This is a genomic window from Pseudomonas sp. NPDC087804, assembly GCF_044742965.1.
Lineage (GTDB): Bacteria > Pseudomonadota > Gammaproteobacteria > Pseudomonadales > Pseudomonadaceae > Aquipseudomonas > Aquipseudomonas rustica.
The window spans coordinates 129,754-355,854 of record NZ_JBIUVN010000001.1 but is presented as its reverse complement, the minus strand read 5'-3'; the positions used below and the strand labels follow the sequence as shown (position 1 = coordinate 355,854).

The window sequence follows — 226,101 nt, the reverse complement described above, 5'->3', positions numbered from 1 at the left end:
GGCGCGTTGAACAGCGGCAGTCAGATGTTCCGGGGTTGATCCCACCCTCGTGGCAATCGGTCCTTGATCATGACTATGAACCCTGGTCGCCAGCACCACTGACGGTTGATACGGCGCAACTGAGCATCGATCAAGCCGTCGAACTCATCCTGCTCAACGGGGCTGTGCAAGGCGTGTCTCCCGATTAGCGAAGTTCGTGCAGACGTATGCTATTAATTCATAAATTTCCAGCAAGGCTGCTTGTTCATGAATCACCGCAATGTGCGCATCGTCGCTCAGCATCTGCTCTCGGACAACTGGTACATCCTGAAGAAAATCGATTTCGAACTGCAACGCCGTGACGGCAGCTGGCAGGCGCTCACCCGCGAGGTCTACGATCGCGGCAATGGCGCCACGATCGGTCTCTATAATTTGGCTAAGCGCACCGTCATTCTCATCCGTCAGTTCCGCATCCCGACGTTCGTCAACGGCCATGACGGCTACCTGATCGAAACAGCTGCCGGTTTGCTGGATGACGCCAGCCCTGAAGAGCGCGTGCGCCTTGAGGCCGAAGAGGAAACCGGCTATCGCGTGCAATCGGTGCGCAAGGTCTACGAAGCGTTCATGAGCCCCGGCTCGGTGACTGAACGCCTGCATTTTTTTGTCGGTGAGTATCAGCCGCAGGATCGCATCAGCGATGGCGGTGGTCTGGCCGAGGAAGGCGAAGACATCGAGGTACTGGAGTTGCCGTTTGCCGAAGCACTGGCGATGATTGATGACGGGCGGATCATGGATGGCAAGACCATCATGCTTTTGCAGTACCTCAAGCAAGTGATGCCGACGTCGCTGGCACGGACGATTGTGGTGTGTGGTTCAGATGATCGGGTAGCGCTGGCCACTGGTAGCGAGTTGCTGCAGGCCGGGCATTTTCCGTTGGTGGCGTCGACAGGCTTGGGTGGCGAGGTTTATCGCGACTATGCGAAGACGCTGTTGCAGCGCTGCGATGGGGTTTTGCATGTTGGTGGTACCTCCGGGAGCGCCGATCTGATCGAAGAACTGGCTGTGCAACTGGGGCTGCCGATTTATCGCGCCCTCGACGAGATACCGGTTGCTAAACAGTAGGTTTGTGGTGGCGCGGCTGGCCCCTTCACCCTCAAAACATCTGAAAACGCTCCACTCAAGGAAGACACCTTTGAAAAAAGCTCTGGGCAACCTGCTGAGTAACCGTATTAATGGCCCAACCCTTTAACGAAACGCGCAGCAGTGCCTGGTCGGTGCTGGCAATCTTCTTGCGCCTCGGCTTGACCTCATTCGGGGGCCCCATCGCGCATTTGGGTTACTTCCACCATGAGTTCGTCACAAAACGACACTGGCTGAGTGAACGCAGTTATGCCGATCTGGTAGCGCTCTGCCAGTTTCTGCCAGGACCGGCCAGTAGTCAGGTGGGCATCGCATTGGGCATGTCCCGCGCTGGCTATCGCGGAGCGCTGGCGGCGTGGGCCGGCTTCACGTTGCCGTCGGCCGTTCTTCTGATTTTGTTCGCCTTGGGTGTTTCCCGTTATGCCGACGCGCTTGGGCCCGGCGCCCTTCACGGCCTCAAAGTGGTCGCTGTCGCGGTCGTTGCCCAAGCGGTCTGGGGCATGGCGAAAAACCTCTGCCCTGATTTCACGCGCATCGCTCTCATGGTTACTGCTGCGTGTGGCGCCATGCTTGAACCGTCTGCGTGGGGACAGGTCAGCGTGATCGTCATTGCCGGAATTGCCGGTGTGATGCTGTGCAAACCCGGGCCAAGCGATGCGCACGATTTACTGCCAATTCCGATCAGCCGCAAGTCCGGCGCAATCTGGCTGACGCTATTTTTTGCACTGCTGTTTGGCCTGCCACTGTTAGCCGGACTGACCGCTGACAGAAGCGTGGCAATGATCGACGCCTTCTACCGCACAGGCTCTCTGGTATTCGGCGGCGGGCATGTGGTTTTGCCGCTACTGCAAGCCGAGGTGGTGCCGCCCGGCTGGGTCAGTAATGAAACCTTTCTTGCCGGTTATGGGGCTGCTCAGGCGGTTCCAGGCCCATTGTTTACGTTCGCAGCGTTTCTGGGAGCGTCGATGAACCAGACACCTTCCGGCTGGACAGGCGGCCTGCTTTGCTTGCTGGCGATCTTCGCCCCGTCCTTTTTATTGATCGCGGGGGTTTTGCCTTTTTGGGAGCGCTTGCGACGCAGCGTGCGCACGCGGGCTGCGCTTGCCGGGATCAATGCGGCCGTGGTCGGCTTGCTGTTGACGGCGCTGTACGACCCCGTCTGGACGAACGCCATTTTCACGCTTGAAGACTTCGGACTGGCGCTGGCAGCCCTGATCGCGTTGATGTTTTGGCGGCTTCCCGCGTGGCTGGTCGTGATCGGCAGCGGTGTTGTCGGCGGGTTGATGAGCACCACTTTGTGAGCGCCGTCGAAAGAACGGAAAACTAATCCGTGCCTTTTTCCTTGGAATCCGCCAACCCGCCCTCATAACTACGCAGACACCAATGCCCTCAAGAGGAAGCACTGACATGACCACTCAAACCGAAACTGCCCTTCTCGCCGGCGGCTGCTTCTGGGGCATGCAGGATCTGCTGCGGCGTTATCCGGGCGTGTTGCAAACGCGGGTCGGTTACACCGGCGGCGACGTGCCGAACGCCACTTACCGCAATCACGGCAACCACGCCGAAGCCATCGAGATCATCTTCGATCCGGCGGTGATCAGCTATCGGCAGATTCTTGAATTTTTCTTCCAGATCCACGACCCGAGCACGCCGAACCGTCAGGGTAACGACCTCGGCCCGAGCTATCGTTCGGCGATCTATTACCTCAGCGAAGCGCAACGCGACACTGCCGAAGACACCGCTGCCGATGTCGACGCATCAAAACTGTGGCCGGGCCGCGTCGTTACTGAAATCGAACCAGCGGGGCCATTCTGGGAGGCGGAACCTGAGCATCAGGATTACCTCGAACGTATCCCGAATGGCTACACCTGCCACTTCATCCGGCCGAACTGGAAACTGCCAAAGCGCGCCTGAGGGTCAGCGCAACGGGCATCTCCATTAGGCGCCACACTGCGTCGGGGTCGAAATCAGTCATCGGTAAATGACGGCTTCCGACCCTGATGCAGTCTTAAAGTGGCAAAATCGCCCTCATCTTTATCGTTTCGGAAACCACCATGCTTCGCGCTTTTGAAAAAAGACTCGACCCCTTCCCCCCAGACGAAGTACCGCCACCACCCGCAGGTCTGGCGCGGTTCCTTTGGGCCTGCACTCGCGGCGCGCGCGGCTATATCCTGCTGTTTGCGCTGCTCAGTGCCGCAGTGTCGATCTACGAAGCTTGGCTGTTTTCGTTCCTCGGTCAGGTCGTCGATCTGCTCTCGACCTGGAAGGCTGGTGGCGAAGCCGGTGCGCAGGAAACCCGCGTGTTGTGGGGCATGGGCATCGTCATGGTGGCGAGCATCGGCCTGGTCGCGCTGCGCACGATGGTGCAGCACCAGATTCTGGCGATCAATTTGCCGCTGCGCCTGCGTTGGGATTTCCACCGGCTGATGCTGCGGCAGAGCCTTTCGTTCTTTTCCGATGAGTTCTCCGGCCGGGTCACCACCAAGGTGATGCAGACCGCGTTGGCCGTGCGTGACGTGCTGTTCACCCTGATCGAAATTCTTCCCGGCATCGGCGTGTATTTCATCGCGATCATCGCGCTGGCCGGCGGGTTTGCATTGAAACTGATGCTGCCGTTCGTTGGCTGGATCGCGTTGTTTGGCCTGGCCATGGTCTATTTCGTCCCGCGTCTGGGCAAAGTCGGCCAGGAACAGGCACATGCACGCTCGTCGATGACCGGCCGTATTTCCGATGCCTACACCAACATCACCACGGTAAAACTGTTCTCCCACTCCAACCGTGAAGCGCACTTCGCGCGCGCGGCGATGGAAGATTTCAAACAGACCGGTTTTCGTCAGATGCGCCTGGTCAGCCAGTTCGAGATCGTCAACCAGGCATTGGTCGTCGGCTTGATCATGAGCGCCGGCGGCTATGCGCTGTGGTTGTGGCACTTGGGCGAAATCGGCACCGGTGCCGTGGCGGCGATCATCGCCATGGCCTTGCGCATCAACGGCATGTCGCACTGGATCATGTGGCAGATGACCGCGTTGTTCGAAAGCATCGGCACCGTGCAGGACGGCATGGCCACTTTCACGCGCAGCCCGAAAGTGCAGGATGCGCAGGACGCGAAGGGTTTGGTCACCTCCGGCGGAGCGGTCACGTTCGACAACGTCAGCTTCAACTACAACGGCGAACGCCAAGTGCTCGATGGCCTGAGCCTGAACATTCGTCCGGGCGAAAAAATCGGTCTGGTCGGTCGCTCCGGCGCCGGTAAATCCACGCTGATCAACTTGCTGCTGCGCTTCTATGATGTCGACAAAGGCCAGATCCGCATCGACGGGCAAGACATCGCGCACGTCACCCAGGACAGCCTGCGCAGCGCCATCGGCATGGTCACGCAGGACACATCCCTGCTGCACCGCTCGATTCGCGACAACATCGCCTATGGCCGCCCCGATGCCACCGATGCGCAAGTTCGCACTGCCGCCGCCAACGCGCAGGCCGATGAGTTCATCAGTCAACTGAGCGATCGCCAGGGTCACAGCGGCTACGACACCCTGGTCGGTGAGCGTGGCATCAAGCTGTCTGGCGGCCAGCGTCAACGCGTAGCGATTGCCCGAGTGATGCTCAAGAACGCGCCGATCCTGCTACTCGACGAAGCCACCAGCGCGCTGGACTCGGAAGTCGAAGTGGCCATTCAGGAAAGCCTCGACAAAATGATGGAAGGCAAAACCGTCATCGCCATTGCCCACCGACTGTCGACCATTGCGGCGATGGATCGACTGATTGTCATGGACGACGGGCGCATCATCGAACAAGGCACCCACACCGAACTGCTCGCCAAAAACGGCATTTATGCACGGCTTTGGCACCATCAGAGCGGTGGGTTCCTCGGTGAGGATCAAGGGATTGCCGAGGCCATGGATCAGGATTAAGCGGGAATGGCCCGTAGCCGACAAGCGCTACGGGCCACTGTAATGAATGAGCAACGCGATAAACGCCACGAATGGCGCGATCAGAATCACCCCGCCCACCGCCACCGCCCAGCCCCACGCAAATCCACTCTCGCCCATGAAGCGACCACCACTGAGCAATCTCAGCACAAATACGCCGATGCGATAGGCTATCAAATCCAGGATGAAGTCCATTTTATCCTCGCCAAAATTCGCTGCTGCGCTGAGCGTAGCTGACCCGCCAGTGCTTGAACCGCAGACAATTCCAAACTTTTCGCCACGCCAGGCGTCTTCTCTCTAACACGGCCAACTCGGCCCTCCTCCCCTAACCAGCTGATCACAGCTAAGGACTGGCGATGACTCTGTTCATTTTTCTTCTGGCCTGCGCGGCGGCGGCAACCACCGGTGTGATTTTCAAACCGGGCGAATGGTATGCGTCGCTGAACAAACCGCGTTTCACCCCGCCCAACTGGGCATTTCCGCTGGCCTGGACGGTGATTTATCTGTTGCTGGCCTGGGCCGGTTACCGCTTGACGCTGATTCCTGGCAGTCAGGTGGTTTTGGCGTTGTGGGCGGCGCAGATCGCGTTGAATACGCTGTGGACGCCGGTGTTCTTTGGCGCGCATCAGGTGTTGGCGGCGATGGTGATTCTGGTGTTGCTGTGGCTGGTGGTGGCGGTAATGGTGGTGATGGCGCTGCGGCTGGATGTGATCACTGGGTTGATCCTGTTTCCGTACCTCGTGTGGTTGTGCGTGGCGGCGGCGCTGAATTTCTCCATTCTGCGTAATAACCGTTGATGGGCGGCTTCAGGTTGACTCGAAAAGCACCGTGGCCGCAGGGCGAGCGGGAGTTGGCGGAGGTGCACGCCTTCAATAAAAAACTCGCCTGGTTGCCGCGTTTTCGCATTCGTAATCGGCTTACGCCGAGGCTGATTCAGGCGTTGTTGCGGGTGAGTCAGGTCGGCGGCGGTGCTGCTAAATTGCGCGAGCATGGGCTTACCGCTGAGCGAAAACTGATTGAGGGCGGCAGCGTAGCGGTGCCGGTTCGGATCATCCGCCCCAAAGGCCAGCCGAAAGGTGTGGTGCTGGATTTTCATGGCGGCGGCTGGGTCATCGGCAACGCGCAGATGAACGACAACTTCAACATCGCCATGGTCAACACCTGCGACGTCGCGGTGGTGTCGGTCGATTATCGTCTGGCCGTGTCGACGCCGATTGAAGGCCTGCTCGAGGACTGTCTAAATGCCGCACGCTGGTTGCTCAATGAGGACGAGTTTGCCGACCTGCCGGTTATCGTCGTCGGCGAATCGGCGGGCGGTCATCTGGCGGCAGCGACTTTGCTGGCACTGAAACAGTCACCGCCATTGCTGCAACGAATCTGCGGGGCGCTGTTGTACTACGGCGTTTATGACCTGACGGGAACGCCGAGTGTGCGCAATGCGCGGGCAGATACGCTGGTGCTGGACGGGCCGGGGATGGTTGAAGCGCTGCGCATGCTGACGCCGGACATGAGCGATGAACAACGCCGACAGTCGCCACTTTCACCGCTCTACGGCGATTTCAGCGGCATGCCGCCGGCGTTGCTGTTTGCCGGTGAACTGGATCCTCTGCGTGACGACACGCTCGACATCGCTGAACGCTGGATCAAATCGGCGCCGGTCGAGGTGTACCTGCTCCCATCCTCGCCGCACGGTTTCATTCACTTTCCGACAGCGTTTGCGAAGAGTGTGCTGGCGTATAGTCGTGAGTGGATTACGGCGCGGATCGCGGATGGCGCCGCCGATGTAGAGGGCATCGCCAACCATCCCGCGACTCAAAGGACAACACAGTAACGGTGGTGAGGGAGTCTGCTCCCTCACCAGATGACGAGCCTTAAGTGCCGCTTTTAACTTTGCTCCACACCCGCGTACGCACCCGTTCGATCTTCAGCGGCAATGGCTGTGAAGGAAACAGCGTCGCCAGTGTCGCGGCCGGCGGATAGATGTCCGGATTGTTCCGCAGGTTCTCATTGACGAAGGCCAGCGCCGTTTTGTTGCCATTCGGATAGCTCAGGTAGTTCGTGCTTTTCGCAATGACCTCGGGGCGCAGCATGTAATTGATGAATTGCATGCCCTGCTCCGGGTGCGGCGCATCCTTCAGCAACACCAGGTTTTCAATCCACACCGACGAGCCTTCGCGCGGAATGCGATAGGCCAGTTGTCGGCCATTCTTCGCCCGCTCGGCGCTGGTTTTCGCGTCGTACACGCCGCCCGACCAGGCGACCACCGCGCAGATGTTGCCGTTGGCCAGATCGGTGATGAAGCGTGACGAGTCGAAATAGGTGATGTAAGGGCGGATTTTCAGCAGCAGCGCTTCGGCTTTTTCGTAGTCGGCGGGGTTGGTGCTGTCCGGCGGCAGGCCGAGGTAGTGCAAGGTGATCGGGATGATCTCGCTCGGCGAGTCGAGCATCGCCACGCCGCACTGGCTGAGCTTCTTGATGTTTTCTTCCTTGAAGATCAGATCCCAGGAATCCGCTGGTGTCTCGTCACCGAAGATTTTCTTCACCTGATCGACGTCATAACCAATCCCCGTGGTGCCCCACAGATACGGGATCGAGTAGCGGTTGCCGGGATCGTTTTGCGCGACCTTGGCGAGAATGTCCGGATCGAGGTTCGAGCGATTGCTCAACTGGCTGTTGTCGAGCTCCTTCAAGACGCCGGCCTTGATCAGGTTGGGCAACGCGCTGTTGGTCACCACAGCCACGTCGTAGCCGCTGCGGCCGACCATCAACTTGCTTTGCATGACATCGGCGCTGTCGAAGGTGTCGAGCAGCATCGGTGTGCCGGTTTCTTTCTCGAAGTCTTTTGGCGCTTCCGGCGCGATGAAGTCGTACCAGTTGTAGAAGTTCACCGTGGGGCCCTGCGCCGAACTGACGGCCGCCACCAAGCCGCAAACGGTGAACACGCCAAGGTGCAGCAAACGCTTGAGTTTCATAGGAGCTCCTGGGGAATCGGCCATCGCTTGGCCGTTCGCCGCGACATTGTTGTTATGGATAGCGCAAGGTTCAGGGGATCAGCAGCTCGCGGCGACCGTCCGGGTGTTCGGTGATGTCAGCGGCGAGTTTCAAACGTTTCTCGGCGCGATAGTCGTAGAGCGCGCGGGCCGGGGCGATGCGCGTCATGTCCAGTTCGATGACATGCCGGCATTCCTCCGCGCCGGCTTCGAAAAGGCGCTGGCCGAAGGGATCGACGACGGTGCTGCCGCCGGCAAACACTTCGCCAACGCCATCGCCGACGCGATTGACCATGGCGGCGAACAGCTGATTTTCCTGAGCTCGGGCGGCCACGGCGGTGTGGTGAACGTGGCCGTAGGGCTGCATGTTGCCGTCGGTGATCAGGATCAGTTCGGCGCCGAGCGCGGCCAGTGCGCAGGCGCTTTCCGGGAATTCGATGTCGTAGCAAATCAACAAACCGATGCGCACGCCGCGCCATTGCACGGTGGCGAAGCGGTCGCCGGGTAACACCAATTCAGGCTCGCCAACCCATAGATGGGTTTTGCGATAACTCAGGGCAATGCCTTCTGGGGTGATGAACAGTGTGGTGTTGTAGAGGCGCTCGCCGTCGCGTTCGATCAGGCCAACCACCACCGCGATATCGCGTTCGCGGGCGGCGGTGCAAATCGTCTGCACGTTTGGCCCGCTGAGGTTTTCAGCGAGTCGGGCAATGTTGTCATGGCCGAGAAAACCGGTGAGGTACGCCTCGGGAAACACCACGATGTCGGTGCCCGGCTGGCAGTCGGCGATCGTTTGCAAAATGCGTTGCAGATTGTGCGCGACATCGCCATCGCGTCCTGCCAGCTGTACGAGTTCTAGTTTCATTGTCAGACCTTTCGGAATATAGCGTCCTGGCCAGGAAGCAAGGCTTTGTCAAAGGTGCGACCAGTATGCGGATCGTGGCGAAACTTCCTATCACGCTGAGGGAGTACCCCCAAAGGGTTAGATGCCGATCCAAGTAGGAGCTGCCGAAGGCTGCGATCTTTTGATTCACCCAACACCCGGCTATGATCCGACGTGCCCCTCTGCCAAGAATCAGCCCCTATGCCTGCCACAGAAACCCGCCCTACCCCCGCGCCCTTGCTGCAACCCGGTGAAACCGTGGTGCTGTTCGATGGCGTGTGCAAACTGTGCAACGGCTGGGCGCGTTTCTTGATTCGTCATGATCAGCAACGCCGCGTGCGGCTGGCGGCGGTGCAATCGCCCGAGGGTCAGGCGCTGCTGGCATGGGCGGGGTTGCCGATTGATCAGTTCGACACCATGGCGGTGATTCGTGACCGGCATTATTGGGAACGTTCGGAGGCTTTTTTCGAAGTCATCAGCCAGTTGCCCGGGCGCTGGCAACCGCTAAGACTGCTGCGCATCTTCCCGCGCGTGTTGCGCGATTGGGCCTACGACCGCATCGCGCGCAATCGCTATCGACTGTTCGGCAAGTACGACACCTGCCTGTTGCCCAGTGCCGATCACGAACGGCGTTTCCTCAAAGCCTTCAACGCAGGCGTAACCCACCGCATCGCGTTATCGGAGGATATTCAAAAGCCTTATTAACCCGCACGAACCTTGGTTTCTGCCGGCGAACCGCTATACCCAGTGACTCATGTCACGACAAGGATCAATACCATGGAAGATTTCACCGCCAGCAACCCCGATTACGACAAGCACGTGCCCGCCGCTGTGCTCAGCATGCCGGCGGCGAAACTGCTGGGTTTTCACTTCAACTACCTCAAACCCGGTCACTGCGAAATCGAGCAGCCGACGCGCAAAGAACTCACTCAGCACAATGGTTTTTTTCAGGGCGGGATCATTGGTGCGCTGGCGGACTTTGCCGGCGGTTCGGCGGCGGGCACATTGCTGCCGCCGGGCTGGATCAACATGACCACGGATTTCACGGTCAAGTTGATCGCCCCGGCCGACGGCGAAAAACTGCTCGCCCGAGGGCGGGTGATCAATGCGTCGAACAACACCACCGTGGCGGCGGCTGATCTGTTTGCGGTCAAGGATGGCAAGGAAACGCTTTGCGCCACGGCGCTGGTGACCATGCGCAACCTGCCGTACAAGGGCTGATCACAGCACCCGCGCCGCCAGATCCGGTCTAGGCTCGGCATCTCTGTGGCAGGTCTACCGCGTTCGCGAGCGAGCTCAGCTCTACAGTTTTGTGGTGTAGCCGGATTTTGTGAACGACGCAGCACCCTGTGGGAGCCGGGCTTGCCCGCGATGACGGCGGCAGGCTCGACACCTCCGTGGCAGGTACACCGCTTTCGCGAGCAGGCTCGGCTCCTACAGTTTTGTGGTGTAGGCGGATTTTGTGTACGACGCAGCCCCCTGTGGGAGCCGGGCTTGCCCGCGAAGACGGAGGCAGACTCGACACCTCCGTGGCAGACACACCGCTTTCGCGAGCAAGCTCGGCTCCTACAGTTATGTGGTGTAGGCGGATTTTGTGTACGACGCAGCACCTTGTGGGAGCCGGTTTGCCCGCGATAACGGCGGCAGGCTCGACACCTCCGTGGCAGACACACCGCTTTCGCGAGCAAGCTCAGCTCCTACAGTTATGTGGTGTAGGCGGATTTTGTGTACGACGCAGCCCCCTGTGGGAGCCGGGCTTGCCCGCGAAGACGGAGGCAGGTACGGCATCTCTGTGGCAGGTACACCGCTTTCGCGAGCAAGCTCGGCTCCTACAGTTTTGTGAAGCAGCCCGACTTTGTGTACGACGCAGGATCCTGTGGGAGCCGGGCTTGCCCGCGATAACGGCGGCAGGCTCGACACCTCCGTGGCAGACACACCGCTTTCGCGAGCAAGCTCGGCTCCTACAGTTATGTGATGTAGGCGGATTTTGTGTACGACGCAGCCCCCTGTGGGAGCCGGGCTTGCCCGCGAAGGCGATAGCACATTCAGCATCATTGTTGCAGGACGACCGCTTTCGCGAGCAAGCCCGCTCCCACAGTGGGTGTACGCTAAAAATTAATCTTGAACCCTAGCATCGCGTCATACCCATGACTGTCGCCATCAAACCCTTGGCGATACCCCGCCGAAGCGGTAAACGTCGTACGCCGATTCGCCTGATAGTCCACCCCGACATTCACTTCGCCCCACGTGCCCTGAATATCCGACTCGAACGGGATGTAACCCGTCTCCGAAGAAAACTCGGTCTTCGGCTGCCCTTTGAATTCGTGCCACACACTCGGTCGAATCCACGCATTGGTGCGTCGTACGCTTTTGTCGACGCCCTCGGTGTCCCAATCCTTGGCGATGCGCACACCCGCGCGGCCAATCAATGAGTCGACGTCGCGGAAGCGGATTTTTGCGCCGGCGTCGTCGCTGCTATCGAGGTCGACGTAGCTGTAGATCGCCTGCAATTGCGGTTCGATGTACCAGTTTTTGTCGAACTCATACGGGTAGCCGTTCTCCAGCGAAGCGGTGTAGCCCCAGCCACGGGTTTTCAGTTTCGGCAAATTGCTCGGTTTGGCTTCGACGTCGAAGCGATTGACCTGGAACACGCCATCCAGATACCAGCCCGACGGGCCGAAGTGCGTCCAGTAGGCGCCCAAACCATAAGCACGCAAGGTGTCTTCCCCGGCGTTGCGACGGGTGTAATGGCTGACGCCCGCGTCGATGGTGCCCGCCGACAGCGAGATACCGGCCTGCTCATGACTGCCGTCAGTTCTGACCTTGCGATAGAGGTCAGTACCGACCTGAAACGCTGTCAGGTCATAGTTATATTCCGGTGTGTTGCCCAGGGCGTTTTTGCGATCGCCATCCTGCTTGCCGCTGCGATAAATCACCCGGCCCCAGCCCATGGACGGTGTCGTCGTCGATTCATCTTCCTTGGGCAGTGGATCGCCGGCGTTCAGGCGTTCTTCGCCCACGCGCTCGTGCAGGGTGTCGACCATCGTCCGGCCGTAAACCAGCGCCAATGCGGGTACCGCACCGTACAGAGAAACTTCCGGGCGATAGTTGGGCACCGGGGCAGGTGAAGGTGCAGGTGTTGGATCGGGGTCTGGCGTCGGGTCGGGATCGGGCGTTGGATCCGGATCTGGAGGCGTCGGAGGCGCAGGCGGCTCTGGCGGCCCATCCGGCACGGGCGCGTCGGAACGCAGGAACCAACTGTTGCGCGCACTGCCATCATCGCCGCCCTGCTGCAGGCGATACTCATACGGCCCGGCGACCACGCGGCTCGCCAGGCGAAACGCATTGGCATCACCGGCCCCGGCGCTGTTGTTGAGCGCCTCGACCACCGCGATACCGTTGCCCTGCGTCACCGCGCCCTGCCCGCCGACATTGCGCACCGCAAGCCCCGTGGCGCCGCCGCTACCGGTCGCGATCGAGTCGACCACCAACATGTCAGAACGACTGTCGGCACCTCCCGCATTCAGCGTGGTATTGAGCAGCAAGCGACCGCCATTGGAGACGAACACCCCGCCACCGTTAGTGCCCGGCGTGGATGCGCCGCTGATCAGCAGCACATTACCGACGGTGTTGCCGCCGCCAGGAAGATCGAGGGTGCCGCTGTTGGTGAAGCGATTAACGCCGAGCAACTGCCCCTGCACCGCACCGCTCGCGGTCGGCGTGTTGAACGTCTGCCCAAACGGCAGATACGCACCACTGCTACTGAAATTAACGATGCCGTTTGCCGGTTGCTCTGCCAGACGGATCACGCCGCTGTTGTCGATACTGCTGGCACCCGAAGTACCGAGGTTGCTGGTCGCCACACCCCACGTGTCCCGCGTGCCGCTGCCGGTTGAATCGGTAAAATTGCGCAGCGTCCAGGTGCCGCTGTTGGCCACCGTGCTCGCCGCACTCACTGCGTTCACCGAGCCGGTCATCTGCCCAATGTTGTCGAGGGTAAATGTCGTGCCGGGCGTGGTCGCATCGCCACGCACCGCGACATCGCTGAGCGCACCGATGACCCCGGTGTTGTTCAGCGATTGCGTCGCACCACCCAAGGCGATACCGCTGCTGTCGGCCCAGCCCCCCTGAATCGTTGCGCTGTTGCTGACGTTGGCAACGCCGCCCTCGGTCAACGCGGCGATGCCCGATGAATTCGTCCCTCGCGAGGTGATCGCTCCGCTGTTCGTGACCGAAACATTCGCTGCACCCGAGGCTTCAGCCAGAATCCCCTGACTGTTGCTGGCGCCCTGCGTTTGAATCGAGCCGGTGTTAATGATGGTTTGCGTACCGTCGCCGGACAAGGTGCGAATGCCACGCTGCTGATCACCGCGAGCGATCAGTTGCCCGCTATTGCTGATATTCACCGTGCCCGCGCCCGTGCCGCCGTTGAACGCGCTACCGGCCAGAATCGCCGCGCCAGCCCCGTTGACGTCAATCAGCGTGCCGGTGAACACCGCGCTGACATTTCCGCCCAGCGTCAGCGCCTGCAATCCAAAGGAGCCAATGCCACTGCCGTCACCCGTCCCCGCGTCGGAGTGCGTGATGATCGTGCCGCTGGCGCTGATGTCGACCGTGCCCGTTGGCGCTTGCGTGGAAGCGTAAATGCCGTTGGCATTGCTGTTGAAGGTTTCGATGCGATCGCCAGAATAGTTGACCCGGACGTTGCCTCCCGTGGAATCCACCCGAATGCCGCCCGCGCCAAAACCACTGGCGGTGATGTTGCCGGAGTAATCGATCAGCACATTATTCTGTTCGGCGCTGACGATGATGCCGTAAGCGCGATTGGTGCTCTGCGCGCCGAGCACGGTGAGATCGCCACTGCCCGTGACGGTGACATCGCCGGTACCGCGCTTGATGATATAGATCGCCCGCGCACCGACATTACTGGCGATGTTGCCGACGTTGATCGGCGCATTGTTCTCGATGCTGATCGAACCCAGCCCACCAGTATTGTCGTTGGCGTAAATCCCGTGGCCACCGCCGCCAGTGGTAGTGATGGCGCCGTTGTTGACGACATTGATACTGCCAACGGTCGAAATCGCACGAATGCCGAAGCCGTTGAGGCCGTCGGTATTGATCGTGCCACTGTTGCTCAGAAGCGTGTTGCCAGCGCCGCCTTCAGTGAAGATGCCGAAGGCGTTCATGCCCAGTCCCTGAACACTGGCCGCATTCACCACGGTGGTGTTGCCATTGATCGCGCGCGTATGCACCCCGGCGTGATTGCCGACGCCAGCGGTCGGCAAGGTGTCGTCGATGATCGGCAGACCGGCCGACAGCGCATCGTCGTTGTTCACCAGAATGTTCACCCCGGCACCGACGTTGACGTTGTTGTCGCCGCTGCCCGTGGCCTTCGTCCAGATTCCGTTACCGCCCAGCAGGGTGATCTGCCCATTGCCCTGGTGGCTGACATTGATCGCCCCGCCGCCGCTGCCGTTGACGTCGATGCCGTCATGCTCGTTGCCTACGACCGTGTTGAGGATGTTCAGGGTAGTGCCGGACGTCACCGTGACCGTCGAAGAACCCGCGCCGGCATTGGTGATCGCCAGCGCATCGAGGCCGCTGCCGCCGATGTTGACGGTGTTGGTGTCGCCATCGACGGTCAGCGTCGCGTTGCCGGTCGTGCCGATGACATTGGAAAACACTGCGTTGGCGGCGGTCGGTGGTGTGCTGTCAACGGTCGTGCCGCTGAGGCTGAGCGCCGAGTTGCTGTTGTTGCCACGAACGAGCACCGAGGCGCCGGCCGTGGTGGTGATGCTCGTGCCCGCTTGCGTGCTGATCGTGGCGTCGATACCGGCAGCCGGCGTGCAGGTTTGCGAGACGTTATAGGCGCCAGCAGCCAGCGGCCCACAGGCGGCGTAAGCATCGGTTAGGGTCAGGGCATTGGCCATGGCAATTAGCAAGGCACTGCGAAGAAAGTGCGGGGCATGCCCGCTGAATGGACGCACACAAGCGCTTTGCATGAAAACCTCCCTGTTCAACCTGCGCGGCTACTGGCTGGCCGCCGTTGGCGCCAAATGAGTATTGCGAGATGACTCAGAAATAGACCTTAGTAGTTATTTCCAAAGAATGAGCAAAACCGCGCCCCCTCCTATCGGCTTAATCCATTCATCACGCTTTTTGATCCACAGCAATATTTGCCCGCCAGCGCCGCCGTAATCTGTCCTTGCTGGAAGACAGCCGTGCTGTGCGCACGTCACAGGCCTTGGGCCAAGGTGGCGACAAATGAATAAAAAACGCATCGTCTGGGGGAGCATTCTCCTGGGGTTTCCGTGTGTCTTGCTTCCCGTATTGTTGATGGGTTATCTGGCCTGGGTACTCAATCTGCACGCCGCGCAACAACGTCTGGAAACCCTCGCGGCCGTCGCCTCCAGTCGGGCCAGCGGCACGTTCAACGAAGCCGCCAGCGCCCTCAAAACTATCGCCGGCTCGAGCCTGGCGCCCTGCACACCCGAGAGCATCGACGAGATGCGCCTGCTGACCATCAACACCTTTTCAGTGAAGTCAGTCGGTTATGTCGAGCAAGAGATTTACGCCTGCGGTTCCTGGGGCCCGGTCGGACACCACGCAACGCCATGGCCGGAAGACTTCACCACCACCGACGGCGTGCGCGTGTCGCTCGGTGTGCAGTCGCGCATCGTCCCGGCCAAGCCGATGATGGCGCTGCAATACGCGGCGTTCAATGTGCTGGTCGACCCCGCGCAATTTCTTCATGTGATGCTCGAAGAGGATATGCACCTGACGGTCGGCACCGCAGCGGGCCAGTTGGTCAGCGCCTCGCGACCGGGAGCGGAGCATTTTCTCAGCCGCGTGCACTCAGGTTCGCATTCGGCTCTGGACGGAGGTTACCTCTACACCCTCGTGCACAGCGGTGACTGGGTGGCGATTGCCGCGATCTCCCGGCATGAGTTGATGCAAGGACTGGTTCGCCGGGAAATGCTGCTGTTGCCCATCGGCGGTTTGCTCGCCGGCCTGTTGGTGTTGCTGATCGTGCGCCGCACACGCCAACGCCTGTCGCCGCTGGCCGAGCTGAAACTGGCGGTGCGTAATCGCGAATTCGTCGTTCACTATCAACCGATTGTCAGCCTCAGCGATGGCGCCTGTGTCGGTGCCGAAGCCCTGGTGCGCTGGCAGCATCCCGACGGCTCGATGGTCTGCCCCGACGCGTTCATTCCGCTGGCCGAACGCAGTGGCCTGATTCTGCCAATCACCGATCAAGTCATCGATTCGGTGATGCGCGACATCGGCCCCTTGCTGGTCAAGGAGCGCGGCCTGCACGTGGCGATCAACCTCGCAGCCAGGGACGTCAGCAGCGGGCGCTTCCTGCCCGGCCTGGAGGCTGCGCTGCACAAGGCTGGTGTGCAGCAGAATCAGATCTGGCTGGAAGCCACCGAACGCGGTTTCCTCGACATCGACGCCGCCCGCGCCACGGTCAATCACGCCCGCGAGCTGGGTTATCTGGCCGCGATCGACGACTTCGGCACAGGCTTCTCCAGCCTGCAACACCTGCAACGGCTGCCGCTGGACGTGCTGAAAATCGACAAATCGTTCGTCGACAACATTGAACAGGATGCAGCGACTGGATCGGTCACCGGCCACATCATTGAGATGGCCAAGAGTCTGCAATTGAAGATCGTCGCCGAAGGCATCGAAACCGAGGCACAACGGGATTACTTGCGCGCCAATGGTGTGCACTTCGGTCAGGGCTGGCTGTTTGGCAAAGCGATGCCGGTCGAGGATTTTTTGCGCTTTCAACACGCGCGGGCAAACGTGGTCAGCGACCACGCTGCGCTGGAGTCGACCGTGTGATCAGGCATTCCTCAAAATAAATGAACCCAACGCACCTAAGGCCACCTAACGCATAGACCATCAGGAGGTAGCCAATGCATATCGAAACCGTGTGGATCGTACTGGCGGCAGTTCTTCTGCTTATCGAGCTTTGGGCCATCAATCGGGTGCGCAAAAGCGAGGGGAAATCGAGTACCAAGGGCGTGTGGATCGTGCTGATCGTGTTTGTGCCGTTGTTCGGTTTGATTGCCTGGGCGTTGGCGGGGCCCAAGCACATCACCCATGGCGCGACCTCTAATTCCAGCCGCTAAACCGATAGAGGGTGAGGGAGATTGCTCCCTCACCCATCGGATTCATTTACTGTCTTCAGGCTTGTCCTGCTGTATTTGCAGTGACGCTTTGCTCTTGTCGCCTTCCTTATTGGGAGCATCGTTGGAACCCTCGTAACAACCTTGCAGCAGCATCACGCTGCAGATCCCCAGACACGCGCAGATTTTCTTCATGATCGTCTCCTGAACAATGAATTTGCCATCGCCGCGAATGTGCGCGCGATGCGTTGCCTCTGTGGGTGGACGCTACAATCACCCATCAGTTCGAACTTTTTTCGCTGCGTACAGGGACGTTGAAATGGGTAATGAAGCATGCAAACGCATTGTGGTGATCGGCGAGGGCCGCGTATCGGATGCATTTGAGGCGTGCCGTCCCGATCGGTTTTGCCGCTCACGCTAACAGTTCAGCGATCCAGCGCACCTGCCGAGCGGTGTCCTGCACTTTTGCCTCGGGCACTGCATCGCGCGCATGGGCGAACTGCGCCAAGGTTTTCTGCTTGTACTTCAACTTGCGCTGCCACTTACTCAGAAACGCCGCGCTGCGGGCGCGCATTTGCAAGGGACCGAAATACAGTTCTTCGTCGGTGTAAGCCACTGGTCCAGCACGTTCGGCGACGATGATTTCGTAGTAGAAACGGTTTTCGTGCAGCAGCTCTTCACAGCGGATGGTGTAGCCGTTGTCCATCAACCACTGACGCAGCGGCTGCTCGCCGCCGTTGGGTTGCAGGATCAAACGCTCTTCACCGCTGAGATGGGTTTTACCGCTGTCGAGGATGTCGCGAATCGTCTCGCCGCCCATGCCGCAAATCGTCAGCGCAGTGATCGCGTCGCCCGGTTTGATCGCCGCCAGACCGTTGGCATGGCGCACGGTGATGTGTTGCTCAAGATCGTTTTCGCGCACGGTGCGTTCAGCGGCGCGAAAAGGCCTCAACGCGACCTCGCCCGCTACCGCCGAGGTGATCGCGCCACGGCGCATCAACGCCACCGGCAAATAGCCGTGATCAGAGCCGATATCGGCCAGGCGTGCGCCCGCCGGCACGTGCGTAGCCACGCGTTCCAGGCGTTGGGACAAGGTGTTGTGGTTCAACAAAAGACTCCTTCGAGCGACGGCTTTTGGCGGTGTGCGACCCTTCGCGAAGGTGTGGCGGCCAGTCAAACGGCGGAGTTTGCCCAACGGCTGCGGACATCTCAAGCGAATCGTCTGGCGGTTGCGCCGCAGGTGCCGGTGGTTCGGCTTTGTCGGAAGCGGCGGATTTCGCGGTGGCCCGACTGTCCCCTTCGCGAGCAGGCTCACTCCTACAGGGGAACGCATTTCAAACTGTAGGAGTGAGCCTGCTCGCGATAGCTTTTTCAGCCGCGCCGCATCAACCCGCCGGCACCTCAAGCCCGACCTTCACCCGATCCAGCGCCACAATGGTTTTGAACCACGTTACGTTGGTGTTCTCGGCAAACAATCGCCGCGCCAGCGCCTGATATTCCTGCATGCTGGCGACTGTCAGTACAAGCACGAAATCCACCTCGCCGGTGACGTAATAGCACTGCTGAACCTCGGGCACCCGGAAGTGCGCTTTCATTGCCTCCAGCGCCTCAATGCTGGTGCGCTCTGCCATCACCTCGACAATGATGGTGATCGGTCGACCCACGGCATTCGGGTCGACAACCGCGACATTGCCGGTGATCACGCCCGCCTCTTCCATCCGCTTGATGCGGCGCTGAACCGCCGCCGTGGACAGATTGACCTGCTCGGCCATCAGGCGCAGCGGCATGGCGTTGTCGCGCTGCACCAGTTCGAGGATGGCGCGGTCGAATTTATCCAGTGATTGAGGTGCAGCGGCGCTTTTGACCATGTCAGGCTCGCGAGAAAATTTCTCGAAAACTAGCAGAAAACTGCGCACCTTTATCCAGTCGTGCGAAATATTATCTTGCTCGCAGTCGGCATTCGCCGACTGATCGAGAACTTTCACAGGGTAATGTTGGCCATGGACGCACTGTTTCATCTCTCCCCTGTTTTGCTGGTGACCGCCATGTTGGTCGTGCTACGCCGGCCTCCGGTTCAGGCCGCTGTCGCTGGCACGCTGCTGGTGATGGTGCTCTGGATTGCAGGCGCAGCTGATGCCTGGCAATCGAGCAGCCTGCTGGGCGCCGCTCAAGACACCGCCGTGTTGTTCGCCAGCACTGCATTCGTGCTTGTGCCGGGGCTGGCGTTTGTGATGGTGATCGAGCGGCTGGGCGTCAATTTAGCCGTCAGCCAATGGGTGCGTTCGCTGGGACTGGGGCGCGGCGATCAAGTGGTGTTTATCGTGCTCGGGCTGGCGCCGTTGCTGGAGGCGATGACCGGTTTCGGTGTGTCGCTGATTGCGACGGTGCCGCTGCTGTTAAGTCTATTCGAACGCCGGGTTGCCTTGCGCATTGCGCTTACCGGGATGGCGATCATGCCGTGGGGCACATTGGGCCTGGCCTCGGTGATTGGCGCTTCGCTGGCGCATCTGGATGCCGCCATGCTGGCGCAGACGTCGGCGCTGACCAGTGCGCTGGTTTTCCTCGGATTGGCAGCGTTGGCGTTGTATCTGGCGGGTGCGCGGCAATGGCAGGAATGGCGGGCGCTGGGCGCGTTTTGGTTGATCTTCATCAGCGTGTTGTATTGCACCAGTCGCTGGCTGGGGCCGGAAGTCGCCGGTGTTGCCGCAGGTCTGGTGACGGCGACCGCTGCACTGTCCGCCGGCCTATGGCGACGGTCTCGCAACACGAGCGAACGCGATGAGCTGCATTGGCCACGTCAGACCTGGCCGTATCTGTTGTTGATCCTCAGCATCGTCGCGCTGAAAGTGTTGTGGGCAATCACTGATTGGCAAAATCACTGGGTGGTGCAAGGTGCTCAGGTCAGCTGGAAACCACTGGCGTCACCCGGTGTGGCACTGATTCTGGTGTTGATCGGGTTAAGCTTTCACAGGCGAGAAAGCGTTACCGACAGCGGCATGCTGAGCGGATTGGCTGCCCGAGCCAAACGGCCGTTGCTGACGATTTTCTTCTTTCTGGCGATGTCGCAGATGATGGTCAAGGCCGGTTTTCTCGCAGGCCTGATGCAATTGCTCTCAGGTCTATCGCCCAGCGCCGCGACCTCGCTGGTTGCACTGCTGGGTGCGCTGTCAGGCTACATGACCGGGTCGAACGTCGGCGGCAACGCGATCTTTATGCCCGCCATCGCGATGCTGCCCGAGTCTTCGCGTCTGTTGTTGGCAGCGGTGCAAAACAGCGCGGCCGGGCATGCGGCACTGGGCTCGCTGTCCATCGTCATGTTGATTCTGGGGTTAGCGAAAACACAGGCCAAAGAAGAGAGTGAATTGGTCAGGTTTGGCTTTGCGCTGGTGTGTTTGAATACGGCACTGGTCGCTTTGGCTGCCGGGGTGTTGAGTGTGTGGATTGGATAGCGATTCGAGATAGACTCGCGACGAAATATTCAATGAAACGGAATTCACCTCATGTTCAAACGCAACACGCTCGTCCCGGAATTGATGGTCACCGACCTTCCGGACAGCCTGAATTTCTGGGTGTCCTGCCTGGGGTTCACCATTGCCTACCAACGCCCGGAAGACGGCTTTGCGTATCTGGATCTCAACGGCGCCCAAGTCATGCTGGAGCAAGTCGATCCGCAGGCGGGTCAGTGGCTGACCGCGCCGTTGGAAAAGCCGTTTGGCAGAGGTATCAACTTGCAGATTGATGTTGTCGCCGTCGCCCCTGTCATCGAGAAACTGGGTCATGCCGGATTTGCCCTGTACCGCGAGTGCAACGACACGTGGTACCGGGCGGCGGATGTGGAGGTGGGTCAGCGCGAGTTTATTGTTCAGGATCCGGACGGGTATCTGGTGAGGCTGGTGGAGCGGATGGGTGAGCGGGCGGTTTGAACGCAGGTACCTCAATCAACGCTGATCCCTTGTCGGAGCCGAGCTTGCTCGCGAAGGTGGCGTAACTATCGATAGAAATGTTGAATGTGCCGGCCTCTTCGCGAGCAAGCTCGGCTCCCACAGGATAGGTGATCAACAATGCTGTCCCGTTCACTTCCGCGATCCGAGTTCAGGTGCTGATGATGCCTAGAGTACAGACTGTAACCATTGATTTGAGTGAAGTGACGAGTTCTGCCGAACTTCACGCGTTGCTGCGCGAAAGCCTGAGTTTCCCTGATTGGTACGGCTGTAACTGGGATGCTTTCTGGGACGCGATTACCGGGCTGGTTGAAATGCCTGTCAATTTGCGGATCTCAGGCTGGCAGAGGTTTTCCAGCCGTTTGCCCAGGGATGCGCGGCTGATGCAAAAATGCCTCGCAGACATGACGACTGAATACCCCGAAGCGGCGCCGGTTGTAATATTCGGCTGAACATTGCGTCGTTCAGCCGAACCTCCTGCCCGTATTTTATCCGCCGCGAACAACGCTACGCCGACGCATCAAACGATACGCCGCCGGTATCACCAACAGCGACAGCAAAGGCGCTGTGACCATGCCGCCGACCATCGGCGCGGCGATGCGGCTCATGACTTCGCTGCCCGCGCCGCTGCCTAACAGGATCGGCAACAGCCCCGCGATGATCACGGCCACGGTCATAGCTTTGGGGCGAACCCGTTGCACCGCGCCTTCGCGAATCGCTGCCAGCAAGCCTTGCTCCGTGCGTTCGCCGAGCGCTTCCCGTTCGGCCAAGGCGTTTTTCAGGTAGAGCAACATGATCACGCCGAATTCAGCAGAAACCCCGGCCAGCGCGATAAATCCAACACCGGTCGCGACCGACAGATTGAACCCCAGCAGATAGAGAAACCATGCCCCGCCCGTCAGCGCAATCGGCAACGTGGCCATGATCAACACAGCCTCATCCCAACGTTTGAAGGTCAGATAGAGCAGCACAAAGATGATCAGCAATGTGGCCGGCACCACCAATTTCAACCGGGCGTTGGCCCGTTCGAGAAACTCGAATTGCCCCGAATAACTCAAGCTCATACCCGGTTGCAGCGTGACCTGGGCATTGACCGCTGTGCGCAGATCGGCGACTACCGACGCAATATCACGGCCCCGCACGTCGATGTAGACCCAGCCTGACGGTCGGGCGTCTTCGCTTTTGAGCATCGGCGGGCCGTCGGTGATGCGAATGCTCGCCACAGTGCCGAGGGTGATCTGGCTGCCGGAGGCGGTGTAGATCGGCAACTGCGCCAAGGCTTGCGGCGAGTCGCGCCACTCACGCGGATAACGCACGTTGATTGGAAAGCGCGCCAGCCCTTCGATGGTTTCTCCAACGTTCTCGCCACCGATGGCACCGCTGACGACCGCCTGCACATCGGCGATGCTCATGCCGTAACGGGCCGCTGCCTGCCGGTCGATATCGACGTCGATGTAGCGGCCACCGGTCAGGCGTTCGGCCAGCGCCGAGCTGACGCCGGGCACCTGTTTCGCCACTTGCTCGACCGCTTGGGTGACAGCATCGATTTGCCCCAGATCAGTTCCGGCGACCTTCACCCCGACCGGACTTTTGATGCCGGTGGCGAGCATGTCGATACGGTTGCGAATCGGCGGTATCCAGATGTTGGTCAGCCCCGGCACCCGCACCACTCGATCCAGTTCTTCCACCAGTTTTTCCGGGGTCATGCCCGGTCGCCACTGATCGTGCGGCTTGAACTGAATAGTGGTTTCGAACATTTCCAGCGGTGCCGGATCCGTTGCTGTTTCAGCGCGCCCCGCCTTACCGGAGACGTGCTCGACTTCCGGCACGGTCTTGATCAGCCGGTCAGTCAGTTGCAGCAGTTGCGCGGCTTTTTGCACCGACAAACCCGGCAACGCCGAGGGCATATACAGCAGATCGCCCTCGTCCAGCGGCGGCAGGAATTCACCACCCAAACGCGACAGCGGCCATAGCGCACTGAGAAACACCAAAGCCGCCACCAGCAAGGTGATTTTCGGCCGGCGCAACACCACATTCAGCGCCGGCTGATAAATGCGGATCAGCCAACGGTTCAATGGATTCTGGTGTTCGCAGGGAATCCGTCCGCGAATCCAATAGCCCATCAGCACCGGCACCAGCGTCACCGACAAGCCGGCAGCCGATGCCATTGCCCAGGTTTTAGTGAAAGCCAACGGGCCAAACAAGCGCCCTTCCTGCGCCTGCAACGTGAACACCGGTATGAACGACAAGGTGATGATCAACAGACAAAAGAACAGCGCCGGCCCCACCTCCGTCGCCGCCTCCGTCATGACTTGCCAATGCCGCTCGCCCTTCAACTCTTCGCCGGGATGAGCCGCGTGCCACGCCTCGATCTTCTTGTGCGCGTTCTCGATCATCACCACCGCCGCATCAACCATCGCGCCAATGGCAATGGCGATGCCGCCCAGTGACATGATGTTGGCGTTGATCCCTTGGTAACGCATGACGATAAAAGCCATCAGCACACCCACCGGTAACGAAATGATCGCCACCAGCGACGAGCGCAGGTGCCAAAGGAAAATCCCGCAGACCAACGCCACGACGATGAACTCTTCGATCAGTTTATGGCTGAGATTTTCCACGGCATGGTCGATCAGCTTGCTGCGGTCATAGGTGGTAACGATCTCGACGCCGGGCGGCAGGCTGCGTTTCAGGTCATCGAGTTTGCTTTTGACGGCGGCGATGGTCGCGCGCGCATTTTTGCCGCTGCGCAGAATCACCACGCCGCCAACGGTCTCACCTTCGCCATCCAGTTCAGTGATGCCCCGGCGCATTTCCGGGCCCAGCTGAATCGTCGCGACATCGCCGAGGGTTACCGGCACGCCACCCGAACCAAGCTTGAGCGGGATAGCCCGAAAGTCATCAAGGCTCTTCAAGTAACCCGAAGCGCGGACAATGAATTCGGTCTCGGCCATTTCCAGCACCGCACCGCCCGCCTCCTGATTGGCCTTGCCGATGGCCTCGCTGACTTGCGCTTGAGTGATGCCCAGACTGGCCATTTTCAGCGGGTCGAGTTGCACTTGATATTGCTTGACCATGCCGCCCACCGTGGCCACTTCGGCAACGTTGGGCAGGGTCTTCAGTTCAAACTTGAGGAACCAGTCCTGCAATGCGCGCAGTTGCGCCAGATCGTGCCCGCCGGTGCGATCCACCAACGCATATTGATAGATCCAGCCTACGCCCGTGGCATCCGGGCCTAGCGCCGGTTTCGCGCTGGCCGGCAAGCGGCTCTGGATCTGGCTGAGATATTCCAACACCCGCGAACGCGCCCAATACAAGTCGGTGCCATCCTCGAACAGCACGTACACATAGCTGTCGCCGAAGAACGAATAACCGCGCACGGTCTTCGCGCCCGGCACCGACAACATGGTGGTGGCCAGCGGATAGGTGACCTGATTTTCAACAATCTGCGGCGCCTGCCCGGCGTACGGCGTGCGGATGATCACCTGTACATCGGAGAGATCTGGCAGCGCATCGATCGGTGTGTTTTGCACCGACCACATGCCCCACGCCGTCACGAACAAAGTCGCCAGCAACACCAGCAATCGGTTGGCCACCGACCAGCGAATCAGCGCGGCAATCATGGCTGTCCCTCCATCTTGCCCATGCCGTCGCCAGCGACAATGCCTTTGAGGCTGGCCTCGGAATCCAGCAGGAACTGGCCCGATGTCACGACCTTCTGGCCCTCTTCAAGTCCTTCGATGATCTCGGTTTTGCCGGCACTTTCCTGACCGGTTTGCACTTCGACTGGACGGTAACGGCCGGCGTCTTCAGCCAACATCACCAGACTGCGGCGTCCGGTGCGAATCACCGCTTCGCTCGGCACTGACAACACGCTGTCTGCCGAACGTTGATTCAACGTGACGTGCGCAGTCAGACCGGGGCGCAAGCGCAGATCCGGGTTGGGCAGTTCGACCCGAACGCGCACCGTGCGACTGTCCGCGTTGGTTTCCGGCAAAATCGCGCTCACCTTGCCTCGGAAAGACGTACCCGGGAAGGCTGGCAATCGGGCAACAACCGCTTGCCCTACAGCGATCGACGCGGCTTGCGCTTCGGGCACCGCCGTGGCCAGCCACACGCTGCTCAAACCATTGACTCGCGCCAGGGTTTCGCCCGCCGCGACGCTCATTCCGAGGCGAACATTGAGTTCCTGCAACACCCCGCCGATCGGGCTAGTCAGTGTCAGATACGGCTGTACCTTGCCGCCGCGCTCGACTTGCGCAATCAGCGCGGACGGCATGCCGGCGAGCCGCAGACGTTGACGAGCCGCGTCCAGCAAGCCCTTATCGCCAATGCGCTTGAGCGCCAGAAACTCGGTCTGCGCCGCCGCCCATTCCGGCACCAGAATGTCCGCTAACGGCGCATTGGCCTTGAGCACATCGCCGGGCGCAAGCGCATAAACCCGCTCGACGAAACCCGGCGTGCGCGCTTGAGTCACTGCGACATCGCGCTCATTGAAGGCAACGATGGCGCTGACATCGAGGCTGGTTTGAAAGACGCTACGGCTGACTGTCGCTACACGCATCCCGAGGTTTTGCATCACGGCGGAATCAACGCTGATTGTCGCTCGATCATCGGAACCACTGGCGTACTGCGGCACCAGCTGCATGTCCATGAATGGCGATTTACCCGGCTTATCGAACTTTTGCTGCGGGTACATCGGGTCGTACCAGTACAGTGCCTTGCGCTCGGCAGGCGAATTCATACTCGGGGCAGTAGACATTTCAGGTGCCACACTCATGCGCGTACCCGCCACCCAATAACCACCAGCACCACCCACCAGCAACGCGATGCCTGCGATCCATGCCCCGTTTCGGTTAAGGCTCATTGCGCAGACTCCCCATAAGCAAAATACAGCCGCGCATTGGTCAGCGCGCGCTGCTCTTCGACATCAACCTGTTTCAGGCGCGCTTCAATCAGCTCACGCCGCGCCGCCACTACTGCATTCAGATCGCCTTTGCCGGCGCGATAACTCGCCATGCTCAATTCGACTTTTTCTTCGGCCAGCGGCAACAGACTCTTCTGGCTGCGTAACACCGCACGATTCAAGCGTTCGAAGTCAGCCAATTGGCTTTCCAGTTGCTCGGTGTGCTCGCGCGACATGGCGTCGCGCTCGGCCTCAAGCTGACTCAGCTCGGCTTGCCGCGCGGCAATCACCGGGTTCTGCCGGGTTTCGGGGAACAGCGGCAAATCCCACGACAGCTGCACGCTGACCATGTCGCCGAACTGGCGATCACGGTGCTGATAATCCAGCTCCCAACTCCAGTCGGATTTCTTCTGCGCCTGAGCCTCGCGCACGCGTGCTTCGGCTTCGCGGGTCATTGGCACAAACGCCGCGAGGTCGGGGTGATGTTGAAGTTTGTGCGCGACACCCGAGGTACCCACCGGCCATTCCGGCAAGCGCCCCGTGGGTTTGTCGTTGGCCGCAGGGCCGATCCAGCGTTTCAGTGCTGCACGCGTTTGCGCACGTTGGCGCTGCAGATCGTCCTGCTGCTCGGCCAGTTGCGCGGCTTCCTGTTTCGGTGTCACCGCGTCTGCCGGCTGCGCGCGGCCGCCGGCAATTTGTGCGTTGACCGTATCGGCGAGCAGGCGGTTTTCTTTGTAGAAATCCTGGAACAGCGCGTCCTTGCGCTCGACGGCATAACGGCTGATCCACGCCAGCGCGGTGGATTGGCGCACGTTCAAGCGTTCAATGCGACGCTCGGCGGCCGCACGATCAACCGCCGCGCTGGCCACTTCGATGCGCGCCTGACGCTTGTCGGCATTGGGCATTTCCTGGCGGACGCCGAGCATTTGCATGGTCATGAAGTCATCGTCGAGGCTGCCGCGATTCGGACCGCTGATGGGGTAGTTCTGCACGCCCAACAGCAACTTGGGATCAGGCAATTCGCCGGCGGGAATGGCGGCACTGCTGGCCGCGTGGATTTTTGCGTCTTGCGCGATCAACGACGGCGCGGTGTTTTCGGCCAACCGTAAGGCCTCGTCGAGCGTCAATGCGCTGGCGAGACCCGGCCACGCCAGCACGCTCGCCGCCAGGCCGGTCGCAAGCGACCGCCCTGCGCCAAAGCACTTGGAGTTCATGGTGAAGATTCCTGTGATGAGCTGCTGCCCGCGCGAAAAACACGCGCGCAGCCATGTCATCCCGTTAAATCGGGATGCGCTTCAAGGTGCGACAGGAATCAAACGCGTGGCGGACGCCACACCCCGGACGGGGTCGAGACAGGTACGGAATCGCCGGCAGCGCGTTGCACGACGGGGCTGAACAGGGTGACGGCAGGCTTGATGATTGACACTTGCAGCATGCCGCCGGTCTTGCATTCTTGACCCGACTTGCACGGTTTTCCGTGTTCGACGGGGCTTTTCATGTCGTTGCAGCAGTCCATCCCCATGCCGTCCATCATCGTCATGCCCATCGACTGCATCGGGCAAGGCTCGGTCGACGTCTGCACGCCCGCCATCCCGCTGAGGGGAAGCGTCAGGCTGATCACAAGGAGGAGGAAAAACCGCAGATAGCGTTTCATGGGGTGGAGTGTAGCCGTCGAATAATGGGCTGACTATCAATGAGGCGAGATATCAACCCAACTGCATTAAGCCAACATTACTGAGAGACGCACCAACCGGTGCGCCCCTTCTGACATCGGCCTTACCCGATCACTGCACCTTGTATTGCATGAACTTCTCGACCATCTGATCGACCGTAAATGTCGCCGGGCGCTGACGTGGCGGGAATTGCTGGAAGGTGGCAAGGAACTGCTGAACCCGCGCCATGGCAGGCAGCCCGACTACGCCCACCTTCTTGTCCCACCACTGGTTGTAGTTGTTGGAATCAGTATCCGCGCGCTCGAACGGATCGCGCCGCAGGTTGAACACTTTAGGGATACGCAGCTCGACAAACGGGTCGCGCCAGACATCAAATTTATGCGCGCGCTGCTCAGCGAATACCAGTTTCCAGTCGCCGTCACGCACGCCAAGCAATTTGCCGTCGTCGCTGAAATAGTAGAAATCGGTGCGCGGGCCTTTGGCTTCTTTGCCTTCCAGATACGGCAGGAAGTTGTAGCCATCCAGGTGCACTTTGAAATCCTTGGTGCCGGCCTTGTAGCCCTTGAGCAATTGCTCTTTGACATCCGTCACGCCGGCAGCGGCGAGCAGGGTCGGCATCCAGTCCTGGTGCGACATGATCTGGTTGGAAATGGTGTCGGGCTTGATGTGGTTTGGCCAACGGACGATCGCCGGGACACGGAAACCACCCTCCCAGTTGGTGTTTTTCTCGCCACGGAACGGCGTGATGCCCGCGTCCGGCCACTGGTTGAAGTGCACGCCGTTGTCGGTGGAATAGATGACGATGGTGTTGTCGGCGACGCCCAGTTCATCGAGTTTTTTCAACAACTGACCGACCTGGTCGTCGTGTTCGAGCATGCCGTCGTTGTAGTCACCCTGCCCCGACTTGCCCGCCACTTTGTCGCTGATGTGGGTGTAGTAATGCATGCGCGTGGAATTGAACCAGACGAAGAACGGCTTATCCGCTTTGACAGCTTTGTCCATGAAGTTGGTGGACGCGGCGAGGAATTCCTCGTCGATGGTTTCCATGCGTTTTTTGGTCAGCGCACCAAGGTCTTCGATCTTGCCGTCGGCGCTGCTGCGGATCACGCCACGGGGGCGGAACAGCTTGTCCATGGCCGGGTTCTTGGTCCAGTCCGGGTCTTCCGGGCCTTCTTCGGCATTGAGGTGATAAAGGTTGCCGAAGAACTCGTCGAAACCATGGTGGGTCGGCAGGTATTCATCGCGATCGCCCAAGTGGTTTTTGCCAAACTGGCCGGTGGCATAGCCCAGCGGTTTGAGCAGTTCGGCGATGGTCGGGTCTTCGGGTTTGAGCCCGGTAAGGGCGCCGGGAATGCCGACTTTGGTCAGGCCGGTGCGCACCGGATGCTGGCCGGTGATGAATGCCGCGCGTCCAGCGGTGCAGCTCTGTTCGCCGTAATAGTCGGTGAACATCACGCCTTCTTTGGCCAGGCTGTCGATGTTGGGCGTCTGGTAACCCATGATGCCGTTGCTGTAGCGGCTGATGTTGGTGATGCCGATGTCATCGCCAAAAATCACCAGGATGTTCGGCTTATCGGCCGCCAGTGCCGAAGACATACCCGCCGCCAGCAAGGCGAACGCGCCGCACCAGCGCTTGAGCCGGTCGCTCGTGTTCATCATCGTTTGATCCTTTCTTGTAGTTGTCGGGTGAAGCGCAGTGGCCGTAGGCTGCCTTGTGGCGCACTCACCGACTTGACAGATCACGCCAGTGTTTTGTCATTTGACGCCAATCACCCATTGGAGGTGATTAAGCAAGAAAGGTAGTTGCGTCATGCGGGGATCGAACAGAATGGGCGACAGATTATGGCGACCTGTCACCCTTGGTGGGTGTTAATCAAAAGCCCCGTTGAGGACTTCGTAGATGAGACCCGTCGCCAGCGCGACAAGGATCAGATCCGTGCCCGCCTGCTGCCATTCATAGCCGTCGTAATGCGGCAGATGGCCGACGAGTCGTCCATCCAGTTTCTTCGCAATCCCCGGTGGCAGGGGCTTGCCGCGTGCGAGGTTTTTCTGGATCCCGGGTGGCAACGACGGTTCCGGGCTCCAGTAATCGCGATAGCCACCGACAATGCCGAGCACGTTGCCGCGGTCGATGCTTGGGCCATTGCCCCAGTCGCCACCGGACTTCTTGCCCTTGTTGCCGTGCCCGTCCTGTCCACCCTGGTTCTGCACGTTTTGCGAGTTGCCTTTACCGTTGCCCTGGCCCTTTCCGTTACCGGGATCGGCCAGCGCGGCGGTAGAACCGACAATCAGCGCGACGCATGAAAACGCTGCAATCGTTGAGCGTAATCTGAACATGAGAGGTTCCTTCATGGTTGCGTGCTCCTGTGAATTCCGGACGCTGCACGTTCAGCTTAGATGATTGAACGGACACAAGTTCAGGAGGCGACTGCACAGCGATTTGACGTCACTGACCAGCTTCTGGCTGTCGGTTAAAAACCCTCCTGCCGCCATGGATCCGTCTACGCTCATTCCATTCCCCCAACAGCGCACCCGCATCCGGAGCCACCGACATGATCCGTCCTTTGCTGACCGCCCTCACCCTCCTCGGTCTGAGCCTTCAGGCTCACGCCGACATCACGCCGTTCCCCGCAGGCTTCAAGACGCAGGACATCAAGGTCGAAGGCGCGACGATGCACGTTCGGGTCGGCGGCAAAGGCCCGGCGGTGGTGCTGTTGCATGGTTTTGGCGATACCGGCGACATGTGGGCGCCGCTGGCGACGGATCTGGCGCGCGATCACACGGTGGTGGTGCCGGATCTGCGTGGCATGGGGTTGTCGTCGATCCCCGAGGGCGGTTATGACAAGAAGACTCAGGCCGGTGACATTCGCGCGGTGTTGAGCGCGTTGAAAATCGAACACTCGGTGGTCATCGGCCATGACATCGGCACGATGGTCGCGTTTGCCTACGCCGCACGCTATCCGCAGCTCACCGACCGCTTGGTGGTGATGGACGCGCCCGTGCCCGGCATTACGCCATGGAACGACATCGTGCGTTCGCCGATGCTTTGGCACTTCGATTTTGGTGGCAAGGACATGGAGCGCTTGGTGGCTGGCCGCGAGCGCATCTACCTTGACCGCTTCTGGAACGAGTTCGCCGGCACCCCGGCCAAGGTCGATGAACAAACCCGTCAGCACTACGCCAAACTCTACGCGCGCCCGGGCGCCATGCACGCCGCTTTCGCGCAATTTCGCAGCATTCGTCAGGATGCCCTCGACAACGAACCGGTGTTGCAAAAGCACTTGAGCATGCCGGTACTGGCGGTGGGCGGCGAGAAATCCTTCGGCAACAACGAGGCGATCGTCATGCGCAACGCGGCCGACAACGTCACGGAAGTGGTGATTCCTGCGGCAGGTCATTGGCTGATGGAAGAGGCACCAGCGCCGACGATTAAAGCCGTTCGGGACTTTATATCGCTGTGACCCCAGTTGTTGATTGCCTGGACTCGATCCATAGGTCAGGATTCACCCCTTTTCCAGCGGAGAGCAAACGTGGAGCGTCTATTCGTTTATGGAACCCTGGGCCCGGGGCGACCGAATGAGCATGTCATGCTGAAGATCGGCGGCGTCTGGGAAACTGCCACACTCAAGGGCCGTTTGGCCGAAGCCGGTTGGGGTGCGGAATTGGGTTATCCCGGTCTGATCATTGCCGACGATGGCGACGACATTGCCGGCTACGTGTTCTCTTCCGAGCATTTTGCCGAGCACTGGGCTGCGCTTGACGAATTCGAAGGTTCTGAATATCAGCGCCTGCTGACGCAGGTAACGCTGGCAGACGGCTCAACCATCGACGCTTACGTGTACGCTCTTCGCTAGTTGCTATTGCGCCTATAAAACCGAGTAAAACCGATGAACCGTCAAAAGAAACTCAAGCAGTTGTTCAAGGAAAAGGCCAAAAAGGCCAGCGCCAAACTGGCGCCGAAAAAGCCGAAATACATCAGCAAGGCTGATCGCCTCAAGCTGGACGCCGAGGCCGCTGCAACCCCAAGCGAAACCGCCGAAAGCTGATCCCCGCGTTTCAGGCCCGATTGCAGTGTTGCACCGCACACTGCAATCGGCGCTGCCCTCATCGCGATTGATTGACTACACGAATCTGCGTCAACCCCACCCGCTCGGCCTGCTCCAGAATTTCTTCCGGGGTGGCGTCTGCCGTGGGCATCAGCAAGCCGTTTTCGGCATCGCCCAAATGCAACTCCAATAGATGCATGGCCGCTTCATGCGCGGTTAATTGCGCATCTTTGAGTTCGAAGGTGTGGCTACGCGGCTCGCCGTTGAACAGGTATTCCAGGGTATAGGTGTGCATGCTGGTATCCGTCAGTGGTTGAATGGACGACTCAATATCCTGACGAGCCGGTCAGCTTTTAGTTCAACCGAATCACAATGCAGCCCCCTGTGGCGAGGGGATTTATCCCCGTTGGGGAGCGTAGCGCCCCCTCTTCTAAACCCCCAACTACAAAAGGCAACGGGTCCGGCCTCGCTGGCTCGTGTAAAAAAGCACTGCGGCGGCTTCGCGCATAAAAATCTCGACGGTCTTGGGCCCGATCCCTTCGAATTCACCCAGACGTTTTTCGAAGGCCTGACGATCGGCGCTCGCCTCAACGATATTGCCGATCTTGCCGTCGTATTCGGCGTTGAGCTTGTGCACCAATGCCAGCAACCGCGATGCCGTTGATTCGTCGTAACGCACGTAGTGAGCCTGGCCGAGCATCACCACCAATTGTCGATGGCTGCAGTGCGCCAGTTTCTGCGGTGTATCGCGCTGGTGCTGCTCAACGATCACCTGATAGGCCTTGGCAGCGATAGCGCCCTGAATCCTCTTCCCCATCAAGAAACTGGCGAGCAGCCATTTGAACAGGGCCGTTTCTTCACCACCCTGAAGGTCGATGTTCAACTCGTGTGCGCTGATTGCTTTGTTCACCTGTCTGGCCCTTTGCGATATCTCTCAGTCAGCATCTAGACCCGACACGACTGCGAACGATCCAGTGGCGAGAATCGGTGAAGGAACCCTTATTCGTGCAGGACGCCTAAGGTTTAACTACAGGAAGATGGTCAAGCCCAAATGCATAAACCGTACTGTGCCAGGAGGATATTTTGGCTGATCTGGATTGGGTGCAATGGCCAGCGATGGTTGTGACCGTTCTCGCCGCATGGCTGATTGGATCGCAGCGACCGGCAAGGCGAATGTTCGGCTTTATCTGCTTTAGCCTGAGCAACGTGTTGTGGGTGATTTGGGGCGCCTACGCCGGGGCGTACGCGTTGATCGTCTTGCAGATTTGTCTGTTTCTGATGAACCTGCGCGGACTGAGGAAAAACGCGAAGGGCAAGGAAACCCAACAAGCTCAAGACTGACGGTGGCCGTCGAAATTCTTCTTGAAGCCTCGGGCATTCATCCCCAAAAGGATGCACTCAAGGAGGATCAGCGCGTAGGCGTCGGCGTGCAGCCCCCAAATCACCCAGAGCGCATTGCTGAGGATGAATCCCCAGAAAGCGATCATTCGCCGGTAAGCTCGTTGCGATCCGATAAACCAGGCAGAGGCTACCGTAATGACCATGGCCGGCCACTGCACCCAATCGATGTACTGCAATTTCCGCTCCCGCCTACATTCGCGTCAAAGAGAAACACCGGTACTGACTTGTTGATCAAGCACAGGCACGGCCAGTGACGTACTCAAATTGGCCAGGTACTCACCAAATCCGCCGCGACACTTGTAATCCTTGCGGGCGCTGGTAATCACCGGATTTGTCGCCGTCCAGACGATATGAGCACCAATCCGCGTGAGATCACCCACCAGATGGACGTCTTCGTGGGCAGTGAGATGCTGGAACCCACCCGCATTTCGGTAGGCCTCGGCACTCAAGCCGAGATTGGCACCGTGGATGTGCCGATGGTTTTCGATGAACTGATAATGCTCCAGGTACTTTGAGCGAACCGACTCACCGTGCTCGTTCCAGCTGTCCACCTCGACGGTGCCACAGACGGCATCGGCTTTGAATTCAATCTGCCGTGCCAGCCAATCGGCGGGCACGGCGGTGTCGGCATCAGTGAAGGCGAGCCATTTCGCGCCAGCGGCCAGCAAGTGCTCTGCGCCGGTGGCCCGCGCCTTTCCCACGTTCTGAAAAGACGCCACGATCGTGCTCACGCCCAGCGCTGAAACGATCCGCCCGGTGTGGTCGGTGCAATCGTCGAGGACGACCACTACCGAAACCGACTGGCCCGCCAATGCAGGATGTTGCGCCGCGAACAGAACCGACTCAAGACAGGCCCTGATATGGCGCTCTTCATTATGTGCAGGGATCACGACACCGATCATTAACGCTACCTCCGACTGTCAGAGTTACAGGCTCCTGCAGTCGACCGGTGGCTAAGCCATTAGGTTTAAAAAATCGCACAAGTGGCCGCGTCGGCGACCGCCAGTCATTTGTGTCCCTGAATCTATGAACTTACGTTCGCCGTTCCTCCTCTCCCGCTTACCATCCAGCTGAAGCGGGTAAGACGTCATGAGAGCACTCACTTATCACGGCGCGCACAGCGTCAAGGTCGACACGGTTCCTGATCCGGTTATCGAGCAAAGCGACGACATCATCCTGCGCGTGACCGCGACAGCGATCTGCGGCTCTGACCTGCATCTGTATCGGGGGAAAATACCGACCGTCGAGCACGGCGACATTTTCGGCCATGAGTTCATGGGCATCGTCGAAGAGACAGGGTCAGCGGTGACTGCCGTGCAGCCGGGCGACCGCGTGGTAATTCCTTTTGTCATTGCTTGTGGCAGCTGCTTTTTCTGTCAGATGGATTTGTTTGCCGCTTGCGAAACCACCAACACCGGCCGTGGCGCGATCCTCAATAAAAAAGCCATTCCTTCCGGAGCGGCGCTGTTTGGATACAGCCATATGTACGGTGGCGTGCCCGGCGGCCAGGCAGAATACGTGCGCGTCCCCAAAGCCAACACCGGGCCGTTCAAGGTGCCGGGCACCCTGTCGGACGAGAAGGTTTTGTTCCTTTCCGACATCCTGCCCACCGCTTGGCAAGCGGTCACCAATGCAGACATCGGGCCGGGTTCGAGCCTGGCGATCTATGGCGCCGGCCCGGTGGGTCTGTTGAGCGCCGCGTGTGCGCGGATGCTCGGCGCCGAGCAGATTTTCATGGTCGACCACCACCCCTATCGCCTCGCCTATGCGCAGAAAACCTATGGTGTGATCCCGATCAATTTTGATGAGGACGATGACCCCGCCGACACCATCATCCGCCAGACCAAGGGCATGCGTGGCGTTGACGGCGCTGTGGATGCGGTGGGTTTTGAAGCGAAAGGCAGCACCACCGAAACCGTCCTCGCCACCCTCAAACTCGAAGGCAGCAGCGGCAAAGCCTTGCGCCAGTGCATCGCCGCCGTTCGACGCGGCGGCATTGTCAGTGTCCCGGGCGTTTACTCAGGGTTCATTCATGGCTTTCTGTTCGGCGACGCGTTCGATAAAGGCCTGACCTTCAAGATGGGCCAGACCCACGTTCATCGTTTCCTCCCGGAACTGCTCGGGCACATCGAAACCGGCCGGCTCTCCCCCGATGTGATCATCAGCCATCGCATGTCGCTCGAACAGGCTGCCGAGGGCTACAGGATTTTCGATAAACGTGAGGAGGATTGCCGCAAGGTCATTCTGACGCCAGGCGACAGCCACATTGCCTTGCCCGAGCTCGATGACGGCGTTGCGGTTCTGGCTACGTAAGCTTCATTCAGCGGCTAAAAAAGGAGCAGAGGATTCAGAGTTTTTGCGAGTCCTCTGGTTCCTTTTTTTAAGCAGTTTGCGTTGAATTCGCGGCGCTGTTATCCGCGTCGTTCGCATCGTAAAAATTCTTGGAATTTTTTTCTCTCGGCACCACTCATTGGCGTATGAGCGTAAGGAGTAACTCATGAGCCAGACAGACATTTTCGTCATTGAATACAAGCTTCACGGGCAGCCGAAGTCTTTCGTCATACGCGCGAAAACCATGCGTAATGCCGATGCCTGGCATTGGGCGAGTTGTGATGCCGGCATCGCGCCGATTCCGAAACCGGGAAAGCCGCCATTGAAAGTCGTATCCAAGCCTCAGGCCGAGCGATTCGGCGTCACGGAGGTGAAGTGGCGTGAAACGGCGACCGTGGACTGGACAGAGGCTTGAGCTTAATGCGGCAGACCATAGAGGTGGACTGCGATGCTTAAACAAATCGGCAACACACACATCCGCGTCGATCACCGCGCCAGCTGCCACTGTGGCGCGGTGATTCTTGAGCTGCACTTGCCTGACGGTCTCCCGGCCCCGCACCGTTGCGATTGTTCTTTTTGCAAACGCAAAGGCGCGGTCGTGGCAGCGGTTCCGGCGGTGGACTTAAAGGTGATCCGGGGCGAATCGGCGCTCCGGACCTACCAGTTCGGCAAGCACGTAGCCGAGCATTTTTTCTGTGGCAACTGCGGGATCTACACGCACCACCGACGCAGCACCAACCCGCAAGAGTTCGGCTTCAATGTGGGCTGCCTCGAAGGGGTCAACCCTTACGAACTGGACGATGTGCCTGTTGCCGAGGGTGGGGTTTGGCAAACACCTTGATTGGAAGCGAAGAAGGATGGTACTCATCGGTCGGTCGAGAACCAGAATGGAATCTCACCCTGAGGACATACGGACATGAGCGCACGGAAATTATTAGTCACGGGTGCTGCCGGCAAGATCGGCAGCGCCTTCTACAAAGCGTATGGCGATGAACTGGTTCTGCGCTTAGCCGATATAGACGTATCAAAACTTGCCGATTCCAGCGAACGTTTCGCCCTCGACATCACCGATTTATCCGGTTGCCATGAAGCCTGCGAAGGCATCGACACCGTCATTCACCTGGCGGCCGATCCGAATCCGGACGCGGATTTCATGACCTCCGTCCTGCCGGTGAATATCGTCGGCACCTACAACATGCTGCTCGCCGCGAAGACGCAAGGCTGCAAGCGCTTCATCTTCGCCAGCAGCGCTCAGGCCATCGAAGGCTACCCCAAGGATGTACAAGTCCACGAAAGCATGGCGCCCCGGCCCGGCAATCTTTACGGGGTCGGCAAAGCGTTCGGCGAAGCACTGGCATCGCTGCATGCCAACGACGGTGCGATGACCACCGTCGCCGTGCGCATTGCCAACGTAAACGAGTTTCACCCGGGTGAAGCGCACAGCCACAGGGACGTTGCGGCGTTTATCAGTGTGCGGGATGTCGTCGCGTTGCTGCGCGATTGCGTGGATGCCGAGCTGAACGGATTCCACGTTGTCCATGGCGTTTCGGACAATCGATACAAGCGCCTTTCGATCGATGAAACGCGAAAAGTCGTCGGCTATGCGCCGCTGGATGATGCCTTCAAGATTCTTGAGGGCAAATAACGCGCGCTAACCCAACGCGGTATCGAGAAACATCATCACTCCAAAACCGAGCATCAATCCAAGGGTCGCGGGCGTCTCGTGACCATTGCGATGGGTCTCCGGAATGACCTCATGGGACACCACAAAAATCATCGCGCCAGCCGCCAGACCAAGAGCGATCGGATAACCCAACGCGAAGCTGCTGGAAACGCCCAAACCGACGATGGCGCCGATCGGTTCCATCAGCCCTGAAGCGACGGCAATCAGCGCCGCTCGCAATGCCGAAAGTCCCGTCACACGCAGTGCCAGCGCAACCGCCAGCCCCTCGGGAATATCCTGAATGGCGATGGCGGTTGTCAGCGGCAACCCCACCTGCATGTCGCCGTTGGCGAAACTCACACCAATCGCCATGCCTTCCGGCAGGTTGTGCAGAGTGATTGCCAATACAAACAGCCAGACTCGATTGATGCGCTTCGCTTCAGGCCCGCGCCGGCCGCTTTTTTCGTGTTCGTGCGGCACGAAGCGATCCAGTCCGACCATCAGCGCCACGCCCAGCGCCAACCCGGCCACCACCACACAAGCCGCCAGCAACTGATTGCCGCACAAGGCCTGTGCCGCTTCGATGCCCGGCAGAATCAGCGAAAAAGAACTGGCGGCAAGCATCATGCCGGCCGCGAACCCAAGCATGATGTCTTGCGTACGCGCAGCAATGTCGCGCAACGCTATCGCCACCACCGCCCCTAATGCGGTGGCGCTAAAACCGGACAGTCCGCCCAGAAAAGCAAAATAAAGATTCGCCTTGTTGGCGCCGACGAATGCGCCATAACCGCTGACCATCAACAGAACAGCCACGCACGCCAGCGCTAGCCAGAAGGCGCGACCTCCCCAGCCAGCGTTTGTGAGATGGCTAAACCAGTTTCGTGAAGACGTTTCGGAAGGCGTTGCAGGTTCGGACATCATTCCCACCATTCAATGTGTTTTCACGGATCAAGCGACGATCATTGGCCCCAGCAAGGAGGCCCATTGCGGGCCTCCGGTTCTCCGCGATCAGGAGGTGCCCAAGCCTTGGGAAAGATCGGCGGACGGGGGCAACGATGTTGCAGGCGCGGAGTCTGAACGGGCGGCGACAGCCTCTTGTTCAGTGGTTTTCGTCACGGTATCGCGAACCGCTTCGTAGCCTTCCTGCGCCTGCTTTTTGACTTTATCGACCAGCCCGGCGCTGGTGCGCCCCATCATGCGCTGTTCGGTGCTGGTGGTTGGCAACGCGGCACCGAGCAAGGCGCCCAGTGCGATGCCGGCGGCGGCGACTACCAAGGGTTGTTCCTTGAGCAGTTGATTGAACTGCTGACCCAATACCTGTGAGTTGCGTGCTAACCGATCACCGGCATCGTGCATCGCATGGCTGAGGTTTTCACTGGCGGCACCAACGTTGTCGCCCAAGTGCGCGGCTTTGCCTTTCAGCGATTGGTAACCTTCTTTCAGCGAATCGGCCGTCTGGTGCAAATGGTCGCGCGCACTGTCGATACCGTCCGCCAAACCATCCGCCCATTCCCCGGCCCTGTCCTGATCGGGCCCGGTTCGATAGACGGGTTGCGGCACCGGCGGCCGGTTCTGGCTCATCATCAGCCACAACAGACCCACCGAGGTCAGCACCGCAGGCACGGGGTTGTTGCGCACGCTGGTGCCGAGGTTAGTGATAAACGTCGAGCCATTGTTTTGCATCAGGCCCCAAGCCTGGTCGAACATCTGACCGGGGGTGAACTTGCTTTCCAGCTGGTCGACGATGTTGCCGATGCTGGCGCGCTGCGCGTCGATTTCCCGTTCGATCTGCTCGGGACTTTTTTGCGATTCGATATCCAGTTCAGTGTTCATGAGACTTTCCTCCGCAGCGCTTCCTGATCTTTGTTCAGAGCGTCCAGCGTCCGGTCAGGTTTGAAATGGGACGGCTCGAATTGTTTTTTGCCGGTTTGCAACATGGCGAAGCCGATGATCATCACCACAACACCGACGATCAACGCTGCCAGCCACGGCGCCATGAACAGGCTCAAAGCGTAGACCGCCGACATCAGCAGGATGATGAAACCCGCCAGAAAAACGATGGCACCGCCCGCCACCGCCGCAATGCCGGCCTTCAGCGTGGTGAGGCTGGTTTGCAGTTCGGCCTTGGCCAAGGCCAGTTCCTTGGTGAATAACGCGGGCACTTCGCGGGACAGCTGTCGAAGCAGACCGACGACTGAAGCGTCGTCAGGTTGCGCAAGAGGTCTTGTGCCCGGCAGATCCGGATCGTCTCTGTTCATCACAGTTCTCCTTTCGCGACTGGCGCAACGGGGGTCGGTGCGGGCGACGTTTCATAAGGCCGATGTGCGCCATAACCGTCTGATGGCGGCATGGAGGAACTGCCTGCTGCCGGATCGTGTTGGGCGCTGACGGTGACCGCCGCGCCCGTGCCGGCCTTGAGGAATCGCGATAATCCGAACCCCACGGCAATGCTCCCGGCAATGAACAGCGCGGGATTGCTGCGCGCCAGATCCGCCGCATCGTGCAAGAGCTGTTCGGCACTCTTGCCGCGAAGATTGCCGGCCAGCCCCGTCATCGACTCCGCCATGTCGCTGAGGTAGTCGGACATGCCCAGTGAGTCCTTGTCCTCCAGTTCCGACACAAAGCTTTTCGCACCTTGCGCCAATGCCTCGATCTGATCGGCGGCGGTGTCGCGATATTGGCCAAACTGCGCATCGGCTTGATGCCTCGCGCCGCCCAACGCCTCGGTGACCTCTTCCTTTAAATGCTCAAAGTCATGCTCAGGCTTGCTGCCTGCCGGATCGCCGGTCTGAGATCCTGCTCTGCTGTCTGAAGTATTCATGTCGTCCCTCGCCTTCTGGATGAAAACGTTTAACGGGACTGCGCAGCAAGGATTGCCCTGAGCCCCTCACTGCAGAGGACGGGGGAGTTTGACGCAGAGTTCAAAGAGGATGATGGGCGACCTGCAAGAAGGTTTTCCAGCAGCGACGGTCGCGCGCAAACATGGCGACGAGCGGTCTAAATGTAAAAAAGAATTTCAAGAACTGGCTGCGGTCAGACTCGTTACATTCAACGAGAGCTCGCACTCATGACTTTTGCACGTTTCTGCCAAGGCCTTTCAAACTGGGCCGGCAGCTCGAAAACTTTTCTCCTCGCGATCGTCTTGATTGGGGTTTGGGGACTGACCGGGCCGTACTTTCACTACAACGATACGTGGCAACTGATCATCAATACGTCGACCACCATCATCACCTTCCTGATGGTGTTTCTGATCCAGAACACACAAAACCGCGACAACGACATTTTGCATCTGAAGATTGATGAACTGATTCGCGCGACCACGGCGGCGCAGAATGCGACGTTGGGGCTGGATAAAATGGGTTCACGGGATCTGCGCAAACTGCGCGATCGCTATAGCTCGCTGGGTGAGCGTCACCAGGTCAATCTCGATCCTGAGGCGCATGAAGCGTTTGTTGATGGGGTGCCAGTTTCATCGACGACTGCCGAAGCGGAACGAGTGGATTTGCAACGCTGAATTGCCCGCGGAGCAAAAAATCTGTGGGAGCAGAGCTTGCTCGCGAAAGCGGTGTGTCATTCAACAATGCACTGGTTGAAATTACGCCTTCGCGAGCAGGCTCGCTCCCACAGGTATCTTTGGCGTATTCGGGGTTTTGTGTACGGCAGAAAACTTGTAGGAGCAGAGCTTGCTCGCGAAAGCGGTGTGTCATTCAACAATGCACTGGCTGAAATTACGCCTTCGCGAGCAGGCTCGCTCCCACAAGGATTTGGGGTGTGCTCGGGGTTTTGTGTACGGCAGAAAACTTGTAGGAGCAGAGCTTGCTCGCGAAAGCGGTGGGTCATTCAACTATGCATTGCCTGAGCTGACGCCTTCGCGAGCAAGCTCAGCTCCTACAGGGGTTTGGGGCGTGCCCAAGGTTTTGTGAGCGACAAAGAAACCTGTGGGAGCGAGCCTGCTCGCGAAAGCGGTGGGTCATTCAACAATGCATTGCCTGAACTGACGCCTTCGCGAGCAGGCTCACTCCTACAGGGATTTGGGGCGTGCCGGGGGTTTTGTGTACGGCAAAAAACTTGTAGGAGCAGAGCTTGCTCGCGAAAGTGGTGGGTCATTCAACAATGCACTGCCTGAGCTGACGCCTTCGCGAGCAGGCCCGCTCTCAAAGAGGGGTTGGGGTGTGCCGGGGGTTTTGTGTACGGCAGAAAACTTGTAGGAGCAGAGCTTGCTCGCGAAAGCGGTGTGTCATTCAACAATGCACTGGTTGAAATTACGCCTTCGCGAGCAGGCTCGCTCCCACAGGGATCTTTGGCGTATTCGGGGTTTTGAGTACGACAGAAGAACATGTAGGAGTGAGCCTGCTCGCGAAGGCGGTGTTTCATTCAACAATGCATTGCCTGAATTGCCGCTATCGCGAGCAGGCTCACTCCTACAGGGATTTGGGGCGTGCCCAAGGTTTTGTGAGCGACAAAGAAACCTGTGGGAGCGAGCTTGCTCGCGAAAGCGGTGGGTCATTTAACAATGCACTGACTGGGCTGACGCCTTCGCGAGCAAGCTCGGCTCCTACAGTGAACAACGGGTGTCTGAGGGGGATTTGGCTCGGCATAGTTTTTATGCCTGAAAGGCATTGCTGTCCCAAGCTATGCGCTGTCGCTCATATGCCCAAAGCGACTAACCAGCACATTTTTAATTATTTTATTTCTGCGTGTGTACGCCGCTATACCTGCGCCTTCGATCCGGCACCTCGCTGGAATTTGCAGGAGCATCCGTGTGAGTCGAACGACGTCGTTTAGCAGAATTTCCCTCCCGAAAGCCGCGCTCACCCTCGCCGCTTTACTCGTTTCCAGTCTGGCGCTGGCCGATACGGTCAAGGAAATCCGTATCGCCGTACCGGACATCAGCGCCGGGCCGACGCCCAGCGGCGCCGGGATTGTCGATGTGTTACGCGACCGACAAACCCTGGAAAAGGAGTTCGAAAAGGACGGCATCAAGATCCGTTGGGACTTCTTCAAAGGCGCGGGGCCGGCGATCAATGAGGCCTTGGCCAACAACCAGGAAGACTTCGCTTACCTCGGCGACTTGCCAGCGATCATCGGCAAGGCCGGTGGTCTCGACACGCGTTTGCTCAGTGCGACGGCCCGTGACGTCAAACTCTATCTCGCCGTACAGCCGGGCTCGGGCATCACCACCCTCGAAGCGCTGAAAGGCAAGCGCGTCGCTATCTTCCGAGGCACTGCCACGCAACTTTCGTTTGCCTCGGCACTGGCGCACCAAGGCTTGAAAGAGAGCGACTACAAAGTCGTCAACCTCGACTACAACGCCGCCAACGCAGCACTCGCCGCCAAGCAAATCGACGCGACCTGGTCCGGCGCCGGCGTGATTGCGCTGAAGGCACGCGGCCTCGCTGAATTGCCGCTGACCACCGTCGACCTCGATGGCGCCGGCAGCATGCAAGCCGTGCTGTTAGGCCGTGGCGCCTTCGTCGACGCACACCCGGAACTGGTCGCGCGCCTGATCAAGGCGCAACAGCCCGCCATCACTTGGCTGCGCAACGACGACCACAAACAGGACTACATCAACCTCGTTTCAAAACTCGCCAGCTTCCCCGCAGACATCCTCACCACCGATGCCAAAGACCAATCGCTGGTAAAGATTTTCGCCCCGCAGCTCGACGCGCCGTTCCTCGATAACTTGCAGCGCAGCGTCGATCTGGCGCTCCAGGCGAAACTGATCCGCAAAGGTTTTGAAGTGAAAACCTGGGCCGAGCCGCGCTTCATCGAGGCTGCCCTGCAACACACCGACACCGCTTCGCAAACCCCACAAGCCAGCCGCTAAAACAAGGACTCTCCATGACCACGTTGTTCATTTTCCCCGGTGCCTGCTCGTTCGCTGCCCATGTCGTGATCCACGAATTGCAACTGCCTATCAACGTCGAGCGCGTGACCCTCGGCGACCCGAACTCGCCCTATCGCCAGATCAACCCGACCGGTCGCGTGCCGGCGCTGTTGCTGGATAACCAGACGCTGCTCACCGAAAACACCGCGATCCTGCCGTACCTCGCCGACCTCAAACCCGGCACAGAATTATTCGCACCGGCAGGTTCAGTCGAGCGCGCGCAGATTCAAGGCTGGCTCGGTTACGTGGCGACGGAAGTACACGTTGGCGCGTTTCGCCCGATCAATCGCCCCGAGCGTTACAGCGCTGACGAAAGCGCATTCCCCGGCATTCGCCAACGTGCGCTGGAACAACTGAGCAACGCACTGAAACCGATCGAAGCGCGACTGGCGCAAACCGAGTATCTGGTCGGTAATCGTTTCACCGTGGCGGACGCCTACCTCGGCGTCTTCCTTGGCTGGAGCGCCCGCGTCGGTGTGCTCAACGATTTCCCTGCGCTGCAGGCCGCACTCGGTCGCTTCCGCGCGCGGGAATCAGTGGTGCAGACCTTGGCCGCCGAAGGCCTCGCCTGAATCACCCCGAGGACGGATAACCGAACACGCCGGAGAACCACCATGCCAAGCACCGATACCATTGCCACCTGGGCCCAAGTCATCGCCCGCACGCTGGAAGCGCAGGGCATCGACGCCGCCCCGCTGCTGAGCGAGGCCGGTATCAGCCGTTGTCATCTGCATGACCCTGATCAGCGCATTGCCCTCCCCGCCATGAGCGCATTCTGGCGGGCGGCGCGGCGCATCAGTGCTGACGAATGCTTCGGCCTGCAAGTGGCGCAGTACAGTTATCCGACCGACTTTCACGGGTTGTTTTTCGCCGCGCAAAGCAGTTCGACGGTGATTGAAGCGTTGCAACGGGGCGTGCGTTACGCCCCGGTGATCACCACGTCGGCGGCAATGAGTCTGGTGCGCGGGCCGCACACCACGCGCATGGTTTACGGCGTGGCCGACGGCGCGGAGGTGGAGCAGATCGCCACCGAAGCGTCGATTGCCTGCGCGGTGCGCTTCACCCGGCAAACCTGGGTGGATTTGCCGATCGTGCACGGCGTGCGCCTGGCCCGCCCGGCCCCACAAGATCCGCTGCGCTGGACACGTTTGCTCGGTTGCCCGATCCGCTTCGACGCCGGCGAAAATGCCATCGAATACAGCAACCGCTGGCTGGATGCGCCGCTGAACACGGCCAATCACGCCGTGGCCCAAGGACTCGATGGCGTGCTCAACGACTACCTCGAACGGCAACGACGCCTGAATCTGCCGGAGCGGGTTCGCGCGGCGATTATTCGTTACTTGCCTCTGGGTGAAGTTCAGCAAAGTCGTGTCGCCGATGAGCTCGGCATGAGCGTGCGCAATCTGCATCGGCACTTGCTCAAACACGACAGCAGTTTCAAGGCGTTGCTCGACGATTGCCGGCGACAACTGGCGTTCAGTTACCTGCGCCAGACCGACTGCTCGATCAACGAAATCTGCTATCGACTGGGCTTCAATGAGCCGAGCAGTTTCAATCGCGCGTTCCGTCGCTGGACCGGCGAAAGTCCCGGCAAATGGCGGCGTGATGATGTGCCGTTGCAACCTCAACGTTACGTGCCACGGCCCATTGTTTTCGCGGGTGAGCAAGCACTGTCGATCGCGGTTTGAGTCACTTGTCTGCGGCGGACCATAGGTTGTCCGCGCAGGCCCCTTTTCTCTCCTTCACACGCTCTAGCATGGCACTCCTACCGAGCCCGACCGATTGCGTCGCGCGGCAAAAAAAGGAGCTCTGCGTCCATGCTTTTACGTTACTCGGCCACCACGGCCCATCGCCTCAAGCCCCTGAGCTTTTCCTTATGGCTGGCGCTGCCCGGTGTCCTCTGCTCGACCCAGAGCTTCGCCGCCGATGAGCCCGAAGCGTCCACACCGACGGCAACTCAAGCCGACAACTCGGCGCCACGGCTTGAACAGGTCACCGTGACCGCGCGCCGTCGCGAAGAACAGTCGCAAGACGTACCGACGCCGATCACCACCCTCAGCGGCGCCAACCTGGAAACCCAGCGCATCTACAAGATTCAGGATCTGCAACAGGCCTTGCCGAGCGTCAACGTCGCTTATGTCCATGCGCGGGTTTCCAGTTTTGCCGTGCGCGGGATCGGCAACAACCCGGCCAGCGATGGCCTCGAAGGCAGCGCCGGGATTTACCTGGATAACGTCTATCTCGGCCGCCCCGGCATGGCCGCGTTCGACATGCTCGACGTCGAGCAACTGGAATTGCTGCGCGGGCCGCAAGGCACGTTGTTCGGCAAAAACACCACGGCCGGCGTGCTCAACATCACCACCCGTGGCCCGACATTCACCCCCGAGCGCAGCCTCGAAGTGTCCGGTGGGCAGGACGGCTACTTTCAAGGCAAAGGCACAGTGTCCGGGCCGTTGACCGACACCCTCGCCGGGCGACTGTCGTTCTATCGCACCCGCGATGACGGCTACCTGAACAATCGCCACGACGATCGCACACTGCTCGGCGGTGAGCGCGAAGGCTTGCGTGGGCAATTGCTGTTCAAACCCAACGACGATTTCAGCCTGCGCTGGATCAACGAATACAACAGCGAAAACTCCAGCAGCGGCAGCAGCGTGATTTACGGTGCGGGGCCCGTGTTCTGGCGCCGTGCGGCACTGGTCGGGGCGAATCCGCAGGTGGGCGAGAGCAACATCGATGGCCGCCAGAACGTCAGCGTGCACCAGAACGCGAGCTCCGTTGAAGCCAACTGGAACCTCGCCGGTGGCTACACGCTGACCTCGATCAGTGCTTATCGCAGTTGGCACTTCAACCCGGCCAACGACGCCGACCAATTGGAAGTCCCGGTGATCAACGACTTCGGCTACGAAGTCCACGACCGGCAGTTCTCGCAGGAAGTGCGCCTGGCTTCGCCTAAAGGCGAGTTCTTTGATTACGTGGTTGGCGCCTACGCGTTCAAGCAAGACCTCGGCAACCGCATCTTCACCGACCTCGGGCCGCTGGCGGATCTCAACCTGATCGGCGCCAATCTCAATGCGCTGAACAACGTCAGCAGCAAGGTCAACGGCAAGATCGACACCGAGAGCTACGCGCTGTTTGCCCAAGGCACCTGCCACCTGACCCAGCGCCTCGATTTCAGCGCCGGCATCCGTGGCACTTACGAAGAAAAAGAAGCCAACGTTAAGCGCTTCGCCCCTGAGGGTGGCGGCACGCCAGTGGTGATCCCGGGCGTGGTCGATGGCAACGCGATCCGCGCCGGCCAGGTCGGCGCCTACGACACCGGCGACCTGCACCTGTACAACGCCGCACCGTCGTTTCTGGCCAGCTTGAGCTACCACTTCAGCGACGATGTGTTGGGCTACACCTCGTTGTCCCACGGCGAAAAATCCGGCGGTGTAAACCTTGCGGTCGGCTCGGCTCCGAGCGCTGGCGCCGAGTCATTGCTGGTCGGCCCCGAGCGGGCGAACGACGCGGAACTGGGGATCAAAAGTCAGCTGTTCGACCAGCGTTTGCAACTCAACGCGAACGTATTCTGGACGGGCGTGAACGGCTATCAAGCCACCACTTACTACCAGCCGCCGGGCTCGTTGACCGGTTACCAATTGCTGACCAACGCCGGCACCGTGCGCTCACGTGGACTCGAATTTGAGGCCACCACCGTGCCGGTTCGCGGACTGACGTTGAACGTCAACGGCTCGTTCAACGACGTCACCTATCTGTCGTTCAAAGACGCGCCCTGCCCCTCGGAAAACCCCGGCCAGACCAACTGCGACCTCAGCGGCCAGCGTGTGGCCGGCGCCTCGCGCTGGATCGGCAACATCAACGGCGAATACAAATGGCCGCGCATTGACCGCATCGAACCTTACGCCACCGGCAGCTATGCCTATCGCTCCGAGAGCGAAGGCACCCTCGACAACTCCGACCTGGCGAAGATCGACGGCTACGGCCTCGCCAACTTCTCGGTCGGCGCGCGCATGGACTACGGCGACGGTTTGCTGGACGCCTCGCTGTGGGTGAAAAACGCCTTCGATCGTGAGTATTACCTGGCTGTTGGCAGTGGTTCCAACGGTCTTTACACCGCCTCGCCAGGCCAGCCGCGCACTGCCGGCCTGACCTTGCGCTATGACTTCTGAGGACACTATGACAACAGCAAAAATGAGCCTGGGCGCGTTTCTCATGAGCAGCGGCCATCACCTCGCCGCCTGGCGCCACCCGCGTGCCTGGGCCGGCGGCGGACTGGATTTCCAGCACTTCAAAAAACTCGCCACCACCGCCGAACGCGGCAAGTTCGATGCGATATTTTTCGCCGACAACCTGGCCTTGATGGGCTCGCCGGAACTGGGCCAGTTCACCACCGCTGGCGATGTCTTCGATCCACTGGTGCTGCTCTCGGGTCTGGCAGCGGTGACCGAGCGCATCGGCCTGGTGTCGACGGTCTCTACCAGCTACAACGAACCTTATTTACTGGCGCGCAAGTTCGCCTCCCTCGATCACTTGAGCGGCGGGCGCAGTGGCTGGAATCTGGTGACCTCGGCGACCGATCTGGAGGCGCTGAATTTTGGCCGCGACAAGCATTTCGAACACGGCGACCGTTATCAGCGCGCTGAAGAGTTCATCGATGTTGTCACCGGCCTGTGGGACAGCTTTGAAGACGACGCTTTCATCCGCGACAAAACCAGCGGCGTGTTTTTCCAGCCGGACAAACTGCATGTACTCAATCACCACGGCGAAAACTACCGGGTACGCGGGCCGCTGAACATTCCGCGCACGCCACAGGGTTACCCGGTGCTGATTCAGGCCGGCTCCTCGGAACCGGGCAAGGCCTTGGCCGCGCGCACCGCTGAAGTGGTGTTCACCGCACAACAGACCCTGAGCAACGCCCAAGCCTTTTACGCCGACGTCAAAGGTCGACTTGCCGGCTACGGCCGCCGTCCTGAGCAGTTGAAAGTCATGCCGGGGATTTCGCCGGTGATTGGCCGCACGCAAAGTGAAGCGGAAGACAAATACCAACAGTTGCAGGATCTGGTCGAGCCACGGGTTGGACTGGCGATGCTCGCGGGCATGGCCGGTGGTTTCGACCTGTCGGAATATGATCTGGACGGCCCGTTGCCAGAGCTGCCGCAGAGCAATTCGATGCAGAGCCGTCAGGCCTTGTTCATCGATCTGGCGCGCCGGGAAAACCTGACAATTCGCCAGTTGTACCTGAAAGTCGCCGGCGCGCGCGGCCATCACACCGTGATCGGCACGCCGAAAACCATCGCCGACACTCTTGAAGAATGGTTCGTCGGCCAGGCTGCCGACGGCTTCAACATCATGCCGCCGTTCCTGCCGGAAGGTCTGGATGACTTCGTTGACGGCGTGGTGCCGTTGCTGCAACAGCGCGGGCTGTTCCGCACTGAGTACAGCGGCAGCACGCTGCGGGATCATCTGGGATTGCAACGGCCGGGCAATCGTTACCAGCGTTAAGCCGGTAGCGATGGCTCCATGAAAAATCCGTGCATTGGATCTTTCCTTGAACGACGGTCGCCCTAGACTGGTTTCTTTCTCAGGACTCACCTGACAAGGAAACCCGTCCAGTGCGCAACTTTGATAACCAACCCGATTTAAGCGGGAACACGCTGCAACTGCGACCACTCGCCGACAGTGATTTTGAAGGCATGCTGCTGGCGGCGAGTGACCCGCTGATCTGGGCCGGCCACCCGGCCACGGATCGCTATCACCGACAGGTCTTCGCGCCCTACTTCGCCGCGCGCCTGGCCAGCGGCAAAGCCCTCGCCGTGATCGAGATGGCCTCCGGGCAGATCGTCGGCATGTCGAGCTACTACTCACCGCCCGACCAGCCTGACGCAATCGCCATCGGTTACACCTTTCTGACGCGGGCGAAGTGGGGCGGGCTGGCCAATCGCGAGCTAAAGCGATTGATGCTGGAGCATGCGTTCAAGGCGTACGACATCGTCTACTTCCACGTCGCGCCTAATAATCTTCGTTCGCAAAACGCCATGCTCAAGCTGGGCGCAACGCATTTGTATGACGCCGAACTGGATCTGTCTGGAGTGCCTGCAATGTGCAAATGCTATGGGCTTTCCAGAGCGCAATGGGGCTAGCCTGCGCTTTGCCAATCAACGACGGCTGATCACGGTCAGCCAACTTCTCTGCTCCCTTCTCCAAACATATGAAATTCCAGAACCCAGCCTACAAACATATGAATTTTTATCGATGTTTGCCTGGCTTAAGCTCCCTTCACTCCTCATGAAGGAGGCCGTTTCGTCGGTACGCCTGAGACAAGGCGATCCTAAAAATAATGTGTCTGCCGACCAAGGAATTTCTTATGTCCGCCCTGCTCGCACGCTGCCGTGCCTGTCATTGCGCGCTCTCCAGCGCCAGCGCTTCAATAGGAGGCCGACAATGACCTCGCCTCTTTCCCGCCCAAACGCCGACGAATCGTTGCTGCACAGCCAAGGCTATGCCCAGGAACTGCATCGCGGTCTGTCATTGTGGTCTTCATTTTCTGTCGGGTTCGCTACCGTTTCGCCGGTGGTGGGCATTTATTCGGTGATGTCATTGGGCGCGATGAACGCCGGGCCGTCCTGGGTCTGGATCGTTCCGCTGTGCCTGGCGCTGCAGTTTCTGGTGGCGCTGGTCTATGCCGAACTGGCCTCGCAATACCCGCTCGCCGGCGGTTGCTATCAATGGGTTCGGCGACTGGCGGGCGATCGCTGGGCGTGGTTCACCGGGTTCATGTATCTGGCCTCGGCATTGGCTTCCTTGACCACTGTCGCCTACCTGGGCGGTTTCTGGTTGTGGCTGTTTTTTACCGGCGCGCCGCCATCGGCGAATGCCCAAGTGTTCAGCGGCGCCGTGCTGTTGCTGCTCGGTTTGGGGGTGAACCTGTTCGGCATCAACCCGCTGAAGTACTTCGTCAACGCCGGGATCATTGCCGAGGCGATCGCCTCCATCGGCATCGGCGTGTTGTTGCTGTTGTTCTTCCGTAACCATTCGCTGTCGCTGGTGTTTGAAGGACTGACCTCCAGTCAGGGTGGCGACGGCTCGTACCTGCCAGGATTTCTGACGGCGATGGCGGTCGGTGGCTGGGCCTTCCTCGGGTTCGACGCCTGCTCGCAGGTGTCCGAAGAAACTGCCGATGCGCGGACGTCGACGCCACGGGCGATTTTGCGCTCGATGATTCTGGTCGGCCTCACCGTGATGCTCACCGCATTCGCCGTGACGCTGTCGTTTACCGACACCGCAGGCATGGTCTCCGGGCAAATCGTCGACCCGGTGACACCTGCTGTCGTTGATGCCTTCGGTAGCTGGTCGGAACGACCTTTCGTGGGCATCGTGTTGGTGGCGTTCATCGCCTGCATCGTCTCGGTGCAGACCTACATCGGTCGCGCCGTGTTCGGCATGGCCCGCGACTCGATGCTCCCGGCGTCGGCCCTGTTGCGCAAAGTCGACAAGCGCAAAGTGCCTTTCGCGGCGATGGTTTTCAGCACCTGTTTCGCCAGTCTCGGTCTAGCGCTCGGCCTCAACGCAACGGCCGTCGGCACGTTGATCGCCTTCGGCAGCGGCGGCTTTTTCATGGTGTTCCTGATTGTCGTCAGCTGCGCCCTGCTTGCTCGTCTGCGCGGCCAATGGAAACCCGAGCCTGGGACTTTCAGCCTTGGTCGCTGGGGTCTGCCGGTCAATCTTGCGGCGTTCTTCTGGCTGGTGTTTGAAAGCATCAACGTCGCTTGGCCACGGGAGTCGCTGGCGCCTCCGGGTGCGCCATGGTTTCAGGTGTGGGCGGTGATTCTGGTGTTCTCGATCCTCGCGCTGCTGGGCCTGATCTACCTGTTCCGCGCCAAGCCTTATCTGCGCAGCAGCCTGCAACTGCGCACCGAATAACCCCCCGCCTTGTCATGCGGGGCCCTTGCGCCCCGCGAATCTGGAGTTCAGATGTCTTCTCTTCATTACTGGAATTACCCCACCGAAATTTTCTGCGGGCCCGGCGCGCTGGATGTGTTGGCCGAACGCTGCAAACTGTTGGGAATGCGCAATCCGCTGCTGGTCACCGATCCGGGGATGCTCGCGCTGGAACCTATGGCGCTGATCAAAGCGCATTTGCAGCACGCCGATATTGCCTTCGCGGTGTTCAGCGACATCGACAGCAACCCGAGCCTGAATGACGTCGCCCGAGGCGTGGCCACTTTCAAGGCTGGCCGGCATGATTCGCTGATTGCTCTGGGCGGCGGCAGCGCGATGGACGCCGCCAAGGGCATCAGCCTGGCATCCGTCGATGCTCAAGGCCTCGAGCAATATCAATGGTCGAATGTCATAGCCAGTTACCCGACATTGGCTGACTTTCCGCACCTCGATCTGCCACGTCTGATCGCGCTGCCCACCACGGCGGGCACGGGTTCGGAGCTTGGTCGCGAAGCGGTGTTGACCCTCAGCGAAGAAAACATCAAGCGTGTGGTCAGCCACCCGGAATTACTGCCGGCCTGCGTGATCCTCGACCCGGTGCTGACCCGTGGCCTGCCCGCCGCACTGACCGCCGCCACCGGCATGGACGCGTTGACCCATCACATCGAAGCTTTCTGTTCGCCGCTGTATCACCCGATGTCTTCCGGTGTCGCGGTGGAAGGTATTCGTTTGATTCAGCAGCACTTGTGCAACGCACATCGCGATGGCCAGAACATGGTTGCCCGCGAAGGCATGTTGATCGCTTCGGCCATGGCCGCGGTGGCATTTCAGAAAGGTTTGGGCGGCGTGCATGCCCTCGCCCATCCGCTGGGCGCGCGTTATCACAAACACCACGGGTTGCTGAATGCGATCCTGCTGCCCTACGTGTTGGTCGCCAACCGTCAGGCAATCAGCCGAGACATCGCGCGACTGGCCCGCTATCTGGAGTTGCCGCAGCCTGATTTCGATGGTTTTCTCGATTGGGTCTTGCAGCTGCGCGAGCAGTTGGGCATTGCCCACAGCCTGGGCGAGATGGGTCTGGACACCGACGCGGCGGATTGGGTTGGCGAACAGGCGCTGGCCGATGTTTCTTCATCCGACACCAACGCCTGCGTCCTCAGTGCCGCCGACTACACGCAAATCTTCCGCAACGCCGTGCAAGGCGTGCTGCCGAGATAAAACTCACAAACCGTGCTCAGCCAGCAGATCTGCGATAAAGGCACGCACGGCCTCGCTTTGCGGGTGCCCGACGTGGGTGATCATGCTGTGCTGCACGTCATAACGCAGCGTCTGCGGGTGCAGCGCGCGCATCTTGCCGCTCTGTAACCATGGCCGCGCGTAGTGCGCAGGCAAATAGCCCAGATGCGTCCCGGCGAGCACGCCGTGGGCCACCGCCTCCATGTGGTGCGCGGTGGCTGAAGCGCGATCCGGCGCAATGGGCAGCACCTGATCGGCCGGCAAGAAACCATGGCAAATCCAGTCACTGGCCTTGAGCTGTTCCAGCGTCGGCGCCTCGACGGCGAACAGCGGATGCGCCTGCCCGCAGAAGATACCGATCTCCTCGCTGTACAGCGGCTGGTAATTCAAGGTCGGTAGCGGACGGCTGAAATAGGAAATGGCGACGTCCAGTTGCCCGTCGATAACCGCGCGTTCGAGCTCTATCGGCGAGTTCACGAAGATATGCAGGTGCATGTCGTGTTCGCGCTGATAAAACCGTGCAATGGCCGCGTCGATGCGCGCGGTCGGCAGGGTCGCGATATTGTCCGCCAGCCCCAGATACAGATCCCCGACCAGACGCCCGGATAAATCCTGCGCCTCATCACGGAAGGCATCCACCGCACCAAACAGCGCCGCTGACGCTTTGAGAATCCGCTGACCTTTTTCGGTCAAGCGAAAGCCGCCCTTGCCGCGCTCGCAAATCCGGTAGCCCAAACGTTTTTCCAGACTGGAAATATGCGTGCTGATGTTCGACTGACTCATGTTCAGCTCAGCTTGCGCAGCGGTGAAACCACCGCACTTCACCACGATGGCGAAAATCCGCAGCAGGCGTAAATCCATGTCCGTAATGTTTCTGATCACCGGGGTGTCCTGTTCAACGATTTCTTGCGACGTTGCGGGGATCAAGTTTCCATTGCGACGGGCGCCGTCGGCAAGCGTATTGAGGGCATGAGGACGCTGAGGCTCCCATGCCGCTCAAGAACCTCTCAAATCATTGCTTGTGCAAATCCCCCGGCTTCCACACTTTGTCGAAGAACGCTTTGGTCGGGCCGTACAGGCGCAGAATCACGAAGTAGCCTTCGCCCGGCAGGGTTTTGATCCAGTTTTTACCGGCGCCGGGTGAGTCCGGGCCGAAATGCACATCGATCGAACCATCGGCATTGGCGACCGGTTTGTCCATAGTATTGATCGATGGAAACGGCTGGCCGTTGTCCAGGCCGGACGCGGTGATCGAGTCGTACGCGGTGACCGACCAGAACAAGGCTGCGGGGATACCTTTGGGAAGGTTCAACGTGTAGCTGTTGCTGCCGGAAAGGAATTCACCCGTGGCATCGACGAACGTGGCCGGGTACTTGGCGCCGACGTTTTCCATGTTCACGGCCATGCCCGGGCTGGCGGAATAGGCGTTGGTGAAGAAGCCGGTGCGCGGGTCGATGTAGTTGAACGTGTCGGCGGTAAACGTCGCGTTGCCGGGGAATACATTCAGCCACTTGCGATCCGGGTACCACGTGCCGTTGGCGACAATCGTCTGCGGCGTGTAAGAGATCGCATGGCCGATCTTGCTGGCGGTTTTCGCCGCGTTGTCGAGCAGGTCACGGCTGGCCTTGTCGGGCTGGAACGGCTTGCCCTTGATGATGCCCAGTGCGGCGAGCATGCCACGCATTTCCATGTCCTGCGGGTCGACGTATTCGTGTTCGATAAACCGCGACAGCATGTCGAAAGCGCTGCCATCGGTGGGGTACAGCATGTTGACCGGGGTGTTCGAGGCGTTGGGGAACACCATCGCTTTGGCCGTGGCCTGTTTACCCAACGGATAGATGCGGGTTTTCTCCATGACCGCGACCGGCGCATCGAGCTGTTTCGGATCTTTGAAGAAGCCACGCCAGAACACGAACACGCCGTACGTTCGCGAGCGATACGTCAGATAGCCCGGCGGTACCTCGCCCTTGAAATCCGGCGGCAGCACCAGATATTTGGCGCCCTGCCCTTTGTCCGGCCCCGGCAGACCGACATCGCCACACCACTGGCGACCCTCAATCTGGCCCTCGGAGCAAATCGGCCGCTGGAAGAAGTCATCCAGAATGCCCTGCAAACCCGGCGGCACTTCGATCACCATCGGGCCGTCCTGCTTGAGATCCAGATAGCCCATGGCGTAGATCACGTCGGAGTTGGGCGTGGTCACGCGGGTCTTGGCGTTGAGGCGATCCTTCCAGATCGGCAGCACGTTGTAACCGGCGCCGAAAGCTTTCTCCGAGCCCTCTTTCATGGCGTACATGTTCAACGCCGGCAGAGCCCAGATGTACGACTGCACGGCGCGCTGGAAGAGCAATTCGTTTTGCAGCTGCGCCACGCCTTCGAGCGTCGGGTAACCGCCAGCGAACGGCAGGTCGGCCAATTGCTGGTAATGGCTGGCGGCCTGGGCGCTGGCGCTGATCGAAACGGCCAGACTCAGCGCTGTCAGTGATTTTGCGAACGTGTTCATCGTAAACGTCCTTGCGATCAATTGGCTTTGACAACAGCGGGCGGCACCCATTGGCCGTTCAGCGCAGCCGGCTCAGGCCAGTACGCGCGAATGTAGAGCGAGAAATCCGCACCTTCAGGCGTCGGCAGCCAATTGGTTTCCTTGTCCTTGCCCGGCGAGTCGCTCTGCACGTAAATCGTTAGCGAGCCGTCAGCATTGGCTTGCAGGGATTTGTTTTTGGTGCCGATGGAATAGCGCTTGAGGTCGTTCGGCGAGAAGAAGTGCTGTTCGTTGTACAGGGTCAGCGACCAGAAGCCTTTGACCGGTGGCAGCTGCCCTTTGGCGAAGGTCACGGTGTAGCCGTTTTGCCCGTTGAGGCGCGTGCCGGTCTTGTCCAGATCCTGATAGAAGTACTTGGTTTCTTTCTGCTGGTTGACGAAGATATTCGAGCGCGCGACGGCGGTACGGCTGAAATAGTCGGTGCCGAACGCGGCGCCGTTGCTGATGGTGCTCCAGTGATCCGTCAGTTGCAGGCCGTAATTACGGAACTGCAACAGCGGGTCGATCACTTCGCTGTCGGCTTTTTTCGCTTCATCGATCATCGCGGCTTTGAGCTGAGGATCGGCCTTGGCAATGGCGGCCAGTGCGGCCATTTGTGCGTAGCGAGCTTCTTCGCCCGGCAACGGCTTGGCGTCCTTGAGCAGCGCGGGCAACTCGTCGAAGAACTTCTCTGGCATCACCCATTTGGTTTCGCCACTGCCGGCGGCCTGCGCCGGGAATTTCGGCAGTTTTGCCCAATCGCGGTGTTTGACCTTACCGTCGAATTGCGACAGCGGGTACATGTCGACGCCCGACAACGATAGCTGAATGGCCGCGCGATCGACAGCGCTATCGTCCTGGAACACCCGGGGAATCACGAATCCGGTGTTGGTGCGCGAGCGGAAGACCTTGGTGATCCCGGCCGGGACTTCGCCCTTCCAGTCAGGGCCCACTAGCAGGTAGAAACCGGGTTTGGTGTCATACATTTTGCCGAGCTCGGCAAAGCTGTCAGAACGCAAATCCACCACTTGATACACCCAGAAACGGCTGCCGAAATCCGGCACCTGCAACACCACCGGTTCCAGATCCAGCGCGATGCTGCCCGCGCCGTAGACCACGTCCTGATTCGGACACGCCACCAGGCGCTCGGCCGGATCGATGTAATCGCTGAGCATCGACAGTCGATTGATTGGCGCGACCGGAACAATTCCGCCCATCAAGCCAGGTTCAGGGAGATCCTTGAACGCTTGGCGACGGTTGAAAATATTGGCCATCGGCCAACCCCAGAAATACGCCTCACGGGCCATCATGCGCACGTATGGCTCGGTGACCTTGGTGTTGGCGACCGGGCCGCTGACGGAGCCTTCGCTCGCGAAACTTTGCGGGGCCAGAACACAGGTGGTGGCCAGCGCACCCATCAAGCAAAGCGCGAACAGATTGAGGCGTTGCGGCAGTTGAGTCATAAAGCATCCTTACTTGTGGGAATCACCCTTTGCAGGTGAGTCGCAGGGAAGATAACGCAAGTCTGCCGAGGTGGTCACTGAATGTTTGGGCTGCGCGCAGCAGGCCCTGATCCGCAGCCCTCAACGTTTTGAAATGACACTTTTCATGTACTGATTCAAATCGCGAAAATCCTTAACACTCCAGGTATGCGGCGGCACCTTCACACCGTTCTCGCGCAACGTTCTCGGGATCAAATCACCGTTTGGCCGCAGGATGATTGACGACACAATGACGCCCGGGTAATCGCTCAGCCGTTGCTTGAAAGCGGCTGTTGTCAGATCCGGCGTCGGCGGATTGCTTTTATGCGCCAGCGGCCCTGTGCCTTTGATATCAGCGCCGTGACACATTGCACAGCGCTGCACGAAGAGATTTTTTCCGTTGCTGTTGTCCGCCAGAGACGGCGATGTTTGAGCCAGCGATAAAACGCTCAGCGCAGCGATGACGACGGTTTTCATGTCCATATGCTCGTGTTCCATTCATTGAATCTGTATCGAAGTAGACGCTACGCGCCTTGTTGCTCTTCGTAACGCGGCAGCTCGATAGCGTCTGCTTTCGGTGAAAGAATTTTGCCATATACCGTCTTGAAACCCGGTGCGGTGGCCAGCCTTAATACCGCGTGACCGAGGCCGATGCCAAGCCGCGAATGTGGCGAGGCCAGTCGGGGCGCGAACTTGGGCACGCTTTGCGCCTGATTGACGTAGGGGCGCATCAGTTTTTCGTAGGCCGCGAACGCTTGGGCATGATCGTCGTGACGACTCAGTTCGCCCGGATCAGCGCCTCAATGCCCATGCGCTGAACCACCGTACGACCGGCGCCGCGCACATCGTTGCACGTCAGAATGGCGATTTGTTGTAGCTGCTGGCCGACGACATCGCTGGCAATTTGTAGGCTGCGTGGATCTTCGACTGGCGTTGAGGGTGCGCTCGTGCGTAATCCTGTCCGGAATTCAGGGCTGATCGTGACGAGTCGGGGACGTTAACCTATAGCTAACTTGCTTAGCTACTTTCCAAATTCATCGAGGATTCAAGCCGCGCTACCCTGATATCCTGCTCGCCGTCAGCCGCCGCATGGCTGGATAAGACGGACTATCGAACAGTATTCACGGAGGAAAAATTGCGGATCTACATTACAGGTGCTTCGTGCGCAGGCGTGTCGACCTTGGGTGCCAACCTCGCGCCCTCGCTCGATTTAAAACATGTCGATGTCGATGATTTTTACTGGGCGCCCACCAACCCGCCATTCACAACAAAGCGGCCGCCTGAAGAACGCGTTTCGTTGATGCAGCAGGAACTGGGCGCCGACAACTGGGTGCTGACCGGCTCTTGTATGGGCTGGGGCGATGCGCTGATCACCCACGCTGATTTGATCGTCTTCATTGTGACACCAACGCCTGTTCGCCTTGAGCGTCTTGCCGCGCGTGAAAGGGAGCGATTTGGCGACCGGATCGCCCCAGGGGGCGACATGCATGAGATACATGTGGCTTTCCGAGAATGGGCTTCGCAGTATGACGATCCGAATTTTTCAGGGCGTAATCGAGCGTGGCATGAGGCGTGGTTAAGCGGGCAAACAATTCCGGTTTTACGGGTTGATGGGGCGCGTGGTGCGGATGAAATGATGGCGGATGTTTTGGGGCATTGTCGCCGCTAGCAATTCGGCCAGAAACGTCACTCCAATCGGCTCGGTCAGGGAAGAATCCCATTGAGCAACTACGGCTGTTCTTAACACTCAATCCGCTAAAAGAGTGAAGTACTCCACGACAAAGTAGCCGACCTGATAGATCAGGGTAAACAGCGCAAGTGTCAGCTGCACTCGCCGCCGTTTCTGTGTGATGCCAATCAACACGATGCCGAGCATGATGACGGTGTGGGCGGTATACGCCGCTCCGAGCGTATGCCAGCGGGCGTTGCCTTTGAGGGAGGTGTCGATGAGATCCATGGCCGTGATGAGCGCGATGAGCCCGAAGAACCAGGCACGTCGCTCGAGCAGGTAGTTTTCGTAGCTGCCGAACTCTCTCACGTCTGACGGAAACAGCATCGTCGACACCATGAAATAAAGGGCGCAATAGCAAACAATGAAAAAGTAGGACTCGAACGTCCACACCGGCACCTGCGTAAGACGAAACTCCCACCACCAGAACGTCATGATTGAAATGAGCGCCCAGACCACCCAGCTCATGTGTATCCACGACCATCCAAATTGGCGCGGGTGTTCGATGATCGAAGCGATCCCCTTGAGTAACGTCGTTATACCCAGCCCCAGGATGATGCTGAGGACGATACGGATATGCGAGTAAATCTGGTCTGGGGTCATCTCACTGCGCCGGATTTCAAGCGGCCCTACGTGACTTGATCGTTGATTTCCGGGGTTTCCAGGAAATAAACCACTCAGGTCAGGTTCCGCCTGTACCAATGGGTTGCAATCGCAAGCCTTTGATCGCTGCTGCACGACGATCGCAATGGCCTGAACGGTCTTAGCGTAGGTGGACATCAACGATGTATGCGGCTTTTTGCAGATAATTTTGTCATCCATCCAATCTGAAGCCCCCTGGACACACAAACCACAGAGCGCTAGCGTCAGCTCATTCAACTCAAGAGCCCCGCCATGGACGTCATTGCCAACTATTCAAACGACCACCACCGACACGCGGTAATAGCGTTATGGGAAACCGTCTTCGGTTACGAAACCGCCCATAACACTCCCAGCCTCGCCATCGACAAAAAACTCGCCGTCGCCGATGAGCTGTTTTTCGTGGCTCTACGAGATGAAGAAGTCATCGGCACGGTTATGGGCGGGTACGATGGCCACCGCGGTTGGTTGTACTCGGTGGCGGTGCACCCCGCACATCGTCGAGAAGGCTTGGGAGCCAAACTGGTTCGTCACGCCGAGAACGCGCTGATTGCGCGCGGCTGCATGAAGATCAATCTGCAGATCATCAGCGCCAATGCGAGCGTGGCGGCTTTTTATGAAGCGTTGGGTTATTCGATCGAACCGCGCATCAGCATGGGCAAGAAGATTGAAGCGAATATCGTGATGTCGGGAGAGGCATAAGTTGAGTACACGGCAGATAGAAATTGCCCCGGGCTTTATCGTTCATGAAACCGAGCACTGGATCATCAACCATCATCTGGCGAGCGCCCTCCCCGGTTATCTGATGTTGGGCACCAAGGTCGCAACCACTTCGCTGGCAGATTTATCGCCGGATGCCTTGGCCGAAATGGGCGGTCTGCTCGCCAAGACTCAGCAGGTCATGGAGCAACGGTTGAAGCCCAAGCACCTGTATATCGGACGCTTTGGTCATCAACCGGGCCTGCCCATTCACTTCCATTTCATCCCGGTTTATCACTGGGTTGAGGAGCTGTTCTGGAAGGATGAGCGTTACCGGTTGCTGGAAAATTTTGCCTACGCTGAAAACGCTCTTTCGGCGACTGATGGTGCCGAGTTGACGTTGTTTATCTGGCGGGAGTTCGGGGAGAGCCCATCGCCGCCAGAGACTCAGGGCATGACGATCGAAGAATCGATCAAGGCGCTGCGTGCTGCGTTTTCATGACTCACCCGTCTGAAACCGTTTACGCAGCAAATTGATCACCAACAGCACACCCGCCGCCATCCCCTGCGAGCCGCACATCAGTCCGAGAATGTGATCGTCAAACAGCCACCAGGCGAACGCGCCGAAGAACAGCGTCAGCAACAGCCCAAACACCAATAACGTCAAATGCCGCACGCTCGGAATGTCTTCCAGCACGTCAGCAAAAATGCTCCAGCAGGCCCACTGCATAAACAGCAACAGCGTCACCCACGGCAGTGTCTGTAGAAAAACGCTCTGCGGCAGAGAAGTGACAAAGCTGAACGGCACGGCGAAGACGAAAAACAGTGTTGCGGCGATCGTCGTGCAGGTGGGCACGGTATAGGCCGGCAAGGCGATGACCAGTTGCATCAACTTGAGTGCTTGCAGTCGAGTGATCAATTCTCGCGCTCCTGCGGGTCGTCCTGGCCGAGTCCGGTGGCCGGTTCAGTGACTATAGATCAGCCGCCGCACCACGCAAAAACTGTACTCAAACCGCCTTACACGTCAGCCAGGCACCCCAGAAAAGACTGCTGAAAAACCGCGTTGCTTGACCAAAACCCGCCTCATGCAGCAATGTCTGAACCGCTACCTCGGAATGCGGCGGATCGGCCCCCTGCAGAATTTTTCCGAGTTTTGCTTGCACCTCATCGGCACTCGCGCCCTGCTGCCGCCAGCGCTGGCCCCATGCTTGCAGCAACAACGGTTGGCTCGCATAGGCGTAATGATTACCCGCCAGAATCAGCGGCGCGCCGGGTTTCAGGCGCGCTTTAATGGATTGCAGAATCTCGCGTTTGGGCTCGTCGCCATTGAGGTGATGAAGCACGCCGATCAGAGTCGCGGCATCGAAGGTTTGATCCGCCGGCAGGTCATTGATCTCACCGAGATGCACCTCCGTTCTGTGCAGCAAATCATTGGCCTGCAACTGTTGCACCGCCGCGTCCAGCATCGGCTCGGAAGGATCGACCGCAGTGAAACTCCAGTCCGGCTCCAGTGCCGCCATCGCGATGATTTCCTGCGCCGTACCGCCAGCGCCGACCACCAGAATTTTCGCCGGCCGTGACTGCCCGAGACTCGCAGCCAGCATGCACGCCGCCAGATCATGGCAGGCGTCATAACCGGCCAAAGCGATGCGGCTTTGCTTCGCGTATTCATTGGCGCGGGAGTTGTCGAATTTTTCAGCTGAGGATGATTTCACTGGCAGGTCTCCATGTCCTTTTTCAGCAAATTACGCCGGCCAGCGTGACAAGAGAAATTCAATGATTTCATGCACTGCATTCCCGACGGGAATGCAGTGCTCAAACGTTAAGACCAGAACCCTTTATGCGGCTCGGCCGCCTCCCCCTCCAGCATCGGCCCGAACACACTGACCTTGCGCTGCCCCTTGGCAAACACTTCGCGGCACGGCAGCGAGAACGTCGGGTTCTCCGGATGGTCACCCGTCAGTCCCAATAACGCGTGCTCCGACAATGCATAAACCACACGGCCGATGCCAGTCCAATACACCGCGCCAGCGCACATGCAGCAAGGTTCGGCGCTGGTGTACAGCGTGCACAGTTCCAGCTCTTGCGGCGTCAGCAACTTGGCCGCAGCAGCCGCCGCAACCAGTTCCGCATGCTGAGTCGGATCGCCTTCCGGCGGCATCGAGTTGTTCCCCGCTTCGACGATCACTTTGCCGTTGCGGTCGGCGACCAACGCGGCGAACGGATGTCGACCACGCTGTTTCGAGGCCTCGGACAAGGCGATGGTCTGGCGCAACAACGCCAGATCGAGATCGCTGACGCCGGCCGGGATGAACTGAGTGAATTGATTCATGGGTAACTCCTGGGCAGTGGAAAACAAAAGTCAGTCGGCCAATTCAGCCGATGCAGCGCCGATGGTTTCGGTCGATTTTTTTTCATTGTTGAGCAGAATATTGAGCACGATGGCGGTGATCGCACCGAGGAAAATGCCGCTGTCGAGCACCAGTTTCAGCGTCGGGCCGACGTGTTCGAACAGCGCCGGAAAAGACATCGGCAGCACGCCGACACTCACTGACACGGCGACGATGATGCCTTTGCGAGTGCCCTCGAATTGCACCCGCGACAGCTCCTGAATACCCGCCACCGTGGTCATGCCGAACATCACGATCGCGCAGCCACCGAGCACCGGCGTCGGCACCGCCGCGATCAACGCGCCGAGCTTCGGGAACAAGCCCATCAGCACCATGATTGCCCCGGCCGCCGCGACGACGAAGCGGCTCTTCACGTTGGAAAGCGCAATCAAACCGGTGTTTTGCGTGAAGGCGTTGTACGGAAAACTGTTGAACAAGCCGCCGAGCATGGTCGACAAACCATCGGCGCGGAACGCGTTGCCGAGGGTCTGCTGTGTGGTTGGTTTGCCGGTCAATTTGCCGATCGCCAGGCAGTTGCCGGTGGTCTCGGCCATGATCACCAGCATCGCCAGAGTCATGATCAGAATCGGCACCGGCGAAAATTCCGGCGCACCAAATGCCATCGGCGCACTCAGCTCAAACCACGCCGCTTCGCTCACCTTATTGAAGTGGGTCATGCCGCACGCCGCCGCGATCAGGCTGCCGACGAACAAGCCGATCAGCACGCTGAGGTTGCCGAGGAATCCCTTGAATTTGGCGTAGATCACCAGCGTCACGCTGACCGTCGCCAGGCCCAGCAACAGATTGGCGGGGTTACCGAAATCCGCTGAATCAGGATTGCCACCGCCCAACCAGATCGCCGCCGCTGGCATCAGCGAGATACCGATAATGGTGATCAAACTGCCAATCACCACCGGCGGAAAGAAGCGCAGCAATCGGCTGAACACCGGCGCCAGCGCGATGGTAATAAACCCCGCCGCGATCACCGCACCGAATATCTGGCTGAGCCCGAACTCCTTGCCGATCATGATCATCGGCGCCAGCGCAATAAACGAGCAGCCCTGAATCAGCGGCAAACGCGCGCCGAATTTCCAGAAGCCCAAAGTCTGAATCAACGTTGCCACACCGGAGGTCAGCAGGTTGGCGTTGATCAGCAACACCACCTGCGCCGAGGTCAGCCCCATTGCGCTGCCGAGAATCAGCGGCACCGCCACCGCCCCCGCGTACATCACCAAAACATGCTGCAAGCCAAACGTGAACAACTGTCGCAGCGGCAAAACCTCGTCCACCGGATGAATGCGTCGTGTGGTCATTTCACACGCTCCTGAAGGTGCGGCATCTGTTGAGATCGCGGGCATTCTCAGGGGCGTTTGAAGGGTAGAACCGCCCCGGAGATCGTTTGACGCGGGGCCATAGTTGAACGTTTATAGCGATGAAACAAATTAGCAACCATCGCTTTTTTCGATGGCGCGAACGCGGCAAAATCGGTTATTGATGACGCAGTTTCACCCCTCTTCTTCGACCCGGGAGTTCATCGCTTGCGCTTCTCACTCGATCAACTGTTGATGTTCGTCCAAGTGGTCAAAAGCGGTTCGTTCTCCGCTGCCGGGCGCAAACTCGGCAAGACGCAATCGACCATCAGCGCAGCGATTGCCAACCTCGAAACTGATCTTGGCGTCGACCTGTTCGACCGCAGCAACCGCAGCCCCACCCTCACCGCCAGCGGCCACAAACTGCTGATCCAGGCTGAAGCCGTGCTCGAACGTTGCATGACCTTCGAAGCCCACGCCGACTGCCTCTCGGACAACGTCGAACCCAGCCTGACACTCGCAATCGAAACGCCGTACGGCCCGATCATGCCGGTACTCAAAGCCTTCGAGCAGGCCTTCCCCTTCGTCGACCTGATCATCCGCCACCCGGTGCACGGCGACGTCAGCGAACTGGTCAGCAGCGGCCAAGCCGTGCTCGGCGTCGCCTTCTCCCAACCGGGCTACCCCGAAGAAGTGGCGTTCCAGCAACTGGGCAAACTGATCATGCTGCACGTCTGCCACCCGGATCACCCGCTGGCGCAACTCGACAACGTTACCTTCGACGACCTGCACGTCCACCGCCGCCTCGCCTTCAGCGCCCACGCAAGCAAACTGCCGAGCAGCGAATACCTGCGCTCGACGCAGTTGTGGCAAGCGGAAAGTTATCTGGCACTCTTGGAAATGGTGCGCGCCGGACTCGGCTGGGCCACCCTGCCCCGGCAGCTGATTCAACGTGAACTGGCCAAAGGTGAATTGGTCGAGTTGCAGCTCACGGCGTATCCGCACACGGACTGGCAGATTGGCGTGGATTTGCTCTGGGCGCGGCAACGTCCGCTGGGCAAAGCGGAGCGTTGGCTGAAGGAGAAATTGCAGGGGAACAAGGTGTATGAGCTGGATCGAAATGGGCAGATTACGACGCTTTGACGGGGTTGTGGTTCGGCTGAGTAGGAGTGTGTTTAACGTTTTTCGCGTCGTGTTTAAGGACACTTGACGTTACGCCCGAAAGGCTACAACACCTTGCGCCTTTGCCTACGACTACGCCAGAATCCGCCGGCTTGTGCGCTTTGCGGGCCACCGTTAACTTGATTCGCGTCACTGATTCCCAGTGATCGGGTTTAGTAGCCCGTGGTAAATGAAAGTGCACAAACGTCGTCAGAAAGGTATTCGCGTACCTGCACTTGATGGCGGCTGTGTGTAGGGCGCCTTCGGGCGCGCCGGCTTTCTTCTTTTCCCCGGTCTACTAACCTGCGCACAGCTGCCACCCCCTGTTTAGTAGCTCGGAGTGGCGGCCACACAAATGGAAAATGAAGAACATGTTCAAGATAACGCCGAACCCTCCAGACACTGATCCGACCTCTCCGTACGAATCGCTCGATTCCAGAAAAATGCACGACGCAGCTGAGCGCGCGCTCGATCATTACCTCAACCCGACTGCGGCGATCATGGCTGCGCCGTATCAGACGAGTACGATGTTTTTGGTGAATCCGGAAACGGACACCGAGTCATTACTGGTTAACGCATCCGAATCACTGGCCTCGGCCTCCATCATGCTGGGTGATGTTGCGGGGTTGGTAGAAGGCCCGATTCGCAGGACGTTGCTGGGCATTGCGCAGGTGGTGATGCTTGGAGAATTGGCGGTGAATCGGGCGTTGGACAGGGTTGAAGTTACGGACTGAGTAATCCCGTTCAGTGGCGACTTGCCGTCGCCACTTCAAAGCTTTTCAGCCGTGATACCGATCCTCATTTGAGTTCATACAGTCAAGCTACACATCCAACGTCTTCGACATGATGATCGTGCGCTCGGACTCGTGAAATGCGTCTCGGATTTTTATAAAGCCAAGCGAAGCATAAAAGCCCTCAGCCGTGATCGAAGAAGGGACACGCAGCAAGTTGCGCCCTTCAGCAATGGCGCTTGATTGAATGCTTTTCATCAGCTGTCTCCCGATGCCCTTCCCTTGATAAGCCGGGTCGACAAACACACTTCGAACAACGTCGTGATCAAGACTGGCCGTTGCAACAATACGATGTTCGAGCAGGGCGACGAACACCTGACGCTGCGTCATCAAACAGAGGATTGCTTGTGGAGAAAAGCTCAGTTCCACTTGGTTGATGATTTCGGCTGAATAGTCCTGAACATTGGACTCGCGAAGGGTGCCAATGATGATCTGGCTGATGGCGGCAGCGTCCGCATTCATTGCGATTCGAATCAGGCACTCCATTCAAGCAACTCCTTCCGTGATGTCTTGAGACTTGGGAGTATCCCTCCCATTGCCCATATTCGCCACGTAGTTGCGTAAAAGCCAAAACCAAGCACTAACATCTGCGAATGACGGGGAACTATTGACGTCCACCAATAGACTGAGGTGCTATTGCGACCATAATGCAATCGTCGCACGCAAACAGATTTCTACAATAAATGGAGCACACAATGGGCCGGGCACGCGATGAGTTTGAATTTTGGTGGGGTACGTCCGGGTCGTGGGTGGAACCACCGAATGTGCGCCGGAGCGGCACCAGCGGCGTCCAACTGATCGTTCACGATAACAGGACGTTCTTCGTGAAGCGTCAGACCGGTCACCTGTTTCGCAGTCTCCGCTACCCCACTGGACGGCCCACCGCTCTGCGCGAAGGTATTGCCCTTTCCAGGCTCGAGGAACTGGGCGTGAACGCGCCAAGGCCGGTTTTTTACGGTGCGAGAAAAGTCCAAGGCACATGGCAAGGTGTTTTGGTGACCGAAGACCTCGGTGGCTTCATCGATCTGGATACCTGGTATAGCCAAGGCGCTGCAAGCATGTTGACGACAGAGCAGCATCAGCGACTTTTTGAACGTTTAGCGCAAATGCTGGCGCGGATGCACTCAGGCAAATGGCAGCACGGTTGCATGCGTTCCAAGCACATCTTTATCAAGGCATCGATTACCGACGCAGACTTCGACTTCGAACTGGCGTTGCTCGACCTGGAAAAATCTCGCGGTCGCGCCACGGCCATGGGCGCAGCGCGTCACGATATTCCTCAACTCAGACGGCATTCTTTCTGGGATGAGTCGCAGTGGCAGCATTTCCTTTCCTACTACGAGCAAGCCATCGGCAGAACCATGTAAGCAGGCGTGTTTGTAGCGTTCAGCAGGCGAACCCATTGCAACTCTCGTCGGGGCTGCAACAACCTTGAGAACGAGGTTCGCTTTGGCAGGAAGAAAAGCTGGCAGCCAAATTTGGCTGTCAGCGACTGGCTGCTTTCGGCCAGAAGCAGTCATTGAGCATCTACACCTAATGCTAGTTCAACGGCACGGATGCCCTAGCTGCTCAAAGAAAGCTTTAGATGATCCTTCATCCATAGCGCAAGTCCGGCTCGATGCCTAAATGTGTGATTGAATGGCGGATGGATGTGTCTTTCATGATATTTCAAGTCTATCTCCATGCCTCTGTAGAACTGAATACTTTCGTCAGTGACGTTTACAAATGGAATGCAGTAATAGCCAATTATCATTACGCTGTTGTTGAATTCGTACCTGCCAGTTACGTGCTCAGTAATCTTCTTAAACGCTGTTTTGAGATATGGGCCGATATCTTGAAGGCTAGAGACAATCAGCTGTTCCTTAAAGTGCTTCCACATTAACCTGCTAAGATCTATCCCCACAATTCCGACATCTTTTTCAGTGCAACGCAATTGGATCTGGTCATGAGCCTCATCTATATTGTCTTCCAGCTTGGTGTCGCTGGATACCCGTTTGCATTCAACGTAACCAATGCTTCCCATTGGGAGTGGAAATTTAAAGTCAGCTACGGTGTCGAAATCAATCTCGGCACCGGATTCTGAAAAAACTCCTGCCAAAATTAGCTCAAATAGATAGTTTCGGCTATTCTCCGACCCCCCAAGCTTCTCATCCTTGAGGAACTTTGTTCCATTTAGTAGCTGTCTGACGTTCTTCTTGCCAATCTCCTGCTCTTTCAGTACGTCTAGGTACACGCGATAAAGAGTGTCTACCTCTGACATCCCCCAAATCAATTCTGCTGGATATTGCCCTATGCCGAACTCGCCAAGGTCGCGCATGATGGCTACGTATCTGGAGCTATTGACATTTAGCCCTTGGTCACGCAACCACTCGATTGCCTTCCAATAGTTTTTATGAGAAAACTCAGTATGCCTCGTTACGTTTTCAGAGAAGCGTTCCATCAGATTGAACCTCCTAGTAAGTGATGGCATTTTAATGTTTTCTGTAATACATTAACAAGCAGCAAAATCAAGAGATTAAAAAATCTCTATTCCTCATAGCACTTGATCTACGACGTTTACGTACTGTGCGCCAACGGCGTGATGGATATTGACGGGCTCACGCATAGAGTTATTGTTAGAAAGGAATTTGATGGCGAACTGTTTCAGACTTATCACTTACAAAAAGCATAGGTTGAGATATGGGTATTGAGGCAGTCGCCCCCTAATGTCACAGACAGTTTCAAGCGTCAGGTTTAGGAATGGAATCTACAACAGGAGAGTGTTCACTTTCGGCCGGTTACGGCCGGAGTCAACCGGCCGCTTTGGGCCCAAGCTGTGTAAAAACGCGGACACCGATTTTAAGCTCGCGTTGCTACGCAAAATCTGCACGTACTTGGTGAAGTAGCGGAGCTGAAATTTGCTTAGAAACGGGATTTTCGCTCTGTTTCTGACCGTCAAACCAGCTCCACAACGTTTTTACACAGCCTCGGTCGTTTTCTGCCCTCGCTACAGAAAGCAATCGATCGGCGGCAGTCGTTCGCAGATTATTAGGGATGTAGCGCACTAGACTACCACTCTGTAAAAAAGTACCCTCCTGCAAGATATCTATTGAACTCGACGTAAACATGAAAGCTTGCCATTTACCCATGCGCGACAGAGATTAAAGAAACAAAGCACAACAATCCTATTGATAATGCCGGTGCCCGTCATGATACTTAGTACTCTCAATCTCGAAAAAACACCGTCCATGCGTTTCAGCAAAAACCTGGTTAAAATTAAATATATTCAACACATCCAAAACGATTTAATCAGCTGCGACGCAAAGCGAATAGATCTAAAAATCGATTTCTTAAACCAGTCTTACGTATTCCAATTAATTGCTTTTTGGCAGGTTTTTATAGAGGATCTGGCAGGCTTCGGATTTAAAAAAATTGAAAAATCGGAAAATGGCAAAGTATTCAAAAGCATTGCCAAAGCCAGGCTCGATGAGGCTTTGAAAAAATTCAATACCCCAAACGTAGAAAACATTAATAAACTTTTCAAAGATACTCTTGGTGTAGAATATACAACCACTCACTGGAAATCTAAAAACTTAACAAATCAGCAAGCTGCCTTAACCCTGGCAGAGCTGCTAAAAGCACGACACCAAATTGCCCACACAGGAAGGTCAACAAACAAGCTCTCCTACAAAAACAATTTTGAAAAAATGGAAATCTTGATGGAGATGGCCGTGCTCACCGAAAAAGCCATTATCAATGAATTAGAAAGCGCACTCGGGATCAAACAATAATCTTGTGCACATTGGAGGAGCTTTGAAGCAGCTCCTCCCTGTGTTGCTACTTTGAGAAAAGGGGAAGACCTATTTTCTCCAGAGCTGTCAGCAATCTGTAATTACCTCACAGCGCGTTCTATAATCGGTCTTTTCCATCTAAATCTTGGGGTATGCCAACTCCAGATTCGGCTTCAATAGGTTGATAAAGGCCCTCCGTGACAGGCGGCTATCGGCCAAAAACTGCCATTCGTGCCCCCCGGCTTTCAGCCAGAAGCAGCCACCCGAAGGTGGCCGAAGCAATGTTCCCACCGCTTTATTTAACTATTTGCTTTTGAGTAAATGGAATGACTTGGCAAGATCTTGCGCCCAGGTATCAAGTACGGCTTTGAAGTCATTCGCCTGCATGACCTGGGCCGAGTTTTCAAGATCTGCACCCGCGCCTTTGCGCACTACCTCCGCGACAACTCTGTTATCACCTCCGTCTAGAAAGACAGCCTCCGTGGCCAAACTTGTATCTTGGTCGCGGATTCCAGTCGCCGCGCTCACACCCGCCGCCACCAACGCAATCGGAATCACTTGGTAAGGACGAAGGCCCTTTGTTTGCGCACTTACCGCAGTGATAGCCGGTCGTACCACAAGTACTCCGGGGCCAGGCGCGCTGGCGATGACAAGCTCCCGCGAGAAAGCGTTTTTTAATGTTTGGTCATAGTAGTGAGTGATGCCCTGCATGGTTTGGAGCGGCAGTTTCGCTGTAGGTTTAGGGTTGGGGTAAAGCTGGCTGGGCTCGATGTTCCACGCGAGTTTCGTCTGGCTGATATGACGGCAGTCGAACTGCCGTCATTCTCACGGTCGTTGATCAACCCCTCATGGCGTCACGATGTTGAACCAGAAATCGAAGTTATCCATATAGGACACCAGTTCCTCCAGCTTGCCCTTGGTTCCTTCTTCCTTGATATCACCCGAAGCCAGAGCATCTTTTAGCGTCGTTTCCTTTAACACGATTTTGTTCAGCGTATCGCGGGTCAAACTGATCGTCGCGTCGGCGTCTTTGGCTGCCAACCCCTCCGTGTGGTTGAGCACACCGTTTTCCATTTCCACCGAGTATTTTTGCTTCAGATCGGTGAAATCGAAATTGAGCGACAGACGTTTGTCTTCTGCTTTTGGCGCATTCAGGCGCATGGCCAAGAAATCGAAGAACAGATCCAGATCCATCGCCCGCACAGTGTCCGGGCTGGCAGTGTCCGGGGTCGGCAACTTCATTACGCCTTCGCGCAGTTCTTTGGCACCGGTGAGGTAAAAGTTGCGCCAAGGCCCACTTTCCGCCTGGTAACCTAGCTGCTCAAGAGCATCCGCTTGTAGGTTCTTCGCTGCCTGACTGCTCGGGTTGGCGAATACCGCATGGTTAACGACTTCGGCGACCCAGCGGAACTCTCCCTTATCGAAGTATTCTTTGGCCTTCTTCAGAAGCGCCTCTTCACCCCCCATCATTTCCACGTAATGCTTGGCACCTTCTTCCGGGGGGAGTTCGTTCAGCGTTGCCGGATTACCGTTAAACCAACCCAGATACAAAACGTACGTGGCTTTGACGTTGTGGTTCACCGAACCGTAATAGCCACGGTTGGAGAACTTATTGGCGATCCCTTTCGGCAATTTAAATTGCTCGGCGATCTCGACCATGGTGTAGCCCTTGTTGGCAAGGCGCAGGGTTTCGTCATTGATATAACGGTACATGTCGCGCTGAGAAGACAGTTGCTCGCGTACTTCTTTATTGCCCCAAACTGGCCAGTGATGCATGGCGTACATGACCTGGACATCATCGCCCCACAACTTCAGCGTCTCGTTCAAGTATTTCGACCAAGCCAACGGATCGCGGATTTTCGCTCCACGCAGCGAATACGTGTTGTGCAACGTATGTGTGGAGTCTTCGGCAGTGTTTAGCGCTTTCTTTTCCTTGATGTAATAAAGCATTTCAGCTGGCGCTTCGCTGCCAGGTGCATACAGGAACTGATAGGTCAGGCCATCAATGACATGAGTTTCGCCAGTGGTCTTGATAATGTCGGTTGGCGGAATAAGCGTTACCGTACCGGCTGATGTGGTGGTGCCCAGACCCGCGCCCAGTTGGCCCGTCGGTGTCGGGGGAAGCAGGTTGCCGTACATGTAGCTCGCGCGACGACTCATGGCATTGCCTGCCATCACGTTTTCGGCGACCGCATGTTCAATGAAGCCTAGAGGGGCATAAATCTTCACCTTGCCGGCTTTAACATCGTCCTCGTTCACCACACCGCGTACACCACCGTAATGGTCGATATGGCTATGGGTATAGATGACGGCCACGACTGGTTTCTTTGGCCGATGCTGATAGTAAAGCTCGAGTGCTGCCTTGGCTGTTTCGGTGGAGATCAGTGGGTCGAAAACAGTGATGCCGTCCTTGCCCTCGACGATGGTCATGTTGGACAGATCGTAGTTACGCACCTGGTAGATGCCATCGGTGACTTCGAACAGCCCGGAAATGTTGATCAGTTGAGACTGGCGCCACAGACTTGGATTGGTGGTGTCCGGTGCGGCCTCACCCTCCTTGATAAAGTTATACTTACCAGGATCCCAAATGACATTGCCCGAAGAGCCCTTGATTACTGTCGATGGCAACGGGGCAATAAAGCCTTTGTGCGCCAGTTCGAATGACGTCTTGTCATTGAACGGCAGCTCATTGAGCAACGCACTGTTCGCCGCCTTGGTGGCTTCCGAGGCAGGCTTTGGTTTTTCCCCGTCAGCCGCGAGGGCTTGCGAAGCCAATGCTATGGCTGCCACCAACGAAAAAGTGGCACCAGCCAATTTCAAGGAACGCCAATCCCCTCGTGGTTGACGATGCACTGTCGAGTTACTTTCCAAAACCATCTTCTACGCTCCTTCATAGTAGGAATGCGCTAAGCCTAAAGCGCAAAAAAAGCCCATTTGAAGGTAGTAGGGATTCGCAATCCGATAAGAAAAAAACGCTCATTTTCAGAGATCAAGTGAAACAATTTTTATCGTGAGCAATACAAGCTCAGGACTCTGACAGGTGGGGGTTTTTCAGGTGAATCAGTCTGAAAAATATAAAAACACTTGTAATAACAATAGGTTGAAAGTTTTCTAAAGAGCCTTTCGCGTATTTTCGATTCGTCAATAACTGCAATCCGCGAACTGTCGTCACTTGCTGTTAAGAGGCGACGAACGGTAATTACGCTGAATAACGTAACAATGTAACGCTAGTCGCAAATGGCCATGCATATGAAATTTTAAAGTCAGTCATGAATGCCTGCTAATGGCCGAAAGTGGTCGTTGATGACAGGCTGCTTTCGGCCAGACGCAAACGCTGGACAGGACAGCTACCCAACCTCGACCAGATTCTAATTCGATCTGCTAAACCGCCGTAATGCCGAGGTTTCGTTATCAGTCGCTGGCGGATGCAGATGTTTTGACGGAAAATTCGGTGCTTTAGATATTTTTCGCCAAGGAACGGACATGGCATTGACCAGCAAGATCACTCCCTACAATCCCACTTGGCCCGCCCGCTTTCTGGTAGACAAACCACTCATCGCTTCGGCCTTTAGCGATGAGCTGATTGCCATACACCACGTTGGAAGCACCTCTGTTCCAGGGCTCGCAGCGAAGCCCGAGATCGATGTGCTCATCGAGGTTCACGATCATCGCAATGCCTCGGCGCGGGACGAGGTGTTGATGGGTTTGGGATATGTACGAGGAAGTAATCTATCGGAAGGGCATCATTTCTATCGGCGTAATGTGGATGGGATTCGCACGCACAAGCTCCACGCTTGTACCCGTGGCCACCTTACGATCACCCAGATGCTTGGGTTCAGAGATTTGCTTAGGCGCGATCCCTCGATCCGCCAGCAGTATGAAGCGCTGAAGTTTCAGTTGGAGTCGAGCAATATTGGTGGGATGGCTGAGTATCTGGAGAAAAAGTCTACGTTTATTATCGCGGCGCTACTTCATGCCGGTATATCCATTCCTGAATGACCGATGGGTGGCTGAGCGACCCCGGAATCAAGTGTCCGCTTTTGGCCGAAAGCAGTCACTCATCAACGACCGCTTTTGCCACAGAAAATCATCTTGAAACTCGAAATACGCACCCCGTCGATCTTGAAAACTCGCACTACGAATCTGACGGCTTACGCGATAAACGGTCCCCCTACCCAGCAATTGCTTGACCCAGATTAATGCACGGCTGAATGCGCATTGACCTGCTCAGTTCGAGCCAACAGACTTTCCTGCTCATTTGAATAGTTTGAGGTGAGTTCGATGCGCAGATCATTATCGGTTGTTGCATTAAGCCTGTTTGTTTCTCATTACGCGGTCGCCGGTGAAACCACCAACACAGCACTGGGCGGAGGTCTCGGTGGTGCGCTTGGAAGTGTTGTCGGTCAGTCGGTCGGAGGAAGCACTGGCGCGTTAATCGGTGCCGGGGTTGGCGGTGCAACCGGGGGTGCAATCAGTGCAAAAAGCGGCAAGAAAACTGAAGCCGCGATTGGCGGCGGTATTGGCGCCGCGGGTGGCCAGGTCGTTGGCGCCAGTCTGGGCGGATCAACTGGCGGTCTGATCGGCGCGGGATTGGGCGGCGCAGCCGGCGGTGCAGTGGGCAATAACCTGGCTGACGATAACGACCATCACTCCGGTCATGACCACAAGCACAAGAATAAACACAGTCACAAACATTGAAACTGATCTTCCCATGCCGACAGCCTGTCGCGACCCTTCAATAAAATTTGAACCGCCTCAATACTCACTCGCCTAATGATCAGCTTGTGAGTATTCCCACAGGCAATGTGCCAATACCGGCATGCTCCGAGAGGTGATCAACGTGGCTAAAGACGAGAAGAAAAGCAAAGGTGAAGCTTCCAAGGCCAGCAAGGACTTGAAGGACAAGAAGTCGTCACCGGAAAAGAAATCAGCGGCAGCCTCGGCGCTTTCGAAATCTTCCGATAAGAAAGACAAGAAAAAAGACGCCGAACCGAAAAAAGCCGATAAGAAGGCCGATAAGAAAGCCACCAAGAAAGCTGATAGCAAGCCTGAAAAGGCCAAGAAATCAGAGAAGGCCGACAAACCGGCGAAGAAGAAAAAGTAACCTCTGCTATCGGCTAGGGCGCTACGCCCTAGCCTCTTCCCTTCTTACAAATCTTTTTTGATGTCTGGTGGCAGCGGGCCGAGGAACATTCTCTTCAATCGATCTCGACCCAATGCGCGCGTCAGTTCTGAAAAGACGCAATACACGAAGATCAAGGTAATCAGCAGAATCTGCACTGCCCAGAATTGTGGCCAGTTCATCGAAGTCCACAACGTGGCGTTCGCGTCCATGAAGCTGTGTGCCTCTTTCCAGAACTCATACAGCCGCTCCAGATAATGAACGACCAGCGCCACCAGCGCGTACATAAGCGTTTTCCAGGTGACGTTCCAGATCAGCGGCTTTTCCGGAAAGCGATTAATGAACGGCAGCATGTCTGCGACCAGCACGGATTTGCCGAGCACCAGCGACGCGATCAGGATTGACGTGGAGACCGGCATCGAAACGCCTGTGCCCTTCATCATCAGCGTACGGATAAGGGCGACGATGTGCAGAATGATGAAGAAAAATACGGTCGGCGGAATGGCCTTCATGACTTCGTGCTTGATCGTGTGGAGTACGGCTTTCATATCGATCCCCTGAGCGCGTGATCGAACGAGCTTAGTCGAAAGCCCGAGGCTTGACGAAATGGGAGCCCGAACACCATTCGAACTGGGATTGATATCGGGTCACAAAGAATGAGAGTGAGCTATCTTGTCGGCCTGCAGATTCACTCAATAGCCCAGGGAAGCCAATGCTTAGCTCGCTCATATCAAATGGTCAGGTACAAACGCCTGAACAATTAGAACTGACGGTGCCTTGGTGGAGCTTCACCAAAACAGTTTTGGCGGCGACAGCCCTGTCGCTGGTACGAGATGGGCTGACTACGTTAGACGAGCCAGTGACTGATCAGCCTTTCACGCTGCGTCAGCTTCTGCGGCATGAAGCAGGTCTGGCCGATTACGGCGAACTTGCGGAATATCACGCAGCCGTCAGGAATGACGATTCGGCCTGGTCGGCAGATGAAATGATGCAACGGCTTGACGCTGCTCGACTTCGATACAGTCCCGGAACCGGTTGGCGTTACTCAAATGCTGGCTACTTGCTCATCGGCAGGCTCATTGAGCGGCTAACTGATCTGACGCTTGAAGAGGCGGTGCTACAGCGGGCGATTTCACCATTGGGTCTGTCGAATGTTCGCTTCGCTAAAACGCGCGCAGACTTACAAACGACTCACCTTGGAAGCACCTTGAATTACGACCCTGCCTGGGTTTATCACGGTCTGCTGACTGGACCGGTTTCGCAAGCAGCGCTATTTCTGGATCGCCTCCTCAGCACTGACTTGCTCTCCTCGAATTTGCGCCAGGCAATGCAGGCCGCGCGAACATTGGGCGGCTCAATACCCGGACGCCCATGGATCACTGCGGGCTATGGCTTTGGTGTGATGCAGGGGACGATTGATGGCGGGTATTCCCTCTGCGGGCACACAGGTTGCGGGCCGGGCAGTGTTATCGCTGTCTATCGTGTTCGTGAGGGCGATGCATCAGCGTGTTGCGCTGTTTTTGAGCCGGGTACCAGTGAAGGTGCTGTCGAGGCCAACGTCGTTGAACAGTTGATGCAAGCGCTGCCGCATGTCTAATTCTTTACGGCATCAACAGCAAGTCGTGGTACATCCTCTCGATCACATCCTGCTCTGAGGCCCACAAGAGTTTTCGATTTCTGTAGCCAGCTTCAATACCCTTTGGCCAGACGCTTTTGCCAATCGCCACCCTGAGCGTTTTCGCACTCCTGCTCAGAATCAAAGCGAACATTGCGATCTGTCAGTTTCAGCTCAATACCCGCTTCATCCAACGCAATAGCCGTCAGTGCAAAGATCCGTGCTTTTGCGCCAACCTCGGCGAGCTTTCTGTCGGCAAGGGTTTCGAACACCCAAATCACTTTCAGTGTTTCAGCCAGTGCATTCAGGTCAGCCGTGTGGGTGAGCCAGGTGAAGCCTTTGATTTCACTTTTTGCCGTTTCGCACGCTTCGGTCAGCGTGGTGATCAGCCGGCGTTCTATTCGCGCTAGTTCACGTTTTCCTGCGGGCATTGCAAGTTCCTTGGCAGATCATTAAAGGGGCGTAGGCGCACTCTGGCATTTTCGGCTGAACACCGCCATCCACACCAACCCTGCTAATCTGTTCCCCATGAAAATCGCCATCATTTCCGACACTCACGGCCTCCTGCGCCCCGAAGCGTTAACCGCGATCGAGGGCGTCGAACTGATCCTCCACGGCGGCGACATCGGCAGCGCTGACATCCTCAGCCAACTGGCGCAAATCGCCCCGGTTCACGCCGTGCGCGGCAACAACGATCTGAACCTGCCCTGGGCCACCGACCTCCCCGATCACCTCACCCTCAACCTCAACGGCTGGCCAACCCTGCTGACCCACGACATCGCCGATGTTCCCGCTCTGCTCGATAGCCACACCCGAATCATCATCACCGGCCACTCGCACAAACCCTTGATCGAATGGCGCGGCGATCGGCTGTACTTGAATCCGGGCAGCGCCGGGCGGCGGCGTTTCAAATTACCGGTCACCCTCGCGCTGCTGGAAATAGGGGCTGACGCGCTTGATCCACAACTCTTCCACCTTCTGCCCTGAAGATTTTGTGTTCCGGCGCGTCATCAAAAAAACTCATCGAACATCGCATTGACATATCGATAAATCTCGATATCCTCGGCGCATGGACTTACTCGAAATATTCAAAGCGCTCTCAAACCCTACCCGCCTTCAAATCCTGAAGGGGCTCAAGGATCCCGTGAAGAACTTCCCCGCGCAGGACGAGGGCGACGTTCACACGGTTGGGGTCTGCGTCAGCAGCATTCAAGAAGGCATCGGGCTGTCTCAGTCAACGGTGTCGGGTTATCTGGCGACTCTGCAACGTGTGGGCCTGGTCGAAGTCAGGCGCATCGGTCAGTGGACGTACTACAAACGCAATGAAGCAACCATCAGTGTTCTGGCCGAGATCATAGGAAAAGAGCTGTAGATTTTTTTACCGCAATATATCGAGATATCTCGATATCCCTTTTTGTAGATATGAGGAAACACCATGAAAGCGATGTTGCTAAAAGCCTTCGGAGGCCCTGACGCGTTCGAGCTGCACGACGTGCCCAAACCCTTGCCGCAGGCGGGCCAAGTGCTGGTTCGAGTCCACGCGACTTCCATCAATCCTTTGGATTACCAGATCCGCCGTGGCGATTATCCCGATCTGGTATCGCTGCCGAGCATTACCGGCCACGACGTCTCAGGCGTTGTCGAAGCGGTCGGGCCAGGAGTAACGGCGTTTACTCCAGGGGACGAGGTTTGGTACACCCCGCAGATATTCGACGGTGCGGGCAGCTACGCCGAGTACCACGTCGCCGCCGAAACCATCATCGGCAAGAAACCGCCTTCGTTGAGCCATCTCGAGGCGGCAAGTCTGACGCTGGTGGGCGGGACGGCATGGGAGGCATTGGTCACCCGGGCGGCGTTGCGAGTCGGCGAAAGTATCCTCGTGCACGGCGGCTCTGGCGGCGTCGGGCATGTGGCCATCCAAATGGCAAAAGCGATGGGCGCCAGAGTGTTCACAACCGTGCGTGAAACCAATGTCGAGTTCGCTCGGAGCCTGGGTGCCGACACCGTCATCGACTACGAAAAAGAGGACTACGTTGACGTCATCCTTCGCGAAACGGCTGGCCGCGGGGTCGATGTGGTGTTCGACACCATCGGTGGCAACACGCTGTCGCGCAGCCCGGACGCGCTCGCGCAACTGGGTCGCATCGTGACGATTGTCGACATCGCCCAACCGCAAAACCTCGTTCAGGCCTGGGGCAAGAACGCCAGTATCCACTTCGTGTTCACCCGCCAGAACCGCGGCAAACTGGATGAGCTGAGCGCACTGGTCGCACGCGGACAGCTGCGCCCACACGTTGGCGCGGTCTTTTCACTCGCCGACCTGCCCCTCGCTCACAAATTGCTTGAGACGCCCAACAACGGTGTTCAAGGAAAGATCGTGATCGACGTCAGGCCCTCGATCGTCACGCCAGTGTGAACTTCAAATCGTTTCAGTCCTTCCCGAGGAACATCGCATGATTTATGAGATCGCTGTACTTCCCATACACCAACAACACATTGAAAGGTTCAGAACGGCGTTTGCCGAGGTCGCGCCGTTGCTCATGCGTGCCAAGGGCTACAAGGGCCACGTGCTTGCGCAAGGGATCGAAACCGCCGACGTTTTCAATCTGATCGTGAAATGGCAATCACTTGAGGATCACACACCAGGCTTCGAAGCGAGCGAAGACCATCGGCTGTTCATGCAGGGTCTGGAAGATTACTTTTCCGCAGAACCCACGGTTTACCATCTCGAAGGGCCTGAGATGTCTTAGGGGTCGCTTATCATGCTGACAGTGAGTCGCTGCAGAAGCGGCCACTGTCAGCTCGATTCAGGCCATCACCTGCTGCACCGCAAGGCCTCACACGGCACACCCGTCCTCGTCGGCAAGTGGGCCGCCCTGAAACTTTTTCCCCTCGACCTGCCTGATCACCTAACCTCTTAGACTGTGTGTTCATCGAGAGTCGGTCTGTCCCATGCGCAACACGTTGAAGTCGTTGTTTCTCATCGCATTCATGCTGCTCACCGCCGGCAGTCCATCGCTGTGGGCCGCCGATCTGCCAGCACCTGCCGCGACCGCCGCCACGCCGCTTCCGGTCATTTCGCAAAGTGACCTGCAAGCCCTGCAACAACGCCTCGATGGCCTGAAACAGCAAATCTCCGCCGCGAACAATTACAACCAACTCGAAGGCCCACAGGATCGGGTGCAGGCGTTCATTCTGGACGTCGATAAATTGTCGGCGGCTTTATTGCCGCAACAGGCGCAACTGACCGTGCAACTGGGCGTTTTGGGCGCAGCGCCGGACACCGAGATCGCCGCCGAGCAAGCGGATATCGTCGCCCAGCGAGCGACGCTGACGGAGCAAAAAAACAAAGTCGACGGCACGCTGAAAAGTCTGGCGGCGCTGAAGCAAAGTGCGGCGGATCTGATCACGCAGATCGCCGGCATCCGCCGCACATTGCTTGAAAGCGAGTTGACGCTCGGCACGCTGAGCGTGTTGAACCCGGACTTCTGGGCACCGCTGGTCAATCCTTCGCGGGATGATCGGCAGCGTTTCAGTTTTTTCGTTGATCAAGTTTCTGACACCTGGGCGACGGTGTGGGCGCCGGGGCGGTATTTTTATACGCTGGTGTTGCTCGCGCTGGCACTGGTGGTGTGGACGTTCGGCCGTCGTCTGGCCGAGCGTGGGCTGACCTGGGTTTGCATCCACCGCATGCCGGAAGGTCGTTTGCGCCGCAGTGCGCTGGCGTTTGCTTCGGCGCTGGCGACGATTGCGACCACCGCCCTCGCCTTGCATGTGCTGTATTACGCGCTCACCCGTCACGCGCCGCTGACACCGGTGCTGTCGACGTTTTCCGAGGAATTCGAGAAGGCTGTGTACGCCTGCGTGCTGATTACCGGGCTGAGCCGTGCGCTGTTGTCGATCGATCATCCATCGTGGCGCTTGCCGGCCATTCACGATCAGGTCGCGCAGGCACTGAAGCGCTTCCCACGCATCCTTTCCGGCACATTGCTGGTGCTGGTGACGCTGGTGCAGGTGTGCAACGCCACCGGCATGAGCAGTCAGATCGTTCTGACCGGGCGCGGCGTGACATCGATTGTGGTCATGGTGATTGTGGTGACACTGCTGCTGCGCGTCGGCAAGGTGCGCAAAGCGTTGGTCGCCGCCAATGACACGCAAGCGAACAGTACGTTCGCCGGGGTGATGTACACCATCGCCAGTATTTCGATGTTCGTCTCGGCGATTGCGCTGCTCACCGGTTACGTATCGCTGGCCCGTTTCATCACCTATGAAGTGGTCTGGGCCTACATTGTGCTGTCGGGTTTTTACTTGCTGATTCAGGTGATCAAGGACGGCTGCGAATACGCGTTCTCGCCCAAGCATGCGAGCGGCAAGGCGCTCAAACAGTTGCTGGGAATAGGCGATCGGCGCCTCGATCAGATCTCCATTCTATTGTCCGGTTTCAGCCGCGCGGCGCTGTTGCTGCTGGCGGTGATCGCGTTGTTTGTCGGTGGCATCGGCACCACGCTCGGGCAGTTGGCGACCAACATCATGGCGATCCTCGGCGGTGCCGGGTTGCGCAAGTTCAACATCGTCCCTTCGCATTTGCTTAACGCGGTACTCGCGCTGTTGATCGGTATCTGGCTGATCCGCGCCCTGAGTCGGTGGCTCGACAATGAATTCCTGCCCAAGACCGACATGGATCCGGGGATGTGCGCGTCACTGAGCACGCTGTTTTCCAACATCGGTTACGCGTTCGTGATTCTGCTGACGCTGTCGTCGTTGGGCGTGCAGTGGACGAACCTGGCGTGGATCGTCAGTGCGCTGTCGGTGGGTATTGGTTTTGGTTTGCAGGAGATCGTGAAGAACTTTGTTTCCGGTCTGATTCTGCTGACCGAGCGGCCGGTGAAGGTGGGCGATTTGATCAGCATCAGCGGCGTCGAGGGTGATATCCGCCGGATCAACGTGCGCGCCACCGAAATTCAGCTCAGCGATCGCTCGATTGTGATCGTGCCGAACTCGCAGTTGATCTCGCAGAATCTGCGCAACGTCACGCTGGGCGGCAGCGCTCAGGGTGTCGCGTCGCTGGAGTTGGTTTTTCCGCTGGATATCGATCCTGAGGCAGTGAAGGATCTGCTGCTGAACACCTACCACGAGAACGAAACCATCCTCGAAAAACCGGCGTCGTTTGTGCGCTTCAGCAAGTTGTCGCCGGACGGGATTACGCTGACGGTGACCGGTTATGTCGGCAGCCCGAGGATTGTCGGGGTGACCAAGAGTGATCTGCTGTTCGAGATTCTCAAACGGCTGGGAGCGGCCGGCATTGCATTGGCATCGCCCCCACCCTGATGCCCCTGTAGGAGCTGCGGAACGCTGCGATCTTTTGATCTTGTCTTGTAAAAAAAACACGATCAAAAGATCGCAGCCTCGTTTCACTCGACAGCTCCTACAGGCTTTCGGATCGTTCGTTGCGCAGCGACCCAAGGGTTATTCCGGAAGCGCCTAGCAGCCTGCTTTTTAGGTCTTTATTGACGGTGAAACGGCGACCTTATACTCGCCGGGTTCGCTCAATCATCAATAAGGATGTTCCATGCCTCAACGTCTTTTACTGGCGGCACTGTTCGTCGCAGTCGCCGGTTGCGCCAGCCCTCCTCCTGCTTCCGTTCACACCCACGATCCCGCCAGTTCAACCCTGCAAGGCGATGCCTCACGGCCGGCGCAGGCGCAGTGGTTGCGCACTGAGTTGTACTTCTCGGTGGGATCGATCGATCGCAAGGAAGGCGCGGTCAGCGCGGCGCGCTGGCGCGAGTTTCTCGACAAGGAAGTGACGCCGCGGTTTCCCGATGGCTTCACGGTACTTGATGCCTATGGGCAGTGGAGCGATAAAGGCGCGAAGGAGCCGGAGCGTTTGAGCACTAAAGTCATTGTGATTTTGCATGAGAACAGTGCGAAACGTAGCAGCGATATCGAGGCGATTCGGTTGGCGTATAAGCGTATTACCGGGGATTTGTCGGTGCTGCGGTTGTCGCAGCCGGCGGAGGTGTCGTTTTAAGAGCCCCTCACCCTAGCCCTCTCCCCGAGGGAGAGGGAACTGATTGGGGGATATTTGAGAGGTTCGCCGACTTGGACGTGCGTTGCCGAATCCATAATCGACTCGGTTTTTCAGGTCGATGTATCACGCAGCACACCTCGGTCGGCCCCCTCGCCCTCCGGGAGAGGGCTGGGGTGAGGGTTTGCCGTTAAGCGACTCAACCCGGCCAAAACCACCACGCCAACCAAAAGAACGCCAATCCCCAAAAACGCCCCATACCCGACCACCGTCACGCTGGAATACAGCATGTACAGGCACAACCCAAAAAACAGCAACGGCAACAGCGGATACAACGGCACCCGCACCGGCCTCGCCACCTCGGGAAACCGCCGCCGCAATATGATCAACGCGACACTGCTCAAACTCAAAAATAACCAATACACCGGGGTCAAATACTCGACCATGGTGTTAAACCCGCTCTGGGTAAAACTGCCGAACAACACCAGCAACAACGCCACCGCGCCCTCCGCCAGCAACGCTTTGCGCGGTACGCCATGGCGATCATCCCAATCACCAAAACTGCGCAACTGCGGTACATCGCGAGCAGCGGCGTAGGTAGTCCGCGCGCCAACCAGCAACGTCGAATTGATCGTGGCGATCGCTGCAATCCCCACCATCAGCAGAATCAGCATGACCCCGGGCGCGCCAAAAGCACGGTTGAGCAGTTCAACTGCCGGCGCATTGCTCGCCGCCAATCCGGCAAATCCCAGCCCCTGAACAAACGCCCAATTCAGCGCCAGATAGATAATCATCAACACCGTCAGCGCGCCGATCATGGCGATGAAAATCCCTCGCCGACCATCGCGCACTTCCGCCGATAACGTCGCCGCATCACTCCAGCCGCCGAACGCCAGAAACACAAAAATCATCGCCGCCGAAAACCCGGCCATGCCCGTGTTTTTCGGCGTAACCGACAAATTCGGCAGCGGCGGCTCAACCCCTTGCCACGCCAGAAAAACACCCGCACTGGCGATGCTCAAAAAGCCTAACGCGAGCAAGCCAACCAGCAATGTCTGCGTGATGAAACCGATGTGCTTGCCCGTCAGATTCAGCAGCACCAACGCCGCGATCACCGCCCCGGCAAACAGCCCCGACCCATACTGTCCCAACGGCACCACCGCATTCACGTAATCGGCAAACATAAACGCCGACAACGCAATCCACCCGGTGTGCATCACCGAAAACCGCGACCAAGCGAACAGAAACCCCATGCGCTCGCCATACGCTGTGCGCAGAAAATGGTAGTCGCCGCCGGGATGCGGAAACGCCGTGGCCATTTCCGCAAAGCACAGCGCACCGATCATCGACGCCACGCCGCCGAGCACCCACACCAGGTAGAAGTGCTCCGGCCCGACGTTGAGCGCCACGGTCGGCGCGGTTTTCAGGATGTCGGTGGTGATCACCATGCCCAGCGTGATCAGCAGCGCCTGGAACACCGGCAGATGCCGCCCCGGCCCGGCGTTAGAAACCATACGTGGCGCGAGCGTAGTAGTAAGCGCCGTTCGTGCCGATTGGTGAGAGCACGTCGTACGGCAAGTTGCCGCCGTAGTTGATCGCCGAGCCGGAGCGTTCCGGGTAGTTGTCGGTGAGGTTATTGCCACCGACGGCGATGTTGAATTTCGGGGTGAATTTGTAGGCGACTTCAGCGTCCAGTTGCCACACCGCACCGTAGGTCTGCTCCGGTTGCGAATCACCGAAATCAAACACACGAGTAGTCTCGCCCTGACGCGTCAGGCGTCCGAGCAAACCCCAATGTTCGCTGGCCCAGTTGGCGGAAAAAATGAAGCGATCCTTCGGCGCGGCGTCGGTCAAGGTGTTGGTTTCTTCGACGCCGACCAGCGCGTCATTGCCGATGCCCAGCGCGGTCAATTGCGATGGCGTGCCTTTGGTGCTGGTGACTTTGGTGTGGTTGTAGGTGTACGCGGTGGTCAGGCCGAGTTGCCCTTCGTAGAACGGCTGATGATAGTTGAGCACCAGTTCGGCGCCGTGGGTGCTGGTGTCGGCGGCGTTGGTGAAGAAGTTGACGTCATGTATGCCGGCCACGCCGAAGTTGTCATTGATGTAGTTTTCCAGCGCATCGCTGCCGATGCGTTGCGACAGGGTGATGCGGTCTTTGACGTCGATGCGGAACACGTCCAGCGACGCATCGAAGCGTTCGTTCAACTGGAACGTCAGGCCGAGGCTGAAGTTTTTCGAGGTTTCCGGATCAAGTTTTTCTGCGCCCAATGCGCGGGCAATCGGATCGTTAACCGAGAGCACGCGAATGTCAGTCAGCGTGCCGCCGTCGCCGAAGTTGCTGGTGGTGTTCTGGAAACCGCTCTGCGCAAGAGACGGCGCGCGGAAGTTGTTCGACACTGCGCCGCGCACCGCCCACTGCTCGGTGAGTTTGTAGCGGCCACTGAGTTTACCGGTGAGTTTGCTGCCGGCGTCGTCGTAATGCTCCCAACGCGTGGCGGCGTCGACGAAGAAACGGTCGGTGAGATCGCCGGACAACTCGGCGTAAGTGCCGAACACATTGCGATCCAGATCTGACTCTTCGCTCGGGCGCAGTCCATTGGCGCCATCGGCTCCGGAGCCAACGTAAGAAGCCGCGTCACCGGCGTAAGTCAGGTAGTTTTCGTAGCGGTATTCGCCGCCGACGGCCAACACAAATGAGCGTTCGCCGAGGCGCAGTTCGCGAGTGAAATCGAGGTTGGTCGTGGTCTGGCGCAACTCGTAATCGCCGGTATCGAACTCGGTCGGCGAGTCTTCTCCGAGGCTGACGTTGAGCGTACGCCGCGTCGATCCATCGAAGCGATTACGGCCATGGGTGACGCTGCTGTCGAAGTCCCAGTCGTCGCCGATCATGCCTTTGAACCCGGCAGTGGCGGAGACGTCCTTGTTGTCGCCGAGCGATTGCGGCAGGTAGCCGTTGGGGTAGAACTGCGGCTGCTCGTACGGGTAGCGATAGAATTCGGCGCCGGTGGTGTGGCGCTGGTTGTAGGTGCCGAAGCTGTATGCCTTGCCGCCGGCCAGCGGCAGTTCGCTGTTGAACCACAGGTTGACGTCGCGGGCGATGCCGTCGCCCATCACGTAGTTGCGCTGGCTGGGGATGTCGTCGAAGCCGTCGAAACCGGCGCGATTGGTCGGGTTGCGATCCTTGTACTCGGTGCCGCCGCGAATGAAGCCGCCCTCCTCGCCGAGGCGCGTGCCGATCTTCGCGGTGGTCACGCTGTTCTGGCCGTCGGTGGTGGTTTTGCCGATCGCGTCCTGATGGGTGTGATAGGCGCCGTAGCTCGTCGTCACTTCGCCGCCCTCGGGGGCGTCGTCAAGGATGATGTTGATCACCCCGGCAATCGCATCGGAGCCGTACTGCGCACCGGCGCCGTCACGCAGCACTTCGATGCGTTTGATCGCGCTGATCGGGATCGAGTTGAAATCCACCGGCGCCGTGCCGCGACCGATCTTCGAGGAGTCGTTGACCACCGCCGAAGTGTGCCGGCGTTTACCGTTGACCAGCACCAACACCTGATCCGGGCTCATGCCGCGCAGTTGAGCGGCGCGTACATGGTCGGCACCGCCGGAGTTGGACTGGCGCGGCAGGCTGAACGATGGCAACAACGTCTGCAACGCCGCGCCCAATTCGCCATCCGCGGCGCCGGCGGCTTTCAGGTCATCAGCGGTGAGCACGTCGACCGGCACTGGCGAATCCAGCACGGTGCGGGATGTGCCGCGTGTGCCGGTCACCAATACGGTGTCGAGTTTGGCCTCATCGTCAGCTTGCGCGGGAAGTTGCCAGATGGACGTGAGCACAGCAGCAGCGAGTAATGAACGCGAACGGTAATACATGCAACAGCTCCTTGAATCGCAGCTAATACCCGGCCCTGCCAACCAAAAGTCGTCGGCCATCAGTGCACGGCAATGTCTGCTGTAGTTTTATAAAACAGGAAGGCAGCGAAGGCTGTTAGATCGGAAAGTGCAAATAGAACGCAGGATCCCCAAAAGTAAGCTTTTCCCCTTGGAGGCCGATGCTAGACGAGCGGAGAGCTGTGGCAAAAGAACCAATAACGCTTAGGTTATATCGGCTTGGCGGAGTGTGCTTAGAGCAACATAAGTGTTGCCCAGGCAACACTAAATCCAACTAACAACAACTAACCTACCGAAACCTTGTAGGAGCAGAGCTTGCTCGCGAAGAGGCCATTCCTGCCAACATATTATTCGAATGGGCCACCGCTTTCGCGAGCAAGCTTTGCTCCTACAGATTTAAAGGTGGCGGGCTACTAATCGCTCGGGGTTTGCCGAAAACTCACCGCCAGGCGATTCCAGCTGTTGATCGTGGTCACGGCCATGGTCAGGTCGACCAGTTCCGCTTCGTTAAACTGCTCGCGCGCCTGTTGATACACGTCATCCGGCACATGGCTTTCCGCCAACAAGGTCACCGCCTCCGCCCAAGCCAGTGCCGCGCGTTCACGAGGATTGAAAAACCCGCTGTCACGCCACACTGCAATCGCATACAACCGCCGGTCACTCTCCCCCGCTCGCCGGGCTTCGACCGAATGCATATCCGTGCAAAACGCACAGCTATTAAGTTGCGAGGCGCGGATCTTGATCAGTTGCAGCAACGGCTGTTCGATGCTCAAGTTGCTGGTCAGCGCCTCCATGGCAATCATCGCTTTCATCGCTTTGGGTGAAGCGCTGTAGTAATCCAGACGCGGGGACATAGCTTGATCTCGGCAGGCGCAATAAAGACTTCAAAGTAAGCGCCAAAAGGCTAGCGTTACAGCCCCAATTCCACGGAAAAGTGCCACACCAATAGCGGGCTCAACACAAATCCCTTGTAGGAGCTGCCGAAGGCTGCGATCTCTTGATCTTAAAAAGCAACATCAAGAGATCGCAGCCTTCGGCAGCTCCTACAGGGGTTTATGCCAATTTCGGGTATTTGTGCTGCGCAACTTCTGCCAATCGCCCAACAGCGCTAATCTGGCGGGCACTTCACATTGCCTCGGAGCCACGTCGGTATGGAACTTCATGTCGTGATCAACGGCCGCAAGGATCTCGCCGGTCAGTTGTACCAACAGCTGCGCGGCGCCATCGAATCCGGGCGTCTGGCCGCTGGCACGCAATTGCCGCCCAGCCGCTTGCTCGCCGAGCAACTGGGGATCTCGCGCAAGACCATCTCCGACACTTACGCGCAACTGACCTACGAAAACTTCCTCACCGGCGTGATCGGCAAAGGCACCTACGTCAACGCGCGCCCGGCGCAGGTTCAGCGCAAGCAAAGTCACAGCGAATTGGCCAGTGCCGAGGTGATCGAGAGCTGGCGCAATCTGCCGGTGTTCCTGCGGCACCCGACACTGGAAGGTTCGCTGCGTTACGACTTCATTGGCGGCGCCACCAGCAAGGGCCAGTTTCCCCAGGATGACTGGCGGCGCTGCGTCGCCCATGCGATGCGGCAGATGGCGCAGTCGAAAGGCTTTTACAGCGTTGCCGAAGGTTTGCCGTCGCTGCGCAACGCGATTGCCCGACACATCGCATTTTCTCGTGGGGTGAACTGTCAGGACGAAGACATCGTGGTCTGCAACGGCGCGCAACAGGCGCTGGATCTGATCGCCCGCGTGCTGCTGCGTCCCGGCAGTCTGGTGGCGATGGAAGACCCGGGTTATCCGCCGGCACGCCTGCTGTTCGGCACGCATGGCGCCACCGTGGTCGGTATTCCAGTGGATGCCGAGGGCATTCAGGTCGAACACATTCCCGAAGGCACGCGGCTGATTTACGTGACGCCGTCGCACCAGTTTCCGCTGGGCATGCCGATGAGTCAGGCGCGCCGCGAAGCCTTGCTGGTGCGTGCGCATGAGCTCGGCGCAATCATCATCGAGGACGATTACGACAGCGAGTTTCGCTACGAAGGCCGGCCCACTGATTCGCTGTACAACCTCGACCAGCGCGGTCTCGTCGCGTATGTAGGCACCTTCTCGAAAACCTTGCTGCCCGAGTTGCGCCTGGGCTACGGAATTCTGCCGCCGGCGATCCTCGAAGCGGTGATCCGCGCCAAGCAGCTCACCGATTTGCACGCGTCCACCCTGCCGCAATGGGCGCTGGCCAAGTTCATCGCCGAGGGCTGTTTGCTCAAGCATATTCGCCGCTGCCACACGATTTATGCGCAGCGCCGCGAACGGATTCTGGCGCGCATGGCCAGCGATCTGTCGCCTTGGCTTGATGCGGTGCCGGCCAGTGCCGGATTCCACATGGCGGTGTTTTGCAAAGTGCCGATCGACCTGCCGCTGGTGATCGAACTGGCGAAAAAGGTCGAAGTCGGTCTCTACGCCATCAATGGCTTTTATTACCAGCAGACACCGCGTGATGGTTTGTACTTTGGCTTCGGCGCGATTGAGACGCTGGACATTGATATCGCCCTCGATCGCCTGCGCGACATTCTCCAGCAAGTTGCCTGAGCGATTGGCCTAACGGATTAACCGCCGATTGGTTATTGGTGATCGGCGGGTGCAGGCCTATTCTGCACAGGCGTTATCCCTCAATGAGCAGGATTCGTCCGGCCTGATTCAGGAGTGTGAGCAATGTCCAACGAAGTGATCAACACGGTGCAGGTGCAGGCTGCTGCCGGCCGCTCTGACGAGCTGGGCAAGCAACTGCAAAGGATCGTCGAAACCCTGCGCCAAACGCCGGGCTGCGATTCCTACCTGGTCGACCGCTGCCCCGAGGACAGCCACCGCTGGACGGTCAGTGCGCGCTGGCAGTCGGAAGCGGCGATGCAGGCGCATTTCAACCGGCCTGAAGCGCAGGGGTTTATAGACTTGATCGATAGCCGGCTGGCCAATAGTGTGGACTTCAACAGTTTTCCCATTGTTTAGAAAATCAAAAGATCGCAGCCTTCGGCAGCTCCTACATTGGAATTCGTTCACTGTAGGAGCTGCCGAAGGCTGCGATCTTTGCTTTTTGTGCAAACCGTAATTGGTCACCCAATCTTCCCGAATATTGGCCGTTTGCTTGCCCCGCCCCTCGGACTACTGTGATTACCAACCACCCCCCAACCGGTAATCCACCATGAAAACCCTGCACCTTGTCGCTGCCGCCCTCGCCCTGGCCCTCTCCACCTCGGCCTTCGCCCACGACCCCTCGGAAAAAGTCACCGTACTGCAAGACCAGATGCTGAAAAACGCCCCCGGCAAAAAAGCCATGATGATCGAAGTCGACTACAAACCCGGCCAGTCTTCCATCGCCCACAAACACGACGGCACCGCGATGGCCTACGTGCTCGAAGGCGAAGTGATCTCTCAGGTCAAGGGCGAACAGGCGATCACCTATAAGAAAGGTCAGTTCTGGTACGAACCGGCCGGTTCCGAGCATTTGGTTTCGAAAAACGCCAGCCAAACCAAGCCAGCCAAGTTGCTGGTGTTCATGGTGCTGTCCCCGGATGAGCAAGTGCTGATTCCGCTGAAAAACTGATGGTTGTTTAGCCAGCCATAAATAAAAAGGCGCAAATTGCCGATTTGCGCCTTTTTATATCCCGATGCAATTAACCGGATCGGTTTACAGCAAATAAAACTATTCAATACAAAACCAGACAGCAAATTGTCAGCTTATTTGCCGTGCGACGGGGGTAGTCTGAATTAACTGCCGTCATTGACGGCAACTTTAAACTTTCCGACTGATGTTGTTTCACGGGAGAAACACCATGAAACTTGCGTTCACCAGTATGTTGGCGATATCGGTTTTAGCCCTCTCCGCCTGTTCAGTGCCTACGGCGCCAAAAGCAGTCTCGTCTCTCGATACCCTGCTGCCGCATCCAACCGGTCGCAGTAGCGCCACTCAGGTAAAAAGCGGTCCCGGCGTCTCGCTCGGCGTGGTCTACAGCCCAAGCACCCAGAGCAACCGCGAATACCTGCGCGACTATCAAGCCAACGCCGGCACCGGTTTCGGCCAGAGCCTGCTGGTACAGCCGATCCACGACGCCTACGTCGCCAGCTCGAAACCGGACATGGCAGTGGAATGGGTCAACGCCTCCCTGCAACGCCAGTTCGGTTCAGTGACGGTGTATCCGGACATGCAAAGCTTGCGTGCAGCCAAACCGGATGTCACCGCAATCGTCGACACCCACAGCCAGCTAATCACCTCACGCAGCTCCGACATCAAGGCTGACGTGAGTGCCGATTTTTATGATGCAGGATTGAACTACATCGGCACGGCGAAAGGTTCAGAAGCGAAAGAACTGACACCGGTGTGGGCGGACTTCAAACGCTCGGAAGAGATTGTTGCCGATATTAACCAGCAGCAAGACGTGCAAGTTCGGGCGCTGCAAAAGTTTGACCAATCGCTCAACAATTTAGTCGCACGGCCTGCGGATAAAGTGTCGATGCTTGATACTAAACCGGCTCAGAAGTTGTATTGAATGTAAGGGCCTCTTCGCGAGCAAGCCCCCTCCCACATTTGAAATGCGTACCTCCTGTGGGAGCGGGCTTGCTCGCGAAAGGGCCGCAATAGGCACCACAAAACCCGCAGACACAAAAAAGCCCCGGCCTCTCTAAATACCGGGGCTTTTCTATTTAACGTCTCAGCACCGATCAAAAATAGGTCAACGCCTTATCGCGTCCAGACGCCGCGATAGAGCCTCACGATCGTCAGTGTGTAACTTTAACTGCCACACTTCGAGAACCCGGGTACGGATGCTTATCAACCCAATAAACCGCATACGCTGTCTTACCTGTCAAATCCAATAAAACTGTACGAGGTACGTGAAGCGTAAACGACACTGGTCGATCTACCGTATGCTTCGTTTCCCAGGGACAGTCGTCACCCGCCTCCCCAAATCGCACAACAACGATATCGCCGTTCTTGATGTCGGAGTGTTCTGGCACGATAAAACGCAAACCGGCCGTGGGTACGTCTTTCAAACTGACCGCACCGTTCCGCACTTCTGGCAGCTCGGGAGCAGGCAGGGTTTGCTTGATCTGCGGCGTACCTTTACTCGTCATGATAAATCTCCTTTTCACCATTATTTAGTGATAGCAACGCTATCCCTGAAGACTTCTAGCCCTACAGAGGAAAGAGAACAACTGTCATACCTGACAGTTGACAAGTCCGCATCGCCCCTCCGTAGGAGCTGCCGAAGGCTGCGATCTTTTGATCTTGATCTTTTAAAGGCAAAAGATCGCAGCCTTCGGCAGCTCCTACACTGGTCGGTACCAATCCATGAGACAAAAAAAAGCCCCGGCATCTCACGATACCGGGGCTTTTTCATTCAGCGCTTACTTATGCCGTTTCAAGCTCGGCATTCGCAGTCGCAGCAGGCACTACTGCTTGCCCGCTCAACGCCAGATCCAGCAGTTCACGGTTGGCCACCGCGTACATGGCGTAGTCCGTGCCGCTCGCAGCGCGGATTTCCACCAGCATGGCGCGCCAGCGCGAGATCATGCTTTCGTGTTGCTCCATCCACAGCGCCAGACGTGCTTCCACGTCCAGTGTGCCGTCGCCCTGTTGCAGGACGGAGATGGTGATCGCGCGTTGCTGCCAGTCGACATCATCACGGAACGCTTCACGGGCCAGGGCTTGCCAGTTGTTTTCAACCGGCAGCGCGCTGATCTGTTGCAGGTACCAGGTGATGTCCAGCGCACTGCCCACGGCGAAGTAGGCTTTCGCCACTTCGGCAGGGTTCTGGCCAGTCACGTCGGAGGCTTCGATGATTGGCAGCAAGGTGTACAGGTGCGAGGTGCCCGCCACCATACGCGCCAGCAATTCCGGCACACCGGCTTCGACGTACGCCTGATAACGCGCCTGCCAGTTTTCACGGATTTCGCCGCTCAGCAGCTCGTCGAGTTTCAGGCCCAGCTCTTTCAGGTGCGGACCGAAATGCGCGACGTCACGGGCAGCGTTCTGCTCGTTGCGACGGGCACGCAGGAACCAGCGTGTAGCACGGCGGCCCAGACGCATCAGCTCGTCCATCAGCTCCAGCTGAACGTCAGCGGCAACCTGATAGTCCAGCGCTTCGATCTGACGGAACCAGTGCGGGAGGTGGAAGATGTCGCGCACGATCACGTAAGCACCGGCCACGTTCGCCGGGCTCATGCCGGTCGACTCTTTGAGTCGTTGAACGAAGGTGATGCCCATGTGGTTGACCAGGTCGTTGGCGATCTGGGTGCTGACGATCTCGCGCTTCAGGCGGTGACGACGCATGGCTTCGGAGAACTTGCTGACCAGGGTCGGCGGGAACGCCGTTTCCATGTCGCGGGTCAGGTAATCGTCGTCCGGCACCAAGGAGCCCAACAGCTGCTCTTTGAGGTCGATTTTGCTGTACGAGATCAGCACCGACAGCTCAGGACGGGTCAGACCGTGGCCTTCAGCAATGCGCTCGGCCAGTTGCTCTTCGGTCGGCAGGAACTCGATGGCACGGTCCAGCTTGCCACGGCCTTCCAGATCGCCCATCAGACGCTTGTACTCAGCGATGCGCGCATAAGCACGACGCGCCGCCAGCGACAGCGCCTGAGTCTGCTTGTAGTTGTTGCCCAGCACCAGATTGCCGACTTCGTCGGTCATGCTCGCCAGCAACTGGTTGCGTTGCTTGTCGGTCATGTCACCGGCCTGAACCACTTCGTTCAGCAGGATCTTGATGTTCACTTCGTGGTCGGAGCAGTCCACGCCACCGGCGTTGTCGATGAAGTCGGTGTTGGAACCGCCGCCATTCAGACCGAATTCGACACGACCCAATTGGGTCATGCCGAGGTTACCGCCCTCGCCCACGACTTTGCAGCGCAGCTCGTTGCCGTTTACGCGCAATGCATCGTTGGCCTTGTCGCCGACATCGGCGTGGCTTTCAGTGCTGGCCTTGACGTAAGTGCCGATACCGCCGTTCCACAGCAGATCCACTGGCGCCTTGAGCAAGGCATTCAGCAGTTCGGTCGGGGTCAGCTTGTCAGCCTTGATGTCGAAGCGTTCCTGCATCTGCGGGGAAATTGCGATGCTCTTCGCGCTGCGCGAGAAGATACCGCCGCCTTCGGACATGATGCTGGTGTCGTAGTCGGTCCAAGCCGAACGCGGCAGGTCGAACATGCGCTGACGCTCGACGAAGCTGGTCGCCGGGTTCGGGTTTGGATCGATGAAAATGTGCAGGTGGTTGAAGGCAGCGACCAGTTGCAGCTTGTCGGACATCAACAGGCCGTTACCGAACACGTCACCGGCCATGTCGCCGACGCCGACAACAGTGATGCTGTCTTCTTGAACATTGATGCCGCGCTCGCGGAAGTGACGTTGTACGCCGACCCACGCGCCTTTGGCGGTAATGCCCATTTTCTTGTGGTCGTAACCGGCCGAACCACCGGACGCAAACGCGTCACCCAGCCAGAAGCCGTAGTCGATGGCGATGCCGTTGGCGATGTCGGAGAAGGTTGCAGTGCCCTTGTCCGCCGCCACTACCAGGTACGGGTCGTCATCGTCGTGGCGAACCACGTTCAATGGCGGCACCAGCGCGCCGTCTTTCAGGTTGTCGGTGATGTCCAACAGACCGGAAATGAAGATGCGGTAGCAGGCGATGCCCTCGGCGGCGATCTCGTCACGGCTGCCGCCCAGAGGCAGGCGACGCGGCAGGAAGCCGCCCTTCGCGCCCACTGGCACGATGACCGAGTTCTTCACTTGTTGAGCTTTTACCAGGCCAAGAACTTCGGTGCGGAAGTCTTCTTCACGGTCGGACCAGCGCAGACCGCCACGGGCGACGTTACCGAAGCGTAGGTGCACGCCTTCAACGCGTGGCGAGTAGACGAAGATTTCGAACTTCGGCACTGGCTTCGGCAGTTCAGGGATCGCGTGCGGGTTGAACTTGAAGCTGAAGTACGACTTGTTCTGGCCGTTGGCATCAGTCTGATAGAAGTTGGTACGCAGGGTCGCTTTGATCAGGTCGAGGTAACGACGCAGGATGCGGTCTTCGTTGAGCACCTGAACGTCGTCCAGTGCCGTCAGAATCGCTTGTTCCAGACGCTGTTGCTTGTCTTCCAGATCGTCGTCGCTGAGCTTGCGCGCCAGATAGAAGCGGGTCTTGAACAACCGGGTCAACTCGCGAGCGATGTCGGTGTGGTTGTTCAGGGTGCTGGCGATGTAACCCAGATCGAAGCCCAGACGAATCTGCTTCAGGTAACGGGCGTAAGCGCGCAGCAGTGCGACGTCGCGCCAAGGCAGGCCAGCAGTCAGCACCAGACGGTTGAACGCATCGTTCTCGGCTTCGCCACGGACGATGTGAACAAAGGCGTCCTGCAGGGTGTCGTTGAGTTGCTGGATGTCGAGATCCAGACCTTCAGCGGCAGTGAAGGCGAAGTCGTGAATCCAGAACTCGCGGCCATTGGTGTGACGCAGACGGTACGGGAATTCACCCAGTACGCGCAGGCCTAGGTTTTCCAGAATCGGCAGCACGTCGGACAGCGCCAGCGGCGTGTCGGCGTGGTACAGCTTGCAATGCAGCTCGCGTTGGCCGGAGACCTGGCCCAGCGGCTGATAGAAGCTCATCACCAGCGGATTTTTTTCGTTGAGGCTCAGCAGGTGCTGCATGTCGACCACGGCCGAATGCGCAGCGAAACGCTCGCGGTAACCGGCCGGGAAGCCTTTCGGAAAGTCCGCCAGCACGTTGGTGCCGTGGGCTTCGCCGAAGCTTTCGACGGTCAGTGCGGCGTAGTCGTCCTGCCAGCTGCGGCAAGCCTGCACGACTTCTTTTTCCAGCAGCAGCGGATCGATGTCGAGACGGTTTTTCGGGTCGACACGCAGGATCAGCTGAACGCGAGCCAGCACGGACTCGGAGAAGAACGTCCAGAATTCGCAGTCGGAAGCCTTCAGGCGCTCCATCAGCACTTGCTGGATCTTCTGGCGAACTTCGGTGGAATAAATGTCGCGCGGCACGTAGGCCAGGCAGTAGCAGAAACGACCGTACGGGTCTTTGCGCAGGAACACGCGGATCTTGTTGCGCTCCTGGATCTGCACGATCGACATCACGGTGCTGAACAGCTCGTCGACCGGGGTCTGGAACAGGTCATCACGCGGCAGCACTTCGAGTACCTGCGCCAGTTCTTTGCCCAAGTGAGCCTTGGACTGGAAGCCGGAGCGGTGTTCGATTTCGGCGACCTTGCGGCGGATGAACGGGATGACCCGCACGCTCTCGCCATACACCGACGAGGTGTACAGGCCCATGAAACGGTGTTCTTTGATGACTTTACCGTCGGCGTCGATTTCACGGATCGACACGTAATCCGGGTAAGCCGGACGGTGCACACGGCTCGGGTGCGCAGCCTTGGCGAACGACAGCAGGGTCGGTTCGCGCAGGTAGTTCACCGCGTAGTCTTCGATGCGCAGGTCGTCGTAGGTCAGGCCGGTGCGCAGCAGTTTGGTCAGGCCAAGGAAGGAGTTCTGGTCGTACTCGATGTGGCCGCCATCGGCTTGATCGGTGACCACGAATTCTTCGTAGCCGAGGAAGGTGAAGTGGTTGCCCACCAGCCATTCCAGGAAGCTTTTGATTTCGTTCTTTTCTTCGGCATCGACGGCGAACGCGCTGTTGTCGAGTTTGGTGAGGATTTCCTGCACCTTGGCTTTCATCGGCTCAAAATCGGCGACCGCAACGCGGACTTCACCGAGAACCTGTTCCAGCTCTTTGCTCAGCACATTCAGTTCGGCCGCGTTGGCGCAGCGGTCGATTTCCAGGTACATCAACGACTCTTGCAGAATGCCGTCGCCCTGGGTGCCTTTCGGCAGGATTTCCAGCAACTCGCCCTTGCTGCCACGACGCACGCTGAGCACGGTGGTTTGCAGGGTGTGGATGCTGTAGCCGCGACGGTTCAGTTCGGTACGAACCGAGTCGACGAGGAATGGCAGGTCGTGGTGCAGGACTTCGACCGCAGTGTGGGTCGACTGCCAGGCTTGCCGACAATGCCTTTACGGGTGCTCATCCGTTGCGCAGCTTAATGGCTGCGACAATGTGTCTGCTTGCGGTGCTGCGACATATTCGTTCATAGGCAGGTAAATGAAGGCTTTCGCACCGGTAAACACTAGCAGCCGTGGCGGAAAACGACGGGGGGAATGCCCGGTTTTACGGGACATTCGTGCCAATCGCTGCCCCGTGGCGGCTACATATCCAGAAACGAAAACCCTCAGGGCCGTTCTATCGACCCTGAGCGTGGCATCCGGTTCAGCACTGGCTTTTGACACGGATCAGTCCGGCAACTCTTCATAGGCCCGGAATTTGCTCACGGTGGCGCAGTCGTAGCACTGCATCTGCAGGGTCAATTTGTCCATGCTGGCGTCGATATTGCTGGAGTCGCACTCGCGGCAGAACAACTGCGGATAGTCGACCTGCGGTGCGGCGACCGGCGAACCGGTGAGAAACCGAGGCACAAACTCGTCTCGCCAGAACAGCCCCGGCGACTTGGAAAAACCGGCACCGCTGTCCTTGAGCACGACGTCGTAAAGCAGGCGGGTCATGGCCGGCTGCGGCACACGTGTATCGCGGTAGCTGTCCTTGCGCCAGTTCTCCGCCAACGCGAGCTGTGCGGTGCTCTGCATATTGCGCGGAATGGTGTTGGAGGCGTGAGTGCGGCCCTTGGAGTTGCCGGTGGCATAGAAATGCGCAGCGCTTTTCACCGCGACTCTGGCGAAGTAGTAGATCTGGCTGACCGAGAAGTTCTGCAGCAACGTGCCGATCACTGAGTCGGCGCGGGCTTCGGCGGTGAACGCCATACCGACCATATTGGCCTGCAGGTGAACGTATTGAATGGATTCCTCCCGCGCGAGCCTGAAGATCAATGCGTACAACTCACGTTTCCACCCTGGCAGTACAGGCCCGGACAATTCTTCGTACAGGGCCAGATAGAGCATATCGCGCGTGCAGCGCACGCCCTCGTCCAGGGCGATGTTGGCCCGCCAGTAAACGGCCGAATACGTGCTGATGCTGAACTCGTCGGCCCGATTGAACGCCCGAATGTCCGATACCGTATCGACCTGCAAGGCGCCCGCCTCGTGCAGACCTTTCACCAACTCTTCACTGAAAGCGTCGGTGGACGTGAGCTTTTCCCCTCTGATTTCAGCATCAAGCGCGGCAATGCGTTCGCCTGCGCCTTGACCGCCGTCATCCAGTAACGCCAGCAGAGCTACTTTTTGCTGGAATCCAAGACTGGCAAAGGGCACCGGTGGGCTTGGCGTACCGTAGCGTGCGGCCAGATCACTGCGGTCACGTTCGGCCTGATCGGCGAGTTGCTGTTTGCGCAGCCGGACACAGGCATCACAACCACACACACTGCGCCGCGAGCCCGCACCGGCGGTGAAGTATTGATGCTCGCACTTCACACATTTGTAAGCACTGCGCAGGGAAACCGGAGTGCCGCGTGAGGGTCGGTGCATCCACATCGGCAATTCACAATATGGGCATGTCAGGTCAGCACTGACGATCGGCGGCAGCACTTTCAATACACTGCGTACGGTATCCGGCAGTTTGTACTCGGCGATCAGGTCGGCGGTTTTTTCGCCGCTGAGGTAGCGCTGGTAAAGCTGTTCCACCTGCTCCTCGGACAGATGACTGATTTCTTGCGCCCATTGGAAATATCGCTTCATCAAAAGACATCCTTTTTTGCATGTTGGCCATCGCACTCCGTTGCGTTCGAACAGCAAAATCTGACGGCAAACATCCGCCAAAACAAGCGAAAAGGCCTCCAATTCACGCTATTTTTATTCTTCTCAAAAACCCTACGAGGCCAGCGGATTTTTCTTACTCGACTCTGGGAATAGTCTTTAAGAACAGCCCTGCATTCGACGATGTTTCAGCAGAAATTCCCTCAGGCTGGCAAAATCGCACTTTTTGCGCACTGTCTACCGCGTTAGCCCACCAGGAATTCCCCATGCAAATGACCACCGCCCTATTGATCGTCAACCCATGCGACGACGAAGAAGACAACATGGCCATGCTCTGCTGCCACAGCGACAAGGGCGACATGTTCCTGATGAGCCGCTATCCGGACGAGGATGAGCTGGAAATCACCCTGGACGGCGAGCCTTCGACGCTGGACGGCGTGAAGGTCACGTTGACCTCGACGCTGCTGAAGATTGAAATCGGCGCGGCGGATGCTGATGCGTTGAATGGGGATGATGTGCTGGAGATCAGCTTTAACCCGGATATGGTTGATCTGGATGAGGTGGTGGAGACGCTGACGAATATTCTGGATGGGACGGGCACGTTTATTAACGAGGTTTGATGGTATCCGGACTGGCCCCATCGCGAGCAGGCTCACTCCTACAGGCCGGTATACGACGATCCATTGTAGGAGTGAGCCTGCTCGCGATAGGGCCAGCACAGGCAACCAATCACTCCCCTGCTACAAAAATCCAACAATTCCCCCAGTCATTTCCCGCACTTTGCGCAAAATGCCGTTAGTCGCCACCCCCCGCGATGGATTAAAGTAACGCCCCCAGCCCCGGCGTTATCCGAACGCCCGTGGCCACCCCTTTCCAGGAACAGTCACCGATGGAACATCGTGAAGCGCTGCTGGCGCTGCGAACCTTTCTTTCAACGCAGATTCTCGGCCAGGAAAAACTCATCGAGCGTTTGCTCATCGCCCTGCTCGCCGACGGCCATATGCTGGTCGAGGGCGCCCCGGGTCTGGCCAAGACCAAAGCGATCAAAGAACTCGCCGAGGGCATCGAAGCCCAGTTCCATCGCATCCAGTTCACCCCTGACCTGCTGCCCGCCGACATCACCGGCACCGAAATCTATCGCCCGGAAACCGGCAGTTTCGTGTTCCAGCAAGGGCCAATCTTCCACAACCTCGTGCTGGCGGACGAAATCAACCGCGCGCCGGCCAAGGTGCAATCGGCGCTGCTCGAAGCCATGGCCGAGCGTCAGGTCAGCGTCGGCCGCAGCACCTACGAGCTGTCGCCACTGTTCTTGGTGATGGCCACGCAGAACCCGATCGAGCAGGAAGGCACCTATCCGCTACCGGAAGCCCAGCTCGACCGCTTCTTGATGCACGTAAAAATCGGCTTCCCGGATGCCGCCGTCGAACGCCGCATCCTCCAACAGGCCCGTGGCGAAGCGCTGAATGGCGAGACCAAGCCCGAGCGCCGGGTCAGCCAGCAGGCGATCTTCGCCGCGCGCAAGGAAATCCTCGGTCTGTACATGGCCGATGCCGTGGAGGAATACCTGGTGCAACTGGTCATGGCCACCCGTACGCCGGCCAAGTTCGATCCGGAAATGGCCGAGTGGATTGCCTATGGCGCCAGCCCACGCGGCTCGATCGCCCTCGACCGCTGCGCCCGCGCCCACGCCTGGCTGGCCGGTCGCGACTTCGTCAGCCCGGAAGACATTCAAGCGGTGCTGTTCGACGTGTTGCGTCACCGCATTATTTTGTCGTTTGAAGCCGAAGCCGCCGGCATCGATCAGGATCGGGTGGTGCAGCGGATTCTCGACGTCGTAGCCGTCGCTTGACCCCCATGAACGCCCCCCAGCCTTCCCAACCGGGCATCCGCGTCAGCCTCGCCGAGCTGATCGAGATGCGTCACCGGGTGCGTGAAGTGCAGCTGTTTTCCACGCCGAGCCAGCGCAGCCCGCTGATCGGCCTGCATCACTCGAAATTCCGTGGTCGCGGTGTCGACTTCGATCAAGTGCGCGTGTATCAGGCCGGCGACGACGTGCGCACCATCGACTGGCGCGTCACCGCTCGCACGCAAGAGCCGCACACCAAGCTGTTCCATGAAGAACGCGAACGACCGATTTTCATTATGGTCGAGCAAAGCACGCGGCTGTTTTTCGGCTCCGGGCTGATGTTCAAATCGGTGTTGGCCGCACAAGTCGCAGCGCTGATCGGCTGGGCCGCGCTCGGCCACAACGACCGGGTCGGCGGGCTGGTGTTCGGCGACAACGAGCACTACGAAATCAAGCCTCGGCGCAGCAAGCAGAGCCTGCTGCAATTGCTTAATCGTCTGGTCAAGGTCAATCAATCGCTGCACAGCGAACGTGAGCCGGATCGCGATGCCTTCGGCGTGGCCCTGCGTCGCGCCCGGGAAGTGCTGCGCCCCGGCAGTCTGGCCATTGTGATTTGCGATGAGCGCGCGCTGTCCGACAGCGCCGAGCAACAACTGAGCTTGTTGGCGCGCCATTGCGATTTGCTGATGCTGCCGATATCCGATCCACTCGATCACGCCCTCCCCGCCGCCGGCCTTTTACGATTCGCCGAACGTGGCGCCCAGCTTGAGCTCGACACGCTGAATTTTGATTTGCGCCAAACCTATCGCGCGCAGGCCGAAGCGCGCATCGCTCGCTGGGAATTGCTCGCGCAGAAGTTGCGGGTGCTGCTGATGCCGTTGAGCACGCAGAGTGAAATGGTCGAGCAGATGCGCGAATTCCTCAATCCGCAGCGTCCGGGGAAAGGTCGATGAACGGCCTCGACCAACTGCAACCGCTGATCTCGCCACCGCCGATTGCCTTTTGGCCTCCGGCGCCGGGCTGGTGGTTACTCCTGCTGTTATTGCCGCTGCTCGGTTACGCCGTATGGCGCCTGCGCCGTTTCATTCCCATGAAGAAACGCCCGATCGTGCGCGCCGAACAGCCACTCGATCCGGTGCGCGTTGCCGCCCTCGCAGAACTGGCGCAAATGCCCAAACCCTACGACGGTGCCCCGGCCGGCGCGTGGCTGCAACAGGTCAATGGCCTGCTCAAACGCCTGTGTCGCAACCATTATCCCTACAGCCAGAGCCACACCCTTAATGGCCGAAAGTGGCTGGCGTTCCTCGACAACCGTTGCCCCGCCGCTGGCCTGACGCGCTGGATGGTGCTGGTCGAAGGCGCGTACAAACCGGAATGCAAACTCGACGACAAGGCCATCGCCGGCCTGACCCAAGCCGTCGACACGTGGATTCGCAAACATGTTTGAGTTCGCCTGGCCGTGGATTTTTCTGCTGGTGCCGCTGCCGTGGCTGATGCGCCTTGTGCTGCCGGTGGCCGACAGCGGCGAGCCGGCGTTGAAAGTCAGTTTCCTCGCTGACTTGGAAGGCCTCGCCCGCCGTCGTGCCCGCGCCCATTTGCCCGCATGGCGCCAGCAAGCGCCGTTCATGTTGTTGTGGTTGCTACTGCTGACTGCCGCTGCGCGCCCGCAATGGCTCGGAGAACCACTGCCGATTGCCGCCAGTGGCCGTGATTTGCTGGTGGCGGTGGACGTGTCCGGCTCGATGGATTTCCCCGACATGCAGTGGCAGGACGAAGAAGTCAGTCGCCTGTCGTTGGTGCAGCATCTGCTCGGTGACTTCCTGGAAAGCCGTGACGGCGACCGGGTCGGCCTGATCCTCTTCGGCAGTCAGGCGTACCTGCAAGCACCGCTGACCTTTGACCGCCACACCGTGCGCGTCTGGCTCGATGAAGCGCGGATCGGCATTGCCGGCAAGAACACCGCCATCGGCGACGCCATCGGTCTGGGCCTGAAACGCTTGCGCATGCGTCCAGCACAAAGCCGTGTGCTGATTCTGGTCACCGACGGCGCCAACAATGGCGGCGAAATCGATCCGTTGACGGCGGCAAAACTGGCGGCCAGTGAAGGCGTGAAGATTTACCCGATCGGCATCGGCGCCAATCCTGAGGACAGCGGTTCGACCGGCCTGCTCGGCGTCAATCCAAGCCTGGATCTCGATGAGCCGGCGCTCAAGGAAATCGCCGAAGTCACCGGCGGGCAATACTTCCGCGCGCATGATGGCCAGGAACTGCAAGCGATCAAGGACACCCTCGACCAGCTCGAACCGGTGACCCAACAACCGACCCAGGCGCGCCCTGCGCAAGCCTTGTATCACTGGCCACTGGCGTTGGCGCTGTGGTTAAGCCTGTTGTTGGTCGCCCGCGAATTGTGGCCGGACAACCCGCTGCAACGCCTGTTCAACAAGGAGCTTAATCTGCAAAGTCCGCTGCCTGACTGGCGCGAGCGTCTCAAGCGCCTGCGTCTGCGGAGGCGTCGATGATTGCCCTCTGGCCGCACTGGTTTCGTCCGTGGTGGTTGCTGCTGTTGCCGCTGCTCGGCTGGCTGATCTGGCAACTCTGGCACCGGCAAAAACGCGCCGGACGCTGGCAGATGATCCTGCCGCCGGCGTTCCACGCCACCCTGCTCAGTGGCTGCAGCGGTCGCGACAGCAAACTGCCGTGGGTGGCCCTTGGCGTGGCGTGGTTGCTGACGATTCTCGCGTTGCTCGGGCCGAGCTGGGAGCGCGTCGAACAGACCAGCCAAAAACCGGCCGACCCATTGGTGATCGTGCTGGAACTGACCCCGGAAATGCTCGCCACCGACTCACCACCGACGCGACTGGAACAAGCGCGGCGCAAGGTGTTCGACCTGCTGCAGGCGCGCAGCGATGCGCAGACCGCGATCGTCGTTTACGCCGGCAGCGCCCACACGCTGGTGCCGCTGTCGGATGATCTGGCGACCAGCCGCAATCTGCTCGACGCGCTGAAGCCGTCGCTGATGCCGGAAAGCGGTCATCGCGCCGATCTCGCCGTCGCTAAAGCGCTGGATTTACTCAAACAAGGTGCACTCGGCCAAGGGCGGATTCTGCTGGTCGGCTCGTCGCTGAGCGAAGATGAACGGCAAGGCATTCGCCGGGCGCTGAACGGGCAATCTGCGCAGCTGTTGATGCTCGGTATCGGCACCGCCGAAGGTGCGCCGATTGCGCAGGAGGACGGCAGTTTCCTCAAGGACGAGCAAGGCGCGATCCGTGTGCCGCAGCTCGACAGCCCGGGCCTGGCGGCATTCATTAATAGCGTCGGCGGTGACTACCACGCGGCGCGTCTGGATGAAGCCGATCTCGGCGCACTCGGACTGCTCAACGGCCCGCGCAGTTTGCGCAGCGATGGCCAGACCGTGCGCCTCGACACGTGGGCCGACCAGGGTTATTGGTTACTGCTGCCACTGCTGCTGCTCGCGGCCTGTGCCGGGCTGCGTGGCTGGCTGTTTTGCCTGCCGCTGCTGTTCTGCCTGCCGCAGCCGAGCTACGCTTTTGACTTCGAAGACTTGTGGCTGCGCCCCGATCAGCAAGGCCTGCACTTGCTCAAACAGAAACGCCCCGCCGAAGCCGCAGAACATTTTGACGATCACCAGTGGCAAGGGGTGGCGTTGTACGAGGCCGGCGACTACAGTGGCGCCGCCCAGCGTTTTGCCGAAGGCAGCGATGCTCGCGCCCACTACAATCGTGGCAACGCTTTGGCGAAAAGCGGTGAGCTGGACGCAGCGATCGACGCCTATGAACAGGCGCTCGAGCTGCAACCGGATCTGCGTCCGGCACAGACCAACAAGGCGCTGGTGGAAAATCTGCTGAAGCAGAAAAACACCCCGCCACCGGTCGAACCGGAAAGCCAGCAGCCCGAACAGAATCTGCCGGGCGGTGAACCTCCGCCACCCACCGCGCCGCCACCAGCGGTGAAAAGCGAAACCCAGAGAGAGGCGCAATCCGGCGAGTCTGCCAGTGAACCGCCGCCGACCACACCGCCGCAGCCAGGCCCGAATGAGGTGCCGGGCAGCAACGATGAGGAAGAGGAAACCAACACCGTGCCGACGCTGCGCCCGACCGAGGACAACCTTGAAGGCGAGCAACGTCAGGCACTGGAACAATGGCTGGGCAAAATCCCGGACGATCCGGGCGAACTGCTGCGACGCAAGTTCTGGTACGAACAGCAACAACATCAGGATCAGGAAAACACTCGATGACCCGCTTCACCGCTCTCTTGCTGCCCCTGCTGCTCTGCACGACCGCCAACGCGGCCGAGCTGATCGCCAGTGTGGATCGCAGTCGCCTGAATTCCGGCGAGACGGTCGAGCTCACCCTCGAAATCAGCGACGTCACCCAGTTCGGCAAACCCGACCTGACCCCGCTGGAGCCGCTGTTCGAAGTGCGCGGCACGCGGCAGGTCAACCAGCTCAACACCCTCAACGGCGACAACCGCGCGACCACGCGCTGGATCATTACGTTGCTGCCGAAAGAGAACGGCAGCGTGGTGATTCCCTCGCTGCAAATGGGCGAGGTGCAGAGCCAGCCGATCACCGTGCAAGTGGTCGAAAGCGACACCCGCGAAGACAAGAACAGCCTTGATCCGGTGTTTATCGAAGCGAGTCTCGATCAGTCCAGCGTGTATGTGCAGGCGCAGGCGATCCTGACTGTGCGCGTCTATCACTCGGTTTCGCTGTACGACGACAGCAGCCTGTCGCCGCTGCAAATCGTCGATGCGCGGGTTGAGCAGCTCGGCGACACGCGCACCTACGAGAAAGACATCAACGGTGTGCGCCACGGCGTCATCGAAATGCGCTACGCGATCTATCCGCAGCACAGCGGCTTGCTGACGATCACTCCGCAGACTTTCAGCGCCACGCTGGTCGACACGCAACCGGCCCAGGACACCAGCCCACAGGGGCCGAAGCCGGGCAAACTGATGCGCGTCACCTCTTCGGAAATCCCGCTGACGGTCAAACCCAAACCGCTGACTTATCCTGCCGATGCGCCATGGCTGCCGGCACGCAGCCTGAGCTTGAGCGAGAGCTGGAACCCGGAGCCGGAGCACACGCAGATCGGCGATTCGCTGACCCGCAGCCTGACCCTGAAAGTCGAAGGTCTGGCCGCCTCGCAATTGCCCGCCCTGCCCGCCACCGACGTCAACGGCCTGCGCCGCTACCCCGATCAACCGGTGCTGAGCAATCAAAGCAACGACCGCGGCATGATCGGCAGCCGTGAAGAACGCGAAGCGCTGGTGCCGAGCCGCAGCGGCTCGATTGATCTGCCGACGGTGGACGTGGTGTGGTGGAACACCTTCGAAGATCATCTGGAACACAGCAGCCTGCCCGCGCGCACCCTGCAAGTCGCCAATAACCCGAGCCTGCAAGTCGACACGCCGACGGGCAATCTGCAACCGGGGATTGTCGATAACGACACGCTGTGGTGGTGGAAACTCAGCACGCTGATACTGGCCTGCACCACCCTGCTCGGCTTTGGTCTGTGGTGGCGAGCGCGCTGGCAGCCGGCGATCCTGCGCGCCGCGCAAACCGGCCCGAGCCCACGCACCTTGCTCGACGACATCAAACGCGCGAGCCAGGCCAATGACCCGCAGGCAACGCGGCAGGCGCTGGATGCCTGGGCGCGTCAACAGCCGGAAACACTGGCGGACATGGCGGCGCGGTTTGTGCCGTTGTCGGATGCGCTGGATGGGCTCAATGGCGCGCTGTATAGCGAAACCGGGCAGCATTGGCAGGGCGAGGATTTGTGGCGGGCAATCCGCACGATTCCCACCGCCGAGCGCGTGCACGACCCGGTGGGCGACAGCGGCTTGCCACCGCTCTACCCGAAGTAAAAGATCAAAAGATCGCAGCCTGCGGCAGCTCCTACATTTGGGAATGCATTCGCAGGCTTTTGATTTTTGTGGTGAGGGGATTTAGCGAAACGTCGCACCGCCCCGATGGGCTGCGAAGCGGCCCCAAATTCCGCAACTCAAATATGCCTGACACACCGCAGGAGTTCGTGCGGGTATTGCGCGGTGCATCATTACTCACAGGCGCCAATCACTGCCCCTGCGCTCCATCCGGGCCATTTCGATTGATCCTCTGCGAAAGGAGCCTTTTATAGGCTCAACGCCAAAGAAGTGTGAAGTGCTCTCCGCCTCGTAACGCCGTTTAACAAGTGAGTCATGCACTACTTCATTCTCATGCGGTGATACCGAACTCTGTTGGCTGGGCCGCACATTGATGAGGAAATCAATCTGGCCCCCCTCTCCTTTCACTCTTTCAACACTGATGGCTTCAAGACCGAAGTCTTCCATGATGCGCTGGGTGCTTTTACCGTTAGGCGTTTGCGTTAAAAAGTCATTCATCAGAGTTGTTGCGTTATTAACAGGGTCACTGGTGCGACTGAGAGCGGAGTAGTTCATGACGTTTTCCCTTTTTATGACGGAGGGAAGACGTCCATAAAACCCACGTTCTGTGGAAATCAACTCGTATTGGTAACGAGCAACATCACTGGCGTAAAACCGTGGATGAGTAACGAGCTTCGATGTGTCCCCGGCCGGTGGAGTGGTCTTGTAGTTCTGCTTGAAAATCCAGGTGTCTTCGCGAAACTCGTTAATAAACCAGCTCTCGTATTGATTGCCACCGACCTCATTCAGGTAGGTTGAGCTGACTTCATGGGAGCCCTTTTCAATCGCGTCGGTAATGAAGTTTTCTCTGATAAAAAGCTGAGTACTTCGACTGCGCTCGTTTCGTTCAAGCCGCTGCTTCAGATCAGGCTGCCAGAAAGACAGACTTTCAGTTCCGGGCGAGACAGGCATGAGGCCTTGCCTGTCGACCATTGAGACAGGACGGTTTCCGGTCATTTGGTAAAGGTTCTGTCCGTAAACAGTGCCCGCCGGATCAGGGTTTATCCATCGACATAACCAAGGTGCGTAATACCTGAAGCCGTAGTAATAGAGCCCCGTTGCATCCCGCTCTTTATCTGAGTAACGGATCGTTTTGTGGTACGCGTCCGTGTCTGATCGACTTGCATGCCACGCTGTTCCACCGAACGGGTAGTAACGTTCTTGAGTGACCAAACCAGCCTGCTCGTCAAGTTCAAGAACACCTGAGCCGAGATTGTCCTTCAGACCATAAAGCAGCGAAACATCGCAATCACGCGAGGCTGACCCTGCTAAACAGCTCCTTACTCGAACACGAAACAACCCCAAATCAATATCGACGATACGCAACTTACCCGCGTAGCCCTGATGAATTTCCAGCCCTGGCAGGTACAACGCCTGTCTGAAGATCGTTCGCGTATGTGCTTTGCTGGAGCGCTCCTTTCGGACGCGACGACCAAAACCGTCATAAACATAACGCTCATCATCGTCCGTACCTGATTTGCGCGAGACCATCGTCACGCGACTTAGTTGGTTGCGGTGACTCCAGCTCATGTACTGTCCTCGCCACAGCACTCGTTGATTGCCGTTGGCATCAAAGCCATTCGCGATGCTCTGCTCGTCTGGAAGACCCCCATCTTCGTGTTGCCCCAAGCTTCGATTGCTGAATTCGGACACCGCCATTCTGATTGTCGGCGCACCATCATGATGACGAGCCAAGAGATTGCCGGCGGCGTCGTAGTCGAAAGTCTGGATATAGTTGCGCAAACGCTCAGGATTGATGGGCGTACGTTGACGACAAGGCAAACAAGGCCCGTAGACAGGCGGTGCGATTTCTCTGCCCGAACCCTCAATGAGCTGATAGAGGCTGTCATACCGGTATCGGCTGACAGAGTTTATGCGTTGATTTTTATGATAACGAACCGGAAGGATTTTATCCTCGACGCTAAGGACATTGCCCACCGCATCATAGGTGTAAATCTGATCCTGCAAGAGTGTTGAGCCAGGATGCATAACAGCGAGCCTTCGAAGACGCCCGCTGCTCCCCTCATGTTCGGCCACTATTGTCACGCCGTTGCCCAGTTGCTCACTCTCAACCTGCCCGGAGGCGTTGCAGCGAATGTCACTGACCAGTCGATACGCTGGTTGACCGGTGCCGGCCATCAATAAATAGGCTGCTTTTATTTGCCCGGACAATGAGTGATCAAAGCTGCGGCTATTACCTGAAGCATCCATACGCAGCCGCATTTCCCCCAGCGCATTGAACGAGCTGGTTGTAACAAAACATTCTTTCAGCAGCAGTTTATTGCGCAGTTCAAAATCCAAAGGCCAATCGGGGGCATCAAGACCGCAGAGGAACTGCCTTGTCTCGCCCATCAGTGAGCCATCCATTGAATATTGAAATTCGTGTAACGCTCCTGCCAGATCATCCTGACGTATCAAGCGACCTGCATGATTAGCGCCCATCGAGGCACTGGCCGCTGCATAGGTAAAACGCTCGACATACTTCAACACTCCCCCTGTCATGCCCTCTTGCACAGCGACTGTGCGCTGCAGTTGATCGTAATGATTTGTTCGCTCGCAGCCGCGTCCATCCCAACGCTTGTGCTCTACCTTTGCCTCATTGAGTAATGACACCCGCCAACCAGCGTCGGCACTTTCATTCAATAAGGTATTGCCCGATAGACTGTGTCCCGTCGTGGAGGTCTTTTCCTTTCCAGCACTCATCGAATGTCGGGGATCCCAACTGGCGACCTGACGACCTGACAAATCGTAGTTGAATCGCGTCACTCGTTCAGCTGCCAACTGGCCGGGCTCTGAACGGCAATAGGCAACTTCGCGAAGACATAGACCACGCGGATCGACGGCCTTCAGTGCAGGGGTTGCGTGGCATACAGAGAGACTGTTCATCCGTCGGATATACCACGAGAAATGAAGCTCAACTACTGTCAGAAATTACAGGTAGTGTGTGGTGTAGGGTTTTATCTCATCACCACGACATCCCGTGCGCAGACCGTGCGGCGCAATAAACTGTAAACTCTCCCCCTCTTTCGCCGCCTCTTCATTCCCGCGCGGCCATCATCTCTTTTTGTTGCGGAGTCCGCCTTGCGTCTGTTTCACACCTCCGACTGGCACCTTGGGCAAAACCTGCATGGTCAGGAGCGCGATTTCGAGCACGCCTGTTTTCTCGAATGGCTGCTGCGTCAGCTGAAACTGGCGCAGCCGGATGTGCTGCTGATCGCCGGGGATATCTTCGACACGGTCAATCCGCCGGTCAAAGCCCAGGAATGCCTCTACGATTTCATCGTCAACGCCCACGAGCAGCAGCCCTTGCTGACCATCGTGATGATCGCCGGCAACCACGATTCCGGCTCGCGCATCGAACTGCCTGCGCCGTTGATGCGCCGCTTGCGCACCCATGCGCTGGGTCGCGTGCTGTGGCTGGATGACGGCCAGCTCGATTCCGAACGTCTGCTGCTGCCATTGCCGAACGCCAAAGGCGAAATCGCCGCGTGGTGCCTGGCGCTGCCGTTCCTGCGTCCGGCGGAAGTCACCGGTGCGCATCTGGGCGATAACTATTTGCGTGGCATCGGTCAGGTGCATGAACGGCTGATCGAAGCCGCCAACGCCAAACGCAAACCGGGTCAGGCGCTGATCGCCATCAGCCACGCGCACATGGCCGGTGGCTCGGTCTCGGAAGACTCCGAGCGCAGCCTGATCATCGGTAACGCCGAAGCCCTGCCGGCTAGTCTGTTCGGGCCGAGCATCAGCTACGTCGCCCTCGGCCATTTGCACAAGCCGCAGAAGGTCAACGGCGAGGAGCGCATTCGCTACAGCGGCTCGCCAATTCCGTTGTCGTTCTCGGAAATCGGTTATCAGCATCAGATTCTCGACGTCACGCTTGATGGCGAAACCCTGGTCAGCGTCGAACCGATATTGATTCCGCGTTCGGTCAATCTGCAACGCATCGGCCCGGCACCGCTGGCCGAGATTCTGCTACAACTGGCCGACCTGCCGAACATCGACCTGCTCGCTGAAACCCAGCGCCAGCCGTGGCTGGAAGTGCGTGTGACCCTCGACGAGCCGCAGCCGGATCTGCGCCATCAAGTGGAAAACGCTCTGCAAGGCAAAGCCGTGCGCCTGGTGCGCATCGCTGCTGAATACGCCGGCAAGCGTGGCGCTGACGGTGAGGAGGATGGCACCGCGCTGATCGAACTCGATCAACTCACCCCGCAGGAATTGTTCAGCCGCGCCTGGCTCGACAACTACGGCAGCGAGGTCGATGAACAGACGCTGAAGGACTTCGCCGAACTGCTGCAAGACGTGCAACTGGAGGGCGAGCAGCCATGAAAATTCTCGCCATCCGTTTGAAAAACCTCGCTTCGCTGGCTGGGCCGTTCGAGATCGATTTCACCGCTGAACCGCTGGCCAGTGCCGGTTTGTTCGCGATCACCGGGCCGACCGGCGCCGGTAAAAGTACCCTGCTCGACGCCTTGTGCCTGGCGCTGTTCGGCGCTGTTCCGCGCCTGAACAACACCGGCCGCGACGCCAAAGTGCCCGATGCTGATGGCGAGATCGCCACCGGTGACCCGCGCACTTTGCTGCGTCGCGGCACCGGCGAAGGCTATGCCGAGGTGGATTTCGTCGGTGTTGATGGCCGTCGTTATCGGGCGCGCTGGGAAGCCAACCGCGCCCGCGAGAAGGCTGGCGGCAAGTTGCAGGCCAGTCGTCAGAGCCTGCGCGACATCGATCAGGATCAACTGCTCGCCAGCCAGAAAGGCGAATACAAAACCCAACTGGAAGCCGCACTGGGCCTGAACTTCGAACAGTTCACCCGCGCCGTGCTGCTGGCGCAGAGCGAGTTCAGCGCGTTCCTCAAAGCGGACGACAACGACCGCAGCGAACTGCTGGAAAAACTCACCGACACCGCGCTGTACACCCGCCTCGGCCGTCGTGCATTCGACAAGACCAAAGAGGCCCGCGAAGCGCACAAGCTGTTGCAGGATCAGGCCACTGGCGTTACCCCGCTGGCACCCGAAGCGCGCGCCGAACTGGATGAGCATTTCAACGCTGCACAGCAGCAACTCAAGTTGCAGCAGGCACAATTGAAGCAACTGGAGCAGCAACACAGTTGGCTCAAGGATTTGCGGCTGTTGCAGGACGCGCAGCAAGCCGCCAGCGAGCAATTGCACAGCGCCCAGCAACAATCGGAAGCGCTGGCCGGCGAACGCATCAAAATGACGCGTCTGGAACAACTCGGCCCGCAAAGGCACCAGTTCGCCCGCAAAACCGAACTCGATGCGTTGTTGACGCCGTTGGCCGCGCAGATTGCCGAGCACACCCGCCAGCACGCCGAACTGACTGAACGTCAGACGCAACTCGAGCAGAATCTTGAGACAGCCAAAGTCGCACTGACCGAAGCGCAGCAACGCCAATCTGAAAATGCGCCGCTGTTGCGTCAGGCCTTCGAAGAGCAAAGCACCCTCGCCCGTCTGGCCAAAGATCTGGCCGCGAGTGCTGAGGCCAAAGCCACTGCGCAACAGGCCTGCACCGACGGCCAGAGCGCTATTCAAGCCTTGCAGGAAAAGCAGGGCCAGGTCGCCGAACGCTTGCAACGCATCGCCGCTGAGCTGGAACAAAGCGCTCATCTGGCGCCACTGAGCGATGCGTGGAATGCCTATCGCGATCGCCTGCAACAGCTTATGTTGATTGGTAATCGCCTGAACAAAGGTCAGGCCGAACTGGCTAACCTCGAACAATACGCCACACGTAGCGCTGAAGAATTTGCCAGCCAGAAGCAACAACTCGAAGTGCTGTTCAAAGAGGCCGGCGCCGAACCGGATGCCGTCGCCGAGCAAATCGGCATTCTCGGTACGCTGTTGCAGGACAACCGCAAACAACTGCGCGCTTTCGAAGACCTGTCGCGCTTGTGGGCCAGCCAACAGGATCTGGACAAGCGCGGCGCCGAGTTGCAACAACGCCAGCTCAATGCGCAGCAGGAACGTGAGCGCCTGACTCAGGACGGCGTCAAAACCAAAGCTGAGCTGACCGTCGCCGAACAAACCCTCAACGTCACCCGCGAACTGCTTGAACGCCAGCGTCTGGCGCGCAGTGCCAGTGTCGAAGAGTTGCGCGCGCAGTTGCAGGACGATCAGCCGTGCCCGGTGTGTGGCAGCAATGAGCATCCGTATCACCAGCCGGAAGCGCTGCTGCAAAGCCTCGGTCGCCACGATGAAAGCGAACAGGCTAACGCTCAGCTAGTCGTCGATCAGCTCAAGGAAAAGCTCAGTGAACTGCGCGCCGACGTCGGCGCTGTCATTGCTCAGCAGAAAGAACTGCTGCAACAACAGGAGCAACTGGCGAATCAGCAACAGGCCCTCGCGCCGAGCCTCGATGCGCACCCGCTGTCTGCTCAGTTGCTCAATCAGGACGCCGACAAACGCGACGCCTGGCTCATCCGCCAGAACGAGCAGTTGAACCAGAGCATCACTCAGGACGAACAGCGCCAGAGCGCCCTGCTCACCCTGCAACAGGATGCGGCGCGGTTGACTCAACAATTGCGTCAGGCCGAAACCGCGCATCAGCAAGCCGCGCAGCACCTGAGCAATCAACAGCGCGAACTGAGCAACGACCGTCAACGCCTCGATGAAGAACTGACGGCGTTCGGCCCTCTGCTGCCGGCCGAGACCCTTGAAGCCCTGCGCCTGGAGCCGGCGGCGACGTTTGTACAACTCGACCGGCAGATCGCCGAGCGTCTGACGCAACTCGATCAGCAAAAGGAAGAATTGAGCGAGCAGCAGCAACGTCAGCAGACGCTGGAGAAAGAACAGGATCGTCAGCAAACCCGCGCACAGCAGGCACAAACCGCTGAACAGCAGTTCAATGCGCTGGCCGAGCAACAGCAACTGTGCCAGCAGAAACTGGCGCAATTGCTCGGCGAGCACAGCAGCGCCGAACAGTGGCAGCAGCAACTGGAACAGGCTGTGGAGCAAGCGCGCGCCGCCGAAACGAGTACCGCGCAAGAACTGCAAAGTGTGCGCACGCAGCTTGTGCAGATCGCCGCCGAACTCAAAGCGCAGCAACAACGTTTGCAGGCTCTGGAAAGCGAAGACACGGATCTGGCCAGCAAGATTGCCGACTGGCGCGCGCGTCATCCTGAGCTGGATGACGGTGGCCTTGAAGATCTGTTGCGGGTTGACGACGCGCAACTCGCTGAACTGCGCCAACGCTTGCAGCAAAACGAAAAAGCCATCGAGCAAGCGAAAGTGCTGTTGCAGGAACGTGACGAGCGCTTAGCCGCGCATCAAGCCCAGCACAACGGCAATCTTGATGCCGAGCAACTCGCCACGGCCCTGACGAATTTGCAAAACCAGTTCAACGTCAGCGAGCAGCAATGCGCTGAACTGCGTGCAGAACAGGTCGAGGATCAGCGCCGGCAGAATGCCAATCAGGCCTTGGCGCAGCAGATTGCTGATGCCTACGCCGAGTATCAGCGTTGGGCGCGGCTCAGTGCGCTGATCGGCTCGGCCACCGGCGATACGTTCCGCAAGATCGCCCAAGCCTACAACCTCGATTTGCTGGTGCATCACGCCAACGTGCAACTGCGCCAACTGGTCAAACGCTATCGCCTGAAACGCGGCGGCAGCATGCTTGGCTTGCTGGTGATGGACACCGAAATGGGCGATGAACTGCGCTCGGTGCATTCGTTGTCTGGCGGCGAGACGTTCCTGGTATCGCTGGCGTTGGCGCTGGGGCTGGCCTCGATGGCGTCGAGTACGCTGAAAATCGAATCGCTGTTTATCGACGAAGGTTTTGGCAGCCTCGATCCGGAGTCGCTGCAACTGGCGATGGATGCGCTGGATGGTTTGCAGGCGCAGGGCCGTAAGGTCGCGGTGATTTCCCATGTACAGGAAATGCACGAACGGATTCCGGTGCAGATTCAGGTGCAGCGTCAGGGCAATGGTTTGAGCACCCTGGAGGTGAAATGAACACGCTGTATTCCTTCCGCCGCTGCCCGTACGCGATGCGCGCGCGGATGGCCCTGCGTTATTCGGGCGTGCCGGTAGAGATTGTCGAGGTCAGCCTTAAAGCCAAACCGGCGGAGATGCTGGCGATCTCGCCGAAGGGCACGGTGCCGGTGCTGGATGCGGATGGTCGGGTGATTGATGAGAGCCTGGAAATCATGCGCTGGGCGCTGGCGCAGAATGATCCGCAGGGTTGGTTACTTGACGGCGATTCGCGGATTGCCGAGTTGATCGAGGCGAATGATCAGGGGTTCAAGGTTGATTTGAATCGCTACAAGTATGCCGAGCGTTATCCGGAGCAGCCGATGGAGGTTTATCGGGCTCAGGGCGCGGTGTTTTTGCAGCGGTTGGAGGGGTTGTTGCAGGATCGCGATTATTTGCTGGCTGATCATCCGAGCCTGGCGGATATCGCCCTGCTGCCGTTTGTTCGGCAGTTCGCGCATGTCGATCGCGAGTGGTTTGCGCAGACGCCTTACCCGCGTCTGCAGGCTTGGTTGCACAACTTCCTCGAGTCCAACCTCTTCACCTCGATCATGAAGAAGTAACCCTCAACTTCCTGCCTGATTGATCATTCCCACGCGGAGCGTGGGAACGATCAACCCTGTGGTGAGGGGATTATTGTGGCGAGGGGATTTATCCCCGTTCGGCTGCGAAGCAGTCGTGAAACCATTCTATGCGGTGTGTCAGGCAAATTTGAGTTGCAGGATTTGGGGCTGCTTCGCAGCCCATCGGGGATAAATCCCCTCGCCACAATAAATTCCATCACCACAATGGATTGCGGTGTCTAGGCAAGCGCATTGCACATCCCAAGCGCCATGCAATCCACTTCGAAAGGCCCAAGGAAATCCGCCGAAACCTTCACCGGCGGATTCCCCGCCATCAGCCCCAGGGTATTCGCCCGTTCAATGTTGTGCGCAATGCTGTGATTGGCCTCTATGGCCCGCGCCAGCCCGCCCACCGAGCCTTGGCCGACACCCAGTAGCGAAGCGCCGTTAGTCATGACCGCCAGACTGGCGATGACCCAAAGTCTGTAGCCTTTCATGCGCCGCCGACTCCTGCGAGTTCAGCCCGGTCGACCATCACGCTCTGCGAGCGGACTTCAAACTGAATGCCGGGATGGGCGACGTCTATCGGTGCGTCGAAGCTGTGTTCCATCTGCGAGGCGATGCTGACGACCAGTACAACGGCCAGGTAAAGACCGATGGCCAGGTAGGCGCCGCGTTTGGCTGAAGTGATGATTGCGCTGGCCATGGTGTTCTCCCGTGGGCATGTTTCGATGGCCACAGAATCGATCAAAACAGCACGGGCAACCACTCAGGGTTTTCCATAGTGAACATCAGTTGCGTTGATTATTTAGCCGGTCTATTTGCGCGTTTGAGAAAACCTATGACCGTGCTTCACGCACACGGGGGCGACGGTCTTTACGGATCGTTCCCTCGCTCTGCGTGGGAATGCAGCCCGTGACGCTCCGCGTCACTGGACGCACCGCGTCACTGGACGCAGAGCGTCCCTAGAGGCATTCCCACGCAGAGCGTGGGAACGATCAAGATCAACAACGCACACGTGTAGGAGCTGCCGAAGGCTGCGATCTTTTGACGTTTAAGATCAAAAGATCGCAGCCTTCGGCAGCTCCTACAGGAGATCGTGTGAATCCCCCGAATGGTGCGGAGGCAGAATGGGACTTTCAGTGTTGGGCTTTGTGATCCAGAGCAGCGTAGAAGTTGGCGCTCTGTTGCAGGTATTTTTGGGTGTAGCTCTGGGTGTGGGATTTTTTGCTGTTGATTTCAACGTTGGCGCTGGCTGGCAGCACAACGGTGGCGGAGATGGCGGAAGCGGCGATAACGGAGAAGAGATTGAAGTTCATGGCGGTAACCCTCGTGTTCGGTTGGCTTGCTTGCCCGGTTGGGCTGTGAAGCAAACTTAACGCTCGACGGTTACTCGCTTGAAATGCTTTGTAGCATTACCGAATATCAGCGCGATTGATACAAAGAGACAGGCCCCGTAAACCGGGGCCTGTGGCTTATTGTCGCACCATAAACTTCAGGTCGCTCGGGGCGTCCATTGGCAGTTTCTGCACGGTTTTGCCGAGCAGACCGGTCTTGCTGTCGCGTTCAACGACAACAATCTGGTTGCTTTTCTGGTTGGCGATCAGCAGGAACTTGCCGCTCGGATCGAGGTTGAATTCGCGCGGATGATCACCTTCAACCGAACGCTTTTGCAGCTCTTTGAGCTGAGCGGTCGCCGGATCGATGCTGAACACCACCATCTGATTCGCGGTGCCACGGTTGCTGACGTAGAGGAACTTGCCGTCCGCCGAGGTGTGCAGCGCGGCGCCGGCCTTGTCAGAGGTCGGTTGACCGGCGGCCAGATCGACCAGTTGGGTTTGCGTCAGCACGCCGTCGTTGTAATCGAACACCGCGACCTGCGCACTCATTTCCATGGTCAGCCAGGCATGTTTGCCGTCAGCGCTGAACAGCAAATGACGTGGGCCGCTGCCGGCTGGCATGGCGACGAACGCGGTTTTCGCTGGGGTCAGCGGCAGATCAGGGTTGGCTTTCGGGTCGAATTGGTAGATGAAGACCTTGTCAGCGCCCAAGTCATTGGAGAACACGTAACGACCGTCCGGCGAGGAAATCGTCGAGTGCACGTGGTTCGACGCCTGACGCTCCGGGTTGACCCGGCTCGCCGGGTGCGCGCTCATTTGCACTACCGGTTTCAGCTTGCCGTCAGTACCGACGGGCAACACCGCCAAGGTTCCGCCCGGATCTTCCACCACCGAATAGTTGCTGACGAACAGGTGGCTGGCGTCGCCGCTGAGGCTCGAATGGGTCGGCTCGTTGCCCAGGCTCTGTACTTGATTGATCAGGGTCAGGGCGTGGGTTTTTGGATCGATCGAATAGCTGCTGACGCGGCCAACCGGGTCTTTCTGGCCCGGGCCGTTTTCATTGACCACGAACAGGCGATGCTGGTCTTTGGACAGGGTCAGCCACGACGGGTTTTCGCTCTTCACCACTTGCAGCGGCTTGGCGTCGATCTGGCCAGTGGCGCTGTCGAAATTCATTCGATAGATGCCCTGGCTGGTGCCGGCGGTGTAGGAACCGACCAACAATTGAAAGCTTTCTGCCGATGCCGTGGACAGGCCCATGGCACCCACGCTGCCGGCCATCAGCAGCGGCCAGAATTTACGCATTTTCATCAGTGTCATCCTCATCATCGCTGCTGCTGACGACATCGCCATGGCACACCAGGCGGTGTTCGCCGATCGCTTTGGTTTCATTGAAATAGCCGACGATCAGCCAGCTCTGCAGCGAGTCATCGAACGTGGCCGCTGCAACTTGAGCCGGGGTGAATTCCCAATGCTTGGCCGCTCGGCCATCGATGCATTCGATGTGCAGATTGTCGTCTTCGTCGAGGGCGAATTCGAAGGCATGCAGGCCGTCGATTTCGACCATACCGCAGTGTTCGAGGGCGTTGAGAAGGGTTTGGGCAGTCATGGCAATCAAGTCTTTCAGGGGGAAACCGGCAATGATAGCTCAAGAAGCACACTCCCCCTGTAGGAGCTGCCGAAGGCTGCGATCTTTTGATGTTGTTTTTTGAAATCAAGATCAAAAGATCGCAGCCTTCGGCAGCTCCTACAGGGGTGGTGTGTCAGAGGGCTTCGCGGCTTGGTTTGCCGTCAACCAGGCGCTGGATGCGCAGCGGGTTGGCATTTTTCAGTGGCTCCGGCAGCAAGCTGTCCGGGTAGTTCTGGAAGCACACCGGGCGCAGGAAGCGGTCGATCGCCAGCGTGCCGACCGAAGTGCCGCGTGCATCGGAGGTGGCCGGATACGGCCCGCCGTGCACCATCGAATCGCACACCTCAACGCCAGTTGGATAGCCGTTAAGCAAGATCCGCCCGACCTTCTGCTCCAGCAGCGGCGTCAGTTCAGCGAAGCGCTCGAAATCCGCCAATTCACCAATAATCGTCGCCGTCAGTTGACCGTGCAGACCCTGCAACGCCGCGCTGAGTTGCGCCTTGTCCGCCACTTCAACAATCACCGTGGTCGGGCCGAACACTTCTTCCTGCAGGACTTCATCGCCCTCGATCAACAGGCTGACGTCAGCCTTGAACAGCTGCGGCTGCGCCTGATTGCCCTGCTGCGGATTGCCGGCCAGATGTTCGATGCCGGGATGCGCCAGCAGCTTCTGCAAGCCTTTGCCGTAGCTGCCGAGGGTGCCCGCGTTGAGCATGGTTTGCGCCGGTTGATCACCGATCAAACCAGAAACCTGCTGCACAAACGCACTGAACTCTGGCGAACGAATGCCGATCACCAAGCCAGGATTGGTGCAGAACTGGCCGCAGCCTTGCACCACCGAAGCGGTCAAATCGCGGGCGATGGTTTCGGATCGCTCGGCCAATGCCTGCGGCAAAACGATCACCGGATTGATGCTCGACATCTCGGCGAACACCGGGATCGGTTGCGGGCGCGCCGCCGCCATGTCGCACAGCGCACGACCGCCCTTCAGCGAGCCAGTGAAACCAACTGCTTGAATCGCCGGATGCTTGACCAGCCATTCACCGACGCCACCGCCGTAGATCATGTTGAACACGCCGGCCGGCATCGCAGTTTTTTCTGCGGCGCGAATCAGCGCATCAGCAACCAGCTCTGCTGTCGCCATGTGGCCGCTGTGGGCCTTGAACACCACCGGGCAACCGGCGGCCAGCGCCGATGCCGTGTCGCCGCCGGCAGTGGAAAATGCCAGCGGAAAGTTGCTCGCACCGAACACTGCTACTGGGCCGAGGCCGATGCGGTATTGACGCAGATCCGGGCGCGGCAATGGCTGCCGATCCGGCAGCGGCAAATCGATCCGTGCGCCATAGAAATCACCACGGCGCAGCACTTTGGCGAACAGACGCATCTGTCCGCTGGTGCGTCCGCGCTCACCCTGAATACGCCCGGCAGGCAATGCGGTTTCGCGGCAGACCACGGCGACGAAATCATCACCGAGGGCATCCAGCTCATCAGCGATCGCATCGAGAAACTGCGCGCGGCGCTCAGCGCTAAGGCTGCGATACGCCGGGTAGGCGGCAGCGGCAGCCTTGGCCGCAGCGCCGACTTCTTCCAGCGTGGCCTGAATGAAATCGTGGGGCAGCTGTTCGCCCGTGGTGGCGTCGACCGATTGCAATTTTACGTCGCCAGCGGCACTGCGCTGACCGCCGATGTAGTTGTGACCGAGAATCTGAGTCATGGGATCTCCTTAAAGGGTGCCGATGCTGTCCGGTTCAAACGCCGCTGGTACCGGGACGATGCCGTTGACCAGCGGTGCGCCGAATTCGGCTTGGCTGATTTCGAAGACGTCACCCGGTTGGGTGCGAACCCCATCGGCAAACGACAGGGTCGCGGTGCCGAAGAAATGAATGTGCACGTCGCCGGGACGCAGGAACTGGCTGTACTTGAAGTGGTGGTATTCGAGGTTGGCGAGGCTGTGGCACATGTTCGCCTCGCCGCTGAGAAACTCGTTCTGCCAGAGCACTTCGCCGTCGCGCAGGATGCGGCTGGTGCCTGCCAGATGTTGAGGCAATTCACCGGTACGAAGTTCCGGGCCATAGCTGCAACTGCGCAGTTTCGAGTGCGCCAGATACAGGTAATTCTTGCGTTCCATGACGTGGTCGGAGAACTCGTTGCCGACCGCAAAACCGAGGCGATAAGGCTTGCCGTCATTGCCGATGATGTACAGCCCGGCCATCTCAGGTTCTTCGCCGGCGTCTTCGGCAAATGGCGGTACCGGGAACGGTTGGCCCGGACGCACGACGATGCTGCCGTCGCCTTTGTAGAACCATTCCGGTTGCACACCGGCCTGCCCCGCCGCCGGTTTGCCACCCTCCACGCCCCATTTGAAGATGCGCATGGTGTCGGTCATCGTCGCTTCGTCGCCGGCCTGCTGGTGCATTTTGTCGCGGGCCGAGGCGCTGCCGAGGTGGGTCAGGCCGGTGCCGCTGATCAACATGTGCGCTGGATCCGGGTGATCAAGTGGCGGCAGGATGCGCAGTTGCGACAGCAGTTCGCTGTAGTCGTGGCTTATGCCGAGGCCGAGGGTTTGCACTTGCTGCTCGAGGGTGTTGCCGGCCTCGATGGCGGCGAGCGCCAGATCGCGCACGCTGCGGGCGTCCTGTACTTCGCGCACCACACCGTTGTCGACCACGCCGACACGGCGTTCGCGGTTGCTTAATTCGAATTGAACCAGATGCATGATTTTCTCCTGTGTTATTCGAAACACCGCAGATCCTTGTAGGAGTGAGCCTGCTCGCGATAGCGGTGTGTCAGCCAAAAAGTTGTCAACTGATAGACCGCTATCGCGAGCAGGCTCACTCCTACAGGGGACCGGTGTTGGTCAGTCAGGTGCGGGTAGCGCCCCGTGCGCTGGCGGCGAACTGGTCAACCGGCAGGACGTGTTTGCGTTCCAGTACGCGATAGACAACGCCCGTCAGGATCAAGCCAAACACCATCACCCCCGAGAGGAAATACAGGCCGGAACCGAGGTTGCCGGTGTATTCCTTCAACGCCCCAATCACAAACGGCCCGATGTACCCGCCGAGATTCCCCACCGAATTGATCAACGCAATCCCCGCCGCCGCACTCGCGCCGGCAAAGAATCGCCCCGGCAATGTCCAGAACACCGCCGTGCAGGAAAACAGCGCAAACGCCACCAGACACAGCGCCGCCAGTTGCGCCACCGGCAAGGTCAGCCACGCGCTGAGGAACAGGCCAATCGCACCCAGCACATAAAGCACGGCGAGATGCCCGTAGCGATCATTCAAACGGTCAGAACTGCGCGGCACGATCAGCAAGCCGATGATCCCGAAGATGTACGGCACCGACGACACAAACCCAGTCACCAGATCGCTGCCGCCAAACTGTTTGATCAACGTCGGCAACCACAGACCCAAGCCATAAATGCTCAGCGTTACCGGCAGGTAAAACAGCGCCAGCAGCAACACGCGTTTGTCTTTCAGTGCATGCAGCGGATTGCCGTGGCGGGTCTGGCCGTATGCCTGCAGATCCTTTTTCAGTTCACCGGTCAGCCAGTCTTTTTCCGCCTGATCCATCCACTTCACTTGTTGCGGGCCGTCCGGCAACCAGCGCAACACCGGCCAGGTCAGCAAGATCGCCGGCGTGCCGATGACGATGAACAGCCACTGCCAGCCGTGCAGACCCAGCACACCGTCCATGCCGAGCAAACCGCCGGACACCGGGCCGGTGATCATCATTGCGATCGGTTGCGAAAGGATGAACAGCCCGAGGATCTTGCCGCGATGGCGCACCGGGAACCATTGGGTGATGTAGTAGAGAACACCCGGGAAGAAGCCCGCCTCGGCCGCGCCGAGCAGAAAGCGCATCACGTAGAAACTGTGTGGGCCCTGGACGAAGGCCATGCCGATGGTGATGGCGCCCCAGGTGATCATGATTCGCGCGAACCAGCGGCGTGCGCCGAAGCGTTCAAGCATCAGGTTGCTGGGGATTTCGAGAAGGAAGTAGCCAATGAAGAACAGCCCGGCGCCGAGGCCGTAAGCCGCATCGCCGATGCCAATGTCGGCGCCCATGTGCAGCTTGGCGAAGCCGACGGCGGAGCGATCCACATAGGCGATCAGGTACAGCAGGATCAGGAAGGGAATCAGTTTCAGCGTTATGCGCCGGATTAGCCGCAGTTCCTGGCTCATGAGATCGGTCTCCGATTGTTGTTTTTATAGAACCTCGGGGGACGCCTCTCGCGGAAAACCGCCAGGGCCATCCCTCCGTCGAAAACGACTATATAGTAATACTAATTCACCAACAACACTTCCAAACCTAGGATTTTGCGCTTAGATTAGGCCGTAGCGGGAACACTATAGTCATACAATAAGAGAATCGATCATGTCTGATAAGAAACCCACCCTGCGCTCCGCCCAATGGTTTGGCACGGCCGACAAGAACGGCTTCATGTACCGCAGCTGGATGAAGAATCAGGGCATCGCCGACCACCAGTTCCACGGCAAGCCGATCATCGGCATCTGCAACACCTGGTCGGAACTGACCCCGTGCAACGCGCACTTCCGCCAGATCGCGGAGCACGTCAAACGCGGAGTGATCGAGGCCGGTGGTTTTCCAGTGGAATTCCCGGTGTTCTCCAACGGCGAATCGAACCTGCGCCCCACCGCCATGCTCACCCGCAACCTGGCGAGCATGGACGTTGAAGAAGCGATTCGCGGCAACCCGATTGACGGCGTGGTGCTGCTGACCGGATGCGACAAAACCACCCCGGCGCTGTTGATGGGCGCCGCCAGTTGCGACGTGCCAGCCATCGTCGTCACCGGCGGGCCGATGTTGAACGGCAAGCACAAGGGCAAGGACATCGGTTCCGGCACGGTGGTCTGGCAGCTCAGCGAACAGGTCAAGGCTGGCACCATCACCATCGACGATTTCCTTGCGGCCGAGGGCGGCATGTCGCGTTCGGCGGGCACCTGCAACACCATGGGCACCGCGTCGACCATGGCCTGCATGGCTGAAGCACTCGGCACTTCGCTGCCGCACAACGCGGCGATTCCGGCGGTGGATGCGCGACGTTATGTGTTGGCGCACATGTCCGGCATGCGCGCGGTGGAGATGGTTCGCGAAGATTTGAAACTGTCGAAAATTCTGACCAAAGAAGCCTTTGAAAACGCTATCCGGGTGAACGCGGCCATCGGCGGTTCGACCAACGCGGTGATTCACTTGAAAGCCATCGCCGGGCGCATCGGCGTCGAGCTGGATCTGGATGACTGGACGCGCATGGGTCGCGGCATGCCGACCATCGTTGACCTGCAACCGTCCGGGCGTTTCCTGATGGAAGAGTTCTATTACGCCGGTGGTTTGCCGGCGGTGTTGCGTCGCCTTGGAGAAGCCAATCTGATTCCTCATCCGAATGCGTTGACCGTCAACGGCAAATCCATTGGCGAGAACACCAAGGACGCGCCGATCTATGGCGAAGACGAAGTGATCCGCACGCTCGACAACCCGATTCGCGCCGACGGCGGCATTTGTGTGTTGCGCGGCAATCTGGCGCCACTCGGTGCAGTGCTCAAGCCGTCCGCCGCGACGCCCGAATTGATGCAGCATCGCGGCCGTGCGGTGGTGTTCGAGAACTTTGATATGTACAAGGCGCGGATCAACGATCCGGAGTTGGATGTCGATAAAGATTCGATTCTGGTGATGAAAAACTGCGGGCCGAAGGGTTATCCGGGCATGGCTGAAGTCGGCAACATGGGCTTGCCGGCCAAGCTGTTGGCGCAGGGTGTGACCGACATGGTGCGCATTTCCGATGCACGGATGAGCGGCACGGCGTACGGCACGGTGGTTTTGCACGTGGCGCCGGAAGCGGCGGCTGGCGGGCCTTTGGCGACGGTGAAGGAAGGCGATTGGATCGAGCTGGATTGCGCCACCGGGCGTTTGCACCTGGATATTGCGGATGCCGAACTGGCAGCGCGCATGGCGGATCTGCAGCCACCGCAGCAATTGTTGGTGGGCGGTTATCGTCAGCTGTACATCGACCATGTGCTGCAGGCGGATCAGGGTTGTGACTTTGACTTTTTGGTGGGTTGCCGTGGGGCTGAAGTGCCTCGTCATTCCCACTAAGAGCAAAAGATCGCAGCCTGCGGCAGCTCCTACATTGGAATGCATCCCCCTGTAGGAGTGAGCCTGCTCGCGATTGCGGTGTGTCAGTCAGCAATTGTTCAGCTGACACACCGCTATCGCGAGCAGGCTCACTCCTACATCTGGTTTTGTGTACTCCCTCAAGATTGTGCCGTGCCTGCTATGATGCGCGGCATCTCCATCGCTCAGGATCGCGCCGTTCCCCATGGATTACCGCAAACCCTCCGACCGCAAAAGCATGCACTCGCGCATCGTCCAGGAACTGGGCATGCAGATCGTCTCCGGACGCTTCAAGCCCGACGACAAACTGCCCGCCGAAGCCTTGCTCTGCGAAGAGTACGCGGTCAGCCGTCCGGTGTTGCGTGAAGCCACGCGAGTGCTGGTGGCCAAGGGTCTGGTGTATTCCAGGCCGCGTGTGGGCACGGTGGTCAAGGCACGCCGCGAGTGGCACATGCTCGACCCGGACGTGCTGCACTGGCTGATGCAAAGCAGCCCGCAAAATGAATTCTTCAATGTGCTGACCAGTGTGCGCAGCATTATTGAGCCGGCGGCAGCCGCCCTCGCCGCTCAGCATGCGACCGAGGCGGATATTGCTTCGATTGGTGAAGCGTATCAGCGCATGGAAGCGGCGCCGACGCCGGAAGCGCTGTTGCAGCCGGATCTGGATTTCCATAGCCGGATTGCCGATGCGACGCACAATGATTTGCTGGCGAATCTGTGCAACATGTTGTCGGTGGCGATTGCCGAGGCGTTGAAGCATTCGAATCAGCGGCCGAATCTGCATGAATTGGCGTTGCCGCGGCATAAGGCGATTTTGACGGCGATCGAGAACCGCGATGCGCTGGGGGCTCGGCATGCGACGTTGGTGCAGCTGGATGATGCGCGTAGTGCTTTGAGTGTTGTGCTTGGCGCTGAACTCACTTAACGCTTGAGATCCTCTGCCCTCACCCTAGCCCTCTCCCAGAGGTAGAGGGAACCGATTGGGGGATGTTCGAGATTTACGCCGACTTGAACGATTTGCTGTGAATCCATAATCGACTCGGTATTTCAGGTCGATGGATCAAGCCGCACCCCTCGGTCAGTCCCCTCTCCCTCGGGGAGAGGGTTAGGGTGAGGGGCTCTTGATCTTGAGCCACAAAAAAAGCCGCAACCCTAAGGTTGCGGCTTTGTCGTTTCAGCCCTTCAGATCAATGCGCAAACAGCGAGTTACCCTTCTGCCCCGCCAGTTTCTCCGGCTTGATCAGGAACTTCGCCAGTGCCGGCAGCAGCCACAGCGCACCGAACATGTTCCACAGCAGCATGAAGGTCAGCATCAGGCCCATGTCGGCCTGGAACTTGATCGCCGAGAAGATCCAGGTGCACACACCAATCGCCAGGCACAAACCGGTGAACAGCACCGCTTTACCGGTAGATTTCAGCGTCTGGTAATAGGCTTCCTGCAACGGCAGCCCCGCACGCAGGAAACTCTCCAGTCGGCTGTAGATGTAGATGCCGTAGTCGACGCCAATCCCCACGCCCAGCGCCACCACCGGCAGCGTCGCGACTTTCACGCCGATGCCCATGAACGCCATCAGCGCGTTGCCGAGTACCGAGGTCAGCACCAGCGGCAGCACGATGCACAAGGTCGCGGCCCACGAACGGAAGGTGATCATGCACATCACCGCCACGCAGATGTACACCAGAATCAGGATGGTCAGTTCAGCCTGTTTGATGACTTCGTTGGTGGCCGCTTCGATCCCGGCATTACCGGCCGCGAGGATGAATTCCAGACCGTCCTTGTTGTTGTCCTTGGCGAATTCCTGCACCGCGTGAACGGCACGATCCAGAGTTTCAGCCTTGTGATCGTTGAGGAAGATCAGTACCGGCGCCAGCGAGCAGCTGTTGTTGTACAGGCCGTCTGCGCGGGCAATCGAGTTGTTCAGCACGTCGGGGTTACGCGACAGGGTTTCCCATTTCAGGTTGCCCTCGTTCATGCCCTTGATCATCTGCTTGGACACGGTCACCAGGGAGATCGCCGACTGCACGCCCTCGGTGTTCTGCATCTTCCACATCAGCTCGTCGATCGGCGCCATGGCTTCGTAGCGTGAGCAGCCTTCAGCCTTGGTCTTGACCATCACCACCAGCACGTCGGAACTGGTCGAGTAGTTGTTGATGATGAAATTGTTGTCCTTGTTGTAGCGCGAGTCCGGACGCAGTTCCGGTGCGCCTTGGTCGAGGTCACCGATTTTCAGATTCTGGCTGTACCAGAGGCCGCCACCGAAGGCGATCAGCGCCAGCACCACCGAGATGCGTGCGACTTTCGGGTTGGCGAAGTTCGACAGCAGGCGCCAGAACGGGTGTTCGCGGTTTGCATCTTTCTTGCTTTTGGCAATTGCGCGCTTGCTGATGCCGACATAGGAAATGGCCACCGGCAGCAGGATCAGGTTGGTGAACACGATTACCGCGACGCCGATGGACGCGCCGATCGCCAGTTCACGGATCACGCCGATATCGATAATCAGCAGCGTGATGAAGCCCACCGCATCCGCGAGAATCGCGATCATTCCCGGCAGGAACAGTTGCCGGAAGGTGCGCCGCGCTGCGGTCAGGGCGTTATCGGCCTCACTGGATTGCAGGGCGATACCGTTGATCTTCTGTACGCCGTGGGAGATACCGATGGCGAAGATCAGGAACGGCACCAGCATCGAATACGGATCGAGTCCGAAGCCAAAGAAGTGCATCAAACCAAGCTGCCAGACCACCGCCACCAGCGTCGTACTCAGTACCGCGATGGTGCTGCGCACGCAGTTGGTGAACCACAGCAGCAGGATCAGGGTGATGACAAACGCGATGCCGAAAAACAGCACCACCATCACCAGACCGTCGATCAGGTCACCAACCTTCTTGGCGAAACCGACGATGTGGATCTTGATGTTGGGGTTCTGTGCTTCGAATTTGGTGCGGATCTTGTCTTCCAGTTCATGGGAGAACTGGCGGTAGTCCAGCGCGAGCAGCTTGCCCTGATCCTGCGGATCCGGGTACGACTCGAGCAGCGGGATATCAACGATGCTCGACTTGAAGTCGTTGGACACCAGACGCCCAACCTGGCCGGACTTGAGCACGTTGTTGCGCAGCAGATCGAGGCTGTCCTGCGAGCCGTTGTAGCTCTGCGGGATCACTTCACCGCCGGCAAAACCTTCCTCGGTCACTTCGGTCCAGCGTACGCTCGGGCTCCACAGCGACTTCAGACCGGAACGGTCAACGCCGGAAATGTAGAACACCTCGTCGTTGATCTGGCGCAGGGTCTCCATGTATTCCTTGGAGAAGATGTCGCCGTCAGTGGCTTCGACCGAAATGCGCACGGTGTTGCCGAGGTTCGCCAGGTCGTTGCGGTGCTCCATCATCTTCTCGATGAACGGATGCTTGAGCGGGATCATTTTTTCGAAACTGGTCGACGGGCGGATCAGCGTCGCCTGCCAGAACAGGAAAATGCTCACCACCAGACAGATCAGAATCACTGCCGGGCGGTTGTTGAAGATCAGGCGCTCAAGGAACGTCGCCTTTTCCTGCTGAGGAGTGATCAAGGAAGTCATAGCCCCGCCTTCTTATTATTAACTTCGGCGCCGTTTGGCTGAGTGGTGTGAACGCCACCCTGCCCGGTCAGAATCAGGTTGCCGTCGCCGGCCGCGGTGACGGAAGACAGCGAGATGCGATCCGGACGGTTGAACACGCTGAACGTTTCGCCGTTGTCGCTGCTGCTGACCACCGAGCCGCCGTTACCGACGATGACGATCGAGCCATCCGGCAGCAAGGTCGCGCCGGACAGACCGAACTCCAGCGCACCGCGCGCGGCCTTCAGTTCGACCTGTTCCCAGGTGCTGCCGAAATCGCTGGAGCGGTAGAGGTTGCCGCGCAAGCCGTAGGCCAGCAGGGTTTGCGCCTGGGCCGTGCCGATCACGCCGAACAGCGAGCCTTCGTACGGGCCTTCGAGTTTTTCCCAGGTCTGGCCCCAGTCGGCGGAGCGGAACATGCTGCCCGACTCGCCGACAATGAACAGGCCGGCGTCTTTCACCGCCGCGATGGCGTTGAGGTGGAACTGGTCTTCGTTGTCGAGGCGGTCGCTGACGTCTTCCCAGTGTTTGCCACCGTCGGTGGTTTCCATCAGCGAGCCGTAAGCGCCCACGGCAAAGCCGCTGTTGACGTCCTTGAACCAGACGTCGAGCAGCGGCGATTCACGTTTGAGGTCTTCGAATTGCTTGGTCCAGGTCAGACCGCCGTCTTCGCTGGCGAGGATTTGCGCGTCGTGGCCGACTGCCCAGCCGTGTTTGTCATCGGCAAAATACACGGAAGTCAGCAGTTGCCGGCTCGGCACTTTGGCCTGCTTCCAGGTTTTGCCCTGGTCATCGGAATAGACGATGTGCCCGCGATCCCCGACCGCGACCAGACGCGCACCGGCGTGGACGACATCAAGAATCAGGCTTTTCGCGGCTTTGCTGGATTCGGTGGCATAGACCACGTCGGCCGGGGCCTCAGCGGCAATCACGGGTGCCGACAACGTGGCAAAGCCCAGCAGAGAGAGTGCTGTGGCCAGCAACGCGGTGTTGCGTAACGCCGGCGGGCGGCAACGACTCATAGACCTTCCCCTATTTATTATTGTTAGGCCATTTGGCCTTCAAGGGCGCCGCAAGTGTGCTCCGTTGATGGCAGATCAGAAGCATAGTCCTGAAACCCGCAATCCAGAGCCACTTCGGAAGCTGGCTCATCCTATCGGGCTTTAGAAACGTCTGACAATCGGCGCCACGTTATCTTTTGTTAACCGCGCGGGCTGAACGCATCCCCCTGTAGGAGCTGACGAGTGAAACGAGGCTGCGATCTTTTGATCCTGACCTTTAAAAGTCAAAAGATCGCAGCGTGCCGCAGCTCCTACAGGGATTTCGCGTTGTTATGACGGAGGATTCGTCGGATGGATGAAGGGAATCTTATGAGGGGGACTTGCACGATCGGTATTATGGTATACCATCAGACGCACAGACACTCTCAATCCCCCCTACGGAGCAGCTCATGAGTTTCGAAATTCGCAAGATCGTCAGCTATGTCGAAGAAACCTTCATCGAAGGCGGCAAAGCCACTGACAAGCCAGTGACCATGGTCGGCCTCGCCGTGGTGATGAAAAACCCTTGGGTGGGCAACGGTTTCGTCGAAGACCTCAAACCGCAGATCCGCGCCAACTGCTCCGACCTCGGTGCGCTGATGGTCGAGCGTCTGGTCGGCATCATCGGCGGTGCGGAAAAAATCGAGGCCTACGGCAAAGCCGCCGTGGTCGGTGCTGATGGCGAGATCGAACACGCCTCCGCCGTAATCCACACCCTGCGCTTCGGCAACCACTACCGCGAAGCCGTCAACGCCAAAAGCTACCTGAGCTTCACCAATAAGCGCGGCGGCCCGGGCACTTCGATTCAGATCCCGATGATGCACAAGGACGACGAAGGTCAGCGTTCGCACTACATCACCCTGGAAATGCAGATCGAAGACGCGCCGCGTGCTGATGAAATCGTTGTCGTGCTGGGTTGCGCCGACGGTGGTCGCCTGCACCCGCGCATCGGTAACCGCTACATCGATCTGGAAGAACTGGCCGCCGAAAAAGCCCAGTAATCACAATAAAAAGGCATTGCAGGAGCGCTCCATGATTCGGCTCACCGCTGAACTCACCCCGGCTGGCACCAGTTACCTGGCGACCGGCCAAGGCCAGCCCGTGGTTTTGATCCACGGCGTGGGCCTGAACAAAGAAATGTGGGGCGGCCAGATTGTCGGCCTGTCCAGCCAATACCGGGTGATCGCCTACGACATGCTTGGTCATGGCGCCAGCCCGCGACCAGCCAGCGGCACCGACCTGCTCGGTTACGCCGACCAGTTGCTGGAGCTGCTCGATCACCTCAATCTGCCGCAGGCAGCGGTGATCGGCTTCTCCATGGGCGGTCTGGTCGCGCGGGCCTTTGCCCTGCATTACCCGGAGCGCCTGCAAAGCCTGGTGGTGTTGAACAGCGTGTTCAACCGCAGCGAAGAACAGCGTGCCGGCGTCATCGCTCGCACCGCGCAAGCAGCCGAGCACGGCCCGGACGCGAATGCCGAAGCGGCGCTGTCGCGCTGGTTCAGCCGCGAGTATCAGGCGGCCAACCCGGCGCAGATCGCGGCGATCCGTCAGACCCTCGCCGGTAATGATCCGCAAGGCTATCTGACCACTTATGAATTGTTCGCCACCCAAGACATGTACCGCGTTGACGACTTGGGCAGTATTCAAGCGCCGACGCTAATCGCCACCGGCGAACTCGACCCGGGTTCGACCCCGGAAATGGCCGAGCAACTGGCACGACGCATCCCCGGTGCGAAGGTTGCCGTGCTGGCCGAGCAACGGCATATGATGCCCGTAGAGTCGCCGCGTCTGGTCAATCAGACGCTGCTGGAATTTCTCGAATTCGCACACTCCCGACAAAACCCTATACAGGGGATCGTTGCATGACACTCGCACGCTTCCAGATGTGCATCGGCGGAGAATGGGTCGACGCCCTCTCCGGCAAGACTTTCGAAAGCCTCAACCCGGCCTCCGCGCAAGCCTGGGCAGAATTGCCTGACGCTGATGAAGCGGACGTCGAACGCGCCGTGCAAGCGGCACAAACTGCTTTCGACAGCCCGGCATGGCGCGGCCTGACCGCCACCGCACGGGGCAAACTGCTACGCCGTCTCGGTGACTTGATCGCCGAAAATAAAGAACAACTGGCGCAGCTGGAAAGCCGCGACAACGGCAAACTGATCCGCGAAACCCGTGGCCAGGTCAGCTATCTGCCCGAATTTTTCCACTACACCGCCGGTCTTGCCGACAAGCTCGAAGGCGGCACGCTGCCGCTGGATAAGCCCGATCTGTTCGCCTACACCGTGCACGAAGCGATGGGTGTGGTCGCGGCGATCATTCCGTGGAACAGCCCGCTGTATCTGACCGCGATCAAACTCGCCCCGGCCCTCGCCGCTGGCAACACGATTGTGATCAAACCGTCCGAGCACGCCTCCGCAACGATTCTCGAGCTGGCGCGTCTGGCCCTCGAAGCCGGAATTCCGCCGGGCGTGGTCAACGTCGTCACCGGTTACGGCCCAAGCACCGGCGCCGCCCTCACCCGCCATCCGCTGATCCGCAAAATCGCCTTCACCGGCGGCGCGGCGACGGCACGGCATGTGGTGCGCAGCAGCGCCGAGAACTTCGCCAAGCTGTCGCTGGAACTGGGCGGCAAGTCGCCGAACATCATCTTCGCCGACGCCGATCTCGACAGCGCGATCAACGGCGCGATTGCCGGGATTTATGCGGCGTCCGGGCAGAGTTGCGTGTCTGGCTCACGCCTTTTGGTGCAGGACGAAATCTACGACGAATTCGTCAATCGCCTGGTCGAACGCGCCCAGCGCATTCGCATCGGCAACCCGCAGGAAGACGCCAGCGAAATGGGGCCGATGGCGACCGCGCAGCAACTAGCGGTGGTCGAAGGTCTGGTCGCTGATGCCATCGCAGAAGGCGCGCGTTTGCGTACCGGCGGCAAGCGGCCGACCGATCTCGGCGAAGGCTGGTTCTATGAGCCAACGCTGTTCGAATGCGACCGCAATTCGATGAAGATCATGCAGGAAGAAGTCTTTGGTCCGGTGGCTTCGGTCATTCGCTTTAAAGATGAAGCGGAAGCGCTGGCAATCGCCAACGACTCGCAGTTCGGCCTCGCGGCGGGCATCTGGACGCGTGACTTGGGCCGAGCACATCGCCTCGCTCGCGATGTGCGCTCGGGGATTATCTGGGTCAACACTTACCGCGCGGTGTCGGCGATGGCGCCGATCGGCGGCTTCAAGAACAGTGGCTATGGACGCGAAAGCGGCATCGATTCGGTGCTGGCCTACACCGAACTGAAAACGGTGTGGATCAACTTGTCTCAGGCGCCAATGCCTGATCCGTTTGTGATGCGCTAGGAGTCCTGCGAAATGATCGAACCCGGCATTTACAAAGACGTCATGAGCTCCTTCCCGTCCGGCGTCACGGTGGTTACCACTGTTGACCCGGAGGGCGGCATTGTCGGCATCACCGCCAGCGCTTTTAGCGCGCTGTCGATTGACCCGGCGCTGGTGCTGTTCTGCCCTAACTACGCCTCCGACACTTATCCGATTCTGCGTGACAGCAAGAAGTTTGCGATTCACTTGCTGTCGGCTGACCAGACGGCTGAGGCCTATGCCTTTGCCGGTAAAGGCAAGGACAAAGCCGCCGGTATCGAGTGGCATTTGAGCGAACTCGGTAACCCGATTCTCGCCAAAGCCACCGCGATCATCGAGTGCGAGTTGTGGCGTGAATATGACGGCGGCGATCACGCGATCATCGTTGGCGCAGTGAAGAATCTGATCCTGCCCGCGCAACCGGTGACACCGATGATCTACCACAAAGGCAAGCTCGGCCCGTTGCCGACACTGGCCTGACGGATTCACACAAATCCCAGTAGGAGCTGCCGAAGGCTGCGATCTTTTGACTTTGATTTTCAAGAGCAAGATCAAAAGATCGCAGCCTTCGGCAGCTCCTACAGGGGAATTGGGTGATGGGAGGAATGATGAGTAACGAGAAGTACGAAAAGGGCCTGAAGATCCGCACTCAGGTGCTCGGCGAAGCCTATGTGCAGCGCTCAATCGAGAACGCCGACGACTTCACCCGCCCGCTGCAGGAAATGGTCACCGAATACTGCTGGGGCCATGTCTGGGGTCGTGAAGGTTTGTCGCTCAAGGAGCGCAGCATGATCAACCTGGCGATGATCTCGGCGCTCAACCGTCCGCACGAACTCAAGCTGCATGTGCGTGGCGCCTTGCGTAACGGCCTGAGTCGTGAGCAAATACGCGAAATTCTGCTTCAGGTCGGCATTTATTGCGGCGTTCCGGCAGCCGTGGACAGTTTCCGGCTGGCCCGTGAAGCCTTCGCCGAAGCCGACGCCGAAGCCCCAGTTAACCCCTCGGCTGTTTAGATGCCCGTCTGGCATGGACAGCCAACCGAAAGAGCGGATCCCATGAAACGCCAGCCACTCGACGACAGCTTCAAGGTCAATCGCAACCCCGTTACCCTGCGCGAAATCGTGCTGGATAAACTGCGTAGCGCGATCATGAATTTCCAGCTCATGCCCGGTGATCGTCTGGTCGAGCGCGATCTGTGCGATCGCCTTGGCGTCAGCCGCACCTCCGTGCGCGAGGCCTTGCGTCACCTGGAATCCGAAGGTCTGGTTGAGTTCGCCGATGCCAAAGGCCCGCGCGTGGCGATCATCACCCTCGCCGATGCCGTTGACATCTACGAACTGCGTTGCGTACTCGAAGGTTTGATCGTGCAGCTGTTCACCCTGCGCGCCAAAGCCAAGGACATCAAAGCCCTGGAAAAAGCCCTCGACGAGAACCGCAAGGCGCTCAAGGACGGCGAACTGCAACAGGTGATTGACTCGGTGCAAGGTTTCTACGACGTGCTGCTCGAAGGCTCGGGCAACCATGTTGCGGCGACTCAGTTGCGTCAGTTGCAGGCTCGCATCAGCTACCTGCGTGCGACTTCGGTGTCGCAGGAAAACCGTCGCGGCGCGAGTAATCAGGAAATGGAAAAAATGGTCGAGGCGATCAAGAGCGGCGATCCGCTGGTGGCGCATCAGGCCTGTGTTGATCACGTTCGCGCTGCCGCTGCGGTAGCGCTCGACTATCTCAAGCGCAAGCAGGAAGAGACCGGTTCTGTCGTTAAAGGCACGCCGGCGATGACCCTGCCTATCGCGCTGAAAGAACCCCGTATAGGTCACTGATATGTTCAGCCCGAGCTATTGCCCGAAATGCGGTGGCCCTGACCTCGGTCAGCAGATACCGGCGGGCGATACGCACGAGCGCCTGATGTGTCGCGGCTGCGGCTACATCCACTACGTCAATCCGAAGATCATTGCCGGCTGCATCATCGAGCAGGACGGCAAATATCTGCTGTGCCAACGGGCGATCCCGCCGCGCCCGGGCACCTGGACGCTGCCCGCCGGTTTCATGGAAAGCGGCGAGACCACTGAGCAAGCGGCCATTCGCGAAGTCTGGGAAGAAAGCGGCGTGCGCGCGGAAATCGTTTCGCCGTACTCGATTTTCAGCGTGCCGAAGATTAGCGAGGTGTACATCATCTTCCGCGCGATCGCGCTGGAGATTACCGGGCAGTACGGATCGGAGACCATGGATTACAAGTTCTTCGCGCCGGAAGACATTCCGTGGGAGCAGATCTATTACCCGGCGATCCGACAGATTCTTGAGCGCTATATCGAAGAGCGCCTGGCTGGGGTTTATGGGATTTACATGGGCAATGATGATAGCGGCAAGATCCACTTTATCCGCTGATCACATTGATCGTTCCCATGCTCCGCGTGGGAACGCCTCCTCGGACGCTCCGCGTTCGGCTCTAAAAGGGACGCGGAGCGTCCCGGGCTGCATTCCCACGCGGAGCGTGGGAACGATCAATCAAAAGATCGCAGCCTTCGGCAGCTCCTACAGGGGCTTCACGGTGAGTCTTAAATTGGGGCTATGCCTTCGACGATGATGATCTCCGCCTTCGCCCATTCTTCGCGATAACTCTTCGCCTCCTGATACGCCGCCGAGTGGTAGCACGCCACGGCTTTTTCGTAGCTTTCAAATTCAATCACCACGCTGCGCTGTGGCGTCTTGCGCCCTTCCATCGCTTCGCTGCGCCCGCCCCTCGCCAGAAATTTCGCGCCGAACGCTGCGAAAGCCGCCGGGGCGCGCTGGGTGTATTGGCTGTAGTGATCGGCATCGGCGATGTCCACATGAGCAATCCAGTACGCCTTCATAGTGACCTCTTTGCTGATTTTGTATTATGGTATACCAATATATTTCCAACGAACCCTGAGAGTCCAGCATGGCCTTCAACAGCATCGAAGAAATCATCGAAGATTATCGTCTCGGCAAAATGGTTTTGCTGGTCGATGACGAAGACCGCGAAAACGAAGGCGACCTGTTACTGGCCGCCGACCGTTGCACGCCAGAAGCGATCAGCTTTATGGCCCGTGAAGCACGCGGGCTGATTTGCCTGACGCTGACCGACGACCACTGCCAGCGTCTGGGTCTTGAGCAAATGGTGCCGGCCAACGGCAGCGTGTTCAGCACCGCGTTTACCGTGTCGATTGAAGCGGCAGTTGGCGTGACCACCGGTATCTCGGCGGCGGATCGCGCCTGCACGGTTGCCGCCGCTGTCGCGCCGAATGCCCGCGCCGAAGACCTGGTGCAGCCCGGTCATATCTTCCCGCTGCGCGCCAAGGAAGGTGGCGTGCTGACCCGCGCCGGGCATACCGAAGCGGGTTGTGATCTGGCTCGATTGGCCGGTTTCACCCCGGCCTCGGTGATCGTCGAGGTGATGAACGACGACGGCACCATGGCCCGCCGCCCGGATCTGGAGGTGTTTGCGCGCAAGCACGGGATCAAGATCGGCACCATCGCCGACCTGATCCACTATCGCCTGAGCACCGAACACACCATCGAACGGATTGGTGAACGCGAGCTGCCGACGGTGCATGGCACGTTCCGTTTGATCACCTTTGAGGATCGCATCGAGGGCGGCGTGCACATGGCGATGGTCATGGGCGATCTGCGCCGCGAAGAGCCGACGCTGGTGCGCGTGCATGTGATTGATCCGCTGCGGGATCTGGTTGGCGCGGAATACAGCGGGCCGGCGAACTGGACGTTGTGGGCGGCGTTGCAACGGGTCGCGGCTGAGGGGCATGGGGTTGTGGTGGTGTTGGCCAATCACGAGTCGTCGCAGGCGCTGCTGGAGCGCGTGCCGCAATTGACCCAGCCGCCAAGGCAGTTCAGTCGTTCGCAATCGCGGATTTATTCCGAGGTGGGGACTGGGGCGCAGATTTTGCAGAATCTTGGGGTGGGTAAGCTGCGTCACCTAGGCCCTCCTCTGAAATACGCCGGCCTGACCGGGTATGACCTGGAAGTCGTCGAAAGCATCCCCTTCACCGAATAACCCACGACGAACACAAATCCAAATGTAGGAGTGAGCCTGCTCGCGATAGCGGTGTGACATTCAACAATGATGTTGGCTGATACACCGCTATCGCGAGCAGGCTCACTCCTACAGGGGTTTTGCATTTCAGATTCATTTCTTCGAACCACAAAAAAGGACAGCCGCCAGATAACCGGTAAGGCAAAGTGCTTGCACAAAGTTTGGAATACCATAATATGATATTCCATAGACCGGACACTCCAACGAACGTCCATCTACTGCTCCCGATAGGCGGGCAACAACGCAAGCCCGCTCAAAAACACAACAATGAGGGCGTGAACATGGTGTTGAACAAAGCTGCAACCGCGATCTTTTTTGCGGGACTGCTCAGCGTCACCGGCCAGGCTGCAATGGCGGCCGACAGCGTGAACTTCGTCAGTTGGGGTGGAAGCACCCAGGATGCGCAGAAACAGGCTTGGGCCGATCCGTTCAGCAAGGCCAGCGGCATCACCGTCGTGCAGGACGGCCCGACCGACTACGGCAAACTCAAAGCCATGGTCGAGAGCGGCAACGTGCAGTGGGACGTGGTCGATGTCGAAGCCGACTTCGCCCTGCGCGCCGCCGCTGAAGGCCTGCTCGAACCCCTCGATTTCAAAGTCATCCAGCGCGACAAGATCGACCCGCGGTTCGTCAGCGATTACGGCGTCGGCTCGTTCTTCTTCTCCTTCGTCCTCGGCTACAACGAGGGCAAACTCGGCGCCAACAAGCCGCAGCACTGGAGCGCCCTGTTCGACACCAAAACCTACCCGGGCAAACGCGCCCTCTACAAATGGCCAAGCCCCGGCGTGCTCGAATTGGCGCTGCTGGCCGATGGCGTACCTGCCGACAAGCTCTACCCGCTGGATCTCGATCGCGCCTTCAAGAAACTCGACACCATCAAGAAAGACATCGTCTGGTGGGGCGGCGGCGCGCAGTCGCAGCAACTGCTGGCGTCCGGTGAAGCGAGCATGGGCCAGTTCTGGAACGGCCGTATTCACGCCCTGCAAGAAGACGGCGCGCCGGTCGGCGTGAGCTGGAAACAGAACCTGGTCATGGCCGACATTCTGGTGATTCCAAAGGGCTCGAAAAACAAGGACGCAGCGATGAAGTTTCTCGCCAGCGCCAGCAGCGCCAAAGGCCAGGCCGACTTCTCCAACCTGACCGCCTACGCCCCGGTCAACCTCGACAGTGTGGAGCGTCTGGATTCGGCGCTGGCCCCCAACCTGCCGACTGCCTACGCTAAGGATCAGATCACTCTTGATTTCGCGTACTGGGCCAAAAACGGCCAGGCCATCGCGACACGGTGGAACGAATGGCTGGTCAAATGAAAATGGCGGCCACCGCGTCCCGTCCCTCCACTGCCACCGGCAGCGCCCAAAGCGCTGCCGGCTCGGCCCACGGAACACAGGCGGTTGCGATGCAGCAAGCCCCGTCCCTCAGACAACGCTGGCGCGGCGCCGGCAACCTCGTGCCAGCGCTGTTGTTCATCGGCCTGTTCTTTCTCGCGCCGTTGATTGGCCTGCTGCTACGCGGCGTGCTCGAACCGACGCCAGGCCTCGGCAACTATGAACAACTGTTCGCCAACTCGGCGTATGCCCGCGTCCTGCTCAACACCTTTTCGGTGGCCGGACTGGTGACGCTGTTCAGCCTGCTGCTGGGCTTTCCGCTGGCCTGGGCGATCACTCTGGTGCCGCGCGGCTGGGGGCGCTGGATTCTCAACATCGTGCTGCTGTCGATGTGGACCAGCCTGCTCGCCCGCACCTATTCGTGGCTGGTGCTGCTGCAAGCGTCGGGCGTGATCAACAAGGCGTTGATGGCGATGGGCATCATCGATCAGCCACTGGAGATGGTGCACAACCTCACCGGCGTGGTGATCGGCATGAGCTACATCATGATTCCGTTCATCGTGCTGCCGTTGCAGGCGACCATGCAAGCCATCGACCCGATGATCCTGCAGGCCGGTTCGATCTGCGGCGCCAGTCCGTGGAGCAACTTCTTCCGGGTGTTCCTGCCGCTGTGCCGGCCAGGTCTGGCCTCCGGTGGCTTGATGGTGTTCGTCATGTCGCTCGGTTACTACGTGACCCCGGCGTTGCTCGGTGGGGCGCAGAACATGATGCTGCCGGAGTTCATCATTCAGCAGGTGCAATCGTTCCTCAACTGGGGCCTGGCCAGTGCCGGCGCCGCGTTGCTGATCGCGATCACTTTGGTGCTGTTCTACTTCTACCTGAAGCTTCAACCGGAATCCCCGGTTGGCGCCAGTAACGCGAGGTAAGCCGACATGCTCCTGACCCCCAATGCGATGAGCCGCCGCATGCGTTTCGGCCTCTACGCCACCACCGGGCTGATCGGTTTGTTCCTGCTGTTGCCGATCGTGTTCATCGTGCTTTTGTCCTTCGGTTCCTCACAGTGGCTGGTGTTTCCACCACCGGGCTGGACGCTGAAATGGTACGGCCAGTTCTTCTCCAATCCTGACTGGATGAACGCTGCAGCGGCGAGCCTCAAGGTCGCTGTGCTGACCACGATCTGCGCCGTGGCCCTTGGTTTGCCGACTGCGTTTGCGCTGGTGCGCGGACGTTTTCCCGGCCGGGAAATGCTCTACGGTCTGTTCACCCTGCCGATGATCGTGCCGTTGGTGATCATCGCCGTGGCGGTGTACGCGCTGTTCCTCAAGCTCGGTTACACCGGGACGATGTTCGCCTTCGTGGTCAGCCATGTGATCGTCGCGCTGCCGTTCACCATCATCTCGATCATCAACTCGTTGAAGCTATTCGATCAGTCGATTGAAGACGCGGCGGTGATTTGCGGTGCGTCACGCCTGCAAGCGGTGTTCAAGGTGACGTTCCCGGCGATCCGTCCGGGCATGGTTGCCGGCGCCCTCTTCGCCTTCCTCGTTTCGTGGGACGAAGTGGTGCTCAGCGTGATGATGGCCAGCCCGACCCTGCAAACCCTTCCCGTGAAAATGTGGACCACCTTGCGCCAGGACCTGACGCCAGTGATCGCCGTCGCTTCGACGCTGCTGATCGGCTTGTCGGTATTGGTCATGGTGATCGCCGCCGCACTGCGCCGGCGCAACGAAATCAGCGCCTGAGCGCCCAGGAGTACGACATGAGTGCCGTGATCAAAGACGCTTCCCAGCAGAACGACAAACCCCTGGTCAGCCTGCGCAACCTGAACAAGCACTACGGCGACTTTGCCGCCGTCGACAACATCTCGCTGGACATCAAGGACGGTGAATTCCTCACCTTTCTCGGCTCCAGCGGCTCGGGTAAAAGCACCACGCTGTCGATGCTCGCCGGGTTTGAAACGCCGAGCAGCGGCGAAATCCTCGTCAACGGTGAATCGTTGGTCAATGTGCCGCCGCACAAGCGTGACATCGGCATGGTGTTCCAGCGTTATTCGCTGTTCCCGCATCTGTCGGTGCGCGACAACATTGCGTTTCCTCTGGCGATTCGCAAACTGGCGACGGCGGAGCGCGAGAAGCGTGTCGATGCGATGTTGAAACTGGTGCAGCTTGAGCAATTCGCCCATCGCCGCCCTTCGCAACTCTCGGGCGGCCAGCAACAACGCGTGGCTATTGCCCGGGCGCTGGTCTACGAACCACGCATTCTGTTGATGGACGAACCGCTCGGCGCGCTGGATAAAAAGCTGCGCGAGGATTTGCAGGATGAATTGCGCCAATTGCATCGTCGTCTGGGCATCACCATCGTTTACGTGACCCACGACCAGGAAGAAGCCATGCGTTTGTCGCAACGCATCGCGATTTTCAGTCACGGCAAGATTGTTGGATTGGGCAGTGGTTATGACCTGTATCAGAATCCGCCGAATGCGTTTGTCGCGTCGTTCCTCGGTAACTCGAACTTCCTCAAGCTCAAGGCGCAGGGCAATGCGGCGGCTTCTTTTGAAGGGCAGTCATTATCGATTCGCCTGACCGCTGGGTTGCACACCGATCAGGATGTGTTGCTGATGGTGCGGCCGGAAAAAGCGCAGGCGTTGAGCGTGGCGCAAGCCATCAGCGAACCGTTGCCGTCGGGGTGGAATGAAGTGGCGGCCAAGGTGGTTGAGGTGCTGTTCCTCGGCGAAAGCCAGACCTGCAGCGTGGTCACCTCGGGCGGCACCTCAATGACGGTGAAAGCATTGTCAGCCGCGGGCATGCCGCTCAAGGCTGGCGACCCGGTACAAGTGCGCTGGGCCACGGCTGATGCCTGCGTCTACACCGAATGGACCGAAAGCGACCTCAACAAAGCCGCCGGCTCCCACTGAAATCCCCTGTAGGAGCTGCCGAAGGCTGCGATCTTTTGATCTTGCCGTTAAAAACAAGATCAAAAGATCGCAGCCTCGTTTCACTCGACAGCTCCTACAGGAATGCATTCCAAATGTGGGAGCGAGCCTGCTCGCGAATGCGGTGTGTCATTCAACGTTAAGGTTGACTGACACGACCTCTTCGCGAGCAGGCTCGCTCCCACAGGGTCTGCCGTCATTTCAAGAATGTCCCCCTCAGGGCCACCCAAGCGTCGGGCCGCGGTGGCCCTTTTTTTGGTCTCAAGGCGCCACCGTCACATCGCCCTGCCCGCTCTCGGCGAGCGCTGCAGCGACAAACCCTTCAGCCTTCTTGCGCTCGACAAACGCCCGCACATACGCCGCGCCGGCCCTGCGCCCACGGGGCACGGCCATGGCCTGGCGAATCGCCGTGAACGCGCCGTCCAGCACGCGGTAACGCGCGTCGGCATCCGCGACTTTCTGCAAGGGCTGACGGACACCGGCGGCGGCATCCAGGTGTTGCTCGATAAACAGGTCAACGGCACCCGCCGAGGTTTCGGCACGCTCCAATTGTGCGTGCTGCAGCGTGCGACTGAGGAACAGGTCGTAGGCTGCGCCTTTGCCAACGGCCAATCGCAATCCTGGCTGATCGAGATCCTCGACGTTGCGATACGGGGCCTGCGCCTCGACCAGATAAGTCCCCTCAATGATCACGTAAGGCTCGCTGAACGCAATCTGCGCCTCGCGCACCGGCTCGATGGCGAGAAACGCCAAGTTCCACACGCCCTCCTCCAGCGCCGCGAAAACCTTGCCCGCCGCATCAAACGTACGCATCTCCAGCTCGACACCCAACTCGGCAGCCAGCGCTATCGCCAAAGCCACCGAAACACCCTGCGGCGCACCGTCCGCCCTGCGCTGTGCCAGCACCGGGTTGCCAAAATTGATGGCGGCATGCAGCACGCCGTCGGGCGCGAGATCGGCCATCACGGCCGGGGTGATTGCACTCATGGTGTTGCTCCCTGATCGGATAAAAAGTCAGTGTGCGTCGTGGCTGACACTGTCGAGGACACAACACACAGCGCGTAAGCCTTATGTCGGTGCCTGACAGGCACTCAAGTGTTCCAGCGCCCGACGCGTCACCGCATCGATGTAAGCCGCGTCACCATAGACCCGAGCCAGCAGAATCGCCCCCTCGTAATCCGCCACCCATTGTCGAGCGGTCAGCAAGGCTTGTCCCTCATCGACCTCGCCTTCCAGCAAATGCGCAAACGCCTTGGCCCATGCATCGAAAAAGCCGCGAATCGGCTCCAGCAATTCACTTTTACCGTACGCAGCATCGACCGCCACCACGCCCATCAGGCAACCAATCGAGTCATTCTGAAACAGCCGCGCAGCCTTGCGGCCCATTTTGCTCAGGCGTTCTTGTGGCGTGAGTTTTTCGTCGAAGGCCACGGCAAACAAGGTCTGGTTGATGACCTGATGCGTCCAGTCGAGCACGTCACGCAGCAAGGCCTCCTTATTCGGATAGTGGTGATAGAACGAAGCCTTGGTAAAGCCGCAAGCGGACGCGAGTACGTCCATGGTGGTGCCATGGTAGCCAAGGCGTTTGAAGGTATTGGCGCACCGCAGGAGCAGCTCTTCACGGGGGATTTTCAACGGTCGCACGGGTATTTCCTGATCCGGATAACTGGCGGTGATTCTATGACATAAGCCTGCCCTTCTCAATTTGACGGTTACCAACTGTTCGTTTAGTTTCTATTTACCGAACAGATGGTCAGTAACTGGCCGCCGACAAAAAATCAGGGAGAGCAGAGATGAACGAAGCCAACAGTGGCCCCGGCCGAGTCACCCGCGAACAACGCGGTCAGTTGTTTTTGATCGGTCTGGATCGCGCCGGCAAACGCAACGCATTCGACAGTGCAATGCTGACGGACCTGGCATTGGCCATCGGCGAGTATGAGCGCAATGACGAACTCCGCTGCGCCGTGCTGTTCGCGCATGGCGAGCACTTCACCGCAGGCCTGGACTTGATGGAGCTGACGCCGAAACTGGTGTCAGGCGCCTTCAAGTATCCTGAAGAAGGCATCGACCCATGGGGCGTTTCCAAACCGCGCAGGCGTAAACCGGTGGTGGTTGCCATTGAAGGCATTTGCTGGACGGCGGGCATCGAATTGATGCTCAACGCCGATATCAGCATTGCCGCCACCAATGCCCGTTTCGCTCATCTGGAAGTGTTGCGCGGGATCTCTCCCGCCGGCGGTTCCACCGTGCGCTTCACCCGCGCAGCGGGCTGGACCGCCGCCATGCGCTACATGCTCACGGCGGAAGAGTTCGATGCCGATGCCGCCCTGCACATGCGCCTGCTGACCGAAGTGGTCGCACCCGGCCAGACTCTGGCACGCGCCATCGAATACGCCGAACGCATTGCCAAGGCTGCGCCTCTGGCGATTCAGGCGACGCTGCAATCGGCGTTTCTGGCGCAGGATCAGGGAGACGATGCGGCACTGTCGACGCTTGATGAACAACTGCTGGCCCTGATCAAAACCGAGGATGTCCGCGAAGGCGTCATGGCGATGATGCAAAAGCGCGAACCGCAGTTCAAAGGTCGCTGAAGGCTTTGCTCAACTCACTCGGAACAATTTCATGAACACCATGGCCGCAGCCTTTGCCGAATCGATCCAGAGACAGGACATCGCCCTCATTGCCCGCGATGGTTATCCGTTGTCCGCCAAGCGCTACGGCGCAGCGGGCGTCGTCAAAGGTAACCTGATCATGGCCGGTGCCACCGGGGTCCAGCAGCGCTTTTATCGGCGTTTTGCCGAGCACGCGGCGCGCCAGGGCTTTCACGTGCTGACCCTCGATTACCGGGGCATCGGTGAGTCGAAACCGGCTTCGCTCAAAGGCTTTGAGATGTCTTATCTGGATTGGGCTTATCAGGATTTGGCGGCGGCAGTGGATCTGCTAAGCTAGGAAGCATTGCCGCTGTATTGGGTCGGCCATTCGTTTGGTGGTCATGCGATTGGTCTGTTGCCCAATCACCCCGCCCTGACAGCTTGCTACACCCTGGGCAGTGGCGCGGGCTGGAGCGGCTGGATGTCCCGAACCGAGGCCTGGAAAATCCGTCTGATGTGGACGTTTGTGCTGCCGGTGATTGTCGCCCGCAAAGGCTACATGGCCTGGAGCATGCTGGGCATGGGCGATGATTTGCCGCTGGGCGTTTACAACGACTGGAAACGCTGGTGCAAATTCCCCCACTACTACTTCGACGACCCCGAGATGAGCCATCTGCATGCGCTCTACGCCGAGGTCACAACGCCATGCGTTTTCGCCACGTCGGTCGATGATCCGTGGGCGCCGCCGCGTTCGCGCGATGCGTTTGTCAAAGCCATGGTGAATGCACCGCTGACATTGCTGGATCTGCAGCCGCCGGCGGGCAGCAAACCGTACGGGCACATGGGTTACTTCCGCGAAAGCGCACAGCCGTTGTGGGATGAGCTGCTTGATTGGCTGCAAAGCGTCCCTGCACACACCACATAACTTGTAGGAGCTGCCGCAGGCTGCGATCTGTTGATCTCGCTGTTAAAAACAAGATCAACAGATCGCAGCCTCGTTTCACTCGACAGCTCCTACAGGGGTTTTGTGGTGTTTAGGTGATTGGGGAGTAGCCTTCGATTTCGTCCGGCCAGGCGGTGAGGATTTCGAAGCCGGTTTCGGTCACCGCGACCATATGCTCCCACTGCGCCGACAACGAACCATCCTTGGTCAGCACCGTCCAGCCGTCCGGCATGTTCTTCACGTGACGCTTGCCGGCATTGAGCATCGGTTCCACGGTAAAAATCATCCCGGCCTTAAGCTTCATGCCCTGATTGGGAAAGCCGTAATGCAGAATCTGCGGCTCATCGTGATAGACCTTGCCGATCCCGTGCCCGCAATACTCGCGCACCACGCTGAAGCCTTCCTTCTCCGCCAGGCTCTGAATCGCGTGGCCGATATCGCCCAACGTCGCGCCCGGTTTCACCACGCGAATACCCGCGCACATCGCTTCGTAAGTGGTCTTGATCAGGTGCTGCGCCTCAGGCGTCGCCTCACCCACCACGTACATGCGGCTGGTGTCGCCGAACCAGCCGTCCTTGATCACCGCGATATCGAGGTTGACGATGTCGCCATCCTTCAACGGCGTGCCCGACGGAATGCCGTGGCAAACCACGTCATTGACCGAAGCGCAGACGGTTTTCGGAAAACCGTGATAGCCGACGTTGGCCGGCACCGCTTTCTGCACGTTGACGATGTAGTCGTTACACAGCCGATCCAGCTCATCGGTGGTCACGCCGGCCTTGACGTGCGGCACCAGCATTGCCAGCACTTCAGCGGCGAGTTTACCGGCGGCGCGGGATTGAGCGATGTCGGCCGGGGTGTTGATCTTGATCTGGCTTCTCATGCGCTGACGGCTTCCTGAGTCAGTTGTTGCAGATCCAGCCCGCCGTTCTGTTCGGCGCGGATCAGCAAGCGGCAAATGGCGCTGTGGTCGAGGTTGGGGTGCAGTTCGGCGAGCATGCCGATGCGCATCCAGTGCTCGGCCTGCGCGTTGATCGAGCGGCTGAGGGCGTTGCTGGAGATCCGCAGATTCTCGTGCATGTCCTCTGAAATCTTTACGATGCCCATATATGAATCCGATACGATGTGTATATGGAACGTATATTAGCCAAGCCTCGTCGGAGATTGCAAACCCTCAGCCGAGTGCCGCATCGAAAAACGACGAAATGAGCCGACTGGAACGCCGTTCTGCCAAGCAATAAAGATACGTCTCGGTGAACAGCTCTTCGCCCTCGATTCTGATCGTGCGGATTTTCGGATCGGCAATGAACTCCGCTTCCGACACCACCCCCAAACCCAGCCCACGCACCACCGCTTCCCGCAACGCCTCGCGACTGCCAATTTCCATGGCGATCCTCGGTTTCACCTGCGCCGCATTCAGCGCCTGCTCCAGCACCAGCCGCGTGGTCGAACCGGGCTCACGTTGCAGCAGGCGCTGCCCTTCCAGTTCCTCCAGACGCACGCTGCCGCGATTGGCCAACGGATGCTCATGGTGGGCAAACAAGATGATCGCGTGCCGCGCGTAACGCACCGAACACAACGCCGGATCATCCTGACGCCCGGCCAGCACCGCGATATCGGTCACATAGTTTTCCAAATCCGACAACACCTGCGCAGAGTTACCCACGCGGATCGACACGTCGATATTCGGATGCTGTTGCAGGTAACTGTCGACCATTTCGATCACATGAAACGGCCCCACCGCACCGACCTTGAGCTGGCCGCTGTCGAGCCGCCCGGAGTCGCGCAGCAGGTTGTGCGCTTCCAGTTCCAGCAAGGCCAGCCGTTGCGCGATGGGCAGCAATTGCCGCCCGACATCCGACAATTCAATCCGCCGCCCACGCCGATGAAACAGTTCGACGTTGTGCTGTCGCTCCAGACTTTGCACCTGCGTGGTCAGTGTCGGTTGACTGAGCCCCGACGCCCGCGCGCCGGCACTGAAACTGCCGTGGCGGGCGACGGCGAGAAAGGCCCGCAATTTGGCGCTCGACATCCATAGACTCCATCAATAGTTAGCTGAGGTTTCGCATATTGAATTGATTGAATGACTGTCACGTGACAGACCTAGCCTGTGGCAACTCCCAACCACACCGTGGAATGCCATGAAAACAATTAACCAGTTTCTGCGTGCCGCCAGCCTTGCCGTACTTGCCCTGAGTGCCAGCCAGGTCTGGGCCAAGGACAAACTGACCATTGGCCTGATCCCCTCCGAAGATTCCCAGGCGATGATCGAATCGAGCAAACAAGTGCTCGACGATCTGCAAGCCAAAATCGGCATGCCGGTGGTGCCGTTCGTGGCCACCGACTACAACGGCATCATCGAAGCGCTGCGCTCGGGCAAACTCGACGTCGCCTACCTCGGCCCGTTCTCCTACGTGCTGGCGACCTCGGTGGCCGATGTCGAAGCGTTCTCCGTGGCGGTGACCAAGAAGACCGGCCAGAGCGCCTACAAAAGCGTAATTCTGGCGCGCAAGGACAGCGGCATTCACACATTGGCCGATCTCAAGGGCCACACGTTTGCTTTCGTCGACCCAAGCTCGGCGTCAGGGCATCTCTTTCCAAAAGCCGGGCTGGAGCAGGCCGGATTTGCCCCGGACACACTGTTCAAACGAGTGATTTTTTCCGGTTCCCACGACGCCAGTATCCTCGCGGTCGAGAACAAGAAAGTCGACGCCGCCGCCGTAGCTGATCGCATCTTTGCCAGCGCCGTGGCCAAAGGTGTGGTCAAGCAGGATGACTTCGAAATCGTCTGGAGTTCCAAGCCGATTCCCGAATCGCCGATGGTCTGGCGCAAGGCGCTTGATCCGGAATTGAAGAAAAAAGTCGCCGACGCACTGGCCTCGATCAAGGACGTGCCGTGGGGTGACCAGGGCGTACTCAATGGTTTCCAGCCCACCACCGACGCGTCCTATGACGTGGTGCGCGAAACCGCCAAGGTGCTCGATCTCGATTTGCGGAGCATGAAATGATCAGCATCCGTCAATTGACCAAGCATTACGGCAGCAACCCGGTGTTGCGCGGCATCGACCTTGACGTCGCTGCGGGCGAATTTGTCGTGGTGCTCGGTCAGTCCGGCGCTGGCAAATCGACCTTGCTGCGTTGCATCAATCGCCTGGCAAAGGCCGACAGCGGCACGCTGAACGTGGCGGGCATTGATGCCCTCGCCTGCCCCGACACCAGCGTTTTGCGCCGAGAAGTGGCGATGATTTTTCAGCACCACAACGTCGTGCCGCGCCTGAGCGTATTGAAGAATGTGCTGACCGGGCGCCTCGGTTCCGTCGGCACCCTCGCCTCGATTCTGCAACTGTTCCGCCGTGACGATGTGGCGCTGGCAATGCAATGCCTGGAACGCGTCGAACTGGCGCACAAGGCCGGTGAGCGCACCGATTCATTGTCTGGCGGGCAGAAGCAGCGCGTCGGTATTGCCCGTGCCTTGGCGCAACGGCCGCAGGTGATTCTGGCCGATGAACCGATCGCCAGCCTCGATCCGAAAACCGCGCGACTGGTGTTGCAGTACCTGCGCGATGCCACCCGCGAACTGGGCATCACCGTGCTGTGCAATCTGCATCAAGTCGAATATGCCCGCGAGTTTGGCGACCGCGTGGTCGGCCTCGCTCACGGCAGTCTGGTGTTCGATGGCAAAGCGTCGAGCATGACCGACGCCGATCTGGCGCGAATCTATCCGGGGCAATCGGCAGAACACTCCGCTGACGTCCCGGCGCCCACCCTGTCCTGCCGCACCGCATCGAGGGCCTGAGCATGCAATCGCCAAACTATCAGTGGGTCGGCGAGCGGCCCCGTGGCACACGCGGTTGGCTGACCACCGCCGGTATCGTCCTGATTGTGCTGTGGACGCTGAACTGGAGCGCGCAAGGTGCGCAACTCAGCCTCGGTGAACTGGCAGCGGGATTGCCACAGATTGGTGACTTTCTTTCGCGCACCTTTCCGCCGGATCTGAGCATCCTGCCGCGTCTGGTCGCGCCAGCGGTGGAGACTTTGCAGATCGCCATTTGGGGCACCCTGCTCGGCGTGTTGCTGGCGATTCCGCTGTCGTTTCTCGCCGCGCGCAATCTGAGCCGCAATCGCTGGGTGTTTCACATCACCCGTCAGGCGCTGAATTTCACCCGCAGCATCAACGAACTGATCCTCGCGCTGATCTTCGTCTCGGCGGTCGGCCTCGGCCCGTTCCCCGGCGTGTTGGCGCTGGCGCTGCATGGTCTGGGCATGCTCGGCAAGTTCTTCGCCGAGAGCATCGAAGAGATCGATCAAGGCCCGATTGAAGCGCTGCAAGCGACCGGTGCACGACCGTTGCAGGTGATCGTGTTTGGCGTTTTGCCGCAGGTGATCACGGCGTGGATTGCGGTGATTTTGTACCGCTTCGAAGTCAATCTGCGTTCGGCCACGGTGCTGGGCATGGTCGGCGCCGGCGGCCTGGGGTTCGAACTGGTGAGCAGCCTGAAGTTGTTCAAATACCCGGAAACCGCGACTTGCATCATCGTCATCACCTTCATGGTGATCGTCGCCGATGCCATCTCCAGCCGCCTGCGCGCGGCGATCCAGAGCGGTTCGGCACACTGACGTCGAGCGGCTATCGGCTGAGCCGATTCAAACCTGCGATTTATCGATTTGTGCCGTTGTCGGCCGCCATCGAGTATGTGGCCACACGACAACAACAAGAGGGATTCACCATGACTGCCCGTTTTCAGAACCCCGTCGACACCCGCTTCGGCTGGGGCAGCCTGCAAGAACTCGCCGCCATCACCGGGCAGCAGACCGTCGCCCTCGTCACCTTCCCCGAGGCCCGTGGGCTGGGGCTGGTTGATCGCCTGCAAGCCTTGCTCGGCGAGCGTCTGGTCTACGTATTCGAAGACGTCCAGCCCAACCCGGACGTCGCCCATCTGCGCAGCACTTATGAACATTTCTGGCAACACGCGGGCGGCTGTGACGTGGTGCTGGCTGTCGGTGGCGGCAGCGCCATCGACACCGCGAAAGCCTTGATCGTCGGCACCGACTCCGGGCATTTCGATGAACTGCTGGCGCTGCTCGCAAGCGGCAGACCCTTCACGCCGCCATGCTGCAAACAGCTGATCGCTGCGCCAACCACCGCCGGCACCGGTAGCGAAGTCACACCGTGGGCGACCATCTGGGACAGCGCCAGCCAGAAGAAATACTCGCTGCACCTGGATTGCACCTGGCCGCGTGTGGCGATCATCGACCCGCAGCTGATGCTGACCGTACCCGCCGGCGTCACCGTGTCCACCGGGCTCGATGCGCTGTCCCATGCGCTTGAGTCGATCTGGAACGTCAACGCCAATCCGGTTTCCGACACCTTCGCCATCTCGGCGATCGAAGACATTCTCGAGTGCCTGCCGAGCCTGCAAAAAGACTTGTCGAGCCAGGAACTGCGCACGCGCATGGCTCTGGCGGCGCTCAAGGCCGGCCTGGCGTTTTCCAACACCAAAACCGCGCTGGCGCATTCCATTTCCTACGAGATGACCTTGCGCCATGGCCTGCCCCACGGCATTGCCTGCTCATTCACACTGCCGCTGGTGCTCGGTCTGGCGTGGGGGCATGACGCTACCCGCGACCGCGTCTTGCAGCGGGTGTTCGGTGAAGACCTGCCCAAGGCTCAGCAGCAGTTGCGCGAATTCCTTCATGCCTTGGGCGTGAAAACCGAGTTTGCCGACTATGGCGTCTCGGCCAAGGACGCCGAAGACATCATTCACTTGGCGATGCAGGGCGCACGCGGCAAGAACTTCATTGGTTGCCAAGCCGCCTGACGCCGCCCCACACCTGAACAACCCAAGCACAGCCGTCGGCGCAAAACGCTGCGGTGATTTCCTGTCGCACCAAAAAAGAGTGCACCCGCCGACGACACCCGGCGGGAACCCACAACAATAAGGAAAAGATCATGAATCGTGCCCAAATAATGCCTGGTCTCACCGTACGCTCTGCCTCGTTCCGGGTCGCGCAGTGGCGCATGCTGCTGGCGGCGATGTTCTGTTACCTGTTTTTCTACACCGGTCGGCAGACCTTCGGTTTTGCCATTCCAGGGATTCAGGCCGAGTTCGGTTTGAGCAAGGAAACCCTCGGCTGGGCGTCTGCTGCAATGCTGTGGGCCTACGCGATTGGTCAGGCGATCAACGGCAACCTCGCCGATAAGTTCGGTGGCCGGCGCATCATGACCCTCGGTGCGGTGTTGTCCTGCGCGGCAAACTGGGTGACCAGTTTTGCCGGCGGTTTCACCAGTCTGATCCTGCCGTGGGGCGTCAACGGGTACTTTCAGGCCTTGGGCTGGGCGCCGGGCGGTCGGCTGATTGCCAACTGGTGGGCGGCCGGCGAGCGCGGCAAGGTCTATGGCTTCTACACCTTCGCCGCCGGTTGCGCGTCGATTCTGTCGTACGTTACCTCTATCGTCGTGCTCGAAGTGCTGCAACTGGAATGGCGCTGGATCTTCCGCTTGCCGGTGCTGCTGATGCTGGCCGGCGGGATCATTTTCTATCTAGTCGCCCGTGAACGGCCGCAGGATCTGGGCTTCGAACCGGTAGGCGATACCGGCGTGGCCAACGCTGACGACAAACATCAGGAAGCCGCGCATGGCGAAGTCGAGACCTCGGCGCAACGCTATAAAGCCGTGCTGAAGAATCCGCGCCTGCTGATCGCCGCGCTGTCACTGGGCTTTCAGAACGCGGCGCGCTACGGCTTGATCGTCTGGGTGCCGGTGCACTTTCTCGGCGCTGACTGGAAAAGCGGCGACGGCATGATCGATCCGAAGTGGATCACCGTCGCCCTCCCCGTCGGCATGGCGGTTGGCGCGTTGAGCAATGGCTGGGTGTCGGACAAGCTGTTCGGCTCCAAGCGTTATCTGGCGATCATGCTCTACATGTTCCTTGGCGCCGCGACGAGTTTGTGGATGTGGAGCCTGCCGCCGCACAGCGTGATCGGCCTGGTCGCGCTGTTCCTTTGCGGCTTCTTCGTCTACGGCCCGGCGTCGAGTTTCTGGGCGCTGTGCCCGGATCTGGTCGGTGCCAAACGCGCCGGCACCGCGACCGGGATCATGAATTTTTCCTCGTATCTTTTTGCCGGTCTGGCTGAGCCGATGATTGGTCGTTTGCTTGACACCACGGCAAACACGTCTCTCATCTTCATAGTGGTCACCAGTGCCTGCCTGTGCAGTGCGGCGGTGGCATTGTTCATCCGACGCTGACGGGGCTTGCATGTACCAGTATCACAAGTGGTTGCGTTCGTTTCATGCGGTGGCCAAGACCGGCAGTTTTACCCTCGCGGCGGAATACCTCAGCGTCGGCCAGCCGACCGTCAGCGAGCAGGTCAACGCGCTGGAGAAAACCTTCTCGGTCGAGCTGTTTCATCGGCGCGGGCGCTACATCGAGATGAGTTCGGCCGGGCACAAGCTCTACGCAATCACTCAAGGTTTGTTCGGCCAGGAAGATGAAGCGGTGCAACTGTTGCAAAGCTTCAAGCAGCGCAAAAACGGCATGCTGCGCCTCGGCGCGGTGTCGCCGCCGATTGCGATGAATCTGACCTACGAGCTGATGCAGCGGCACCCGGACATCGAACTGGAAACCTCGTTTTCCTCGGAAAAGGAAACCCTCGCGCGGCTGTTCAACTTCGATATCGACGTGGCGATTCTGGCGTTGTCGGAATTCGATGAGCGCTTCCACACCCGGTTGTATCACCGCTATCCGATTATTGCCGTGGTACGCGATGACCATCCGTGGGCCAGCCAGTCGCAGGTTCACATCAGCGAAATCAGCCGCGAGAAATGGGTGATGCGTGAGCAAAGTGCGCGCACCCGGCAACTGGTCGAAGAAAGCTGCAAGCGCCTCGACATCGACCTCAACCGCGTCATGCAACTGAACAGCCGCGAAGCCATCGTGCACGCGATCGTCAAAGGCATCGGCATCGGTTTTGTTTCGGCGGTCGAGTACGCCGAAACCCCGGGCACCACGCCGATCACCTTTGTCGATCACCCGTTTTTCATCGAATACCACCTGTGCTGCCTCGGCATCCGCCGGAACCGACCGGTGATTGCCGAACTGTTTGATTCGAATCCACCGCTGACCTGATCAGCATTGACCCTTGAAACCGCCTACCTCATTGCCGAGGGACGGCCCACGCTTACCCGAAAACGGAGATTGACCATGCAGTATAAAAACCCGACTCACCTGCAAGCCGCGATCCTTGACTGGGCCGGCACCGTTGTCGATTTCGGCTCGTTCGCGCCGACGCAGATTTTTGTCGAGGCCTTTGCCGAGTTCGGCGTCGCGGTATCGCTGGAAGAAGCGCGCGGCCCGATGGGCATGGGCAAGTGGGATCACATCCGCACGTTGTGCAACCTGCCGCAGATCGCCGAGCGCTATCGCGCCGCGTTCGATCGTTTGCCGAGTGACGAAGATGTGACGGCGATCTACGAGCGTTTCATGCCGTTGCAGATCGAAAAAATCGCTCTGCATTCGGCGGTGATTCCCGGTGCGCTCGAAGCGATTGCGGCGTTGCGCGACAAGGGTTTGAAGATCGGTTCGTGCTCGGGGTATCCGGCGGTGGTGATGGCCAAGGTTGTCGAACTGGCGCGGGAGAATGGTTACGTGGCTGACCATGTCGTCGCCACCGATGAAGTGCCGAATGGCCGGCCGTATCCGGCGCAGTCGTTGGCCAACGTGATTGCCTTGGGCATCGATGATGTGGCCGCGTGCGTCAAGGTTGATGACACCTGGCCGGGGATTCTCGAAGGGCGTAGCGCGGGGATGTGGACGGTGGCGTTGACTTGCTCGGGGAATGCGCTCGGATTGACCTACGAACAGTTCAAAGCGTTGCCGTCGGATCGTCTCGCGGAAGAACGTGAGCGCATCGGCAAAATGTTCGCGCCATCGCGTCCGCATTACTTGATCGACACCATCGCTGATTTGCCTGAAGTCATTGACGACATCAATGCGCGCCTGGCCCGAGGTGAAACCCCACAAGCCTGCTAACGCATTCCCCTGCCTGATCGTTCCCACGCTCTGCGTGGGAATGCAGCCCGTGACGCTCCGCGTCACTGGACGCAGAGCGTCCCTAGAGGCATTCCCACGCGGAGCATGGGAACGATCGGTGACCGCGCTCAAATCGCAGGCAAAAAAAAGCTGCCAAAACTGGCAGCAGAAACTTCAAGAACACGCGATGTATTGACCCCAGCATAGACGCTGAATAATGACAGTGTCATGACAGCGACAAATTCACTGAACCGCCCCCGCCCCGTCATCAGGATGTCATCAACGCAACGGCAGAATCCTCGCAAACCGTCTTGAGCCTTCCGGCGGATATTCAGCAAGGATTCCCATGAAACCAGACGCCCCGCTGTTTGCCGCCATCGACCTGGGTTCGAATGCCTTTCGTTTGATGATCGGCCAGTCGCTGCGCAGTCGAAAGGGTTTGCTGATTCAGGAAGTGAAAACCCTGCGCGAACCGGTGCGCCTCGCCGAAGGTTTTGACGGCGGCGTGCTGGATGCGCTGGCACTGGATCGAGGCTGGCAAGCATTGGCGCGGTTCGGCAAGAAATTGCGCGGTTTCGAGGCCGGTCGGGTTCGCGCAGTGGCGACCAGTGCGGTGCGTGAGGCAGACAATGCGCAGTTGTTTCTGGCCAGTGCCGAGCGGCATCTGGGGTTTCCCATTGATGTGATTTCCGGACAAGAAGAAGCGCGACTGGTCTACGCCGGTGTGGCGCATGCCCTGCCGGGTGCTGAAGACATGCGTCTGGTGGTGGATATAGGCGGCGGTTCCACCGAGCTGATTCTCGGCCAGGGCTCGCAAGCGTTGCTGACTGAAAGCATCGCGATTGGCAGCGGCACGCTGAGTACGCGGTTCTTTCGCGGCGGCGAAATTTCTGCTGGTGCCCTGCAAGAAGCCGAACGTTTCGCCATCCTGCAATTTGAACGGGTTGCCCGGCGTTATCGGAGTCAGGGTTGGCAGCAGACCATCGGCTCGTCGGGTACCGCGCGCATGCTGGCCAAAGTGCTCAAGGCCAATCACCTCAATGACTTCGGCAAGGACGGCATCACCTACGCCGGCCTGTTGCGCCTGGCCCTGCTTCTGCTGAAAGTGAGCAATGTGCAACAGCTGCACCTCGCCGGCCTGCAACCGCACCGCCAAAGCATCCTGCCCGGCGGATTGGTATTGATGCTCGCGGCGTTCAAAGTATTCGGCATCTCGCAAATGGCCCCCTCCGAACCCGGCCTGCGCCTCGGCGTCCTGCACGGCCTGATGAGCAAGCACTGATCCTTGTAGGAGCCGAGCTTGCTCGCGAAGAGGCCTTTACATTCAAAGCTGATGTTGAATGTGCTGACGCCTTCGCGAGCAAGCTCGGCTCCTACAGGTTTTGTGTACATCCAGCCTCAAAACCAGTGCCTGACAAATCGCCATCGCGAGCAGGCTCACTCCTACCGTGGCGGTGTTCGCCATTAGGCCGAGTGTCAGCTCGCCTGCTTTTGATCTTGATTCACACGCCCCATCGGCAGGCTGAGTGGAGGGATATATCCGGGAGTGGGAGCGCAGCGACCGTTTGGCGCAGCCAAATGCATCGAGAGGAGGTGCAGCGAAGCAAACCGGAGGCGATGCGCCCGGATGAATTCCGTAACGAAGGAACCCCGAGCCCCAGCGAGCGGGCCGAACGCTGGGGCAAAGCCTTTTGGGTTACCTTTTCGGCGTTTGGAAAAGGTGACCCGCCGTAAGGGCGGAACCCAAAGCGGCCGTTACCCCAGGAATGGATATGTACTCGGTCAGAAAGAACCCCACAGCCTTCGCGAGCAGGCTCACTCCCACAAGGATTTGTGCTAATCCGCGGTTCCGTGATCAACACCAATCCTTGTAGGAGCCGGGCTTGCCCGCGAAGAGGCCGGTACATTCAAAGCTGATGCTGAATGTGCTGACGCCTTCGCGAGCAAGCTCGGCTCCTACAGGTTTTGCTCTTTGTGCGTCAGGCCAGTTCTTTGCGCAGTTGCCGGGCAGCGGTGACCATGTGCACCAGCGCCGCTTCGGTCTCTGGCCAGCCACGGGTTTTCAGGCCGCAGTCGGGGTTGACCCACAAGCGTTCCGCCGGAATACGCTTGGCCGCTTTACGCAACAGATTGGCCATTTCCAACGCATCCGGCACCCGTGGCGAGTGGATGTCGTAGACGCCCGGGCCGATTTCATTCGGGTAGGCGAAAGCTTCGAAAGCCTCCAGCAATTCCATGTCCGAGCGCGAAGTTTCGATGGTGATCACGTCGGCATCCATCGCCGCGATGGACTCGATCACATCGTTGAACTCGCTGTAGCACATGTGCGTATGGATCTGCGTTTCATCGCGCACGCCCGAGGCGCACAAACGGAACACTTCGGTCGCCCAATCCAGATAATGCTGCCACTGCGCCTGACGCAACGGCAGACCTTCACGGAACGCCGCTTCGTCGATCTGCACGATCTTGATGCCGGCGGCTTCCAGATCCACCACTTCATCACGGATCGCCAGCGCCAGTTGCCGCGCCTGCACTTCACGGCTGACATCCTCACGCGGGAACGACCACATCAGCATCGTCACCGGGCCAGTCAGCATGCCTTTCATAACCTTGCGGGTCAGGCCCTGGGCGTAGCGAATCCATTCGACGGTCATGGCTTTCGGACGACTCAGATCACCAAAAATCACCGCCGGTTTCACGCAGCGCGAACCGTAGCTCTGCACCCAGCCAAACCGGGTGAACACATAGCCGTCGAGTTGCTCGGCAAAGTACTCGACCATGTCATTGCGCTCGGCTTCACCGTGCACCAACACATCAAGACCCAAACGCTCCTGAATCTCCACCGCGTGGCGGATTTCGCTGTGCATCGCCTCGGTGTATTCCGCTTCGCTGAGCTTGCCTTGCTTGAACGACTGGCGAGCCAGACGAATCGATGCGGTTTGCGGGAACGAACCAATTGTCGTGGTCGGAAACAGCGGCAGATCGAGTCCGGCACGCTGCTTGGCGATACGCTGGGCAAACAACGATTGACGCTGACTGTCCTTGGCAGTGATCGCCGCCACACGCGCCTGAACCGCCGGTTTGTGAATGCGTGGCGATGCAGCACGCGCAGCCTGCACCGAACGGCTCTGGGTCAATGCCCGCAGCACTCGCGGCGCTTCCGGTTCGTTAACCGCCTGAGCCAGAACAGCCACTTCCTCGCACTTCTGCACGGCGAAGGCCAGCCAGCTTTTCAGTTCGGCATCCAGCTTGTCTTCACGGCCCAGATCCACCGGGCTGTGCAACAGCGAGCAGGAAGGCGCGACCCACAGACGATCACCCAAACGCTCATGCGCATGCTGCAAAGTCGCAAGGGCATTTTCCAGATCGCAGCGCCAGACGTTACGGCCGTTGACCACACCCAACGACAACACTTTATACGCCGGCAGACGATCAAGAATCGTCGGGTACTGTTCCGGCGCACGCACCAGATCAATGTGCAAACCGTCGACCGGCAGATTCGCCGCCAGACCAAGGTTTTCTTCCAGGCCACCAAAGTACGTGGCCAACAGTTTCTTCAGCGGATCGCGCTGGATCTGGTTGTAGGCGCGCTCGAATGCGTTCTTCCATTCCTGAGGCAGATCGAGCACCAGAATCGGCTCGTCAATCTGCACCCACTCCACGCCCTGCGCAGCGAGGCGCGAGAAAATCTGGCCGTACAGCGGCAACAAACGATCGAGCAAATCGAGCTTGTCGAACTCAGCGCCTTTGGCCTTGCCCAGCCACAGATAGGTCAGCGGGCCGATGATCACCGGTTTGACGTTGTGCCCCAGCGCGCGGGCTTCTTCGACTTCTTCGAACAACTGTTCCCAACCCAACTGGAACTGTTGATCCGCGCTGAATTCCGGGACGAGGTAGTGGTAGTTGGTGTCGAACCACTTGGTCATTTCCTGGGCGTGAGCACCGCCGCAGCAACTGTCGCTGACGCCACGCGCCATACCGAACAGGGTGTGCAGACTGGCTTTGCCGTCGTGCGGACGGAAGCGCTCCGGAATCACACCGAACATCAGCGAGTGCGTTAGCACCTGGTCGTACCAGGCGAAATCGCCGACCGGCAACAGCTCGATGCCGGCGTTCTTCTGCAAGTCCCAATGGGCTTTGCGCAGTTCGCGCCCGACGTCACGCAGGCCCGCTTCGTTCAGTTCTCCTTTCCAGAACGCCTCTTGCGCTTTTTTCAGTTCGCGGTCGCGACCGATGCGCGGAAATCCAAGGGAATGGGCCAGTGCCATAACAAACAACTCCAATGTCTTGTTGATGGCGGGCATTGTCGGCATCGGTCGCAGGTGAATCAAACTCAATATAATCCTGATCATCACAAAAAATCCTCATGATCCCTCCCACCCTGTAGGAGCTGCGGAACGCTGCGATCCTTTGATCTTGCCCTTCAAAAACCAACATCAAAAGATCGCAGCGTTCCGCAGCTCCTACGGGGATCGGGGTTGCGAGAGGTGCCAACCGGGCCTATGTTGCTTGCGAGCATCTTCTGCGCGAATGGAACGCGATCAATCACCAACACCGAGGTGAAGACATGTCAAAGGAATCCCGCCCTGCCGTACTTGGGCTGATCGGCAACACCCCGCTGGTGCAAGTGACCCGCTTTGATACCGGGCCGTGCACGCTGTTTCTAAAACTCGAATCACAGAACCCCGGCGGCTCGATCAAGGATCGCATCGGCCTGGCGATGATCGACGCCGCCGAACGCGATGGCCGTCTGCAACCGGGTGGCACCATCGTCGAGGCGACGGCCGGCAACACCGGTCTGGGCCTGGCACTGGTCGGCCGCGCCAAAGGCTATCGGGTGGTTTTGGTGGTGCCGGACAAAATGTCCACCGAGAAAGTCCTGCACTTGAAAGCCATGGGCGCCGAGGTGCACATCACCCGCTCCGATGTCGGCAAGGGTCATCCCGAGTATTACCAGGACGTCGCCGCACGCTTGGCGAAAGACATTCCCGGCGCGTTTTTCGCCGACCAGTTCAACAACCCCGCCAATCCGCTGGCCCACGAATGCAGCACCGCGCCGGAGATCTGGGCGCAGACCGAACATGATCTGGACGCGATTGTGGTCGGCGTTGGCTCGGCCGGCACGCTGACCGGTTTGACCCGTTTCTTCAAACGCGTGCAACCGGATCTGGAAATGGTCTTGGCCGATCCGGTCGGCTCGGTCATGGCGCAATACAGCCGCGACGGCAGCCTGCCGACGCCCGGTTCATGGGCGGTGGAAGGCATCGGCGAAGATTTTATTCCGTCGATCACCGACCTCTCCAGCGTGCGCCACGCCTACTCGATCAGCGACGAAGAAAGCTTCGATCACGCCCGTCAATTACTCAAGGCCGAAGGTATTCTCGGCGGCTCCTCCACCGGCACCCTCCTCGCCGCGGCGCTGCGTTATTGCCGCGAACAGACCGAGCCGAAGCGCGTAGTCAGTTTCGTCTGCGACACCGGCACGCGCTATCTGTCGAAGGTTTACAACGACCAATGGATGACCGATCAGGGCCTGCTCAAACGCAAAGGCTACGGTGATTTACGCGACCTGGTTGCTCGTCGTTTTGAAGATGGCCGGGTGATCAGTGTCGGCCCCGACGACACCCTGCTGACCGCGTTCCAGCGCATGCGCCTGGCCGACGTTTCGCAGTTGCCGGTGTTGATCGACGGCAAGCAATTGGTCGGTGTCATCGATGAGTCGGACATCCTGCTCGGCGTCCATGAAGACGCCGCGCACTTCCGCAAACCGGTGGCCAGCGCCATGACCGACAAACTGCAAACCCTCGCGCCGAACGCCGATCTGGCTGAGCTGGAAAGCGTGCTCAGCCGTGGCCTCGTCGCCATCATCGCTGACGCTTCGGGCTTCCATGGCCTGATCACCCGCGTCGACATGCTCAACCAATTACGGAGATCCCTCGCATGAGTCAGCACGACGATAAATCCCAAGGCTTCGCGACCCGGGTGATCCACGCCGGGCAGGAACCGGATCCGACCACCGGCGCGCTGATGCCGCCGATCTACGCCAACTCCACCTACCTGCAAGACAGCCCCGGCGTGCACAAAGGTTTCGATTACGGCCGCTCGCACAACCCGACGCGCTTCGCCCTGGAGCGTTGCGTGGCGGATCTTGAAGGTGGCACGCGGGCGTTTGCGTTTGCTTCAGGGCTGGCGACGATTTCGACGGTGCTGGAATTGCTCGATGCCGGCTCGCACATTGTTTCCGGCAACGATCTGTACGGTGGAACGTTCCGTCTATTCGACAAGGTGCGTCAGCGCAGCGCCGGGCATCGTTTCAGCTTCGTTGATCTGGCGGATCTGTCGGCGTTCGAAGCGTCATTGCAGGACGACACGCGGATGGTCATGGTCGAGACGCCGACCAACCCGCTGCTGAGCCTGTCGGATCTGGCCGCGATTGCGCGCATCTGCCGCGCACGCGGGATTATCTGCGTGGCCGACAACACCTTCGCCAGTCCCTATATCCAGCGGCCGCTGGAGTTGGGTTTCGACATCGTGCTGCACTCGACCACCAAGTATTTGAACGGCCACTCCGATGTGATTGGCGGGATCGCCGTGGTTGGGCAGAACGCTGAACTGGCGGAGAGACTGGGTTTTCTGCAAAACGCCGTCGGGGCGATTGCCGGGCCGTTCGATGCGTTTCTGACCTTGCGCGGAGTGAAGACATTGGCGCTGCGCATGGAGCGTCATTGCAGCAATGCGCTGGAGCTGGCGCAGTGGCTGGAGCAGCAGCCGCAGGTTAAACGTGTCTACTATCCGGGGCTGCCGTCGCATCCGCAGCATGAGTTGGCCAAGCGGCAGATGCGTGGTTTTGGCGGGATGATTTCTGTTGATCTGAACAGTGATCTGGCCGGTGCGCGACGGTTTTTGGAGAATGTGAAGATCTTTGCTTTGGCGGAAAGTCTGGGCGGTGTGGAGAGTTTGATCGAGCATCCGGCGATCATGACGCATGCGACGATTCCGGCTGAGACGCGGGCTAAACTCGGGATTGGTGACGGGTTGGTGCGGCTGTCGGTGGGGGTTGAGGATGTTGAGGATTTGCGGGGGGATTTGTTGCAGGCTTTGGCTGGGATGTAGTCTGGAGGCCTGGGGGGCTGCTTTGCAGCCCAACGGGGATGAATCCCCTCGCCACAAGGTACGTGGGAGTTTATAGAGAAAGACAAAGCCCGCACGGGGCGGGCTTTGGTGTTTGAGTAGGCGGCCAGTGCTGGTCTCTGGCTTACAAGGTTTATCGGGAGTCTCACAGTACTGGACCAAGGGTGAAAGTAACGGTCTCAGCTGCTTCACACGGCATAAGGGCTGGATCTCAGCGCGGAGATCTTTCTAACCGTGTACCCTTCGGAACGCGCCCCACGTCTCCTTGCTATCCGATTGCGCATCAGTCTGCGTCTTCGCCTACCTGTTTTAGCCTAGCAAAGCCTGCGCAAACCGGTTCAGTGTTTTTAGACGGATTTCTTTTTTGCGCGTGGCTGCAAGGAAGCGAAACGACTATCCCCTCACCCTTCGTCCTTCCGGCCAATGGCGGGCAAATGCCCATCTATACTGGTTCAGTTGCCTTTGCGGAGCCGTTCAAATCGTCGACACCCGTGCATCTCGATGGTGCGCCCGTGCCAATCGCCAATTAGCTAGACCCAAGCCAGTGGGCCGAACGCCTGTGATCGAATGGCAGGCATTGCTCAACTACGTTGTGGCTGACGGGTCGTGGAGAAGATCATGAATCACAAGCTTTTGTCAGGCGTTGTATTCGCAGTAGCGGCAACGATGGTCGCGCCCGGAGTCTGGGCCGGACAGCCGCAAGCGGTGGCGGCGGATGGGTCGGATCATGTTGGGGCGGGTGCGGTTGCTGCGGACGGTTCTGATCATGTCGGCGCGAATGCGGTGGCCGCAGACGGCGCCGATCACGTCGGCGCGGGTGCGGTGGCTGCTGACGGCGCAGATCATGTCGGCGCGGGTGCTGTGGCTGCTGACGGCGCAGATCACGTCGGCGCGAATGCCGTCGCCGCTGACGGCTCTGATCATGTCGGCGCGGGTGCTGTGGCTGCTGACGGCTCTGATCATGTCGGCGCGGGTGCTGTGGCATCCGACGGCGCAGATCACGTCGGCGCGGGTGCTGTGGCTGCTGACGGCGCAGATCATGTCGGCGCGGGTGCTGTGGCTGCTGATGGATCCGATCATGTCGGCGCGGGTGCTGTGGCCGCTGATGGATCCGATCACGTCGGCGCGAATGCTGTGGCATCCGACGGCGCAGATCGCTTAAACGCCAACCGTCTCGCCTATTCTCGCGTTGGCGTGGGTTCTGATCGCGTTGCGTCGGCATTGATGACTGGCAGCTATTCCGACCAGTTCAACAGCCCCCAGTAACACAACAATCCTGTAGGAGCCGAGCTTGCTCGCGAAGGCGTTGGCACATTCAAAACCATCGTGACAGACACACCGCTTTCGCGAGCAAGCTCAGCTCCTACAATGATTTGTGGTGTGCCAGGGATTTTGTATACGACGCAAAACCCTGTAGGAGCCGAGCTTGCTCGCGAAGGCGTCATCACATTCAAAACCATCGTGGCAGACACACCGCTTTCGCGAGCAGGCTCGGCTCCTACAAGGATTCGTGCGTTCGGGCGTGAGGTGTCAGCTCACGGATCAACCTGTGCCATCAACTCCGGCACCGACTCCTGCCGTTTCGCATAACGCTGTGCCAACACCGCACAGACCATCAACTGAATCTGATGAAACAACATCAGCGGCAGGATCAACACGCCAATCGTGCTGCCGGCAAACAACACCTGCGCCATCGGCACGCCAGTGGCCAGGCTCTTTTTCGAGCCGCAGAACAGGATGGTAATGCGGTCTTCCTGATTGAAGCCAAACGCCTTGCCCAACAGCGTCGAGGCCACGAGCACCAGCGCCAGCAAAATGCAGCAAACCACCACCAGCCCCAACAGCTCAATCAGCGGAATCTGATGCCAGATGCCTTCATTGACCGCCTCGCTGAACGCGCCGTACACCACCAGCAGAATCGAGCCCTGATCAACGAATTTCAACCAGCTCTTGTTGCGGCCGACCCACGCGCCGATCCAGCGGCGGGCAATCTGTCCGGCAATAAACGGCAGGAGCAATTGCACGCTGATCTTGAGGATCGCATCCAGCGTCGAGCCGCCGTCACCGTGGACGTTGAGCAACAGCGTCACCAGCAACGGCGTGAGGAAAATGCCGAAGAGGCTCGATGCCGCCGCGCTGCAGATCGCCGCCGGAATATTGCCTCGCGCCAGCGAGGTGAAGGCAATCGCCGACTGCACCGTGGCCGGCAAGGCGCAGAGGTACAACATGCCCATGTACAGCTTGTCGCCGATCAGCGGTGACAGCAGCGGTTTCAGCGCCAGACCCAATAGCGGGAACAGCACGAAGGTCAGGCCGAACACCAACAGATGCAAACGCCAGTGACCGGCGCCGGCGATGATTGATTCGCGAGAGAGCTTGGCGCCATGCAGGAAAAACAGCAGCGCGATGGCGATGTTGGTCAGCCAGCCAAAACCGACCGCGACTTGGCCGCTGGCCGGCAGAAAACTGGCGAGCAGCACAACAGCGATCAGCGTCAGGGTGAAGTTATCGGGCAAAAATCTTGGGCGAGTCATGGTGTTTTTATCCGGGGGTTGCCAGTGCGTGCCGACGACTCTAACGTGACTGCAAATTACCGACTAACGCCGAAGAGCCTTGAGATGCCGCCTAAAGGACATGAAAAAAGCATCCGCCGCAGCATTCCCGGGCTGCCCAGCCTGCCGCGTCCGCTGTATGGACGCACGGAATCACTGCCCAATCGCGCACTGACCCGGCGCCATAGTCACCCGTGGGTGCAGTTGTCGTACGCGATTCAAGGTGTGCTCGAAGTGCAGACCAGCGCCGGCCGCTTTGTCGCGCCACCGGAGCGCGCGGTGTGGATTCCGGCCGGTGTGCCGCATCGGGTATTCAGCTCGCCGCACACCGAAATGCGCAGCCTCTACATCGATTGCAGTGTGGCGGGCTGGGCGGTTGAGCATTGTCATGTGCTCGGCGTCAGTGATTTGCTTCGCGAACTGATCCGCGCGTTCAGTCAGGTGCCGGTGGAATACGACCAGAGCGGCCCGCACGGGCGCATGGCGCAGGTGATCCTCGATCAACTGGCCGAAGCGCCGCAGATCGATCTGATGCTACCGCTGCCGCAGGACGCGCGCTTAAAACAAATCTACCAAAGCCTGGAGCAACACCCGGAGCAGCAGACCACCCTGAGTCACTGGAGCGAAAAGTTCGGCGTCACTGAAAAGACCCTCACCCGCCTGTTCCTGCGCGACACCGGCCTGACCTTCCGCGCCTGGCGCCAACGCCTGCGCCTGCTCGGGGCACTGACGCCGCTGGAGAAAGGTGAACGCGTCACCGATGTGGCGCTGGCCTGTGGTTATGATTCGACGTCAGCATTTATTGCGGCGTTTCGCTCACAGTTCGGGGAAACACCGGGGGAGTTCTTTGGTTGATCAGCGATCCGCCAACTCTTCCAGCAAATCAGCCGACGGCACGAAATACAGGCTCCCGGTAACTGCAGTGCTGAAATCCAGCAACTTGTCATAGTTACCCACTGGTTTGCCGACAAACATGTTCTCCAGCATCTGCTCCATCGGTTCAGGCGAACGCGCATAGCCAATAAAGAACGTACCAAACTCCCCCGCTCCCGGTCGGCCAAACGGCATGTTGTCACGCAGGATCTTCACCTCCTCGCCCGCGGCGGTGGTGATCGTCGTCAGTGCACTGTGTGAATTGGAAGGTTTGACCGAGTCGTCCAGTTCGATGTCGGAGAGTTTCTTGCGGCCGATCACTTGCTCCTGCGCCTCAACGCTCAGCGAATTCCACGCCGTCATGTTGTGCAGGTATTTCTGCACCAGCACGTAGCTGCCGCCACTGAAGTCCGGATCTTCATCACCGACGATGGTGAAATTCACCGCTTTGCGCCCGACCGGGTTTTCCGTGCCGTCGACAAAACCGATGATGCTGCGCATGTCGAAATAACGGAAACCCTGCACCTCGTCGACCACGGTGACGGCATCGCCCAGCACGGCCATGATTTGCGTCGCCAGTTCAAAACACAGATCCATCTGATCGGCGCGGATGTGCAGCAGCAGATCGCCGGGAGTTGACGGCGCGTGTCGCCCTTCCCCGCCAAATTCGCGGAACGCGTGCAGGGACGCCGGTCGCGGGCTGCCGAATAAACGATCCCAGGCGTTCGAGGAAAAGCCGCAGATGCAGGTCAGATTGCCCGACGGCACGCGCTTGCCGACCGAGCGCACCAGCCCGGCGACGTCGCCGCACCAGCCTTTCACCGTTGCGGCGGCGTCAGCGCCTTCATTGAGTGTCGCGACGATAAAAATCGCGCTGCGGGTGATCGGGCTGCACACGGCTTGCGGTTCGAGGATGTCGGTTTGCATGGCTGAAAGTGCCGCCCTGTAGGGGTAACACCAAAGGTGCGACCCGAAATTCGAGGATGAGTCGGACTGCCTTGTTGGCCCGACACTTCGTTTTTATCGAACTCTACCGCAGAAATAAACGATTTTTCTTTCGCGCAAACTCGTCGCTAGCATGGCCACGTCTGACGCTAATCGAATAAAAGACAGGGAGCGTGACATGCCTTCAACCAATATCAATATCGGCGAACCGTGGATGTGGGGCGCCTTCGTCGTCTTCGTGCTGGCGATGCTCGCATTGGATCTTTTTGTGTTCGGTGGGCGCAAGGCGCACCGCGTCTCAGTGCGCGAAGCCTTGTCATGGGTGATTGCCTGGTGCTTGTTGGCACTGAGTTTCGCCGCGCTGTTGTGGTGGTATTTGCACGGCGAATTCGGTGCCGATATCGCCCGGCAGAAGACCCTGGAATTTCTCACCGGTTATCTGATCGAGCAATCGCTGTCGATCGACAACATGTTCATCTTCGTGATGATTTTCACCTACTTCGCGGTGCCGCCGGAGTTGCAACGCCGCGTGCTGCTGTACGGCGTGCTCGGGGCGATTGTGATGCGCGCGGTGATGATTTTCGCCGGCGTGTGGCTGGTGTCGCAGTTCGAATGGCTGCTGTACGCGTTCGGCGTGTTCCTGATCATCACCGGGATCAAGATGCTGGTATTTGCTGACCAGCAACCGGATCTGGACAAGAACCCTTTGCTGCGCTGGGTGCGCGGTCATATGCGCATCACCAGTGGCTTTCATGGCGAACGCTTTTTTGTTCTGCAAAACGGTGTGCGCTGGGCGACGCCGATGTTTCTGGTGCTGGTATTGATCGAGGCCAGTGATTTGATGTTCGCGGTCGACAGCATCCCGGCGATCTTCGCCGTGACCACGGACCCGTTCATTGTGTTCACCTCGAACATCTTCGCGATCATGGGCTTGCGCGCGCTGTACTTCCTGCTGGCGGACATGGCTGACCGCTTTCATTTGCTCAAGTACGGGCTGGCAATCGTGCTGGTGTTTATCGGCGGAAAAATGGTGCTGATGCCATGGTTTCACATGCCGGTGGAGTGGTCGCTGCTGGTGGTGGGCGGGGTGATTTTTGGTTCGGTGTTGCTGAGTCTGGTCATCACCCGAAAACAAAACCAAACCGAAGCCCTGTAGGAGCTGCCGCAGGCTGCGATCTTTTGACTTTGATTTTTAAAAACAAGATCAAAAGATCGCAGCCTGCGGTAGCTCCTACAGGGGAATTTCGTCTGGACGGAGACTATTTATCGGACTTGATGCTGGTCCAGACGCGGGTGCGTACGCGTTCGAGTTTCTGCGGCAATGGCTGGACGACGTAGAGGTTTTTCAGTGCCTCCGGGGTCGGCGTCAGGTTCGGGTTGTCGGTGATCTCTTTGTTGATCAGCGGGATCGAATCCTTGTTCGCATTCGGGTAGCCGAGGAAGTCACTGATCGGCGCGATCACTTTCGGATCGAGCAAGTTGTTGAGGAATTCGTGGGCCTCTTCGACGTTCTTCGCGCTCTTCGGAATCGCGAAAGTGTCGAACCAGATCGGCGCGCCTTCCTTCGGCAAGCGCCAGTCGACCACGACACCGTTTTTTGCCTCTTTGGCGCGGTTGCCAAACTGGTAGAAGCTACCCGAATAACCGATGGCCACGCAGATGTCGCCATTGGCGATGTCAGTCATGTACTTGGCCGAGTTGAAGTAGGTGACGTACGGACGAACCTTGAGCATCAGCTCTTTGGCTTTTTCATAGTCGGCAGGGTTTTGGCTGTTCGGGTCGAGGCCGAGATAATGCAGGGCCAGCGGCAGAATTTCCGTCGGCGAATCGAGCATCGCTACGCCGCAGGATTTGAGTTTTTCCATGTTCTCCGGTTTGAACACCAGATCCCAACTGTCCACCGGCGCGTTGTCGCCCAGTGCAGCTTTGACCTTGGCCGGGTTGAAGCCGATCAGCACGGTACCGACCATGTAAGGCACGCCGTACTGGTTGCCGGGGTCGTTCTTGCCCAGCAGTTTCAACAGCTCCGGATCCTGGTGGCTCCAGTTTGGCAATTTCGTCTTGTCGAGTTTCTGGAACACGCCGGCCTTGATCTGCGTTTCGAGGAACTGGTTCGACGGCACGACGAGGTCGTAACCGGAGTTGCCGGTGAGCAGTTTGGCTTCCAGGGATTCGTTGGTGTCGAAGGTGTCCCAGATCACTTTGATACCGCTTTTTGCAGCGAAATCCTTGGGCACGGACGGCAGAATGTAATCCGCCCAGTTGTACACCCGCAGTTCGCGTTGCTCGGCCTGGACGGCGCTGGCCAGCAGCGTCAGCCCACACACGGCGGCACCCAGAATGCGTTTCATCGTGACCATGGTTATTTCCCCAAAATGCGGCGTGAGTTCGATGGTTTTTATGTTCTGTACACGGCAGCGGCTTTAAAGGTAGCCGAGGGTAAAAAAGGTCTAGCGTTTCGTTGTGGTTTTGATTCTTGCTGACAGCGTAGACGGATCACAGTGGGGGATGGGCCAAAAGGGGATCGATGTGGCCAATATGAATGACCACCGGGATGCGTGAGCATCCCGCAAGTCAATTGTGGTGAGGGGACATCACCAGAGAAATCGGTTAGGAGCGATAGCTCAGTTTTGCCACCCTGCTCTGCTGCGCCTGCCCACGTGTCGCCAGGCAGTAATACAGCGGCACAGTGACCACCAGCCCGACCAGCCACGACAGATCCGCACCCTCCACCAGATTGGCGTACGGCCCGACATACAGCGAAGTGTTGGCGAACGGCAGCTGCACAATGATGCCGATGAAGTACGCAACGATCGCGTGCAGATTGAAGCGCCCGTAAATCCCGCCGTCAGCGCGGAAGATCGAGGTGATGTCGTAGTTGCCGCGTTTGATCAGGTAGAAGTCGATCAGGTTGATCGACGCCCACGGCACCAGCACCAGCAACAGCGCCAGAATCAGCCCGATAAACTCGGAGATGAAATCCGCCGAGGCACCCAGTGCCACCACGCAGCAACCCGCCAACACGACACTCGATAGCACCACGCGCACCTTGATGCTCGGCGTCCATTGGCTGGCGAAGGTCTGGATCGAGGTGATGATCGACAGCACCGCGCCATACAGATTCAGGGCGTTATGGCTGATGATATTGAGCAAAAACAGCACCATCAAAATCGGCCCCAGCCAGCCCGTCGACTGCTTGACCGCCGCCATCGCCTCGGTGCCTTCCGGAGTCGCCAACACCGCCACTGCGCCGAAGCTGAACGACAGAATTGTGCCCAGCGTCGCGCCCAGATACGTCGCCCAAAATGGCTTGGCGATGCCAATATCCGCCGGCAAATAACGCGAATAGTCGGACACGTACGGCGAGAAACTGATCTGCCAGATGATCCCCAACGACACCGTCGCCAGCCAACCGGACAGGTTGAAGCTGCCGCGCGTGAGGAAATCCGCCGGCAAGTCATGGGCGAAGATATAGATGAAGCCGGCGAGCAACGCGCTGCCCATCACCCAGGTGCCGATGCGGTTCAGCGTGTGAATGAAGTTGTAGCCGATCACGCCAATGGCCGTGGCCGCCAGCGCACCAATCAAAATGCTCAGCGGAGCCGGCACCGACGGTGCAAGGCCGACGATGGATTTACCCGCCAGCACGATGTTGGAAATGAAGAAGCCTATGTAAATGATCGCCGCAAAAAACACGATCAACAGTGCGCCATAACGCCCGAACTGACCACGGCTCTGCACCATCTGCGGAATGCCCATGCGCGGGCCTTGCGCCGAGGCCAGCGCAATCACCACGCCGCCAATCATGTGCCCCAGCGCAATCGCCAGCAGACCCCAGAACAAATCGAGATGGAACACCTGAACCACCATGGCGCCGGTGACGATGGGCAGTGGCGCAATGTTGGTGCTGAACCAAAGGGTGAAAAGGTCGCGGGCCTTCCCGTGGCGTTCCGCGAGTGGGACGTAGTCGACCGTATGATTCTCGATCAACGGATCTTGCCTGGACATCTGGGGCATAGGAATGAACTCGAGTTTGTCTGTTCTTATCTTTGTATGAAGCCAAACCGGGGGGACTCTCTGGCCGCCCCTCAGATGCAGACCATATTATGGTATTCCAAACTTTTCACAAGACTGATCCGTAGTTCACAGCGCTAACTGATACGTCATCCTCCCTGAAACCGCGGCTCACAGGCCAGCCGCAAGCCCAATAAACGTTGAGTTTCCGACGAAAGCACCACGTTAATCGGTTCAGCTTAAAAGCCCTTGCAAAGAAAAATTACTGGTATACCATCAGACCAACAAATACATAAAAATCGTGTCACAACACCCGAGGATCGTCCAATGATCGATGCAGCCATCTACAAACAAGTCATGGGCTCGTTTCCGTCCGGCGTCACTGTCATCACCACGTTGGATGATGACGGGCAGATCGTCGGCCTGACCGCCAGCGCCTTCAGCTCGCTGTCGATGGATCCTGCGCTGGTGCTGTTCTGCCCCAACTACAGCTCGGACTCCTACCCTGTGCTGATCAAGAACAAACGCTTCGCGATTCATGTTCTGTCCGGCGGCCAGCAAAGCGAGGCCTACGCTTTCGCCCGCAAAGGCAAGGACAAGGCGCACGGCATCGAGTGGACGTTGAGCGAACTGGGTAACCCGATTTTGGCCAACGCGACGGCTGTCATCGAGTGTGAACTGTGGCGTGAATACGAAGGCGGCGACCACGCCATCATGGTCGGCGCCGTGAAGAACCTGATCGTCCCCGAGCAGCACAGCGGCCCGCTGGTGTACTGCCACGGCAAAATGGGCGCCCTGCCCGTCCTGGCCTGAATAGATCAATGCAGGAGCTGCCGCAGGCTGCGATCTTTTGATTTTGCTTTAAAGACCAGATCAAAAGATCGCAGCCTTCGGCAGCTCCTACAGAGTTCAGCGTAAGCAGGCGAAGGCCTACAAGTTTTTGCCTCAACAACAAAAGATCCGAGGAAGCGTGATGAAATTTTCCCTGTTCGTACACATGGAGCGCTGGGACGAAAGCGTCAGCCACCGCCAACTGTTCGAAGACCTGACCGAACTCACCCTGATGGCCGAGGCCGGCGGTTTCAGCACCGTGTGGATCGGCGAACACCACGCGATGGAATACACCATTTCGCCAAGCCCGATGCCGCTGCTGGCCTACCTCGCGGCAAAAACCACGACCATCCACCTCGGCGCCGGCACCATCATCGCGCCGTTCTGGCACCCGTTGCGGGTGGCCGGTGAATGCGCTCTGCTCGACGTGATCAGCAACGGTCGCATGGAAGTCGGGCTGGCCCGTGGCGCCTATCAGGTTGAATTCGATCGCATGGCCGGCGGCATGCCGGCCTCTTCCGGCGGTCAGGCCTTGCGTGAAATGGTTCCGGTGGTGCGCGCCCTGTGGAAAGGCGATTACGCCCACGACGGCGACATCTGGAAATTCCCCACTTCGACCAGCGTGCCGAAGCCGGTTCAGCAGCCGAACCCGCCGATGTGGATCGCCGCCCGCGATCCGGATTCGCACAACTTCGCCGTGGCCAACGGCTGCAACGTGATGGTTACGCCGTTGATGAAAGGCGACGAAGAAGTTCTCGACCTGAAGAACAAATTCCAGACCGCACTGGACAACAACCCCGACGTGCCGCGTCCACAATTGATGGTGCTGCGTCATACCCACGTACACACCGCAGACGATCCGGACGGCTGGAAAGTCGGCGCCAAAGCGATCTCGCGCTTCTACCGCACCTTCGACGCGTGGTTCGGCAACAAGCAAACCCCGGTCAACGGCTTCCTCGACCCAAGCCCGGAAGAGAAGTTTGCCGGGCGTCCTGAGTTCGAACTGGAAAGCCTGCACAAAACCGCAATGATCGGCACGCCGGAAGAGATTATTCCGCGCATCAAGTACTACCAGGAACTGGGCGTCGATGAGTTCAGCTTCTGGTGCGACAACAGCTTGCCGCATGCCGAGAAAAAGAAATCGCTGGAGCTGTTTATCAAGCACGTGGTGCCGGCGTTTCGCTGAGTAATTTGCTGAACACTGTACCTGTGGCGAGGGAGCTTGCTCCCTCGCCACAGTTGATTAATGTTCTAGGCTAAGTCCCCGTCCAGCGCGTCACGAATGAACAGCAACTCAAAGATGCATCATCCAAATCCGGCGATTTGGCCCCCCTTCAACCCAGCACCTGCATACAAGTAGCAGCAACGCTTTGCGCCGATAGTGAAGGCTGCCATTTCGGCTTTCCAAACCATCGCTGACGCAAGGAGTTTGCATGAGCACATTCACCACGCAAGACGGCACCGAGATTTATTTCAAGGACTGGGGCAGCGGCAAACCCGTGCTGTTCAGCCACGGCTGGCCGCTGGATGCCGACATGTGGGAATACCAGATGGAATACCTGAGTAGCCGTGGCTACCGCACCATCGCGTTCGATCGCCGGGGTTTCGGCCGCTCCGATCAGCCGTGGACAGGTTACGACTACGACACTTTCGCCGATGACATCGCGCAATTGATCAACCATCTGGATCTGCGTGACGTGACGCTGGTGGGCTTCTCCATGGGCGGTGGCGACGTCAGCCGCTATATCGCCCGCCATGGCAGCGAGCGCGTTGCTGGCCTTGTGTTGCTGGGTGCGGTGACGCCGTTGTTCGGCAAGAAACCTGATTTCCCGGAAGGCGTCGACACGTCGGTATTCGACGGAATCAAGGCTGGCCTGTTGAAGGATCGTGCGCAGTTCATCGCCGATTTTGCCGCGCCGTTCTATGGCACCAATCAGGGCCAGAAAGTCTCTGACGGCGTACTCACGCAGACCCTGAATGTGGCGCTGCTGGCGTCGCTCAAGGGCACCGTGGATTGCGTTACTGCGTTCTCGGAAACCGACTTCCGTCCGGACATGGCCAAGATCGATGTGCCGACGCTGGTGATTCATGGCGACGGCGATCAAATTGTGCCGTTTGAAACCACGGGTAAGCAGGCTGCTGCGCAGATCAAGGGTGCTGAGTTGAAGGTGTATGCCGGTGCACCGCATGGTTTTGCGGTGACCCATGCGCAAGCATTGAATGAAGACCTGCTGGCGTTCCTCAACCGATACCCCCTCTAAGATTACCATTACCCTGTGGCGAGGGGATTCATCCCCGTTGGACTGCGCAGCAGTCCCTTTTTTTGAAATCAAAAGAAGGGCCGCTTCGCGACCCATCTGGGATAAATCCCCTCACCACAAGGATTGCACTCTGGTGGAAGATTTTTGTGTGTAGTAGCAGGTTCGTCCACTGCTAGAACCCCCGTATTCAAAGGCCTTCACCCCCCTGCATCAGAATTTTATCTTCACATCCCAGCTTAATAATATTTTACCGATATCCCCCCTCTCCCTAGTCTGACCTCAAGCCAAACGGACAAGCCAACAGCGCCCGAATCCAACTGCCTTGCTAGGAAGGATGTAGAGATGACCACTGAAATAATAAAAACAGACACGCTGATCGTGGGTGCCGGCCAGGCAGGCGTCGCCATGAGTGAGCACCTGAGCAAACTCGGTGTGCCGCACCTGGTGCTGGAGCGCAATCGCATCGCCGAACGCTGGCGCACCGGGCGCTGGGATTCGCTGGTCGCCAACGGCCCGGCGTGGCACGACCGCTTTCCGGGTCTGGAATTCGATGACGTCGACCCCGATGGTTTCGCCCCGAAAGAACGCGTGGCCGATTACTTCGAAGCCTATGCGAACAAATTCAATGCGCCGATCCGCACCGGCGTTGAAGTCAAAAGCGTGGTGCGCAATGTCGGTCGTCCGGGTTTCACCGTCGAAACCTCCGAAGGCGTGATCGAAGCCAGCCGTGTGGTCGCGGCTACCGGCCCGTTTCAGAAACCGGTGATCCCGGCGATTGCCCCGCAAGACGAACGTCTGCTGCAGATCCACTCCGCTGACTATCGCAACCCGCAGCAACTGCCGGAAGGCGCAGTGCTGGTGGTCGGTGCCGGTTCTTCCGGCGTACAGATTGCTGATGAGTTGCAGCGTTCCGGCAAGCAGGTTTTCCTGTCCGTCGGCGCCCACGACCGCCCGCCTCGCGCTTACCGCAACCGTGATTTCTGCTGGTGGCTGGGCGTGTTGGGCGAGTGGGATCAAGCGGCGATGAAACCTGGCCGCGAGCACGTGACCATCGCGGTCAGCGGCGCGCATGGCGGGCGCACCATCGATTTTCGCGGGCTGGCCCATCGCGGCATGACCCTGGTCGGTGTGACCGAGTCGTTCAATAACGGCGTGGTCACTTTCAAGCAGGATCTGGTCGGCAACCTCAATCGCGGTGACGAAAACTATCTGGCACTGCTGGATGCTGCCGACGCTTACATCGAGCGTAACGGCCTCGATCTGCCGGAAGAACCGGAAGCACGCGAAACGTTTCCGGAGCCTGAGTGCGTGAAAAACCCGCTGGCCGATCTGAACCTGGCCAAGGCTGGCATCACCTCGATCATCTGGGCCACTGGTTTTGCCGTGGATTATTCCTGGCTGCAAGTCGCGGCGTTCGATGACAAAGGCAAGCCTGTGCATCAGCGCGGTGTGTCGAGCGAGCCGGGGGTTTATTTCCTTGGTTTGCCGTGGCAGTCGCGTCGCGGTTCGTCGTTCATCTGGGGTGTTTGGCACGACGCCAAACACGTCGCCGATCACATCGCGACCCAGCGCAAATATCTGGACTATCGCGACGCCGAGCAGCGTGAAGCCGAACTGCACTCGCCTGCGCACAACAAAATCGCCGACACCGTCGACGCCTGATTTGCCTCTTTCGATCCGGCGCCGATTGCGCCGGACAACCCTGATTCTGGAGCTGTAAATGAGCACGCCAACCCACACTCGCATCCGTATGTTCAACACCAAGGACACCTACCCGAACCAGACGCTGGACAACGACCTGTGCCAGGCCGTGCGTGCCGGTAACACGGTGTATGTCCGTGGTCAGGTCGGCACTGATTTCGATGGCAATCTGGTCGGTCTGGGCGACCCGCGTGCGCAGGCGGAACAAGCGATGCGCAACGTCAAGCAGTTGCTGGAAGAAGCCGGCAGCGACATGAGCCACATCGTCAAAACCACCACCTACCTGATCGACCCGCGTTATCGCGAAGCGGTGTATGGCGAGGTGGGCAAGTGGCTCAAAGGCGTGTTCCCGATTTCGACCGGTCTGGTGGTGTCGGCGCTGGGGCAGCCGCAGTGGTTGATGGAGATTGATGTGATTGCGGTGATTCCTGAGTAAGCAGGTTCACCGCGTTATGGCGATCGCGAGCAGGCTCACTCCTACATTTGGAATGCGTTCACCTGTAGGAGTGAGCCTGCTCGCGATGAGACCAGCCCAAACACACAAGGAGTTCATTAGATGACCTTTTCAATCGCAGCCCGCTGCGCCGAAACCGGCCAGTTCGGTGTCGCCATCAGTTCCTCCAGCATCGCCGTCGGCGCGCGCTGCCCATGGTTGCTGCCGGGCGTTGGCGCGGTGTCGAGCCAGAACATCACCCTGCCCTCGCTCGGCCCGGAAGTGCTCGCGCTGATGGAGCAAGGCCTGTCGCCGGACGAAGCACTGGACAAAGTCCTCACGCGCAACGGCTACAGCCAGTACCGCCAGATCACCGCGATCAACCACCTCGGCCAGACCGCACACTTCAGCGGTTCACAGACCCTCGGCGTGCACAATGCGGTCTCCGGCGAACAGTGCGTCGCTGCCGGCAACATGCTCGCCGGGCGCTCAGTCATCGAAGCGATGGTCAGCGCTTTCGAAGACGGCGAAGGCCAACTCGCCGACCGTCTGCTCAAAGCCCTGCACGCCGCACAAGCCCTCGGTGGCGAAGCCGGCCCGGTGCATTCGGCCGCCGTCGTCGTGGTCGGTGAACAGACCTGGCCGATCGTTAACTTGCGCGTCGACTGGGCCGATGAAGACCCGATCGGTCAGTTGCAAAAACTTTGGGATGCCTACCAACCACAGTTGCAGGACTACATCGACCGTGCCCTCGACCCGGCTAAGGCCCCGGGTTACGGAGTCGCCGGTGATGATCGATGAACAGCGTCGAGTTGCTCAGAGCGCTGGTGGCGTTCGACACCACCAGCCGTGAATCCAACTTGCAACTGATCGAATTCGTTCGTGATTACCTCGAAGGTTTCGATGTGCCCTGCGCGTTGATCTACAACGAAGAGCGCAGCAAAGCCAATCTGTTCGCCACGATCGGCCCGGTGGATCAACCGGGCATCGTGCTGTCCGGGCACACCGATGTAGTGCCGGTCGACGGCCAGCCGTGGACGCTGCCACCGTTCGAACTGACGGAGCGAGATGGCAAGCTGTTTGGCCGAGGCACGGCGGACATGAAGGGCTACATCGCCTGCGTGCTCGCCTTGGTGCCGGCGCTGGTGCAGGCTTCGTTGCGCATCCCGGTGCACATCGCGTTGTCGTATGACGAAGAAGTCGGCTGCCTCGGCGTGCGTTCTTTGCTCAAGGTTCTGCAGCAGCGCCCAGTCAAACCACTGCTGTGCATCATCGGCGAACCGACCGAACTGAAACCGGTGCTCGGCCACAAAGGCAAACTGGCAATGCGCTGCGATGTGCACGGCCATCCGTGCCATTCGGCCTACGCGCCACTCGGGGTTAACGCCATCGAGTACGCCGCCGAACTGATCGGCGAACTGGGGCGCCTCGGTCAGCAACTGAAAGCACCGGAGCATCACGACAAGCGTTTTGATCCGCCCTACAGCACCGTGCAAACCGGCGTCATCAGCGGTGGTAAAGCGCTGAACATCGTGCCCGCCGATTGCCGTTTCGATTTCGAGATCCGTGCCCTGCCCTCGCAGGATCCGGCCTTGGTCGCCGAGGCGCTGAAGAACTATGCCGAACGCGAAGTGCTGCCACGCATGCGTGCGGTCAGCGAGCAAAGTGAAATTCGTTTCAGCGAGTTGTCAGCGTATCCGGGGCTGGTCACCGATGCGCAGAGCCAGGCTGCCGAGTTGATTGCGGCGTTCTGCGGCTCAACGGAATTCGGCACGGTGGCATTCGGCACTGAAGGTGGTTTGTTTGATGCGGTGGGCATTCCAACCGTAGTCTGCGGCCCCGGCAGCATGGATCAGGGCCACAAACCGGATGAGTTTGTCAGCCTCGATCAGTTGCAGGCCTGCGATGACATGCTCCGACGCGTGCTGGCGTTTATCCGCGATTGAAACCCGGCTCGACTGCACTCACGCGTACAGTCGGGCCAATTCCTCACGGCAATGGTCGACGAACAACTGCACCGGTTTGGTCAGTTGCACGCGCCGCAACCACGCTGCCGACAATCCCGAACCGGTCACCGTTTCCGCCAACGGCACACACACGACTTGCTGGCCGTCGTAGGTGTAATCGCTGAACGGTTTCGTCACCAGAATCGAAAAGCCAAAACCATTGCCGACCATGCCGCGCACCATCTCGATCGACGGTGAGCTGAAGACGATGTTCGGCGTCAGGCCGCGCTCTTCGAAGATGCTCACGAAGTAGGTGCGGCTCGGCACTACGTCGAGCAGGATCATCGGTTCCAGCACCAGATCATGCAGCGAAACTTTGGCCTGCTGCGCGAAGCGATGGTTGGCCGGAAGCAAGGCGTACGGCTGTTGCGGCGGCATCAGCGGCGTGGTTTCGATGGTGCTGTCGAGGTCGTGTTCGAACATCATCGCGACGTCGATGCTGCCGGCGGTCAGAGCCTGCACCAGCTCCTGCTGTTCGCCGTCGCGAATGCGGATTTCCACGCCGGGCCAGCGCGCCTTGAAACCGGCGATCAGGCGCGGCAGGTACAGCGGCGCGACGGTTTCGAAACAGCCGATATCGATCTGTCCGGAGACCACGTCGTTGTCGGCCAGGGCGTTCTGTTCGAACTCGTGGGCAACGCGCAACAGCTCCAGCGCCTTGCGATAGAAGCGCGAACCGCTTGGCGTCAGCGAGACGCCCTGGGCGTGGTGGCGGATGAACAACTGCACGCCGAAGCTTTCTTCCAGATGCTTGATCGCGGTGGAGACCGATGGCTGCGCGATGTACAGCTTGCGCGAGGCTTCGGCGACGCTGCCGCAATCGGCGGTGGTGACGAAGTATTTGAGCTGGCGCAGGTTGTAGGCGGCCATGGGAATCTCCAGAAAATCAAAGGATCGCTGTGGCGAGGGGATTTATCCCCGATGGGGCGCGAAGCGGCCCCTGTTTTTAAAGTCAAAAGAGGGGCCGCTGCGCAGCCCATCGGGGATAAATCCCCTCACCACAGGAACCTCATTGCAGATAAATCTCTACTTGCAGGTAAATCCCATCATCACAAAGGGTCACTGACTACTGGAGGTGAACATACCGGAGCACCGCCTCCCCCAGAGCATATTTTTTTTAACGTCTGTAGCAACAAACTTACTAATTTATCTATCCCGACGCTTTACCCATGATCGCTTCAACAAGAATTGCGCCGCCCGTGCCGGCGCTTGCCGAAGTACGTCCACGTACTCATCCTTGCCTTGGAGTTCGTCATGGCTACCCCTGCAGCATCCTCCGCTCCGCTGATTGAAAAACACACGATAGGATACGTGCCCCCCGAAGATCGCCACGGAAAGGTCAGGGATCTGTTCACGCTCTGGTTCGGCGGCAACATCGCGCCGTTGCCCATCGTCACCGGTGCGTTGGGCGTGCAGTTGTTTCACTTGAATCTGGTCTGGGGCATCGTTGCGATCCTCGTCGGCCATCTGGTCGGCGGCGTGCTGATGGCGCTGCACTCGGCGCAAGGCCCGCAAATGGGCATTCCGCAGATGATCCAGAGCCGCGCGCAGTTCGGCTCCCTCGGTGCGCTGCTGGTGGTGTTGATTGCCGGCGTCATGTACATCGGCTTTTTCGCCTCCAACATCGTCCTTGCCGGCAAGTCGTTGCACGGCGTGGTTGATAGCGTTCCAGTGCCGGTCGGCATTGTCATCGGCGCCGTGGGATCGGGGATCATCGGCATCATCGGCTACCGCTTTATCCACGTGCTCAACCGCATCGGCACCTGGGTACTGGGGATCGGCATCGTCGTCGGTTTCGGCTACATCTTCACCCATATTCAGACCGATGATTTCCTCACCCGTGGCAGCTTCAACCTCTCCGGCTGGCTCGCTACCGTGTCGTTGGCGGCGTTGTGGCAGATCGCGTTTGCGCCATACGTGTCCGACTATTCGCGTTACTTGCCGGCCGACGTCAAAGTCTCGTCGACCTTCTGGACGACCTATCTGGGTTCGGCGCTCGGTTCGAGCCTGGCGTTCATTTTCGGCGCCGTCGCGGTGCTCGCCACGCCCGTCGGCATGGACACCATGGATGCGGTGAAAATGGCCACAGGCTCGATCGGCCCGCTGATGCTGGTGCTGTTCCTGCTCAGCGTGATCAGCCACAACGCCCTCAACCTCTACGGCGCCGTGCTGTCGCTGATCACTCTGGTGCAGACCTTCGCCTACCGCTGGATCCCGACCGCCAAGAGCCGCGCAGTGATCTCGATCATCGTGTTGCTGGCCTGCTGCTTCGCCGCCGTCGGCGCCTCGAAGGACTTTATCGGCCACTTCGTCGACATGGTGCTGGTGCTTTTGGTGGTTCTGGTGCCGTGGACGGCGATCAACCTGATCGACTTCTACGCGATCCACAAAGGCAAATACGACATCCAGTCGATCTTCCAGGTTGATGGCGGCATCTACGGTCGCTACAACCCGCAGGCCTTGCTGGCCTACGCGATCGGCATCGCCGTGCAGATCCCGTTCATGAACACGCCACTGTACGTCGGCCCGGTGGCGGCACACATCAACGGCGCGGATCTGTCGTGGCTGGTGGGCTTGCTGGTGACGTCGCCGCTGTACTTCTGGCTGGCGAATCGGGATACGTCCTATCGTCGACGGATGATGGGCGGGAAGTTGGCGAGCAGTCTGTAATTTGATTGGATGAAAAAAGAAGGCCCGCCATGAGCGGGTCTTCTTCGTATCGGTGTGGTATTTCTTTACGCCCGACGACCTGATGGAAAGGACATCCGATGCTGCGAATACTTGGCAAAGCCTCATCGATCAATGTACGTAAGGTGCTGTGGATCTGCGCCGAATTGCAGCTTCCGTTCGACCGGGAGGATTGGGGTTCAGGGTTCAAAACGACGCATACGCCGGAGTTCCTCGCGCTCAATCCCTGCGCCATGGTGCCGGTGATTCAGGACGGCGATTTCACCCTGTGGGAATCGAATACGATCATTCGTTATCTGGCCTCGCGCTACGGCGGCGCGCAGCTTTATCCGACTGAGCCGATGGCCCGGGCGCGGGTCGATCAGTGGATTGACTGGCAGGCTTCGGAACTGAATCGCTCGTGGTCGTATCCGCTGATGTCGCTGGTGCGCAAGTCACCTGATTATCAGGACGGCACTGCGCTGGCGGTCGGGATCGAGCAATGGTCGAAGAACATGGAGATTCTGAATCGACAGCTGGAATCTACCGGTGCTTACGTCAGCGGCAACGAGTTTTCACTGGCGGACATCCCGATCGGACTCTCGGTTAACCGCTGGTTCGAAACACCGCTCAAGCATCCGCACTTGCCCGCCGTCAGCGCCTATTACGAACGCCTGAACCAACGCGAGGGCTATCGCCTATACGGCCGCAACGGCACGCCATAACGCAAAAAACCGCTGATCCCGGAATCAGCGGTTTTTTATTTGCCTGAAAAACTATCAGGCCGGAACACCCAGAATGATGTGCGAAGCCTTGATCACCGCCGTAGCGCTGACGCCTTTCGCCAGGCCCAGCTCGGCAACGGCGTCGCGGGTAACGATCGAGTAGACCTTCGAACCGCCAGCCAGCTCGATCACCACTTCAGCGTTGACCGCACCGTCCGTTACGCTCAGCACTGTGCCTTCCAGGCAATTGCGCGCCGACAGGCGAATGTCGCTGGATTCAGTCATCAGCATCACCCACGGCGCCTTGATCAGCGCAACGGCTTCCTTGCCGACGGCGATGCCAAGGTTCTTGATGCTTTCCATGGTCACGACGGCAACCAACTGCTCACCGCCAGCCAGGGTCAGTACCACTTCGGCGTTGACGGCGCCGGCCTGAACATTGCTGACGTTGCCCTTGAATACGTTGCGTGCGCTGACTTTCATGATGGATGTCCTGTTTATTGACTTTGGAGTTAGGAAACGGCGTGCATCATCGAAGTTGGCGCTATATAAAAACAACTACAGCGCTGCGCTCTGTTGTCACGCCTGCACGTAAACCCATGCATCGACTCCAGACTTTAGCAGCACGCTGACGCGTTTGTAGTCCGCCACTTCGTATTCATCAGCTGCCGCCAGCTCCTGCGCGGTGATCTGGAAAACCGTGCCGGCAATCTCATCGGCCGCATTGCTACTTTCCTGCACGATCGGATGGTGGGTCTTGCCGCTGGTGGCGAGCACCGCAGGATCGGTGATCTCGACCATTTCCTGCTTATAGCCCGGCAGACTGTCCGGGCGCCCTTGCAGCTCGCGGCCGAAGTTGGAGAGTTGCACGGCGCGATCCTGCAAAGTGCCGTAGGAAAAAAGCAAAACATTAGGTGTAGTCATGAGGCTTTCCTAAATGAGCAAATCTTCGTAAAAAGCGCCGAACGGCCGCGTCGGATGGGCGATCTGGATTTCCAGAATCCAAACGCCGGCGTTCGGCGCCTGCTCGAAATCGCCCAGATCGCCGCCACGGTGAATCGCATGCGGGAAATCGCTGACCCGGTGCCCTTTAATGTTCAGGTTCAGTACCCAACCCATCGCTTCGGCCTGTTCAGTCGCATAGCGGTAAAGCTCAACGCCGGAAACACCCTTGCGCCAGAACGCTTCGACCCGGTCGAACAATTCCTTGGCAGCCGCCGCGCAGGCAATCATTTGCGAGTCGGAACCGGTGGTGTAGGTCGCACCCGCATCGCCTTCGTGGCCTTGCCAGACCACGCCCATGTCGATAAAGAAAATGTCGTCCTCACCGAGCACCGGATCGCCGTCGGAGCGCTGTTTGAAGGTCTTCAGCGTGTTGGCACCGAAGCGAATCAGCAGCGGATGCCAGATCCGGTCCATGCCCAATTCGGCGAGGATTTCCTTGCCTCGCGCCGTCGCTTCGGATTCAAGCATGCCCGGTTTGATCACCTCGGCAATGGCGTCGACGGCTTTCCAGGTCAATTGCTGGGCGTGGCGCATCGTTTCCAGCACAAAACGTTCGCCGACCGCTTCTTTACCGCTTAATGCTGTGGTCATTTCCTTGTCCTCATGGCCGCGCTGTATAGTTTTTTATATTGCGAAACACCGATAAAGATACAGCCATGACACAAGGTGTCAATTACTCTTCTGCGCGCACCACCCCGCGTTCTTCAAGCAGCCGCACAAACATGCTCAAGCTGCGCGACACCGTGCCCCGGCGCCACACCAGCCACGTAGTCAGATAGCGAAAATCCTTTGCCAGCGGCCAGACGCTGACGGTCGCGCTGCCAGGCATGCTCTGCAACATCTTGCGTGGCATCAGCGCCAGACCGGCACCGGCGCTGACGCAGGCGAGCATGCCGTGATAGGACTCCATTTCGAAGATTTTTCCGGGCACAGCGGCGTCGGTGCTGAACCACTTTTCAAAGTGATGACGATATGAGCAGTTGGAGCGGAAGGCGTAAATATTCTCGCCATTCACATCCGCCGCCCGCTGGACGGGCGCGTGATTGAGCGGCGCGATGATGACCATTTCTTCCTCGAAGGCCGGCACGCCTTCCAGCGTCGGATGCAGCACCGGGCCGTCGACAAACGCCGCGGCGAGGCGCCCGGAAAGCACGCCGTCGATCATTGTTCCCGAGGGCCCGGTGGACAGGTCGAGATCGACTTTCGGGTGTAATTGGTTATACGCCGCGAGCAGCTCGGGAATGCGCACTGCCGCGGTGCTTTCCAGCGATCCCAGTGGAAATGCGCCTTGCGGCTCCTCGCCCGCCACGGTCGCGCGCGCCTCTTGCACCAGATCGAGAATCCGTCGCGCGTATTCGAGAAAACTCCACCCGGCCGGCGACAGACGCAAACGGCTTTTCTCGCGAATAAACAGATCGACACCCAGATCCTGCTCAAGCTGCTTGATGCGCGTGGTCAGGTTCGACGGCACGCGATGGATCTGCGTGGCGGCGGCGCTGATGCTGCCGTGCTCGGCAACGGCTTTGAAGATTTCCAGCTGCACCAGATCCACAGTCATTCTCCAATCGTGAAAGAAACGATCTTTATTATTCAGTTTCCAGAAAACAAACACCACCCTACTCTAGGCTCATCCGACGAACATGCAGGACACAGCCATGAGCCAGATTTCCAGCCAGACCCACGCCATCTCGATCAACCCAGCCAGCGGCGAGCAGATTGGCCACTACGCCTTTGAATCGGCCGCCGCCCTCGATGCCGCGCTGACCCGCGCTGCTTACGGCTTCGGCAAGTGGAAGCGCAAGCCGCTGCAGGATCGCTCGCGTTTGCTGACCGCCCTCGCCGGCGCGCTGCGTGAAACCGCTGAGGCGATGGCGACCATGATCACCCAGGAAATGGGCAAACCGATCGCTCAGGCCCGTGGCGAAATCGAGAAATGCGCCAAGCTCTGCGAGTGGTACGCCGAGAACGGCCCAGCGATGCTCGACGCTGAACCGACCCAGGTTGAAGGCGGCAAGGCGCGCATCGAATACCGTCCGCTCGGCCCGATTCTCGCGGTGATGCCGTGGAACTTCCCGATCTGGCAAGTGCTGCGCGGCGCCGTGCCAGCGCTGATCGCGGGCAACACTTACGTGCTCAAGCATGCGCCGAACGTGATGGGCAGCGCTTACCTGCTGCGTGATGCGTTCACTCGCGCAGGCTTCGCTGACGGCGTGTTTGAAGTGATCAACGTCACTCCAGAAGGCGTTTCCACTGCGATTGCTGACCCGCGCATTGCTGCGGTGACCCTGACCGGTAGCGTGCGTGCCGGCATGGCCATCGGCGCTCAGGCCGGTGCTGCGCTGAAGAAATGCGTGCTGGAATTGGGTGGTTCCGATCCATTCATCGTGCTGAACGATGCTGATATCGACGAGGCCGTGCAAGCCGCCGTCATTGGCCGCTACCAGAATTCCGGCCAGGTTTGCGCAGCCGCCAAACGTCTGATCATCGAAGAAGGCGTGGTTGAAGAATTCACCCGCAAATTCGTCGAAGCCACCCGCAAGCTGAAAGTGGGTGATCCATTGGCTGCCGACACTTACATCGGCCCGATGGCACGTTTCGACCTGCGTGATGAGCTCGATCAGCAAGTGCGCGACACCCTGGAAGAAGGCGCGACGCTGTTGCTCGGTGGCGGCAAAACCGCAGGTGCCGGCAACTACTACGAGCCTACCGTGCTGGCTGATGTCACCGACCGCATGACCTCGTTCAAACAGGAACTGTTCGGCCCGGTCGCCTCGATCATCACCGCCCGCGATTGCGCCCATGCTGTGGCATTGGCCAACGACAGCGAATTCGGCCTGACCGCGACGATCTACACCGCCAACGTGCAACTGGCCCAGCAACTGACCAGCGAACTGGAAACCGGCGGCGTGTTCATCAACGGCTACTCCGCCAGCGACCCGCGCGTGACCTTCGGCGGCGTGAAGAAAAGCGGTTTCGGCCGCGAGCTGTCGCACTTCGGCGTCCGCGAATTCTGCAACGCGCAAACCGTGTGGCTGGATCGTAAATAATTCCCAAGCCCCGCCACCTCCCCCTGTAGGAGCTGCCGAAGGCTGCGATCTTTTGACCTTGCTCTAAAAAAGCCAGATCAAAAGATCGCAGCCTTCGGCAGCTCCTACACATGCGTCTATAATGCCCGAGTCTTCCTGCCCCTGCGGCCTGCTGTCGAGCGTTGTCCATGGTCAACCCCGAAACCCTGATCATCTGCGAGCATTGCGACTGTGTGTATGAAAAAGTCGCGCTCGCCAAACACCAGAAAACCCTCTGCGTACGTTGCGGCGGTGTGCTGCAGCGCTTCAATGGTCTGAGCGTTGAGCAGCGTCTGGCGCTGACGTTCACCGCTGCAATGCTGTGGCTGTTCGCCAATTTCTACCCGGTCATGAGCATCAGCCTGCAAGGCCTGAAAAACAGCGCGACGCTGTGGGATTCGGTGCTCGCGCTGAGTCAGGGCCCCATCACGTTTATTGCGATGGTCGCGGCGATTGCCATCATCATCGCCCCGGCGTTTCAACTGGTGCTGCTGGTCTGGGTGCTGAGTTACGCGATGCGCTCGCAACGTGCGCCGGGCTTCAAGGTTTGCATGCGCTGGCTGGAAACGTTGCGCCCGTGGAGCATGCTCGAAGTCTGCCTGTTGGGCGCAATGGTCGCGGTGTTCAAACTCGCCGGATTGCTTGACGTGTTGCCCGGCATCGGCCTGTTCGCACTCGCCGCGCTGAGCCTGATGATGATCCGTATTGCCGGCCGCGACATTCGCGATCTCTGGGACATTCTATGAAGCGACCACCGACCGCCACCGAACTCAATCTGTGTCTGTGCCACAGCTGTGGGCTGGCCTGTGACATGACTGACGAGCCGCACGAGTGCCCGCGTTGCGACGCCCCGTTGCATCGGCGCAAAACCAATTCAATGGCGCGCACCTGGGCTTACATGCTCGCGGCGTTGGCGTTCTATGTCCCGGCCAATTTGCTGCCGGTGATGAACACCACCATGCTCGGCAACGGCGCCGACAGCACGATCATGAGCGGCGTGCTGGAGTTCTGGGAGGCCGGTGCCTGGGACATCGCGCTGATCATTTTCATCGCCAGTATTGCCGTGCCGGGGATCAAATTCGTTGCCCTGACTTTGCTGCTGGTCACCGTGCAACGCGACAGCGACTGGGCGCGCAAGGAGCGCTCGAAGCTGTACCGTTTCGTCGAGCTGATCGGCTATTGGTCGATGCTCGACGTATTGGTCGTCGCGCTGGTTGCGGCGTTGGTGAAGTTTCAGGCGCTCGGTGATATCGAACCACGACCGGGCATTCTGTTTTTCGGCCTGGTCGTGGTCTTCACCATGCTCGCGGCGATGAGTTTCGACCCGCGCATGATCTGGCGTAACGCCCCGGACGACGCAGACCTCAACCGCGCAGAACCTGCAGCAACACCTGCAACGGATGGCGCAGTGCCCGATCCGACTGGCGCTTGACCTGGCTGCGGCACGAATAACCGGTGGCCAGCGCCTCGCCCTGCTCCACCGGCGCCTCGACCTGACGCGCCCATGATTGCTCGTAAATCACCGCCGACGTTTCGCGGTTGCGCGCTTCGTGACCGTAAGTGCCGGACATCCCGCAGCAGCCAGTAGCCTGCGTCGCCAGTTGCAATCCCGCCCGCTCAAACAATTGCTCCCACTGACGGGTGGCGGCCGGGGCGTTGGTTTTCTCGGTGCAATGCGCGAGCAAGCGGAACGCTTCGCCACGTTTCTTTTGCTCGGGCATGACCTTGAGCAACCATTCCTGCATCAGCGCCACTTCGGGGCAGTCCTGCATGCCGGGCACCTTCAGGTATTCCTGGCGATAGACCAGAGTCATCGCCGGATCAAGTCCCACCAGCGGCACGCCGATTTGCGCCAACTCACCGAGCTGGCGGGCATTGCGCAATGCCGCGCGATTAAACGCCGACAAGAAACCCTGCACGTGCAGCGGCTTGCCGTTGGCACTGAACGGCGCGAGGTAAACCTGATAACCGAGACGCGAGATCAACTCGACCAGATCCGCCAACAACGGCGCCTCGAAGTAGCGCGTAAAGGCGTCCTGCACCAACACCACACTGCGTTCACGTTGTGCCTGAGTCAGCGCTGACAGGTTGTCCACCGTCGCCGGCAACACCTGCCAACGGCGCATCGCCGCATGGAAATCAAAACGGCTGAGCAGCGGCACATCAACCATGCCACCGACACGCTCCAGCAAGCCGCGCACCCACGCAGCGCCCATCAAACCGTTGTACAACGCCGGAATCCGCGCCATGTAAGGAATGCTGTACTCCAGCGAAGCAATCAGATAATCCCGCGCCGGGCGCAGATAACGGCTGTGATACAGCTCGAGAAACCGCGAACGAAACTCCGGCACATTGACCTTCACCGGGCACTGTCCCGCGCAGGATTTGCACGCCAGACAACCAGCCATGGCGTCGTAGACCTCGTGGGAGAAATCCTCGGATTGCGCACGGGTGTTGCGCCAGCGCTGCCACAGTGTGCTGAAAAATGCCGGTTTGCGAATCGCGTCAGAGAGCACATCGACACCGGCCTCGCCCTGCAAACGCAGCCACTCACGCACCAGTGAAGCGCGGCCCTTGGGCGACTGCGAACGCTCGCGGGTGGCTTTCCACGAAGGGCACATCGCGTCATCGGGATCGAAGTTGTAGCAGGCGCCGTTGCCGTTGCAATGCATGGCCGCGCCGTAGCTCTGCCAAACCTTTTCGTCGATCTGCCGATCGAATTCACCGCGCAGGGTGACTTCATCGATCTTCAGCAACGCCGCGCCGCTATTCGCCGGGGTGGCAATTTTGCCGGGGTTGAACTGGTTGAACGGATCGAACGCCGCTTTCAGGGCTTGCAGCGCCGGGTACAACTCGCCGAAAAACGCCGGGACGTATTCCGAGCGCAGACCTTTGCCGTGTTCGCCCCACAGCAGACCGCCGTAACGCTGGGTCAACGCCGCGACGCCATCGGACACCGGGCGCACCAGCGCCGCCTGCTGCGGATCCTTCATGTCGAGAATTGGCCGCACGTGCAGTACGCCGGCGTCGACGTGGCCGAACATGCCGTACTGCAAACCGTGGCTGTCGAGCAGGTCGCGCAACTCGGCGATGTACTCGGCCAGGTGTTGCGGCGGCACAGCGGTGTCCTCGACAAACGGTTGCGGCCGCGCTTCGCCGGCAACGTTGCCGAGCAGGCCGACCGCGCGTTTGCGCATGCCGTAAACCTTGTTCACCGCGGCCTGACCGACCGCCAAGGTGTGACCCAAGCGCTCGACGGTCTGGTCGCTGGTCAAGTGTTCGATAAAGCTTTCAACCCGCTGCTGCAGGTCTTCGGGATCGTCGCCGCAGAACTCGACGAGGTTGATCCCCAGCGTCGGCCGCTCAGCGCTTTCAGGAAAGTATTCAGCGACGCCGTGCCAGACGATGTCCTGCATCGCCAGCAGCAGAACTTTCGAGTCGACCGTTTCGATCGACAACGGCTTGAGCGCCATCAGTGCACGGGCATCGCGCAGCGCGTCCATGAACCCGGCGTAGCGGATGTTGACCAGCATCGTGTGCTTGGGAATCGGCAGCACATTGAGCCGCGCCTCGACGACAAAACCCAGCGAACCTTCCGCGCCGCAGAGCACGCTGTTGAGGTTGAAACGGTTGTCCGCCTCACGCAGGTGCGCCAAGTCATAACCGGTCAGGCAGCGATTGAGATCGGGAAAGCGTTCCCGGATCAGTTCACCCTGCTCATCAATGATCTGCCGCGCACAGCGATAGACTTCACCGACGCGATCTTCGCGGGCACACAGCGCTGCAAACTCGCTTTCTTCCAGCGGCTGGCCGTGCAAGCGTTCGCCGCCACGCAGGATCATGTCGAGTTCGAGCACATGATCGCGGGTCTTGCCGTAGGTGCAACTGCCCTGGCCGCTGGCGTCGGTGTTGATCATGCCGCCGACGGTGGCGCGGTTGGAGGTCGACAATTCCGGCGCGAAAAACAGCCCGGCGGATTTCAGCGCGGCGTTGAGTTGATCCTTGACCACACCGGCCTGCACGCGCACCCAGCGCTGCTCAACGTTGATTTCCAGAATACGGTTCATGTGCCGCGACAGGTCGACGACGATGCCATCGGTCAGCGATTGGCCGTTGGTGCCGGTGCCGCCGCCACGCGGGGTGATCACCACTTGCTGATACGCCGGTTCGGCAATCAGTCGTGCGACTCGCGCCACATCCTCGGCATCCATCGGAAATACCGCCGCTTGCGGCAGACGCTGATAGATCGAGTTATCGGTCGCCAACACCACGCGATTGGCGTAATCGGCGCTGATTTTCCCACGAAAGCCGCTGGCCTTCAGGGCTTTGAGGAACTGCTGATAATCAGTGGTCAGGGCTTTGGCGGGGGACAGCTGGGCAATCATCGGTCAGGTTATCTCGGTCAAAATCAGGCTATGTGGCGGTGAACAGTTGTACGCAACGAATGATTGCGTCAGGCTCCGCCATCTAATGGTGCCCATGTTCATTGCTGACCGACGCTGGGACAACCGTAAATTCGACCCGCTATTGATGACTTTTACGAATGAATCCGCGCACGCTCACCCCTTCCATGTCGTTATTGCTGGCCTTTGAGGCAGCAGCGCGCCACGAAAGCTACACCCGCGCCGCCCATGAGCTGTCGCTGACACAGAGTGCGGTCAGCCGTCAGGTGCAGATTCTTGAGAAGATGCTCGGCATGCGCCTGTTCAGCCGTGAGGGCCGCAAAGTGGTGCTGACCGATGTCGGGCGCATGTATCAGCGTGAACTCTCGGAGGCACTCGGACAGATTCGCAGCGCGACGTTGCAGGCGATGGCGTTCGGTTCGGGCATTCACAGTTTGCGCCTGGCGACGTTGCCGACGTTTGGCTCGAAATGGCTGCTGCCGCGCCTCAAGGATTTCTACACAGCGCACCCAGGCATGACCGTGCATTTGCATTCGCGCATCGAAGCGATCGACTTTGATACCAGCGAAATCGACGCCGCGATTTGTGTGGGTGGCGGGGAGTGGCCGGGGTTGACCGCCCTGCCCCTGCATACCGAAGAACTGGTGGTAATTGCGAGCGCGCAGTTATCGAAGGCCGAGCGCGATGACGCCGAAGCGCACATCGCGGGGCAACTGCTGCTCAATGTCAGCAGTAATGCGCAGGCGTGGACGGAATGGTTCAGCCATCACAGCCTGCCGCACCGCAGCATGCGCATCGGGCCGAGTTTTGAAATGACCTCGCATTTGATTCAGGCGGTGCGAGCGAATATTGGCGTAGGGCTGGTGCCGCGGATTCTGGTGGAAGAGGAACTGTTGAAGGGTGAATTGCTGCAGTTGGGCGAGCCGATTACCAGTCGGCGCAGCTATTACCTGGTGTATCCGCCGCGTAATGAGACGTTGCCATCGTTGAAGGCGTTTCGGGATTGGTTGGTGGAGACACTTTGAGGTGAGGTGATGTCAGTCACGCAGCCTTCGCGAGCAAGCCCGCTCCCACAGGGAGATGCATTCCAAAATGTGGGAGCGGGCTTGCTCGCGAAGAGGCCGGCCCTCACACCCTATAATCCGCGGCATGACGCAATTGGCGGGGTCACCCCTTCAGCGGCGGCGGGCCACTAGGCGCCTTGGGCAGCGCATTCGCCACCGGCTTGCCATCCTTTGTATAACGACGCGCCACCCACTCTGGCATTGGTTGCGGTGCTCTGGCTGTCATAGCGAACTCTCCAATTTCGGGCCGAACTCGACCCACTTGACCTTGCCGGAATCTATCAGCAAATACTCGGCGCCAAAAGGCACCTCTGTTCCATCGGCGTCCAGCCAACAGGGGTTTTGCATCACAAACTGGCCGCTATTGGATTCCGGCGGCCACTCCACCGGCCAGCCAAAAACGCGCCTTTCATCGGTCAAGTGCAGGGTGACAAGGCGATGGTGCTGGGCAAAAATGCTGAACCATTCACTGGGGTAGGAAGTTTGTTTCGTGACGTTTCTACTGCGCAGCCAACTGTGCAATTGGTCATTGGTTGCCAGATAACAGGAAAGCAACCCCAAGGTTATCGACACGACAAAAGCCCACACCGTCTCAGCCCTCGCATCCCATTGCCCTACAGAAAATCCCTTCGCGCCAACCCATAAACAGACAGATCCAACCCCCAACACAGCCCCTTGAATCACAAAAGTAAAAATCAGCGCCTGCACAATCTGCCCGAACGTATCCGGACGCTTGAACGCCGTCAGCGAGTAGAAAATCCACGCTGACAGGAATCCGGGGATCAAATACTGCAACAACGGAATAACTTCTTTGACCAGATCATCCATGATCCGAGGCTCCTTGAAAGACATGCAGGCCCATTCATAGCCCCGCGATCCAAAGCCTAGTCGACGCAGAAAATACGCCCACCCCCAACTGTCACATCTCGTTGCGCGCTTTTGCGGCAGGCAAAAAAATCCCGCTTTTGTAAGCGGAATTTTTTACAGGCTCAGAATTACGCAACCACAGGAATCATCGGATCCGCCGCCGCCAGCGCACTCACACGATCAGCCGCTGGCGGATAAATCCACTGGGTGTTGATCTGCGTCTTCAGGGTTTTGCCTTCCTGCTTGACCAGTTTCACCTGGCGATCCCAGCCCTCGGTGTACACCGCGCCCCAGGCGCCGAGATCCAGACAGGTCACGTATTTCGGCTGGCTATACGGCGTCGGGTCGATACCGAGAATCTGCGCAGCGACGTTGTTGCCAGCATGACGACCCAATGAAATCGCGTGCTGGCAGGTCATCAGCGCGAAATTGCCGAGGTGGTCGGTGGCGGCGTAGGCGACATCGCCGGTGGCAAAAATATCGTCCTGACCGATGACTTTCAGGTTCGCATCAACGTGCAGGCGACCTTGTTTATCGCGTTCGGCAGGGATCTGCTCGGTCAACGAACTGGCGCGCACGCCGGTCGTCCAGACCACGGTTTTTGCCGCAATGTGTTGACCGTCCGACAGCGTCACGCCATTGGCATCGACCGACTGCACCGAGACACCCAGACGCCATTCAACGCCCAGCTCTTCACTCGCCTCAAGGATGGAATGGCTGATTTCTTCACCCATTGCGGCGCCGATCTTCTGCCCGCGATCAATGATGATCACGTGGATATCGGTTTCCTCGCCGAGAATCTCGCGTAGACGCCCTGGCATTTCAGTCGCGGTTTCAATGCCGGTGAATCCACCGCCCGCGACCACCACGGTATTGCGCGCCTTGCTTGACGGTTGGTCTCTGAGGGATTTCAGATGGGTTTCCAGACGCATGGCCGCTTCGATCTGGTCAACGTCAAACGCATGCTGAGCAACACCCGGCGTGGCCGATTGTGCCAGACCGCTGCCGGAAGCCAGCACCAGTTTGTCGAAGTGGAAGACTTGTTGCTGCCCGGCCGTATCGGTGTAGCCAACGGTTTTCGCTGCGACATCGATGGTGTTCGCGGCGCCTTTGATGAAGTGAACGCCGACTGCTTCGAACAGTTCACCCAGCGGTGCCGCCAGTTGATGAGCATTCGGTTCGTAGAAACGCGGACGTACACGCAGCTCGGCTTGCGGGGCCAGAACGCTGATTTCAACATCATCACGCCCCTGCAGATCGACCAGACGTGTTGCGCTCAATGCCGACCACATACCGCCAAAACCTGCGCCGATAACCAGAATCTGCTGCTTCATTGTGTTTCTCCAGAAAAAGCCAAGCCGTTGAAAGAGGTGAAACGAATTTCGCCGGAGGCCCGTCGTCGCCACTCCGATAGCGCCGACTGTATTGGTCGGATATAAAACCAACAAGTCAGATTATTCGATTGTTTTGATCGAATAATCTGATCAAGCAGGATGATAAGGATCCGCCAAAAATAGCCATTCTTGTTGCTTTCAAGCACATAAAGAACAAAATCAGTCCACGCAGACAGATTGCCGAGCCTCCCTCAGGCTGATAATATTTACGACAACTTAAGTCGGAGATAAAAATGTCTCTTTACAGCGCAGGCGTCGAATACGGCATTCATTGCCTGGCATTTCTGGTGGGCAATGGTGGTGATTCTCGCGAGGCCAGCGTGCGCGACCTCGCCGAGTTGCAAGGCGTGCCGGTGGAATATCTGGCGAAAATCTTCACCAAACTGGCCAAAAGCAAACTGGTGGTGGCCAGTGAAGGCGTGCGCGGAGGGTTCAGCCTGGCGCGACCGGCGGATGAAATCACCCTGCTCGACATCGTCAACGCCATCGATGGACGCAAGAATATTTTCGAATGCCGCGACATCCGGGGGCGTTGCGCCCTGTTTGAAGGCAATCCGCCGGAGTGGGCCATCGAAGGCACCTGCTCGATTCACGGCGCGATGATGACCGCGCAAAAGCGCATGGAAGAGGCACTTGCCCAGCAAACCATTCTCGATATCGCGAGAAAAGTCGGGCGCAAGGCCCCGGCGGAATTCGGCCAGCAAGTGGAAGACTGGATTCAGGATCGCCGAGAGAAGAAAGGCAATGTCGGCACCATCACGCTGACCGACATTACTGACTGACCAAGCGCCCAATAAAAAAGCAGAAACCGAGGTTTCTGCTTTTTTTTCATCCGGGAACGCCGTTACAGGCAGTCACGCACCGATTTGCGCAACGAGCCGGACTTGGCCCAGGGCGGCCCCTGATACAGCGAGACGCGGCTACCGTCCTTGTATTTGACGATATCGAGAATCTCGTCGGCCGTGATGATGCTCGGCGCGGTGATGCGATAACCGTTGGAAATCGACGTTTGCGATGTCTTGGAAACGTCCTGCTGCCACAGCGGCAAAATGCACGCGGCGTAGTCTTTGGGCGTTTTTTCGCTGGTCTTGCTGAGATTGGGTTCACCCGGAACCAGTGACGCCGGCAAGGAGCAACCTGCCAATACCGCCAACGTCAAACTTCCGATCCATATCCGCATGGGTGCTTCTCTAATCTGAAAAAAAGCGAATGTAACGTGTAACTGGTTACACATCCATCGTGGCATTGCGCCGTTGATGCGCTTTCGACAAATTTTCACAACCGCTCAGCTTAATGACAGCATCGCTCCGCCCCACCGGCGAAAATACGACTACTCTTTTTTACCGAGAATGTTCTGGAGGTGATCATGCGGCTCAATGAATACGAACACGAACTTCAACGCGACCTGCAAGCCGTCGCATCGGATCTGAGATGGTCAGCGGTCGACCTCAAACGCATTGCCGAACAATTGCGCAAATCGGGCAACGAGGCTGACGCGCAAACGGTGCTGCGCTCTTGCGAAGTGCTGCAAAGCGACGAAGAGCGACTGCAACTTTATGCCAAGGAAGTGAAGGCACGCGCAATCAGCCGAACCAAAGTCCACTGACACTTGTGGCGAGGGCGCTTGCTCCCGCTGGGTCGCGAAGCGGCCCTCGCTCTTTATCCTAAAAGGGCCTGCTGCGCAGTCCAGCGGGAGCAAGCCCCCTCGCCACGATTCAACTAACGTTGTGACTTTGCGCTTTCACCGAGCGTTTTCTGTAGCCAGGAAGTGCTGCGGCATACGCCAGCGCCTCCTCTCTGCTGGCAAATGACGCCAGTCGGTCACCTTGCGTGCAAACCCGCCAAGGGCCGCTGTTCACGCTGAGTACGTCATAGCCGTTCATGTGCATCTTGTTCAACATGGGCATGCTCATGGGTACCTCCTTTTGCAACACGGTTATTCAGCTTCACGCTTTTAACCTTACACCCTGATTTACTGGAGTGGCCGACCGCCCGGCAGCCAATGATCAGGCACTTTCGATGCAGAACAATACTCAACATCCACAGGGAACCTTTAAACAAAGGCCCGGCTCGAATATTGCAGTTTTATTTCGTTTTTGTGACAACCGGTAAACAGGTAACAGATGAAAGTACGCGCCACCGTCATTTGCGAGCAGGATCGCCATATCCTCCTGGTACGCAAGCCCAGATGTTGCTGGACATTGCCCGGCGGCAAAGTCGAGCCTGGGGAAACCAAAGCCGCTGCGGCTGTGCGCGAATTGCATGAAGAAACCGGGCTGGAAGCCGAAGACGTTTTGTACTTGATGGAGTTACAGAGCGGCCGCACGCAACATCACGTCTACGAGGCCTCGGTGCTGAACATTGAGGAAGTACGTCCACAGAATGAAATCAGCGATTGCATGTGGCATCCGCTGAACGCAGTGCACAACCTGAAAACCAGCGATGCGACGTTGCGCATCGTTCAGGCGTTTCAGCGGCGCTTATGACGGCTTAACCGGCGAAGGCCCGGCGCCCGGCGCTTATTTCCGTGCGCAATTCACCGATGAAGTTGGAAATGTCACGGATGGTGACGAGGTGTTCCGGGGAAACGCCATTGAGCTGCAACTTGATGTCGCCGCTGGCCGGCTCACTCACCTTGATCTGTAGCAGTCCCTGCGTCGAAATGCAGTTGCATGTGAACCCCGGAAACCCGGATTCGACAATGCGGCAAATGTCCGTAATGGCAAGCATGGGGCACGCCTCGCAGGCGATGAGTCGGTCGACCCGTAGAGCATAGATGAGCGTTTTGAAATCCGCCGCCCCGAAAAATGCCAACTCCCTCACATTTTTCAGGCGACTTTAATCAGCATCACGATCCCAGATCCAGTTCCAGATCCCCGGCAAATGCACCGGCTGAGAACTTTGCTGAACCGTGCGTGCCAGCGCGGCTTTTTCCAGTGCTGCGTGATCCACATAAAACGGCTGATCCGCCAGTGGCACGCCTGTCGCCGCCGCACTGTCGAGCAGGATCTGCAGATATTCGCGCGTATGCCGAGCGGTGTAGCGGTTCAGATCATGGAAAGTCACCACCACCGGAATCACACCGTCCACCACCGGAAACTCTCCGTGCGCAATCTGCTCACGCACTTCCGACAACTGCCGCAGCATGTTCGCACGACGCCTCGGACTGGCGTTGAAGCCCCAGATCTTGCCGTCATTGGCGCTTAAATCGGTCAACAACACGTGCAAGCCATGCTGCTGATACGCGGCGAAAGTACGTTTGTCGTAATTCCAGAATGGTGGACGTAGCAGTTTCGGCGGCGCACCGATAATCGCGGCAATGTCTGCCATGCCATTGCTCAACGATTCTTCAAGTTCTTGCGGGCTCAGTGAACGGTGATTGGTGTGCCAGTGGGTCGCAGTGTGGAACGCGAGAATATGACCGTCATCGTGTTCGCGACGCATGATGCCGCGACCGATATCGCTGTTACCGGCCCTCGGTGCGCGGGTCTGCACGAAGAACACTGCTTTGATGCCCGGCTGAATCGGGTTGTCTTTGAGGCTATCGAGCAACGTCGCCGACGGATTCCAGAAACTTGAAGCACTGGGGCCATCATCGAAGGTCAGCAAAAAACGCACCGGCGCCTGCGCTTTCAGCTGTGTTTCGGTCTGCGCGGTCAATTCGATGGGCGCGGCAATGCAGCCAGCCAGCCCGAAAGCGATGGCCGCAGCACAGAATATTTTGAATAGCGATGTCATGTTTTGCCTTGAGCCCGACCGCTGCCGTCATGTTGTCGATTGGCAAAACTCCCTCGCCCTTATCCATCCCTGCGCTCCGATCCGCGAGCCGAGGTTGGATAAGGTACACAGGGTTTGGTTCCGGCGCTTGCTCAGTGCGCCAACGCTTGCTGAAACGAGGTGTCGATAATGCCGGCGGTGGCCAGTGGCGTCGGCAGTGCCTTGACCTTGAACAGGAAGTCCGCAGTGCTTTGCAGATCCGTCGCTGCCTGCTGATCAACCGGGCCGACCGTCATGTGCGCCTGGCGCAACCAGTGCCGCGAAACCTGTTGATCGAGATTGGCCTTCTTCGCCCAGAGGTCGGCGTACTCATCGGTATGACTGTCGACCCACGCCCGCGCCAGTTTCAAACGCCCGAGGAAATCGGCGATGGCTTCACGTTTACTGTCGATCGACGGTGTCGACGCGGCGATGGCACTGAGCCCCGGCATCAGGTTTTTCGCGGTCAGAATCGGTCGCGCGCCGGAGAACACGATCTGTTGGGAAATGTACGGTTCCCACACCGGGAACGCGTCGATGCTGCCTTGCGGCAACGCGGCGGCTGCATCGATCGGCATCAGTTTGACAAAATCGACGTAGTTCTCCGGCAGACCGCCCTGCTCCAGCGCGCGCAAGGTCAACTGCTGACTCCAGGCACCGGGCCAATAGGCGACTTTTTTACCCTTCAGATCAGCGATGGTTTTCACCGGGGAATCTTTCGGCACCAGCAACGCAATAGTGTCGGGGTTTTGCCGCGACACGCCGATCAGCTTTACCGGCGCCTGCTTGGCTGCCAGAAATAGAAAGCCTGAATCACCTAAAAAGCCCAGATCCAGCGAGCCGGTTTGCAAGGCTTCAGCCAGCGGCGCGGCGGCCTGGAAATGTTTCCAGTCGACCGTATACGGCGCGTCTTTCAACACACCGGACGCTTCAATAGAGGCGCGGATGTTGTAGTAATTCTGATCGCCGATATGCAAGACGACTGGCTCGGCCGCGTAGGAAAGTGGTGAAGCAAACAGTGCCGCAGTCAGCGCACTGCGTAGGAATTGGGAAAGCTTCATGGCAAGTCCTGCAAAGGGGATTTGCATAGACCATAACGCTCTTAATATTCAGTTTTGAAATTCGATTAATGCATAAGCTCATCACTGTCGTTTCCAACTGTTCGCGGCGCAACAGTGGCTCGGCATGCTGTTCACCAGGCAACAGTTCAAAACGAGCAAACCAGCGAAAAACCCAATAAATACGGGCTAAAACGGATATGGCACAGAGCCTGCAATATTCCATTCATGCAGGAAGCATTCGCTAAAAATATCTTTTTGGACATAAGAAATCTGTGCCTTTGCCGGAGCGTTCCCCCATGAAACCGTTCTTCCCGTTCTTTCGAATCAAAACGCTGCTGGCTGCGAGCGCCCTTCTCCTGAGCCTGCAACCGATCGCCCACGCCGCCGAGACCGCGCCGGCCGAAGTGCACCTCGACTACGCTTATTACTCGCCAGTCAGCCTAGTGCTTAAACATTTCGGCTTCCTCGAAAAAGCCTTGCCGCAAACCAAAGTCAGCTGGGTGCTGAGTCAGGGCAGCAACCGGTCATTGGAATACCTCAACAGTGGCGGCGTCGATTTCGCTTCCAGCGCCAGCCTCGCCGCTGTGCTGAGCCGCGCCAACGGCAGCCCGATCAAATCCGTTTACGTGTACAGCCGTGCCGAATGGACAGCGTTGGTAGTGCGCAAAGACTCGCCGTACCAAACCGTTGCCGACCTCAAGGGCAAGAAAATCGCGGCCACCAAAGGCACCGATCCTTACCTGTTCACCCTGCGCAGCCTGCAACAGGCCGGGCTGAAAAAAGATGACGTCGAACTGGTGCACCTGCAACACCCGGACGGCCGCACTGCACTGGAAAAAGGCGACGTCGACGCCTGGGCCGGCCTCGATCCGCACATGGCCGCCAGCCAGGTTCAGGCCGGCTCGCGCTTGCTCTATCGCAACCCTGCCTTTAATAGCTATGGCGTGGTCAGCGTCACCGAGCAGTACGCCAAGGAGCATCCGCAAACCATCGACACCGTGATCAAAGCCTACGAGCAGGCGCGGGAATGGGCGCTGAAAAATCCTGATGAATTCGCCGCCCTCCTCGCCAAAGAATCCGGCCTGCCGCTGGACGTGGCCAAACTGCAACTGTCGCGCACCGACCTGAGCAGCCCGCAACTGACCGCCAACGACGTCAGCGCCTCCAAGGCTGCCGCGCCGATTCTGGTATCGGAAGAACTGGTGCGCCGTGGCGTCAATGTCGATCAAGTCATCGATCAATTGCTCGACAGCGGTGTGCAGCAAGCCGTCGCCCGCCAGTAACTGAACAGACTCACCACGAATCCGCGCCCGTCGCGGATTTGTCGTGAGCGGAGCCCTGATCATGACCAGTCACAGCAAAGACCTGCCCGCGCCACTTGCTCTGTCGCGACGGCAGAAATCCGTTTCCAACCCGGCATGGCAGCGCCGTCTGAAAGGCCTCGCGTTGCCGTTGCTGATCATCGCCGTGCTGGAAATTATCGTACGCATCGGCTGGCTGCCGTCCTACCAGATGCCGGCACCCAGTGAGATCGCCGTGACGCTTACCGACCTTGCCGAAGGTGCGCTGTGGAAACACATCGGCGCCAGCCTGATACGTGTGCTGCTGGGTTTTGCCATTGGTGCGAGCCTGGCGTTGGTGTTCGCCGCGTGGGTCGGTTTGAGCCGCGAAGCCGAGGCTTATCTGGAACCGATGTTCGCCGCGTTGCGTTCGATTCCGAGTCTGGCCTGGGTGCCGCTTTTGCTGCTTTGGCTGGGCATCGACGAGACCTCGAAAATCGTCCTGATCGCCATCGGCGCGTTCTTCCCGGTCTACGTCAACGTAGTCGCGGCGATCCGCAATATCGACCGCAAACTGGTGGAAGTCGGGCGTATCTACGGTTTCAGTCGCTTGCAACTGGTGCGGCGGATTCTGTTGCCCGCCGCCCTGCCCGGCCTGTTCACCGGGCTGCGCAGCGGCATGAGTCTGGCGTGGATGTTTCTTGTCGCTGCCGAACTGATCGCCGCAACCAAAGGCCTGGGTTATTTGCTCAGTGACGGCCGCGAAACCTCGCGTCCCGATATCGTGCTGGCGGCGATCATCGTGCTGGCCTTGCTTGGCAAACTCAGCGATGGCTTGCTCGCAGCGCTCGAACGTCGCTGCCTGAACTGGCGCGACACGTTCACCGGTCAGGGCGCCAAGGATTGAATGACCGTTAGCATCTAAGCTGAAAGCGTCCAACCGGAGGTTCAGCCATGTGCGGAAGACTCTCGCAGTACCGGGGCATCCATGACTTTGTCGCGGTGCTGAGCATTCCCGACGCACTGATCAATCATGTCGGCGATGCTCCACTGGCGCATTACAACGCGGCGCCGACCACGTCGCTGGCGATTCTTCATCAACACGAACAGCAGATTTACGCCGATAGCCTGCGCTGGGGCTGGCGTCCGCATTGGGCCAAGGATCGCGCCGCGCCGATCAATGCGCGGGTCGAGAAAGTCGCCCATGGGCCGTTCTTCCGGGCCATCTGGAAACAGCGCCTGATCGTGCCGGTCGACAACTGGTTTGAGTGGGTCGATGCCGAGGATAAAACCCGACAACCCTGGCTGATTCGTCGGGCGGATCATGGGCCGGTTTTCTGTGCTGCCATCGGGCAATTTCCTACACCAGAAAAACCGGCGCGGGACGACGATGGTTTCGTGATCATCACCGCCGACAGTGCTGGCGGGATGATCGATATTCATGATCGCCGCCCCGTGGTATTCCGCGCTGACTTAGTGCGCGAATGGCTGGATCCAGCGACACCGGATGAACGCGCTGAGCAAATGTTGCTGTTCGAAGGGGAAAGCAGTGAAGCATTCGAATGGCACAAAGTCGGCAAAGCGGTCGGCAACGTACGCAATCAGGGGCCCAGCTTGATCATCCAGCAGCCCTAAACATCTACCATAGCCGTACGTCTATCCATGTAGGAGCTGCCGAAGGCTGCGATCTTTTGATGTTGATTTATAAAAACCAAATCAAAAGATCGCAGCCTTCGCCAGCTCCTACAGGTGATTCCATATCTTTACAAAGGCTGTTTCACGCTTGAGACAGGCTCTGTAAAACAGTCGTTTGAGCGAACTAACCGCTTGTCTGACATTTCGATCGTCATACATACATTTTCCAGCGCTAAAGCTAGCATGCGCGCCGCCTTCCGATTGGTATACCAATTGACCAAAGAGTCAATAAATCAGGAATCCACTAAAACATTTACAAGCCTTGCAGAGAAATAAGTTGCGCGACGATTTTGCAATCAAACAGGTCGGTGGCCTGGAGTGTGTCTATCTGTCGATGACAGAACGCTTTGAACTCGACTGTTTTATCGGCCACTACATCAAGACCCGAAACCTGCGTGATGTCCCGAATATTGATCGCATCCTGCGCACCACCCTCGAAGGGTATCCCGGCCACCCGCCGGTGATGGTCAACGAGCTCAATGCCTGGATCGACCGAACCTTGGGCTATCGGGCCTCACACCCCGATTTCACGCAGTTGGAAGATCTGTAAAACCACGAAAAAGCCCCTTGAATCAAGGGGCTTTTTTTTGGATCAAAATTTGCGATCAGGATCCGACAAGTCCCTGCCTTCATCGCGTTTCCACGTTTGTTCCTTGTGCTTCTCGCGTTCGATCTCTTCTTCGGTCGGTTCGTCTGTGTCATCTTCATCCCGTTGCGGATGTTCTTGCTCAGTCGCCATGCCCACCTCCTGTCACAAGTAAACGGTCATCCTTACAGCGTAGAACAGATTCGCTCAGGCTACTTACAACCACCAACGCAACAAAAAGAAGAACGCCATGCTTAACAACATGCTGAGCAAAGTGTTGCGTGTGGCTAGAACAAGGCCAATAGCCACCAATGAACTAAGCAGGTAAGGATTGTCCCACTGCAGATTCAATTGTTTGTCCGGCATGAATACGATTGGCCCGCAGATCGCGGTGAGCATTCCCGGTACGGCAAAACCGAGAAACTGCCGCGCGTTGCTGCTCAGGCGCACCGGCAAACGCGGCTCGAGAAACACGTAACGGTTGAGGAACACCAGAATCCCCATGCCGAAAATCACTGCCCAAACCATCATGTGCGCTCCCGATACAGCTTGTTGCAGATAAATCCTGCGGTCATTCCCGCCAGCCCCGACAACACCAGCGCCGAGCCCCACTGCCAATAACTGAACAGCACCGAACAAAACAGCGACACTGCCACGCACACCACCGTCGGTACGTTACGCACCACCGGTGTGATCAGGGCGATGAAAGTGGCGGCAATCGAGAAGTCCAGGCCCAGATGTTCAAGCCCCGGAATGCTGCTGCCGAGGACGATGCCGGCCAGCGTGAACAGATTCCAGGCGATGTAAAACGTCAGGCCCACACCCAGCGCATACCAGCGATTGAACTGCTGGCGATCGTGTTGACTGGTCAAGGCAAACAGCTCATCGGTGAGCAAAAAACCCAGGCCGATCCGCCAGCGTCCCGGTAACGGCGAAATCACCGAACGCATGCTCATGCCGTAAAGCAAATGCTGTGAGGTCAGCAAAACCGTGGTCAGCAGAATCGAGAAAATCCCCGCGCCGCCCTTGAGCATGCCAATCGCCACCAGTTGCGCGGCACCGGCAAACACAATGCTCGACAAGCCCTGCCCTTGCAGCGGCGTGAGATTGGCTTCGATCGCCATGGAGCCGGCCAGCAGCCCCCAAGGCGCCGTTGCCAGTGATAACGGCATGATCGCCACAGCGCCGCGAAGAAACGCACTGCGCGGTAAAAGTGAGTCAGACATAACGCCCTTCAACCAGAGAAACGGCCGAAGACTGTGCCAGCAAACGCTGCTTTTTGGCTTGAACAATCTTGCGCACTTGTGGGAAATCGGCCCGAGTCAGCCGTTCATCGGCCAACTGCTTGCAACGCCTCAATGCTAGCAACATGCTGGCGCTGGATTTTTCCGTTGAAGACTTTTCCGAGACCGTGCCCGCCATGACCGCCATCGACAGCGACGTGTACAAGACCCTGCTGGAATCGACCAAAGCCATTCCGTGGCGAATCGACTGGGCAACCATGACCTTCAGCTACATCGGCCCACAGATCGAAACCTTGCTTGGCTGGCAGCAAAACAGTTGGGTCGGGGTCAACGACTGGGTCGAACGCATGCACCCGGACGATCGCGATTACGTGGTGGAATTCTGTGTTTCGCAGTCACGCGCCGGCGTCGATCATGAAGCCGATTACCGTGCGCTGACCAGCACTGGCGAGTACGTGTGGATCCGCGATGTCGTGCACGTGGTGCGCAAGGACGGTGAAGTCGAGGCGCTGGTGGGGTTCATGTTCGACATCAGCGAGCGCAAAAAAACCGAAGAACACCTGATCCGCCTGCAAAAGCAGCTGGAAGAATATTCGTTTCAGGACGGGCTCACCGGGATCGCCAATCGGCGCATGTTCGATACCGTGCTCGAACGCGAATGGGCCACCGCGCAACGCAGTGGTTTGCCGCTGTCGTTGCTGATCCTCGATATCGATTATTTCAAGCAGTACAACGACCATTACGGCCACATCAAGGGCGACGAATGCCTGCGTCAGGTCGCGAAGACGTTATCGCTGGCAGCCAATCGGCCACGGGACTTTATTGCGCGGATTGGCGGCGAAGAATTCGTCTGGCTGCTGCCGGAAACCGATGCAGAGTCGGCACGGCTGGTGGCGCACAAATGCCTGCACCTGATCCGCCAGCAACAGATCGCTCATGAGCATTCGGCGGTGTCGCCGCTGGTCACCTTGAGTCTCGGGGTTGGCACCACGCAAGTCGCCGTCGGCAGCGATCCGCTGCACTTCGTCGAACAGGTCGACAAGTTGCTGTATCAGGCCAAACACAACGGACGGATGCGCGCCGAGTTCGCCGATTTTCGCACTGACGTGTAAGCACCCGAGCGGCGTAAGATAGCGCATTCGCAAACACGTCAGGGAGACGACATGCTCTACCGAATCGCAGCCGACGGGCTGGTGCTATTTCATTTGTGCTTTATTTTGTTCGTGCTGTTTGGCGGGTTGCTGGTGCTCAAGTGGCCACGAGTGATGTGGCTGCATTTGCCAGCGGCGGCCTGGGGCGTGGCGGTCGAGGTATTGCACCTGACCTGCCCGCTGACCTACTGGGAAAACCTGATGCGCCACGCTGCCGGGCAGACCGAATACGCCGGCGGTTTTATCGAGCATTACGTCTGGCCGATCATCTACCCGGCCGGGCTCACTCCACAGATTCAACTGGCGCTGGGCAGCGTGGTGCTGGCGGTCAATCTGCTGGTCTACGGTCGCCTGTTCCGCGCATGGAAACTGCGCAGCAAGCACGCGCTTTAACGCGACGCTTGCTTCAGATTTTCCAGCCAGGCCGGATCCAGACGCGTCTGCTCGGTATCGATTCCCAGCGTCTGCATCCGCTCTTTATGCGCTTCGACTTCCCGCCACAGTTGCCCATGATCGCTGGAATTGCCGTCCAGTTCATGCATCTGCGTCAGCCCCAGATGATAGAAGCGCAGCACTTTCATCGCCGTCGGATCGTTCTTCTCCACCGCCGCTGTCACTTGATGCATCACATTGGTGATGCTCATCAGGCTGCGCTTGAGCCGCCAGCTATACACCGCTGGGGCCATCCAGCTCTGATTCCAGAAGCGCCCGCGCAGCAGGGCCGCCGTCAGCAGAAACGCCAGAAACACCCCGCCCACGTTAAACCGCAGGTTATCGCCGCCGGGCTCACCGAACAGCGCGACTGCCACGCTGGAAAAAAACATCGCCAGTACCAGGAACAGCACGGCAATGATGATCGTGCTGCGCCGGGTCTGCTGGCGAAAGGTGGCGGCGTCCATCGGCTGAATCTCGAACATCACAAATGACTTCCTTGAGCGACAAAAGGGGCAAACAAAAAAACTCGCCGGCGCATTATCGCCTCCACGAGGGATTTAGCTATGCTGGGGCTCCTTTTCATCTTTTCAGCGTCCAACGGGGACATGGCGGTACAGCGCAGATCGTGCCATCTTCATTCATGGATACACACTATTCGGATGCCATCGCCTAGTCTTGAGATGACATCGTTTTAAGGATCATTGCATGACCCAACGACACGTAATCAATGCCTCGGTCAGCCCGAAAGGCAGCCTGGAAACCCTTTCTCAACGTGAAGTTCAGCAACTGAGCGAAGCCGGATCCGGCAGCACCTACACCCTCTTCCGCCAGTGCGCCCTGGCCATCCTCAACACCGGCGCCCATGTTGATAACGCCAAGACCATCCTCGAAGCCTACAAGGACTTCGAAATTCGCATTCACCAACAGGATCGCGGTGTGCGCCTGGAGCTGCTGAACGCTCCGGCCGACGCCTTCGTCGACGGCGAGATGATCGCCAGCACCCGTGAAATGCTCTTCAGCGCCCTGCGCGACATTGTCTACACCGAAAACGAACTCGACAGCCAGCGCATCGACCTGACCACCTCGCAAGGTATCAGCGACTACGTCTTCCACTTGCTGCGCAACGCGCGCACCCTGCGCCCGGGCGTCGAACCGAAAATCGTGGTGTGCTGGGGCGGCCACTCGATCAACACCGAAGAATACAAATACACCAAGAAAGTCGGCCACGAACTGGGCCTGCGCAGCCTTGATATCTGCACCGGTTGCGGCCCCGGCGTGATGAAAGGCCCGATGAAAGGCGCAACCATCGCCCACGCCAAACAGCGTATTCATGGTGGCCGCTACCTCGGCTTGACCGAGCCCGGCATCATCGCTGCCGAAGCGCCGAACCCGATCGTCAACGAACTGGTGATCCTGCCGGACATCGAAAAACGTCTGGAAGCGTTCGTGCGTGTTGGCCACGGCATCATCATCTTCCCGGGCGGCGCTGGTACGGCGGAAGAATTTCTCTACCTGCTCGGCATCCTGATGCACCCGGACAACCAAGGCCTGCCGTTCCCGGTGATTCTCACCGGGCCGAAACACGCCGCACCGTATCTGGAGCAGCTCGACGCCTTCGTTATCGCAACCCTTGGCGAAGCGGCCAAGCAGCACTACGAAATCATCATCGACGACCCGGCCGAAGTCGCACGACAGATGACTCAGGGCCTGAAAGCAGTGAAGCAGTTCCGTCGCGAGCGCAACGACGCGTTCCACTTCAACTGGCTGCTGAAGATCGACGAAGGCTTCCAGCGTCCGTTCGATCCGACCCACGAAAACATGGCGAATCTGAAACTGCACCGCGACCAGCCACCGCACGAACTGGCGGCGAACCTGCGTCGGGCGTTCTCGGGGATCGTGGCGGGGAACGTCAAAGACAAGGGCATTCGTTTGATCGAAGAACACGGGCCGTATCAGATCCGTGGTGACGCAGCGATCATGCAACCGCTCGACGCACTGCTCAAAGCCTTCGTCGCCCAGCACCGGATGAAACTGCCGGGCGGCGCGGCGTATGTGCCGTGTTATCGCGTGGTGGCGTAACCCTTTGGGTCATCGCCTGACACTGTAGGAGTGAGCCTGCTCGCGATATCGGTCGTTCATTCAACAAGGTTTTTGAAGCGGACGGCCCCTTCGCGAGCAAGCCCGCTCCCACATTTTGAAATGCATTCCAAATTGTGGGAGCGGGCTTGCTCGCGAAGAGGTCAGCGCAAACACCCTCAACCCAACAGCCGTATCGCCAAAGCCTTCGCCTGCAACGCCACATCCGTCACCGCCGTACTCTCCCACCACATCCCCCGCAACGGCGGGCCCATCGCAAACAGTCGACTGGCTACACGCCCTTCCGCATCCATCACCGCGCCATCCACTGCCGCAATCCCCAACGCCAACGGCCCTGGTTGCACCAATCCACGCGCGAGCAATTGCTTTGGCAACGGACGCGCCACGCGCCGCCAGTCGTACTCGATGCCACTGGAGTTGATCAACGCTGCACCGTGAACCACAGTGGTCTCAACCTCGCCACGACGGCGGATGCGAATATTCACGCCACCATCAGTTGTCGGCTCTAGCCCTTTAAACGATGCAGCCTGAATCCGCAGCCGCCCTTCACTGTGCAACCGCGCCAGCAATTCAGCACTCAACGGCGGCGAACGATGATGATGGCTTTCCCACCATGGCCGCACATGCCGTACGAATTGTCGCCGCTGCACGTCATTCGCCTGACTCCACAACCGTCCGATATGTGCCCGAACCGTATCGAGGGGAGCCTGCCAGTCGATGCCTTGCGCGACCGCCTCACGACAATGGCGGCGCAACTCGCGCAGCAACTGCCGTGGTGTTCGAATGCTGTGATCCTCGGCGAGAAAATCCACCCACGCTGGCGGTTGCCGGCGTACGTGCGGCAGCAAGCCATGGCGAGAAAACACTTCGATCGGCCCGCGATGCCCGGCCTGCTCCAGCGAAACCACCGCATCGACCATGGTCAGGCCGGAGCCAATGATCAGCACGGTGGATTGCGAATCGAGCTGGCGCATGGCCGCGACGTCCCACGGATCCAGCGCAGCGGCGTTGAGCCCACTGGATTCGGTCTGCGGCGTGCGCGCGGCGGGAAACATGCCGGTGGCGATGACTGCGAATGAACCTTGCAGGTTCTGTCCATCGCTCAAAGTGATCTGCACGCAATCTTCGCGCACCTGCAGATCAACAGCTTCTGAGCGAGCATGCTCGACGATCGAACCATATCGAGCGCCGACTGCCCGGGCTTCGGCCAGACGTTGCTGCACGTAGACCCCAAATAATCCGCGCGGTGGGAACAGCTCGCTGATTGGCACATTCTGCTCGGCAGACTCAGGCCAACCGCCCCCCACGATGTGCTCGGTCAGCCATTGTGTGAGGTCGTCAGGGTTGTCTGGATCAACGCTCATTCGTGCAGCGTTGCCGTTGAGCGTATGGCCCAATTCGACTGCGCTGTAGGCCTCACCCCGACCGAGTTCGGCGCGGGGTTCGATGATCAGGATTTTTCGCTGGCCCGGTTGCCGCAGTAGTTGCACCGCCAGCATCGTACCGCTGAGGCCACCGCCGATGATCAGGATGTCTGCGCTGTATTCCATTCAAATCACCACATTGCGCACAAACCGCGCCGGCACATCCCCGTCATTGCGATAGGTATGTGGCTGATTGCTCGCAAACATAAAAAACTCCCCTGTACCAATATGCTGCGGCACGTCGCCGAGCATCAGCGTCAGGCACCCTTCGAACACATAAATCTGCTCACTCCAGCCCTCGGCATCCGGTTGCGACGGATACACCTCGCCCGGCGCCAGACACCATTCCCACTGCTCGACTTCACGGGCGGCGGTGGCTTTGGACAACAGCACGGCTTTACTGCCCGGCAGCGTGCCAGCCCACGCCAGTTCGTTGATGCGGCTCGGATCGCGCGCATCCGGCGCTTGAATCAGATCGCTGAATGCCACTTCCAGCGCGGCGGCGACGCGGTCGAGGGTGGTCAGGCTGACGTTCTTTTCTCCGGCCTCGATCGCTACCAGCATCCGTCGACTGACTCCGGATTTCTCGGCCAGCGCCGTCTGGCTCATGTCGGCAGCGTGACGCAGACGTCTCACGTTCTGGCTGACGTGTTGAAGGACGGACGTTCTTGGAGCGGAATCTTTGGGCACTATATTGCTCACTCGGTGAGGTTGGGCAGTATACTGCGCAACGTTGGGCGCATTGTGCGTCCTGCCTTTTATAGTGCGCAAGGTCATGACGTCGTTGAACAGCTCCCCCACTTCCCTCCGTTTCTCCAGATTCAGCAAAGCCGAGTGCGTGCTGGTACTGATTACCATGATCTGGGGCGGCACCTTTTTGCTGGTGCAGCACGCGATGACGGTCAGCGGCCCGATGTTCTTTGTCGGCCTACGATTTGCTGCAGCGGCGTGCATCGTTGCGTTGTTCTCGTGGCGGCATCTGCGCGACTTGACCCTGTTTGAACTCAAGGCCGGCGCCTTCATTGGCGTGGCGATCATGCTCGGTTACGGCCTGCAAACGGTTGGCTTGCAAACGATCCCGAGCAGCCAGTCGGCGTTCATTACCGCGTTGTACGTGCCGTTCGTGCCGCTGCTGCAATGGCTGGTGCTGGGACGGCGGCCGGGGTTGATGCCGAGCATTGGCATCATGCTGGCGTTCACCGGCTTGATGTTGTTGTCGGGGCCGTCGGGGGCTTCGTTGAATTTCAGTCCGGGTGAAATTGCCACGCTGATCAGCGCCATCGCGATCGCCGCCGAGATTATTTTGATCAGCACCTACGCTGGGCAGGTGGATGTGCGCCGGGTGACGGTGGTGCAACTGGCGACGACGTCGGTGCTGTCGTTCCTGCTGGTGGTGCCCACGGGCGAATTGATTCCGGAGTTTTCCTGGACGCTGTTGGTGACTGCATTGGGCCTGGGTGCGGCGAGTGCGGCAATTCAGGTGGCGATGAACTGGGCGCAGAAGAGCGTTTCGCCGACGCGGGCGACCTTGATCTATGCCGGTGAGCCGGTGTGGGCCGGGATCGTCGGGCGGATTGCTGGCGAGCGGTTGCCGGCGATTGCGCTGGTCGGGGCTGGTTTGATTGTCGTGGCGGTGATTGTCAGTGAGTTGAAGGGCAAGGGTAAAACTGTTGAAGCGGAGGCTGAGTTCAACCAGCAAGCTCAAAAATGAAAGATACATATCTGCAAATCCATGCTAATCGCCAGACAGATCCTTATCATGCAATCTCGGGAGCATCTGAAACAGTAGCAATATGCAACGCAAGCCGTTCTCATTAAAATTAGGACACACTAATACTTAGCTATATAGGTTATTTAGAAATGATCTAAAAACCTGGTATTTATGACAGTTGGCATCCTCTACCTAGTGCTCAAACATCCCTTCTGCAATTCAACCAACAATCAGAAACAAAGGGAGTCATGCATGAAAACCTGGTGCTACCTAATTAGTGATGACAAAATTCACGGACTTGATGTTGCTGATGTGTTTGGATTGGCCAAGTCTAATACTAAGCCGAATTATGTTCCTTATGATGCTAGATTTGCGTTCACCCGTCCCTCCATCTCACCTATAGGCTGGCAAGAATGTAGGAATGATTTACAACCAAACTGGTGTTTCATAGACGGAGTGTATGTGAGCCCTACCGCTAGAAATCGGTTCGAAACAAATGGACCTTCCGCTCTTCCGCGCAATCCTCGGACGTGGCAATTTCGGGTTTACAATTTCTTGGGCATGGATAACTTTCGAGTTTGCCGAATCAATATTGATATCGACAATCATACTCCGGACGATGTTGCCAAACTGCTACTTTCCCATTTCAAGGCAAAAATTGATCTAGGTATTACATCCGGAGGCGGAGACCCTGATGGACAACGTCGTTATTTTTCCTCAATAACTAGACTAGCCTATACTAACTTCGCGGGACTCGCTCTTCTAGACAAAACGCTTGCGGTTCCTGGAGGGTCTCGGGACCATTACAGGAACTTACTGTTTGCAGCAGTCACCACCGCCCACACAGTTGCCAAACTAGATGCAAACCAAAAGATGCACCTAACCGATAGCGCAAAGCTCATTAGCGAATATAATCTCGACACAAATCATCCGATTGTCGCTCTATGGGCTCTTGACAAAGCAGAAAGATGGAATCTTGACTGGGGTGACATTGGCCTAGATTTTATTGCGGATTTTGTAACTGAAGCCATAGATGCTGCCATATAATGAGCGCCGCGTCATTTCTCACCCCATGCAATGGGTTTTGTAACAAACACCTTATTCTTTGAATAGGGTGTTAATACTATCGAGTTTGGAGTGAGAATTTTTCACTCCTAACGCTCTCATAAACATAAAAATATTTGAAAATGACCCTCAAAGCAAAAAGTAGTTACAATTTTTTAGGGACCATGACCAGCATTAAAATAAATACATAACGCGGGGAAACCGCCCACATCTCAGATCACGCTGCTTCAGCGATTCATGAGCGTGATGGGAGCCAGAAGCCCATGACAGGATCGTTGTCCTATCTAAAATAGTCAGACGTTCAGACTACTTTGTAGGATTCTGAGACATCCTGGCGTTTGGTGATCGGGGAGCTGGCACGTATGATGCTTCACAAACTTCCGCAGATTAGAAGCCTATGTCCCTGATAGTTCTACTGCTTCTGCCATTCATTGGCAGCTGTCTGGCAGCGGTGCTGCCACACAACGCGCGTAACACCGAATCCCTGTTGGCAGGTCTGGTCGCTCTGATCGGTACCGTCCAGGTCGCGATGCTGTACCCGCAAATCGCCCACGGCGGCGTCATCCGCGAAGAATTCATGTGGCTGCCCAGCCTCGGTCTGAACTTCGTGCTGCGCATGGACGGCTTCGCCTGGCTGTTCTCGATGCTGGTGCTCGGCATCGGCACACTTGTTTCTTTATATGCCCGTTATTACATGTCGCCGGATGATCCGGTGCCGCGTTTCTTCGCGTTTTTCCTGGCGTTCATGGGCGCCATGCTCGGCCTGGTAATCTCGGGCAACCTGATCCAGATCGTGTTTTTCTGGGAGCTGACCAGCCTCTTCTCGTTCCTGCTGATCGGCTATTGGCACCACCGCGCCGACGCCCGACGTGGCGCCTACATGGCGTTGATGGTCACCGGTGCCGGCGGGTTATGCCTGCTGGCGGGGGTCATGATTCTCGGCCATGTCGTTGGCAGCTATGACCTCGGCAAGGTCCTGGCCGCCGGCGATCTGATTCGCGCACATGCCCTCTACCCTATCCTCCTGCCCCTCATTCTTATCGGCGCACTCAGCAAAAGTGCGCAGTTCCCGTTCCACTTCTGGCTGCCCCACGCGATGGCGGCGCCGACACCGGTTTCTGCTTATCTGCACTCGGCAACCATGGTCAAGGCCGGGGTGTTCCTGCTCGCCCGTCTGTGGCCGTCGCTGTCCGGCAGCGAAGAATGGTTCTACATCGTCAGCGGCGCCGGCGCGTGTACGCTGCTGCTCGGCGCGTATTGCGCGATGTTCCAGAATGACCTCAAGGGCTTGCTGGCCTACTCGACCATCAGCCACCTCGGTCTCATTACCTTGCTGCTGGGCTTGAACAGTCCGCTGGCCGCCGTCGCGGCGGTGTTTCACATCCTCAATCACGCCACGTTCAAGGCCTCGCTGTTCATGGCCGCGGGCATCATCGACCACGAGAGCGGCACCCGTGACATCCGCAAACTCAGCGGCCTGATCAAACTGATTCCCTACACCGCGACCCTGGCCATGGTTGCCAGCGCCTCGATGGCGGGCGTGCCGTTGCTCAACGGCTTCCTGTCGAAAGAGATGTTCTTCGCCGAAACCGTGTTCATCAACGCCACGGCCTGGGTAGAAATGTCGTTGCCGATTGTCGCGACCATCGCCGGCATGTTCAGCGTCGCTTACTCACTGCGCTTCACCGTTGATGTGTTCTTCGGCCCGCCGGCCACCGACCTGCCGCACACCCCGCACGAACCGCCGCGCTGGATGCGCGCGCCGGTTGAGTTGCTGGTGTTCACCTGCTTGCTGGTGGGGATTTTCCCGGCGCAAATCGTCGGCCCGCTCCTCGCCGCTGCGGCGCTGCCCGTGGTCGGTGGTGTGCTGCCGGAATACAGCCTGGCGATCTGGCATGGCCTGAATGCGCCGATGATCATGAGCCTGATCGCCATGTCCGGCGGCATCGTTCTGTACCTGCTGCTGCGCAAGCAGTTCAAACTTGGCCGCTTCAAGTACCCGCCACTGGTGGGACGCTTCAACGGCAAGCGCCTGTTCGAACGCAGCCTGGTGGTGATGATGCGCATGGCCCGTCGCGTCGAGCGACGTCTGGGCACCAAGCGTCTGCAGATGCAATTGTTCCTGATGGTGCTGGCCGCGGTGCTCGCCGGTCTGATCCCGATGCTGCACAGCACGCTGAGCTGGGGCGACCGGCCGAAGATCCCCGGCTCGATCGTCTTCGTGACCCTGTGGCTGCTGGCGATCGCCTGTGCCCTCGGTGCCGCTTGGCAGGCCAAGTATCACCGTCTCGCCGCACTGACCATGGTCAGCGTTTGCGGCCTGATGACCTGTGTGACCTTCGTCTGGTTCTCCGCGCCGGATCTGGCGCTGACGCAACTGGCTGTTGAAGTGGTCACCACGGTGCTGATCCTGCTCGGCCTGCGCTGGCTGCCACGACGGATCGAAGAGGTTTCGCCGTTGCCGAGCACCCTGCGCAAGGCCCGCATTCGTCGTCTGCGCGACTTGTTGCTATCGATTGCCGTCGGCGGCGGCATGGCGCTGCTGTCCTACGCGATGCTGACGCGGCAGACGCCGAACGACATTTCCTCGTTCTACCTCAGCCGCGCCATGCCCGAGGGCGGTGGCAGCAACGTGGTCAACGTGATGCTGGTGGATTTCCGTGGTTTCGACACCCTCGGTGAAATCACCGTGCTGGTCGCCGTGGCGCTGACCGTGTTCGCCCTGCTGCGCCGTTTCCGCCCACCGAAAGAAAGTATGCAGTTGCCGGCTCAGCAACGCCTGCTGGCACCCGACGTGGTCACCGATCTGGTCAACCCGCGTTCGGCCAGCGACACCGCGCTCGGTTTCATGATGGTGCCGGCGGTGCTGGTTCGCCTGCTGCTGCCGATTGCGCTGGTGGTGTCGTTCTACCTGTTCATGCGCGGGCACAATCAGCCGGGCGGCGGTTTTGTTGCCGGTCTGGTGATGTCGGTGGCGTTCATCCTGCAATACATGGTCGCCGGCACGCAGTGGGTCGAGGCGCAAATGAGCCTGCGACCGTTGCGCTGGATGGGCACCGGTTTGCTGTTCGCCACCGTCACCGGGTTGGGGGCGATGCTGGTCGGCTATCCGTTCCTGACCACGCACACCTGGCATTTCAGCTTGCCGGTGCTGGGTGACATTCATATCGCCAGCGCGCTGTTTTTCGACGTCGGCGTATACGGCGTAGTAGTGGGTTCAACGCTGTTGATCCTCACCGCCCTCGCCCACCAATCGGTGCGGGGTCACAAGACCGCATCGCTGCCCAAATCCGTCGCCAGCAAAGGAGCCGTCTGATGGAAGAAGTCATCGCAATCGCCATCGGCGTCCTCGCCGCGTCCGGCGTCTGGTTGATCCTGCGGCCACGGACGTTCCAAGTGGTCATGGGCCTGTGCCTGCTGTCCTACGGCGTCAACCTGTTCATCTTCAGCATGGGCAGCCTGTTTATCGGCAAGGAGCCGGTGATCAAGGACGGCGTGACTCAGGACTTGCTGCACTACACCGACCCGCTGCCACAGGCGCTGGTGCTGACCGCAATCGTTATCAGCTTTGCCATGACCGCGCTGTTCCTCGTCGTTCTGCTCGCTTCGCGCGGCTTGACCGGCACTGACCACGTTGATGGCCGGGAGCCTAAAGAATGATGGCGATGACTCACTTGATCGCCGCACCGATTCTGCTGCCGCTGCTGACCGCCGCCATCATGTTGATGCTCGGCGAACGGCACCGGCCGCTGAAGGCGAAGATCAACCTGTTCTCCAGCCTCGTCGGTCTCTTCATTTCGGTGATGCTGCTGCAATGGACGCAAACCACCGGCGTGCCCGGCTCCATCGGCGTGTACCTGCCAGGCAACTGGCAGGCACCGTTCGGCATAGTCCTGGTGGTCGATCGACTGTCGGCGCTGATGTTGGTGCTGACCGGTATTATCGGCGTCAGCGCCCTGCTCTTCGCGATGGCGCGTTGGGACGGCGCCGGTTCGAGTTTCCACGCGCTGTTCCAGATTCAGTTGATGGGCCTGTACGGCGCGTTCCTCACGGCGGATCTGTTCAACCTCTTCGTGTTCTTCGAAGTCTTGCTCGCCGCGTCTTATGGCCTGTTGCTGCACGGCTCGGGTCGGGCGCGGGTGTCGTCAGGGCTGCATTACATCTCGATCAACCTGTTGGCCTCGTCGCTGTTCCTGATCGGCGCGGCGCTGATTTACGGCGTCACCGGTACGCTGAACATGGCGGATCTGGCGCTGAAAATTCCGCTGGTGCCGGAAGCCGACCGTGGCTTGCTGCACGCGGGCGCGGGCATTCTCGCCGTTGCGTTTCTGGCCAAGGCCGGCATGTGGCCGCTGAATTTCTGGCTGGTGCCGGCCTATTCCTCGGCCAGTGCGCCGGTCGCGGCGATGTTCGCGATCATGACCAAGGTCGGCGTTTATACCCTGCTGCGTCTGTGGACGCTGCTGTTCTCCGGGCAGGCCGGTGCTTCGGCGTACTTCGGCGGCGAATGGCTGATCTACGGCGGCATGGTGACCATCGCCTGCGCCGCGCTGGCGATTGTCGCGGCGCAACGTCTGGAGCGCATGGCCAGCCTGAGCATTCTGGTGTCGGCAGGGATTCTATTGTCGGCGGTCGGTTTCGCTCAGCCGAACCTGATCGGCGCGGCGCTGTTTTATCTGGTCAGCTCGACGCTGGCCTTGAGCGCACTGTTCATGCTGGCAGAGTTGATCGAACGTTCGCGCTCGGCCAACGAAATCCCGCTGGAAGACGAAAGCGACATGCTGCCGCGCCCGCAAGAATCCTTGCAACCGCCCAAAGGCATCAACCTCGACGACGAGCAAAAAGCCGTGGTCGGCCAGGTCATCCCGTGGACGATGGCGTTTCTCGGTTTGAGCTTCATCGCCTGCGCCCTGCTGATCATCGGCATGCCGCCGCTATCCGGATTCATCGGCAAACTCAACCTGATCAGCGCCCTGCTCAATCCATTGGGACTGGGTGCCGGGGAGCCGATTCCGATGGCCGCATGGGCATTGCTGGCATTGCTGATTCTTTCTGGGCTGGGCTCGCTGATGGCGTTCTCGCGCTTGGGTATTCAGCGTTTCTGGACGCCTGAGGAACGACCTTCGCCGCTGCTGCGCAAACTCGAATGCGCGCCGATTTTCCTGCTGCTGGGTTTGAGCATCGTCCTCACCTTCAAGGCTGAGCCGCTGATGCGCTTCACCCAGGCCACCGCCGATGCGCTGAACAATCCGCAGCAGTACGTGATGGCGGTGCTGGGCACCCGCGCCGTACCAAGTCCGGAAGCCAAAGCGGCGATGCTGGAGGTGCAGCCATGAAGCGTATCTTTCCTGCACCGTTGCTGTCGCTGGCGCTGTGGCTGCTATGGCTGGTGCTGAATCTGTCGGTCAGCCCGGGCAATCTGCTGATCGGTGCGATCCTCGGTTTTTGCGCGCCGTTGATGATGCGCAAACTGCGCCCGAAGCAGGTGCGCATTCGTCGGCCGCTGACAATTCTGCGCCTGCTATTGGTGGTAGGACGCGACGTGGTGGCTTCCAACCTGATCGTGGCCTGGGGCGTACTCAATGCCGGGCGCCGCCCACCTCGCTCCGGGTTTATCAAAGTGCCGCTGGATCTGCGCGACGCCAACGGTCTGGCTGCGCTCGCGGCAATCTGCACCGTGGTGCCCGGCACGGTGTGGTCGGAACTGGCGCTGGATCGCAGCATTCTGTTGCTGCACGTTTGGGATCTGGATGACGAGGTGCAATTCATCGAGCACTTCAAAACCACGTACGAGCGGCCGTTGATGGAGATCTTCGAATGAGCCCATTACTGTCGAACGCGATTTTGCTGACGCTGTTCCTGTTTTCGCTGGCCATGGTGCTGACGCTGATTCGCCTGTTCAAGGGCCCCTCGGCGCAGGATCGGGTGCTGGCGCTGGATTACCTGTACATCGTCGCGATGCTGATGATGCTGACGCTGGGCATTCGCTATTCCAGTGACACGTATTTCGAAGCGGCGCTGCTGATCGCGCTGTTCGGCTTCGTCGGCTCGTTTGCCCTGGCGAAATTTCTGCTGCGTGGCGAGGTGATCGAATGAATGCTGAATTGTCTCTGTGGGTCGAGATTCCGGTGGCGATCCTGTTGGTGCTCAGCGGTGTGTTTGCGCTAATTGGTGCGACCGGATTGCTGCGGATGAAGGATTATTTTCAGCGCATGCACCCGCCGGCACTGGCTTCGACGTTGGGTGCCTGGTGTGTGGCGTTGGCGTCGATCATTTGCTTTTCGGCGCTGAAATCGGGGCCGGTGCTGCACGCGTGGTTGATTCCGATTTTGCTGGCGATCACGGTGCCGGTGACCACGTTGCTGCTGGCGCGGGCGGCGTTGTTTCGCAAACGTATGGCGGGGGATGATGTGCCGGCTGAGGTGAGTAGTCGGCGGACTGAGGGTGGTAGCTGATTCAGGATTTTGGTTGTCTGGACTGGCGCCTTCGCGAGCAAGCTTTGCTCCTACAGGGGCATGCATTCCGATGTAGGAGCAGAGCTTGCTCGCGAAGGCGTCGGGACATCCAACACAAATCTCAGAGCCCTGACTTCAACCGGCTAAACGCCCGAATCAGCGCCCGGTTGAACGCTTTGCCATTGTCATTCTTGCTATACAACGTAGCCCGCACTTCAGCCGAGGGATACGTCCCCGGATCATTGCGAATCGATGCATCCACCAAACCATCCGCCGCCGTGATCGCATTGGCGTAATGGATGGTGTCCGTAATTGGCGCCATCACCTCAGGCGTCATCAGATAATCCATCAACGCCAGCCCGGCCTCGGGATGCGGTGCATCCTTGGGGATCACCATCGCGTCAAACCAGATCAACGTACCCTCTTTCGGAATCCGGTAGCTAAGCTTGAACGGCTTGTTCGCCGCCTCCGCCTGCCCCGCCGCAATCGCCACATTGCCATTCCACGACATCGCCACGCAGGTGTTGCCGTTGGCCAGATCGCTGATGTTCAGGTCATTGTCGAAGTAGCGAATATACGGACGAATCTTCGCCAGTTGCTGCTCGGCGAGTTTCAGGTCATCGAGATTCTGCTGGTTGATGTCCAGGCCCATGTATTTCATGACCGCCGCAAACACTTCATTCGGATCATTGAGCAGGCTCACCCCGCAGTCGGCGAATTTCGACACCACCGCCGGATCGAACAACATCGCCCAACTGTCCTTTGGCGCATCGGGCAACCGCTTTTTGACCGCCTCCTCCTGATAGCCCACGCCCGTGGTGCCCCACGCGTAGATCCCGGCGTAACGATTGCCCGGATCGAACACCGCCATGTGCTGACGGAATTCTTCACCGACCCCAGCAAAGTGCGGCACCCGCGCCTTGTCCAGCGGCTGGATCGCACCGCTTTCGATGGCCCGCGACAGATGCTGCCCAGCGGTGAGCACCAAGTCGTAGCCACTGCGCCCGGTGAGCAGTTTGGTTTCGACGGTTTCCAGCGAATCGAAATGATCGGCAACCACATGAATGCCGGTTTTTGCCTCGAAATTCTTCAAGGTATCCGGGGCCAGATACTCGCCCCAGATGTACAGATTAACCACCGGTTTGGCGGTGTCGGCAGCCTGCACCCACAAGGGTGCAAGCACCAGCAATAACGCTTGAGTCAGTTTGTGCAGGCGCATGGTCACGCTCCCTTCTTATGGTCAGGGGTGCCGGCGTACTGCGGCATGGTGATGCACGCCACGTTGCCGCCGCCAAGCAGAATTTCCCGGGAGTTTTCAATGCCGACGATCTTGTGCTGCGGGAACAGTTCGGCCAGCGTCGCCATCGCGACTTTGTCCTGACGATCACCAAACAGCGGCACCACGATCGAGCTGTTGCCGGCGTAATAGTTGATGTACGACGCGCAGATTTTCGTGCCGGCCTGACGGGTGTGGGTGCTGTCCTGCTGATCCAGGCCTTCGGCTTCTTCGGCCGTCCATTCGAGCACGTTCGGTTGCGGCAGTTTGTGCACGATCAGTTCACGGCCACGGCTGTCGCGGGTGCTGCGCAGAATGTCGTAGGCCTCTTGATAGATTTCCCACTGCGGATCGTCGCGATTGTCGGTCCATTGCAGCACCACTTCACCGGGCCGAATGAAGCAGGCGAGATCGTCGACGTGGCCATCGGTTTCGTCGAACTTGCAGCCGCGTGGCAGCCAGATCACTTGTTCGGCGCCGAGGTAATTGGTGAGTCGGCGGGTGACTTCGTCTTTGCCCAGATGCTGATTGCGATTGCGGTTGAGCAGGCACTGTTCGGTGGTGAGGATGCTGCCCTGACCGTCGCTCTGGATGCCGCCGAGTTCGGCAATCAGTGGCGCGCGATAGCGGTCGAAGCGCTCGATTTCGAGGATTTTGCTGGCGATCTGATCGTCTTTGTCCCACGGGTAGTAGAGGCCGCCGTCCAGGCCGCCGTAAGCGTTGAATTCGAAATCGACGCCGCGCACTTCACCGCTCTGATCGTTGACCACAAAGCACGGGCCGCTGTCGCGGAACCAGGTGTCGTTGCAGGTCATTTCGACCACGCGCACTTGCGGCGGCAACTGGCGACGGGCCGTGGCAAATTGTGCAGCGGAGGCGCAAACGGTGACCGGTTCGCTGTGGGAGATGGCGGTAACGATCTGCACCCAGACTTTCTGCGCAGGCTTGGCGCCGTTGCGCCAGACGTCGGTACGCTCCGGCCAGCCGAGCCAGCAGCCGGACTTGCTTTCGAATTCGCCGGGCAGACGGAAGCCGTCGTGTTTAGGGGTGGAGTCGAGCAAACGTGCCATGGTCAAACCTCGTCTTCGCGATGGGAATGACCACACAGTACGGGCGTTGGCGAAGGGCCTGCCAACGATGAATATTGCGGAACAGTTGAATTCAACTCATCAATCAGCCAACTGATCGTTGAACCATTCAAGCATATGCGCCACCGCCGGACGCTCCAGGCGCACCCGCTCGCAGACCAGCGCGTATTGGCCGAGCGCAGTCATGCTGGAGGTAAATGGCCGCACCAGCCGCCCGCTCTGCAAATCTTCCTGCGCGGTGAGGTTGTCGCCCATTGCCACGCCCTGCCCTTGCGCCGCGGCTTCCAGCGCCAACCCCGCGTGAGCGAAATACAACTGACGCTGCGGACGCTGATCGCCGGCATGGCTGGTGAGCCACGCGGTCCAGGTCTTGCCGTCCTGATCGTCATGCAGCAGGCAGTGGCGGGCCAGATCCTTTGGAGTTTTCAGCGTGCCCTGGTTAAACAGGCCGGGGCTGCACACCGGGAAGAACTGCAGCGCGGGCAACGGTCGAACGAAGTAAGCGCTGCTGTCGGCCGGGCCGGTGCCGTAGGTGATCGCCAGGTCGATGTCTTCGCCGGGGCCGCTGGCGTCGATCGGTTGTTCGTAGAGGTGCAACGTGATGTGCGGGTAGCGCGCGTAGAAATCGGTGAGGCGGCTCATCAGCCACTTTTGCGCAAGTTCGGCGGTCACGGCCAGGCGCAGCACGGCCAGCGAGGATGGATCGCGCAACTCATCGCAGGCGTCGCCGATCAATTCGAAAGCTTGCTGCAGGCTTTGCATCAGGCGGCCAGCGGCGATGGTCGGGCGGATTTGCCGGCCTTCGCGGATGAACAGAGAGACGCCGAGTTGTTCTTCGAGCTGGCGGATCTGGTGGCTGACGGCGCTGTCGGTGACGCACAGTTCGGCGGCGGCGCGACCGAAATGCGCGTGACGAGCGGCGCATTCGAAGGTTCGCAGGGCGGCCAGTGAGGGGAGTCGTCGCATGGGTTGTTGATCCCTGTTTTTAGGCGGACATGCTGACCGGCCGGACTGCGCCAGTCCAGTAGGAGCTGCCGCAGGCTGCGATCTTTTGATGTTGTTTGACTAACCAGAGTCAAAAGATCGCAGCCTTCGGCAGCTCCTACAGGGGCATGCATTTCAAATTGTGGGAGCGGGCTTGCTCGCGAAGGCGGCGGCACATTCACCACAACTCTTCTAGGCTAACCCGAACCATCCCAGCCAACCGGAGGCCCCCATCATGCACCTCGAAGGCTCCTGCCACTGCGGCGCGGTCACGTTCAGTCTGACCAGCGCCCACCCCTACCCGTATCAACGCTGCTACTGCTCGATCTGCCGCAAAACCCAGGGCGGTGGCGGATACGCGATCAACCTCGGCGGCGACGCGACCACGCTCAAGGTGCAGGGTCGCAAGAACATCACGATTTACCACGCAAAGATGAAAGACCCAGGCGAAAAACGCGCCCACCGCAGCACCGCGGAACGGCATTTCTGCGCAGTGTGCGGCAGCGGTTTGTGGCTGTTCAGCCCTGAGTGGCCGGAGCTGATCCACCCGTTCGCCTCGGCCATCGACACCGCGTTGCCGGTACCGCCGGAACACACGCACTTGATGCTCGGCTCGAAGGCATCGTGGGTCGAAGTCGACGCCAAAGACAAGGACAAGCAGTTCGACGTCTACCCCGAAGAATCCATTGCGCAGTGGCATGAACGCCTCAACCTGACCTGCTGAAACCACCGATCCCTGATCCATCCACATCTTCCTGTGGTGAGGGGATTTATCCCCGACCGGCTGCGCAGCAGTCGTAAAAATCTGAGTACACGGTTCTTCAGAAGTACCGAGGGCGCAGGTTTTGGTGGTGCTGTGCACCACATCGGGGATAAATCCCCTCGCCACAGGGAACGCACTGCCCATAAGTTTTTTGGTGTGCGCAGTTCCCCTTTGCCGTTCTCGTTCGGTTAACCCCTCAGAAGCACTTCAACTACCGATCGATTTGATGCAAAGGGATCTCCATGTCGCACGTCCGTTTTCGTTTTGCCTTGTGCCCGTTGGCGCTGGCCCTGCTGAGCCTTCACGCGCACGCCGCTGAAACCGTCGCTAAAACCGATGAAGCCCTGCAACTGGGCGCCACCAATATTTCCGCGCAAGGCCTCGGTGCGGTCACCGAAGACACCCATTCCTACACCACCGGCGCGACGTCGTCGGCCACCGGCTTGCCGCTGTCGATTCGCGAAACACCGCAATCGGTCACGGTCATCACCCGCCAGCAAATGGACGATCGCGGCGTGCAAAGCGTCGGCGACGCACTGCGCAACACCCCCGGCATTTCCACGCAAAAGTACGACAGCGACCGCACTGAGTTTTCCGCGCGCGGCTTCGCTATCACTAACTTCCAGTACGACGGCGTGAACATTCCGTACGACGGCGTGTACGGCGAAAATCCGAACAACGGTGACGACGCCGCGAGCATTGATCGCGTCGAAGTGATCAAAGGCGCGACCGGCCTGATGACCGGTAACGGCGATCCATCGGCCACCGTCAATCTGATCCGCAAGAAGCCGACCAAGGAATTCAAAGCGTCAATTAGCGGCACCGTCGGTTCGTGGGATGCCTATCGCACCGTCGGCGATATCTCCGGGTCACTGACCGATTCGGGCAATGTGCGCGGGCGTTTTGTCGGTGCCTATTCGGACAAGAATTCCTACCTCGATCACTACAGCCAGAAGAAAGACCTGTTCTACGGCATCCTCGAAGCCGACCTGACCGACGACACCCTGCTGACCTTCGGCATCGACAAATCCAGCACCACGCCGCGCGGCAGTTCCTGGACTGGCAACCCGGTGTACTTCAGCGATGGCGGCCGCACCGAATTCCCGCGTCATTTCAACTCCGGTGCTGACTGGAGCCGCCGCGATTTCGACAACATCACCTACTTCGCCTCGCTGGAGCAGGCGCTGGCTAATGACTGGAAATTCAAGGTCAGCCTCGACCAGAAAACTACCGATCACGATACGCAACTCGCCTCGGCCAGCGGCGGCAATCCTGATCGCGCCACCGGCGAGGGCATGTTCTTGTATTGGGGCCGCTGGGAAGGCCATCGCGTGCAGAACACCGCCGACGTCAACGTCTCCGGCCCGTTCACCTTGGGCGGGCGCGAGCATGAGCTGATTGCCGGCGTGATGACCGCGCACTCGCGCCAGACCGGTTCGACCTACGACACCAGCGCCTTCTCGCAAGTACCGGGGAGCATTTACGACTGGAACGGTGAACTGCCGAAACAGCAATTCCCGAAGAACGGTAAATACGAGCGCACCCAAAGCCAGAACGGTGTGTACCTGGCCACGCGCCTGCATCCGACCGACGATCTGTCGGTGATCCTCGGCAGCCGCTTGAGCACCTTCAAATACAACGAAGATTACGGCTACCTCCCCGGTGCCGGACTGGACGATACCCACGCCAGCTACAAGGAACACGGCGTGGTCACGCCTTACGCCGGGCTGATCTACGACCTCAACGACACCTACTCGCTGTACGCCAGTTACACCAGCATCTACCAGCCGCAGACCTACAAGGACATCAACGGTTCGACCCTTGCCCCGGTCGAAGGCGACAGCTATGAGGCAGGCTTGAAAGCGGCGTATTTCGACGGTCGATTGAATGCCGCGCTGGCGTTCTTCCGCATCGAACAGGACGGCGTCGCCGAATCGATCGGCACCAACCCGGTGACCAACGAAGGCATCTACAAATCCATCGACGGCGCGACCACCCAAGGCGTGGAACTGGAACTGGCCGGCGAACTGGCCGAGGGCTGGAACGTCTCCGCCGGCTACACCTACGCGCGCACGCGAGATGCCGATGAGCAGCGCATCTATGGTTATCCACTGTCGACCACCAAACCGGAACATGTGGTGCGCACTTTCACCACCTATCGACTGCCCGGTGTGCTGGACAAGGTTACCGTCGGTGGCGGCGTGAGCTGGCAGAGCGCGTTCTACGGCAACATCTACAGCGCCCCGGCCGGCGATTACACGCGGATCAAGCAAGGTGGCTACACCCTCGTCGACCTGATGACGCGCTATCAGTACAACGAAAACCTGAGCTTCACCGTGAATGCCAACAACGTGTTCGACAAACAGTACCTGACGGGGCTGGGCAACTTCGACACCACGTTCTACGGCGAGCCACGCAATGTGATGCTGACGACGAAGTGGGATTTTTGATCCAAGGCTGGATTGGTTTTTTCAGGGCTGGCCTAATCGCGAGCAGGCTCACTCCTACAGGGTTTGGTGGTGCCTACAATATTTGGACACGACGGATAACCCATGTAGGAGTGAGCCTGCTCGCGATAGCGGTGGGTCAGTCACAGTTGTTTTGACTGGGCTGGCCCCTTCGCGAGCAAGCTCGGCTCCTACAAGTTTTGTGAGCGCCACAGATCGGTGTAGGAGCAGAGCTTGCTCGCGTAGAGGCCCCTAACCACCACCGCGAATCAATCCAGATGCGCCCACGTCATCCGAAACGACGCCCCACCCCAAACCGATTCCTCCACTTCAACCTGCCCGCCATGTGATTGCGACACGCGCCGCACCAGCGCCAGGCCCAAACCAAATCCACCCGTGCGCCGATCCCGACTGGCATCCAGCCGCGAGAACGGTTCGAAAATCTTCTCCCGCCCTTCCAGCGGCACGCCCGGCCCATCGTCGTTGACCCGCACCTCGTAATAATCCCCGGTGCGCACCAGCGTCACTTCGACTTTTTGCTCGGCATAACGAATCGCGTTACGCAGCAGGTTGATCACCGCCCGCGCCATAAACCGTGGTTCGATGCGCACCGTGTCGAGCCGGCATTCGCCAATCAGCAACTGCACGCCCGCCGCTTCCGCCTCCAGCGCGACGCTGCCGACCACGCTGTCGAGCCAATCGGTCGCCTGAATATTCTCCCGTTTGATCACCGTCGCACCGCGTTCAAGGCTGGCGTAGGTCAGCAGCTCCGAGACCATTTCCTCCAGCTCGCCAAGGTCGGCGTACATGTCGGCAATCAGCTCACGGCTCTGGCTGGCGTCCGGCTGCTGCTTCAGTTGATCAAGCTCAAACGACAACCGCGCAATCGGCGTGCGCAGTTCGTGAGACACCGCGTTGGTCAGCTCGCGTTGATTGGCGATCAGGCCTTCGATGCGCGCGGCCATCAAGTTGAAGTGTTCCGCCAGATCACGAATGTTCGAGCGCTTCGACAATTGGATACGCACCGACAAATCGTTATCGCCAAAGTGCTCGGCGGCCAGCCGCAGCTTCTCCAGATCGCGCCAGTGCGGGCGCACCCAGAAGAACAACACGATGCCGATCAGTACCGCCAGCATCATGTACGCCGCCGTGATGTAGAACGGCATCAGGCTCGGCTCGGGCGGCAGCTTGATGCTGAGCAACTGCGAGCCACCGTCAATGTTGCTAATGAACTGCGTGTAGTTGTCGCGGATCACCAACAGATTCTGCGCGAGCTCTGATTTTTCTTCGTCGGTCAGTTTCAGTTGATCGGTTTCGACCAGCCCCAACGACAGGCCATAGTGCGGACGCAACGCCTCAAGCTGCTGCTCGCGCGGTTCGCCATGCTGATCACGCATGTGTTCGACCAGCGACCACGCCTGCCCGCGCACCGCCTCGCGGTTGTAGGCCTGCATCTGATTGTCGAGCAAGGCGTTAAAGGTGTGCTCGACCGTCTGCAAGGCAAGCACCAGCCCCACCGTCATCACCAGAAACAGCCCGAGAAATAAGCGCAGCATCTACAGCTCCCAGGCAAACGGATTGAACAGATAACCCTTGCCCCACACGGTCTTGATGCACACCGGCTCACGCGGATTGTCTTTGAGTTTGTTGCGCAGTTTGCTGATGTACACGTCGACGCTGCGGTTAAGCCCGTCGAAGGCAATCCCGCGCATGCGGTTGAGGATGTCGTCACGGGAAAGAATCTTGCCGGCGGCGCTGGCGAGCAGCCACAGCAGTTCGAATTCCATGGTGGTCATTTCGATGATCTCACCGGCCAGACGCACCTCGCGGCAACTGCGGTCGATGCTCAACTGGCCAAACTCCAGCGAACTGACCACGCTGCTGTCCGGCACCTGACGGCGTTGCAACGCGCGCAAACGGGCGAGCAACACCGGCGGTTTGATCGGTTTGATTACGTAGTCGTCGGCACCGGACTCCAGACCGAGAATGTGGTCGAGGTCGTCTTCCTTGGCGGTCAAAATGACGATTGGTGTGTCCGACACGCTGCGAATTTCGCGACACACGTGCAGACCGCTCTGCCCCGGCAGCATCAGGTCGAGCACCACCACTTTCGGCTTGAATTCGATAAAAGCGGTCACGGCCAGATCGCCACGGTGCACCGTGCGCACTTCGTAGCCGTGTTGTTCGAGGAAGTGGGCGATCAGCGCCGCGAGACGCTCGTCGTCTTCCACCAGAAGGACTTTGCCGAAACCCAGGTTATCCATAACGACCGTCTGCCAACCCATGTGTGAAGTGGTCGACATTATGGCGGCATTCGTAGGCGGAAGCCGGTTATCGGTGATGTTTCATACTCTTAAGAGTTTTTAACAGATTGGGTAGGAGCATGGCTTGCCAGCGAATGCGTCCTTGAGATCGCTATCGCAGGCAAGCCGTGCTCCTACAGGGTTATGCCGCGACAGGCACACCACTGTGAAAGCGGAATTCTTCATCCGGCGATTCAATCAGCTCTTGCTCGGCAGCACGAACCCGCACGATCACCTGCTCAACATCCTTGGCATCACCGTACTGATAAGCCAGCTTCAGATACCCCTGAAAATGCCGCGCCTCGCTTTTCAGCAAACCGAAATAGAACTTGCCGAGTTCCTCATCCAGATGCGGCACCAGCGCTTCAAAACGCTCGCAACTGCGCGCTTCGATAAACGCGCCAACCACCAGCGTATCCACCAGTTTCACCGGCTCATGACTGCGCACCACTTTGCGCAGGCTCGACGCGTATCGGCCGGCGTGGAGCTGGCGCAGTTCGATCTTGCGACGCTTCATCAGGCGCATGACTTGTTCGTGGTGCACCAGTTCTTCCCGGGCCAGACGCGACATCATGTTGATCAGGTCGACGTGGGAATGGTACTTGGCTATCAGGCTCAGCGCGGTGCTGGCGGCCTTGAACTCGCAGTTCTTGTGGTCGATCAGCAGGGTTTCCTGATCGGCCAGTGCGGCCTGAACCCAGGCGTCGGGGGTGCGGCAGCCAAGGAATTCGTGGATTTCGGGAAGGATCATGGGGCTCACGGTAAAGGTGTTCGAGCGAAGGGCGCCGATTATACCGGCCTGTCCAAAGACCACCAGCGGCGGACGTTGATATGCATCAAGTCGCGCACGTTCTGGCAGCAACTATAGTTGTGCAACGCCGTGCCTTTTCTTTGCTGGAGACTCCGCTCATGCAAGCCATTCGCAGCATTCTGGTGGTCATCGAACCCGAACATTCGGAAAGCCTGGCGCTCAAGCGCGCCAAGTTGATCGCGGGCGTGACCCAGGCCCATCTGCACCTGCTGGTCTGCGACAAGAAGCACGACCACGCCGGCATGCTCGGCGTGCTCAAAGCCGCGCTACTGGCGGACGGTTACAGCGCCACCACCGAACAGGCGTGGAACGAGAGCCTGCACGAAACCATCATCGATGTGCAGCAGGCCGAGGGCTGCGGGCTGGTGATCAAGCAGCATTTCCCGGACAGCTCACTGAAGAAAGCCCTGCTGACTCCGGCGGACTGGAAACTGCTGCGCCACTGCCCTACCCCGGTGCTGCTGGTGAAAACGTCGACTTCGTGGAAAGACCGAGTGATTCTGGCGGCGGTCGATGTCGGCAATGCCGATGGCGAGCACCGGCATTTGCACAATACGATCATTGATCACGGCTACGACATCGCCGCCCTGGCCAAGGCGCATCTGCATGTGATCGCGGCGCATCCCTCGCCGATGCTGTCGGCGGCGGATCCGACGTTCCAGCTCAGCGAAACCATCGAAGCGCGCTATCGCGAGCAATGCCGGGCGTTTCAGGCGGAATTTGATATCGATGACGAGCATCTGCACATCGAAGAAGGCCCGGCGGATGTGTTGATTCCGTTTATGGCGCACAAGCTGCAGGCAGCGGTGACCGTGATTGGCACGGTGGCGCGCACCGGGTTGTCGGGGGCGCTGATCGGCAATACGGCGGAAGTGGTGCTGGATGAGCTGGAGAGTGATGTGCTGGTACTCAAACCGCAGGAGGTTGAGGATCATTTGGTGGAATTGGCGGTGAAACATTAAGTGCAAAAGATCGCAGCCTTCGGCAGCTCCTACAGGTAGGACGCATTCCCATGTAGGAGCTGCGGCACGCTGCGATCTTTTGATCTTCAGGCGCCAAAGGCGTCCTTGAGGAATCCGGGGGCGATGTAGCGCTGATAATGCGCTTCCGACAGCAGGAAGAATTCCCGATCAATGGCGTCACGCAATTCCGGCAGGTTCCACTCGCGAAACTCCGGCAGTAGCACCATCCCGTACGCGTCGAGATTAATGATCACCCGCGCGCCACGGGCAATCAGCTGATACGCCCAGCAATATTCCGACTGATGCGGCACGAAGCGGATCTTGCGCTGTTCGAGCTGCTCGCGCAGGCGCGCCGAATCGAAAATCTCGACCTTGCCCGCCATCACTTGTGACAGCAATTGCTCCAGCCGCAACCACACCGCACGTTTTTCCTCCTCGTTGTACCCATTCCAATGGATCACTTCGTGGTGGAAACGCTTGCAACCACGGCACACCAGATCACCGTAAACAGTGGAGCAGAGGCCGACGCAGGGGGTCTTGATGGTCTGATTGGGCATAAAGTAGGCAAAGGCACTGAAACGCGGAACAGGTCGGCATGTTAGCCCTTTGTCTAACATTCATCACCCCTCAAAGTTCAGGGGTGAACTTACCTTTAAATTTTTTTTGCCGTAGAATCAGCCAGCCTTTTAAGGCGCCAATGTCCGTTAGAAGCTGTTTTCAAAGCGTCACGAGCACAGTCGTTCCTTCAGAGCGGTGTTGGCGAAGGGTTTTTCCAGCGGGGAAAAGCCCAACGCCAACCCTCATCAGCTCCCCGTTCTGCAGGCGTAAAACTTTGAAAGCAGCTTCTGTAAGGAATGGTCGGTAATTCTGGCTAAGTGGCCCACAACGCCACACAGCGCATGAGTACGGCCATTTCGGGATGAGCGTCCCGGACACCCATTTGGGACCACTGATGAGGGTAATAACTGTGCTTGAAGCCTACCGCAAACATATCGAAGAGCGTGCAGCCCTGGGTATCGTTCCCCAGCCGCTTAACGCCGAACAAACAGCAGGCCTGGTCGAGCTGCTGAAAAACCCTCCGGCTGGCGAAGAAGAATTCCTCGTTGACCTGATCACCAATCGCATTCCACCAGGCGTGGACGAAGCGGCCTATGTAAAAGCCGGCTTTTTGTCTGCACTGGCCAAAGGCGAAGTTTCCTCCCCTCTGCTGGACAAAAAACGCGCTGTAGAACTGCTCGGCACCATGCAGGGCGGCTACAACATCGTGACCCTGGTTGAACTGCTGGACGACGCCGAACTGGCGCCAGTCGCGGCCGCGCAACTCAAGCACACCTTGCTGATGTTCGATGCGTTCCACGACGTCGCGGAAAAAGCCAAGAACGGCAATGTTCACGCTAAAGCCGTGCTGCAATCCTGGGCTGACGGCGAGTGGTTCAAAAACCGCCCGACTCTGGCCGACAAGATCAGCCTGCGCGTGTTCAAGGTTACCGGCGAAACCAACACCGACGACCTCTCCCCTGCTCCCGATGCCTGGTCGCGTCCAGACATCCCGCTGCACGCCCTGGCCATGCTGAAAATGGCCCGCGACGGCATCGTTCCTGATCAGCAGGGCGCCATCGGCCCGATGAAGCAGATCGAAGAAATGCGCGGTCAAGGCTTCCCGATCGCCTACGTCGGTGACGTGGTCGGTACTGGTTCTTCGCGTAAATCCGCTACCAACTCGGTACTGTGGTTCTTCGGCGACGACGTTCCTTACGTGCCGAACAAGCGCGCTGGCGGTTTCTGCTTTGGCAGCAAAATCGCTCCGATCTTCTACAACACCATGGAAGATGCCGGCGCACTGCCAATCGAGTTCGACGTTTCCAACATGAACATGGGCGACGTGATCGACCTGTACCCGCATGCTGGCAAAGTCTGCAAACACGGCACCGACGAAGTCATCACCACCTTCGAAATGAAGACCCCGGTGCTGTTGGACGAAGTCCGTGCTGGCGGCCGTATCCCGCTGATCATCGGCCGTGGCCTGACCGAGAAGGCTCGCGCCGAACTGGGTCTGCCTGCGTTCGACCTGTTCAAGAAGCCTGACGCACCGATCGAAAGCACCAAGGGTTACACCCTGGCGCAGAAAATGGTCGGCAAGGCGTGCGGTCTGGCAGAAGGCAAAGGCATCCGTCCTGGCACCTACTGCGAACCGAAAATGACCACCGTGGGTTCTCAGGACACCACCGGTCCAATGACCCGTGACGAACTGAAAGACCTGGCGTGCCTGGGCTTCTCGGCTGATCT

213 protein-coding genes and 4 pseudogenes (1 of these 217 only partly in view) are annotated in these 226,101 nt (G+C 58.9%); 126 read left to right on the top strand and 91 right to left on the bottom strand.

Annotated elements, in window-relative coordinates; translation table 11 throughout:
- The 5 genes from ACIOMO_RS01700 to ACIOMO_RS01680 all read left to right on the top strand — a co-directional run.
- A protein-coding gene (locus ACIOMO_RS01700; protein WP_401237693.1) for an AAA family ATPase crosses the window boundary here: on the top strand, nt 1-188 show its 3' end. It extends 331 nt beyond the left edge of the window; only the last 188 of its 519 coding nucleotides appear in the window; its start codon lies beyond the left edge, outside the window; it ends in the stop codon at nt 186-188.
- A gap of 58 nt (nt 189-246) precedes the next feature.
- Nucleotides 247-1,101, top strand: a complete 855-nt coding sequence (locus tag ACIOMO_RS01695; protein WP_401237691.1) for an NUDIX domain-containing protein — start codon at nt 247-249, stop codon at nt 1,099-1,101.
- A 110-nt stretch (nt 1,102-1,211) separates the two neighbouring features.
- Entirely contained in the window at nt 1,212-2,420 is a 1,209-nt protein-coding gene (gene chrA / locus ACIOMO_RS01690; RefSeq protein WP_401237690.1) for a chromate efflux transporter, read from the top strand.
- 106 nt (nt 2,421-2,526) lie between these two features.
- Nucleotides 2,527-3,033 carry a peptide-methionine (S)-S-oxide reductase MsrA gene (gene msrA / locus ACIOMO_RS01685; protein ID WP_053119771.1) on the top strand — a complete coding sequence of 169 codons (507 nt, stop codon included), beginning with the start codon at nt 2,527-2,529 and terminating at the stop codon, nt 3,031-3,033.
- Between the two features lie 140 nt (nt 3,034-3,173).
- Nucleotides 3,174-5,033: an ABC transporter ATP-binding protein gene (locus ACIOMO_RS01680; protein WP_401237688.1), complete on the top strand. Its 1,860-nt coding sequence runs from the start codon at nt 3,174-3,176 to the stop codon at nt 5,031-5,033.
- Between the two features lie 27 nt (nt 5,034-5,060).
- Here ACIOMO_RS01680 and ACIOMO_RS01675 read toward each other — a convergent pair whose 3' ends face one another.
- Entirely contained in the window at nt 5,061-5,246 is a 186-nt protein-coding gene (locus tag ACIOMO_RS01675) for a hypothetical protein (protein WP_401237687.1), read from the bottom strand.
- A 161-nt stretch (nt 5,247-5,407) separates the two neighbouring features.
- Here ACIOMO_RS01675 and ACIOMO_RS01670 point away from each other — a divergent pair, with 161 nt between their 5' ends.
- Nucleotides 5,408-5,848 (top strand): TspO/MBR family protein, encoded by a 441-nt coding sequence (locus ACIOMO_RS01670; RefSeq protein ID WP_053119764.1) that lies wholly within the window; start codon nt 5,408-5,410, stop codon nt 5,846-5,848.
- The gene (locus ACIOMO_RS01665; RefSeq protein ID WP_401237685.1) at nt 5,848-6,882 is read left to right on the top strand and encodes an alpha/beta hydrolase fold domain-containing protein; all 1,035 of its coding nucleotides are present in this window, start codon (nt 5,848-5,850) and stop codon (nt 6,880-6,882) included. The genes ACIOMO_RS01670 and ACIOMO_RS01665 overlap by 1 nt, the downstream gene beginning before the upstream one ends.
- Before the next feature lie 40 nt (nt 6,883-6,922).
- Here the strand turns inward: ACIOMO_RS01665 and ACIOMO_RS01660 are convergent, their stop codons facing one another.
- A complete protein-coding gene (locus ACIOMO_RS01660) occupies nt 6,923-8,023 on the bottom strand; it encodes a polyamine ABC transporter substrate-binding protein (RefSeq protein WP_212546009.1) in 1,101 nt (366 codons plus the stop codon).
- 70 nt (nt 8,024-8,093) lie between these two features.
- The gene (locus ACIOMO_RS01655; protein WP_401237683.1) at nt 8,094-8,906 is read right to left on the bottom strand and encodes a carbon-nitrogen hydrolase family protein; all 813 of its coding nucleotides are present in this window, start codon (nt 8,904-8,906) and stop codon (nt 8,094-8,096) included.
- Between the two features lie 219 nt (nt 8,907-9,125).
- On the opposite strand from ACIOMO_RS01655, the gene ACIOMO_RS01650 reads away from it, so the two are divergent.
- Complete coding sequence (locus ACIOMO_RS01650) at nt 9,126-9,629, top strand: thiol-disulfide oxidoreductase DCC family protein (RefSeq protein WP_401237681.1); 504 nt, start codon at nt 9,126-9,128, stop codon at nt 9,627-9,629.
- A gap of 72 nt (nt 9,630-9,701) precedes the next feature.
- On the top strand, nt 9,702-10,145 hold the full coding sequence (locus tag ACIOMO_RS01645; RefSeq protein ID WP_053119755.1) for a PaaI family thioesterase: 444 nt from the start codon (nt 9,702-9,704) through the stop codon (nt 10,143-10,145).
- An 887-nt stretch (nt 10,146-11,032) separates the two neighbouring features.
- On the opposite strand, the gene ACIOMO_RS01640 is transcribed toward ACIOMO_RS01645, so the two are convergent.
- A complete protein-coding gene (locus ACIOMO_RS01640) occupies nt 11,033-14,926 on the bottom strand; it encodes an autotransporter outer membrane beta-barrel domain-containing protein (RefSeq protein ID WP_401237680.1) in 3,894 nt (1,297 codons plus the stop codon).
- 262 nt (nt 14,927-15,188) lie between these two features.
- Between ACIOMO_RS01640 and ACIOMO_RS01635 the strand changes: the two genes are divergently transcribed.
- Together ACIOMO_RS01635 and ACIOMO_RS01630 are read left to right on the top strand one after the other, a co-directional pair.
- Nucleotides 15,189-16,772: an EAL domain-containing protein gene (locus ACIOMO_RS01635; protein ID WP_401237679.1), complete on the top strand. Its 1,584-nt coding sequence runs from the start codon at nt 15,189-15,191 to the stop codon at nt 16,770-16,772.
- Nucleotides 16,773-16,846: 74 nt separating this feature from the next.
- Nucleotides 16,847-17,062, top strand: coding sequence for a PLD nuclease N-terminal domain-containing protein (locus ACIOMO_RS01630; protein ID WP_053119696.1), 216 nt, complete (start codon nt 16,847-16,849; stop codon nt 17,060-17,062).
- A gap of 42 nt (nt 17,063-17,104) precedes the next feature.
- On the opposite strand, the gene ACIOMO_RS01625 is transcribed toward ACIOMO_RS01630, so the two are convergent.
- The 3 genes from ACIOMO_RS01625 to ACIOMO_RS01615 form a co-directional block, all read right to left on the bottom strand.
- Nucleotides 17,105-17,254, bottom strand: coding sequence for a hypothetical protein (locus tag ACIOMO_RS01625; RefSeq protein WP_172680105.1), 150 nt, complete (start codon nt 17,252-17,254; stop codon nt 17,105-17,107).
- Nucleotides 17,255-17,471: 217 nt separating this feature from the next.
- Complete coding sequence (locus ACIOMO_RS01620; protein WP_401237678.1) at nt 17,472-18,167, bottom strand: tRNA (adenine(22)-N(1))-methyltransferase; 696 nt, start codon at nt 18,165-18,167, stop codon at nt 17,472-17,474.
- A gap of 277 nt (nt 18,168-18,444) precedes the next feature.
- The gene (locus ACIOMO_RS01615; protein WP_212546016.1) at nt 18,445-18,927 is read right to left on the bottom strand and encodes an Lrp/AsnC family transcriptional regulator; all 483 of its coding nucleotides are present in this window, start codon (nt 18,925-18,927) and stop codon (nt 18,445-18,447) included.
- A gap of 132 nt (nt 18,928-19,059) precedes the next feature.
- Here ACIOMO_RS01615 and ACIOMO_RS01610 point away from each other — a divergent pair, with 132 nt between their 5' ends.
- The 3 genes from ACIOMO_RS01610 (at nt 19,060) to ACIOMO_RS01600 (ending at nt 21,452) form a co-directional block, all read left to right on the top strand.
- Nucleotides 19,060-20,508: an L-lactate permease gene (locus tag ACIOMO_RS01610; RefSeq protein WP_401237676.1), complete on the top strand. Its 1,449-nt coding sequence runs from the start codon at nt 19,060-19,062 to the stop codon at nt 20,506-20,508.
- Nucleotides 20,509-20,559: 51 nt separating this feature from the next.
- Nucleotides 20,560-20,982, top strand: a complete 423-nt coding sequence (locus tag ACIOMO_RS01605) for a bleomycin resistance protein (protein ID WP_401237675.1) — start codon at nt 20,560-20,562, stop codon at nt 20,980-20,982.
- 182 nt (nt 20,983-21,164) lie between these two features.
- A complete protein-coding gene (locus ACIOMO_RS01600) occupies nt 21,165-21,452 on the top strand; it encodes a barstar family protein (protein ID WP_401237673.1) in 288 nt (95 codons plus the stop codon).
- A 36-nt stretch (nt 21,453-21,488) separates the two neighbouring features.
- Here the strand turns inward: ACIOMO_RS01600 and ACIOMO_RS01595 are convergent, their stop codons facing one another.
- The 6 genes from ACIOMO_RS01595 to ACIOMO_RS01570 all read right to left on the bottom strand — a co-directional run bounded on the left by ACIOMO_RS01595 (nt 21,489) and on the right by ACIOMO_RS01570 (nt 29,916).
- Nucleotides 21,489-24,623, bottom strand: coding sequence for an efflux RND transporter permease subunit (locus ACIOMO_RS01595; protein ID WP_401237672.1), 3,135 nt, complete (start codon nt 24,621-24,623; stop codon nt 21,489-21,491).
- Nucleotides 24,620-25,867 (bottom strand): efflux RND transporter periplasmic adaptor subunit, encoded by a 1,248-nt coding sequence (locus tag ACIOMO_RS01590; RefSeq protein ID WP_401237671.1) that lies wholly within the window; start codon nt 25,865-25,867, stop codon nt 24,620-24,622. Before ACIOMO_RS01590 ends, ACIOMO_RS01595 begins: the two co-directional genes overlap by 4 nt.
- On the bottom strand, nt 25,864-27,120 hold the full coding sequence (locus tag ACIOMO_RS01585; protein ID WP_401237669.1) for a TolC family protein: 1,257 nt from the start codon (nt 27,118-27,120) through the stop codon (nt 25,864-25,866). The genes ACIOMO_RS01590 and ACIOMO_RS01585 overlap by 4 nt, the downstream gene beginning before the upstream one ends.
- Before the next feature lie 98 nt (nt 27,121-27,218).
- A complete protein-coding gene (locus tag ACIOMO_RS01580; protein ID WP_401237667.1) occupies nt 27,219-27,560 on the bottom strand; it encodes a hypothetical protein in 342 nt (113 codons plus the stop codon).
- 130 nt (nt 27,561-27,690) lie between these two features.
- Nucleotides 27,691-29,235 carry an arylsulfatase gene (locus tag ACIOMO_RS01575; protein ID WP_401237665.1) on the bottom strand — a complete coding sequence of 515 codons (1,545 nt, stop codon included), beginning with the start codon at nt 29,233-29,235 and terminating at the stop codon, nt 27,691-27,693.
- Between the two features lie 213 nt (nt 29,236-29,448).
- Complete coding sequence (locus tag ACIOMO_RS01570; protein ID WP_401237663.1) at nt 29,449-29,916, bottom strand: anti-virulence regulator CigR family protein; 468 nt, start codon at nt 29,914-29,916, stop codon at nt 29,449-29,451.
- Nucleotides 29,917-30,131: 215 nt separating this feature from the next.
- Here ACIOMO_RS01570 and ACIOMO_RS01565 point away from each other — a divergent pair, with 215 nt between their 5' ends.
- From ACIOMO_RS01565 to ACIOMO_RS01555, 3 genes are all read left to right on the top strand, one after another.
- Complete coding sequence (locus ACIOMO_RS01565) at nt 30,132-31,040, top strand: alpha/beta fold hydrolase (RefSeq protein WP_401237662.1); 909 nt, start codon at nt 30,132-30,134, stop codon at nt 31,038-31,040.
- Between the two features lie 69 nt (nt 31,041-31,109).
- On the top strand, nt 31,110-31,433 hold the full coding sequence (locus tag ACIOMO_RS01560; protein ID WP_053119687.1) for a gamma-glutamylcyclotransferase: 324 nt from the start codon (nt 31,110-31,112) through the stop codon (nt 31,431-31,433).
- Between the two features lie 33 nt (nt 31,434-31,466).
- The gene (locus tag ACIOMO_RS01555) at nt 31,467-31,625 is read left to right on the top strand and encodes a DUF2986 domain-containing protein (RefSeq protein WP_159811403.1); all 159 of its coding nucleotides are present in this window, start codon (nt 31,467-31,469) and stop codon (nt 31,623-31,625) included.
- Between the two features lie 58 nt (nt 31,626-31,683).
- Here the strand turns inward: ACIOMO_RS01555 and ACIOMO_RS01550 are convergent, their stop codons facing one another.
- Together ACIOMO_RS01550 and ACIOMO_RS01545 are read right to left on the bottom strand one after the other, a co-directional pair.
- Entirely contained in the window at nt 31,684-31,920 is a 237-nt protein-coding gene (locus tag ACIOMO_RS01550) for a hypothetical protein (protein ID WP_401237660.1), read from the bottom strand.
- 147 nt (nt 31,921-32,067) lie between these two features.
- Entirely contained in the window at nt 32,068-32,535 is a 468-nt protein-coding gene (locus ACIOMO_RS01545) for a DNA methylase (protein WP_401237658.1), read from the bottom strand.
- A 206-nt stretch (nt 32,536-32,741) separates the two neighbouring features.
- On the opposite strand from ACIOMO_RS01545, the gene ACIOMO_RS01540 reads away from it, so the two are divergent.
- Nucleotides 32,742-32,966: a hypothetical protein gene (locus ACIOMO_RS01540; RefSeq protein WP_401239386.1), complete on the top strand. Its 225-nt coding sequence runs from the start codon at nt 32,742-32,744 to the stop codon at nt 32,964-32,966.
- Here ACIOMO_RS01540 and ACIOMO_RS01535 read toward each other — a convergent pair.
- Nucleotides 32,957-33,202 carry a hypothetical protein gene (locus ACIOMO_RS01535; RefSeq protein ID WP_401237656.1) on the bottom strand — a complete coding sequence of 82 codons (246 nt, stop codon included), beginning with the start codon at nt 33,200-33,202 and terminating at the stop codon, nt 32,957-32,959. The genes ACIOMO_RS01540 and ACIOMO_RS01535 overlap by 10 nt on opposite strands.
- A 24-nt stretch (nt 33,203-33,226) precedes the next feature.
- Nucleotides 33,227-33,928, bottom strand: coding sequence for a glycosyltransferase (locus ACIOMO_RS01530; RefSeq protein WP_400748705.1), 702 nt, complete (start codon nt 33,926-33,928; stop codon nt 33,227-33,229).
- 187 nt (nt 33,929-34,115) lie between these two features.
- On the opposite strand from ACIOMO_RS01530, the gene ACIOMO_RS01525 reads away from it, so the two are divergent.
- The 4 genes from ACIOMO_RS01525 (at nt 34,116) to ACIOMO_RS01510 (ending at nt 37,002) form a co-directional block, all read left to right on the top strand.
- On the top strand, nt 34,116-35,339 hold the full coding sequence (locus ACIOMO_RS01525; protein ID WP_053119670.1) for a zinc-dependent alcohol dehydrogenase: 1,224 nt from the start codon (nt 34,116-34,118) through the stop codon (nt 35,337-35,339).
- 184 nt (nt 35,340-35,523) lie between these two features.
- A complete protein-coding gene (locus ACIOMO_RS01520; protein ID WP_159811412.1) occupies nt 35,524-35,772 on the top strand; it encodes a DUF6555 family protein in 249 nt (82 codons plus the stop codon).
- A 33-nt stretch (nt 35,773-35,805) separates the two neighbouring features.
- Entirely contained in the window at nt 35,806-36,198 is a 393-nt protein-coding gene (locus ACIOMO_RS01515; protein ID WP_401237653.1) for a GFA family protein, read from the top strand.
- Nucleotides 36,199-36,273: 75 nt separating this feature from the next.
- Complete coding sequence (locus tag ACIOMO_RS01510; protein ID WP_401237651.1) at nt 36,274-37,002, top strand: NAD-dependent epimerase/dehydratase family protein; 729 nt, start codon at nt 36,274-36,276, stop codon at nt 37,000-37,002.
- A gap of 6 nt (nt 37,003-37,008) precedes the next feature.
- Here the strand turns inward: ACIOMO_RS01510 and ACIOMO_RS01505 are convergent, their stop codons facing one another.
- The 4 genes from ACIOMO_RS01505 to ACIOMO_RS01490 form a co-directional block, all read right to left on the bottom strand.
- Nucleotides 37,009-37,938, bottom strand: a complete 930-nt coding sequence (locus ACIOMO_RS01505) for a ZIP family metal transporter (RefSeq protein ID WP_401237650.1) — start codon at nt 37,936-37,938, stop codon at nt 37,009-37,011.
- Nucleotides 37,939-38,028: 90 nt separating this feature from the next.
- Nucleotides 38,029-38,853 carry a DUF3618 domain-containing protein gene (locus tag ACIOMO_RS01500; RefSeq protein ID WP_401237649.1) on the bottom strand — a complete coding sequence of 275 codons (825 nt, stop codon included), beginning with the start codon at nt 38,851-38,853 and terminating at the stop codon, nt 38,029-38,031.
- Complete coding sequence (locus ACIOMO_RS01495) at nt 38,850-39,278, bottom strand: phage holin family protein (protein ID WP_159811416.1); 429 nt, start codon at nt 39,276-39,278, stop codon at nt 38,850-38,852. The genes ACIOMO_RS01500 and ACIOMO_RS01495 overlap by 4 nt, the downstream gene beginning before the upstream one ends.
- On the bottom strand, nt 39,278-39,841 hold the full coding sequence (locus ACIOMO_RS01490; RefSeq protein WP_401237647.1) for a hypothetical protein: 564 nt from the start codon (nt 39,839-39,841) through the stop codon (nt 39,278-39,280). The genes ACIOMO_RS01495 and ACIOMO_RS01490 overlap by 1 nt, the downstream gene beginning before the upstream one ends.
- Nucleotides 39,842-40,087: 246 nt before the next feature.
- On the opposite strand from ACIOMO_RS01490, the gene ACIOMO_RS01485 reads away from it, so the two are divergent.
- From ACIOMO_RS01485 to ACIOMO_RS01445, 9 genes are all read left to right on the top strand, one after another.
- Nucleotides 40,088-40,534, top strand: a complete 447-nt coding sequence (locus tag ACIOMO_RS01485) for a low affinity iron permease family protein (RefSeq protein ID WP_401237645.1) — start codon at nt 40,088-40,090, stop codon at nt 40,532-40,534.
- Between the two features lie 1,275 nt (nt 40,535-41,809).
- The gene (locus tag ACIOMO_RS01480) at nt 41,810-42,847 is read left to right on the top strand and encodes an ABC transporter substrate-binding protein (RefSeq protein ID WP_401239383.1); all 1,038 of its coding nucleotides are present in this window, start codon (nt 41,810-41,812) and stop codon (nt 42,845-42,847) included.
- Nucleotides 42,848-42,861: 14 nt separating this feature from the next.
- Nucleotides 42,862-43,479 carry a glutathione S-transferase C-terminal domain-containing protein gene (locus ACIOMO_RS01475; RefSeq protein ID WP_401237644.1) on the top strand — a complete coding sequence of 206 codons (618 nt, stop codon included), beginning with the start codon at nt 42,862-42,864 and terminating at the stop codon, nt 43,477-43,479.
- 42 nt (nt 43,480-43,521) lie between these two features.
- Nucleotides 43,522-44,595 carry an AraC family transcriptional regulator gene (locus tag ACIOMO_RS01470; protein ID WP_401237643.1) on the top strand — a complete coding sequence of 358 codons (1,074 nt, stop codon included), beginning with the start codon at nt 43,522-43,524 and terminating at the stop codon, nt 44,593-44,595.
- Nucleotides 44,596-44,724: 129 nt separating this feature from the next.
- Nucleotides 44,725-47,079: a TonB-dependent receptor gene (locus ACIOMO_RS01465; RefSeq protein ID WP_401237641.1), complete on the top strand. Its 2,355-nt coding sequence runs from the start codon at nt 44,725-44,727 to the stop codon at nt 47,077-47,079.
- 7 nt (nt 47,080-47,086) lie between these two features.
- Entirely contained in the window at nt 47,087-48,412 is a 1,326-nt protein-coding gene (locus tag ACIOMO_RS01460) for an LLM class flavin-dependent oxidoreductase (RefSeq protein ID WP_400748733.1), read from the top strand.
- Between the two features lie 110 nt (nt 48,413-48,522).
- Entirely contained in the window at nt 48,523-49,050 is a 528-nt protein-coding gene (locus ACIOMO_RS01455; protein WP_401237640.1) for a GNAT family N-acetyltransferase, read from the top strand.
- A gap of 301 nt (nt 49,051-49,351) precedes the next feature.
- A complete protein-coding gene (locus ACIOMO_RS01450) occupies nt 49,352-50,830 on the top strand; it encodes an APC family permease (RefSeq protein WP_159811425.1) in 1,479 nt (492 codons plus the stop codon).
- 51 nt (nt 50,831-50,881) lie between these two features.
- Nucleotides 50,882-52,066, top strand: coding sequence for an iron-containing alcohol dehydrogenase (locus ACIOMO_RS01445; protein WP_401237638.1), 1,185 nt, complete (start codon nt 50,882-50,884; stop codon nt 52,064-52,066).
- 3 nt (nt 52,067-52,069) lie between these two features.
- Here ACIOMO_RS01445 and ACIOMO_RS01440 read toward each other — a convergent pair whose 3' ends face one another.
- The 5 genes from ACIOMO_RS01440 to ACIOMO_RS01420 form a co-directional block, all read right to left on the bottom strand.
- Nucleotides 52,070-52,966 (bottom strand): LysR family transcriptional regulator, encoded by an 897-nt coding sequence (locus ACIOMO_RS01440; RefSeq protein ID WP_053120439.1) that lies wholly within the window; start codon nt 52,964-52,966, stop codon nt 52,070-52,072.
- Between the two features lie 130 nt (nt 52,967-53,096).
- Complete coding sequence (locus ACIOMO_RS01435) at nt 53,097-54,587, bottom strand: DUF1254 domain-containing protein (RefSeq protein ID WP_401237635.1); 1,491 nt, start codon at nt 54,585-54,587, stop codon at nt 53,097-53,099.
- Nucleotides 54,588-54,604: 17 nt separating this feature from the next.
- On the bottom strand, nt 54,605-56,068 hold the full coding sequence (locus tag ACIOMO_RS01430) for a DUF1254 domain-containing protein (protein ID WP_401237633.1): 1,464 nt from the start codon (nt 56,066-56,068) through the stop codon (nt 54,605-54,607).
- 120 nt (nt 56,069-56,188) lie between these two features.
- Nucleotides 56,189-56,563, bottom strand: coding sequence for a cytochrome c (locus ACIOMO_RS01425; protein ID WP_401237632.1), 375 nt, complete (start codon nt 56,561-56,563; stop codon nt 56,189-56,191).
- A 47-nt stretch (nt 56,564-56,610) separates the two neighbouring features.
- On the bottom strand, nt 56,611-56,817 hold the full coding sequence (locus tag ACIOMO_RS01420) for a hypothetical protein (protein ID WP_401237630.1): 207 nt from the start codon (nt 56,815-56,817) through the stop codon (nt 56,611-56,613).
- Between the two features lie 404 nt (nt 56,818-57,221).
- On the opposite strand from ACIOMO_RS01420, the gene ACIOMO_RS01415 reads away from it, so the two are divergent.
- Nucleotides 57,222-57,755: an adenylate kinase gene (locus ACIOMO_RS01415; protein WP_401237628.1), complete on the top strand. Its 534-nt coding sequence runs from the start codon at nt 57,222-57,224 to the stop codon at nt 57,753-57,755.
- Nucleotides 57,756-57,833: 78 nt separating this feature from the next.
- On the opposite strand, the gene ACIOMO_RS01410 is transcribed toward ACIOMO_RS01415, so the two are convergent.
- Complete coding sequence (locus ACIOMO_RS01410) at nt 57,834-58,637, bottom strand: hypothetical protein (protein WP_401237627.1); 804 nt, start codon at nt 58,635-58,637, stop codon at nt 57,834-57,836.
- Between the two features lie 72 nt (nt 58,638-58,709).
- Here ACIOMO_RS01410 and ACIOMO_RS01405 point away from each other — a divergent pair, with 72 nt between their 5' ends.
- Nucleotides 58,710-59,156, top strand: coding sequence for a GNAT family acetyltransferase (locus ACIOMO_RS01405; RefSeq protein WP_401237625.1), 447 nt, complete (start codon nt 58,710-58,712; stop codon nt 59,154-59,156).
- A 16-nt stretch (nt 59,157-59,172) separates the two neighbouring features.
- A complete protein-coding gene (locus ACIOMO_RS01400) occupies nt 59,173-59,655 on the top strand; it encodes an HIT family protein (protein ID WP_401239380.1) in 483 nt (160 codons plus the stop codon).
- On the opposite strand, the gene ACIOMO_RS01395 is transcribed toward ACIOMO_RS01400, so the two are convergent.
- The 4 genes from ACIOMO_RS01395 to ACIOMO_RS01380 form a co-directional block, all read right to left on the bottom strand.
- Nucleotides 59,650-60,072, bottom strand: a complete 423-nt coding sequence (locus ACIOMO_RS01395; protein WP_401237624.1) for a hypothetical protein — start codon at nt 60,070-60,072, stop codon at nt 59,650-59,652. The two genes, ACIOMO_RS01400 and ACIOMO_RS01395, sit on opposite strands and share 6 nt — an antisense overlap.
- An 88-nt stretch (nt 60,073-60,160) precedes the next feature.
- A complete protein-coding gene (locus ACIOMO_RS01390; RefSeq protein WP_401237622.1) occupies nt 60,161-60,868 on the bottom strand; it encodes a class I SAM-dependent methyltransferase in 708 nt (235 codons plus the stop codon).
- A gap of 107 nt (nt 60,869-60,975) precedes the next feature.
- The gene (locus ACIOMO_RS01385) at nt 60,976-61,485 is read right to left on the bottom strand and encodes a nucleoside deaminase (protein ID WP_401237620.1); all 510 of its coding nucleotides are present in this window, start codon (nt 61,483-61,485) and stop codon (nt 60,976-60,978) included.
- Nucleotides 61,486-61,515: 30 nt separating this feature from the next.
- On the bottom strand, nt 61,516-62,856 hold the full coding sequence (locus ACIOMO_RS01380) for a nucleobase:cation symporter-2 family protein (RefSeq protein ID WP_401237619.1): 1,341 nt from the start codon (nt 62,854-62,856) through the stop codon (nt 61,516-61,518).
- A 225-nt stretch (nt 62,857-63,081) separates the two neighbouring features.
- Here ACIOMO_RS01380 and ACIOMO_RS01375 point away from each other — a divergent pair, with 225 nt between their 5' ends.
- Nucleotides 63,082-63,996 (top strand): LysR family transcriptional regulator, encoded by a 915-nt coding sequence (locus tag ACIOMO_RS01375; protein ID WP_401237617.1) that lies wholly within the window; start codon nt 63,082-63,084, stop codon nt 63,994-63,996.
- 389 nt (nt 63,997-64,385) lie between these two features.
- The gene (locus tag ACIOMO_RS01370) at nt 64,386-64,748 is read left to right on the top strand and encodes a DUF6124 family protein (RefSeq protein WP_401237615.1); all 363 of its coding nucleotides are present in this window, start codon (nt 64,386-64,388) and stop codon (nt 64,746-64,748) included.
- A gap of 87 nt (nt 64,749-64,835) precedes the next feature.
- Here the strand turns inward: ACIOMO_RS01370 and ACIOMO_RS01365 are convergent, their stop codons facing one another.
- Nucleotides 64,836-65,291 carry a GNAT family N-acetyltransferase gene (locus tag ACIOMO_RS01365; protein WP_401237613.1) on the bottom strand — a complete coding sequence of 152 codons (456 nt, stop codon included), beginning with the start codon at nt 65,289-65,291 and terminating at the stop codon, nt 64,836-64,838.
- Between the two features lie 209 nt (nt 65,292-65,500).
- Here ACIOMO_RS01365 and ACIOMO_RS01360 point away from each other — a divergent pair, with 209 nt between their 5' ends.
- The gene (locus ACIOMO_RS01360; RefSeq protein WP_212546055.1) at nt 65,501-66,172 is read left to right on the top strand and encodes a lipopolysaccharide kinase InaA family protein; all 672 of its coding nucleotides are present in this window, start codon (nt 65,501-65,503) and stop codon (nt 66,170-66,172) included.
- 194 nt (nt 66,173-66,366) lie between these two features.
- Here the strand turns inward: ACIOMO_RS01360 and ACIOMO_RS01355 are convergent, their stop codons facing one another.
- A complete protein-coding gene (locus tag ACIOMO_RS01355; protein ID WP_401237611.1) occupies nt 66,367-67,245 on the bottom strand; it encodes a hypothetical protein in 879 nt (292 codons plus the stop codon).
- A 787-nt stretch (nt 67,246-68,032) separates the two neighbouring features.
- Here ACIOMO_RS01355 and ACIOMO_RS01350 point away from each other — a divergent pair.
- Complete coding sequence (locus ACIOMO_RS01350; RefSeq protein ID WP_401237609.1) at nt 68,033-68,575, top strand: HEPN domain-containing protein; 543 nt, start codon at nt 68,033-68,035, stop codon at nt 68,573-68,575.
- Between the two features lie 303 nt (nt 68,576-68,878).
- On the opposite strand, the pseudogene ACIOMO_RS01345 reads toward ACIOMO_RS01350, so the two are convergent.
- Both ACIOMO_RS01345 and ACIOMO_RS01340 read right to left on the bottom strand, forming a co-directional pair.
- Nucleotides 68,879-69,346 (bottom strand): annotated as a pseudogene (locus ACIOMO_RS01345) (DUF3313 domain-containing protein); the annotation flags it as partial.
- Nucleotides 69,347-69,421: 75 nt separating this feature from the next.
- The gene (locus tag ACIOMO_RS01340) at nt 69,422-71,452 is read right to left on the bottom strand and encodes an alkyl/aryl-sulfatase (RefSeq protein WP_082341436.1); all 2,031 of its coding nucleotides are present in this window, start codon (nt 71,450-71,452) and stop codon (nt 69,422-69,424) included.
- 606 nt (nt 71,453-72,058) lie between these two features.
- Between ACIOMO_RS01340 and ACIOMO_RS01335 the strand changes: the two genes are divergently transcribed.
- The 3 genes from ACIOMO_RS01335 to ACIOMO_RS01325 all read left to right on the top strand — a co-directional run bounded on the left by ACIOMO_RS01335 (nt 72,059) and on the right by ACIOMO_RS01325 (nt 73,679).
- Complete coding sequence (locus ACIOMO_RS01335) at nt 72,059-72,574, top strand: GrpB family protein (RefSeq protein WP_401237608.1); 516 nt, start codon at nt 72,059-72,061, stop codon at nt 72,572-72,574.
- A 282-nt stretch (nt 72,575-72,856) separates the two neighbouring features.
- A complete protein-coding gene (locus ACIOMO_RS01330; RefSeq protein ID WP_212546062.1) occupies nt 72,857-73,273 on the top strand; it encodes a glycine zipper domain-containing protein in 417 nt (138 codons plus the stop codon).
- 133 nt (nt 73,274-73,406) lie between these two features.
- Nucleotides 73,407-73,679: a hypothetical protein gene (locus ACIOMO_RS01325; protein WP_212546112.1), complete on the top strand. Its 273-nt coding sequence runs from the start codon at nt 73,407-73,409 to the stop codon at nt 73,677-73,679.
- Between the two features lie 44 nt (nt 73,680-73,723).
- On the opposite strand, the gene ACIOMO_RS01320 is transcribed toward ACIOMO_RS01325, so the two are convergent.
- Nucleotides 73,724-74,245, bottom strand: a complete 522-nt coding sequence (locus ACIOMO_RS01320) for a hypothetical protein (RefSeq protein WP_401237606.1) — start codon at nt 74,243-74,245, stop codon at nt 73,724-73,726.
- 164 nt (nt 74,246-74,409) lie between these two features.
- Here ACIOMO_RS01320 and ACIOMO_RS01315 point away from each other — a divergent pair, with 164 nt between their 5' ends.
- The gene (locus ACIOMO_RS01315) at nt 74,410-75,294 is read left to right on the top strand and encodes a serine hydrolase domain-containing protein (protein WP_401237605.1); all 885 of its coding nucleotides are present in this window, start codon (nt 74,410-74,412) and stop codon (nt 75,292-75,294) included.
- 92 nt (nt 75,295-75,386) lie between these two features.
- Here the strand turns inward: ACIOMO_RS01315 and ACIOMO_RS01310 are convergent, their stop codons facing one another.
- Complete coding sequence (locus ACIOMO_RS01310; protein ID WP_053119594.1) at nt 75,387-75,743, bottom strand: hypothetical protein; 357 nt, start codon at nt 75,741-75,743, stop codon at nt 75,387-75,389.
- Nucleotides 75,744-75,840: 97 nt separating this feature from the next.
- Between ACIOMO_RS01310 and ACIOMO_RS01305 the strand changes: the two genes are divergently transcribed.
- The 6 genes from ACIOMO_RS01305 to ACIOMO_RS01280 all read left to right on the top strand — a co-directional run bounded on the left by ACIOMO_RS01305 (nt 75,841) and on the right by ACIOMO_RS01280 (nt 81,343).
- Entirely contained in the window at nt 75,841-76,299 is a 459-nt protein-coding gene (locus tag ACIOMO_RS01305) for a metallophosphoesterase family protein (RefSeq protein WP_401237603.1), read from the top strand.
- An 82-nt stretch (nt 76,300-76,381) separates the two neighbouring features.
- Nucleotides 76,382-76,684, top strand: a complete 303-nt coding sequence (locus tag ACIOMO_RS01300) for a helix-turn-helix transcriptional regulator (protein ID WP_053119590.1) — start codon at nt 76,382-76,384, stop codon at nt 76,682-76,684.
- A gap of 63 nt (nt 76,685-76,747) precedes the next feature.
- Entirely contained in the window at nt 76,748-77,728 is a 981-nt protein-coding gene (locus ACIOMO_RS01295) for a zinc-dependent alcohol dehydrogenase family protein (RefSeq protein ID WP_401237601.1), read from the top strand.
- Between the two features lie 37 nt (nt 77,729-77,765).
- Nucleotides 77,766-78,062, top strand: a complete 297-nt coding sequence (locus ACIOMO_RS01290) for an antibiotic biosynthesis monooxygenase (protein ID WP_053119586.1) — start codon at nt 77,766-77,768, stop codon at nt 78,060-78,062.
- A gap of 202 nt (nt 78,063-78,264) precedes the next feature.
- Nucleotides 78,265-80,640 carry a DUF3772 domain-containing protein gene (locus ACIOMO_RS01285; protein ID WP_401237599.1) on the top strand — a complete coding sequence of 792 codons (2,376 nt, stop codon included), beginning with the start codon at nt 78,265-78,267 and terminating at the stop codon, nt 80,638-80,640.
- Nucleotides 80,641-80,881: 241 nt separating this feature from the next.
- Nucleotides 80,882-81,343, top strand: coding sequence for a DUF3574 domain-containing protein (locus tag ACIOMO_RS01280; RefSeq protein ID WP_401237598.1), 462 nt, complete (start codon nt 80,882-80,884; stop codon nt 81,341-81,343).
- Nucleotides 81,344-81,453: 110 nt separating this feature from the next.
- On the opposite strand, the gene ACIOMO_RS01275 is transcribed toward ACIOMO_RS01280, so the two are convergent.
- The 3 genes from ACIOMO_RS01275 to ACIOMO_RS01265 all read right to left on the bottom strand — a co-directional run bounded on the left by ACIOMO_RS01275 (nt 81,454) and on the right by ACIOMO_RS01265 (nt 86,082).
- Complete coding sequence (locus ACIOMO_RS01275; protein WP_401237596.1) at nt 81,454-82,854, bottom strand: APC family permease; 1,401 nt, start codon at nt 82,852-82,854, stop codon at nt 81,454-81,456.
- Nucleotides 82,844-85,210 carry a TonB-dependent receptor plug domain-containing protein gene (locus tag ACIOMO_RS01270; protein WP_401237594.1) on the bottom strand — a complete coding sequence of 789 codons (2,367 nt, stop codon included), beginning with the start codon at nt 85,208-85,210 and terminating at the stop codon, nt 82,844-82,846. The genes ACIOMO_RS01275 and ACIOMO_RS01270 overlap by 11 nt, the downstream gene beginning before the upstream one ends.
- Nucleotides 85,211-85,641: 431 nt before the next feature.
- Complete coding sequence (locus ACIOMO_RS01265) at nt 85,642-86,082, bottom strand: carboxymuconolactone decarboxylase family protein (protein ID WP_401237593.1); 441 nt, start codon at nt 86,080-86,082, stop codon at nt 85,642-85,644.
- 297 nt (nt 86,083-86,379) lie between these two features.
- On the opposite strand from ACIOMO_RS01265, the gene ACIOMO_RS01260 reads away from it, so the two are divergent.
- The 4 genes from ACIOMO_RS01260 (at nt 86,380) to ACIOMO_RS01245 (ending at nt 89,768) form a co-directional block, all read left to right on the top strand.
- Entirely contained in the window at nt 86,380-87,813 is a 1,434-nt protein-coding gene (locus ACIOMO_RS01260; RefSeq protein ID WP_053121119.1) for a PLP-dependent aminotransferase family protein, read from the top strand.
- Between the two features lie 123 nt (nt 87,814-87,936).
- Nucleotides 87,937-88,230, top strand: coding sequence for a putative quinol monooxygenase (locus tag ACIOMO_RS01255; RefSeq protein ID WP_401237592.1), 294 nt, complete (start codon nt 87,937-87,939; stop codon nt 88,228-88,230).
- A 193-nt stretch (nt 88,231-88,423) separates the two neighbouring features.
- A complete protein-coding gene (locus ACIOMO_RS01250; RefSeq protein WP_212546079.1) occupies nt 88,424-88,825 on the top strand; it encodes a cupin domain-containing protein in 402 nt (133 codons plus the stop codon).
- 229 nt (nt 88,826-89,054) lie between these two features.
- A complete protein-coding gene (locus ACIOMO_RS01245; protein WP_053121126.1) occupies nt 89,055-89,768 on the top strand; it encodes a hypothetical protein in 714 nt (237 codons plus the stop codon).
- Between the two features lie 229 nt (nt 89,769-89,997).
- Here ACIOMO_RS01245 and ACIOMO_RS01240 read toward each other — a convergent pair whose 3' ends face one another.
- The 3 genes and pseudogenes from ACIOMO_RS01240 to ACIOMO_RS01230 all read right to left on the bottom strand — a co-directional run bounded on the left by ACIOMO_RS01240 (nt 89,998) and on the right by ACIOMO_RS01230 (nt 96,949).
- The gene (locus ACIOMO_RS01240; protein ID WP_401237590.1) at nt 89,998-90,351 is read right to left on the bottom strand and encodes a hypothetical protein; all 354 of its coding nucleotides are present in this window, start codon (nt 90,349-90,351) and stop codon (nt 89,998-90,000) included.
- Nucleotides 90,352-90,628: 277 nt separating this feature from the next.
- A pseudogene (locus ACIOMO_RS01235) lies at nt 90,629-95,269 on the bottom strand (NAD-glutamate dehydrogenase); the annotation flags it as partial.
- A 285-nt stretch (nt 95,270-95,554) separates the two neighbouring features.
- Nucleotides 95,555-96,949 carry a hypothetical protein gene (locus ACIOMO_RS01230; protein ID WP_401237588.1) on the bottom strand — a complete coding sequence of 465 codons (1,395 nt, stop codon included), beginning with the start codon at nt 96,947-96,949 and terminating at the stop codon, nt 95,555-95,557.
- A 284-nt stretch (nt 96,950-97,233) separates the two neighbouring features.
- Between ACIOMO_RS01230 and ACIOMO_RS01225 the strand changes: the two genes are divergently transcribed.
- From ACIOMO_RS01225 to ACIOMO_RS01195, 7 genes are all read left to right on the top strand, one after another.
- On the top strand, nt 97,234-97,587 hold the full coding sequence (locus ACIOMO_RS01225; RefSeq protein WP_401237586.1) for a hypothetical protein: 354 nt from the start codon (nt 97,234-97,236) through the stop codon (nt 97,585-97,587).
- A 269-nt stretch (nt 97,588-97,856) separates the two neighbouring features.
- Complete coding sequence (locus ACIOMO_RS01220) at nt 97,857-98,816, top strand: MoxR family ATPase (protein ID WP_003218556.1); 960 nt, start codon at nt 97,857-97,859, stop codon at nt 98,814-98,816.
- Between the two features lie 5 nt (nt 98,817-98,821).
- The gene (locus ACIOMO_RS01215; RefSeq protein WP_053121134.1) at nt 98,822-99,766 is read left to right on the top strand and encodes a DUF58 domain-containing protein; all 945 of its coding nucleotides are present in this window, start codon (nt 98,822-98,824) and stop codon (nt 99,764-99,766) included.
- Nucleotides 99,763-100,260 (top strand): DUF4381 domain-containing protein, encoded by a 498-nt coding sequence (locus ACIOMO_RS01210; protein ID WP_053121136.1) that lies wholly within the window; start codon nt 99,763-99,765, stop codon nt 100,258-100,260. Before ACIOMO_RS01215 ends, ACIOMO_RS01210 begins: the two co-directional genes overlap by 4 nt.
- On the top strand, nt 100,253-101,332 hold the full coding sequence (locus ACIOMO_RS01205) for a vWA domain-containing protein (protein WP_401237585.1): 1,080 nt from the start codon (nt 100,253-100,255) through the stop codon (nt 101,330-101,332). Before ACIOMO_RS01210 ends, ACIOMO_RS01205 begins: the two co-directional genes overlap by 8 nt.
- Nucleotides 101,329-103,068 carry a tetratricopeptide repeat protein gene (locus ACIOMO_RS01200; protein ID WP_401237583.1) on the top strand — a complete coding sequence of 580 codons (1,740 nt, stop codon included), beginning with the start codon at nt 101,329-101,331 and terminating at the stop codon, nt 103,066-103,068. Before ACIOMO_RS01205 ends, ACIOMO_RS01200 begins: the two co-directional genes overlap by 4 nt.
- Complete coding sequence (locus tag ACIOMO_RS01195; protein WP_212549340.1) at nt 103,065-104,699, top strand: BatD family protein; 1,635 nt, start codon at nt 103,065-103,067, stop codon at nt 104,697-104,699. The genes ACIOMO_RS01200 and ACIOMO_RS01195 overlap by 4 nt, the downstream gene beginning before the upstream one ends.
- A gap of 195 nt (nt 104,700-104,894) precedes the next feature.
- Here ACIOMO_RS01195 and ACIOMO_RS01190 read toward each other — a convergent pair whose 3' ends face one another.
- Complete coding sequence (locus ACIOMO_RS01190; RefSeq protein WP_401237581.1) at nt 104,895-107,642, bottom strand: RHS repeat domain-containing protein; 2,748 nt, start codon at nt 107,640-107,642, stop codon at nt 104,895-104,897.
- A gap of 195 nt (nt 107,643-107,837) precedes the next feature.
- Here ACIOMO_RS01190 and ACIOMO_RS01185 point away from each other — a divergent pair, with 195 nt between their 5' ends.
- The 3 genes from ACIOMO_RS01185 to ACIOMO_RS01175 are packed head-to-tail and all read left to right on the top strand — an operon-like array spanning nt 107,838 to nt 113,301.
- Nucleotides 107,838-109,082, top strand: a complete 1,245-nt coding sequence (locus ACIOMO_RS01185) for an exonuclease SbcCD subunit D C-terminal domain-containing protein (RefSeq protein WP_401237580.1) — start codon at nt 107,838-107,840, stop codon at nt 109,080-109,082.
- Nucleotides 109,079-112,720 (top strand): AAA family ATPase, encoded by a 3,642-nt coding sequence (locus ACIOMO_RS01180; RefSeq protein WP_401237578.1) that lies wholly within the window; start codon nt 109,079-109,081, stop codon nt 112,718-112,720. Before ACIOMO_RS01185 ends, ACIOMO_RS01180 begins: the two co-directional genes overlap by 4 nt.
- Nucleotides 112,717-113,301, top strand: coding sequence for a glutathione S-transferase (locus ACIOMO_RS01175; protein ID WP_401237576.1), 585 nt, complete (start codon nt 112,717-112,719; stop codon nt 113,299-113,301). The genes ACIOMO_RS01180 and ACIOMO_RS01175 overlap by 4 nt, the downstream gene beginning before the upstream one ends.
- 239 nt (nt 113,302-113,540) lie before the next feature.
- Here the strand turns inward: ACIOMO_RS01175 and ACIOMO_RS01170 are convergent, their stop codons facing one another.
- The 8 genes from ACIOMO_RS01170 to ACIOMO_RS01135 form a co-directional block, all read right to left on the bottom strand.
- On the bottom strand, nt 113,541-113,798 hold the full coding sequence (locus ACIOMO_RS01170; protein WP_053121152.1) for a hypothetical protein: 258 nt from the start codon (nt 113,796-113,798) through the stop codon (nt 113,541-113,543).
- Nucleotides 113,795-114,007, bottom strand: coding sequence for a hypothetical protein (locus tag ACIOMO_RS01165; protein WP_053121154.1), 213 nt, complete (start codon nt 114,005-114,007; stop codon nt 113,795-113,797). The genes ACIOMO_RS01170 and ACIOMO_RS01165 overlap by 4 nt, the downstream gene beginning before the upstream one ends.
- A 433-nt stretch (nt 114,008-114,440) precedes the next feature.
- Complete coding sequence (locus tag ACIOMO_RS01160) at nt 114,441-114,620, bottom strand: hypothetical protein (RefSeq protein ID WP_007917967.1); 180 nt, start codon at nt 114,618-114,620, stop codon at nt 114,441-114,443.
- A gap of 156 nt (nt 114,621-114,776) precedes the next feature.
- Nucleotides 114,777-115,952 (bottom strand): lactonase family protein, encoded by a 1,176-nt coding sequence (locus tag ACIOMO_RS01155; RefSeq protein ID WP_401237574.1) that lies wholly within the window; start codon nt 115,950-115,952, stop codon nt 114,777-114,779.
- Entirely contained in the window at nt 115,939-116,250 is a 312-nt protein-coding gene (locus ACIOMO_RS01150) for a DUF5629 family protein (RefSeq protein WP_008088034.1), read from the bottom strand. The genes ACIOMO_RS01155 and ACIOMO_RS01150 overlap by 14 nt, the downstream gene beginning before the upstream one ends.
- A 154-nt stretch (nt 116,251-116,404) precedes the next feature.
- Nucleotides 116,405-117,985 (bottom strand): aldehyde dehydrogenase (NADP(+)), encoded by a 1,581-nt coding sequence (locus ACIOMO_RS01145; protein WP_053121160.1) that lies wholly within the window; start codon nt 117,983-117,985, stop codon nt 116,405-116,407.
- Between the two features lie 9 nt (nt 117,986-117,994).
- Complete coding sequence (gene araD1, locus ACIOMO_RS01140; RefSeq protein ID WP_401237571.1) at nt 117,995-118,987, bottom strand: AraD1 family protein; 993 nt, start codon at nt 118,985-118,987, stop codon at nt 117,995-117,997.
- Nucleotides 118,988-119,132: 145 nt separating this feature from the next.
- The gene (locus ACIOMO_RS01135; protein ID WP_159815096.1) at nt 119,133-120,455 is read right to left on the bottom strand and encodes an MFS transporter; all 1,323 of its coding nucleotides are present in this window, start codon (nt 120,453-120,455) and stop codon (nt 119,133-119,135) included.
- A gap of 193 nt (nt 120,456-120,648) precedes the next feature.
- Here ACIOMO_RS01135 and ACIOMO_RS01130 point away from each other — a divergent pair, with 193 nt between their 5' ends.
- Both ACIOMO_RS01130 and ACIOMO_RS01125 read left to right on the top strand, forming a co-directional pair.
- Entirely contained in the window at nt 120,649-122,385 is a 1,737-nt protein-coding gene (locus tag ACIOMO_RS01130; RefSeq protein WP_401237569.1) for an IlvD/Edd family dehydratase, read from the top strand.
- A gap of 223 nt (nt 122,386-122,608) precedes the next feature.
- Nucleotides 122,609-123,328 (top strand): FadR/GntR family transcriptional regulator, encoded by a 720-nt coding sequence (locus ACIOMO_RS01125; protein ID WP_053121168.1) that lies wholly within the window; start codon nt 122,609-122,611, stop codon nt 123,326-123,328.
- Nucleotides 123,329-123,590: 262 nt separating this feature from the next.
- Here the strand turns inward: ACIOMO_RS01125 and ACIOMO_RS01120 are convergent, their stop codons facing one another.
- The gene (locus ACIOMO_RS01120) at nt 123,591-125,975 is read right to left on the bottom strand and encodes an RND family transporter (protein WP_401237567.1); all 2,385 of its coding nucleotides are present in this window, start codon (nt 125,973-125,975) and stop codon (nt 123,591-123,593) included.
- Nucleotides 125,972-127,015: a YCF48-related protein gene (locus tag ACIOMO_RS01115; RefSeq protein ID WP_159815098.1), complete on the bottom strand. Its 1,044-nt coding sequence runs from the start codon at nt 127,013-127,015 to the stop codon at nt 125,972-125,974. Before ACIOMO_RS01115 ends, ACIOMO_RS01120 begins: the two co-directional genes overlap by 4 nt.
- Before the next feature lie 428 nt (nt 127,016-127,443).
- Between ACIOMO_RS01115 and ACIOMO_RS01110 the strand changes: the two genes are divergently transcribed.
- The 7 genes from ACIOMO_RS01110 (at nt 127,444) to ACIOMO_RS01080 (ending at nt 132,780) form a co-directional block, all read left to right on the top strand.
- Nucleotides 127,444-128,034 (top strand): amino acid synthesis family protein, encoded by a 591-nt coding sequence (locus tag ACIOMO_RS01110; RefSeq protein ID WP_007917992.1) that lies wholly within the window; start codon nt 127,444-127,446, stop codon nt 128,032-128,034.
- A gap of 31 nt (nt 128,035-128,065) precedes the next feature.
- On the top strand, nt 128,066-128,899 hold the full coding sequence (locus tag ACIOMO_RS01105; protein WP_401237565.1) for an alpha/beta fold hydrolase: 834 nt from the start codon (nt 128,066-128,068) through the stop codon (nt 128,897-128,899).
- Entirely contained in the window at nt 128,896-130,377 is a 1,482-nt protein-coding gene (locus tag ACIOMO_RS01100; protein WP_401237563.1) for an aldehyde dehydrogenase, read from the top strand. The genes ACIOMO_RS01105 and ACIOMO_RS01100 overlap by 4 nt, the downstream gene beginning before the upstream one ends.
- A gap of 12 nt (nt 130,378-130,389) precedes the next feature.
- Nucleotides 130,390-130,875, top strand: coding sequence for a flavin reductase family protein (locus ACIOMO_RS01095; protein WP_053121178.1), 486 nt, complete (start codon nt 130,390-130,392; stop codon nt 130,873-130,875).
- Between the two features lie 128 nt (nt 130,876-131,003).
- Nucleotides 131,004-131,408: a carboxymuconolactone decarboxylase family protein gene (locus ACIOMO_RS01090; RefSeq protein ID WP_008088075.1), complete on the top strand. Its 405-nt coding sequence runs from the start codon at nt 131,004-131,006 to the stop codon at nt 131,406-131,408.
- Nucleotides 131,409-131,450: 42 nt separating this feature from the next.
- Nucleotides 131,451-132,215: a GntR family transcriptional regulator gene (locus ACIOMO_RS01085; protein WP_053121182.1), complete on the top strand. Its 765-nt coding sequence runs from the start codon at nt 131,451-131,453 to the stop codon at nt 132,213-132,215.
- Between the two features lies 1 nt (nt 132,216).
- Nucleotides 132,217-132,780 (top strand): NUDIX hydrolase, encoded by a 564-nt coding sequence (locus ACIOMO_RS01080; RefSeq protein WP_053121184.1) that lies wholly within the window; start codon nt 132,217-132,219, stop codon nt 132,778-132,780.
- 170 nt (nt 132,781-132,950) lie between these two features.
- Here ACIOMO_RS01080 and ACIOMO_RS01075 read toward each other — a convergent pair whose 3' ends face one another.
- Complete coding sequence (locus ACIOMO_RS01075) at nt 132,951-133,247, bottom strand: DUF1330 domain-containing protein (RefSeq protein WP_053121186.1); 297 nt, start codon at nt 133,245-133,247, stop codon at nt 132,951-132,953.
- A 68-nt stretch (nt 133,248-133,315) separates the two neighbouring features.
- On the opposite strand from ACIOMO_RS01075, the gene ribBA reads away from it, so the two are divergent.
- From ribBA to ACIOMO_RS01050, 5 genes are all read left to right on the top strand, one after another.
- Nucleotides 133,316-134,425 carry a bifunctional 3,4-dihydroxy-2-butanone-4-phosphate synthase/GTP cyclohydrolase II gene (gene ribBA / locus ACIOMO_RS01070; RefSeq protein ID WP_212546096.1) on the top strand — a complete coding sequence of 370 codons (1,110 nt, stop codon included), beginning with the start codon at nt 133,316-133,318 and terminating at the stop codon, nt 134,423-134,425.
- A 320-nt stretch (nt 134,426-134,745) separates the two neighbouring features.
- Entirely contained in the window at nt 134,746-135,771 is a 1,026-nt protein-coding gene (locus ACIOMO_RS01065) for an ABC transporter substrate-binding protein (RefSeq protein ID WP_401237559.1), read from the top strand.
- Nucleotides 135,768-136,715: an ABC transporter permease gene (locus ACIOMO_RS01060; RefSeq protein WP_053121191.1), complete on the top strand. Its 948-nt coding sequence runs from the start codon at nt 135,768-135,770 to the stop codon at nt 136,713-136,715. The genes ACIOMO_RS01065 and ACIOMO_RS01060 overlap by 4 nt, the downstream gene beginning before the upstream one ends.
- Before the next feature lie 6 nt (nt 136,716-136,721).
- On the top strand, nt 136,722-137,531 hold the full coding sequence (locus ACIOMO_RS01055; RefSeq protein ID WP_007918021.1) for an ABC transporter permease: 810 nt from the start codon (nt 136,722-136,724) through the stop codon (nt 137,529-137,531).
- Between the two features lie 17 nt (nt 137,532-137,548).
- The gene (locus ACIOMO_RS01050; RefSeq protein WP_401237557.1) at nt 137,549-138,703 is read left to right on the top strand and encodes an ABC transporter ATP-binding protein; all 1,155 of its coding nucleotides are present in this window, start codon (nt 137,549-137,551) and stop codon (nt 138,701-138,703) included.
- Between the two features lie 279 nt (nt 138,704-138,982).
- Here the strand turns inward: ACIOMO_RS01050 and ACIOMO_RS01045 are convergent, their stop codons facing one another.
- Both ACIOMO_RS01045 and ACIOMO_RS01040 read right to left on the bottom strand, forming a co-directional pair.
- Nucleotides 138,983-139,708 carry a transporter substrate-binding domain-containing protein gene (locus ACIOMO_RS01045; protein ID WP_401237555.1) on the bottom strand — a complete coding sequence of 242 codons (726 nt, stop codon included), beginning with the start codon at nt 139,706-139,708 and terminating at the stop codon, nt 138,983-138,985.
- A gap of 81 nt (nt 139,709-139,789) precedes the next feature.
- Nucleotides 139,790-140,365, bottom strand: a complete 576-nt coding sequence (locus tag ACIOMO_RS01040) for a TetR/AcrR family transcriptional regulator (RefSeq protein WP_053121198.1) — start codon at nt 140,363-140,365, stop codon at nt 139,790-139,792.
- A gap of 149 nt (nt 140,366-140,514) precedes the next feature.
- On the opposite strand from ACIOMO_RS01040, the gene ACIOMO_RS01035 reads away from it, so the two are divergent.
- On the top strand, nt 140,515-141,312 hold the full coding sequence (locus tag ACIOMO_RS01035) for a crotonase/enoyl-CoA hydratase family protein (RefSeq protein WP_053121199.1): 798 nt from the start codon (nt 140,515-140,517) through the stop codon (nt 141,310-141,312).
- Between the two features lie 31 nt (nt 141,313-141,343).
- Nucleotides 141,344-142,237 (top strand): annotated as a pseudogene (locus tag ACIOMO_RS01030) (alpha/beta fold hydrolase).
- 109 nt (nt 142,238-142,346) lie between these two features.
- Here ACIOMO_RS01030 and map read toward each other — a convergent pair.
- The 3 genes from map to ACIOMO_RS01015 all read right to left on the bottom strand — a co-directional run bounded on the left by map (nt 142,347) and on the right by ACIOMO_RS01015 (nt 144,287).
- A complete protein-coding gene (gene map / locus ACIOMO_RS01025) occupies nt 142,347-143,138 on the bottom strand; it encodes a type I methionyl aminopeptidase (RefSeq protein ID WP_401237553.1) in 792 nt (263 codons plus the stop codon).
- Complete coding sequence (locus tag ACIOMO_RS01020) at nt 143,135-143,362, bottom strand: ParD-like family protein (protein ID WP_007918027.1); 228 nt, start codon at nt 143,360-143,362, stop codon at nt 143,135-143,137. The genes map and ACIOMO_RS01020 overlap by 4 nt, the downstream gene beginning before the upstream one ends.
- Nucleotides 143,363-143,429: 67 nt before the next feature.
- The gene (locus ACIOMO_RS01015) at nt 143,430-144,287 is read right to left on the bottom strand and encodes a LysR substrate-binding domain-containing protein (protein WP_400751108.1); all 858 of its coding nucleotides are present in this window, start codon (nt 144,285-144,287) and stop codon (nt 143,430-143,432) included.
- A 109-nt stretch (nt 144,288-144,396) separates the two neighbouring features.
- Between ACIOMO_RS01015 and phnD the strand changes: the two genes are divergently transcribed.
- The 8 genes from phnD to ACIOMO_RS00975 all read left to right on the top strand — a co-directional run bounded on the left by phnD (nt 144,397) and on the right by ACIOMO_RS00975 (nt 152,566).
- Nucleotides 144,397-145,263 (top strand): phosphonate ABC transporter substrate-binding protein, encoded by an 867-nt coding sequence (phnD, locus tag ACIOMO_RS01010; protein WP_122594258.1) that lies wholly within the window; start codon nt 144,397-144,399, stop codon nt 145,261-145,263.
- On the top strand, nt 145,260-146,051 hold the full coding sequence (phnC, locus tag ACIOMO_RS01005) for a phosphonate ABC transporter ATP-binding protein (RefSeq protein ID WP_401237550.1): 792 nt from the start codon (nt 145,260-145,262) through the stop codon (nt 146,049-146,051). The genes phnD and phnC overlap by 4 nt, the downstream gene beginning before the upstream one ends.
- Nucleotides 146,052-146,053: 2 nt before the next feature.
- Nucleotides 146,054-146,872, top strand: coding sequence for a phosphonate ABC transporter, permease protein PhnE (phnE, locus tag ACIOMO_RS01000; protein ID WP_400751115.1), 819 nt, complete (start codon nt 146,054-146,056; stop codon nt 146,870-146,872).
- Between the two features lie 110 nt (nt 146,873-146,982).
- A complete protein-coding gene (gene psrA / locus ACIOMO_RS00995) occupies nt 146,983-148,074 on the top strand; it encodes an iron-containing alcohol dehydrogenase PsrA (protein WP_401237548.1) in 1,092 nt (363 codons plus the stop codon).
- A gap of 131 nt (nt 148,075-148,205) precedes the next feature.
- Nucleotides 148,206-149,501, top strand: coding sequence for an MFS transporter (locus tag ACIOMO_RS00990; protein ID WP_401237546.1), 1,296 nt, complete (start codon nt 148,206-148,208; stop codon nt 149,499-149,501).
- A gap of 10 nt (nt 149,502-149,511) precedes the next feature.
- Complete coding sequence (locus ACIOMO_RS00985; protein ID WP_053121214.1) at nt 149,512-150,381, top strand: LysR substrate-binding domain-containing protein; 870 nt, start codon at nt 149,512-149,514, stop codon at nt 150,379-150,381.
- Between the two features lie 75 nt (nt 150,382-150,456).
- Nucleotides 150,457-151,284, top strand: coding sequence for a phosphonoacetaldehyde hydrolase (phnX, locus tag ACIOMO_RS00980; RefSeq protein WP_212546109.1), 828 nt, complete (start codon nt 150,457-150,459; stop codon nt 151,282-151,284).
- 346 nt (nt 151,285-151,630) lie between these two features.
- A complete protein-coding gene (locus ACIOMO_RS00975) occupies nt 151,631-152,566 on the top strand; it encodes a Ppx/GppA family phosphatase (RefSeq protein WP_401237543.1) in 936 nt (311 codons plus the stop codon).
- Between the two features lie 697 nt (nt 152,567-153,263).
- Here ACIOMO_RS00975 and metE read toward each other — a convergent pair.
- A complete protein-coding gene (metE, locus tag ACIOMO_RS00970) occupies nt 153,264-155,552 on the bottom strand; it encodes a 5-methyltetrahydropteroyltriglutamate--homocysteine S-methyltransferase (protein ID WP_401239377.1) in 2,289 nt (762 codons plus the stop codon).
- Between the two features lie 299 nt (nt 155,553-155,851).
- On the opposite strand from metE, the gene ACIOMO_RS00965 reads away from it, so the two are divergent.
- The 3 genes from ACIOMO_RS00965 to ACIOMO_RS00955 all read left to right on the top strand — a co-directional run bounded on the left by ACIOMO_RS00965 (nt 155,852) and on the right by ACIOMO_RS00955 (nt 159,577).
- Entirely contained in the window at nt 155,852-157,228 is a 1,377-nt protein-coding gene (locus tag ACIOMO_RS00965) for a pyridoxal-phosphate dependent enzyme (RefSeq protein WP_159814027.1), read from the top strand.
- Nucleotides 157,225-158,397: a cystathionine gamma-synthase gene (locus ACIOMO_RS00960; protein ID WP_401237541.1), complete on the top strand. Its 1,173-nt coding sequence runs from the start codon at nt 157,225-157,227 to the stop codon at nt 158,395-158,397. The genes ACIOMO_RS00965 and ACIOMO_RS00960 overlap by 4 nt, the downstream gene beginning before the upstream one ends.
- A gap of 733 nt (nt 158,398-159,130) precedes the next feature.
- Nucleotides 159,131-159,577 (top strand): hypothetical protein, encoded by a 447-nt coding sequence (locus tag ACIOMO_RS00955; RefSeq protein ID WP_401237539.1) that lies wholly within the window; start codon nt 159,131-159,133, stop codon nt 159,575-159,577.
- Nucleotides 159,578-159,950: 373 nt separating this feature from the next.
- Here the strand turns inward: ACIOMO_RS00955 and ACIOMO_RS00950 are convergent, their stop codons facing one another.
- Nucleotides 159,951-160,949 (bottom strand): bile acid:sodium symporter family protein, encoded by a 999-nt coding sequence (locus ACIOMO_RS00950; RefSeq protein ID WP_401237537.1) that lies wholly within the window; start codon nt 160,947-160,949, stop codon nt 159,951-159,953.
- An 84-nt stretch (nt 160,950-161,033) separates the two neighbouring features.
- Here ACIOMO_RS00950 and ACIOMO_RS00945 point away from each other — a divergent pair, with 84 nt between their 5' ends.
- Nucleotides 161,034-161,822 carry an AraC family transcriptional regulator gene (locus ACIOMO_RS00945; protein WP_401237535.1) on the top strand — a complete coding sequence of 263 codons (789 nt, stop codon included), beginning with the start codon at nt 161,034-161,036 and terminating at the stop codon, nt 161,820-161,822.
- Here ACIOMO_RS00945 and ACIOMO_RS00940 read toward each other — a convergent pair whose 3' ends face one another.
- The gene (locus ACIOMO_RS00940; protein WP_401237533.1) at nt 161,823-162,767 is read right to left on the bottom strand and encodes a Dyp-type peroxidase; all 945 of its coding nucleotides are present in this window, start codon (nt 162,765-162,767) and stop codon (nt 161,823-161,825) included.
- Nucleotides 162,768-162,963: 196 nt separating this feature from the next.
- Here ACIOMO_RS00940 and ACIOMO_RS00935 point away from each other — a divergent pair, with 196 nt between their 5' ends.
- Entirely contained in the window at nt 162,964-163,941 is a 978-nt protein-coding gene (locus tag ACIOMO_RS00935; protein WP_400644595.1) for a TerC family protein, read from the top strand.
- 103 nt (nt 163,942-164,044) lie between these two features.
- On the opposite strand, the gene ACIOMO_RS00930 is transcribed toward ACIOMO_RS00935, so the two are convergent.
- Both ACIOMO_RS00930 and ACIOMO_RS00925 read right to left on the bottom strand, forming a co-directional pair.
- Nucleotides 164,045-165,145, bottom strand: a complete 1,101-nt coding sequence (locus ACIOMO_RS00930; protein WP_401237531.1) for a polyamine ABC transporter substrate-binding protein — start codon at nt 165,143-165,145, stop codon at nt 164,045-164,047.
- Between the two features lie 250 nt (nt 165,146-165,395).
- On the bottom strand, nt 165,396-166,802 hold the full coding sequence (locus tag ACIOMO_RS00925; RefSeq protein ID WP_401237529.1) for a purine-cytosine permease family protein: 1,407 nt from the start codon (nt 166,800-166,802) through the stop codon (nt 165,396-165,398).
- Between the two features lie 324 nt (nt 166,803-167,126).
- Between ACIOMO_RS00925 and ACIOMO_RS00920 the strand changes: the two genes are divergently transcribed.
- From ACIOMO_RS00920 to argE, 7 genes are all read left to right on the top strand, one after another.
- Nucleotides 167,127-167,612: a flavin reductase family protein gene (locus ACIOMO_RS00920; protein WP_053121239.1), complete on the top strand. Its 486-nt coding sequence runs from the start codon at nt 167,127-167,129 to the stop codon at nt 167,610-167,612.
- A gap of 160 nt (nt 167,613-167,772) precedes the next feature.
- A complete protein-coding gene (locus ACIOMO_RS00915; protein ID WP_401237527.1) occupies nt 167,773-168,816 on the top strand; it encodes an LLM class flavin-dependent oxidoreductase in 1,044 nt (347 codons plus the stop codon).
- 247 nt (nt 168,817-169,063) lie between these two features.
- Complete coding sequence (locus tag ACIOMO_RS00910) at nt 169,064-169,891, top strand: alpha/beta fold hydrolase (RefSeq protein ID WP_401237525.1); 828 nt, start codon at nt 169,064-169,066, stop codon at nt 169,889-169,891.
- A 342-nt stretch (nt 169,892-170,233) separates the two neighbouring features.
- Complete coding sequence (locus ACIOMO_RS00905; protein WP_401237523.1) at nt 170,234-171,553, top strand: flavin-containing monooxygenase; 1,320 nt, start codon at nt 170,234-170,236, stop codon at nt 171,551-171,553.
- Between the two features lie 58 nt (nt 171,554-171,611).
- Nucleotides 171,612-172,028: a RidA family protein gene (locus tag ACIOMO_RS00900; RefSeq protein WP_201226757.1), complete on the top strand. Its 417-nt coding sequence runs from the start codon at nt 171,612-171,614 to the stop codon at nt 172,026-172,028.
- A gap of 120 nt (nt 172,029-172,148) precedes the next feature.
- Nucleotides 172,149-172,826, top strand: coding sequence for a DUF1028 domain-containing protein (locus ACIOMO_RS00895; RefSeq protein WP_212544577.1), 678 nt, complete (start codon nt 172,149-172,151; stop codon nt 172,824-172,826).
- The gene (argE, locus tag ACIOMO_RS00890; protein WP_401237520.1) at nt 172,823-173,971 is read left to right on the top strand and encodes an acetylornithine deacetylase; all 1,149 of its coding nucleotides are present in this window, start codon (nt 172,823-172,825) and stop codon (nt 173,969-173,971) included. Before ACIOMO_RS00895 ends, argE begins: the two co-directional genes overlap by 4 nt.
- Nucleotides 173,972-173,989: 18 nt before the next feature.
- On the opposite strand, the gene ACIOMO_RS00885 is transcribed toward argE, so the two are convergent.
- The gene (locus tag ACIOMO_RS00885) at nt 173,990-174,901 is read right to left on the bottom strand and encodes a LysR family transcriptional regulator (RefSeq protein ID WP_053121255.1); all 912 of its coding nucleotides are present in this window, start codon (nt 174,899-174,901) and stop codon (nt 173,990-173,992) included.
- Nucleotides 174,902-175,285: 384 nt separating this feature from the next.
- On the opposite strand from ACIOMO_RS00885, the gene ACIOMO_RS00880 reads away from it, so the two are divergent.
- The gene (locus ACIOMO_RS00880) at nt 175,286-176,701 is read left to right on the top strand and encodes a purine-cytosine permease family protein (protein ID WP_401237518.1); all 1,416 of its coding nucleotides are present in this window, start codon (nt 175,286-175,288) and stop codon (nt 176,699-176,701) included.
- A gap of 98 nt (nt 176,702-176,799) precedes the next feature.
- Nucleotides 176,800-177,423 carry a glutathione S-transferase family protein gene (locus ACIOMO_RS00875; protein WP_053121259.1) on the top strand — a complete coding sequence of 208 codons (624 nt, stop codon included), beginning with the start codon at nt 176,800-176,802 and terminating at the stop codon, nt 177,421-177,423.
- A 54-nt stretch (nt 177,424-177,477) separates the two neighbouring features.
- Here ACIOMO_RS00875 and ACIOMO_RS00870 read toward each other — a convergent pair whose 3' ends face one another.
- The 4 genes from ACIOMO_RS00870 to ACIOMO_RS00855 form a co-directional block, all read right to left on the bottom strand.
- Nucleotides 177,478-177,906 carry a molybdopterin-binding protein gene (locus tag ACIOMO_RS00870; RefSeq protein ID WP_053121261.1) on the bottom strand — a complete coding sequence of 143 codons (429 nt, stop codon included), beginning with the start codon at nt 177,904-177,906 and terminating at the stop codon, nt 177,478-177,480.
- Between the two features lie 96 nt (nt 177,907-178,002).
- Complete coding sequence (locus ACIOMO_RS00865; RefSeq protein WP_053121263.1) at nt 178,003-178,347, bottom strand: gamma-glutamylcyclotransferase family protein; 345 nt, start codon at nt 178,345-178,347, stop codon at nt 178,003-178,005.
- A 9-nt stretch (nt 178,348-178,356) separates the two neighbouring features.
- The gene (locus ACIOMO_RS00860; protein ID WP_008086100.1) at nt 178,357-179,019 is read right to left on the bottom strand and encodes a M24 family metallopeptidase; all 663 of its coding nucleotides are present in this window, start codon (nt 179,017-179,019) and stop codon (nt 178,357-178,359) included.
- Nucleotides 179,020-179,101: 82 nt separating this feature from the next.
- Nucleotides 179,102-179,980 carry a putrescine utilization regulator PtrR gene (locus ACIOMO_RS00855; RefSeq protein ID WP_212544736.1) on the bottom strand — a complete coding sequence of 293 codons (879 nt, stop codon included), beginning with the start codon at nt 179,978-179,980 and terminating at the stop codon, nt 179,102-179,104.
- 103 nt (nt 179,981-180,083) lie between these two features.
- Between ACIOMO_RS00855 and ACIOMO_RS00850 the strand changes: the two genes are divergently transcribed.
- The 3 genes from ACIOMO_RS00850 to ACIOMO_RS00840 all read left to right on the top strand — a co-directional run bounded on the left by ACIOMO_RS00850 (nt 180,084) and on the right by ACIOMO_RS00840 (nt 182,925).
- On the top strand, nt 180,084-181,475 hold the full coding sequence (locus ACIOMO_RS00850) for an aldehyde dehydrogenase family protein (RefSeq protein ID WP_401237515.1): 1,392 nt from the start codon (nt 180,084-180,086) through the stop codon (nt 181,473-181,475).
- A 167-nt stretch (nt 181,476-181,642) separates the two neighbouring features.
- On the top strand, nt 181,643-182,239 hold the full coding sequence (locus ACIOMO_RS00845) for a paraquat-inducible protein A (RefSeq protein WP_053121267.1): 597 nt from the start codon (nt 181,643-181,645) through the stop codon (nt 182,237-182,239).
- The gene (locus ACIOMO_RS00840) at nt 182,236-182,925 is read left to right on the top strand and encodes a paraquat-inducible protein A (protein ID WP_212551306.1); all 690 of its coding nucleotides are present in this window, start codon (nt 182,236-182,238) and stop codon (nt 182,923-182,925) included. Before ACIOMO_RS00845 ends, ACIOMO_RS00840 begins: the two co-directional genes overlap by 4 nt.
- On the opposite strand, the gene ACIOMO_RS00835 is transcribed toward ACIOMO_RS00840, so the two are convergent.
- Nucleotides 182,858-185,878, bottom strand: coding sequence for an FAD-binding and (Fe-S)-binding domain-containing protein (locus ACIOMO_RS00835; protein WP_401237513.1), 3,021 nt, complete (start codon nt 185,876-185,878; stop codon nt 182,858-182,860). The two genes, ACIOMO_RS00840 and ACIOMO_RS00835, sit on opposite strands and share 68 nt — an antisense overlap.
- Nucleotides 185,879-186,036: 158 nt before the next feature.
- On the opposite strand from ACIOMO_RS00835, the gene ACIOMO_RS00830 reads away from it, so the two are divergent.
- Nucleotides 186,037-186,921 (top strand): LysR substrate-binding domain-containing protein, encoded by an 885-nt coding sequence (locus ACIOMO_RS00830; protein WP_053121272.1) that lies wholly within the window; start codon nt 186,037-186,039, stop codon nt 186,919-186,921.
- Nucleotides 186,922-187,182: 261 nt separating this feature from the next.
- Here ACIOMO_RS00830 and ACIOMO_RS00825 read toward each other — a convergent pair whose 3' ends face one another.
- Together ACIOMO_RS00825 and ACIOMO_RS00820 are read right to left on the bottom strand one after the other, a co-directional pair.
- Nucleotides 187,183-187,788, bottom strand: a complete 606-nt coding sequence (locus tag ACIOMO_RS00825) for a DUF6338 family protein (RefSeq protein WP_053121274.1) — start codon at nt 187,786-187,788, stop codon at nt 187,183-187,185.
- A gap of 167 nt (nt 187,789-187,955) precedes the next feature.
- Entirely contained in the window at nt 187,956-189,161 is a 1,206-nt protein-coding gene (locus tag ACIOMO_RS00820; RefSeq protein ID WP_401237510.1) for an NAD(P)/FAD-dependent oxidoreductase, read from the bottom strand.
- 293 nt (nt 189,162-189,454) lie between these two features.
- Between ACIOMO_RS00820 and ACIOMO_RS00815 the strand changes: the two genes are divergently transcribed.
- Nucleotides 189,455-190,003, top strand: coding sequence for an RrF2 family transcriptional regulator (locus ACIOMO_RS00815; protein WP_401237508.1), 549 nt, complete (start codon nt 189,455-189,457; stop codon nt 190,001-190,003).
- A gap of 62 nt (nt 190,004-190,065) precedes the next feature.
- Here the strand turns inward: ACIOMO_RS00815 and ACIOMO_RS00810 are convergent, their stop codons facing one another.
- Entirely contained in the window at nt 190,066-190,401 is a 336-nt protein-coding gene (locus ACIOMO_RS00810) for a hypothetical protein (RefSeq protein ID WP_053121280.1), read from the bottom strand.
- Nucleotides 190,402-190,587: 186 nt separating this feature from the next.
- Between ACIOMO_RS00810 and ACIOMO_RS00805 the strand changes: the two genes are divergently transcribed.
- Entirely contained in the window at nt 190,588-190,827 is a 240-nt protein-coding gene (locus tag ACIOMO_RS00805) for a hypothetical protein (RefSeq protein WP_053121283.1), read from the top strand.
- A 109-nt stretch (nt 190,828-190,936) separates the two neighbouring features.
- On the opposite strand, the gene ACIOMO_RS00800 is transcribed toward ACIOMO_RS00805, so the two are convergent.
- Nucleotides 190,937-191,134, bottom strand: coding sequence for a DUF2188 domain-containing protein (locus tag ACIOMO_RS00800; RefSeq protein ID WP_159814089.1), 198 nt, complete (start codon nt 191,132-191,134; stop codon nt 190,937-190,939).
- Between the two features lie 210 nt (nt 191,135-191,344).
- Here ACIOMO_RS00800 and ACIOMO_RS00795 point away from each other — a divergent pair, with 210 nt between their 5' ends.
- Nucleotides 191,345-191,707, top strand: a complete 363-nt coding sequence (locus ACIOMO_RS00795; RefSeq protein ID WP_159814091.1) for an NUDIX hydrolase — start codon at nt 191,345-191,347, stop codon at nt 191,705-191,707.
- 4 nt (nt 191,708-191,711) lie between these two features.
- Here the strand turns inward: ACIOMO_RS00795 and ACIOMO_RS00790 are convergent, their stop codons facing one another.
- The 3 genes from ACIOMO_RS00790 to ACIOMO_RS00780 form a co-directional block, all read right to left on the bottom strand.
- Complete coding sequence (locus tag ACIOMO_RS00790) at nt 191,712-191,951, bottom strand: DUF1652 domain-containing protein (RefSeq protein WP_159814094.1); 240 nt, start codon at nt 191,949-191,951, stop codon at nt 191,712-191,714.
- A 108-nt stretch (nt 191,952-192,059) separates the two neighbouring features.
- A complete protein-coding gene (locus tag ACIOMO_RS00785; protein WP_401237505.1) occupies nt 192,060-192,959 on the bottom strand; it encodes a polysaccharide deacetylase family protein in 900 nt (299 codons plus the stop codon).
- Between the two features lie 131 nt (nt 192,960-193,090).
- A complete protein-coding gene (locus ACIOMO_RS00780; protein WP_401237503.1) occupies nt 193,091-194,038 on the bottom strand; it encodes an ABC transporter substrate-binding protein in 948 nt (315 codons plus the stop codon).
- Between the two features lie 296 nt (nt 194,039-194,334).
- Here ACIOMO_RS00780 and ACIOMO_RS00775 point away from each other — a divergent pair, with 296 nt between their 5' ends.
- The 4 genes from ACIOMO_RS00775 to ACIOMO_RS00760 all read left to right on the top strand — a co-directional run bounded on the left by ACIOMO_RS00775 (nt 194,335) and on the right by ACIOMO_RS00760 (nt 197,563).
- Nucleotides 194,335-195,321 carry an aliphatic sulfonate ABC transporter substrate-binding protein gene (locus tag ACIOMO_RS00775; RefSeq protein ID WP_401237501.1) on the top strand — a complete coding sequence of 329 codons (987 nt, stop codon included), beginning with the start codon at nt 194,335-194,337 and terminating at the stop codon, nt 195,319-195,321.
- 61 nt (nt 195,322-195,382) lie between these two features.
- Nucleotides 195,383-196,225, top strand: coding sequence for an ABC transporter permease (locus ACIOMO_RS00770; RefSeq protein ID WP_401237499.1), 843 nt, complete (start codon nt 195,383-195,385; stop codon nt 196,223-196,225).
- Nucleotides 196,226-196,272: 47 nt separating this feature from the next.
- Nucleotides 196,273-196,953 carry an SOS response-associated peptidase gene (locus ACIOMO_RS00765; protein WP_401237497.1) on the top strand — a complete coding sequence of 227 codons (681 nt, stop codon included), beginning with the start codon at nt 196,273-196,275 and terminating at the stop codon, nt 196,951-196,953.
- A gap of 337 nt (nt 196,954-197,290) precedes the next feature.
- Nucleotides 197,291-197,563 (top strand): hypothetical protein, encoded by a 273-nt coding sequence (locus tag ACIOMO_RS00760; RefSeq protein WP_053121300.1) that lies wholly within the window; start codon nt 197,291-197,293, stop codon nt 197,561-197,563.
- 42 nt (nt 197,564-197,605) lie between these two features.
- Here ACIOMO_RS00760 and ACIOMO_RS00755 read toward each other — a convergent pair whose 3' ends face one another.
- The 3 genes from ACIOMO_RS00755 to ACIOMO_RS00745 all read right to left on the bottom strand — a co-directional run bounded on the left by ACIOMO_RS00755 (nt 197,606) and on the right by ACIOMO_RS00745 (nt 198,825).
- On the bottom strand, nt 197,606-197,752 hold the full coding sequence (locus ACIOMO_RS00755; protein ID WP_401237494.1) for a hypothetical protein: 147 nt from the start codon (nt 197,750-197,752) through the stop codon (nt 197,606-197,608).
- A gap of 63 nt (nt 197,753-197,815) precedes the next feature.
- A complete protein-coding gene (locus ACIOMO_RS00750; protein WP_172680124.1) occupies nt 197,816-198,127 on the bottom strand; it encodes an AzlD domain-containing protein in 312 nt (103 codons plus the stop codon).
- Nucleotides 198,127-198,825: an AzlC family ABC transporter permease gene (locus ACIOMO_RS00745; protein WP_159814107.1), complete on the bottom strand. Its 699-nt coding sequence runs from the start codon at nt 198,823-198,825 to the stop codon at nt 198,127-198,129. Before ACIOMO_RS00745 ends, ACIOMO_RS00750 begins: the two co-directional genes overlap by 1 nt.
- A 194-nt stretch (nt 198,826-199,019) precedes the next feature.
- Here ACIOMO_RS00745 and ACIOMO_RS00740 point away from each other — a divergent pair, with 194 nt between their 5' ends.
- A complete protein-coding gene (locus ACIOMO_RS00740) occupies nt 199,020-199,955 on the top strand; it encodes a sensor domain-containing diguanylate cyclase (RefSeq protein WP_159814148.1) in 936 nt (311 codons plus the stop codon).
- A 51-nt stretch (nt 199,956-200,006) separates the two neighbouring features.
- A complete protein-coding gene (locus ACIOMO_RS00735) occupies nt 200,007-200,387 on the top strand; it encodes a DUF2784 domain-containing protein (protein WP_053121305.1) in 381 nt (126 codons plus the stop codon).
- On the opposite strand, the gene ACIOMO_RS00730 is transcribed toward ACIOMO_RS00735, so the two are convergent.
- Nucleotides 200,384-200,911, bottom strand: coding sequence for a DUF3087 family protein (locus tag ACIOMO_RS00730; protein ID WP_401237492.1), 528 nt, complete (start codon nt 200,909-200,911; stop codon nt 200,384-200,386). The two genes, ACIOMO_RS00735 and ACIOMO_RS00730, sit on opposite strands and share 4 nt — an antisense overlap.
- 223 nt (nt 200,912-201,134) lie before the next feature.
- Between ACIOMO_RS00730 and ppnN the strand changes: the two genes are divergently transcribed.
- Nucleotides 201,135-202,508: a nucleotide 5'-monophosphate nucleosidase PpnN gene (ppnN, locus tag ACIOMO_RS00725; RefSeq protein WP_053121310.1), complete on the top strand. Its 1,374-nt coding sequence runs from the start codon at nt 201,135-201,137 to the stop codon at nt 202,506-202,508.
- 176 nt (nt 202,509-202,684) lie between these two features.
- Here the strand turns inward: ppnN and ACIOMO_RS00720 are convergent, their stop codons facing one another.
- Both ACIOMO_RS00720 and ACIOMO_RS00715 read right to left on the bottom strand, forming a co-directional pair.
- Complete coding sequence (locus ACIOMO_RS00720; protein ID WP_401237490.1) at nt 202,685-204,076, bottom strand: FAD/NAD(P)-binding protein; 1,392 nt, start codon at nt 204,074-204,076, stop codon at nt 202,685-202,687.
- Nucleotides 204,077-204,640 (bottom strand): helix-turn-helix domain-containing protein, encoded by a 564-nt coding sequence (locus tag ACIOMO_RS00715; protein WP_401237488.1) that lies wholly within the window; start codon nt 204,638-204,640, stop codon nt 204,077-204,079.
- An 85-nt stretch (nt 204,641-204,725) separates the two neighbouring features.
- Here ACIOMO_RS00715 and ACIOMO_RS00710 point away from each other — a divergent pair, with 85 nt between their 5' ends.
- From ACIOMO_RS00710 to ACIOMO_RS00675, 8 genes are all read left to right on the top strand, one after another.
- A complete protein-coding gene (locus ACIOMO_RS00710; protein WP_401237487.1) occupies nt 204,726-205,661 on the top strand; it encodes a DMT family transporter in 936 nt (311 codons plus the stop codon).
- Nucleotides 205,662-205,913: 252 nt separating this feature from the next.
- The gene (locus ACIOMO_RS00705) at nt 205,914-206,708 is read left to right on the top strand and encodes a hypothetical protein (protein WP_401237485.1); all 795 of its coding nucleotides are present in this window, start codon (nt 205,914-205,916) and stop codon (nt 206,706-206,708) included.
- A 415-nt stretch (nt 206,709-207,123) separates the two neighbouring features.
- Nucleotides 207,124-210,042, top strand: a complete 2,919-nt coding sequence (locus ACIOMO_RS00700) for a monovalent cation/H+ antiporter subunit A (protein WP_401237484.1) — start codon at nt 207,124-207,126, stop codon at nt 210,040-210,042.
- The gene (locus tag ACIOMO_RS00695; protein WP_007910763.1) at nt 210,042-210,386 is read left to right on the top strand and encodes a Na+/H+ antiporter subunit C; all 345 of its coding nucleotides are present in this window, start codon (nt 210,042-210,044) and stop codon (nt 210,384-210,386) included. The genes ACIOMO_RS00700 and ACIOMO_RS00695 overlap by 1 nt, the downstream gene beginning before the upstream one ends.
- The gene (locus ACIOMO_RS00690; protein ID WP_401237483.1) at nt 210,383-212,062 is read left to right on the top strand and encodes a monovalent cation/H+ antiporter subunit D; all 1,680 of its coding nucleotides are present in this window, start codon (nt 210,383-210,385) and stop codon (nt 212,060-212,062) included. The genes ACIOMO_RS00695 and ACIOMO_RS00690 overlap by 4 nt, the downstream gene beginning before the upstream one ends.
- Nucleotides 212,059-212,547 carry a Na+/H+ antiporter subunit E gene (locus ACIOMO_RS00685; protein WP_401237481.1) on the top strand — a complete coding sequence of 163 codons (489 nt, stop codon included), beginning with the start codon at nt 212,059-212,061 and terminating at the stop codon, nt 212,545-212,547. The genes ACIOMO_RS00690 and ACIOMO_RS00685 overlap by 4 nt, the downstream gene beginning before the upstream one ends.
- On the top strand, nt 212,544-212,822 hold the full coding sequence (locus tag ACIOMO_RS00680) for a K+/H+ antiporter subunit F (RefSeq protein WP_003225959.1): 279 nt from the start codon (nt 212,544-212,546) through the stop codon (nt 212,820-212,822). The genes ACIOMO_RS00685 and ACIOMO_RS00680 overlap by 4 nt, the downstream gene beginning before the upstream one ends.
- Nucleotides 212,819-213,181 carry a Na+/H+ antiporter subunit G gene (locus tag ACIOMO_RS00675; RefSeq protein WP_053121325.1) on the top strand — a complete coding sequence of 121 codons (363 nt, stop codon included), beginning with the start codon at nt 212,819-212,821 and terminating at the stop codon, nt 213,179-213,181. Before ACIOMO_RS00680 ends, ACIOMO_RS00675 begins: the two co-directional genes overlap by 4 nt.
- 121 nt (nt 213,182-213,302) lie before the next feature.
- Here ACIOMO_RS00675 and ACIOMO_RS00670 read toward each other — a convergent pair whose 3' ends face one another.
- From ACIOMO_RS00670 to ACIOMO_RS00660, 3 genes are all read right to left on the bottom strand, one after another.
- Nucleotides 213,303-214,400, bottom strand: coding sequence for an extracellular solute-binding protein (locus tag ACIOMO_RS00670; protein ID WP_401237479.1), 1,098 nt, complete (start codon nt 214,398-214,400; stop codon nt 213,303-213,305).
- 2 nt (nt 214,401-214,402) lie between these two features.
- Entirely contained in the window at nt 214,403-215,527 is a 1,125-nt protein-coding gene (aguA, locus tag ACIOMO_RS00665) for an agmatine deiminase (RefSeq protein WP_401237477.1), read from the bottom strand.
- A 99-nt stretch (nt 215,528-215,626) separates the two neighbouring features.
- On the bottom strand, nt 215,627-216,511 hold the full coding sequence (locus tag ACIOMO_RS00660) for a LysR substrate-binding domain-containing protein (RefSeq protein ID WP_401237475.1): 885 nt from the start codon (nt 216,509-216,511) through the stop codon (nt 215,627-215,629).
- A 253-nt stretch (nt 216,512-216,764) separates the two neighbouring features.
- Here ACIOMO_RS00660 and ACIOMO_RS00655 point away from each other — a divergent pair, with 253 nt between their 5' ends.
- Both ACIOMO_RS00655 and ACIOMO_RS00650 read left to right on the top strand, forming a co-directional pair.
- Nucleotides 216,765-217,253: a GFA family protein gene (locus ACIOMO_RS00655; RefSeq protein ID WP_401237473.1), complete on the top strand. Its 489-nt coding sequence runs from the start codon at nt 216,765-216,767 to the stop codon at nt 217,251-217,253.
- A 281-nt stretch (nt 217,254-217,534) separates the two neighbouring features.
- Nucleotides 217,535-219,742, top strand: coding sequence for a TonB-dependent siderophore receptor (locus ACIOMO_RS00650; RefSeq protein WP_401237471.1), 2,208 nt, complete (start codon nt 217,535-217,537; stop codon nt 219,740-219,742).
- A 266-nt stretch (nt 219,743-220,008) separates the two neighbouring features.
- On the opposite strand, the gene ACIOMO_RS00645 is transcribed toward ACIOMO_RS00650, so the two are convergent.
- The 3 genes from ACIOMO_RS00645 to ACIOMO_RS00635 form a co-directional block, all read right to left on the bottom strand.
- Nucleotides 220,009-221,295: an ATP-binding protein gene (locus ACIOMO_RS00645; protein WP_401237469.1), complete on the bottom strand. Its 1,287-nt coding sequence runs from the start codon at nt 221,293-221,295 to the stop codon at nt 220,009-220,011.
- A complete protein-coding gene (locus ACIOMO_RS00640; protein WP_401239372.1) occupies nt 221,296-222,003 on the bottom strand; it encodes a response regulator in 708 nt (235 codons plus the stop codon).
- 181 nt (nt 222,004-222,184) lie between these two features.
- A complete protein-coding gene (locus ACIOMO_RS00635; protein WP_053121340.1) occupies nt 222,185-222,793 on the bottom strand; it encodes a tRNA-(ms[2]io[6]A)-hydroxylase in 609 nt (202 codons plus the stop codon).
- Between the two features lie 158 nt (nt 222,794-222,951).
- On the opposite strand from ACIOMO_RS00635, the gene ACIOMO_RS00630 reads away from it, so the two are divergent.
- Nucleotides 222,952-223,815 (top strand): universal stress protein, encoded by an 864-nt coding sequence (locus ACIOMO_RS00630; RefSeq protein WP_053121342.1) that lies wholly within the window; start codon nt 222,952-222,954, stop codon nt 223,813-223,815.
- 86 nt (nt 223,816-223,901) lie between these two features.
- On the opposite strand, the gene ACIOMO_RS00625 is transcribed toward ACIOMO_RS00630, so the two are convergent.
- Entirely contained in the window at nt 223,902-224,372 is a 471-nt protein-coding gene (locus ACIOMO_RS00625; RefSeq protein WP_159814138.1) for a DUF1289 domain-containing protein, read from the bottom strand.
- Between the two features lie 410 nt (nt 224,373-224,782).
- Between ACIOMO_RS00625 and ACIOMO_RS00620 the strand changes: the two are divergent.
- A pseudogene (locus ACIOMO_RS00620) lies at nt 224,783-226,101 on the top strand (aconitate hydratase B); the annotation flags it as partial.

Excerpts from the sequence above, each read along its gene's own strand:
- ACIOMO_RS01020 (WP_007918027.1), bottom strand. The coding sequence starts at position 143,362 with ATGGGCATCGTAAAGATTTCAGAGGACATGCACGAGAATCTGCGGATC.
- ACIOMO_RS01450 (WP_159811425.1), top strand. The coding sequence starts at position 49,352 with ATGACCTCGCCTCTTTCCCGCCCAAACGCCGACGAATCGTTGCTGCAC.
- ACIOMO_RS01460 (WP_400748733.1), top strand. The coding sequence starts at position 47,087 with ATGACAACAGCAAAAATGAGCCTGGGCGCGTTTCTCATGAGCAGCGGC.
- ACIOMO_RS00845 (WP_053121267.1), top strand. The coding sequence starts at position 181,643 with ATGGTCAACCCCGAAACCCTGATCATCTGCGAGCATTGCGACTGTGTG.
- ACIOMO_RS00705 (WP_401237485.1), top strand. The coding sequence starts at position 205,914 with ATGAAAACCTGGTGCTACCTAATTAGTGATGACAAAATTCACGGACTT.
- ACIOMO_RS01655 (WP_401237683.1), bottom strand. The coding sequence starts at position 8,906 with ATGAAACTAGAACTCGTACAGCTGGCAGGACGCGATGGCGATGTCGCG.
- ACIOMO_RS01270 (WP_401237594.1), bottom strand. The coding sequence starts at position 85,210 with ATGTATTACCGTTCGCGTTCATTACTCGCTGCTGCTGTGCTCACGTCC.
- ACIOMO_RS01295 (WP_401237601.1), top strand. The coding sequence starts at position 76,748 with ATGAAAGCGATGTTGCTAAAAGCCTTCGGAGGCCCTGACGCGTTCGAG.
- phnE (WP_400751115.1), top strand. The coding sequence starts at position 146,054 with ATGCAATCGCCAAACTATCAGTGGGTCGGCGAGCGGCCCCGTGGCACA.
- ACIOMO_RS01550 (WP_401237660.1), bottom strand. The coding sequence starts at position 31,920 with ATGCACACCTATACCCTGGAATACCTGTTCAACGGCGAGCCGCGTAGC.
- ACIOMO_RS00800 (WP_159814089.1), bottom strand. The coding sequence starts at position 191,134 with ATGAGCATGCCCATGTTGAACAAGATGCACATGAACGGCTATGACGTA.
- ACIOMO_RS00655 (WP_401237473.1), top strand. The coding sequence starts at position 216,765 with ATGCACCTCGAAGGCTCCTGCCACTGCGGCGCGGTCACGTTCAGTCTG.
- ACIOMO_RS01580 (WP_401237667.1), bottom strand. The coding sequence starts at position 27,560 with ATGAAACGCTATCTGCGGTTTTTCCTCCTCCTTGTGATCAGCCTGACG.
- ACIOMO_RS00785 (WP_401237505.1), bottom strand. The coding sequence starts at position 192,959 with ATGACATCGCTATTCAAAATATTCTGTGCTGCGGCCATCGCTTTCGGG.
- ACIOMO_RS01670 (WP_053119764.1), top strand. The coding sequence starts at position 5,408 with ATGACTCTGTTCATTTTTCTTCTGGCCTGCGCGGCGGCGGCAACCACC.
- ACIOMO_RS01505 (WP_401237650.1), bottom strand. The coding sequence starts at position 37,938 with ATGTCCGAACCTGCAACGCCTTCCGAAACGTCTTCACGAAACTGGTTT.
- ACIOMO_RS01095 (WP_053121178.1), top strand. The coding sequence starts at position 130,390 with ATGATCGAACCCGGCATTTACAAAGACGTCATGAGCTCCTTCCCGTCC.
- ACIOMO_RS01520 (WP_159811412.1), top strand. The coding sequence starts at position 35,524 with ATGAGCCAGACAGACATTTTCGTCATTGAATACAAGCTTCACGGGCAG.
- ACIOMO_RS00960 (WP_401237541.1), top strand. The coding sequence starts at position 157,225 with ATGAGTCAGCACGACGATAAATCCCAAGGCTTCGCGACCCGGGTGATC.
- ACIOMO_RS01570 (WP_401237663.1), bottom strand. The coding sequence starts at position 29,916 with ATGTTCAGATTACGCTCAACGATTGCAGCGTTTTCATGCGTCGCGCTG.
- ACIOMO_RS01510 (WP_401237651.1), top strand. The coding sequence starts at position 36,274 with ATGAGCGCACGGAAATTATTAGTCACGGGTGCTGCCGGCAAGATCGGC.
- ACIOMO_RS01210 (WP_053121136.1), top strand. The coding sequence starts at position 99,763 with ATGAACGGCCTCGACCAACTGCAACCGCTGATCTCGCCACCGCCGATT.
- ACIOMO_RS00905 (WP_401237523.1), top strand. The coding sequence starts at position 170,234 with ATGACCACTGAAATAATAAAAACAGACACGCTGATCGTGGGTGCCGGC.
- ACIOMO_RS01135 (WP_159815096.1), bottom strand. The coding sequence starts at position 120,455 with ATGAGCCAGGAACTGCGGCTAATCCGGCGCATAACGCTGAAACTGATT.
- ACIOMO_RS01190 (WP_401237581.1), bottom strand. The coding sequence starts at position 107,642 with ATGAACAGTCTCTCTGTATGCCACGCAACCCCTGCACTGAAGGCCGTC.
- ACIOMO_RS01355 (WP_401237611.1), bottom strand. The coding sequence starts at position 67,245 with ATGGAACGCTTCTCTGAAAACGTAACGAGGCATACTGAGTTTTCTCAT.
- ACIOMO_RS01595 (WP_401237672.1), bottom strand. The coding sequence starts at position 24,623 with ATGATTGCCGCGCTGATTCGCTGGTCGGTGGCCAACCGATTGCTGGTG.
- ACIOMO_RS01635 (WP_401237679.1), top strand. The coding sequence starts at position 15,189 with ATGAATAAAAAACGCATCGTCTGGGGGAGCATTCTCCTGGGGTTTCCG.
- ACIOMO_RS01315 (WP_401237605.1), top strand. The coding sequence starts at position 74,410 with ATGCTTAGCTCGCTCATATCAAATGGTCAGGTACAAACGCCTGAACAA.
- ACIOMO_RS00825 (WP_053121274.1), bottom strand. The coding sequence starts at position 187,788 with ATGGATGATCTGGTCAAAGAAGTTATTCCGTTGTTGCAGTATTTGATC.
- ACIOMO_RS01100 (WP_401237563.1), top strand. The coding sequence starts at position 128,896 with ATGACACTCGCACGCTTCCAGATGTGCATCGGCGGAGAATGGGTCGAC.
- ACIOMO_RS01405 (WP_401237625.1), top strand. The coding sequence starts at position 58,710 with ATGGACGTCATTGCCAACTATTCAAACGACCACCACCGACACGCGGTA.
- ACIOMO_RS01665 (WP_401237685.1), top strand. The coding sequence starts at position 5,848 with ATGGGCGGCTTCAGGTTGACTCGAAAAGCACCGTGGCCGCAGGGCGAG.
- ACIOMO_RS01055 (WP_007918021.1), top strand. The coding sequence starts at position 136,722 with ATGCTCCTGACCCCCAATGCGATGAGCCGCCGCATGCGTTTCGGCCTC.
- ACIOMO_RS01285 (WP_401237599.1), top strand. The coding sequence starts at position 78,265 with ATGCGCAACACGTTGAAGTCGTTGTTTCTCATCGCATTCATGCTGCTC.
- ACIOMO_RS00830 (WP_053121272.1), top strand. The coding sequence starts at position 186,037 with ATGAATCCGCGCACGCTCACCCCTTCCATGTCGTTATTGCTGGCCTTT.
- ACIOMO_RS01165 (WP_053121154.1), bottom strand. The coding sequence starts at position 114,007 with ATGGCCAGCGCAATCATCACTTCAGCCAAACGCGGCGCCTACCTGGCC.
- ACIOMO_RS01255 (WP_401237592.1), top strand. The coding sequence starts at position 87,937 with ATGTCCAACGAAGTGATCAACACGGTGCAGGTGCAGGCTGCTGCCGGC.
- ACIOMO_RS01650 (WP_401237681.1), top strand. The coding sequence starts at position 9,126 with ATGCCTGCCACAGAAACCCGCCCTACCCCCGCGCCCTTGCTGCAACCC.
- ACIOMO_RS01615 (WP_212546016.1), bottom strand. The coding sequence starts at position 18,927 with ATGGTCAAAAGCGCCGCTGCACCTCAATCACTGGATAAATTCGACCGC.
- ACIOMO_RS01350 (WP_401237609.1), top strand. The coding sequence starts at position 68,033 with ATGCGTTTCAGCAAAAACCTGGTTAAAATTAAATATATTCAACACATC.
- ACIOMO_RS00640 (WP_401239372.1), bottom strand. The coding sequence starts at position 222,003 with ATGGATAACCTGGGTTTCGGCAAAGTCCTTCTGGTGGAAGACGACGAG.
- ACIOMO_RS00680 (WP_003225959.1), top strand. The coding sequence starts at position 212,544 with ATGAGCCCATTACTGTCGAACGCGATTTTGCTGACGCTGTTCCTGTTT.
- ACIOMO_RS00695 (WP_007910763.1), top strand. The coding sequence starts at position 210,042 with ATGGAAGAAGTCATCGCAATCGCCATCGGCGTCCTCGCCGCGTCCGGC.
- ACIOMO_RS01200 (WP_401237583.1), top strand. The coding sequence starts at position 101,329 with ATGATTGCCCTCTGGCCGCACTGGTTTCGTCCGTGGTGGTTGCTGCTG.
- ACIOMO_RS01445 (WP_401237638.1), top strand. The coding sequence starts at position 50,882 with ATGTCTTCTCTTCATTACTGGAATTACCCCACCGAAATTTTCTGCGGG.
- ACIOMO_RS01150 (WP_008088034.1), bottom strand. The coding sequence starts at position 116,250 with ATGACTGCCCAAACCCTTCTCAACGCCCTCGAACACTGCGGTATGGTC.
- ACIOMO_RS01300 (WP_053119590.1), top strand. The coding sequence starts at position 76,382 with ATGGACTTACTCGAAATATTCAAAGCGCTCTCAAACCCTACCCGCCTT.
- ACIOMO_RS01565 (WP_401237662.1), top strand. The coding sequence starts at position 30,132 with ATGATCCGTCCTTTGCTGACCGCCCTCACCCTCCTCGGTCTGAGCCTT.
- ACIOMO_RS00700 (WP_401237484.1), top strand. The coding sequence starts at position 207,124 with ATGTCCCTGATAGTTCTACTGCTTCTGCCATTCATTGGCAGCTGTCTG.
- ACIOMO_RS01430 (WP_401237633.1), bottom strand. The coding sequence starts at position 56,068 with ATGACTCAACTGCCGCAACGCCTCAATCTGTTCGCGCTTTGCTTGATG.
- ACIOMO_RS00645 (WP_401237469.1), bottom strand. The coding sequence starts at position 221,295 with ATGCTGCGCTTATTTCTCGGGCTGTTTCTGGTGATGACGGTGGGGCTG.
- ACIOMO_RS00860 (WP_008086100.1), bottom strand. The coding sequence starts at position 179,019 with ATGACCACAGCATTAAGCGGTAAAGAAGCGGTCGGCGAACGTTTTGTG.
- ACIOMO_RS01435 (WP_401237635.1), bottom strand. The coding sequence starts at position 54,587 with ATGAACACGTTCGCAAAATCACTGACAGCGCTGAGTCTGGCCGTTTCG.
- phnX (WP_212546109.1), top strand. The coding sequence starts at position 150,457 with ATGCAGTATAAAAACCCGACTCACCTGCAAGCCGCGATCCTTGACTGG.
- ACIOMO_RS01630 (WP_053119696.1), top strand. The coding sequence starts at position 16,847 with ATGCATATCGAAACCGTGTGGATCGTACTGGCGGCAGTTCTTCTGCTT.
- ACIOMO_RS01205 (WP_401237585.1), top strand. The coding sequence starts at position 100,253 with ATGTTTGAGTTCGCCTGGCCGTGGATTTTTCTGCTGGTGCCGCTGCCG.
- ACIOMO_RS00630 (WP_053121342.1), top strand. The coding sequence starts at position 222,952 with ATGCAAGCCATTCGCAGCATTCTGGTGGTCATCGAACCCGAACATTCG.
- ACIOMO_RS00770 (WP_401237499.1), top strand. The coding sequence starts at position 195,383 with ATGACCAGTCACAGCAAAGACCTGCCCGCGCCACTTGCTCTGTCGCGA.
- ACIOMO_RS01160 (WP_007917967.1), bottom strand. The coding sequence starts at position 114,620 with ATGAACTTCAATCTCTTCTCCGTTATCGCCGCTTCCGCCATCTCCGCC.
- ACIOMO_RS00870 (WP_053121261.1), bottom strand. The coding sequence starts at position 177,906 with ATGAAAGTCAGCGCACGCAACGTATTCAAGGGCAACGTCAGCAATGTT.
- ACIOMO_RS01425 (WP_401237632.1), bottom strand. The coding sequence starts at position 56,563 with ATGAAAACCGTCGTCATCGCTGCGCTGAGCGTTTTATCGCTGGCTCAA.
- ACIOMO_RS01490 (WP_401237647.1), bottom strand. The coding sequence starts at position 39,841 with ATGAATACTTCAGACAGCAGAGCAGGATCTCAGACCGGCGATCCGGCA.
- ACIOMO_RS00930 (WP_401237531.1), bottom strand. The coding sequence starts at position 165,145 with ATGGTCACGATGAAACGCATTCTGGGTGCCGCCGTGTGTGGGCTGACG.
- ACIOMO_RS01380 (WP_401237619.1), bottom strand. The coding sequence starts at position 62,856 with ATGACCACACGACGCATTCATCCGGTGGACGAGGTTTTGCCGCTGCGA.
- ACIOMO_RS00765 (WP_401237497.1), top strand. The coding sequence starts at position 196,273 with ATGTGCGGAAGACTCTCGCAGTACCGGGGCATCCATGACTTTGTCGCG.
- ACIOMO_RS01625 (WP_172680105.1), bottom strand. The coding sequence starts at position 17,254 with ATGAAGAAAATCTGCGCGTGTCTGGGGATCTGCAGCGTGATGCTGCTG.
- ACIOMO_RS00735 (WP_053121305.1), top strand. The coding sequence starts at position 200,007 with ATGCTCTACCGAATCGCAGCCGACGGGCTGGTGCTATTTCATTTGTGC.
- ACIOMO_RS01170 (WP_053121152.1), bottom strand. The coding sequence starts at position 113,798 with ATGAAAGGCTACAGACTTTGGGTCATCGCCAGTCTGGCGGTCATGACT.
- ACIOMO_RS01320 (WP_401237606.1), bottom strand. The coding sequence starts at position 74,245 with ATGAAAGCCGTACTCCACACGATCAAGCACGAAGTCATGAAGGCCATT.
- araD1 (WP_401237571.1), bottom strand. The coding sequence starts at position 118,987 with ATGCATCTGGTTCAATTCGAATTAAGCAACCGCGAACGCCGTGTCGGC.
- ACIOMO_RS01240 (WP_401237590.1), bottom strand. The coding sequence starts at position 90,351 with ATGACGAGTAAAGGTACGCCGCAGATCAAGCAAACCCTGCCTGCTCCC.
- ACIOMO_RS01515 (WP_401237653.1), top strand. The coding sequence starts at position 35,806 with ATGCTTAAACAAATCGGCAACACACACATCCGCGTCGATCACCGCGCC.
- ACIOMO_RS00670 (WP_401237479.1), bottom strand. The coding sequence starts at position 214,400 with ATGCGCCTGCACAAACTGACTCAAGCGTTATTGCTGGTGCTTGCACCC.
- ACIOMO_RS01695 (WP_401237691.1), top strand. The coding sequence starts at position 247 with ATGAATCACCGCAATGTGCGCATCGTCGCTCAGCATCTGCTCTCGGAC.
- ACIOMO_RS01410 (WP_401237627.1), bottom strand. The coding sequence starts at position 58,637 with ATGGATGACAAAATTATCTGCAAAAAGCCGCATACATCGTTGATGTCC.
- ACIOMO_RS01500 (WP_401237649.1), bottom strand. The coding sequence starts at position 38,853 with ATGAACACTGAACTGGATATCGAATCGCAAAAAAGTCCCGAGCAGATC.
- ACIOMO_RS00975 (WP_401237543.1), top strand. The coding sequence starts at position 151,631 with ATGAAACCAGACGCCCCGCTGTTTGCCGCCATCGACCTGGGTTCGAAT.
- ACIOMO_RS01250 (WP_212546079.1), top strand. The coding sequence starts at position 88,424 with ATGAAAACCCTGCACCTTGTCGCTGCCGCCCTCGCCCTGGCCCTCTCC.
- ACIOMO_RS01215 (WP_053121134.1), top strand. The coding sequence starts at position 98,822 with ATGAACGCCCCCCAGCCTTCCCAACCGGGCATCCGCGTCAGCCTCGCC.
- ACIOMO_RS00745 (WP_159814107.1), bottom strand. The coding sequence starts at position 198,825 with ATGTCTGACTCACTTTTACCGCGCAGTGCGTTTCTTCGCGGCGCTGTG.
- ACIOMO_RS01610 (WP_401237676.1), top strand. The coding sequence starts at position 19,060 with ATGGACGCACTGTTTCATCTCTCCCCTGTTTTGCTGGTGACCGCCATG.
- argE (WP_401237520.1), top strand. The coding sequence starts at position 172,823 with ATGAACAGCGTCGAGTTGCTCAGAGCGCTGGTGGCGTTCGACACCACC.
- ACIOMO_RS01495 (WP_159811416.1), bottom strand. The coding sequence starts at position 39,278 with ATGAACAGAGACGATCCGGATCTGCCGGGCACAAGACCTCTTGCGCAA.
- ppnN (WP_053121310.1), top strand. The coding sequence starts at position 201,135 with ATGACCCAACGACACGTAATCAATGCCTCGGTCAGCCCGAAAGGCAGC.
- ACIOMO_RS01525 (WP_053119670.1), top strand. The coding sequence starts at position 34,116 with ATGAGAGCACTCACTTATCACGGCGCGCACAGCGTCAAGGTCGACACG.
- ACIOMO_RS01555 (WP_159811403.1), top strand. The coding sequence starts at position 31,467 with ATGAACCGTCAAAAGAAACTCAAGCAGTTGTTCAAGGAAAAGGCCAAA.
- ACIOMO_RS00955 (WP_401237539.1), top strand. The coding sequence starts at position 159,131 with ATGGGTCGGATCATGTTGGGGCGGGTGCGGTTGCTGCGGACGGTTCTG.
- ACIOMO_RS01475 (WP_401237644.1), top strand. The coding sequence starts at position 42,862 with ATGACCACGTTGTTCATTTTCCCCGGTGCCTGCTCGTTCGCTGCCCAT.
- ACIOMO_RS01075 (WP_053121186.1), bottom strand. The coding sequence starts at position 133,247 with ATGAAGGCGTACTGGATTGCTCATGTGGACATCGCCGATGCCGATCAC.
- ACIOMO_RS00675 (WP_053121325.1), top strand. The coding sequence starts at position 212,819 with ATGAATGCTGAATTGTCTCTGTGGGTCGAGATTCCGGTGGCGATCCTG.
- ACIOMO_RS00950 (WP_401237537.1), bottom strand. The coding sequence starts at position 160,949 with ATGACTCGCCCAAGATTTTTGCCCGATAACTTCACCCTGACGCTGATC.
- ACIOMO_RS00880 (WP_401237518.1), top strand. The coding sequence starts at position 175,286 with ATGGCTACCCCTGCAGCATCCTCCGCTCCGCTGATTGAAAAACACACG.
- ACIOMO_RS00750 (WP_172680124.1), bottom strand. The coding sequence starts at position 198,127 with ATGGTTTGGGCAGTGATTTTCGGCATGGGGATTCTGGTGTTCCTCAAC.
- psrA (WP_401237548.1), top strand. The coding sequence starts at position 146,983 with ATGACTGCCCGTTTTCAGAACCCCGTCGACACCCGCTTCGGCTGGGGC.
- ACIOMO_RS01145 (WP_053121160.1), bottom strand. The coding sequence starts at position 117,985 with ATGACTCAGATTCTCGGTCACAACTACATCGGCGGTCAGCGCAGTGCC.
- msrA (WP_053119771.1), top strand. The coding sequence starts at position 2,527 with ATGACCACTCAAACCGAAACTGCCCTTCTCGCCGGCGGCTGCTTCTGG.
- map (WP_401237553.1), bottom strand. The coding sequence starts at position 143,138 with ATGAGAAGCCAGATCAAGATCAACACCCCGGCCGACATCGCTCAATCC.
- ACIOMO_RS01175 (WP_401237576.1), top strand. The coding sequence starts at position 112,717 with ATGAACACGCTGTATTCCTTCCGCCGCTGCCCGTACGCGATGCGCGCG.
- ACIOMO_RS00710 (WP_401237487.1), top strand. The coding sequence starts at position 204,726 with ATGACGTCGTTGAACAGCTCCCCCACTTCCCTCCGTTTCTCCAGATTC.
- ACIOMO_RS00920 (WP_053121239.1), top strand. The coding sequence starts at position 167,127 with ATGATCGATGCAGCCATCTACAAACAAGTCATGGGCTCGTTTCCGTCC.
- phnD (WP_122594258.1), top strand. The coding sequence starts at position 144,397 with ATGAAAACAATTAACCAGTTTCTGCGTGCCGCCAGCCTTGCCGTACTT.
- ACIOMO_RS00865 (WP_053121263.1), bottom strand. The coding sequence starts at position 178,347 with ATGACTACACCTAATGTTTTGCTTTTTTCCTACGGCACTTTGCAGGAT.
- ACIOMO_RS01465 (WP_401237641.1), top strand. The coding sequence starts at position 44,725 with ATGCTTTTACGTTACTCGGCCACCACGGCCCATCGCCTCAAGCCCCTG.
- ACIOMO_RS00910 (WP_401237525.1), top strand. The coding sequence starts at position 169,064 with ATGAGCACATTCACCACGCAAGACGGCACCGAGATTTATTTCAAGGAC.
- ACIOMO_RS01115 (WP_159815098.1), bottom strand. The coding sequence starts at position 127,015 with ATGAGTCGTTGCCGCCCGCCGGCGTTACGCAACACCGCGTTGCTGGCC.
- ACIOMO_RS01125 (WP_053121168.1), top strand. The coding sequence starts at position 122,609 with ATGGATTACCGCAAACCCTCCGACCGCAAAAGCATGCACTCGCGCATC.
- ACIOMO_RS01045 (WP_401237555.1), bottom strand. The coding sequence starts at position 139,708 with ATGAGTGCAATCACCCCGGCCGTGATGGCCGATCTCGCGCCCGACGGC.
- ACIOMO_RS01470 (WP_401237643.1), top strand. The coding sequence starts at position 43,522 with ATGCCAAGCACCGATACCATTGCCACCTGGGCCCAAGTCATCGCCCGC.
- ACIOMO_RS01540 (WP_401239386.1), top strand. The coding sequence starts at position 32,742 with ATGGTTGTGACCGTTCTCGCCGCATGGCTGATTGGATCGCAGCGACCG.
- ACIOMO_RS00850 (WP_401237515.1), top strand. The coding sequence starts at position 180,084 with ATGAGCCAGATTTCCAGCCAGACCCACGCCATCTCGATCAACCCAGCC.
- ACIOMO_RS00990 (WP_401237546.1), top strand. The coding sequence starts at position 148,206 with ATGAATCGTGCCCAAATAATGCCTGGTCTCACCGTACGCTCTGCCTCG.
- ACIOMO_RS01370 (WP_401237615.1), top strand. The coding sequence starts at position 64,386 with ATGTTCAAGATAACGCCGAACCCTCCAGACACTGATCCGACCTCTCCG.
- ACIOMO_RS01155 (WP_401237574.1), bottom strand. The coding sequence starts at position 115,952 with ATGAAAATGCGTAAATTCTGGCCGCTGCTGATGGCCGGCAGCGTGGGT.
- ACIOMO_RS00820 (WP_401237510.1), bottom strand. The coding sequence starts at position 189,161 with ATGAAGCAGCAGATTCTGGTTATCGGCGCAGGTTTTGGCGGTATGTGG.
- chrA (WP_401237690.1), top strand. The coding sequence starts at position 1,212 with ATGGCCCAACCCTTTAACGAAACGCGCAGCAGTGCCTGGTCGGTGCTG.
- ACIOMO_RS01645 (WP_053119755.1), top strand. The coding sequence starts at position 9,702 with ATGGAAGATTTCACCGCCAGCAACCCCGATTACGACAAGCACGTGCCC.
- ACIOMO_RS00790 (WP_159814094.1), bottom strand. The coding sequence starts at position 191,951 with ATGCTTGCCATTACGGACATTTGCCGCATTGTCGAATCCGGGTTTCCG.
- ACIOMO_RS01600 (WP_401237673.1), top strand. The coding sequence starts at position 21,165 with ATGCCTAGAGTACAGACTGTAACCATTGATTTGAGTGAAGTGACGAGT.
- ACIOMO_RS01605 (WP_401237675.1), top strand. The coding sequence starts at position 20,560 with ATGTTCAAACGCAACACGCTCGTCCCGGAATTGATGGTCACCGACCTT.
- ACIOMO_RS01090 (WP_008088075.1), top strand. The coding sequence starts at position 131,004 with ATGAGTAACGAGAAGTACGAAAAGGGCCTGAAGATCCGCACTCAGGTG.
- ACIOMO_RS00835 (WP_401237513.1), bottom strand. The coding sequence starts at position 185,878 with ATGATTGCCCAGCTGTCCCCCGCCAAAGCCCTGACCACTGATTATCAG.
- ACIOMO_RS00940 (WP_401237533.1), bottom strand. The coding sequence starts at position 162,767 with ATGCAAACCGACATCCTCGAACCGCAAGCCGTGTGCAGCCCGATCACC.
- ACIOMO_RS00815 (WP_401237508.1), top strand. The coding sequence starts at position 189,455 with ATGTCTCTTTACAGCGCAGGCGTCGAATACGGCATTCATTGCCTGGCA.
- ACIOMO_RS01260 (WP_053121119.1), top strand. The coding sequence starts at position 86,380 with ATGGAACTTCATGTCGTGATCAACGGCCGCAAGGATCTCGCCGGTCAG.
- ACIOMO_RS00730 (WP_401237492.1), bottom strand. The coding sequence starts at position 200,911 with ATGTTCGAGATTCAGCCGATGGACGCCGCCACCTTTCGCCAGCAGACC.
- ACIOMO_RS00945 (WP_401237535.1), top strand. The coding sequence starts at position 161,034 with ATGCCGCCTAAAGGACATGAAAAAAGCATCCGCCGCAGCATTCCCGGG.
- ACIOMO_RS01365 (WP_401237613.1), bottom strand. The coding sequence starts at position 65,291 with ATGGAGTGCCTGATTCGAATCGCAATGAATGCGGACGCTGCCGCCATC.
- ACIOMO_RS01180 (WP_401237578.1), top strand. The coding sequence starts at position 109,079 with ATGAAAATTCTCGCCATCCGTTTGAAAAACCTCGCTTCGCTGGCTGGG.
- ACIOMO_RS00720 (WP_401237490.1), bottom strand. The coding sequence starts at position 204,076 with ATGGAATACAGCGCAGACATCCTGATCATCGGCGGTGGCCTCAGCGGT.
- ACIOMO_RS01640 (WP_401237680.1), bottom strand. The coding sequence starts at position 14,926 with ATGCAAAGCGCTTGTGTGCGTCCATTCAGCGGGCATGCCCCGCACTTT.
- ACIOMO_RS00810 (WP_053121280.1), bottom strand. The coding sequence starts at position 190,401 with ATGCGGATATGGATCGGAAGTTTGACGTTGGCGGTATTGGCAGGTTGC.
- ACIOMO_RS00660 (WP_401237475.1), bottom strand. The coding sequence starts at position 216,511 with ATGCGACGACTCCCCTCACTGGCCGCCCTGCGAACCTTCGAATGCGCC.
- ACIOMO_RS01530 (WP_400748705.1), bottom strand. The coding sequence starts at position 33,928 with ATGATCGGTGTCGTGATCCCTGCACATAATGAAGAGCGCCATATCAGG.
- ACIOMO_RS01060 (WP_053121191.1), top strand. The coding sequence starts at position 135,768 with ATGAAAATGGCGGCCACCGCGTCCCGTCCCTCCACTGCCACCGGCAGC.
- ACIOMO_RS01065 (WP_401237559.1), top strand. The coding sequence starts at position 134,746 with ATGGTGTTGAACAAAGCTGCAACCGCGATCTTTTTTGCGGGACTGCTC.
- ACIOMO_RS01575 (WP_401237665.1), bottom strand. The coding sequence starts at position 29,235 with ATGAACACGAGCGACCGGCTCAAGCGCTGGTGCGGCGCGTTCGCCTTG.
- ACIOMO_RS00780 (WP_401237503.1), bottom strand. The coding sequence starts at position 194,038 with ATGAAGCTTTCCCAATTCCTACGCAGTGCGCTGACTGCGGCACTGTTT.
- ACIOMO_RS01335 (WP_401237608.1), top strand. The coding sequence starts at position 72,059 with ATGGCATTGACCAGCAAGATCACTCCCTACAATCCCACTTGGCCCGCC.
- ACIOMO_RS00690 (WP_401237483.1), top strand. The coding sequence starts at position 210,383 with ATGATGGCGATGACTCACTTGATCGCCGCACCGATTCTGCTGCCGCTG.
- phnC (WP_401237550.1), top strand. The coding sequence starts at position 145,260 with ATGATCAGCATCCGTCAATTGACCAAGCATTACGGCAGCAACCCGGTG.
- ACIOMO_RS01050 (WP_401237557.1), top strand. The coding sequence starts at position 137,549 with ATGAGTGCCGTGATCAAAGACGCTTCCCAGCAGAACGACAAACCCCTG.
- ACIOMO_RS01590 (WP_401237671.1), bottom strand. The coding sequence starts at position 25,867 with ATGAGCCTTAACCGAAACGGGGCATGGATCGCAGGCATCGCGTTGCTG.
- ACIOMO_RS01195 (WP_212549340.1), top strand. The coding sequence starts at position 103,065 with ATGACCCGCTTCACCGCTCTCTTGCTGCCCCTGCTGCTCTGCACGACC.
- ACIOMO_RS01340 (WP_082341436.1), bottom strand. The coding sequence starts at position 71,452 with ATGGTTTTGGAAAGTAACTCGACAGTGCATCGTCAACCACGAGGGGAT.
- ACIOMO_RS00840 (WP_212551306.1), top strand. The coding sequence starts at position 182,236 with ATGAAGCGACCACCGACCGCCACCGAACTCAATCTGTGTCTGTGCCAC.
- metE (WP_401239377.1), bottom strand. The coding sequence starts at position 155,552 with ATGGCACTGGCCCATTCCCTTGGATTTCCGCGCATCGGTCGCGACCGC.
- ACIOMO_RS01275 (WP_401237596.1), bottom strand. The coding sequence starts at position 82,854 with ATGGTTTCTAACGCCGGGCCGGGGCGGCATCTGCCGGTGTTCCAGGCG.
- ACIOMO_RS01660 (WP_212546009.1), bottom strand. The coding sequence starts at position 8,023 with ATGAAACTCAAGCGTTTGCTGCACCTTGGCGTGTTCACCGTTTGCGGC.
- ACIOMO_RS00895 (WP_212544577.1), top strand. The coding sequence starts at position 172,149 with ATGACCTTTTCAATCGCAGCCCGCTGCGCCGAAACCGGCCAGTTCGGT.
- ACIOMO_RS01110 (WP_007917992.1), top strand. The coding sequence starts at position 127,444 with ATGAGTTTCGAAATTCGCAAGATCGTCAGCTATGTCGAAGAAACCTTC.
- ACIOMO_RS00650 (WP_401237471.1), top strand. The coding sequence starts at position 217,535 with ATGTCGCACGTCCGTTTTCGTTTTGCCTTGTGCCCGTTGGCGCTGGCC.
- ACIOMO_RS00925 (WP_401237529.1), bottom strand. The coding sequence starts at position 166,802 with ATGCCCCAGATGTCCAGGCAAGATCCGTTGATCGAGAATCATACGGTC.
- ACIOMO_RS01245 (WP_053121126.1), top strand. The coding sequence starts at position 89,055 with ATGAAACTTGCGTTCACCAGTATGTTGGCGATATCGGTTTTAGCCCTC.
- ACIOMO_RS01230 (WP_401237588.1), bottom strand. The coding sequence starts at position 96,949 with ATGAAGCGATATTTCCAATGGGCGCAAGAAATCAGTCATCTGTCCGAG.
- ACIOMO_RS01035 (WP_053121199.1), top strand. The coding sequence starts at position 140,515 with ATGAACGAAGCCAACAGTGGCCCCGGCCGAGTCACCCGCGAACAACGC.
- ACIOMO_RS01485 (WP_401237645.1), top strand. The coding sequence starts at position 40,088 with ATGACTTTTGCACGTTTCTGCCAAGGCCTTTCAAACTGGGCCGGCAGC.
- ACIOMO_RS01385 (WP_401237620.1), bottom strand. The coding sequence starts at position 61,485 with ATGAATCAATTCACTCAGTTCATCCCGGCCGGCGTCAGCGATCTCGAT.
- ACIOMO_RS00740 (WP_159814148.1), top strand. The coding sequence starts at position 199,020 with ATGACCGCCATCGACAGCGACGTGTACAAGACCCTGCTGGAATCGACC.
- ACIOMO_RS01280 (WP_401237598.1), top strand. The coding sequence starts at position 80,882 with ATGCCTCAACGTCTTTTACTGGCGGCACTGTTCGTCGCAGTCGCCGGT.
- ACIOMO_RS01080 (WP_053121184.1), top strand. The coding sequence starts at position 132,217 with ATGTTCAGCCCGAGCTATTGCCCGAAATGCGGTGGCCCTGACCTCGGT.
- ACIOMO_RS01085 (WP_053121182.1), top strand. The coding sequence starts at position 131,451 with ATGAAACGCCAGCCACTCGACGACAGCTTCAAGGTCAATCGCAACCCC.
- ACIOMO_RS00935 (WP_400644595.1), top strand. The coding sequence starts at position 162,964 with ATGCCTTCAACCAATATCAATATCGGCGAACCGTGGATGTGGGGCGCC.
- ACIOMO_RS00625 (WP_159814138.1), bottom strand. The coding sequence starts at position 224,372 with ATGCCCAATCAGACCATCAAGACCCCCTGCGTCGGCCTCTGCTCCACT.
- ACIOMO_RS01220 (WP_003218556.1), top strand. The coding sequence starts at position 97,857 with ATGGAACATCGTGAAGCGCTGCTGGCGCTGCGAACCTTTCTTTCAACG.
- ACIOMO_RS01130 (WP_401237569.1), top strand. The coding sequence starts at position 120,649 with ATGTCTGATAAGAAACCCACCCTGCGCTCCGCCCAATGGTTTGGCACG.
- ACIOMO_RS01360 (WP_212546055.1), top strand. The coding sequence starts at position 65,501 with ATGGGCCGGGCACGCGATGAGTTTGAATTTTGGTGGGGTACGTCCGGG.
- ACIOMO_RS01680 (WP_401237688.1), top strand. The coding sequence starts at position 3,174 with ATGCTTCGCGCTTTTGAAAAAAGACTCGACCCCTTCCCCCCAGACGAA.
- ACIOMO_RS01015 (WP_400751108.1), bottom strand. The coding sequence starts at position 144,287 with ATGTCGAGCGCCAAATTGCGGGCCTTTCTCGCCGTCGCCCGCCACGGC.
- ACIOMO_RS01310 (WP_053119594.1), bottom strand. The coding sequence starts at position 75,743 with ATGCCCGCAGGAAAACGTGAACTAGCGCGAATAGAACGCCGGCTGATC.
- ACIOMO_RS00805 (WP_053121283.1), top strand. The coding sequence starts at position 190,588 with ATGCGGCTCAATGAATACGAACACGAACTTCAACGCGACCTGCAAGCC.
- ACIOMO_RS01225 (WP_401237586.1), top strand. The coding sequence starts at position 97,234 with ATGCAAATGACCACCGCCCTATTGATCGTCAACCCATGCGACGACGAA.
- ACIOMO_RS01585 (WP_401237669.1), bottom strand. The coding sequence starts at position 27,120 with ATGAACTCCAAGTGCTTTGGCGCAGGGCGGTCGCTTGCGACCGGCCTG.
- ACIOMO_RS00755 (WP_401237494.1), bottom strand. The coding sequence starts at position 197,752 with ATGGCGACTGAGCAAGAACATCCGCAACGGGATGAAGATGACACAGAC.
- ACIOMO_RS01105 (WP_401237565.1), top strand. The coding sequence starts at position 128,066 with ATGATTCGGCTCACCGCTGAACTCACCCCGGCTGGCACCAGTTACCTG.
- ACIOMO_RS01675 (WP_401237687.1), bottom strand. The coding sequence starts at position 5,246 with ATGGACTTCATCCTGGATTTGATAGCCTATCGCATCGGCGTATTTGTG.
- ribBA (WP_212546096.1), top strand. The coding sequence starts at position 133,316 with ATGGCCTTCAACAGCATCGAAGAAATCATCGAAGATTATCGTCTCGGC.
- ACIOMO_RS01290 (WP_053119586.1), top strand. The coding sequence starts at position 77,766 with ATGATTTATGAGATCGCTGTACTTCCCATACACCAACAACACATTGAA.
- ACIOMO_RS01120 (WP_401237567.1), bottom strand. The coding sequence starts at position 125,975 with ATGACTTCCTTGATCACTCCTCAGCAGGAAAAGGCGACGTTCCTTGAG.
- ACIOMO_RS01265 (WP_401237593.1), bottom strand. The coding sequence starts at position 86,082 with ATGTCCCCGCGTCTGGATTACTACAGCGCTTCACCCAAAGCGATGAAA.
- ACIOMO_RS01420 (WP_401237630.1), bottom strand. The coding sequence starts at position 56,817 with ATGCGCCCCTACGTCAATCAGGCGCAAAGCGTGCCCAAGTTCGCGCCC.
- ACIOMO_RS00635 (WP_053121340.1), bottom strand. The coding sequence starts at position 222,793 with ATGATCCTTCCCGAAATCCACGAATTCCTTGGCTGCCGCACCCCCGAC.
- ACIOMO_RS00875 (WP_053121259.1), top strand. The coding sequence starts at position 176,800 with ATGCTGCGAATACTTGGCAAAGCCTCATCGATCAATGTACGTAAGGTG.
- ACIOMO_RS00985 (WP_053121214.1), top strand. The coding sequence starts at position 149,512 with ATGTACCAGTATCACAAGTGGTTGCGTTCGTTTCATGCGGTGGCCAAG.
- aguA (WP_401237477.1), bottom strand. The coding sequence starts at position 215,527 with ATGGCACGTTTGCTCGACTCCACCCCTAAACACGACGGCTTCCGTCTG.
- ACIOMO_RS00795 (WP_159814091.1), top strand. The coding sequence starts at position 191,345 with ATGAAAGTACGCGCCACCGTCATTTGCGAGCAGGATCGCCATATCCTC.
- ACIOMO_RS00965 (WP_159814027.1), top strand. The coding sequence starts at position 155,852 with ATGTCAAAGGAATCCCGCCCTGCCGTACTTGGGCTGATCGGCAACACC.
- ACIOMO_RS00685 (WP_401237481.1), top strand. The coding sequence starts at position 212,059 with ATGAAGCGTATCTTTCCTGCACCGTTGCTGTCGCTGGCGCTGTGGCTG.
- ACIOMO_RS00885 (WP_053121255.1), bottom strand. The coding sequence starts at position 174,901 with ATGGCCGCCTACAACCTGCGCCAGCTCAAATACTTCGTCACCACCGCC.
- ACIOMO_RS01330 (WP_212546062.1), top strand. The coding sequence starts at position 72,857 with ATGCGCAGATCATTATCGGTTGTTGCATTAAGCCTGTTTGTTTCTCAT.
- ACIOMO_RS00775 (WP_401237501.1), top strand. The coding sequence starts at position 194,335 with ATGAAACCGTTCTTCCCGTTCTTTCGAATCAAAACGCTGCTGGCTGCG.
- ACIOMO_RS00915 (WP_401237527.1), top strand. The coding sequence starts at position 167,773 with ATGAAATTTTCCCTGTTCGTACACATGGAGCGCTGGGACGAAAGCGTC.
- ACIOMO_RS01305 (WP_401237603.1), top strand. The coding sequence starts at position 75,841 with ATGAAAATCGCCATCATTTCCGACACTCACGGCCTCCTGCGCCCCGAA.
- ACIOMO_RS00900 (WP_201226757.1), top strand. The coding sequence starts at position 171,612 with ATGAGCACGCCAACCCACACTCGCATCCGTATGTTCAACACCAAGGAC.